Origin of the sequence: Aeromonas sp. FDAARGOS 1404 (assembly GCF_019047085.1) — a bacterium.
Taxonomy (GTDB): Bacteria; Pseudomonadota; Gammaproteobacteria; order Enterobacterales; family Aeromonadaceae; genus Aeromonas; species Aeromonas veronii.
In genome coordinates, this window is the sequence record NZ_CP077237.1 from 1,770,001 (window position 1) to 1,997,307 (window position 227,307).

At 59.1% G+C, this 227,307-nt stretch carries 221 protein-coding genes, 11 tRNA genes, 1 other RNA gene and 2 riboswitches (2 of these 235 cut by a window edge); of the genes, 89 read left to right on the plus strand and 144 right to left on the minus strand.

Annotated features, from left to right (window positions below):
• On the plus strand, positions 1-1,756 hold the 3' portion of the coding sequence (gene rapA / locus I6L34_RS08135; protein WP_216956504.1) for an RNA polymerase-associated protein RapA. Its footprint begins 1,112 nt before the window's first position; the window shows 1,756 of its 2,868 coding nt (coding positions 1,113-2,868); the start codon falls outside the window, past its left edge; it ends in the stop codon at positions 1,754-1,756.
• Between the two features lie 115 nt (positions 1,757-1,871).
• Positions 1,872-2,528 (plus strand): bifunctional tRNA pseudouridine(32) synthase/23S rRNA pseudouridine(746) synthase RluA, encoded by a 657-nt coding sequence (gene rluA, locus I6L34_RS08140; RefSeq protein ID WP_042081022.1) that lies wholly within the window; start codon positions 1,872-1,874, stop codon positions 2,526-2,528.
• 60 nt (positions 2,529-2,588) lie between these two features.
• On the opposite strand, the gene I6L34_RS08145 is transcribed toward rluA, so the two are convergent.
• The 5 genes from I6L34_RS08145 to treR all read right to left on the minus strand — a co-directional run bounded on the left by I6L34_RS08145 (position 2,589) and on the right by treR (position 7,800).
• Positions 2,589-2,777 (minus strand): hypothetical protein, encoded by a 189-nt coding sequence (locus I6L34_RS08145; protein ID WP_005336040.1) that lies wholly within the window; start codon positions 2,775-2,777, stop codon positions 2,589-2,591.
• Positions 2,778-2,897: 120 nt separating this feature from the next.
• Positions 2,898-3,497 (minus strand): sugar O-acetyltransferase, encoded by a 600-nt coding sequence (locus I6L34_RS08150; protein ID WP_216956507.1) that lies wholly within the window; start codon positions 3,495-3,497, stop codon positions 2,898-2,900.
• 3 nt (positions 3,498-3,500) lie between these two features.
• Positions 3,501-5,162, minus strand: a complete 1,662-nt coding sequence (gene treC, locus I6L34_RS08155) for an alpha,alpha-phosphotrehalase (protein ID WP_216956510.1) — start codon at positions 5,160-5,162, stop codon at positions 3,501-3,503.
• A gap of 67 nt (positions 5,163-5,229) precedes the next feature.
• A complete protein-coding gene (gene treB, locus I6L34_RS08160) occupies positions 5,230-6,660 on the minus strand; it encodes a PTS trehalose transporter subunit IIBC (protein WP_104016537.1) in 1,431 nt (476 codons plus the stop codon).
• Positions 6,661-6,852: 192 nt separating this feature from the next.
• Positions 6,853-7,800, minus strand: a complete 948-nt coding sequence (gene treR / locus I6L34_RS08165; protein WP_216956514.1) for a trehalose operon repressor TreR — start codon at positions 7,798-7,800, stop codon at positions 6,853-6,855.
• A 137-nt stretch (positions 7,801-7,937) separates the two neighbouring features.
• Between treR and I6L34_RS08170 the strand changes: the two genes are divergently transcribed.
• The 7 genes from I6L34_RS08170 to pbpG (I6L34_RS08200) all read left to right on the plus strand — a co-directional run bounded on the left by I6L34_RS08170 (position 7,938) and on the right by pbpG (I6L34_RS08200) (position 13,557).
• Positions 7,938-8,888 carry an AEC family transporter gene (locus tag I6L34_RS08170; RefSeq protein ID WP_005336047.1) on the plus strand — a complete coding sequence of 317 codons (951 nt, stop codon included), beginning with the start codon at positions 7,938-7,940 and terminating at the stop codon, positions 8,886-8,888.
• Between the two features lie 62 nt (positions 8,889-8,950).
• Entirely contained in the window at positions 8,951-9,145 is a 195-nt protein-coding gene (locus I6L34_RS08175) for a heavy-metal-associated domain-containing protein (protein WP_005357810.1), read from the plus strand.
• A gap of 130 nt (positions 9,146-9,275) precedes the next feature.
• Positions 9,276-10,334: an L-asparaginase 2 gene (ansB, locus tag I6L34_RS08180; RefSeq protein WP_216956518.1), complete on the plus strand. Its 1,059-nt coding sequence runs from the start codon at positions 9,276-9,278 to the stop codon at positions 10,332-10,334.
• A gap of 90 nt (positions 10,335-10,424) precedes the next feature.
• Positions 10,425-10,631: a hypothetical protein gene (locus I6L34_RS08185; RefSeq protein WP_139123930.1), complete on the plus strand. Its 207-nt coding sequence runs from the start codon at positions 10,425-10,427 to the stop codon at positions 10,629-10,631.
• A complete protein-coding gene (locus I6L34_RS08190; RefSeq protein WP_005336050.1) occupies positions 10,594-11,886 on the plus strand; it encodes a hemolysin family protein in 1,293 nt (430 codons plus the stop codon). The genes I6L34_RS08185 and I6L34_RS08190 overlap by 38 nt, the downstream gene beginning before the upstream one ends.
• Positions 11,887-11,904: 18 nt before the next feature.
• Positions 11,905-12,570, plus strand: coding sequence for a DedA family protein (locus I6L34_RS08195; RefSeq protein WP_005336051.1), 666 nt, complete (start codon positions 11,905-11,907; stop codon positions 12,568-12,570).
• 159 nt (positions 12,571-12,729) lie between these two features.
• A complete protein-coding gene (gene pbpG / locus I6L34_RS08200; RefSeq protein ID WP_005348750.1) occupies positions 12,730-13,557 on the plus strand; it encodes a D-alanyl-D-alanine endopeptidase in 828 nt (275 codons plus the stop codon).
• 344 nt (positions 13,558-13,901) lie between these two features.
• Here the strand turns inward: pbpG (I6L34_RS08200) and I6L34_RS08205 are convergent.
• The 12 genes from I6L34_RS08205 to pncC all read right to left on the minus strand — a co-directional run bounded on the left by I6L34_RS08205 (position 13,902) and on the right by pncC (position 21,435).
• Positions 13,902-13,978, minus strand: a tRNA-Arg gene (locus tag I6L34_RS08205).
• A gap of 28 nt (positions 13,979-14,006) precedes the next feature.
• Positions 14,007-14,083: transfer RNA gene (locus tag I6L34_RS08210), tRNA-Arg, on the minus strand.
• A gap of 29 nt (positions 14,084-14,112) precedes the next feature.
• Positions 14,113-14,189 (minus strand) — tRNA-Arg (locus I6L34_RS08215).
• Between the two features lie 25 nt (positions 14,190-14,214).
• Positions 14,215-14,291: transfer RNA gene (locus tag I6L34_RS08220), tRNA-Arg, on the minus strand.
• A 100-nt stretch (positions 14,292-14,391) separates the two neighbouring features.
• Positions 14,392-14,468, minus strand: a tRNA-Arg gene (locus I6L34_RS08225).
• Positions 14,469-14,471: 3 nt separating this feature from the next.
• Positions 14,472-14,564: transfer RNA gene (locus I6L34_RS08230), tRNA-Ser, on the minus strand.
• Between the two features lie 213 nt (positions 14,565-14,777).
• A complete protein-coding gene (gene csrA / locus I6L34_RS08235) occupies positions 14,778-14,966 on the minus strand; it encodes a carbon storage regulator CsrA (protein WP_005336053.1) in 189 nt (62 codons plus the stop codon).
• Between the two features lie 103 nt (positions 14,967-15,069).
• A complete protein-coding gene (locus tag I6L34_RS08240; RefSeq protein WP_005336054.1) occupies positions 15,070-16,308 on the minus strand; it encodes an aspartate kinase in 1,239 nt (412 codons plus the stop codon).
• A 16-nt stretch (positions 16,309-16,324) separates the two neighbouring features.
• On the minus strand, positions 16,325-18,949 hold the full coding sequence (gene alaS / locus I6L34_RS08245) for an alanine--tRNA ligase (RefSeq protein WP_139433435.1): 2,625 nt from the start codon (positions 18,947-18,949) through the stop codon (positions 16,325-16,327).
• A 295-nt stretch (positions 18,950-19,244) separates the two neighbouring features.
• The gene (locus tag I6L34_RS08250) at positions 19,245-19,754 is read right to left on the minus strand and encodes a regulatory protein RecX (protein WP_043822097.1); all 510 of its coding nucleotides are present in this window, start codon (positions 19,752-19,754) and stop codon (positions 19,245-19,247) included.
• A gap of 44 nt (positions 19,755-19,798) precedes the next feature.
• Positions 19,799-20,863: a recombinase RecA gene (gene recA, locus I6L34_RS08255; RefSeq protein WP_005348744.1), complete on the minus strand. Its 1,065-nt coding sequence runs from the start codon at positions 20,861-20,863 to the stop codon at positions 19,799-19,801.
• 80 nt (positions 20,864-20,943) lie between these two features.
• On the minus strand, positions 20,944-21,435 hold the full coding sequence (pncC, locus tag I6L34_RS08260) for a nicotinamide-nucleotide amidase (protein ID WP_216956522.1): 492 nt from the start codon (positions 21,433-21,435) through the stop codon (positions 20,944-20,946).
• A 322-nt stretch (positions 21,436-21,757) separates the two neighbouring features.
• On the opposite strand from pncC, the gene mutS reads away from it, so the two are divergent.
• Positions 21,758-24,277, plus strand: coding sequence for a DNA mismatch repair protein MutS (gene mutS / locus I6L34_RS08265; RefSeq protein ID WP_216956903.1), 2,520 nt, complete (start codon positions 21,758-21,760; stop codon positions 24,275-24,277).
• Between the two features lie 76 nt (positions 24,278-24,353).
• Here mutS and I6L34_RS08270 read toward each other — a convergent pair whose 3' ends face one another.
• The 4 genes from I6L34_RS08270 to I6L34_RS08285 all read right to left on the minus strand — a co-directional run bounded on the left by I6L34_RS08270 (position 24,354) and on the right by I6L34_RS08285 (position 27,552).
• Positions 24,354-25,217 carry a patatin family protein gene (locus I6L34_RS08270; RefSeq protein WP_216956525.1) on the minus strand — a complete coding sequence of 288 codons (864 nt, stop codon included), beginning with the start codon at positions 25,215-25,217 and terminating at the stop codon, positions 24,354-24,356.
• A 277-nt stretch (positions 25,218-25,494) separates the two neighbouring features.
• Positions 25,495-26,394 (minus strand): hypothetical protein, encoded by a 900-nt coding sequence (locus I6L34_RS08275; RefSeq protein WP_139400430.1) that lies wholly within the window; start codon positions 26,392-26,394, stop codon positions 25,495-25,497.
• A gap of 74 nt (positions 26,395-26,468) precedes the next feature.
• Positions 26,469-27,158 (minus strand): LrgB family protein, encoded by a 690-nt coding sequence (locus tag I6L34_RS08280; RefSeq protein ID WP_167557112.1) that lies wholly within the window; start codon positions 27,156-27,158, stop codon positions 26,469-26,471.
• The gene (locus tag I6L34_RS08285) at positions 27,151-27,552 is read right to left on the minus strand and encodes a CidA/LrgA family protein (protein ID WP_041202734.1); all 402 of its coding nucleotides are present in this window, start codon (positions 27,550-27,552) and stop codon (positions 27,151-27,153) included. Before I6L34_RS08285 ends, I6L34_RS08280 begins: the two co-directional genes overlap by 8 nt.
• Before the next feature lie 134 nt (positions 27,553-27,686).
• On the opposite strand from I6L34_RS08285, the gene I6L34_RS08290 reads away from it, so the two are divergent.
• Positions 27,687-28,571: a LysR family transcriptional regulator gene (locus I6L34_RS08290; protein WP_216956528.1), complete on the plus strand. Its 885-nt coding sequence runs from the start codon at positions 27,687-27,689 to the stop codon at positions 28,569-28,571.
• Here the strand turns inward: I6L34_RS08290 and I6L34_RS08295 are convergent.
• From I6L34_RS08295 to argE, 5 genes are all read right to left on the minus strand, one after another.
• Complete coding sequence (locus tag I6L34_RS08295; protein WP_216956531.1) at positions 28,565-29,449, minus strand: transporter substrate-binding domain-containing protein; 885 nt, start codon at positions 29,447-29,449, stop codon at positions 28,565-28,567. The genes I6L34_RS08290 and I6L34_RS08295 overlap by 7 nt on opposite strands.
• 112 nt (positions 29,450-29,561) lie before the next feature.
• The gene (locus I6L34_RS08300) at positions 29,562-30,353 is read right to left on the minus strand and encodes an ABC transporter substrate-binding protein (protein WP_058057573.1); all 792 of its coding nucleotides are present in this window, start codon (positions 30,351-30,353) and stop codon (positions 29,562-29,564) included.
• Between the two features lie 116 nt (positions 30,354-30,469).
• Entirely contained in the window at positions 30,470-30,934 is a 465-nt protein-coding gene (gene ybaK, locus I6L34_RS08305) for a Cys-tRNA(Pro) deacylase (RefSeq protein WP_005336092.1), read from the minus strand.
• 351 nt (positions 30,935-31,285) lie between these two features.
• Positions 31,286-33,919, minus strand: a complete 2,634-nt coding sequence (gene ppc / locus I6L34_RS08310) for a phosphoenolpyruvate carboxylase (protein ID WP_058058658.1) — start codon at positions 33,917-33,919, stop codon at positions 31,286-31,288.
• A gap of 231 nt (positions 33,920-34,150) precedes the next feature.
• Positions 34,151-35,296 (minus strand): acetylornithine deacetylase, encoded by a 1,146-nt coding sequence (gene argE / locus I6L34_RS08315; protein WP_075115852.1) that lies wholly within the window; start codon positions 35,294-35,296, stop codon positions 34,151-34,153.
• 271 nt (positions 35,297-35,567) lie between these two features.
• Here argE and argC point away from each other — a divergent pair, with 271 nt between their 5' ends.
• The 5 genes from argC (at position 35,568) to argH (ending at position 41,208) form a co-directional block, all read left to right on the plus strand.
• On the plus strand, positions 35,568-36,575 hold the full coding sequence (argC, locus tag I6L34_RS08320) for an N-acetyl-gamma-glutamyl-phosphate reductase (protein WP_216956534.1): 1,008 nt from the start codon (positions 35,568-35,570) through the stop codon (positions 36,573-36,575).
• Positions 36,576-36,597: 22 nt separating this feature from the next.
• Positions 36,598-37,377 carry an acetylglutamate kinase gene (gene argB / locus I6L34_RS08325; RefSeq protein WP_005336097.1) on the plus strand — a complete coding sequence of 260 codons (780 nt, stop codon included), beginning with the start codon at positions 36,598-36,600 and terminating at the stop codon, positions 37,375-37,377.
• Positions 37,378-37,402: 25 nt separating this feature from the next.
• A complete protein-coding gene (locus I6L34_RS08330; protein WP_216956538.1) occupies positions 37,403-38,314 on the plus strand; it encodes an ornithine carbamoyltransferase in 912 nt (303 codons plus the stop codon).
• 68 nt (positions 38,315-38,382) lie between these two features.
• Positions 38,383-39,618: an argininosuccinate synthase gene (locus tag I6L34_RS08335; RefSeq protein ID WP_033115910.1), complete on the plus strand. Its 1,236-nt coding sequence runs from the start codon at positions 38,383-38,385 to the stop codon at positions 39,616-39,618.
• A gap of 210 nt (positions 39,619-39,828) precedes the next feature.
• The gene (gene argH, locus I6L34_RS08340) at positions 39,829-41,208 is read left to right on the plus strand and encodes an argininosuccinate lyase (protein ID WP_216956541.1); all 1,380 of its coding nucleotides are present in this window, start codon (positions 39,829-39,831) and stop codon (positions 41,206-41,208) included.
• A gap of 33 nt (positions 41,209-41,241) precedes the next feature.
• Here the strand turns inward: argH and I6L34_RS08345 are convergent, their stop codons facing one another.
• From I6L34_RS08345 to I6L34_RS08360, 4 genes are all read right to left on the minus strand, one after another.
• The gene (locus I6L34_RS08345; protein ID WP_216956544.1) at positions 41,242-41,523 is read right to left on the minus strand and encodes a hypothetical protein; all 282 of its coding nucleotides are present in this window, start codon (positions 41,521-41,523) and stop codon (positions 41,242-41,244) included.
• Positions 41,524-41,529: 6 nt separating this feature from the next.
• Positions 41,530-42,309: a hypothetical protein gene (locus I6L34_RS08350; protein ID WP_216956547.1), complete on the minus strand. Its 780-nt coding sequence runs from the start codon at positions 42,307-42,309 to the stop codon at positions 41,530-41,532.
• 397 nt (positions 42,310-42,706) lie between these two features.
• Positions 42,707-43,162: a hypothetical protein gene (locus I6L34_RS08355; RefSeq protein WP_216956550.1), complete on the minus strand. Its 456-nt coding sequence runs from the start codon at positions 43,160-43,162 to the stop codon at positions 42,707-42,709.
• A gap of 255 nt (positions 43,163-43,417) precedes the next feature.
• Entirely contained in the window at positions 43,418-43,933 is a 516-nt protein-coding gene (locus I6L34_RS08360) for a ClbS/DfsB family four-helix bundle protein (protein WP_216956553.1), read from the minus strand.
• A gap of 133 nt (positions 43,934-44,066) precedes the next feature.
• Between I6L34_RS08360 and I6L34_RS08365 the strand changes: the two genes are divergently transcribed.
• Entirely contained in the window at positions 44,067-44,399 is a 333-nt protein-coding gene (locus I6L34_RS08365) for a hypothetical protein (RefSeq protein ID WP_216956556.1), read from the plus strand.
• Between the two features lie 86 nt (positions 44,400-44,485).
• Here I6L34_RS08365 and I6L34_RS08370 read toward each other — a convergent pair whose 3' ends face one another.
• The 6 genes from I6L34_RS08370 to plsY form a co-directional block, all read right to left on the minus strand.
• Positions 44,486-45,658, minus strand: coding sequence for a nucleoside recognition domain-containing protein (locus tag I6L34_RS08370; protein ID WP_216956559.1), 1,173 nt, complete (start codon positions 45,656-45,658; stop codon positions 44,486-44,488).
• A gap of 105 nt (positions 45,659-45,763) precedes the next feature.
• Positions 45,764-45,839, minus strand: a tRNA-Asn gene (locus tag I6L34_RS08375).
• An 8-nt stretch (positions 45,840-45,847) separates the two neighbouring features.
• Positions 45,848-45,923 (minus strand) — tRNA-Phe (locus I6L34_RS08380).
• Positions 45,924-45,926: 3 nt separating this feature from the next.
• Positions 45,927-46,002 (minus strand) — tRNA-Thr (locus tag I6L34_RS08385).
• A gap of 52 nt (positions 46,003-46,054) precedes the next feature.
• A tRNA-Phe gene (locus I6L34_RS08390) sits at positions 46,055-46,130 on the minus strand.
• A gap of 47 nt (positions 46,131-46,177) precedes the next feature.
• Positions 46,178-46,840 (minus strand): glycerol-3-phosphate 1-O-acyltransferase PlsY, encoded by a 663-nt coding sequence (gene plsY / locus I6L34_RS08395; protein ID WP_040069041.1) that lies wholly within the window; start codon positions 46,838-46,840, stop codon positions 46,178-46,180.
• A gap of 157 nt (positions 46,841-46,997) precedes the next feature.
• Here plsY and folB point away from each other — a divergent pair, with 157 nt between their 5' ends.
• The 3 genes from folB (at position 46,998) to I6L34_RS08410 (ending at position 48,493) form a co-directional block, all read left to right on the plus strand.
• On the plus strand, positions 46,998-47,369 hold the full coding sequence (gene folB, locus I6L34_RS08400) for a dihydroneopterin aldolase (RefSeq protein WP_075115845.1): 372 nt from the start codon (positions 46,998-47,000) through the stop codon (positions 47,367-47,369).
• Entirely contained in the window at positions 47,369-47,878 is a 510-nt protein-coding gene (gene folK / locus I6L34_RS08405; RefSeq protein WP_005336107.1) for a 2-amino-4-hydroxy-6-hydroxymethyldihydropteridine diphosphokinase, read from the plus strand. Before folB ends, folK begins: the two co-directional genes overlap by 1 nt.
• A 126-nt stretch (positions 47,879-48,004) precedes the next feature.
• The gene (locus I6L34_RS08410) at positions 48,005-48,493 is read left to right on the plus strand and encodes a YbaK/EbsC family protein (protein ID WP_005336108.1); all 489 of its coding nucleotides are present in this window, start codon (positions 48,005-48,007) and stop codon (positions 48,491-48,493) included.
• On the opposite strand, the gene mdtD is transcribed toward I6L34_RS08410, so the two are convergent.
• Positions 48,465-49,868 (minus strand): multidrug transporter subunit MdtD, encoded by a 1,404-nt coding sequence (mdtD, locus tag I6L34_RS08415; RefSeq protein WP_216956563.1) that lies wholly within the window; start codon positions 49,866-49,868, stop codon positions 48,465-48,467. The two genes, I6L34_RS08410 and mdtD, sit on opposite strands and share 29 nt — an antisense overlap.
• A gap of 11 nt (positions 49,869-49,879) precedes the next feature.
• Entirely contained in the window at positions 49,880-50,488 is a 609-nt protein-coding gene (locus I6L34_RS08420) for a TetR/AcrR family transcriptional regulator (RefSeq protein WP_005355070.1), read from the minus strand.
• Positions 50,489-50,578: 90 nt separating this feature from the next.
• On the opposite strand from I6L34_RS08420, the gene I6L34_RS08425 reads away from it, so the two are divergent.
• Both I6L34_RS08425 and I6L34_RS08430 read left to right on the plus strand, forming a co-directional pair.
• A complete protein-coding gene (locus tag I6L34_RS08425; RefSeq protein WP_216956566.1) occupies positions 50,579-51,679 on the plus strand; it encodes an efflux RND transporter periplasmic adaptor subunit in 1,101 nt (366 codons plus the stop codon).
• Positions 51,676-54,783 carry an efflux RND transporter permease subunit gene (locus tag I6L34_RS08430; protein WP_216956569.1) on the plus strand — a complete coding sequence of 1,036 codons (3,108 nt, stop codon included), beginning with the start codon at positions 51,676-51,678 and terminating at the stop codon, positions 54,781-54,783. Before I6L34_RS08425 ends, I6L34_RS08430 begins: the two co-directional genes overlap by 4 nt.
• Here I6L34_RS08430 and I6L34_RS08435 read toward each other — a convergent pair.
• The 5 genes from I6L34_RS08435 to I6L34_RS08455 form a co-directional block, all read right to left on the minus strand.
• Positions 54,768-55,895 carry a GTP-binding protein gene (locus tag I6L34_RS08435; protein WP_042053550.1) on the minus strand — a complete coding sequence of 376 codons (1,128 nt, stop codon included), beginning with the start codon at positions 55,893-55,895 and terminating at the stop codon, positions 54,768-54,770. The two genes, I6L34_RS08430 and I6L34_RS08435, sit on opposite strands and share 16 nt — an antisense overlap.
• A gap of 9 nt (positions 55,896-55,904) precedes the next feature.
• On the minus strand, positions 55,905-57,299 hold the full coding sequence (locus I6L34_RS08440; RefSeq protein ID WP_216956572.1) for a D-arabinono-1,4-lactone oxidase: 1,395 nt from the start codon (positions 57,297-57,299) through the stop codon (positions 55,905-55,907).
• A gap of 162 nt (positions 57,300-57,461) precedes the next feature.
• The gene (locus I6L34_RS08445) at positions 57,462-59,048 is read right to left on the minus strand and encodes an EAL domain-containing protein (protein ID WP_216956575.1); all 1,587 of its coding nucleotides are present in this window, start codon (positions 59,046-59,048) and stop codon (positions 57,462-57,464) included.
• A 280-nt stretch (positions 59,049-59,328) separates the two neighbouring features.
• Positions 59,329-61,926, minus strand: coding sequence for a bifunctional aconitate hydratase 2/2-methylisocitrate dehydratase (gene acnB, locus I6L34_RS08450; protein ID WP_216956578.1), 2,598 nt, complete (start codon positions 61,924-61,926; stop codon positions 59,329-59,331).
• Positions 61,927-62,155: 229 nt separating this feature from the next.
• Positions 62,156-64,417 carry a patatin-like phospholipase family protein gene (locus I6L34_RS08455; protein WP_058058643.1) on the minus strand — a complete coding sequence of 754 codons (2,262 nt, stop codon included), beginning with the start codon at positions 64,415-64,417 and terminating at the stop codon, positions 62,156-62,158.
• 234 nt (positions 64,418-64,651) lie between these two features.
• Here I6L34_RS08455 and I6L34_RS08460 point away from each other — a divergent pair, with 234 nt between their 5' ends.
• Complete coding sequence (locus I6L34_RS08460; protein WP_058057591.1) at positions 64,652-66,562, plus strand: methyl-accepting chemotaxis protein; 1,911 nt, start codon at positions 64,652-64,654, stop codon at positions 66,560-66,562.
• Here I6L34_RS08460 and I6L34_RS08465 read toward each other — a convergent pair.
• From I6L34_RS08465 to ampD, 6 genes are all read right to left on the minus strand, one after another.
• A complete protein-coding gene (locus I6L34_RS08465) occupies positions 66,526-67,515 on the minus strand; it encodes a diguanylate cyclase (RefSeq protein WP_254202945.1) in 990 nt (329 codons plus the stop codon). The genes I6L34_RS08460 and I6L34_RS08465 overlap by 37 nt on opposite strands.
• A 124-nt stretch (positions 67,516-67,639) precedes the next feature.
• Entirely contained in the window at positions 67,640-69,067 is a 1,428-nt protein-coding gene (gene lpdA / locus I6L34_RS08470) for a dihydrolipoyl dehydrogenase (protein ID WP_005336123.1), read from the minus strand.
• A 148-nt stretch (positions 69,068-69,215) separates the two neighbouring features.
• A complete protein-coding gene (aceF, locus tag I6L34_RS08475) occupies positions 69,216-71,105 on the minus strand; it encodes a pyruvate dehydrogenase complex dihydrolipoyllysine-residue acetyltransferase (RefSeq protein ID WP_005336125.1) in 1,890 nt (629 codons plus the stop codon).
• A gap of 119 nt (positions 71,106-71,224) precedes the next feature.
• Positions 71,225-73,885, minus strand: a complete 2,661-nt coding sequence (gene aceE, locus I6L34_RS08480; protein WP_216956581.1) for a pyruvate dehydrogenase (acetyl-transferring), homodimeric type — start codon at positions 73,883-73,885, stop codon at positions 71,225-71,227.
• Between the two features lie 79 nt (positions 73,886-73,964).
• On the minus strand, positions 73,965-74,729 hold the full coding sequence (pdhR, locus tag I6L34_RS08485) for a pyruvate dehydrogenase complex transcriptional repressor PdhR (protein WP_005336127.1): 765 nt from the start codon (positions 74,727-74,729) through the stop codon (positions 73,965-73,967).
• 278 nt (positions 74,730-75,007) lie between these two features.
• The gene (gene ampD / locus I6L34_RS08490; RefSeq protein WP_216956584.1) at positions 75,008-75,583 is read right to left on the minus strand and encodes a 1,6-anhydro-N-acetylmuramyl-L-alanine amidase AmpD; all 576 of its coding nucleotides are present in this window, start codon (positions 75,581-75,583) and stop codon (positions 75,008-75,010) included.
• Positions 75,584-75,713: 130 nt separating this feature from the next.
• On the opposite strand from ampD, the gene I6L34_RS08495 reads away from it, so the two are divergent.
• The 9 genes from I6L34_RS08495 (at position 75,714) to yacG (ending at position 83,525) form a co-directional block, all read left to right on the plus strand.
• Positions 75,714-76,184, plus strand: coding sequence for a TIGR02281 family clan AA aspartic protease (locus I6L34_RS08495; protein ID WP_040068932.1), 471 nt, complete (start codon positions 75,714-75,716; stop codon positions 76,182-76,184).
• 3 nt (positions 76,185-76,187) lie between these two features.
• Positions 76,188-77,051 carry a carboxylating nicotinate-nucleotide diphosphorylase gene (gene nadC, locus I6L34_RS08500; RefSeq protein WP_216956587.1) on the plus strand — a complete coding sequence of 288 codons (864 nt, stop codon included), beginning with the start codon at positions 76,188-76,190 and terminating at the stop codon, positions 77,049-77,051.
• 315 nt (positions 77,052-77,366) lie between these two features.
• On the plus strand, positions 77,367-77,807 hold the full coding sequence (gene tapA / locus I6L34_RS08505; protein WP_302054763.1) for a type IVa pilus major pilin TapA: 441 nt from the start codon (positions 77,367-77,369) through the stop codon (positions 77,805-77,807).
• 3 nt (positions 77,808-77,810) lie between these two features.
• Entirely contained in the window at positions 77,811-79,517 is a 1,707-nt protein-coding gene (gene tapB, locus I6L34_RS08510; protein WP_005336134.1) for a PilB family type IVa pilus assembly ATPase TapB, read from the plus strand.
• A 240-nt stretch (positions 79,518-79,757) separates the two neighbouring features.
• Positions 79,758-80,999 carry a type II secretion system F family protein gene (locus I6L34_RS08515; protein ID WP_005336136.1) on the plus strand — a complete coding sequence of 414 codons (1,242 nt, stop codon included), beginning with the start codon at positions 79,758-79,760 and terminating at the stop codon, positions 80,997-80,999.
• 61 nt (positions 81,000-81,060) lie between these two features.
• Positions 81,061-81,933 carry an A24 family peptidase gene (locus tag I6L34_RS08520; RefSeq protein WP_058058639.1) on the plus strand — a complete coding sequence of 291 codons (873 nt, stop codon included), beginning with the start codon at positions 81,061-81,063 and terminating at the stop codon, positions 81,931-81,933.
• A 13-nt stretch (positions 81,934-81,946) separates the two neighbouring features.
• Entirely contained in the window at positions 81,947-82,561 is a 615-nt protein-coding gene (gene coaE, locus I6L34_RS08525) for a dephospho-CoA kinase (RefSeq protein ID WP_058058638.1), read from the plus strand.
• Between the two features lie 37 nt (positions 82,562-82,598).
• Positions 82,599-83,321: a cell division protein ZapD gene (gene zapD, locus I6L34_RS08530; RefSeq protein WP_005336141.1), complete on the plus strand. Its 723-nt coding sequence runs from the start codon at positions 82,599-82,601 to the stop codon at positions 83,319-83,321.
• A gap of 9 nt (positions 83,322-83,330) precedes the next feature.
• Positions 83,331-83,525: a DNA gyrase inhibitor YacG gene (yacG, locus tag I6L34_RS08535; RefSeq protein WP_005336142.1), complete on the plus strand. Its 195-nt coding sequence runs from the start codon at positions 83,331-83,333 to the stop codon at positions 83,523-83,525.
• A gap of 77 nt (positions 83,526-83,602) precedes the next feature.
• Here the strand turns inward: yacG and mutT are convergent, their stop codons facing one another.
• The 18 genes from mutT to mraZ form a co-directional block, all read right to left on the minus strand.
• Positions 83,603-84,007 carry an 8-oxo-dGTP diphosphatase MutT gene (gene mutT, locus I6L34_RS08540; protein ID WP_042053534.1) on the minus strand — a complete coding sequence of 135 codons (405 nt, stop codon included), beginning with the start codon at positions 84,005-84,007 and terminating at the stop codon, positions 83,603-83,605.
• 74 nt (positions 84,008-84,081) lie between these two features.
• Positions 84,082-86,802, minus strand: a complete 2,721-nt coding sequence (gene secA, locus I6L34_RS08545) for a preprotein translocase subunit SecA (protein WP_216956591.1) — start codon at positions 86,800-86,802, stop codon at positions 84,082-84,084.
• 59 nt (positions 86,803-86,861) lie between these two features.
• Entirely contained in the window at positions 86,862-87,767 is a 906-nt protein-coding gene (locus I6L34_RS08550) for a M23 family metallopeptidase (protein WP_005355107.1), read from the minus strand.
• Positions 87,768-87,907: 140 nt separating this feature from the next.
• The gene (lpxC, locus tag I6L34_RS08555; RefSeq protein WP_005336146.1) at positions 87,908-88,831 is read right to left on the minus strand and encodes a UDP-3-O-acyl-N-acetylglucosamine deacetylase; all 924 of its coding nucleotides are present in this window, start codon (positions 88,829-88,831) and stop codon (positions 87,908-87,910) included.
• Positions 88,832-88,930: 99 nt separating this feature from the next.
• Positions 88,931-90,082, minus strand: a complete 1,152-nt coding sequence (gene ftsZ / locus I6L34_RS08560; protein ID WP_005336147.1) for a cell division protein FtsZ — start codon at positions 90,080-90,082, stop codon at positions 88,931-88,933.
• 39 nt (positions 90,083-90,121) lie between these two features.
• Positions 90,122-91,381, minus strand: coding sequence for a cell division protein FtsA (gene ftsA, locus I6L34_RS08565; protein ID WP_005336148.1), 1,260 nt, complete (start codon positions 91,379-91,381; stop codon positions 90,122-90,124).
• Positions 91,362-92,114 (minus strand): cell division protein FtsQ/DivIB, encoded by a 753-nt coding sequence (locus I6L34_RS08570; RefSeq protein WP_005336149.1) that lies wholly within the window; start codon positions 92,112-92,114, stop codon positions 91,362-91,364. The genes ftsA and I6L34_RS08570 overlap by 20 nt, the downstream gene beginning before the upstream one ends.
• 97 nt (positions 92,115-92,211) lie before the next feature.
• A complete protein-coding gene (gene murC, locus I6L34_RS08575; RefSeq protein ID WP_115522400.1) occupies positions 92,212-93,666 on the minus strand; it encodes a UDP-N-acetylmuramate--L-alanine ligase in 1,455 nt (484 codons plus the stop codon).
• 100 nt (positions 93,667-93,766) lie between these two features.
• Positions 93,767-94,849: an undecaprenyldiphospho-muramoylpentapeptide beta-N-acetylglucosaminyltransferase gene (murG, locus tag I6L34_RS08580; RefSeq protein ID WP_216956594.1), complete on the minus strand. Its 1,083-nt coding sequence runs from the start codon at positions 94,847-94,849 to the stop codon at positions 93,767-93,769.
• Positions 94,849-96,030, minus strand: coding sequence for a cell division protein FtsW (ftsW, locus tag I6L34_RS08585; RefSeq protein WP_005336154.1), 1,182 nt, complete (start codon positions 96,028-96,030; stop codon positions 94,849-94,851). The genes murG and ftsW overlap by 1 nt, the downstream gene beginning before the upstream one ends.
• Complete coding sequence (gene murD, locus I6L34_RS08590; protein ID WP_216956597.1) at positions 96,027-97,310, minus strand: UDP-N-acetylmuramoyl-L-alanine--D-glutamate ligase; 1,284 nt, start codon at positions 97,308-97,310, stop codon at positions 96,027-96,029. The genes ftsW and murD overlap by 4 nt, the downstream gene beginning before the upstream one ends.
• Before the next feature lie 4 nt (positions 97,311-97,314).
• Entirely contained in the window at positions 97,315-98,397 is a 1,083-nt protein-coding gene (mraY, locus tag I6L34_RS08595) for a phospho-N-acetylmuramoyl-pentapeptide-transferase (protein ID WP_005355120.1), read from the minus strand.
• Entirely contained in the window at positions 98,391-99,746 is a 1,356-nt protein-coding gene (gene murF, locus I6L34_RS08600) for a UDP-N-acetylmuramoyl-tripeptide--D-alanyl-D-alanine ligase (protein WP_075115833.1), read from the minus strand. The genes mraY and murF overlap by 7 nt, the downstream gene beginning before the upstream one ends.
• Positions 99,743-101,275: a UDP-N-acetylmuramoyl-L-alanyl-D-glutamate--2,6-diaminopimelate ligase gene (gene murE, locus I6L34_RS08605; protein ID WP_075115832.1), complete on the minus strand. Its 1,533-nt coding sequence runs from the start codon at positions 101,273-101,275 to the stop codon at positions 99,743-99,745. The genes murF and murE overlap by 4 nt, the downstream gene beginning before the upstream one ends.
• The gene (locus I6L34_RS08610; RefSeq protein ID WP_058057542.1) at positions 101,208-102,950 is read right to left on the minus strand and encodes a penicillin-binding transpeptidase domain-containing protein; all 1,743 of its coding nucleotides are present in this window, start codon (positions 102,948-102,950) and stop codon (positions 101,208-101,210) included. Before I6L34_RS08610 ends, murE begins: the two co-directional genes overlap by 68 nt.
• Positions 102,947-103,261, minus strand: coding sequence for a cell division protein FtsL (gene ftsL, locus I6L34_RS08615; protein ID WP_005336166.1), 315 nt, complete (start codon positions 103,259-103,261; stop codon positions 102,947-102,949). The genes I6L34_RS08610 and ftsL overlap by 4 nt, the downstream gene beginning before the upstream one ends.
• Positions 103,262-103,264: 3 nt before the next feature.
• On the minus strand, positions 103,265-104,203 hold the full coding sequence (gene rsmH / locus I6L34_RS08620) for a 16S rRNA (cytosine(1402)-N(4))-methyltransferase RsmH (RefSeq protein WP_005336168.1): 939 nt from the start codon (positions 104,201-104,203) through the stop codon (positions 103,265-103,267).
• The gene (mraZ, locus tag I6L34_RS08625) at positions 104,204-104,662 is read right to left on the minus strand and encodes a division/cell wall cluster transcriptional repressor MraZ (protein ID WP_058057541.1); all 459 of its coding nucleotides are present in this window, start codon (positions 104,660-104,662) and stop codon (positions 104,204-104,206) included. It abuts the gene before it with no gap.
• Between the two features lie 644 nt (positions 104,663-105,306).
• On the opposite strand from mraZ, the gene I6L34_RS08630 reads away from it, so the two are divergent.
• Positions 105,307-106,314: a lytic transglycosylase domain-containing protein gene (locus tag I6L34_RS08630; RefSeq protein WP_234781243.1), complete on the plus strand. Its 1,008-nt coding sequence runs from the start codon at positions 105,307-105,309 to the stop codon at positions 106,312-106,314.
• Here the strand turns inward: I6L34_RS08630 and I6L34_RS08635 are convergent.
• The 11 genes from I6L34_RS08635 to lafA (I6L34_RS08685) all read right to left on the minus strand — a co-directional run bounded on the left by I6L34_RS08635 (position 106,247) and on the right by lafA (I6L34_RS08685) (position 115,062).
• A complete protein-coding gene (locus I6L34_RS08635; RefSeq protein WP_075115831.1) occupies positions 106,247-106,708 on the minus strand; it encodes a hypothetical protein in 462 nt (153 codons plus the stop codon). The genes I6L34_RS08630 and I6L34_RS08635 overlap by 68 nt on opposite strands.
• A complete protein-coding gene (gene lafU / locus I6L34_RS08640; RefSeq protein ID WP_021231289.1) occupies positions 106,695-107,642 on the minus strand; it encodes a lateral flagellar motor protein LafU in 948 nt (315 codons plus the stop codon). Before lafU ends, I6L34_RS08635 begins: the two co-directional genes overlap by 14 nt.
• Complete coding sequence (gene lafT / locus I6L34_RS08645; protein ID WP_019444796.1) at positions 107,642-108,499, minus strand: lateral flagellar motor stator protein LafT; 858 nt, start codon at positions 108,497-108,499, stop codon at positions 107,642-107,644. The genes lafU and lafT overlap by 1 nt, the downstream gene beginning before the upstream one ends.
• 50 nt (positions 108,500-108,549) lie before the next feature.
• Positions 108,550-109,266, minus strand: coding sequence for a lateral flagellar system RNA polymerase sigma factor LafS (gene lafS / locus I6L34_RS08650; RefSeq protein ID WP_026034857.1), 717 nt, complete (start codon positions 109,264-109,266; stop codon positions 108,550-108,552).
• Between the two features lie 7 nt (positions 109,267-109,273).
• Entirely contained in the window at positions 109,274-109,696 is a 423-nt protein-coding gene (lafF, locus tag I6L34_RS08655) for a lateral flagellar basal body-associated protein LafF (protein WP_269428984.1), read from the minus strand.
• Between the two features lie 71 nt (positions 109,697-109,767).
• Entirely contained in the window at positions 109,768-110,793 is a 1,026-nt protein-coding gene (locus I6L34_RS08660) for a flagellar hook-length control protein FliK (protein WP_254202947.1), read from the minus strand.
• A gap of 47 nt (positions 110,794-110,840) precedes the next feature.
• Positions 110,841-111,242 carry a hypothetical protein gene (locus tag I6L34_RS08665; protein WP_019444800.1) on the minus strand — a complete coding sequence of 134 codons (402 nt, stop codon included), beginning with the start codon at positions 111,240-111,242 and terminating at the stop codon, positions 110,841-110,843.
• Between the two features lie 59 nt (positions 111,243-111,301).
• On the minus strand, positions 111,302-111,694 hold the full coding sequence (lafC, locus tag I6L34_RS08670; protein ID WP_019444801.1) for a lateral flagellar export chaperone LafC: 393 nt from the start codon (positions 111,692-111,694) through the stop codon (positions 111,302-111,304).
• Positions 111,695-111,740: 46 nt separating this feature from the next.
• On the minus strand, positions 111,741-113,024 hold the full coding sequence (lafB, locus tag I6L34_RS08675) for a lateral flagellar capping protein LafB (protein WP_058057540.1): 1,284 nt from the start codon (positions 113,022-113,024) through the stop codon (positions 111,741-111,743).
• 114 nt (positions 113,025-113,138) lie between these two features.
• A complete protein-coding gene (gene lafA, locus I6L34_RS08680; RefSeq protein ID WP_019444803.1) occupies positions 113,139-114,002 on the minus strand; it encodes a lateral flagellin LafA in 864 nt (287 codons plus the stop codon).
• Positions 114,003-114,198: 196 nt separating this feature from the next.
• Entirely contained in the window at positions 114,199-115,062 is an 864-nt protein-coding gene (gene lafA, locus I6L34_RS08685) for a lateral flagellin LafA (protein WP_019444804.1), read from the minus strand.
• 207 nt (positions 115,063-115,269) lie between these two features.
• Here lafA (I6L34_RS08685) and fliB point away from each other — a divergent pair, with 207 nt between their 5' ends.
• The gene (fliB, locus tag I6L34_RS08690; protein WP_058058633.1) at positions 115,270-116,433 is read left to right on the plus strand and encodes a flagellin lysine-N-methylase; all 1,164 of its coding nucleotides are present in this window, start codon (positions 115,270-115,272) and stop codon (positions 116,431-116,433) included.
• Between the two features lie 68 nt (positions 116,434-116,501).
• Here fliB and I6L34_RS08695 read toward each other — a convergent pair whose 3' ends face one another.
• The 12 genes from I6L34_RS08695 to lfgB form a co-directional block, all read right to left on the minus strand.
• Positions 116,502-117,302: a hypothetical protein gene (locus I6L34_RS08695; RefSeq protein WP_230848188.1), complete on the minus strand. Its 801-nt coding sequence runs from the start codon at positions 117,300-117,302 to the stop codon at positions 116,502-116,504.
• Between the two features lie 222 nt (positions 117,303-117,524).
• On the minus strand, positions 117,525-118,442 hold the full coding sequence (gene lfgL / locus I6L34_RS08700) for a lateral flagellar hook-associated protein LfgL (protein WP_021231865.1): 918 nt from the start codon (positions 118,440-118,442) through the stop codon (positions 117,525-117,527).
• 10 nt (positions 118,443-118,452) lie between these two features.
• A complete protein-coding gene (gene lfgK, locus I6L34_RS08705; RefSeq protein ID WP_021231864.1) occupies positions 118,453-119,772 on the minus strand; it encodes a lateral flagellar hook-associated protein LfgK in 1,320 nt (439 codons plus the stop codon).
• Positions 119,772-120,170, minus strand: coding sequence for a rod-binding protein (locus tag I6L34_RS08710; protein ID WP_019444809.1), 399 nt, complete (start codon positions 120,168-120,170; stop codon positions 119,772-119,774). Before I6L34_RS08710 ends, lfgK begins: the two co-directional genes overlap by 1 nt.
• An 8-nt stretch (positions 120,171-120,178) precedes the next feature.
• On the minus strand, positions 120,179-121,285 hold the full coding sequence (gene fgIL / locus I6L34_RS08715; protein WP_019444810.1) for a lateral flagellar basal body P-ring FlgIL: 1,107 nt from the start codon (positions 121,283-121,285) through the stop codon (positions 120,179-120,181).
• A gap of 8 nt (positions 121,286-121,293) precedes the next feature.
• On the minus strand, positions 121,294-121,965 hold the full coding sequence (gene flgH / locus I6L34_RS08720) for a flagellar basal body L-ring protein FlgH (protein WP_026034860.1): 672 nt from the start codon (positions 121,963-121,965) through the stop codon (positions 121,294-121,296).
• The gene (gene lfgG, locus I6L34_RS08725; RefSeq protein WP_005336212.1) at positions 121,965-122,750 is read right to left on the minus strand and encodes a lateral flagellar basal-body rod protein LfgG; all 786 of its coding nucleotides are present in this window, start codon (positions 122,748-122,750) and stop codon (positions 121,965-121,967) included. The genes flgH and lfgG overlap by 1 nt, the downstream gene beginning before the upstream one ends.
• Before the next feature lie 78 nt (positions 122,751-122,828).
• Positions 122,829-123,563 carry a lateral flagellar basal-body rod protein LfgF gene (gene lfgF / locus I6L34_RS08730; RefSeq protein ID WP_019444812.1) on the minus strand — a complete coding sequence of 245 codons (735 nt, stop codon included), beginning with the start codon at positions 123,561-123,563 and terminating at the stop codon, positions 122,829-122,831.
• A gap of 9 nt (positions 123,564-123,572) precedes the next feature.
• A complete protein-coding gene (flgEL, locus tag I6L34_RS08735; RefSeq protein ID WP_107684340.1) occupies positions 123,573-124,781 on the minus strand; it encodes a lateral flagellar hook protein FlgEL in 1,209 nt (402 codons plus the stop codon).
• An 18-nt stretch (positions 124,782-124,799) separates the two neighbouring features.
• Complete coding sequence (locus tag I6L34_RS08740) at positions 124,800-125,507, minus strand: flagellar hook assembly protein FlgD (protein WP_107684341.1); 708 nt, start codon at positions 125,505-125,507, stop codon at positions 124,800-124,802.
• A 3-nt stretch (positions 125,508-125,510) separates the two neighbouring features.
• Positions 125,511-125,936 carry a lateral flagellar basal body rod protein FlgCL gene (gene flgCL, locus I6L34_RS08745; protein WP_019444815.1) on the minus strand — a complete coding sequence of 142 codons (426 nt, stop codon included), beginning with the start codon at positions 125,934-125,936 and terminating at the stop codon, positions 125,511-125,513.
• 2 nt (positions 125,937-125,938) lie between these two features.
• Positions 125,939-126,328, minus strand: a complete 390-nt coding sequence (gene lfgB / locus I6L34_RS08750) for a lateral flagellar basal body rod protein LfgB (RefSeq protein WP_019444816.1) — start codon at positions 126,326-126,328, stop codon at positions 125,939-125,941.
• A gap of 50 nt (positions 126,329-126,378) precedes the next feature.
• On the opposite strand from lfgB, the gene flgA reads away from it, so the two are divergent.
• The 3 genes from flgA (at position 126,379) to I6L34_RS08765 (ending at position 127,971) form a co-directional block, all read left to right on the plus strand.
• Complete coding sequence (flgA, locus tag I6L34_RS08755) at positions 126,379-127,179, plus strand: flagellar basal body P-ring formation chaperone FlgA (protein WP_302054764.1); 801 nt, start codon at positions 126,379-126,381, stop codon at positions 127,177-127,179.
• Between the two features lie 76 nt (positions 127,180-127,255).
• On the plus strand, positions 127,256-127,531 hold the full coding sequence (flgM, locus tag I6L34_RS08760; protein ID WP_019444818.1) for a flagellar biosynthesis anti-sigma factor FlgM: 276 nt from the start codon (positions 127,256-127,258) through the stop codon (positions 127,529-127,531).
• Positions 127,528-127,971, plus strand: coding sequence for a flagellar protein FlgN (locus I6L34_RS08765; protein ID WP_019444819.1), 444 nt, complete (start codon positions 127,528-127,530; stop codon positions 127,969-127,971). The genes flgM and I6L34_RS08765 overlap by 4 nt, the downstream gene beginning before the upstream one ends.
• A gap of 9 nt (positions 127,972-127,980) precedes the next feature.
• On the opposite strand, the gene lfiJ is transcribed toward I6L34_RS08765, so the two are convergent.
• The 16 genes from lfiJ to rsmI all read right to left on the minus strand — a co-directional run bounded on the left by lfiJ (position 127,981) and on the right by rsmI (position 143,201).
• Positions 127,981-128,394, minus strand: a complete 414-nt coding sequence (gene lfiJ / locus I6L34_RS08770) for a lateral flagellar protein LfiJ (protein WP_179903012.1) — start codon at positions 128,392-128,394, stop codon at positions 127,981-127,983.
• Between the two features lie 9 nt (positions 128,395-128,403).
• Complete coding sequence (gene lfiI / locus I6L34_RS08775; RefSeq protein WP_216956605.1) at positions 128,404-129,735, minus strand: flagellar protein export ATPase FliI; 1,332 nt, start codon at positions 129,733-129,735, stop codon at positions 128,404-128,406.
• Positions 129,728-130,420, minus strand: a complete 693-nt coding sequence (lfiH, locus tag I6L34_RS08780; protein WP_216956609.1) for a FliH/SctL family protein — start codon at positions 130,418-130,420, stop codon at positions 129,728-129,730. Before lfiH ends, lfiI begins: the two co-directional genes overlap by 8 nt.
• 12 nt (positions 130,421-130,432) lie before the next feature.
• Positions 130,433-131,461, minus strand: a complete 1,029-nt coding sequence (gene fliGL, locus I6L34_RS08785) for a lateral flagellar motor switch protein FliGL (protein ID WP_005336238.1) — start codon at positions 131,459-131,461, stop codon at positions 130,433-130,435.
• Positions 131,448-133,196 (minus strand): lateral flagellar M-ring protein FliFL, encoded by a 1,749-nt coding sequence (gene fliFL, locus I6L34_RS08790; protein WP_216956907.1) that lies wholly within the window; start codon positions 133,194-133,196, stop codon positions 131,448-131,450. The genes fliGL and fliFL overlap by 14 nt, the downstream gene beginning before the upstream one ends.
• A gap of 17 nt (positions 133,197-133,213) precedes the next feature.
• Positions 133,214-133,540 (minus strand): lateral flagellar hook-basal body complex protein LfiE, encoded by a 327-nt coding sequence (gene lfiE, locus I6L34_RS08795; RefSeq protein WP_005336241.1) that lies wholly within the window; start codon positions 133,538-133,540, stop codon positions 133,214-133,216.
• 3 nt (positions 133,541-133,543) lie between these two features.
• Positions 133,544-134,926: a lateral flagellar response regulator transcription factor LafK gene (lafK, locus tag I6L34_RS08800; protein ID WP_050498460.1), complete on the minus strand. Its 1,383-nt coding sequence runs from the start codon at positions 134,924-134,926 to the stop codon at positions 133,544-133,546.
• Positions 134,927-135,062: 136 nt separating this feature from the next.
• Positions 135,063-135,150, minus strand: a riboswitch (cyclic di-GMP riboswitch).
• A 191-nt stretch (positions 135,151-135,341) separates the two neighbouring features.
• The gene (gene lfhA / locus I6L34_RS08805) at positions 135,342-137,417 is read right to left on the minus strand and encodes a lateral flagellar biosynthesis protein LfhA (protein ID WP_058058627.1); all 2,076 of its coding nucleotides are present in this window, start codon (positions 137,415-137,417) and stop codon (positions 135,342-135,344) included.
• A 3-nt stretch (positions 137,418-137,420) separates the two neighbouring features.
• Complete coding sequence (gene flhB, locus I6L34_RS08810) at positions 137,421-138,557, minus strand: flagellar biosynthesis protein FlhB (protein WP_019444827.1); 1,137 nt, start codon at positions 138,555-138,557, stop codon at positions 137,421-137,423.
• Positions 138,554-139,336, minus strand: coding sequence for a lateral flagellar biosynthetic protein LfiR (gene lfiR, locus I6L34_RS08815; protein WP_058057532.1), 783 nt, complete (start codon positions 139,334-139,336; stop codon positions 138,554-138,556). Before lfiR ends, flhB begins: the two co-directional genes overlap by 4 nt.
• The gene (fliQ, locus tag I6L34_RS08820) at positions 139,333-139,602 is read right to left on the minus strand and encodes a flagellar biosynthesis protein FliQ (protein WP_005336246.1); all 270 of its coding nucleotides are present in this window, start codon (positions 139,600-139,602) and stop codon (positions 139,333-139,335) included. Before fliQ ends, lfiR begins: the two co-directional genes overlap by 4 nt.
• A 1-nt stretch (position 139,603) precedes the next feature.
• Positions 139,604-140,338, minus strand: a complete 735-nt coding sequence (fliP, locus tag I6L34_RS08825) for a flagellar type III secretion system pore protein FliP (protein ID WP_005336248.1) — start codon at positions 140,336-140,338, stop codon at positions 139,604-139,606.
• A complete protein-coding gene (lfiN, locus tag I6L34_RS08830) occupies positions 140,338-140,715 on the minus strand; it encodes a lateral flagellar motor switch protein LfiN (protein WP_019444828.1) in 378 nt (125 codons plus the stop codon). Before lfiN ends, fliP begins: the two co-directional genes overlap by 1 nt.
• 8 nt (positions 140,716-140,723) lie before the next feature.
• On the minus strand, positions 140,724-141,596 hold the full coding sequence (gene lfiM / locus I6L34_RS08835; protein ID WP_181497028.1) for a lateral flagellar motor switch protein LfiM: 873 nt from the start codon (positions 141,594-141,596) through the stop codon (positions 140,724-140,726).
• Between the two features lie 227 nt (positions 141,597-141,823).
• Positions 141,824-142,210, minus strand: an RNA gene (gene rnpB, locus I6L34_RS08840) — RNase P RNA component class A.
• Positions 142,211-142,367: 157 nt separating this feature from the next.
• On the minus strand, positions 142,368-143,201 hold the full coding sequence (gene rsmI, locus I6L34_RS08845; protein WP_019444830.1) for a 16S rRNA (cytidine(1402)-2'-O)-methyltransferase: 834 nt from the start codon (positions 143,199-143,201) through the stop codon (positions 142,368-142,370).
• 199 nt (positions 143,202-143,400) lie between these two features.
• Between rsmI and I6L34_RS08850 the strand changes: the two genes are divergently transcribed.
• From I6L34_RS08850 to dolP, 4 genes are read left to right on the plus strand one after another with little or no spacing between them, the layout of a single operon-like run.
• Positions 143,401-145,188: a penicillin-binding protein activator gene (locus I6L34_RS08850; RefSeq protein WP_254202949.1), complete on the plus strand. Its 1,788-nt coding sequence runs from the start codon at positions 143,401-143,403 to the stop codon at positions 145,186-145,188.
• On the plus strand, positions 145,130-145,501 hold the full coding sequence (locus I6L34_RS08855; protein ID WP_005341723.1) for a YraN family protein: 372 nt from the start codon (positions 145,130-145,132) through the stop codon (positions 145,499-145,501). Before I6L34_RS08850 ends, I6L34_RS08855 begins: the two co-directional genes overlap by 59 nt.
• A gap of 9 nt (positions 145,502-145,510) precedes the next feature.
• A complete protein-coding gene (locus I6L34_RS08860; protein ID WP_005336275.1) occupies positions 145,511-146,101 on the plus strand; it encodes an SIS domain-containing protein in 591 nt (196 codons plus the stop codon).
• Positions 146,102-146,105: 4 nt separating this feature from the next.
• Complete coding sequence (gene dolP, locus I6L34_RS08865) at positions 146,106-146,684, plus strand: division/outer membrane stress-associated lipid-binding lipoprotein (RefSeq protein ID WP_005336277.1); 579 nt, start codon at positions 146,106-146,108, stop codon at positions 146,682-146,684.
• Between the two features lie 43 nt (positions 146,685-146,727).
• Here the strand turns inward: dolP and I6L34_RS08870 are convergent, their stop codons facing one another.
• The 8 genes from I6L34_RS08870 to zapE all read right to left on the minus strand — a co-directional run bounded on the left by I6L34_RS08870 (position 146,728) and on the right by zapE (position 152,901).
• Positions 146,728-147,153: a ClpXP protease specificity-enhancing factor gene (locus I6L34_RS08870; protein ID WP_005336278.1), complete on the minus strand. Its 426-nt coding sequence runs from the start codon at positions 147,151-147,153 to the stop codon at positions 146,728-146,730.
• Positions 147,150-147,779, minus strand: a complete 630-nt coding sequence (gene sspA, locus I6L34_RS08875) for a stringent starvation protein SspA (RefSeq protein ID WP_005336279.1) — start codon at positions 147,777-147,779, stop codon at positions 147,150-147,152. Before sspA ends, I6L34_RS08870 begins: the two co-directional genes overlap by 4 nt.
• 87 nt (positions 147,780-147,866) lie before the next feature.
• Positions 147,867-148,601 carry a cytochrome c1 gene (locus I6L34_RS08880; RefSeq protein WP_216956617.1) on the minus strand — a complete coding sequence of 245 codons (735 nt, stop codon included), beginning with the start codon at positions 148,599-148,601 and terminating at the stop codon, positions 147,867-147,869.
• Complete coding sequence (locus I6L34_RS08885) at positions 148,598-149,815, minus strand: cytochrome bc complex cytochrome b subunit (protein WP_040068842.1); 1,218 nt, start codon at positions 149,813-149,815, stop codon at positions 148,598-148,600. Before I6L34_RS08885 ends, I6L34_RS08880 begins: the two co-directional genes overlap by 4 nt.
• A 2-nt stretch (positions 149,816-149,817) precedes the next feature.
• A complete protein-coding gene (gene petA, locus I6L34_RS08890) occupies positions 149,818-150,408 on the minus strand; it encodes a ubiquinol-cytochrome c reductase iron-sulfur subunit (RefSeq protein WP_005336284.1) in 591 nt (196 codons plus the stop codon).
• A gap of 295 nt (positions 150,409-150,703) precedes the next feature.
• Positions 150,704-151,096, minus strand: coding sequence for a 30S ribosomal protein S9 (gene rpsI / locus I6L34_RS08895; protein ID WP_005336286.1), 393 nt, complete (start codon positions 151,094-151,096; stop codon positions 150,704-150,706).
• Positions 151,097-151,111: 15 nt separating this feature from the next.
• Positions 151,112-151,540, minus strand: coding sequence for a 50S ribosomal protein L13 (rplM, locus tag I6L34_RS08900; protein ID WP_005336289.1), 429 nt, complete (start codon positions 151,538-151,540; stop codon positions 151,112-151,114).
• A gap of 266 nt (positions 151,541-151,806) precedes the next feature.
• Positions 151,807-152,901 (minus strand): cell division protein ZapE, encoded by a 1,095-nt coding sequence (gene zapE / locus I6L34_RS08905; RefSeq protein ID WP_139400286.1) that lies wholly within the window; start codon positions 152,899-152,901, stop codon positions 151,807-151,809.
• 140 nt (positions 152,902-153,041) lie between these two features.
• On the opposite strand from zapE, the gene I6L34_RS08910 reads away from it, so the two are divergent.
• The 12 genes from I6L34_RS08910 (at position 153,042) to I6L34_RS08965 (ending at position 163,954) form a co-directional block, all read left to right on the plus strand.
• Positions 153,042-153,422 (plus strand): YhcB family protein, encoded by a 381-nt coding sequence (locus I6L34_RS08910; RefSeq protein WP_005355138.1) that lies wholly within the window; start codon positions 153,042-153,044, stop codon positions 153,420-153,422.
• Between the two features lie 81 nt (positions 153,423-153,503).
• Complete coding sequence (locus I6L34_RS08915) at positions 153,504-154,865, plus strand: Do family serine endopeptidase (RefSeq protein ID WP_005336295.1); 1,362 nt, start codon at positions 153,504-153,506, stop codon at positions 154,863-154,865.
• A gap of 109 nt (positions 154,866-154,974) precedes the next feature.
• A complete protein-coding gene (gene degS, locus I6L34_RS08920) occupies positions 154,975-156,099 on the plus strand; it encodes an outer membrane-stress sensor serine endopeptidase DegS (protein WP_075115826.1) in 1,125 nt (374 codons plus the stop codon).
• A 305-nt stretch (positions 156,100-156,404) separates the two neighbouring features.
• A complete protein-coding gene (locus tag I6L34_RS08925; RefSeq protein ID WP_075115825.1) occupies positions 156,405-156,764 on the plus strand; it encodes a transcriptional regulator in 360 nt (119 codons plus the stop codon).
• A 17-nt stretch (positions 156,765-156,781) separates the two neighbouring features.
• The gene (locus I6L34_RS08930; protein ID WP_005355141.1) at positions 156,782-157,147 is read left to right on the plus strand and encodes an SFCGS family glycine-rich protein; all 366 of its coding nucleotides are present in this window, start codon (positions 156,782-156,784) and stop codon (positions 157,145-157,147) included.
• On the plus strand, positions 157,147-157,443 hold the full coding sequence (locus I6L34_RS08935; protein ID WP_019444839.1) for a DUF4312 family protein: 297 nt from the start codon (positions 157,147-157,149) through the stop codon (positions 157,441-157,443). Before I6L34_RS08930 ends, I6L34_RS08935 begins: the two co-directional genes overlap by 1 nt.
• 39 nt (positions 157,444-157,482) lie before the next feature.
• Entirely contained in the window at positions 157,483-158,259 is a 777-nt protein-coding gene (locus tag I6L34_RS08940; RefSeq protein WP_005341754.1) for a DUF4311 domain-containing protein, read from the plus strand.
• An 11-nt stretch (positions 158,260-158,270) separates the two neighbouring features.
• Positions 158,271-158,921, plus strand: coding sequence for a DUF4310 family protein (locus I6L34_RS08945; protein ID WP_005355144.1), 651 nt, complete (start codon positions 158,271-158,273; stop codon positions 158,919-158,921).
• A 42-nt stretch (positions 158,922-158,963) separates the two neighbouring features.
• Entirely contained in the window at positions 158,964-160,103 is a 1,140-nt protein-coding gene (locus I6L34_RS08950) for an amidohydrolase/deacetylase family metallohydrolase (protein ID WP_058058619.1), read from the plus strand.
• Positions 160,087-161,202, plus strand: a complete 1,116-nt coding sequence (locus tag I6L34_RS08955; protein WP_111899813.1) for a DgaE family pyridoxal phosphate-dependent ammonia lyase — start codon at positions 160,087-160,089, stop codon at positions 161,200-161,202. Before I6L34_RS08950 ends, I6L34_RS08955 begins: the two co-directional genes overlap by 17 nt.
• Complete coding sequence (locus I6L34_RS08960; protein ID WP_058058617.1) at positions 161,202-161,942, plus strand: KDGP aldolase family protein; 741 nt, start codon at positions 161,202-161,204, stop codon at positions 161,940-161,942. The genes I6L34_RS08955 and I6L34_RS08960 overlap by 1 nt, the downstream gene beginning before the upstream one ends.
• Positions 161,943-162,049: 107 nt before the next feature.
• Positions 162,050-163,954, plus strand: a complete 1,905-nt coding sequence (locus I6L34_RS08965; RefSeq protein WP_058057522.1) for a transcription antiterminator — start codon at positions 162,050-162,052, stop codon at positions 163,952-163,954.
• 17 nt (positions 163,955-163,971) lie between these two features.
• On the opposite strand, the gene npr is transcribed toward I6L34_RS08965, so the two are convergent.
• The 10 genes from npr to I6L34_RS09015 all read right to left on the minus strand — a co-directional run bounded on the left by npr (position 163,972) and on the right by I6L34_RS09015 (position 170,788).
• Positions 163,972-164,244 (minus strand): PTS phosphocarrier protein NPr, encoded by a 273-nt coding sequence (gene npr / locus I6L34_RS08970; protein ID WP_005336318.1) that lies wholly within the window; start codon positions 164,242-164,244, stop codon positions 163,972-163,974.
• A 20-nt stretch (positions 164,245-164,264) separates the two neighbouring features.
• The gene (gene rapZ, locus I6L34_RS08975; protein WP_005356665.1) at positions 164,265-165,131 is read right to left on the minus strand and encodes an RNase adapter RapZ; all 867 of its coding nucleotides are present in this window, start codon (positions 165,129-165,131) and stop codon (positions 164,265-164,267) included.
• Between the two features lie 45 nt (positions 165,132-165,176).
• Positions 165,177-165,623, minus strand: a complete 447-nt coding sequence (gene ptsN, locus I6L34_RS08980; protein WP_005336322.1) for a PTS IIA-like nitrogen regulatory protein PtsN — start codon at positions 165,621-165,623, stop codon at positions 165,177-165,179.
• 2 nt (positions 165,624-165,625) lie between these two features.
• Complete coding sequence (gene hpf, locus I6L34_RS08985) at positions 165,626-165,913, minus strand: ribosome hibernation promoting factor (protein WP_005336323.1); 288 nt, start codon at positions 165,911-165,913, stop codon at positions 165,626-165,628.
• A 20-nt stretch (positions 165,914-165,933) separates the two neighbouring features.
• Positions 165,934-167,373 carry an RNA polymerase factor sigma-54 gene (locus I6L34_RS08990; RefSeq protein WP_005336331.1) on the minus strand — a complete coding sequence of 480 codons (1,440 nt, stop codon included), beginning with the start codon at positions 167,371-167,373 and terminating at the stop codon, positions 165,934-165,936.
• A gap of 65 nt (positions 167,374-167,438) precedes the next feature.
• Positions 167,439-168,164: an LPS export ABC transporter ATP-binding protein gene (lptB, locus tag I6L34_RS08995; RefSeq protein ID WP_058057521.1), complete on the minus strand. Its 726-nt coding sequence runs from the start codon at positions 168,162-168,164 to the stop codon at positions 167,439-167,441.
• A gap of 3 nt (positions 168,165-168,167) precedes the next feature.
• A complete protein-coding gene (lptA, locus tag I6L34_RS09000) occupies positions 168,168-168,695 on the minus strand; it encodes a lipopolysaccharide transport periplasmic protein LptA (protein ID WP_040068817.1) in 528 nt (175 codons plus the stop codon).
• Positions 168,682-169,242 (minus strand): LPS export ABC transporter periplasmic protein LptC, encoded by a 561-nt coding sequence (gene lptC / locus I6L34_RS09005; protein ID WP_005336338.1) that lies wholly within the window; start codon positions 169,240-169,242, stop codon positions 168,682-168,684. The genes lptA and lptC overlap by 14 nt, the downstream gene beginning before the upstream one ends.
• Complete coding sequence (kdsC, locus tag I6L34_RS09010) at positions 169,239-169,793, minus strand: 3-deoxy-manno-octulosonate-8-phosphatase KdsC (protein WP_075115821.1); 555 nt, start codon at positions 169,791-169,793, stop codon at positions 169,239-169,241. The genes lptC and kdsC overlap by 4 nt, the downstream gene beginning before the upstream one ends.
• Positions 169,793-170,788 carry a KpsF/GutQ family sugar-phosphate isomerase gene (locus I6L34_RS09015; RefSeq protein WP_058058615.1) on the minus strand — a complete coding sequence of 332 codons (996 nt, stop codon included), beginning with the start codon at positions 170,786-170,788 and terminating at the stop codon, positions 169,793-169,795. Before I6L34_RS09015 ends, kdsC begins: the two co-directional genes overlap by 1 nt.
• A 207-nt stretch (positions 170,789-170,995) precedes the next feature.
• Between I6L34_RS09015 and mlaF the strand changes: the two genes are divergently transcribed.
• Genes mlaF through murA form a run of 7 tightly spaced genes read left to right on the plus strand, consistent with a single transcriptional unit; the run spans position 170,996 to position 175,516 of the window.
• Positions 170,996-171,796 carry a phospholipid ABC transporter ATP-binding protein MlaF gene (gene mlaF / locus I6L34_RS09020; protein WP_005336343.1) on the plus strand — a complete coding sequence of 267 codons (801 nt, stop codon included), beginning with the start codon at positions 170,996-170,998 and terminating at the stop codon, positions 171,794-171,796.
• Positions 171,796-172,575 carry a lipid asymmetry maintenance ABC transporter permease subunit MlaE gene (mlaE, locus tag I6L34_RS09025; RefSeq protein ID WP_005336345.1) on the plus strand — a complete coding sequence of 260 codons (780 nt, stop codon included), beginning with the start codon at positions 171,796-171,798 and terminating at the stop codon, positions 172,573-172,575. The genes mlaF and mlaE overlap by 1 nt, the downstream gene beginning before the upstream one ends.
• A gap of 7 nt (positions 172,576-172,582) precedes the next feature.
• A complete protein-coding gene (gene mlaD, locus I6L34_RS09030) occupies positions 172,583-173,080 on the plus strand; it encodes an outer membrane lipid asymmetry maintenance protein MlaD (protein WP_019444849.1) in 498 nt (165 codons plus the stop codon).
• A 2-nt stretch (positions 173,081-173,082) separates the two neighbouring features.
• Positions 173,083-173,715 carry a phospholipid-binding protein MlaC gene (locus tag I6L34_RS09035; protein ID WP_005336350.1) on the plus strand — a complete coding sequence of 211 codons (633 nt, stop codon included), beginning with the start codon at positions 173,083-173,085 and terminating at the stop codon, positions 173,713-173,715.
• Positions 173,712-173,984, plus strand: coding sequence for a lipid asymmetry maintenance protein MlaB (locus I6L34_RS09040; protein WP_005336352.1), 273 nt, complete (start codon positions 173,712-173,714; stop codon positions 173,982-173,984). Before I6L34_RS09035 ends, I6L34_RS09040 begins: the two co-directional genes overlap by 4 nt.
• The gene (gene ibaG, locus I6L34_RS09045; RefSeq protein WP_005306001.1) at positions 173,984-174,241 is read left to right on the plus strand and encodes a BolA family iron metabolism protein IbaG; all 258 of its coding nucleotides are present in this window, start codon (positions 173,984-173,986) and stop codon (positions 174,239-174,241) included. The genes I6L34_RS09040 and ibaG overlap by 1 nt, the downstream gene beginning before the upstream one ends.
• A gap of 18 nt (positions 174,242-174,259) precedes the next feature.
• On the plus strand, positions 174,260-175,516 hold the full coding sequence (murA, locus tag I6L34_RS09050; RefSeq protein ID WP_058058614.1) for a UDP-N-acetylglucosamine 1-carboxyvinyltransferase: 1,257 nt from the start codon (positions 174,260-174,262) through the stop codon (positions 175,514-175,516).
• Positions 175,517-175,603: 87 nt separating this feature from the next.
• Here murA and pmbA read toward each other — a convergent pair whose 3' ends face one another.
• A complete protein-coding gene (gene pmbA / locus I6L34_RS09055) occupies positions 175,604-176,947 on the minus strand; it encodes a metalloprotease PmbA (RefSeq protein WP_216956621.1) in 1,344 nt (447 codons plus the stop codon).
• 114 nt (positions 176,948-177,061) lie between these two features.
• On the opposite strand from pmbA, the gene yjgA reads away from it, so the two are divergent.
• Positions 177,062-177,586, plus strand: coding sequence for a ribosome biogenesis factor YjgA (gene yjgA, locus I6L34_RS09060; protein WP_005336359.1), 525 nt, complete (start codon positions 177,062-177,064; stop codon positions 177,584-177,586).
• 397 nt (positions 177,587-177,983) lie between these two features.
• A complete protein-coding gene (locus I6L34_RS09065) occupies positions 177,984-178,766 on the plus strand; it encodes a gamma-glutamyl-gamma-aminobutyrate hydrolase family protein (RefSeq protein WP_058058612.1) in 783 nt (260 codons plus the stop codon).
• A gap of 12 nt (positions 178,767-178,778) precedes the next feature.
• Here I6L34_RS09065 and I6L34_RS09070 read toward each other — a convergent pair whose 3' ends face one another.
• On the minus strand, positions 178,779-179,162 hold the full coding sequence (locus tag I6L34_RS09070) for a hypothetical protein (RefSeq protein WP_040069030.1): 384 nt from the start codon (positions 179,160-179,162) through the stop codon (positions 178,779-178,781).
• 145 nt (positions 179,163-179,307) lie between these two features.
• Here I6L34_RS09070 and I6L34_RS09075 point away from each other — a divergent pair, with 145 nt between their 5' ends.
• Positions 179,308-180,834, plus strand: a complete 1,527-nt coding sequence (locus I6L34_RS09075; RefSeq protein ID WP_058058611.1) for a cyclic nucleotide-binding domain-containing protein — start codon at positions 179,308-179,310, stop codon at positions 180,832-180,834.
• 45 nt (positions 180,835-180,879) lie between these two features.
• Positions 180,880-181,275 carry an STY0301 family protein gene (locus I6L34_RS09080; RefSeq protein WP_058058610.1) on the plus strand — a complete coding sequence of 132 codons (396 nt, stop codon included), beginning with the start codon at positions 180,880-180,882 and terminating at the stop codon, positions 181,273-181,275.
• 76 nt (positions 181,276-181,351) lie between these two features.
• On the opposite strand, the gene I6L34_RS09085 is transcribed toward I6L34_RS09080, so the two are convergent.
• The 6 genes from I6L34_RS09085 to I6L34_RS09110 form a co-directional block, all read right to left on the minus strand.
• Positions 181,352-182,071, minus strand: a complete 720-nt coding sequence (locus tag I6L34_RS09085) for an HAD-IA family hydrolase (protein ID WP_216956624.1) — start codon at positions 182,069-182,071, stop codon at positions 181,352-181,354.
• A gap of 32 nt (positions 182,072-182,103) precedes the next feature.
• Positions 182,104-183,081, minus strand: a complete 978-nt coding sequence (gene xerC, locus I6L34_RS09090; protein ID WP_160880540.1) for a tyrosine recombinase XerC — start codon at positions 183,079-183,081, stop codon at positions 182,104-182,106.
• Positions 183,074-183,754: a DUF484 family protein gene (locus I6L34_RS09095; protein ID WP_216956627.1), complete on the minus strand. Its 681-nt coding sequence runs from the start codon at positions 183,752-183,754 to the stop codon at positions 183,074-183,076. The genes xerC and I6L34_RS09095 overlap by 8 nt, the downstream gene beginning before the upstream one ends.
• A 91-nt stretch (positions 183,755-183,845) precedes the next feature.
• The gene (dapF, locus tag I6L34_RS09100) at positions 183,846-184,676 is read right to left on the minus strand and encodes a diaminopimelate epimerase (RefSeq protein WP_005336371.1); all 831 of its coding nucleotides are present in this window, start codon (positions 184,674-184,676) and stop codon (positions 183,846-183,848) included.
• Between the two features lie 185 nt (positions 184,677-184,861).
• Positions 184,862-186,112, minus strand: a complete 1,251-nt coding sequence (gene lysA / locus I6L34_RS09105) for a diaminopimelate decarboxylase (RefSeq protein ID WP_216956630.1) — start codon at positions 186,110-186,112, stop codon at positions 184,862-184,864.
• A 32-nt stretch (positions 186,113-186,144) separates the two neighbouring features.
• Positions 186,145-186,321 (minus strand): lipoprotein, encoded by a 177-nt coding sequence (locus I6L34_RS09110; RefSeq protein ID WP_019444858.1) that lies wholly within the window; start codon positions 186,319-186,321, stop codon positions 186,145-186,147.
• Between the two features lie 73 nt (positions 186,322-186,394).
• On the opposite strand from I6L34_RS09110, the gene cyaY reads away from it, so the two are divergent.
• Both cyaY and I6L34_RS09120 read left to right on the plus strand, forming a co-directional pair.
• On the plus strand, positions 186,395-186,709 hold the full coding sequence (gene cyaY, locus I6L34_RS09115) for an iron donor protein CyaY (RefSeq protein WP_019444859.1): 315 nt from the start codon (positions 186,395-186,397) through the stop codon (positions 186,707-186,709).
• Positions 186,706-187,359 (plus strand): alpha/beta hydrolase, encoded by a 654-nt coding sequence (locus tag I6L34_RS09120; RefSeq protein WP_216956634.1) that lies wholly within the window; start codon positions 186,706-186,708, stop codon positions 187,357-187,359. Before cyaY ends, I6L34_RS09120 begins: the two co-directional genes overlap by 4 nt.
• 66 nt (positions 187,360-187,425) lie before the next feature.
• Here the strand turns inward: I6L34_RS09120 and I6L34_RS09125 are convergent, their stop codons facing one another.
• Complete coding sequence (locus I6L34_RS09125) at positions 187,426-189,945, minus strand: class I adenylate cyclase (RefSeq protein ID WP_021231823.1); 2,520 nt, start codon at positions 189,943-189,945, stop codon at positions 187,426-187,428.
• A gap of 323 nt (positions 189,946-190,268) precedes the next feature.
• Here I6L34_RS09125 and hemC point away from each other — a divergent pair, with 323 nt between their 5' ends.
• The 4 genes from hemC to I6L34_RS09145 are packed head-to-tail and all read left to right on the plus strand — an operon-like array spanning position 190,269 to position 194,149.
• Positions 190,269-191,198 carry a hydroxymethylbilane synthase gene (gene hemC, locus I6L34_RS09130; RefSeq protein ID WP_139740585.1) on the plus strand — a complete coding sequence of 310 codons (930 nt, stop codon included), beginning with the start codon at positions 190,269-190,271 and terminating at the stop codon, positions 191,196-191,198.
• The gene (locus I6L34_RS09135) at positions 191,195-191,929 is read left to right on the plus strand and encodes a uroporphyrinogen-III synthase (RefSeq protein WP_216956637.1); all 735 of its coding nucleotides are present in this window, start codon (positions 191,195-191,197) and stop codon (positions 191,927-191,929) included. The genes hemC and I6L34_RS09135 overlap by 4 nt, the downstream gene beginning before the upstream one ends.
• Entirely contained in the window at positions 191,926-192,975 is a 1,050-nt protein-coding gene (locus I6L34_RS09140; protein ID WP_005336380.1) for a uroporphyrinogen-III C-methyltransferase, read from the plus strand. Before I6L34_RS09135 ends, I6L34_RS09140 begins: the two co-directional genes overlap by 4 nt.
• Positions 192,976-192,985: 10 nt before the next feature.
• Positions 192,986-194,149, plus strand: coding sequence for a heme biosynthesis HemY N-terminal domain-containing protein (locus I6L34_RS09145; protein WP_216956640.1), 1,164 nt, complete (start codon positions 192,986-192,988; stop codon positions 194,147-194,149).
• A 70-nt stretch (positions 194,150-194,219) separates the two neighbouring features.
• On the opposite strand, the gene I6L34_RS09150 is transcribed toward I6L34_RS09145, so the two are convergent.
• Both I6L34_RS09150 and glpX read right to left on the minus strand, forming a co-directional pair.
• Complete coding sequence (locus tag I6L34_RS09150) at positions 194,220-194,471, minus strand: YkgJ family cysteine cluster protein (protein ID WP_005336384.1); 252 nt, start codon at positions 194,469-194,471, stop codon at positions 194,220-194,222.
• A gap of 134 nt (positions 194,472-194,605) precedes the next feature.
• Complete coding sequence (glpX, locus tag I6L34_RS09155; RefSeq protein WP_005336386.1) at positions 194,606-195,616, minus strand: class II fructose-bisphosphatase; 1,011 nt, start codon at positions 195,614-195,616, stop codon at positions 194,606-194,608.
• A gap of 221 nt (positions 195,617-195,837) precedes the next feature.
• On the opposite strand from glpX, the gene I6L34_RS09160 reads away from it, so the two are divergent.
• The 8 genes from I6L34_RS09160 to I6L34_RS09195 all read left to right on the plus strand — a co-directional run bounded on the left by I6L34_RS09160 (position 195,838) and on the right by I6L34_RS09195 (position 206,202).
• On the plus strand, positions 195,838-196,893 hold the full coding sequence (locus tag I6L34_RS09160) for a porin (RefSeq protein ID WP_216956643.1): 1,056 nt from the start codon (positions 195,838-195,840) through the stop codon (positions 196,891-196,893).
• 120 nt (positions 196,894-197,013) lie between these two features.
• Positions 197,014-197,934 carry an ABC transporter substrate-binding protein gene (locus I6L34_RS09165; RefSeq protein WP_081042896.1) on the plus strand — a complete coding sequence of 307 codons (921 nt, stop codon included), beginning with the start codon at positions 197,014-197,016 and terminating at the stop codon, positions 197,932-197,934.
• A 33-nt stretch (positions 197,935-197,967) separates the two neighbouring features.
• Positions 197,968-198,846: a DMT family transporter gene (locus tag I6L34_RS09170; protein WP_216956647.1), complete on the plus strand. Its 879-nt coding sequence runs from the start codon at positions 197,968-197,970 to the stop codon at positions 198,844-198,846.
• Positions 198,847-199,320: 474 nt separating this feature from the next.
• On the plus strand, positions 199,321-200,748 hold the full coding sequence (yjeM, locus tag I6L34_RS09175; RefSeq protein WP_236769071.1) for a glutamate/gamma-aminobutyrate family transporter YjeM: 1,428 nt from the start codon (positions 199,321-199,323) through the stop codon (positions 200,746-200,748).
• A gap of 259 nt (positions 200,749-201,007) precedes the next feature.
• The gene (gene pbpG / locus I6L34_RS09180; protein WP_019444871.1) at positions 201,008-201,919 is read left to right on the plus strand and encodes a D-alanyl-D-alanine endopeptidase; all 912 of its coding nucleotides are present in this window, start codon (positions 201,008-201,010) and stop codon (positions 201,917-201,919) included.
• A 223-nt stretch (positions 201,920-202,142) separates the two neighbouring features.
• On the plus strand, positions 202,143-203,180 hold the full coding sequence (locus tag I6L34_RS09185) for an acyltransferase (protein ID WP_216956648.1): 1,038 nt from the start codon (positions 202,143-202,145) through the stop codon (positions 203,178-203,180).
• Between the two features lie 292 nt (positions 203,181-203,472).
• Entirely contained in the window at positions 203,473-205,515 is a 2,043-nt protein-coding gene (locus tag I6L34_RS09190) for a TonB-dependent siderophore receptor (RefSeq protein WP_216956650.1), read from the plus strand.
• A 63-nt stretch (positions 205,516-205,578) separates the two neighbouring features.
• Entirely contained in the window at positions 205,579-206,202 is a 624-nt protein-coding gene (locus I6L34_RS09195) for a PepSY-associated TM helix domain-containing protein (RefSeq protein WP_201947160.1), read from the plus strand.
• 236 nt (positions 206,203-206,438) lie between these two features.
• On the opposite strand, the gene I6L34_RS09200 is transcribed toward I6L34_RS09195, so the two are convergent.
• Positions 206,439-206,524: transfer RNA gene (locus I6L34_RS09200), tRNA-Leu, on the minus strand.
• A gap of 143 nt (positions 206,525-206,667) precedes the next feature.
• Between I6L34_RS09200 and I6L34_RS09205 the strand changes: the two genes are divergently transcribed.
• Positions 206,668-207,201 carry an RDD family protein gene (locus I6L34_RS09205; RefSeq protein ID WP_162516237.1) on the plus strand — a complete coding sequence of 178 codons (534 nt, stop codon included), beginning with the start codon at positions 206,668-206,670 and terminating at the stop codon, positions 207,199-207,201.
• Positions 207,202-207,275: 74 nt separating this feature from the next.
• On the opposite strand, the gene lptG is transcribed toward I6L34_RS09205, so the two are convergent.
• Together lptG and lptF are read right to left on the minus strand one after the other, a co-directional pair.
• Positions 207,276-208,346, minus strand: coding sequence for an LPS export ABC transporter permease LptG (gene lptG / locus I6L34_RS09210; RefSeq protein ID WP_005355217.1), 1,071 nt, complete (start codon positions 208,344-208,346; stop codon positions 207,276-207,278).
• Positions 208,347-208,371: 25 nt separating this feature from the next.
• Complete coding sequence (gene lptF / locus I6L34_RS09215; protein ID WP_005355218.1) at positions 208,372-209,484, minus strand: LPS export ABC transporter permease LptF; 1,113 nt, start codon at positions 209,482-209,484, stop codon at positions 208,372-208,374.
• Positions 209,485-209,656: 172 nt separating this feature from the next.
• Here lptF and pepA point away from each other — a divergent pair, with 172 nt between their 5' ends.
• The 3 genes from pepA to I6L34_RS09230 all read left to right on the plus strand — a co-directional run bounded on the left by pepA (position 209,657) and on the right by I6L34_RS09230 (position 214,712).
• Positions 209,657-211,165 (plus strand): leucyl aminopeptidase, encoded by a 1,509-nt coding sequence (pepA, locus tag I6L34_RS09220; RefSeq protein ID WP_005336423.1) that lies wholly within the window; start codon positions 209,657-209,659, stop codon positions 211,163-211,165.
• Positions 211,166-211,339: 174 nt separating this feature from the next.
• Positions 211,340-211,795 carry a DNA polymerase III subunit chi gene (locus I6L34_RS09225; RefSeq protein ID WP_005336425.1) on the plus strand — a complete coding sequence of 152 codons (456 nt, stop codon included), beginning with the start codon at positions 211,340-211,342 and terminating at the stop codon, positions 211,793-211,795.
• Positions 211,796-211,859: 64 nt separating this feature from the next.
• A complete protein-coding gene (locus tag I6L34_RS09230) occupies positions 211,860-214,712 on the plus strand; it encodes a valine--tRNA ligase (RefSeq protein ID WP_058057502.1) in 2,853 nt (950 codons plus the stop codon).
• Positions 214,713-214,779: 67 nt separating this feature from the next.
• Here I6L34_RS09230 and I6L34_RS09235 read toward each other — a convergent pair whose 3' ends face one another.
• Positions 214,780-215,766, minus strand: a complete 987-nt coding sequence (locus I6L34_RS09235; protein ID WP_058057585.1) for a sodium:calcium antiporter — start codon at positions 215,764-215,766, stop codon at positions 214,780-214,782.
• Positions 215,767-215,854: 88 nt separating this feature from the next.
• A riboswitch (yybP-ykoY riboswitch) is annotated at positions 215,855-215,961 on the minus strand.
• A gap of 172 nt (positions 215,962-216,133) precedes the next feature.
• On the opposite strand from I6L34_RS09235, the gene I6L34_RS09240 reads away from it, so the two are divergent.
• The gene (locus I6L34_RS09240) at positions 216,134-216,721 is read left to right on the plus strand and encodes a superinfection exclusion B family protein (protein ID WP_005336432.1); all 588 of its coding nucleotides are present in this window, start codon (positions 216,134-216,136) and stop codon (positions 216,719-216,721) included.
• A gap of 97 nt (positions 216,722-216,818) precedes the next feature.
• On the opposite strand, the gene I6L34_RS09245 is transcribed toward I6L34_RS09240, so the two are convergent.
• Both I6L34_RS09245 and I6L34_RS09250 read right to left on the minus strand, forming a co-directional pair.
• Positions 216,819-217,679, minus strand: coding sequence for a GyrI-like domain-containing protein (locus tag I6L34_RS09245; protein ID WP_058057501.1), 861 nt, complete (start codon positions 217,677-217,679; stop codon positions 216,819-216,821).
• Positions 217,680-217,683: 4 nt separating this feature from the next.
• The gene (locus I6L34_RS09250) at positions 217,684-218,181 is read right to left on the minus strand and encodes a GNAT family N-acetyltransferase (protein ID WP_216956652.1); all 498 of its coding nucleotides are present in this window, start codon (positions 218,179-218,181) and stop codon (positions 217,684-217,686) included.
• A 161-nt stretch (positions 218,182-218,342) separates the two neighbouring features.
• On the opposite strand from I6L34_RS09250, the gene I6L34_RS09255 reads away from it, so the two are divergent.
• A complete protein-coding gene (locus I6L34_RS09255; protein WP_058057499.1) occupies positions 218,343-219,791 on the plus strand; it encodes a catalase in 1,449 nt (482 codons plus the stop codon).
• Positions 219,792-219,866: 75 nt separating this feature from the next.
• Here I6L34_RS09255 and I6L34_RS09260 read toward each other — a convergent pair whose 3' ends face one another.
• Both I6L34_RS09260 and I6L34_RS09265 read right to left on the minus strand, forming a co-directional pair.
• Positions 219,867-220,391 (minus strand): GrpB family protein, encoded by a 525-nt coding sequence (locus I6L34_RS09260; protein WP_216956654.1) that lies wholly within the window; start codon positions 220,389-220,391, stop codon positions 219,867-219,869.
• A 322-nt stretch (positions 220,392-220,713) separates the two neighbouring features.
• A complete protein-coding gene (locus I6L34_RS09265; protein ID WP_058058126.1) occupies positions 220,714-221,031 on the minus strand; it encodes a DUF1496 domain-containing protein in 318 nt (105 codons plus the stop codon).
• Between the two features lie 223 nt (positions 221,032-221,254).
• Between I6L34_RS09265 and I6L34_RS09270 the strand changes: the two genes are divergently transcribed.
• From I6L34_RS09270 to I6L34_RS09280, 3 genes are all read left to right on the plus strand, one after another.
• On the plus strand, positions 221,255-222,556 hold the full coding sequence (locus tag I6L34_RS09270) for a hypothetical protein (RefSeq protein WP_216956655.1): 1,302 nt from the start codon (positions 221,255-221,257) through the stop codon (positions 222,554-222,556).
• Positions 222,557-222,665: 109 nt separating this feature from the next.
• On the plus strand, positions 222,666-223,442 hold the full coding sequence (locus tag I6L34_RS09275) for an ABC transporter substrate-binding protein (protein ID WP_216956657.1): 777 nt from the start codon (positions 222,666-222,668) through the stop codon (positions 223,440-223,442).
• 89 nt (positions 223,443-223,531) lie between these two features.
• Positions 223,532-224,700, plus strand: a protein-coding gene (locus I6L34_RS09280) for an IS3 family transposase (protein WP_216956660.1) whose coding sequence is annotated in 2 segments (ribosomal slippage) — positions 223,532-223,787 and positions 223,787-224,700 — 1,170 coding nt in all. Because the reading frame shifts where the segments join, the coding sequence is not laid out codon by codon here.
• A gap of 30 nt (positions 224,701-224,730) precedes the next feature.
• On the opposite strand, the gene I6L34_RS09285 is transcribed toward I6L34_RS09280, so the two are convergent.
• On the minus strand, positions 224,731-225,570 hold the full coding sequence (locus I6L34_RS09285) for a helix-turn-helix transcriptional regulator (RefSeq protein WP_216956662.1): 840 nt from the start codon (positions 225,568-225,570) through the stop codon (positions 224,731-224,733).
• Between the two features lie 145 nt (positions 225,571-225,715).
• Between I6L34_RS09285 and tyrS the strand changes: the two genes are divergently transcribed.
• Complete coding sequence (gene tyrS / locus I6L34_RS09290; protein ID WP_075115799.1) at positions 225,716-226,981, plus strand: tyrosine--tRNA ligase; 1,266 nt, start codon at positions 225,716-225,718, stop codon at positions 226,979-226,981.
• A gap of 168 nt (positions 226,982-227,149) precedes the next feature.
• A protein-coding gene (locus tag I6L34_RS09295) for a triacylglycerol lipase (protein WP_075115798.1) crosses the window boundary here: on the plus strand, positions 227,150-227,307 show its beginning. 754 nt of this gene lie beyond the right edge of the window; the window shows 158 of its 912 coding nt (coding positions 1-158); its start codon is at positions 227,150-227,152; its stop codon lies beyond the right edge, outside the window.

The following is a 227,307-nucleotide window of genomic DNA, read 5'->3' on the forward strand; positions in this document are numbered from 1 at the left end:
CCTCGCCAGCCAGCTGGAAGGGTTGGACTTGAGCGATGCCGCCGCCCGCCAGCAGGCGGTCGCCAAGCTGCTGGACCAGCATGGCACCGGCCGGGTGCTGTTCCGCAACAGCCGCGCCAATATTCAAGGCTTCCCCGAGCGTCACCTCAACGTCTACCCCATGCCGCTGCCGGAGCAGTACAAGACTGCCATCAAGGTGATGGGCATGATGGGTGGCAACGGTGGCGATCTGCAGACCCGCGCCCTGCGCTACCTCTATCCCGAGAAGATCTTCCAGCAGTTCGAAGGCGACAACGCCACCTGGACCCAGTTCGACCCACGCGTTGAATGGTTGCTGGAGCTGCTGCTCTCTGCCCGTCAGCAGAAGGTGCTGGTGATCTGCTCCGAAGCAGCGACCGCCATCGCGCTGGAAGAGGCGCTGCGTACCCGTGAAGGGATCCGTGGTGCCGTGTTCCACGAAGGGATGTCGATCCTTGAGCGGGACAAGGCCTCCGCCTATTTCGCCCAGCAAGAGGGTGGCGCCCAGGTGCTGCTCTGCTCCGAGATCGGCTCAGAGGGTCGCAACTTCCAGTTTGCCAGCCATCTGGTGCTGTTCGATCTGCCTCTCAACCCGGATCTGCTGGAACAGCGTATCGGCCGACTGGATCGTATCGGTCAGCAGAATACCGTCGAGATCCATGTTCCCTATCTGGAGGGTACCTCCCAGCGCGCCCTGCAGCTCTGGTATCACGATGGCCTCGATGCGTTCGAGCAGACCTGCCCGACGGCCCGCCCGGTATTCGAAGCGGTACGTGAAGAGCTGTTCGAGCTGCTGGCCGCCAACACCGGCGATCAGGCAGCCCTCGACGCCCTGCTGGTCAAGACCCGCGAACTGCACGAGCCGCTCAAGGCTCGACTGGAGCAGGGCCGCGATCGCCTGTTGGAGATCCACTCCAGCGGTGGCGCCACTGCCCAGCAGCTGGTCGACAAGCTGGCCGCCGAAGATGACGACACTGGCATGATCTCCTTCGCTCTCAAGATGTTCGACGAGATCGGCGTCAATCAGGATGACCGTGGCGAGAACGCGCTGGTGCTGACCCCCGGGGATCACATGCTGGTCTCCAGCTTCCCGGGCCTGCCGCAAGACGGCATGACCATCACCTTCGATCGCAACACAGCCCTGTCGCGGGATGACATGGCGCTGCTCTCCTGGGATCACCCCATGATGCGCGGCGGTATCGACCTGATCCTGGGCTCCGAGATCGGTGCCACCTCGGTCGCACTGCTCAAGAACAAGGCGCTGCCCATCGGCTCCATCCTGCTTGAGCTGATCTTCGTTGCCGAGTCTGCGGCCCATCCCCAGCTCTACCGCTTCATGCCGCCGACGCCGATCCGTCTGCTGATGGACAAGAACGGCCAGAATCTGGGTGAGAAAGTGGCGTTCGATGCCTTCAACCGCCAGCTGACGCCGGTCAATCGCCACCTCGGCAGCAAGCTCGTGACTGCATCCCAGCCGGTGATCCACGGTCTGATTGGCAAGGGCCAGGCCATTGCCGAAGAGCTGAAAGCCGGGATTGTCGACAAGGCCCGTGCCCAGATGGCGCAGACCCTGCAGCAGGATCTGGATCGTCTGGAAGCGCTCAAGGCGGTCAACCCGAACGTGCGAGACAGCGAACTGGATTATCTGCGCAATCTGCAGGCAGAATTGCACCACCTGATCGATCAGACCCAACTCAAGCTGGATGCAATCCGCTTTATCGTGGTCACCCATAACTGACAAGGTACCGACCGACAGCGGCCAGAACCAGCTCAAACTGGATACCCAAGGCCGCTTTGTCGTGGTTACCCATAACTGATGGGGGCTTGCCCCCACCTTCTGATGCGAGACATTTATGTTTGAATACTCACCGCCTCTGGAACCCTGGCTCGATATCCTGTTCAAGGACAAGGACATCATGGTGGTCAACAAGCCCACTGGCCTGCTAAGCGTCCCCGGGCGCGGCCCCGAGAATGAAGACAGCGTCCTGCATCGGGTGAAACAGCAACACCCCAAGGCGGCGGCAGCTCATCGCCTCGACATGTCCACCACAGGCGTCATTGTCATTCCCCTCAATCCCAACTCTCATCGGGAGCTGAGTCGGCAATTTCGCGAGCGGGAGACCGAGAAGCACTACCTCGCCTGGGTGTGGGGTGAGCCGGAGGCAGAGTCGGGTCAGGTTGACCTGCCGCTCTGCGTCGACTGGCCCAACCGCCCGAAACAGAAAGTTGACCACGAAGAGGGGCGTCACGCTCTGACCCTGTGGGAAAAACTGAAAGTGGAGAACGGCAACAGCCTGATCAAGTTGACCCCCATCACAGGTCGCTCCCACCAGCTGCGCGTCCATATGCTGGAGCTGGGGCACCCGATCCTGGGTGACAACCTCTATGCTCATCCGGATGCGCTGGCGGCTGCGCCCCATCTCTACCTGCATGCGGCCATGTTGACCATCAGTCACCCCCGTAGCGGCGAGCGGATGACCTTCGAGGCGCCGGCTCCTTTCCCGGTCTGATCCCGCAAATCGCAGAGATAAAAAAGCCCCCATCGCAAGATGGGGGCTTTTTCATTAGGGTCAGACGCGAATATCGATCTTGCTTCCCAGAGAAGCACTGGCCGATGTCGGTGCAACCGGCGCTGATTGGGCTGCGTTTTGCAGCAGCTTCAGCGCAGCTTCGCCCTCTTGGGTCTGCTGTTTCTTGGCCAGACTGGCCGTCATCAGAGCAGAACCAAACGACGCATTTGCAGAACTTGATATATCCATAGGGTTCCTCCTGCACTCAACAGTATCGGCCAAGCGGCCCCGAACATAAGCACTGAATGCAAAACAATCTGAAAGTCGCTTTTCTATCAATCAGATAGCACTAGCATTCATTGCCCTTGTTCACTGCTGGATGGCACCTTCAAGCTCCTGTGCCGTCATCGCCCGAAGCACCTTGCAAGGGTTGCCAGCCGCCACCACATTGGCGGGCACATTTTTGGTCACCACCGAACCGGCGCCGATGACGCTATTGTCACCAATGGTGACGCCTGGGCAGATAACCGTACTGCCGCCAATCCAGACGTTGTGACCGATCCGCACCTGCTTGCCGAACTCGACACCCTTGATACGTGGCGCCACCACCACCGGATGAGCGGCGGTGTAGATCTGCACCCCGGGCGCCAGCAGCACGTTGTCGCCGATGTGCACCTCGCAGACGTCGAGGATGGTGCAATTGACGTTGGCGTAGAAGTTCTCGCCGACGAAGATATTGACGCCATAGTCGCAGAAGAACGGCGGGTTGATGGCGCACTCATGGCCGCGGCCACCGAGCAGCTCGTGCAGCAAAGCATCCCGTTCCGGTTTCTCCTGCCAGCTGGTGTTGAAGGTGTGATAGAGCCTGCGGCAGTGCTCGCGCGCCGCTTTCAGCTCGGGATCGCCCGCATCATAAGGCTCCCCCGCCACCATCTTCTGCCACTCGGTACCGCGCACCACCTTCTCCATTACCTACTCCATCAGCCAGATCAGGGATTCATAAGGACGCAGCATACCCGATTGCGGTTGAGCTGGACTATCGGGGTAGTTGCCGAGCAGCAGCCGACCTTGCCCGCTTTGCAGCTCGGCAGGCAAGGCAAACTCCACCGGCTCGCCGTAGAAGTTGCTCACCACCAGCAGGGTCTGACCGTTGGCACGGCGGGCATATGCCCAAACTTTCTCATGCCCCACCAGCAGCTCCTGATAATCCCCTTGGGTGAAGATGGGGTGCGCCTTGCGCAGGGCGATGAGATCCCGATAGTGCCAGAACACCGAGTTCTGGTCGGCCAGCGCCGCCTCGGCATTGATCTCGGAATAGTTGGTGGCAGGCGTGAGCCAGGGCGTCCCGTTGGTAAAACCGGCGTTGGGGGCGGCACTCCACTGCATCGGGGTGCGCGAGTTGTCGCGGGACTTGGCACCGAGAATGGCGAGGATCTCGCCCTCGCTCATCCCTTCCGCCTGCTTGATGGCGAAGATGTTGCGGCTCTCTACATCCTGATAGTCATCGATGCGCTGATAGCCGGGGTTGGTCATGCCGATCTCCTCCCCCTGATAGATGTAGGGGGTGCCTTGCAGGCCGTGCAGCGTGCTGGCCAGCATCTTGGCGGCCACGACCCGATGCTCGCCCTCATCGCCGAAACGGGAGACGATGCGCGGCTGATCGTGGTTGCACCAGAACAGCGCCGACCACCCCTTGCCGTGCATGCCACTCTGCCAGTGGTTGAAGATGCGCTTGAGTTCGAGGAAATCGAACGGCGCCTTGGTCCACTTGTCGCCGTTGGGGTAATCCACCTTCAGATGGTGGAAATTGAACACCATGGAGAGCTCGGAGCCATCGAGCGCGCCATAGCGCTGGCAGTGCTCCAGCGAAGTAGAGGACATCTCCCCCACCGTCATGGCTCCCACCGGGGCAAACACGTCGCGGCTCACGTCCTGCAGGAATTCGTGGATGCGCGGCCCGTCGGTATAGAAGCGGCGGCCATCGCCAATCTCGTCGTTCGGGAACGCCTGATCCTTGGAGATGAGGTTGATGACGTCGAGGCGGAAACCGTCCACCCCCTTTTTGGCCCAGAAGTGGATGATGTTTTTCACCTCGGCGCGCACCGCCGGATTTTCCCAGTTGAGATCCGCCTGCTCGCGGGCAAACAGGTGCAGGTAGTACTGACCGGTGGCAGAGTCCAGCTCCCAGGCGCTGCCGCCAAACTTGGATTGCCAGTTGTTGGGCACGCCGCCATCCACCGGATCGCGCCAGATGTAGTAGTCGCGGTAGGGGCTGTTTTTATCCCCCAGCGCCGACTTGAACCAGGCGTGCTCGGTGGAGGTGTGGTTGACCACGATATCCATCACGATGCGGATGTCGCGCGCGTGGGCGGCAGCCAGCAGCGCCTCAAAGTCGGCCATGGTGCCATAGGCGGGATCGATGGCGTAGTAGTCGGCGATGTCGTAGCCGTTGTCCACCTGCGGGGAGACGTAGACCGGGGTCAGCCAGAGGGCATCGACCCCCAGCGTCTTGAGGTAATCGAGGCGGGCCATGATCCCCTTGAGATCACCGGTGCCACGGGCGCCGGAATCCTGAAAGCTCTTGGGATAGATCTGGTAAATCACGGCGCTCTGCCACCAGGGTGTTTGGCTCATGGCTCTTTCTCTTGTCACAAATTGAAATGGGAGAGGGCGACCCGTTGGGTCGCCCTGACAATCAGATTCAGGCGCTGGCTTCGGCCAGCTTGCCGGCCGCTTGCTGGCGCTTGTAGACCAGCAGGGTCAGCACCACCGGCACCACGATGGCGACCAGCATGGCGAGGGAATAAACGGCCCAGTATTGCGGCTGGATGGAGAGGATGCCCGGCAGGCCGCCTACCCCGATGCCGTTGGCCATCACCCCGGCGAAACCGCAGATGAGGGCTGCAAGGCTGGAGCCCACCATGGCGCACAGCATGGGGAACTTGTACTTGAGGTTGATACCGTACATCGCCGGTTCGGTCACCCCGAGGTAAGCGGAGATGGCGGCAGGCACCGAAATCTCCCGCTCGTTCTCCTTGCGGCTAATCAGAATTATGCCGACGACCGCAGAAGCCTGGGCGATGTTGGAGAGGGCAATCAGCGGCCAGATCGGGGTGCCACCCATGCTCTGCATCAATTGCAGATCCACCGCGTTGGTGGTGTGGTGGATGCCGGTGATGACCAGCGGCGCGTAGAGGAAACCGAACAGGGCGGCACCGATAGGGGCGAAGGAGCCGGTCATGGCGGCCTTGGCAGCGAAGCCGACACCGTCACCCAGCCAGCGACCGAACGGGCCGATAAAGGCGTGGGCCACGATCACCGCCAGCAGCAGCGAAACGAACGGCACAATCACCAGATAGAGATAGGCCGGAATGATCCGCTTGAGGTTGGTCTCTACCCAGGCGAGGAACACGCCCGCCAGCAGCGCCGGAATGACCTGCGCCTGATAACCCACCTTCTGGATCACGAACAGACCGAAGTCCCACACCTCGGGAGTCTGCTGGCCGATGCCGTAGGCGTTCATCAACTGCGGCGACACCAGCGTGATGCCGAGCACGATACCGAGGATCTCGGAGCCGCCCATCTTCTTGACCGCAGACCAGCAGACGCCCACCGGCAGGAAGTGGAAGATCGCTTCGCCCAGCAGCCAAAGGAAGGCGTGCACCTGAGCCCAGAACTGGCTGATCTCGGTGAGGGTGTGGGTGCCATCGTCGAACATCTTGATGTCGCCGATGACGTTGCGAAAGCCCAGGATCAAACCTCCGGTGATGATGGCAGGCAGCAGCGGCACGAAGATCTCCGCCAGATGGGAGATGCCCCGCTCCAGCGGATTCATATTCTGGCGCGCCGCCTGCTTGGCGGCCTCCTTGCTGCCACCGCTGACGCCGAGCTGTTCGGTCAGCGCCTTGTACCACTGCTCTACCTCGTTGCCGATCACCACCTGGAACTGACCGCCCTGAGTGAAGCTTCCCTTCACCGCCGGGATGGTTTCGATGGCTTTGCTGTCGGCCTTGGCCGGATCGTTCAGGACGAAGCGCAACCGGGTCAGACAGTGGCTGACGGTGGCGATGTTCTCCTTGCCGCCGATCTTGTCGATCAGGGTGGCAAGCTGCTGTGCGTTGATCTTGGACATGGGTCTTCCCTCTGTGACGCCATTGAATAGTGGTCTGCATCGCCCTTGCGAGCCACTCTTTGGGCTCGAGCGTTTTTGGTATCGTTCCCATTTAGCATGCCGACAATCTCGCCAGATCAAAATGGGAACGTTCCCAAATCGTGGCCAGCGTCACAAAAAGCGCGTTTTTTGTTCAGTCCGGAGTGATGGGGGTCACAGGGTGCAACAGGGGGCTATGGTCGCCAGCGGCGGCTGCTCCTGCTCGATCTGGCCGAGCAGCTGACGTGCCGCCTGCTCCCCCGCCCCCTTGTAACCGAGATCCAGAGTGAGGGCGTTGGGAAAGAGGAAGGTGAGCATGGGGTTGTTGCCGAGGCCGGTCACCAGCACCTCGCTACGCCCTTGTTCTTGCAGGTATTTTGCCGCACCGATGGCGAGGGTATCGCTGGCGCAGACCAGCGCGCCGGTAGTCGGGGTGAGCAGCTCGGCAGCCAACCGGTAGCCGCTCTGCAGGCTGAGATCGCCGAGGGCGCTGCGCGCCGCCAGCCCCTGCTCGGCGCAGTAGCCAAGGTAGGCGTCGAGCCGGCGCTGGCCGGTAGTGAGGTCGGCGGTATCCACCCCCAGATAGGCGATATCGCGGATACCGCGGGCAGCGAGCTGGCCCAGCATGGTGCGCACCGCCCCGACATCGTCAAAGCAGACCGAGGAGAAACCGGGATATTCGCGGGCGACCAGCACCAGCTTATCCCTGAGCGGCGCCATGGCGGCATAGTCGAGATCGTTGAAGGCGAACAGGATGATGCCATCCACTCCGCGCCGCTCCAACACCGCCAGATGCTCCTGCACCTTGGCCGGAGAGAACTTGCTCTCCATCAGCACGGCGTCGTAGCCGCGCTGGTAGAGGGTCTCCAGCATGCCGCGCACCGCCTGATTCTCCGAGCTGGAGTCGAGCCGCGAGACGATGATCCCCACCACCTGCTGGCTCTGGCTGCGCATGGCCCGCGCCGACTTGCTCGGCACGAAGCCGTGTTCGGCGATGATCTGCTCCACCCGCTCGCGGGTCTCCTGCTTCACCTTGGGATCCTGGTTGAGCACCCGGGAGACGGTCGACTTGCCGACGCCACTCAGTCTGGCGATATCGAGGATGGTCAGTTTCTTGTCCATGAATTGGCTCACAGGAGGCTAGGCGGTGGAATTGCCCACATTGTTGTGATTAACCCCTGTGAATACAAGCCCATGGCGTTAGAATGCCCTTTTTGCCCCGCCGTCAGGGTGTGTGGGCACAGCACAGGATGCCCATCATGGATCTGCTGGCCAGTCTGCTCTTCTCCCTCTCCATCACAGGCCCCATCTGCGTGGTGCTGCTGCTCGGCATCTTGCTCAAGCGGTTGGGGCTGCTGCCGGATCCCTTTACCGAATCCGCCTCGCGACTGGTGTTTCAGGTCACCCTGCCCGCTCTGCTCTTTCTCAGTATTCTGGGTACCAACTTCGCCACCATGCCGAGCCTCTGGTTTATCGGCTACGGCCTGCTCGCCACCGTTATCAGCTATCTGGTGCTGGAGCTGCTGGCCGGACGTTTTATCGGGGAGCAGCGACTGCGCGGCATCTTCGTGCAGGGGAGCTTTCGCGGCAACAGTGCCATTATCGGGCTCGCCTATGTGCAGAACGCCTACGGCCACGAGGGGTTGGGGGCGGCAGCCTTCTATGTCGGCGCGGTGACCGTGCTCTACAACATTCTCGCGGTGATCACCCTCACCCGCAGTCTCGGCGGCGCCACCGGTATCCGCCCCATTCTGCTCGGCATCATCAAGAATCCCCTGATCATCGCCATTGTGGCGGCGCTGCCCTTTACCCTGCTCGGTATCAAGATGCCGCAACTGCTGCTCACCACCGGCAGCTACTTCGCCAACATGACGTTGCCGCTGGCGCTGCTCTGCACCGGTGCCTCCCTCAGCCTCGACGCCCTGCGCGGTGGTGCAGCCATTGCGGGCTGGGCCAGTATCATGCGGCTCTGTCTCATTCCGGCTGCGTTCACTCTTGGGGCCGCCCTGCTCGGCTTCAGCCATCTGGAGCTGGGTATTCTGTTTCTCATCAGCGCCACCCCGACTGCCGCCGCCAGCTATGTGATGACCCGCGCCATGGGGGGCGACAGCGTGCTGGCCGCAAACATCATCGCCACCACCACCCTCGGTTCGCTGGTTACTACCAGCCTCGGGGCGACTCTGATGAACTACCTAGGGTTGATGTACTAACGGCTTGACCTTGCCGGAGGCGGCAGCTTTAGGCTGGCGCTCATCAACAGAGGAGATATCCCATGACCATCGAACTCACCGTGTCCGGCATGTCCTGTGGTGGCTGCGCCGCCAGTCTGCAAAAAGCGCTGCTGGCCCAGCCTGCGGTCACCACCGCAACCGTCGATTTCGCCAGCAGCAAGGCCGTCATCGAGAGCGAGTTGAGCAAGGCCGAGCTGATCGCCCTGATCGAAGCCAAGGGTTTCTCTGCGAGTTAAATTATCTCCATAGAGGTATAAAACAGGTTAAAAATCTGTACTCACCTGTCTTTTGGTGAGTTTTATCACAGACCGGGGTTATTAAACGGGCAAACTTGCTGCGATTATTCCAACCATAAGGATTTGCAGCATGACCCTACCGATCCGCAAGACCCTGCTCGCCGCCGTCGTCGGCCTGACCCTCTCCCCCATGGCCATGGCGCTGCCCAGCGTCCATATTCTGGCCACCGGCGGCACCATCGCTGGGGCGGGCCAGTCCGCCACACAGTCCAACTACGAGGCCGGCAAGGTGGCCATCGAGACGCTGATCGCCGCCGTGCCCGAGATGAAAAACGTGGCCGACGTGCAGGGTGAGCAGGTGGTCAAGATCGGCTCCCAGGACATGAACGACGAGGTGTGGCTCAAGCTGGCCAAACGGGTCAACGAGCTGCTGGCCAAGGATGACGTGGATGGCATCGTCATCACCCACGGCACCGACACCATGGAAGAGACCGCCTACTTCCTCAATCTGACCGTCAAGAGCGACAAGCCGGTGGTACTGGTCGGCGCCATGCGCCCCTCCACCGCCATGAGTGCCGATGGCCCGCTCAACCTCTACAACGCCGTGGTGACCGCCTCCGACCCCGCCTCCAAGGGCCGTGGCGTCATGGTGGCGATGAACGACACAGTGCTGGATGCCCGCGACGTCACCAAGACCAACACCACCGGGGTGCAGACCTTCGCTTCCCCCAACTTTGGCCCGCTGGGTTACATCCACAACGGCAAGATCGACTATCAGCGCAGCCCGGCCCGTCTGCACACCAGCAAGACGCCGTTTGACGTGAGCAAGCTCGACAAGCTGCCGCAAGTGGGCATCGTCTACAGCTACGCCAACGCCACCGACTTGCCGGCCAAAGCGATGGTGGATGCCAAGTTCGACGGCATCGTCAGCGCCGGGGGGGGTAACGGCAACCTCTACCACACCCTGTTCGATACCCTGGCCAAGGCGAGCAAAGACGGCATCCGGGTAGTGCGCTCCGCCCGCGTGCCGACCGGCGCCACCACCCTGGATGCCGAGATCGATGATGCCAAGTACGGCTTCGTGGCCTCCGGCACTCTCAACCCGCAGAAGGCGCGGGTGTTGCTGATGCTCTCCCTGACCCAGAGCAAGGACCCGGCCCAGATCCAGCGCTGGTTCCAGCAGTTCTGATAAGGCGTTTCTGAACTGAGATGAGCAAGGGCGGGACTTCCCGCCCTTTTCCATCCTGCCATGCCACTTCGCCAAGCTCCCGCTTCGTCCATGACACCATTTGGCGGGGTCATCCTTCCCTTTTCCGGCCATCTTTTTCAGCCATCACAAAGCGCTGTCATCAAATTAGCGAGCCGGATCACCCGCTTTCACAAGCGCATCGCCGCCAAATTCATTACACTGCCAGCGATCTTATCCACTCAAGGAGTGCTGTTGCTGTATGGAAATATTGATCCTGCTGGGATTGATTTTGCTTAATGGCGTCTTCGCCATGTCAGAAATCGCCATCGTCACCGCACGCAAGGCTCGCCTCGGCAAGCTTGCCTCTGAAGGCAACCGCTCCGCCGCCATTGCCCTCAAACTGGGCGAAGACCCGACCCATTTTCTCTCTGCCGTCCAAATCGGCATTACCAGCATAGGTCTGCTCAACGGTATCTACGGGGAATCCCTGCTGGCCCAGCCCTTCTCCCTCTGGTTGCAGGAGTGGGGGCTCCCGGCCAAGAGCAGTGGCCTGATCGCCACCATCATAGTGGTGGTGGTGGTTACTTACCTCTCCATCGTGGTAGGGGAGCTGGTGCCCAAGCGCCTTGGCCAGCTCAATGCCGAGCGCATCGCCTGTCTGGTGGCCCGCCCCATGCACTGGCTCGCCACCCTGACCCGCCCCTTCGTCTGGCTGCTGTCGGCCTCTACTAATGCCAGCCTGCGGCTGCTGCGGGTCAACCAGAACGGCAGCGCCAACGTCACCGAGGAGGAGATCCACGCCATGCTGGTGGAGGGCTCTGAAGCCGGGGTGATCGAGGATCATGAACACACTATGCTGCGCAACGTCTTCCGTCTCGACGAGCGCAGCCTCTCCTCCCTGATGGTGCCGCGCAGCGATATCCGCTATCTGGATCTGGCGCTGCCGCTGGAGACCAACCTGCAGCGGCTGGTGGAGTATCGACACAGCTATTTTCCGGTCTGCGACGGTAACCTGTCAGAATTGGTGGGTATCATCAATGTCAGCAAGGTGCTGCACGCCTATATCAAGGGGGAGCCCATCGATCTGGCTGCCCTGACCCAGGAGGGCAGCCTGCTGCCCGAGACCCTCAACGGCGTCGAGCTGCTCAACCACTTCCGCACCCACAGCGAACAGATGGCGCTGGTGGTTGACGAATATGGCGAGCTGCAGGGACTGGTCACCCAGCAGGATCTGCTGGAGGCGCTGGCGGGGGATTTCCAGCAGGAGGATGGCGAGGACAACTGGGCATTCCGGCGCGCCGACGGCAGCTGGCTGCTCGATGGCCTGATCCCGCTGCCGGAGTTGAAGGACTGTCTGGAGCTGGTTCGTCTGCCAGAAGAAGAAAAACATCACTATCACACCCTCGGAGGGCTTATCATGCTGCTCCTTGGTCGTGTTCCACAAACCGGAGACCTGGTGACACTGGAACAGTGGCAACTGGAAATTGTTGACATGGATGGCCTGCGCATCGACAAGGTGCTCGCCATGCCCTTGACCGATCAACCCAGCTAACCTGCGGAGTTTGCAAGTATGGAGCAGTTTTACCAACTGGCTCACGCCTTTATGAATCACGATCTGAACACACTTTCCGATCCCAAGATGGCCTTCATGATCTGTGGTGTGATTCTGACGTTTCTGGTACTGGAAAACGGATTCATCCCTACCGCCTTTCTGCCTGGTGACAGCCTGCTGATCCTCACCGGCGTACTCATCTATCAGGATGTATTGTCTCTCGGGGTGATCCCGCTGTTGATCATGGCCACCTTTGTCGGTACCTGGCTCGGTTACATGCAGGGGCGCTTTCTTGGCCACACCCAGCTCTACCATCGGCTGATGTCCCACGTGGAAGAGCGACACCAGCAGAAGGTCTACCACCTGCTGGACAAGTACGGGATCATCACCCTGATCACCGCTCGCTATATCGCCTTCGTGCGCACCGCCTACCCCTACATCGTCGGTGCCACCGAGCTGCCCCAGGGGCGCTTTCTCATCGTCAATCTGATCAGCTCCATCATGTGGATCTGCCCGCTGGTCGGGTTTGGCTACTACCTGAGCCACACCAAGCTGGCCGCCGAATACCAGACCCAGTTCTTCAACATCATCATCTATCTGCCGGTAGCCCTGCTGCTGGGTGGCATGGTGGCGCTGGTCTGGCGCTGGATCAGCAAACGCAGGGCTGCGCAGCCGCGGGATTGACCCCCCGCCCAACGCCCGACCCGAAAGCCCTCGCCAGAGGGCTTTTTTGATCGCCAATTTCGCGCAAATAGCAGAAATAGTCCCGCTCGGCCCTTGTAAAGCCGGGGTAAAAATGAGTGAATCTAGCGCCTTTTTTTGGATGGGAACGGAGTCGGTTGTATGTGGTGTCGGATTCGCGCAGCAGCGCTGGTTGTCGGGTTGATGGGAATGTTGGGATTGCCTGCGGTCAGCGCGGCACCCAACCCTGCCAAACTGGAAGTACGCTCGAGCAGCGCCCTGGTCGTGGATGTAAAAACGGGCAAGACGCTCTACCAGAAGAATGCCACCAAGGTGCGTCCCATCGCCTCCCTTACCAAGCTGATGACAGCGCTGGTGGTGCTGGATGCCAAGCAGAACCTCAACCAGACCATCACGGTCGACAAGAACGATCTGGATAGGGTCAAACACACCCACTCCCGCATCCGCATGGGCACCAAGGTGACCCGCCGCGACGCCCTGCATCTGGCGCTGATGTCCTCCGAAAACCGGATGGCCTCGGCACTGGCGCGTCACTATCCGGGCGGTCGCAGCGCCTTCGTGCGGGCCATGAACAACAAGGCCAGACAGCTGGGTATGCGAAATACCCACTTCTACGACTCCACCGGCCTCTCCACCCGCAACGTCTCCACCGCCCAGGATCTCGGCAAGCTGGCCGCCGCCGCCTATCGTCAGCCGCTGATCCGTCAGTTCACTCAGGATGAGAACCGGGAGATGCGCTTCAGCGCACCCGCCTACAGCCTGATGTTCAACAACACCAACCCGCTGGTGAAAAACCCGGATTGGGACGTGCGCCTCTCCAAGACCGGCTTCACTGACGAAGCGGGTCGCTGTCTGGTGATGCGCGCCAAACCGGACAGCCGCGAGCTCGCCATCGTGCTGCTCAACTCGGTGGGCAAACGCACCCCTATCGGCGATGCCAACCGCATTCGCAAATGGTTGAAAAGCTGAGTAAATATCTCGACACAAAAGGATGCTGCGGCATCCTTTTTTATTGCCCGCAAAACGCCTCTGCAGGCCTTGCAGGATGTTGATAGCCAAACCCTGAGTGATGAGCTGCGCGGCATCTGCCGTTGCAACAGCAGGCATACAAGGCGCCTATAGATGAGGCAAAGGGTGGTGAGGCGGGGCAACGATCAGAAGAACTGTGCGCAATCACAGAAAGGGGAAGAAATAAGGACAAGAACAGCCAGGTAAACGGGCGATCTACCCACAACAGCGCACGGGGATCCGCACCAAAAAGCTAAATATCGCCCATAAAAAAACAGCCCCGACCGAAGTCGAGGCTGTCCGTATGGTGCGCCCGAGAGGATTCGAACCTCTGACCACCTGGTTCGTAGCCAGGTACTCTATCCAGCTGAGCTACGGGCGCTCATAAACTTTTGGTACTGCTTGAAATATGGTGCGCCCGAGAGGATTCGAACCTCTGACCACCTGGTTCGTAGCCAGGTACTCTATCCAGCTGAGCTACGGGCGCTCACAAACTTTTGTGTACTGCTTGAAAAATGGTGCGCCCGAGAGGATTCGAACCTCTGACCACCTGGTTCGTAGCCAGGTACTCTATCCAGCTGAGCTACGGGCGCTCATAAATCGTTGTGTCGTTTTAAATGGTGCGCCCGAGAGGATTCGAACCTCTGACCACCTGGTTCGTAGCCAGGTACTCTATCCAGCTGAGCTACGGGCGCCCTGTTTTAAAACGATAAAAAAAGCTTACTTATCAGTAAGCCTTTTCCAAAGTGTCGACTTGCTGATGGTCAACACATGACTCTTGCTTGAGTCGTAATATGGTGCGCCCGAGAGGATTCGAACCTCTGACCACCTGGTTCGTAGCCAGGTACTCTATCCAGCTGAGCTACGGGCGCAAATGGCGGAGAAGGGGGGATTCGAACCCCCGATGCGGGTATAAGCCGCATACTCCCTTAGCAGGGGAGCGCCTTCAGCCTCTCGGCCACCTCTCCGTTTGCGGGGCTGATAATACTTCACAGGGATTTTTAGTCAAACACTTTTTTGGAGAAAAAAGTGCGTTCGCTCAGCATTTGGTCAAAGCGTGGAATATTCAAACAATATCGGCACTTATCCCCCAGTTTCGCGCCCTGCAGGGCAATTTCAGGGGGCCGGAAAAACAAAAGGCGACACATGAGGTGTCGCCTTGTCACAGCCATGAAAGTGGCTTAGAAGCCCGGTTGGCCCGGAACTTTCTCGGCCTGGATGCGCTGGTAGATCTCTTCGCGGTGTACGGAGACCTCTTTCGGCGCGTTAACACCGATACGGACCTGGTTGCCTTTAACGCCCAGTACGGTGACAGTCACTTCATCACCAATCATCAGGGTTTCCCCAACACGACGAGTCAAAATAAGCATTCGCTTGCTCCTGTATCCTGTTTTGTTTTTATATCGATATGCGACATTATCTAACAAAGATACCGATATGGTAAATGGTTGAAACTAAATCAATCAGAGATTGTTAGCCCAAGGGCTGCTCTTGCGGTGCCTGATCCAACCCGAAAGCCGCGTGCAGGGCTCGCACCGCCAGCTCCAGATACTTCTCGTCAATCACCACAGAGATTTTGATTTCAGAGGTCGAGATCAACTGCATGTTGATCCCCTCCTCGCCCAATACCTTGAACATGGTGCGCGCAACACCGGGATGGTTCCACATGCCGACACCGACAATGGAAACCTTGGCAATTTCGCCATTTCCCTGCACGCAGGAGGCGCCAAGTTCGGTGGCGGTCTCCTCCAGCAGTGCCCGGGCGCGGCGATAGTCATCACGATTCACCGTGAAGGTGAAGTCGGCGGTGCCATCTCCCAGGGTGTTCTGCACAATCATGTCGACATCAATGTTGGCGTCGCTGATCGGATTCAGGATCTGCGCGGCAACGGTTGGTCTGTCCGGCACGCCCAGAATGGTCAGGCTGGCCTCGTTGCGGTTAAAAGCGATCCCGGATACCAGGGGAGCTTCCATCCTATCACCTCCATATGTGATTAAGGTTCCCTCTCCATCGATAAAGCTCGACAGCACCCGCAGCGGGACGCGGTACTTGCCCGCAAACTCCACCGAGCGGATCTGCAGCACCTTGGCGCCGAGACTTGCCATCTCCAGCATCTCCTCGAAGGTGATGGTGTCGAGACGACGCGCCTTGGGCTCAATGCGCGGATCCGTGGTGTATACCCCATCCACATCGGTAAAGATCTGGCACTCATCGGCCTTGATGGCCGCCGCCACGGCAACCGCCGTGGTATCCGAACCGCCGCGACCCAGGGTCGTGATGGCGTTATGCTCGTCACGGCCCTGGAAACCGGCGATCACCACCACCTTGCCCGCAGCCAGTTCGGCATGAACCAGCTCGGTGTCGATGTGGGTGATGCGCGCCTTGCCATAGGCGGAATCGGTGTGAATCCGTACCTGATCACCGGTCATTGAGACCGCAGGACAACCGCGTTTGTTCAACGCGATGGCCAGCAGCGCTATGGTGACCTGCTCACCGGTGGAGACCAGTACATCCATCTCGCGCCGGTTGGCATCAGGATCCAGCTGCTGGGCCATGCCCAGCAGCCGGTTGGTTTCGCCCGACATGGCGGAGACAACCACCACCACATCGTGTCCCTGGGCGCGGGTCTGCTCGACCCGCTCAGCTACCGCCTCGATCCGCTCCAGTGTGCCGACCGAGGTGCCGCCGTACTTCTGTACATAGAGTGCCACAGATCACCTCGCCCGATTACAGGCGCTCTTCCAGCCAGGAGTGAACGGATTGCAGCGCTGCCGGCACCGCCTCAGGCTGGGTACCACCCGCCTGTGCCATGTCCGGACGGCCACCGCCCTTGCCACCCACCTGCTGGGCAACCAGATTGACCAGCTCACCGGCCTTGACCTTGCCGGTCAGGTCGTTGGTGACGCCCGCGATCAGGTTGACCTTGCCATCGGCACAGGTGGCCAGCAGCACAACACCGGACTTCATCTGGTTCTTCAGTTCGTCCAGCATGCCGCGCAGGGATTTCGGATCGGCCCCTTCCAGCGCTGCAACCAGCACCTTCTGACCGTTGATCTCGATCACCTGACCCAGCAGGTCGTTACCGGCCTGAGCGGCCAGCTTGGCCTTGAGCTGCTCCAGCTCGCGCTCCATCATCTTGGCCTTGTCCAGCATCTGGCGAACCTTGTCGGCGATGCAGAACTGGTCGCCTTTCACCAGGGCAGCAGCCTCTTCGATCTGCTCGCCAACCTGATGCATGAAGTCGATGGCCGCTTTGCCGGTCACCGCTTCGATACGACGCACGCCAGCAGCGATACCGCTCTCGGCGATGATCTTGAAGAAGCCGATATCACCGGTACGCTTGGCGTGAGTACCGCCACACAGCTCGGTGGAGTAGTCACCCATGCGCACCACACGCACGTCGTCTTCATATTTCTCACCAAACAGCGCCATGGCCCCGGCGGACTTGGCCGCTTCCAGATCCATCAGCTGGGTGGTGATTTCGTGGTTGGCGCGGATCTGGTTGTTGACCAGCTCCTCGACCCGGCGAATGGTCGCCATGGTCAGCCCCTCGAAGTGGGAGAAGTCAAAGCGCATGCGCTCGGCCCCAACCAGAGAACCTTTCTGGGTGACATGCTCGCCCAGAGCCTGACGCAGGGCAGCGTGCAGCAGGTGAGTCACGGAGTGGTTCAGGGCGATGGCCTGACGACGATCGCCATCAACCACGGCTTCCACTTCGGCGCCCTTCTCCAGAGTGCCCAGCTCCATGTAGCCCTTGTGGATGATCGCCTTGCCCGCTTTCAGGGTGTCGGTCACGGCAAAGATGCCGTCGTCCACTTTCAGGGTACCGCTGTCGCCAATCTGGCCGCCGGATTCAGCGTAGAAGGGGGTCTCTTCCAGCACGATGACGGCTTCGTCACCGGCGATAAGACCGCTTACCTCTTCCACACCCTTGTAGATACCGACCACGCGGGTACGCTCGGTCAGGGTCTTGTAACCGGTGAAGGGGGTCTCGAAGTCGAGCTTGAGCATCTCGTTGTAGTTCACACCGAAGCTGGAGGCCTCTTTGGCGCGAGCACGCTGCTTCTCCATCTCGGCCTTGAAGCCCTCTTCGTCGATGCCGATCTCGCGCTCGCGCACCACGTCGGCAGTCAGGTCGGCCGGGAAGCCGTAAGTGTCATAGAGCTTGAACACCACTTCGCCCGGAATAACCTTGGCATCACCCAGGTTGGCCAGAGCGTCTTCCAGCAGCAGCAGACCGCGATCCAGGGTGCGGACAAACTGCTCCTCTTCGATGCGCAGCACGCGCTCGACCAGCGGCAGCTGGGCGATCAGCTCGGCAGCTACATCCTTCATCTGCACTGCCAGCTCGGCAGCCAGTTTGTAGAAGAAGACATCGGTAGCGCCCAGCTTGCGACCGTGACGCACGGCGCGGCGGATGATGCGACGCAACACATAGCCACGACCTTCGTTGGACGGCATCACGCCATCTGCCACCAGGAAGGCGCAGGAGCGGATGTGGTCCGCGATGACGCGCAGGGACTGGTTGCTCAGATCGGTGGTGCCGACAATCTCGGCCGCTTTCTTGATCAGCGCCTGGAAGATGTCGATTTCGTAGTTGGAGTGGACACCCTGCATGATGGCGGAGATACGCTCCAGACCCATGCCGGTATCCACGGACGGACGCGGCAGCGGCTCCATGGTGCCGTCAGCCTGACGGTTGAACTGCATGAAGACCACGTTCCAGATCTCGATGAAACGGTCGCCATCCTCTTCCGGTGAGCCGGGACGGCCACCCCAGATGTGATCGCCGTGGTCATAGAAGATCTCGGTGCAAGGACCGCACGGGCCGGTATCGCCCATCGCCCAGAAGTTGTCGGAAGCGTACGGAGCGCCCTTGTTGTCACCGATGCGCACGATGCGATCAGCCGGCACACCGACCTCTTTTTCCCAGATGTCGAAAGCTTCATCGTCAGTCGCGTAGACGGTCACCAGCAGGCGCTCTTTCGGCAGTTGCAGCACCTCGGTCAGGAAGCCCCATGCAAACTTGATGGCATCCTGCTTGAAGTAGTCACCGAAGCTGAAGTTGCCCAGCATTTCGAAGAAGGTGTGGTGACGAGCGGTATAGCCGACGTTTTCCAGATCGTTGTGCTTACCACCGGCACGCACGCAACGCTGGGAAGTCGTCGCGCGATTGTAGGCACGCTTGTCTGCGCCAAGGAACACGTCCTTGAACTGGTTCATACCCGCGTTGGTAAACAACAGGGTCGGGTCGTTATGCGGTACCAGCGAGCTGGAGGAGACAACCTGGTGCCCCTGGGAACGGAAATACTCGAGAAACGCAGCGCGAATCTCTGACGTGGACATATACATGGAAAATCCTGCTTGATTCGAATACGGACTTTTAACCGCATTAATGTAAGTTTTCTGCGGGGTAAAGTAAAACGGACAGGGCCGCCACGGGCGAAAAAGCGCACATAAACGGGCCAGATAAGAGCGCCGCTGCCCACAGTGGCTTTTTTCACTGTCGAGAGGCAAAAAAGCAGCGCATAAAGAGGGATGAGATGAACAAAAGGCCGCTTTTTCGGGATTGTGCGCGCAAGCTACTGAACGGGCAGGAAAAACCTGCCATAAGGAGAGGTGAAACGACGTTTGCCACGCAGTGGCGTTACTCCTCCCGCTCCTGCAGGGCAGAGATAGCGTAACGTGCCTGATCCTGGGTAAAGCCGCGCCCCAGCAGATACTTGAGCCACTTCATCCGCAGCTTGAAATCCGCCAGATCGGCCACCCGGGCGCGCCGTTCGAGCAGGGCAAACGCCAGTTCGAACCAGTCCAGCTCCGGCTGATCGAACGCGGCATCAATCTGCATATCGTCGAGCCCCTTGCGGCGCAGATCGAAGCGGATCTTGATGGGGCCATGGCCCTTGGCGGCACCGGCACGTACAGCCATACCGCCGTAACGTTCGTCATTGACCCAGTTGTAACCGCGGCAGTAGTCGACCACCGCCTCGATCACCTCTTCATTGAAGCCCTGCTGGCGCAGCCGGTTGGCCAGCTCTGACTCGGCACTCTCGCGACGGGCCAGACTGCGCATGGCATAAGCACGGGCAGCGGCCAGCTGCTCGGCAAAGGTCGGTTCGGCAGGCTCGACCGGTTCGGTAACGGATTCATCAACCATCATAAATAACAAGGCCGGGTATCAACCCGGCCTTCCTTTGTTCCTTATTCGAACTCTTGTTCGCTTTCGGCATCGAACTCGTCTGCCTCAACCGGAGCAGCCTTGTCATCGACAGGCACTGCGCCGGAGAGCAGCAGCTCGCGTAGACGAGCCTCCACTTCACCAGCCATCACCTTGTTCTCGGCGAACAGCTTCATCACGTTGGCCTTGCCCTGACCGATCTTCTCGCCGTTGTAGCTGTACCAGGCACCGGCCTTGTCGATCAGCTTGTGCTTGACGCCGAGATCCACCAGCTCACCCTCTTTGGAGATACCGGCACCGTAGAAGATCTGGAATTCAGCCTGCTTGAAGGGCGGGGCAACCTTGTTCTTGACCACTTTAACGCGGGTCTCGTTACCGACCACTTCGTCGCCTTCCTTGATGGCGCCGATACGACGGATATCCAGACGCACGGAGGCGTAGAACTTGAGCGCGTTACCACCAGTGGTAGTCTCCGGGCTACCGAACATGACGCCGATCTTCATCCGGATCTGGTTGATGAAGATGCACAGGCAGTTGGCGTTCTTGATGTTGGCAGTCAGCTTGCGCAGTGCCTGGGACATCAGACGGGCCTGCAGGCCAACGTGGGAGTCACCCATCTCGCCTTCAATTTCCGCTTTCGGGGTCAGGGCTGCCACGGAGTCGACGATAATGACGTCAACCGCGTTGGAGCGAACCAGCATGTCGCAGATCTCCAGCGCCTGTTCACCGGTATCCGGTTGGGAAATGAGCAGGTCGTCGACGTTGACGCCCAGCTTGGCAGCATAGATGGGGTCGAGGGCGTGTTCCGCATCGACGAAGGCACAGGTTTTGCCCTTCTTCTGGGCTTCCGCGATCACCTGCAGGGTGAGGGTGGTTTTACCGGAAGATTCCGGGCCGTAGATTTCGACGATACGGCCACACGGCAGACCGCCAATGCCCAGCGCCACGTCCAGCGAGAGGGAACCGGTAGAGATGGCTTCTATATCCATGGTCTTGCTGTCGCCCAGACGCATGATGGAACCTTTGCCGAACTGCTTTTCAATCTGACCCAGCGCAGCCGCCAGTGCCTTCTGTTTGTTCTGATCCATGCCAATCTCCGCTGGAAATCGTGAGTAAGAAGTGAAGTTGGGCTAAGTATACTGTCTATTCATACAGTATCAAGCCCAATTTATCTAAGCAGGGCCAACAGACCCGACAAGGCCTGTCTCACCGCCTGCTGGCGCACCTGTCGGCGATCCCCGTCGAAGCGGGCGAGCAGGGAGTGGTGACGGCCGTTGCGGTCGGTCCAGGCGAACCAGACGGTGCCTACCGGCTTGCCCTCGGTGGCGCCGCCGGGGCCGGCGATGCCACTGATAGCAACGCTGATGGAGGCAGACGAGTGCGCCAGCGCGCCGCGGGCCATCTCCAGCACCACGGCTTCACTCACCGCACCGTGCTGTTCAAGGCTATCGCTGCTCACCCCTAACATCTGCTGCTTGGCCTCGTTGGTGTAGGTGACAAATCCGCGATCGAACCAGCCGGAGCTGCCCGCGATGTCGGTGATGGCGCTGGCCACCCCGCCGCCGGTACAGGATTCGGCGGTCGTCGCCAGCCAGCCCCGCTGACCGAGGGCCCGTCCCAGCTCGATGGCAAGGTGCTCTATCTCTGCATCCAGTTTCATCACGACTCCTTCTGATCCGCTCAAGAGGCACATTATGCGATCCCGCTAGCGCCGCCCGCAACCACGGCTGACCGCCCTTGCCTGCCGCAATGTGCGGTGCCGCACCTGTGTCATGCCTTCAATAGTGCAGAACAACCGCGCCCGGAACACCCGCTCCCCCGTCGCAGCGCTTATGTGTAGAATGGCGCCATCAAGCTCAAGGCTCATCACCGCAGACATTGGCCCGCAGAGGCCCCTTCTGGAACAGAACATGACCGCACAACACCAAGCCAGCGGCGCCACAAGCTCCGCTCCCGGCGCCAATCTGAGCGCCCACACGCCCATGATGCAGCAGTACCTCGGCCTCAAGGCCGAGAACCCGGAGATCCTGCTGTTCTACCGGATGGGCGACTTCTACGAGCTGTTCTATGACGATGCCCGCAAGGCCTCCCAGCTGCTCGATATCTCCCTGACCAAGCGCGGCCAGTCGGCCGGCAGCCCCATCCCGATGGCGGGTGTTCCCTATCACGCCATCGAGGGCTATCTGGCCAAGCTGGTGCAGCTTGGCGAATCCGCCGCCATCTGCGAGCAGGTGGGGGATCCCGCCACCAGCAAGGGGCCGGTGGAGCGCAAGGTTATTCGCATCATCACCCCGGGCACCGTCTCCGACGAGGCGCTGCTCAGCGAGCGACAGGACAACCTGATCGCCGCCGTCTACCACGATGGCCGCCGCTTCGGCTATGGCACCATGGACATCGGCTCCGGCCGCTTCTTCATCAACCAGTTCGAGAAAGAAGAGACCCTGCTGGCAGAGCTGCAGCGCACCAATCCGGCCGAACTGCTCTACCCGGAATCCTTCGAGTTTCTGCACCATATCGAGGGCCGCCGCGGCCTGCGTCGCCGCCCGGAGTGGGAGTTCGAGCTGGGCACCGCTCGCAAGCTGCTCTGCCAGCAGTTCGGCACCCAGGATCTGGTGGGCTTTGGCGTCGACAAGAGCGAAACCGCCCTGTGCGCCGCTGGCTGCCTGATGCAGTACGTCAAGGACACCCAACGTACCGCCCTGCCCCACATCCGCAACGTGCGCCTCGAGCAGCCGGATCACGCGGTCATCATGGATGCCGCCACCCGCCGCAATCTGGAGCTGACCCAGAATCTGGCTGGTGGCTATGAAAATACCCTGGCCGAGGTGCTGGATCGCACCGCCACCCCCATGGGCAGCCGGCTGCTCAAGCGCTGGATCCACCAGCCGATCCGCGATCGGGTGATCCTGAAAGGTCGCCAGAGCACCATCAAGGAGCTCATTGAGCAGAACCTCTACGACGAGTTGGGCAACCTGCTGCGTCAGGTGGGTGATGTGGAGCGGGTGCTGGCCCGTCTCGCCCTGCGCTCGGCCCGTCCTCGCGACCTCACCCGCCTGCGTCAGGCCTTCGCCCAGTTGCCCGAGCTACAGCGCCTGCTGGCGGACAACGAGCACGAAGCGGTCCAACAGCTGGCCGAGCGGGCCAGCACCTTCCCCGAGCTGCTCGACCTGCTGGAGCGCGCGGTGATGGAGGTGCCGCCGGTGCTGATCCGCGATGGTGGCGTCATCCGTGACGGCTTCAATCAGGAGCTGGACGAGCTACGGGATCTCGCCAACGGCGCCACCGCCAGCCTCGCCCGCATCGAAGAGCGGGAGAAGCTGCTGACCGGCATCAACACCCTCAAGGTGGGTTACAACAAGGTGCACGGCTTCTATATCGAGGTGAGCCGCGCCAACAGCCATCTGGTGCCGGCCCACTACATCCGCCGTCAAACCCTCAAGAACAACGAACGCTACATCATCGATGAGCTGAAGAAGTACGAGGACAAGGTACTCACCGCCCAGTCCCAGGCGCTTGCGCTGGAGAAACGGCTCTACGAAGAGCTGCTCGATGCCCTGCTGCCCCACCTCGGCGATCTGCAGGATTCTGCCGCCGCACTGGCGGAGCTGGACGTGCTGGCCAACCTGGCCGAGCGGGCCGAGACCCTCGACTACCGCTGCCCCACCCTCATTGACGAAGATCAGATCCTGATCGAGGCGGGCCGCCATCCGGTGGTTGAGCAGGTGATGACAGACCCCTTTATCGCCAACCCCATCAGGCTGGAGCGGGAGCGGCGGATGCTGATCATCACCGGCCCCAACATGGGCGGTAAATCGACCTACATGCGCCAGACCGCGCTGATCGTGCTGCTGGCCCATATCGGTGCCTTCGTCCCCGCCGACAGCGCCCGCATCGGCCCCATCGACCGCATCTTCACCCGCATCGGGGCATCGGATGATCTCGCCTCCGGCCGATCCACCTTTATGGTGGAGATGACCGAGACCGCCAACATCCTCAACAACGCCACCGCCCGCAGTCTGGTGCTGATGGACGAAATTGGCCGCGGCACCAGCACCTACGACGGCCTCTCGCTGGCGTGGGCCTGCGCCGAGCAGCTGGCGAGCAAGATTGGCGCCTACACCCTGTTTGCCACCCACTACTTCGAGCTGACCCGCTTGCCGGAGCTGATGAGCGGGCTGGCCAACGTCCACCTGGATGCGGTGGAGCACGGCGACACCATCGCCTTTATGCATGCGGTGCAGGAGGGGGCGGCCAGCCGCTCCTACGGTCTGCAAGTGGCGGCGCTGGCGGGGGTACCCAAATCGGTGATCCAGCAGGCCCGTCACAAACTGCACGAGCTGGAGAGTGCCACCCCGGTCGCCGCAGGTGAAAGCCGCCCGGCTCCGGTGACTCTCGCCCCGCAGCCTCATCCGGTGGTGGAAGAGCTGGAAGCGGTGCGCCCGGACGAGCTCACCCCCCGTCAGGCACTGGACCTGCTCTATCGCCTCAAGCAGATGCTGTAATCAGCGACTGCCGCACAAGCATGCAAAAGGGGAACCGCGAGGTTCCCCTTTTTATATTCAGCACCCGGCAAACCAGTCAGGCCACCGCCCGCACCTCTCCACGGGCCCGCAACAGACTCTGGCGCCCCTGCCAGTAACCCTGCAGATAACCGGACTCCAGCTTGACCGGATCCTGGGTAAAACGGGAAACCATGAAATCGGCCGGTGGCGCGATCACCTCGATCTCGCAATCGGCAGGGGGATTGGCGATGAAATCGAGCGCTTGGTTGTAGGCGCGATCCCGCTCAAGCATGGCTTGTGCCAGTGCAGGCTGGGTTTTCAGCAAGGCTTTGACCATCCAGCAAAAACGGGCCGGCTTCTTGCGATAGCCCCAGGGCTCCGACAGCACCACCGTCATCCGACGCGCCCCGCGCCGATAGGCCTCGATCACCGGAATGGAGTCGCTGATGCCGCCATCGGCCATGGGGCGACCTTCGACGCAGGGGGTATCGTGTTGCACCACTGGCAGGGCGCAGGTGGCGGTCAGCACCTCATCCATGTTGTCGGGCCGCACCGGCAGATAGATGGCCTTGCCGCTCGCCACATCGGTCGCCACCGCGTAAAAGGGAATATCGCGGGCGCAGAAGGTGTCGAGATCCAGCGGGAAGTGATGGCGACTGGCCTGCCACAACCAGCCGATGTCCACCAGATCGCCCCCTTTGACGAAACGCAGGGGATCGAGAAACCGGGAGCTGCAAGCCAGCTCGGTGATGATGTGGTGACTGCGGCGCGGCTGCTCGCTCAGATAAGAGACCAGATTGGTGGCACCGGCCGAGACGCCCATGACGAAATCGAACGGGTAGTAGTGACTTTCGACAAACGCATCGAGCACGCCGCTGGCAAAGATGCCGCGCATCGCGCCCCCTTCGACAATCAGGGCGCAAGGGTGGGGATTAAACATAACAAGGCTCCGTCAGCTGTAATACCTGCCGGGATCGATCCCGGCCCAGTGATGGACGCCTTCATGCAGAACATCAAGACGCCGCAGCAGGACGATTCAGGCTCACTCGCACAAGCCAGAAGCGGGCAGGAGCAAACCTGAACCGTGAAGCGACCCCCAGTATATGCAGCGCACCAACCTTCAAAAAATGAATTTAAATAATAAAAAACATGCCTTTTTGGCATGATTTAGCACATCGGCAGATACGGCCCTTTATCCGGTAACAGCACCATCAGGATCAAGGCAGCCCGGGCCCGAACGTCCCGTCGACGGGGTTGTAGTGGTAGGCCCGATAATCAAAGTCCACCTTATCAAGGCGCGGATTGGCCAACTCGAACAACAGGCGTCTGGGGAGCTGCGCCTGATCGAGGGAAGGTTTGAAGTGGCGCAGCCAGAGCTGTTGCAGCGAGCCATCCCGCCACGCCAGTTTGAGGCCGACCGAGAGGCGGCGGATGGCGGCCTGATTATCCTTGTGGGTGTAGAAGAGGTGGAGGAAGGGATAGTGCAGCGCCACTCGCCGATCCACGGTGAGACCGGGCAGATCACTGTGCTGCTCCTGCTCGATAAAGAGCTCGTTGGCCCCGCGGCAGAAGAGATCGATGCGACCGCGCGCCACCAGCTTGAACAGCCGCTCGTAACCGTCGATCTCCTGCACCTTGAATCCCCCATGACGCAGGATCTCCGCATCCTGCCAGCCACGGCCCTGCCCGTGCAGAAATTGCTGCAGCTCGGTCAGGGTATTGACCCTTGCCACCGCATCGGCCTGCTGCGGACTGACAAAGCAGATGCGATAACCGAGGATGCCCAGCTCCACCGGAAAACGGACGTAATCCAGCGCTCCGCTCTCTGCGGCCGGACGCAGACTGTCGGCCACAAACAGATTGGGGTATTGCTGAGTCTGCACAATCTGTCGCATCCGGATACGGTTCATCGGCGGCGCGGTTCGCAGCTCGTAGTCACCGAAGCTGTCGCGGGTCTTCTCCAGCGCCAGCTGCAACAGATCGCGAAAATAGAGGGTACGCAAGTCCCGGTCGCTCTCGGGGCTGATATGAGTGATGACGTCGCTCGCCCGTAGGGGAGTGGCAAGGAGGGAAAGACTGCACAGCAGCAAGCAGGAAGCGAGGCGATGAAAGGTCATACTGCTCATCCCGGAAATACAGGCTCACTAGAGTGTAGCGCCGGGACGAGCCGCCTTCTAAAGGGAAGTCCGGCCTACCAGAACATCCGGCCCAGCAGGGGCGCCAGCAGCACGGTCACCATGCCGGCGATCATCATCACCATGCTGGAGACCACTCCCTCTTCATTTCCCATCTGATAAGCCCTGGCAGTACCGGCGCCGTGGGCCGAGGCGCCAAAGCCAGCCCCCTTGCCGAGACGACTGCGAATGGCCAGCACGGTCAGCACGCTCTCCCCTACCGCCATGCCGATGACGCCGGTCAGCACCACAAACAGCGCGGTGAGATCGCTCTGACCGCCGATGGCGCGGGTCGCCTCCACCGCAAACGGCGTGGTGATGGAGCGCATCGCCAGACTGCGCTGCAACATGTCGGAGAGATCCAGCCAGCGGGCCAGCAGCACGGTACTCCCCACCGCCATGATGACCGAGGCGACCACCCCCACCGACAGCGACAGCCAGTGGCGACGAATGAGCTGGCGGTTCTCGTAGACCGGCACCGCGAAGGCGACGGTCGCCGGGCCCAGCAGCCAGAGCAGCCAGTGGGATTCCGCCATGTAGTCCTGATAGGGGATGTGGAACAGCAGCACCACGGCCACCAGCAGGGTCGGCGCCAGCAGCAGCGGCATCAGCGGCAGGATGCGTTTTTTGCCGTAGAGCCATTTGCTGGCGTAGTAAAAGATCAAGGTCAGGGCGAAGCAGAGCAGCCCGAGCAGGGTATCAGACATGACGACGACTCCGGCGGGCCAGTTTCAGTTCGAGGCGGTAGACCCTGTCCACCACCAGCGCCGTGGTACCGAGTACCAGGGTGGTGCTCACCAGCAACACCACCATGATGCGCCACCCCTCTTGCAGCAGCAGTTCCTGATAGTTAACCACCGCCACCACGGCGGGCACGAAGAAGAGCAGCATCTCCGCCAGCAGCCAGCGCGCACCGGCACTGAACCATTCGGCCTTGACCACTCCGAGCAGGATGCAGGCCAGCAGCAACAGCATGCCGGTGAGGTTGGCGGGCAGCGGCAGATGGAGGGTTCGAACCGCGGTATCGGCCAGCAGCCAGATGGCTGCCAGCAACACAATCTGGAAGGGAGTCTGTAACCAGCGCAAGCAGAGGGCTTTCATGATCATCGTCTTTCTGTGAACCGGCTCACAGTATAGAGTTGAGCAAAACCTGCCAGAAATGAATTAAAATTATCGAATTCATGCCACATAGGCATACTTCATCCCGTACCCGCCAACACGAGTCGAGAGAGTCCATGGATATTCGCGCCCTGCGCTATTTTGTCGAACTGGTGCGGGAAAAAAGCTTCACCCGCGCCTCTGAAAAGCTGTTCGTCACCCAGCCCACCATCAGCAAGATGATCCGCAATATCGAGGAGGAGCTGGGCCAACCCCTGCTCAACCGGGAAGGGCGCCGCTTCACTCTGACCGACAGCGGCCAGGTGCTGTTCAACCGGGCCCAGACCATCTTGGCTGAGATGCAGCAGCTGGAGGCCGAACTGGCGGATCTGCAGAGCCTGCAACACGGTCGCCTCACCCTCGGCATTCCCCCCATGGTAGGTCACGTCTATGCGGATCTGATCCGCGCCTACCGCACCCGCTATCCCAAGGTGGAGCTGACCCTGGTGGAGTACGGCGGTCGCCGCATTGAACAGGCGGTGCTGGAGGGAGAGCTGGATCTCGCCATCACCATGCTGCCGACCAAAGAGGGGGGCGCCCTCAGCGCGCTGGAGCTGGATCAATACCCGATCCGGGTAGTGCTGCCGGATCAACCCCGCTGGCATGGCGATGCGCCGCTGCGGCTGGAATCACTGCAAGATGAGCCCTTCCTGCTCTATACCCAGGCGTTTACCCTGAGCGAGCGACTGGAGCAGGCGTGTCAGGAGGCGGGCTTTGTGCCGCAGGTGGCGGCGCGCAGCAGCCAGTGGGATTTTCTCACCGCCATGGTACGCAGCGGCATGGGGGTCGCCTTCTTGCCGGAGCCGGTCTGCAACCGGCTGACCCCGGATGGTCTGGTGCTGCGACCGCTGGAACCAGAACTTAGCTGGCGACTCGGGGTGATCTGGCCGAGCGAGCGCTATCTCTCCCGCACCGCCGAGGCCTGGCTGGCCCTCTGCCGCCAGCGGCAGGCACCTCAGTAATCGCCGAAACGATCGGTCTGCGGATTGTAGAAGTAGGGGCGGTAATCGAAGCTGATCCCGTCGAGGAAGGGGTTATCCAGTCGCAGCAGTCGGCGTTGGGAGAGCTTGGCAAAGGCGATGGCCGGGCCAAAGCTCTTGCGCCACAGCGCCTGTAGCGAGCCATCCTGCCACGCCAGCTGCAACCCCCGCTCGACCCGCTTGAGCGCCTCGCGATTGTTGGGATTGGTGTAGAAAACCCGGGGCAGCGGGTAGTAGATCAACAGTGCGTCATCCACCAGCAGATCCGTCATCTCCTTGTGGGTCAGCTGCTCGCTGCGCAGCTCGCTCACCCCGCGGCAGAAGAGATCGAAGCGACCCCGCGCCACCATCTTGAACAGCTTTTCGTACCCCTCCACTTCCACCACCTCCATCCCGGCGTAACGCAGGATATCCACATCCAGCCACCCCTTGCCCTGACCGAAGGTAAACTGCCGCAGCCCCTTGAGGTCAGTCACTCTGCTCACCGCCGCCTTTTGCTGCGGGCTGACAAAACAGATGCGGTAGCTGACGATGCCCAGATGGATGGGAAAACGGACATAGGCGAGCCCCAGATCCTCGCGGGTGCTGCTGTAGCTGTCCATCACAAAGAGGTTGGGATAGCTATCGAGCTGCATGCTGAGCCGCTCGCGCGCCTTGGTCATGGGCGGCGCAGGCTCCAGAAGATAATCGCCAAACTGTTCGCGGGTCTTGTCGAGGGCGAGCCGCAGCAGCTCCCGATCATAGGTGGTACGCGGATCCCGCTCGCTCTCCGGGCTGATATGGGTAAACCGGGTGGCCGCCTGTCCGGTCAGCGACAACATGCAGAGCAGAGCGACGGCCAGCAGATGCAGGGGTGACATAAACCGCGCCTTGGCTGAAGGGGTTCTTTCAGTGTAGCCCCTGAGCGTGGGCGCTCGGCCCTGCCACCACCCCACGCTCTCCTCCCCTTTTCGGCCTACTGCATCCATCAGCCTACTCCCCCACCGGAGGTGTGCTTCTGAGCGCTGTGGCATAACGCTGATAGGCAGCAGAGTCGCGCACATGCTCGATAGCATCCCACACCTGCCGGCTTTGTCGGGGATGGGCCTGATAGAAGCGGTGAGAGAAGACCAGATAGTAGGGCTTCTCCACCAGCACCGGCGAGAGCCGCTCGATGCGAGTCTGCAACGCGGGATTGGCCGCCAGAATACTGTCAGCCACCTCGGTCTGGATGGCGGTCGCCTGCGCCCGATCCATCACCAGCTTTTTCAAAATGATCAACGGGTCACGGCTGGAGTCATCCACCTCGGCTCCCGCAGCCTGCAACAAGTCGACGATGGAAAATCCTGACTGGGCCGCAACCACGCCATTGACCCTGAGGGTGGCGCCATCCCACTGGCTCTTACCCCCCTTGAGCTGGTAGAGACTGTAACTCTCGGTCAGCAGCCGCTTGGTAGGGTCGGGTTTGCCCTCACGCATGGGATAGACCCCCACCTTGGTCGCCCGCTCGACGCTGTAGCTCATCTTGATGGCCGCATCCATCTGGCCACTGCTCACCCGAGAGAGGCAGCGCTTCCACGGTAGCGGCGTCAGCACGATCTCGGCATCAAGAGCGGTAGCAACCGCCTTGAGGTGATACTGCACAACCCCCTCCCCCGATTGCAGCAGCCAAGGGTAGGAGTCACTGTTTTCAAAGCAGGTACGCAGCGTAAAGGCAGGAGCCGCACCGCCGGTGGCAGGCAGCAGCAACGCGATAAAGAGCAGGGAGCGGGCAGATGCGCGCATGGGCCATATCCTTGGCGGCAATTATTCCATCTCCACTATATCAGCCAGGAGTGAGCCAACAAGGATACATCCGGGCCACCACAGGCCCGGAGGGCAGGTTCACACTGTGCCCGGCACTACTCTTCGCCGATGGGAGCGGCGATCCACTTCATCAGCGTCAGCATATCCTGCGGCGCCACGCCGACCGAGAGGCCGCGCTTGCCGCCGCTCACCAGGATCTCGTCAAACTGCAGCGCCGACTCGTCGAGCACAGTGGGCAGCAGTTTCTTCTGGGCCAGCGGGCTGATGCCGCCCACCTTGTAACCGGTCAGCTTCTCCGCCTCAGCCGGCTTCATCATCTCCACCTTCTTGAGGCCGGTCGCCTTGGCCAGCTGCTTCAAACTGCACATGCCGGATGAGGGAACGATGGCCACCACCGCCTGCTTGTCGTGATGGGCGACCAGGGTCTTGAACACCTGCGCCTCCGGCAGCCCGAGCTGGGTCGCGGCATGCTTGCCGAAATCGTCGTGGGCTTCGCACTCGTAGGGGTAGAGCTTGTGGGGAATCTTGAGCTTCTTCAGCAGGTTGATGGCAGGAGTCATGATGGTTGCCTTGAATCGAATCGCATAAAAACAAGGCCAAACAGTCTGCGCCTGCATGGCGAGGGATGCAAGCCGGAGGGGAAATCTGTACCCATCACCGGTAATGAGTAGAGAGCAATGAACAAGGTGAATTGTGCTGCTTGCCGAATTAAACACAGGACGAGTCAGGGCTAAAATCATTTCCGAGCCGTGCAATGCGCTGCGCTTGCTGCACCCTATAAAATACAGTCCAAAACATGGGTGGGGTTCCCATCGAGCCGAATTCTGCTGGGCAACAAAAAACAAAGGGCGCCGTGTCGGCGCCCTTTGGCTTGATGGATATTGCTGAAGCCTGCTGGCTTGGGCTGGCTATCAACCGGTGTTGCGCATCCCTGCGGCAATACCGGCGATGGTGACCATCAGCGCCTTGTCCAGCTCGGGGTGCAGGGTCTCCGGGTGGTTGCGGGAGCGGTTGAGCAGCTCGGCCTGCAGCACGTTGAGCGGGTCTGTGTAGGGGTTGCGCAGCTTGATGGACTCCTTGATCCAGGGCTGATCCTCCAGCAGATCCCCGCGCGGGCTCAGTTTCAGCACCACCTCGATGGATTCGGCGAGCTCCTGACGCAGCTGTTTGCCAAGGCCCCACAGCTCCTGCGGCACCAGACGGGTGTCGTAGTACTCAGCGAGCCAGACGTCCGCCTTGAGGAACACCATCTCCAGCATTTCGAGGCGAGTGCGGAAGAAGGGCCACTGGGCGCTCATCTCTTCCAGCACCGCCAGCTTGCCGCCGTCGATGGCCTGTTGCAGCGCCTTGTGGGCACCGAGCCAGGCAGGCAGCATCAGGCGGTTCTGGGTCCAGGCGAAGATCCACGGAATGGCGCGCAGGCTCTCGACGCCGCCGTTGGGCTTGCGCTTGGAGGGACGGGAGCCGAGCGGCAGCTTGCCGAGTTCCATCTCCGGGGTAGCGGCACGGAAGTAAGGGACGAAGTCCGGATGACCGCGCACAATGCTGCGGTAGTGCTCGCAGGAGTCGGCGGCCAGCTGTTCCATCACCTCGCGCCAGCACTCTTTCGGCTTGGGCGGTGGCAGCAGGTTCCCTTCCAGCACGGCGCTGGTGTAGAGCTCGAGACTCTTGATCGCCACTTTCGGCAGACCGAACTTGAAGCGGATCATTTCCCCCTGTTCGGTGGTACGCAGACCGCCGCGCAGGGATCCCGGCGGCTGGGAGAGGATGGCCTGATGGGCAGGCGCACCACCACGACCGACGGTACCGCCACGGCCATGGAACAGGGTGAGTCGGATGTTGTTGGCTTCGGCCAGCCCCACCAGGGATTCCATGGCGGCGTACTGGGCCCAGCCAGCGGCCATCATGCCCGCATCCTTGGCAGAGTCGGAGTAACCGATCATCACGTACTGACGGCCCTGAATGTAGCCGCGATACCAGTCCACCGAGAGCAGACGCTCCATCACGGCGGTGCCTGCCATCAGGTCATCCTGGGTTTCAAACAGCGGGGCGACCGGCATGCGGAACTTGCAGCCTGCCTCTTTGAGCAGCAGTTGCACCGACAGCACATCGGACGGCGCACCGGCCATGGAGATGATGTAGATACCGAACGCATCGGGGTCGTGCTGGGCGATAACCTGACAGGTATCCAGCGTCTCGCGCACCTCGGCGCTCGGTTCCCAGTCGTGGGGAATGAGCGGGCGACGGGAGCTGAGCTCATTGAGCAGGAAGGCCTGCTTGTCATCTTCGCTCCACTCGGCGTAGTCACCCAGACCCAGATAACGGGTCAGCTCGGAGAAGACCAGCCCGTGACGCTCGCCATCCTGACGGATATCCAGCTTGACCAGATGAATGCCGAAACAGGCGACCTTGCGCAGCACGTCCAGCAGCATGCCATCGGCGATGTTGCCCATGCCGCAGGCGTGCAATGAGTGGTAGCAGAGCTCCAGCGGCTCGCGCAGCTGGGCGGTGGTCTTGACCAGATCCTGGCTCTCGCTCGCCTGACCCTGTACCTTGGCTGTGAGGTGCTCCTTGGTTTCGCGCAGCGCTTCACGCAGCTCGCGCACCAGCGCACGGTAGGGCTCGGGGTGATCGCCAACGCGAGCGCGCACGGCGTCGGTACAGTCGGACATGGAGAGCTCGGAAGTGAGCTCCTTGATGTCTTTGTAGAACAGGCTCACCGCCATCCAGCGGCCCAGCTCCAGCACTTCGGCAGTCACCTTGGCGGTGACGAAGGGGTTGCCATCGCGGTCACCGCCCATCCAGGAGGTGAACTTGACCGGCGCGGCATCCAGCGGCAGCCGCACACCCAGATGGTGTTGCAGACGCTCGTCCAGATTGCGCATGAATTCGGGAATGGCGGGCCACAGGCTGTTCTCCACCACGGCGAAGCCCCACTTGGCCTCGTCGACCGGAGTCGGGCGCTGTTCGCGGATCTCGTTGGTGTGCCACGCCTGATTGATGAGCTGCTCGATGCGATTGAGGATCTTGTCCCGCTCGCGGGGCAGCAGGTCGGAAAGCTCCAGCGCCTCGAGGCAGTCGTTGAGCTGTACGTGCTTGTGGATCAGGGTGCGGCGGGTCACCTCGGTGGGGTGAGCGGTCAGCACCAGATCGATATCCAGCTCGCGCACGGCCTGAATGATGGCCTCTTGCGACAGGTTGGAGGCTTTCAGCTTGTCGAACATCTGCTCCAGCGGGTCCGGGGTGCAGACCTGCTCTTCACAGCGACGGGAGATGGTGTGGAACTGTTCCGCCACGTTGGCCAGATTGAGGAACTGGCTGAAGGCGCGGGCCACCGGCAGCAGTTCGTCATCGCTCAGGGTTCGCAGGGTATCGAGCAGACGTTCCCGGTCTGATTCATTGCCCTTGCGGGAGGACTTGGCCAATTGGCGAATGGTTTCGATCTTGTCGAGAAAGGCCTGACCCTGATGATCCTTGATGGATTTACCCAGCAGCTGACCCAGCATACCTACGTTGGCGCGTAGTGCGGCGTACTTTTCGTTCATTCCACATCCTTATCTTGTTGGTGCCTGACACCCATCCGGGGTGCTAGACGACCTCACTTATTGTTGTGCGATTACAACATATGCTCCGTCATCTTAGGGTGACAATCTACCCAGATTGTCTGCGCAAGGTCAAATAACAGGCCGATTCAGAACATGTATTTCCATCACCACTCCACAACCGGCTTGTTATGTAACTTACTTACAGTTTTTACGCCCCTTTCACCGCCGCCGCTACAGGCAAAAACGTCTGATCAGGTGCTGCAACACCGAGGTTGTCGGCTTGACGAAGGAGAGGTCGAGATACTCATCTGGCTGGTGCGCCTGGGTGATATGACCTGGGCCCATCACTATGGTCTCGCAGCCAAGCTGCTGGATAAACGGCGCCTCGGTGCAGTAGTTGACCGACTCGGCGGCACGACCGCTCGCCTTCTCAGCTTCGCGCACCAGCACAGAGTCGTCGGCGCAGGCATAGGCGGGAATAGGCTCGTGCAGATGTTGCAGATGCAGGCAGCCCGGCTGGTGGATCTCGATGGGTGACAGCGCCTCTTTGAGCATCCCCATCAACTCATCCGGCCCCACCTGCGGAGTGGGTCGCAGGTCGATATGCAGCTCGCAGCAGCCGCAGATGCGGTTCGGGCTGTCGCCGCCCTGAATGTAACCGAGGTTCAGAGTCGGCTGCGGCACGGCAAAGCGGTGGTCGGCGTAACGATCTTTCAGATCCTGCTGCAAGCGCAGCACCTGCCCCATCGCCTTGTGCATGATCTCCATGGCGTTGACGCCGTTGGCGGGATCCGAGCTGTGACCGCTCTTGCCGGTAATGCGGATCGCCTCCGACATATGCCCCTTATGGGCAACCACCGGCACCAGTCCGGTCGGTTCGCCAATCACGGCGTAGTCGGGTTTGAGCTCCGCCGCCGCGGCGATGGCGCGAGCCCCCGCCATGGTGGTCTCTTCGTCGGCGGTAGCGAGGATACGCAGCGGCTTGGTCAGCTTGGTGAGGTCAATATCTTTCAGCGCCTCGACGATAAAGGCGAAGAAGCCCTTCATATCGATGGTACCGAGACCATAGAGACGGTTGCCCTCTTCGGTCACCTTGAAGGGATCCTTGCTCCACCCCCCCTCATCGAACGGCACCGTATCGGTGTGACCCGCCAGCAGCAGACCGCCTTCCCCCTGACCGATCGTCGCCACCAGATTGAACTTGCCCGGCAGGTCGGGGAGCGCCGTTACCTCGCACTGAAAACCGAGCTGACCGAACCAGTCGGCCAGCAACCGGATCACCGCCTCGTTGCTCTGATCCCACTTGGGATCCGTGCTGCTGATAGAGGGAATCGCAATAATATTCTTATAAAGTGAAAAAAAATCCAGATTGGCCATCAGCTCCTCCTTGCGTCCCCGGAATGTTTCTGTTAGAAAATACAAATGCAAAGTGAGTGCATGAATATTCTGTAGTTTTACCTGAATATCTGGCTCATCAACAAAGGCTTCTAGTTGTAAGGGAAAGTTAATGTTCTGTCACCTGATCTATAACCGACGACACACACCCGCCTGAATTGCCCCTCCGCACTTGTGCAAAGGGGCGATCGAACACCCTTGTGCACTGCAGCGTCATGCTGTGAATCTCGAACTCTGACTTGGAATATTCAACATGCTTAACACCGTTATCGTCGGTGCCAGTGGCTACGCGGGAGCCGAGCTGGCCGCACTGGTACAGAACCACCCACAACTCAAGCTATTCGGCCTCTATGTCTCGGCCGGCAGTCAGGATGCCCACAAGCGCTTCTCTTCCCTCCATCCCCAGTGGGTCGGAGCCCTCGATCAGCCGCTGCTGCCGCTGGACGACGACGGCATGACCCGGATCCTGACCCAGGCCGACCTGATGCTGCTGGCCACCGCCCACGAGGTGAGCGCCGAGCTGGCACCCAAGTTTCTCGCCAAGGGGCTGCCGGTGTTCGATCTCTCCGGCGCCTTCCGGGTCAAGGATCAGGGCTTTTACGACAGCTTCTACGGCTTCACCCACCAGAGCGAACAGTGGCTGGATCAGGCCGCCTATGGTCTGGCCGAGTGGAATGCCGATGCCATCGCCAGCGCCCAACTGATCGCCGTGCCCGGTTGCTACCCGACCGCTTCCCTCTGCGCCCTCAAGCCGCTGCAGCAGGATGGCCTGATTGCCAAGGGGTGGCAGCCCATCATCAACGCCGTCTCCGGGGTCTCCGGCGCAGGACGCAAAGCGGCCATCAACACCAGCTTCTGCGAAGTGAGCTTCAATCCCTACGGCACCTTCAATCACAGACACCAGCCGGAGATCAGCCATCACCTCGGCAAGGAGGTGCTGTTCCAGCCCCACCTTGGCAACTATGTGCGCGGCATCCTGGCCACCATCTATGTGCAGTTGGCGGACGGCGTGACCCCCACGCAAGTGGATCAGGCCTTCCTCAAGGCTTACGAAGGCAAGCCGCTGGTGCGCCTCACCGGCCAGATGCCCTCCATTCGCGGCGTCGCGGGCACCCCTTACTGCGACATCGCCTGGCAACAGCAGGGCAACATGCTGGTGGTGGTCTCGGCCATCGACAACCTGCTCAAGGGCGCCGCCTCGCAAGCCATGCAGTGCATAAATATCAAATTTGGATTTGAACCGGCCACCGGCCTGATTTAAGGACTTAGGAAGGATCTCGAACATGGACAAACAGACGTTGGTAATCAAGCTGGGCGGTGCCCTTATCGAGAACGACGAGGCGCTGACCGCCCTGTTCGCCACCCTCAAAACCTTTCTCGACGATCAGCACCGTCCGCTGGTGCTGGTGCACGGCGGTGGCTGTCTGGTGGATGACCTGCTCAAGGGACTGGGTCTCACCTCCACCAAGAAGAATGGCCTGCGGGTGACCCCGTTCGAGCAGATCCCCTTTATTGCCGGGGCGCTGGCGGGGACGGCCAACAAGCAGATGATGGCCAAGGCGATCGCCACCGGTATTCCGGCGGTGGGGCTCTGCCTCGCCGACGGCGGCCTCTGTCAGGTGACCCAGCTTGACCCGGATCTCGGCGCGGTCGGCGAGTGCAAGCCGGGCAACCCGGCGCTGGTAGCGGGCATCCTCGGTCAGGGCTTCCTGCCGGTAGTGAGCTCCATCGGTATCACTGCCGAGGGGCAGCTGATGAACGTCAACGCGGATCAGGCGGCCACCGCCATTGCCGAGGCCCTCGGTGCCGATCTGGTGATGCTCTCCGACGTGAGCGGCATCCTCGATGGCAAGGGCAAGCTGGTGCCCCAGCTCGACAAGCTGACCGCGCTGGATCTGATGGAGAAAGGGGTGATCCGCGATGGCATGGCGGTCAAGGTAGAAGCGGCCCTGCACGCCGCCGAGACCCTCGGCAAGCCGGTCTGTGTCGCCAGCTGGCGCTACCCGGATCAGCTGCTCAAGCTGCTGGCTGGCGGCGCGGTCGGCACCCAGGTAGCTATTTGATCTCCACCGGAACAAGGAACATCCGATGCAACATCTTCTGAAAGACAGTGATCTGAACAAAGCCCAGATCGAGGCGCTGATTGCGCTGGGCAAAGCAGTGAAGGCCGACCCGAAGAAGTACAGCCAGGCGCTGGCCGGCAAGAGCGTGGTCACCCTGTTCGAGAAGCCCTCCCTGCGTACCCGGGTCACCTTCGACATCGGCATCGCCAAGCTGGGCGGCCACAGCGTCTATCTGGATCAGCAGAACGGCGCGCTGGGCAAGCGGGAGTCGGTGAAGGATTTTGCCGCCAACCTGTCCCGCTGGTGTGATGCCATCGTCGCCCGGGTGTTCGATCACCAGACCCTGGTCGAGCTGGCAGCGCACGGCACAGTGCCGGTGGTGAACAGCCTGTGCAACCTCTACCACCCCTGTCAGGGGCTGGCCGACTTTATGACCATTGCCGAGCACTACGACGACCTGTCGAAGGTGAAGCTTGCCTACCTCGGTGATGGCAACAACGTTAGCCACTCTCTGCTGCTGCTGGGGGCCACCCTCGGCACCGACGTCACCCTGATCTGCCCGAAAGGCCACGGCCCGGATACCCAGATTTTCCTGCAGGCGCAGGCACTGGCGGCCAAGTCGGGGGCGACCATCCACATCAGTGATGACGTGGCAGATATCGAAGGGTTCGACGTGGCCTACACCGATACCTGGGTCTCCATGGGTGACAACACCCCGATGGAGCAGGTCAAAGACCTCTTTATGCCTTACCAGATCAACCAGGCCCTGCTCGACCGCACCGGCATCCAGCACGTGCTGCATTGCCAGCCGGCTCATCGGGAGCTGGAGATCTCCTCGCAGGTGATGGATGGCCCTGCCTCCCTCATCATGGACGAGGCCGAAAACCGGATGCATATCCAGAACGCCGTGTTGCTGACCCTTCTCGGCAACAAGTAACGCGGCAATCAACCTGAATCACGACACCTTTATTGAATCATCATCGAATCATCACGGAGAGAAGTAACATGAGCGGAATCAACAAGATCGTACTGGCTTACTCGGGTGGACTGGATACCTCGGCCATCATTCCCTGGCTGAAAGAGCACTATGACGCCGAAATCATCGCCTTCGTGGCCGACGTCGGTCAGGAGCGCGACGATCTGGAAGGGATCGAGCAGAAGGCCATCGCCTCCGGCGCCACCAAGTGCATCATCAAGGATCTGCGGGAAGAGTTCGTCAAAGAGTACGTCTACCCGACCCTGAAGACCGGCGCCGTCTATGAAGGCACCTATCTGCTGGGCACCTCAATGGCCCGTCCGGTGATCGCCAAGGCGATGGTCGAAGCGGCGCTGGCGGAAGGGGCCGATGCCATCTCCCACGGCTGCACCGGCAAGGGTAACGATCAGGTGCGTTTCGAAGGCGCGGTCGCCGCGCTGGCGCCCCAACTGAAAGTCATCGCCCCGTGGCGGATCTGGGACATGCGCTCCCGGGAAGATCTGCTCTCCTATCTGGAGACCCGCAACATCCCCTGCAAGGCGACCCTGAAGAAGATCTACAGCCGCGACGCCAACGCCTGGCACATCTCCACCGAGGGTGGCGAGCTGGAGAGCACCTGGAACGAGCCGTCCGAAGCGGTCTGGCAGTGGACCGTACCGGCCGAGCAGGCTCCGGATCAGCCGGAGTACGTCAAGCTGACCGTGGCGCAGGGTGAAGTGGTGGCCGTTGACGACCAGCCGCTCAGCCCGCACCAGATCCTGATGACCCTGAACGAGCGTGCTGGCAAGCACGGCGTGGGCCGCATCGACATCACCGAAAACCGGATGGTGGGGATGAAGTCCCGTGGCTGCTACGAGACCCCGGGCGGTACCGTGATGGTCGCCGCGCTGCGCGCCGTGGAAGAGCTGGTACTGGATCGCCCGACCCGCGCCTGGCGGGAAAAGCTGGGTGCCGAGTTCTCCCATCTGGTCTATGACGGTCGCTGGTTCACTCCGCTGTGCAAGGCGATCCTCGCCTCGGCCAACGCCATCGCCGAAGATCTCGACGGTGAAGTGGTGCTGAAGATGTACAAGGGTCAGGTCACTGCGGTGCAGAAGAAGTCGCCGAACAGCCTCTACTCCGAAGACTTCGCCACCTTCGGCGCCGACGAAGTGTACGACCAGAGCCATGCCGAAGGCTTTATCCGTCTCTACACCCTGGCCAGCCGGATCCGCGCCATGAAGGAGCAGCATCAAGCCATCGGTGGCGACCATACCCACGGCTAAGCAAGCGCGATAACCCGTTGATTCCGTTGAGGGGGCATGGCCCCCTCTTCTACAGGCAGAGGGCATGGCCCCTGACCCATCATCGGCGGGTGTGACAAGAGCGGCAGCGCCCCGGCCGCTTCTGTGAGATAACAGGCTCGCAGAAAAACAGGGCACGATTTCAAGCTCGGTGGCCAGGGCGCCGCCGACAACGCATTCAAGGAGAGCAGTATGGCACTTTGGGGTGGACGCTTCAGTCAGGGAGCCGATAGCCGGTTCAAGCAGTTCAACGATTCGCTGCGGTTCGATTACCGGCTGGCGGAGCAGGATATCCAGGGCTCCATGGCCTGGGCCCGCGCGCTGGTGAAAGTGGGAGTCTTGACCGCCGATGAGCAGGGCAAACTGCAACAGGCGATGGAGGTGCTGCTCGCCTCGGTGCAGCAGGATCCCCAGCAGATCCTCAGCTCGGACGCCGAAGATATCCACTCCTGGGTCGAGAGCCAGCTCATCGCCGCCGTCGGCGATTTGGGCAAGAAGTTGCACACCGGCCGCTCGCGCAACGATCAGGTCGCCACCGACCTGAAACTCTGGTGCAAGGCGCAGGGCGAGCTGCTGCTCGGCTCCATCACCGCCCTGCAGCAGGGGCTGGTCGCCTCGGCGCGCGCCAATCAGGCTGCAGTACTGCCCGGTTACACCCACCTGCAGCGGGCCCAGCCGGTCACCTACGCCCACTGGGCGCTGGCCTATGTGGAGATGCTGGAACGGGACTACTCCCGGCTGCAGGATGCCCTCAAGCGCCTCGACACCAGCCCGCTCGGCTGCGGCGCGCTGGCGGGCACTGCCTACGCCATCGACCGCGCAGCGCTGGCGCTCGACATGGGCTTTGCCGGCGCCACCCGCAACAGTCTGGATTCGGTCTCCGATCGGGATCACGTAGTGGAACTGATGCACGTGGCGTCCCTCTCCATGACCCACCTGTCGCGCTTTGCCGAAGATCTCATCTTCTACAACACCGGCGAGGCGGGCTTTGTCGAGCTCTCCGATGCGGTCACTTCCGGCTCCTCCCTGATGCCGCAGAAGAAGAACCCGGATGCGCTGGAGCTGATCCGTGGCAAGACCGGCCGGGTGGTGGGCGCCCAGATGGGCATGCTGATGAGCCTCAAGGCGCTGCCGCTGGCCTACAACAAGGACATGCAGGAAGACAAAGAGGGGCTGTTTGATGCCCTCGATACCTGGCACGACTGCCTCGATATGGCGGCGCTGGTGCTGATCGATCTGAAGGTGAATGGTGAGCGCACCATGGCGGCGGCGCAAGGCGGCTACGCCAACGCCACCGAGCTGGCGGACTATCTGGTGGCCAAGGGGATTCCGTTCCGTGAGGCACACCATATCGTCGGCGAAACCGTGGTCTTTGCCATCAGCGTGGGCAAACCGCTGGAGGAGCTCTCCATCGGCGAGTTCCAGCGCTTCAGCCCGGTGATCGAGTTCGACGTCTACCCCAATCTGGCACTGGAAGCGACCCTGGCCAAGCGGGTCGCCAAAGGCGGCGTCGCCCGCGAGCAGGTAGAAGCATCCTTGCAAAAAATTGAATACATCTTAAAGTCCCGTTAAAGATAAATATTAGGGGGGTAACGCCCCCTTTTATTATTTTATAGTTGTATTGTTTTTCAACCAATCCCACGCATCAGTAGGTAACCATCCATCAGCTTGTCCACTATGAATTTCAATAACCAAAAGTCTATCATCCCTATCTAATAGATTTTGAAGTCTCATTCTGACATTATATAGGTCTTCTCTACTAGTTATTACCCAAACAGATTCTAAATAGTGCCACCAAGTGTCTGATTTCTTGATTTCATCATAAAGAAAGTTATATTCTTTTGACTTATTATTCAAATCATATGAAATAAGATACGTTTTCATCATCCCACCTTAACTCTTAAACGTTGCGTTCAGTTGAATATCAGCAAGTCTATCCTTCCACGCCCCATCCCATTGAATTATCATTACCTTCTTTAAGCTTGCAGTTGAGTCACAGTGGATGGAGAAATGTACCTCAAGACTTCCATTATGACAATCTTGTTCTATTTGAGTACCAGCAATAAGAAGTGTCGGAGCCGGAGCTGGAGCCGGTGTCACCGGGCCAGTACTAGATACATTATCAGAGTTATCTCTATTAATATTTATTTCAGCCATTGTAATTTCGAATGACGTCGATGGTGATAGAATCTGATGTTCAGAATTTGTCAATATCTTATTGGCATGATACTTCATCTCTCTAGCATTGTTAGAAGCACCATTTTTATATATTACCTTAGATATAATAACCCTACAATTTAATGCATTAATTGTACCATTATTGGTTATTTTTAATTTTAATTGATAGCTATCAGCCGATGTACTTCCACTTCTCCTACTTATATTTTCAACAAACCCTTTCCCATTATCCAAATCAGCACTAAAAATCACCTTTTTCCAAAGCCCCACTATTTCCTCTTTTAATAAAGCGACTGCAATGGTCAGGAACGTGAACACAGCTAAAACTAGGTTTATCACAAGAGAGAAATATTCAAACTTGCTAACTTCTAACTTTTTTTGGTCAATAACTAATGGGAGTTCATTGGTAAATGGTACTTTTACTCCCAAAAGATATCCACAACACAAAAAAACAACACATAATAAAATCAATAAAGCAATCTTATTAAGACTCACACCACTCCCTCCATGTATTGTAAATACTCTTCCCACATAACTCGTTTACTCATAATTTCTACAGTCAGTTTAAAAATTAACCATAAATTAAATATCAAACATATTCAAAAGAAAAACTTCTTGAAATAAATATACCTCCTGCTGTATTGACCATCATGAAAGGTTTGTTATAACAGTGTAAAGCTTAACTTATAGCCAACAAGAAAAATATGTTCTATCACCGTTAAAAATAATGTATTAAAGCCAATTTAGTAAGACTCAGTAAATAGCCTAAACTCTCCCCCATAATAATGTTCTGTGTTCAGAACAAATCATACCTAGGAGACTGAAACAATTTCCATGAATCATACAGTGAGTGAGATTCGAAGCTCAACAGCAATAGCGTTTTTCTCTCAACTTACGCGCTGGCATTAAGCAGTTTGCCAACCCCATCGCCCTTGCCATTGGGCAGGGTCTGTTTAAAGGCACCGAGCAACTGATCGAGGTTGAGATGGCTGGCACCGAGGGAATCCTTGAGAGTATCAAGCTCACTTTGCAGGGCATCGAGGCGGGTGCTCTGGGTGCCGCTCGCCAGCTGGTTGCGGGCGCTATCGATGGCAGCCGGGAGGGATTTGCCACCATTCTCCTGCCCCAGGGTCTGCATCAGCTCCCCCATAAAGTGATTGATGGCCGAGCGGTTCTGTTCGCTGTCGGCATCTTTGATGCCGAGCCGCTGGAACAAGCTCTGGACGGTCGGAGCAAGGCGATCCTCCTGCACGGCAGGCTGCACGGGCTGGGGTTTGCTACTGCTGCCAAGCAGCTGGCTGCCAAGATTGAGGGCGATTGAGGCAAGGGGAAGCAGGTTGCTGATCATGATAACTCTCCGCGACAACGACCCTTGATGATGTTGCCAAGAGGTCTGCATAAGCGGGGCCAGCACGGCAATAAAACGCACCGCACCGGCTAATCCCTTGAATGGCTGATCTATTTATTCAACCAGCACACCAGCACGCAGGAGATGGCCGAGCGCAAAGGGGAGTCAGGCGGCCAGTAGCTGCCGCCACGGGCGGTAGTGGCAATATGGTGGCAAAGCGTTTTGCCGCCCCCCCGGGCAGCTATCGCCCTCTTTTCACACCCGGATCGCCAACTCTTTGAGCCACTTGCGCAGCCGCCCGTTGGCGTTGAGATAGGGGGAACCGCTATTGAACTGGATCATCCGCCCGAGCGTCCACTTCTCATACCAGAGGCAGCCATACAGCTGCTGGTCGCTGCGCGCCTCCACCAGTTCAATGATGTGCCCTCTGGCGGCAGCCAACCGCTGTAACAACGCCGGATAGCTGAGCCCCTCGTAATCCCGATAGAACTTTTGGGCCAGCCTGTCCAGCTCGTTCCACTTAAAACCGGTTTCGGGAAAATCCACTGGCAGACCTACCGCATCCCGCTCGATCCACTTGATCAGCAGTTCGTTCCAGCCGATAAGGTAGGCCAGCAGATTGACGACGCTCATGGTGGTTCCCTTGCTGTGCCCTGCCAAGGTCGGCTCCCGCACCCGGCTCTCGGGGACGGCCTGCAACGCCTTGAACAACTTGCTGAAATTGGTATCGATCGCGAGTAGCAGCTCGGCCTTGTTTTGCGGGATCCCCATTGCTCTCCCCCGTTCAGGTTTACTTGCGGTGCAGCCGAGGCGATTGCCGCAAACCCGGCAGCACGTTACGCTAGCCCTCTTCCATCCTGTGCAGCTCATCCAGTGCAGGCCAACCATCACGGCAAGATCGGCAATGAATCAACTAATCAGCTATATCAGGGCCATTCATCGACAGGCGAGCCCCGTCACCCTCACCCGCCAAGAGAGTGAACACTATAGCGAGCATGATGAGAGCGGCACTGTGATCCAGCACCAGATAACCACCAGCTGGTTTGCCAATGGGGTCGTCATCCGCCAGCAAACCGAACAGGACGAAGCGCCATCGCAGCAGCTTTGTGCCGAGTGCTGGATCAGCTATCGGGTCATCGCCAGTCCCATTCCCATCACTCCAGCCCGCAAGCTGTTTCACAACCACTGCCAGGAGCGATTCTGGTTGAAGGTGCAGGGCATCACGCAGCAAGGGTGATTGGTGCGCCCGTGAGCAGGGCGCGGCAGGGGGAAACAAAAAGAGGCTCCGAAGAGCCTCTTTTTGTTTCCGTGTCTGAACCCGACTCAGCCCAGCAGTAGATAGAGCTGGTGAGCGGCCACACCGGCGCACAGGCCGCCGATGGTGTGGGCAACGATGGCGCGGGAGGTGAGGTGGCGATAGCCGAGGGCATCGAGCATGGCGGTGTGGGTGCTCAAAAAGCCGCTCCAGCACATCCCCATGGCGGTAAACACCGCCACCTCGTTGCCGGTGATCCACCCCTTGGCAATAAAAGGCGGCACCAGCGACATGGCGGCACCGACCGCACCGAGCGAGGTAGCCGGGAAAGCGACCAGCTCCGGCTGCAGGAAGCCGAACAGCAGGTCAAACAGCCAGCTTACCTTGGCAGCCAGCACCGGCAGCAGGGCAACCCCCTGAAACGCTTCGCCGGTATAGCCCTTGTCGCCCGGGCCGAAGGTGAGCAGCATCACGAAAGTACTGATGATCAGCACCCCGGGGATCACCGCCATCCCCAGCTCCACGCCAGATTTGCCACCATCGAGCAGAGAGTTGAGGATCCTCAGCCAGCCGGGAGCCGCCTCTTTGGTCACCCCTACCTTGCGGCCGTCGGACAATACAGCGTCATCGTTCAGCACTTCCCCCACCAAGGGGCGGATCATCCGCTGCATCAGTCGGGTGGAGACCACCGAGCCCACCAGAGCACCGAGCAGCCCGATCAGCGCCGCGCTGGCGGTGGATTCACCGCTCGGCAGTTGCAGAGTGGCCATAAAGGTCACCACGATCAGCCCCATGCCGAAGGCGGTGCCGAAGTTGGTGAGCGACACCAGCTGCCAGGGGGTGAAGCCTTTGCGAAAGCGGCTGTCCTTGGCGAGGCTGATCACCGCCGGGTTGTCGGAGAAGAAAGTCATCAGGGCCGCCAGGGCGGTGCGGCCAGGCAGGCGAAACACCGGCTTCATCAGCGGGGCCAGCAGCACCTCCAGCAGGCGGATCACCCCGAACTCGCTCAACAGCTGGCTCAGGGCACCGGAGAGCACCGTGATCCCCATGATAAAGAGCACGGTATTGAGCAGCAGCTGGTGGGCGGTATTGAACAGGGTGTTGACCATGGCAGAGAGGCCCATCTGGCTGCCGAGGTAACCGAACAGGCTGCCTAGAATAAGCAGTACCAGCACGGGTTCCATCCAGTTCCTAATGGCGGCAAGTCGCCCCTTTGACTCTATAACTACATGATTTTCCATATCTATCCTGCGGTTCATCTGTGCGTGTGTGGTTGTTTTTATGGTTAAAAAATGGCTGCGCCAAATAGAAAAAAGCCCTTGTCTTGCGACAAGGGCTTTTTGAATTGGCTCCTCCTACTGGACTTGAACCAGTGACATACGGATTAACAGTCCGCCGTTCTACCGACTGAACTAAGGAGGAATTGTAATTGGTGCCCAGAGACGGAATCGAACCGCCGACACGGGGATTTTCAATCCCCTGCTCTACCGACTGAGCTATCTGGGCAAATGGTGCCGGCTACCGGAATCGAACTGGTGACCTACTGATTACAAGTCAGTTGCTCTACCTACTGAGCTAAGCCGGCACACTTTAAACCATTGTGCATGAACAAATTTTTTCTTTCATGGCACCAAAATTGGTGCCCAGAGACGGAATCGAACCGCCGACACGGGGATTTTCAATCCCCTGCTCTACCGACTGAGCTATCTGGGCGTGGGCGCTATTAAACGGATTTTAAGGCAGATGGTCAACGGGAAATTTCACTTTTTGTCTCGTTCGTCTCTTTTTTGCGCAACATCGTCCATTTCTGCCACTTCTTCGGCACAGGCCGCGCCTTTTCGCTCCCAGACTCTGGGTTCCTCCCCCTTGAGCAGGCGGGAGATGTTCTCGTGATGGCGGATCAGGATAAGGCAGGAGAGCAGCGAGACAGGGAGGGTGTATTCGGGTTTGAGCAGGTAGGTAAAGAGCGGCGTCAGCAGCACGGTAATGATGGAGGCCAGCGAGGAGTAGCCACTCACCAGCAGCACCAGCAGCCAGGTGCCAATCACGGCGCCCCCCATGGTAAAGCCGATGGGCATCATGGTCCCCAGTGCCGTGGCGACTCCTTTGCCACCACGAAAATGAAAGAAGATGGGGTACATATGGCCGAGGCAGGCGGCGACCCCGATAAAGCCGAGGTAGACGGGTTTGATCTGCAGATACCAGGCGAGATAGACGGGCACAGTCCCCTTGAGCACATCAAGCAGCAGCACCACCAGCGCCGCCATCCGGCCACCGAGGCGCAGCACATTGGTTGCCCCCGGATTGTGGGAGCCATGATCCCGCGGGTCGGGCAGACCGGTGCAACGGGAGACCAGCACAGCACTGGATAGTGAACCACCCAGGTAGGCCAGAATAATCATCAAAATCGTCAGGGCCGTCATCTTGGTCGTTTTTACCACGATATGAATGGGGTATGATGCGGGCCACATACGCTGGCATGGGCCCATGCCCACCCAGAGCGCCTCGGCAAGCCTGTTGCCCAGCCAGCATCCCTGCGCTGTCATCACAGCCCATCAAGAGTAAAGAAGAAGTACAGTCATGGACAAGGTGTTTATTCGCGGACTCGAAGTTTTGACCACCATCGGTGTATATGAGTGGGAGAAGGGCATTCGCCAAAAGCTCCGTTTTGACCTCGAGATGGGGTTCGACAACCGCCCCGCGGCAGCAACCGACGACATCAATCTGGCACTGGATTATGCCGACCTCTCCAACAAGATTTGCGAGCATGTCAGCAGCAAGGTGGTCGAGCTGGTCGAGACCATGGCCGAGCAGGTTGCCATGCTGGTGCTCGCCGACGAGCGGGTACAGTGGGTCAAGGTGACCCTCACCAAGCCGGGCGCCGTGCCCAATGCCGCCGGGGTCGGCGTCGAGATCCTGCGCCATCGCACCCCGGCCGCGAGCAGCAACTGATGACCACCATCTATATCAGCCTGGGCTCCAACATCGAGCGGGATCGTCATATTCGCGCCGGGCTCGATGCCCTGCACGCCGAATTTGGCGAGTTGCGGGTCTCCCGGGTATTCGAGAGCGAGGCGGTCGGCTTCAACGGCCGCCCCTTCTACAACCTGGTAGCAGCTGCCGAGACCGATCTGCCGCTGACCACCGTCTGCCAGCGACTGCGGGCCATGGAGTTCGCCCACGGCCGCGAGCCGGATGCCAAGAAGTTCGCCCCGCGCACCCTGGATCTCGACCTGCTGCTCTATGGCGATCTGGTCTGCGACACCCCGCTGGTGCTGCCGCGCGGTGAAGTGCTCACCAACGCCTTCGTGCTCTGGCCGCTGGCCGAGCTGGCCCCCAAACTGCGCCACCCCGTCGATGGCCGCACCATGGGCGAGCTGTGGCAAGCCTATGACAAGGCCTCCCAGCAGCTGTGCCCCATTCCCTTTCACTGGGAAGCGTGCGAATTGCAGCATCACTGATCCGCAAGGGCGCCTCACGGCGCCCTTGTTGTTTGCACGGACAGGGTTGCTTATCACGGATAAGAAAGTGTCATTGGGCCTGACCCTGCGAGGCTGGCAGGATAGCGCCCACTACAGGAGAACCCCATGCCACTCGATACCATTCACCACTTCAACTGCCAGCTGCTGGCCGAACTGCCCCACCAGCGCTATGAGCATGAACCCATCCTCGACTACGCCACCGATGAAAAGGTCAAGGCCCGCCTCGGCTGGCAGGCGGAGTTCAGCAAGACCCTGTTTCTCAAGTTCAAGGATGGCCGCTTCGCCCTGCTGCTGACCCACAGGGACGGACGGCTCGACAACAAGGCGGTCAAGGCCGCACTCGGTGCCAAGCCCTCCATCTGCACCGCCGAAGAGATGCAGGCGGAGATCGGCTGCCTGCCGGGAGCGGTCTGCCCCTTCCTGCCCCGTGCCGATATTCCGCTACTGGTAGACCCACAACTGCTCAACCACACCGCCTTCACCTGGACTCCGGGCCACCCGGAGCAGACCTTTCTGCTGGCGACCGAGCATCTGGCCGAGGTACTGGCGCAGCTCCCCTGCGAGGTCAGCTATCTGCCCGCGCCGACGGCGTAGCCCCATCGCGCGCCAGCTGGGCGAAGATCAGCGCCGCCAGCATGGAGAGCAACCCGACACAGAGGTAGGTTAGGTGGAACCCGGCCAGCCACTGACCCTCGGCCACTAAGGTGCCCGCCGAGAAGAGCCCGAGCAGGCTGGCGGCAATCGCCACCCCCAAACTCATGGAGAGTTGCATCACTACCGAGAGCAGACCGTTGCCACTGCTGGCCAGGGTCGGGCTGAGATCTTGCAGCGTGAGAGTGTTCATGGCGGAGAACTGCAGCGAGTTGATGGCGCCGAAGATCGCCAGCCAGCCCAGCAAGACCCCGTAGGGGAGCTGGTTGTCGATAAAGTAGAAGCTGGCGATCATCGCCCCCAGTAGCAGGGTGTTGCCGATCAGGATGCGGCGATAGCCCACCTTCGGAATCAGCTTGTTCACCAGCGTCTTGGTCAGCATGGCGCCAATCACGGTGGGGATCATGGTCATCCCCGCCTTGCTCGGGGAGAAACCGAGCCCCAGTTGCAGAAACAGCGGAGTGAGGAAGGGCATGGCGCCGCTGCCGAGGCGGGCAAACAGGTTGCCCCAGATGCCGATGGCAAAGGTGGCGGTCTTGAACAGGTTCAGGCTAAAGAGCGGCTGCGGTGCATTGGCGGCATAGAGCCAGTAGCTCGCCATCGCCGCCAAGCCGAAGATCAGTGCAAACAGCGCCCAACCGGTGGAGATGCTGTGCTCCCCCAGTCCCTGCAAGCCGACCGACACCAGCACCATGCCGACGCTGAACATCACAAAGCCCTGCCAGTCGAACCGGGCGGTCTGCTGCCGCAGCTCCGGCATAAAGTGCCAGCTGGCGATAAAGCCGAGCAACCCCACCGGCAGGTTGATGAGAAATACCCAGTGCCAGCTCGCCACTTCCACCAGCCAGCCTCCGAGCGCCGGCCCCATCAGCGGGCCGAGCAGCCCCGGGATGGTGACAAACGACATCACCCGCAGCAGCTCGTGCTTGTCATAAACCCGCAGCACCGCCAACCGTCCCACCGGCATCAGCAGCGCACCGCCAATCCCCTGAAGCACACGGGCAGCCACCAGCATGGAGAGCGAATTGGAGGCGGCACAGGCGAGCGAGCCGAGCGTGAAGAGCGAGATGGCAGCCAGATAGATGCGGCGGGTGCCGAATCTGTCAGCCAGCCAGCCGGAAGCCGGGATCAGCAACGCCACCGTCAACATGTAGGCGATGATCACCGACTGCATCTGGAGCGGGCTCTCTCCCAAGGTCTCGGCCATGCTGGGCAGGGCGGTGTTGAGAATGGTGCCATCCAGCGCCTGCATAAAGAAACCGACCGCCGCCAGCAGGGGCAGCCACTTGCGCTGGGCATCTGTCACTGTGTGGCTCATTGCCACCTCCATTATTTTTGCGGGGGAGCGGCGGCGGTCAGGAAGAGATCGACACAACTTAGGGTCCAGGCATCCTGCTCGGCAGCGCTCTGGGTCAACGGCAGACCCAGCTCACGGAGCATTCGCTCCTTGCCCTGCCACATCAGCAACAGCTGCAAGGCGGCCTGTTCGCTGTCTTGATGGCACAGCAGGCCTTGCTGCTTCTGCTGCTCCAGCCAGTTGGACAGCATCTCGGTCACATAGAGCGGGCCCGCCTCGAAAAAAAGGGTGGCCAGCTGGGCATCGTTGCAGCTGATGCAGGTGCGAAAGATATTGATGGCATCATCGCTCAGGATCAACTTGCGAAAGCTGCGACCAAAGGCAATCAGGCTCTCCCGCACATTGTTGCCACGCAGCAACACCTCCGGCATCAGCTCGCTGCTGACGCACTTGCTGCCCACCGCTTCGGCAAACAGCGACTCCTTGTTGGCAAAATGGCTGTAGACCGTCTGCTTGGAGACGCCCGCTTCACTGGCCACCATGTCCATGCTGACCAGATGCAGACCGTGCTGACAGAAGAGCCGCCCGGCAGCATCGAGGATCGCAGCCCGCTTCTGCTGACTACGGGGTGAAATGTTCATTTTTCCTCCACAATCAAACTGGACAGTCTAGTTTCGAAAAACTAGACTCACCGGTGTGATTTGATGTTATGTCAACCAGAGGATGATGTCATGACACTTTGCTTAATCCTGCTGGCGCTGTTACTGAGTGGCTGCAGCCCGGTCACAGAGTCAGAAGAAACACCCGCTCTGACCCGGGTGATCGCCCAGCCACTGCAGGCCAGCGATCACTACCCGGTGCTGCACCGCTTCAATGGCCGGGTGATCGCCCCCGAGCACAGCCAGATAGGCTTCGAGCAGGCAGGGCGGATCGCTACCCTGCACAAGGGACGCGGAGAGCCGGTCGCGGCTGGCGAACTGCTCGCCACACTGGATACCCGGCTGCTGGCAGTGGAAGCCAAAGAGCTGGCCGCCCGGGCAGCCCAGAACGAGGCCGAGCTGACTCTTGCCCGGCAGACGCTCGATCGACTCACCGCCCTGCGCCAGCAGCAGTTCAGCTCCCGTCAGGCGCTGGATGAACAGCAAGGCAAAGTCCGCATGCTGGAGGCAAGCGCCAACCAGCTGGCCGCCGCCCTCGAAGCCAACCGGGTCAAACAGGAGAAATCACAGCTGCGCGCCCCTTTCAACGGGATCGTAGTCAGCCGCGAGCAGGCGTTGGGGGCCGTGGTGGCCGCAGGCCAGCCTCTCTTCTCCCTGACCCGCAGCGGCCAGTGGGAGGCCGATATCGGCGTGCCGGTGAAACAGGCCGAGTCCCTGATCGTCGGCCAACACTACCCCCTGCAAAGCGGTGCGCAATCACTGGAGGGGCGCCTGCTTAATCTGGGGGTACAAGTGGACGGGCAGACCCACACCCGCACCGCCCGCTTCCAGCTGATCCGGGGCGGCGAACAACTGGCAGAGGGGCAACTGATCACCCTGCTGCATCAGACCCGCGAGCCCACCCGCGCTTACGAAGTGCCGCTCACCGCACTGACCCAGGGATTGCGCGGCAGCTGGACCCTCTACCTGCTCAACGACGAAACGCCACCCCGAGTGGTCAGTCGGGACGTCACCCTGCTGCAGCAAGATGGCGAGCGGGCCTGGATCAGTGGTGCCCTGAACGGACAAGAACAGCTGGTGACCGATGGCCTGCATAAACTGGTGCCGGGCCAGCAGGTCACCCTGACAACCAGCGTGGATCATCAGGCGGCGCATCCGGAGCCACAGTCATGATCCGCCCGTTTATCGAGAATGGCCGCCTGCTGCTGTTGACGGTCGCACTGCTGCTGACGGCCGCCCTTGCGGCATTGCAGACCCTGCCCAGAACCGAAGATCCCCAGCTCACCAGCCGTTTTGCCAGCGTGGTTACCCACTTCCCCGGGGCCAGCGCCGAACGGGTGGAAGCGCTGGTGAGCGAGCCCATCGAGAACCGGCTGCGGGCCCAGAGCGAGATCAAGCTGATCGAGTCGAGCTCTCGCCCCGGTCTCTCCATCATCAATCTGGAGCTCAAGGATGAGGTCAGCGATGTCGAGCCTGTCTGGTCCAGAGTCCGTGACCGGCTGGCAGATCTTGCCGCCGGACTGCCAGCCGGCGCCAGTGCCCCCAAGCTGGATGACGAGAAGGGCTACCCCTTCACCCGGCTGGTCAATGTGGTCTGGCGCGGGCCGGGCCAGCCGCAGCTGGATCGCCTCGCCCGCTACAGCGCCGAGCTGGAACGCCGGGCTCGCCAGCTGCCGGGCACCGAATACGTCGAGCGGGTCGGAGCACCGCAGGAGGAGATCGAGGTGCGGTTCGATCCCCTCGCCCTCAGTGCCAGCGGCATGAGTGGCGAACAGCTTGCCCAGGCGCTAAGCGGTGCCGATGCCAAAGTGGCCGCCGGGGAGTTGCAGGGCAGCCACAATCGCTTTCAGGTAGAGATCCGCGGCGCCCTCGATACCCTGGAGCGGATCCGCCAGATCCCGCTGCGTACCGGCGAGCAGGGCCAGACCCTGCGCCTTGGCGATCTGGCCGAGGTACGGCGTACCCTGCACCAACCGGAGAGCCAGCTGGCCTTTGCCAATGGTGAGCGGGCCGTGGTGGTCGGCCTGCGCATGGCACAGGATCACCGCATCGACCTCTGGTCGGCACGGGTCGATACCATGCTGGCCCAGCTGCAACAGGACTTGCCGGATAATATAGGCCTCGTCACCAGCTTCGATCAGCAGCGTTATACCGATCAGCGGCTCGACACCCTGCTCATCAACATTGTGCAGGGCTTCCTCATCATAGTGGCCGTGCTGCTGGTGACCTTGGGGGTCAAGGCCGCCATTATCGTGGCCCTGTCGCTGCCGCTTACCGTGGCGTTCTCATTCGCCTGCATGAACCTGATCAATCTGCCCATTCACCAGATGTCGGTCACCGGTCTGGTGGTAGCGCTCGGGATCATGGTGGACAACGCCATCGTCATGGCGGATCGGGTGCAGTATCAGCGCCGCCACGGCATGGCCATGAGTGCCGCCGCACTGGAAGCCATCGGCCACCTCTGGCTGCCACTGCTGGGCTCCACCCTCACCACCATGCTCGCCTTTATGCCGATCATTCTGATGCCGGGCCCGGCGGGCGAGTTTGTCGGCGGTATCGCCTGGGCGGTGATCTGTTCGCTGTTGGGATCCTACCTCATCGCCCACACCCTGGTGGCTGGCCTTGCAGCTCGCTGGATTGGCAGTGACCAGGGGGGACGCTGGTATCAGGATGGCTTGCACCTGCCCCAGGTGAGCGCCCGTTTCCAGCAGAGCATCGCCATGGCGCTGGCTCACCCCTGGCGTACCCTGCTGCTGGTCAGTCTGCTGCCCCTGATCGGTTTCTGGGTGGCGGGCCGCCTCACCGAACAGTTCTTTCCCCCTGCCGACCGGGACATGATCCACATCGAGGCCAGCCTCTCCCCACAGGCGAGCCTGGCGCGCACCCGCGAGCTGGCACTGGGGATCTCCGCCGAGTTGGCCAGCCTCCCCGAGCTGGTTCGCCAGGATTGGGTGGTGGGCGACAACGCACCCAGCTTCTACTACAACCTGGTCCCCAGAAAACAGGGGCGGGCCGATTACGCCCAGGGGATGATCACCCTGCAGGATGCCGATGCCGCCGAGCGGCTCATTCCACAACTGCAGCAGCGGCTCGATGCAAAATTTCCTGAAGCGCAGATCCTGGTGCGCAAGCTGGAACAGGGGCCGCCTTTCAATGCCCCGGTCGAGCTGCGGCTGTTTGGCCCCGACCTTGAACAACTACACCGTCTGGGAGAGGAGCTGCGCAGTCTGCTCGCCAATACCCCGGCAGTGGTGCAGACCCGCGCCACCTTGCAGGCCGGGGCCCCCAAACTCTGGTTGCAGGTCGATGAGGAGGCCGCCCGACTGGCAGGCATGAGCCTGACCGATGTTGCCTCCCGGCTGGCTGGCGCACTGGATGGCAGGTTGGGCGGCACTGTGCTGGAAGGCACCGAGTCAATCCCGGTTCGGGTGCGGCTGGCCGAGCCCTTGCGTCAGGATCCGGATGCGCTGCTCAATGTGCCGCTGTCGCTCACCGGCACCGGCCAGCAAGGGGCTGCCAATCTCACCTTGCGGGCACTGGCCACTCCCGAACTGCTGCCAAGCTGGGGGGAGATCAGCCGTCGGGATGGTGAGCGGGTCAATGTGCTGGAGGCCTATCTGGCGGTCGGCGTACTGCCGCAAACCGTGCTGGAGCAGGTCAAAGAGAGGCTGGCCACCAAGGCGCTGGCGTTACCGCCGGGCTATCGACTGGAGTTTGGCGGGGAAGCCGCCAAGCGGGATGAATCGGTGGGCAATCTGATGGCTCACGTCAGCCTGGTCGCCGTGCTGCTGGTGGCCGTGCTGGTGCTCAGCTTCAACTCGTTCCGGCTGGCAGGCATCGTCACCCTGGTGGCGATCCAGTCGGCGGGGCTCGGGCTGCTGTGGGTCTGGTTGCTGGGCTACCCCTTCGGGTTTACGGTGATCATCGCCCTGCTGGGACTGATGGGGCTGGCCATCAACGCCGCCATCGTCATTCTGGCCGAGCTGAAGGCAGACCCGCAGGCACAACAGGGCAATCTGCCGCAGATCCGTGACCTGGTGGCCGGTTGCAGCCGCCACATCGTCTCGACCACCATCACCACGGTGGGCGGCTTCATCCCGCTATTGCTGGGGGGCGGCGGCTTTTGGCCCCCCTTTGCCATCGCCATCGCCGGTGGCACAGCGCTGGCGACCCTGCTCTCGTTCTACTTTGTGCCGGTGGCGTTTGTGTTGTTCAACCGTCACCGTCCTGACCCGGTACAGGAGAGCTGCAACGCGCAAGATCAGTTGTCGGGCTGACCCAGCATGGCTTTGAGCCGCTCTTCCAGAGTGGGCTCGGGGGCCTTGAGGGTCGCCATAAAGAGCTGCTCGATACCGGCCTTGTCCTGACTCTTGACGATAAACACCAGTCGGGACTGGGCCTTGCCCTCCGGCCAGTCGCCCAGCGCCTGCAGCGGATAGAGCTGGCCGTGGACGCCGTGGATCACCACCGGCTGGCTCTCCCCCTCCAGCTGCAAGATCCCCTTGAGGCGCAGCAGGGCATCGCCATACTGCGCCTGCACCGCATCGATGGCGGCCAGCAGACGAGAGGGCTTGAGCGGCTCACCGATACGCAGGGAGAAACTCTCGATGTTGCCGTGCTCGAAGTGGGTGGGCGCAGCTGTGCCCACCTTGGCGGCGAACGGTTGCATCTTCGGCTGCATCGGTGACGCCAGCCCCTGCTTGGGGGATTCGGTGCGCAGCCAGGCCAGCAGCTGGCGCACATCGCGCCCCGCCGCTTCGTTGTAGGCGCCGAGCTTCTCCAGCACTGCTGGCGACAGTTCGCCATTGGTCACCTGCTGGATCGGGGCCGCCGGGTTGAGTGCAGCCAGCTGGGCTTCGACCCGCGCCAGCTGTTCGTCCTCCACCAGATCCCCCTTGCTCACCACCAGCAGATCCGCCAGCGCCACCTGCTTCACCGCCTCATACTGGGCCGCCAACTGCTGCTCGATATGACCGGCATCCACCACAGTGACGGTGCCATCGAAGCGGTAGCGCTGGGCGATAAAGCCCTCTTCCCTCAACGTGAAGAGCACGGGGGCCGGATCGGCGAGGCCAGTGGTCTCGATAATCAGCCGCTTGAACGGTTTGATCTTGCGCTGGATGGCCTTCATAAAGAGCCCCTGCAGCGCCTCCACCAGGGAGCCCTGCACCGAGCAGCAGATGCAGCCGGAGTCGAGCAGCATCACCTGCTCATCAACCTGCTGCACCAGATGGTGATCCAGCCCCACCGAGCCGAACTCGTTGATCAGCACGGCGCACTCGCCGAGCTCCGGCTGTTTGACCCAGTGGTTGAGCAAGGTGGTCTTGCCGCTACCGAGAAAGCCGGTCAGCAGGGTCACTGGGATACGGGTATCTTGCATATCGGTCATGTCAGCTCCTTACCGGTTGGCAAACAGGTCGCTGAGCCAGCGGTTTTCAAAGCGGCCGTGGGGGTCGAGCTCGGCTTTCAACGCCACGAAGTCGTTCCAGCGCGGCAGCAGGGCCGGGAAGTCGTAGAGATCCATCGCCAGATGCTTGCCGAAGTGGGGGATGCCGCCAAGCGGCGCCAGCAGTTGCTGCAGCTCGCGCATCTGCTCCATGGAGCCGTTGACGAAGGTGCCGTCCGCCGCCAGATAGACCAGAAAACCGATCCAGCAGACCGACTGGCCATAAGCGGCGCTGAGCCAGGCCTCGGAGGGGCCGGTACATCGCAGGATAAAGGGGTAGTGCAGCACGCCCGGGTTGGCCTGCTGCCAGGCCTGCAGGGTCTCCAGTGCCTCGTTCATGCGATGAAGCGGCACCGCCACCTCACAGTTGATCTGGGGGGCCGGGATCCCCTTGCAGAGGATCTGGTAGACGTTGCCCACCAGATCGGAGGCATCCTTGAAGCGGCGCACCGTCTCGAAGTGCTCACCCGCCAGCGCCTCATCCTTGGTGTCCTTCGCCATCTTCTGCAAAGTGGCATCTATGGTGGCGTTCATGCGGGCGTCGATATCGCCATCCAGCAGCAGCGGCTCGCTGCCGCCTGCGCGGTAGCGGGCCACCTCGTCATCGGAAGCGGGATCCACCAGCCAGATGTGGCTCTCGCCGGTCCAGGCAAACCACCAGCTTTTCACGAAGCTGTGCTCGCGGTTGAGCCGCTCGTTGTGCTCCAACAGGAAGGGGTAATCGGTGGTGAACTTGGTGCAGCGCATAATGCGGTTCGGTACGGTGCGCAGGGTGACGTCGAGCAGGATGCCGAGCATCCCCATCCCCATCACGAAGGCGCCGAAGCGCGGATCGGTGCGATCCACCCGGATGATGTCGCCACTGGCCAGCATCACCGTCATCGCCTCCACCGCATCGCAGAGGGCTGACTGGTGCAGCCCCTGGCCGTGGGTGCCGGTGCTGAGGGCGCCGCCCAGGGTCTGGATGCCGATAACGCCCGGGGATGCGGGCAGCATCCGCTCCATGGCGATCAGCTCGGCATAAACGATATCGAGTGGCGTCCCCGCCTGATAGGTCACGGTATCGGCAGTTTTCGCCAGCTGGCCGCGCAGGTGGTGCAAGTCCACCAGCAGCGCCTGACTGCCTTCGGCATAGACGCTGTGGATGGGTTCGAAAGAGAGGCCGGAGCCGATAAGACGCAGCTTGCGCTCGGGGTGTTCCCGCAGCAGCATTTGCAACTCGTCGCGGCTTTTCGGGCGCCACACCTGATCCAGCGCCCCGAGGGGATTGGTTCTCGACCAGTTGAACAGCACCTCCCGATTACCGATCGCCTTGATGCTGTGAAATGCCTGGAACTGAACCGTCATACCGCGCCTCATCTTTTACTGACGTCAAAATGAGCGCTGATTCTACCGAAAAGCGAGCCGCAAGGCATGAAAAACAAGCCCCTGCAGTCGAGGGGGGATAGGGAGAGAACACTTCCCTACCCAGCCATACAGGAGCGTGGCCGCCCGTCTGTCACCGATAGATCAGGTGGCGTTCGGGATGCCTCGTACCCCATCTGGCTGGCGGGTTTGTGCCTCTTCCGGCAGCAGCTCCTCGCAAAACTGGCGCAGCGGCATGGGGCGGGCAAACAGATACCCCTGCAGATAATCGACCCCTTTGGCCCTGAGGTAGTCAGCCTGACGCTCGCTCTCCACCCCTTCTGCCACCAGCGCCAGACCGAGCCGGGTCGCCAGATCGATCACGTTGTCCACGATATGTTCCGAGAGCGACTCGGTACCGATGCGGGCAATAAAGGATTTGTCGATCTTGAGGTAATCCACATGGAACTGCTGCAGGTAAGCCAGGCTGGAGTGGCCGGTACCAAAGTCGTCGATGGCGAGTTTGACCCCCATCTCGTCCAGCTGGCGGAACAGGGAGAGGGTCTGGGGATCTGACATCAGCAGCTCCCGCTCGGTCAGTTCCAGCACCAGTACCACCTTGCCGGGAACAAAGTGACCGAGGAAGGCGCGACACTCGGCCAGCAGGGCAAAATCGTGGCAATGGGCGGCGCTGATGTTGAAGCTGATATGAAACCCATCGGGCAACTGCTCCTGAGAGCGGTTCAACCGTGTCGCCACCTGCTTCATGATATGGGTGGTCATGGGGACGATCAGTCCCGACTCCTCCGCTTGCGGAATAAAGAGATCGGGCCGGATCACCCCTTCATTGACATGCTCCCAGCGCATCAACACCTCGGCGCCCATCATCTTGCCATCGTGGCTGGCAATCAGCGGTTGCAGATAGGGAACAAACTCCCTGGCCCGCAGGGCGCGTCGCAACTCATCTGTTGGCGAGCCGGGGCGCCCCAGCACCCACCACACCAGCCAGGCCAGCAAAAGCGAGGAAACCGCCAGCCACGACAGCGCCACATGCCGCGCGGCCCACAGCGACTTCCAGTAGACCGGCATGGCATAACCGGCAAGGATGGTGAAAGGATAATGGGATGAGGTAAGGACCTGGCTGATCCCGCGATGGAGGGTGGGCGCCTCGCTCAGATAACGGCCAGACTCATTGAGCCAGGCCGACCCCACCTGCAGATAGAGCGCACTGGATTTTCCGCTCATGGAGAGCATGAAGCTGAGCTGGGTACTGTCGATGGCGCTCAAGGCGGCATCCTTGCCCTGCTCGGTGCGCACTACCAGCAGCGGGTGATTTTGCCGCACCCGGTTGCCACTCATCAGCAGCAGCTTGCGGCCGGTGTAGATGGAGCCGTCATCGGCATCATTGGCCTCACCAAACAGCGAGGTGCAATTGATGATGCCGTTTCGTACCAGATTGACCGAACGCAGGAAGGGCTCGATGGCGACCTTCTTGCGCAGCACCAGCAGATTGTCGCGACAGGGAGCATTCACCAGAGGCAGCACGGAGCGATTAGCCTGCTCCGCATGATCCAGCATCGACTCCATCAGGGTTCTGGCCTTGTGGGCCGAGGCGCTGGATTCCGCTTTCAGCTCCTGCACATAATTGCTGTGGATGAGCCAAGCTCCCACCAGCAGCGGCAGGGTAAAGACCAGCAAGGCACCGCCGAAGCGTAACCCGGTTCGGGAGAGATCGATCCTGAACAGAAACATAAAGAACCACGCCGCAATTCGTCAGGCCTGCCAACGCAAGCACCCAGTGAACAGATATCCACTTTCCCTCGATAACGATGCCTCATCATTACCGCACATAACCGAACAACATAACCCAAAGCGTTTATAAAACGAACCACCAAACAGGTGGTTGGATCTCTCTAGCAAGGATCGTGCAAACAATCTTCAAAAAAGACGGTGAATAACACACAAATAAATAATGCCGCGTAAATACGCGGCATTATTGGCTTCTTATCGCGCAAATTGCGCAAGAACTCCGTTAAACGGCTTGCTGCAGGATCACCGCATCAGCCTTCTTGGTGTAGGAGGCGATCTCGTTGAAGTTGAGGTAGCGGTAAGTATCTGCCGCAGTGGCATCGAGCGCCTTGGCGTACTGCAGATACTCCGCCACGGTCGGGATCTTGCCGAGGATAGCGGCAACGGCTGCCAGCTCCGCAGAGGCCAGATAGACGTTGGCACCTTTACCCAGACGGTTCGGGAAGTTACGGGTGGAAGTGGAGACCACCGAGGCTCCTTCCGCTACCCGCGCCTGGTTACCCATGCACAGGGAGCAGCCCGGGATCTCGATGCGGGCACCGACGCGACCAAAGATGCCGTAGTAGCCCTCTTCGGTCAGCTGATCCTTGTCCATCTTGGTGGGCGGCGCGATCCACATGCGGGTCGGCAGCTCGCCCTGATACTTCTCGAGCAGTTTGCCGGCGGCACGGAAGTGACCGATGTTGGTCATGCAGGAACCGATGAACACCTCGTCGATCTTGTCGCCAGCCACGTCGCTCAGCAGACGGGCATCGTCCGGATCGTTCGGCGCACACAGGATTGGCTCCTTGATGGTGGCCAGATCGATCTCGATGATTTCGGCGTACTCGGCATCCTTGTCCGCTTCCATCAGCACCGGGTTGGCCAGCCACTCTTCCATCCCCTTGATGCGGCGGGTAATGGTGCGCACGTCGCCGTAGCCTTCGGAGAGCATCCATTTCAGCATCACGATGTTGGACTTCAGATACTCGATGATCGGCTCTTTATCCAGCTTGATGGTGCAACCGGCAGCGGAGCGCTCGGCACTGGCGTCAGCCAGTTCGAACGCCTGCTCTACCTTCAGGGTCGGCAGACCTTCGATCTCGAGGATGCGGCCGGAGAATATGTTCTTCTTGCCCGCTTTCTCGACGGTCAGCAGCCCTTTCTGGATGGCGGCATAGGGAATGGCATGGACCAGATCACGCAGGGTGATGCCCGGTTGCAGCTCGCCCTTGAAGCGCACCAGCACGGATTCCGGCATGTCCAGCGGCATCACGCCGGTGGCGGCGGCGAAAGCCACCAGACCGGAGCCCGCCGGGAAGGAGATGCCGATGGGGAAACGGGTGTGGGAGTCACCACCGGTACCCACGGTATCCGGCAGCAGCATGCGGTTCAGCCAGGAGTGGATGACGCCGTCACCCGGACGCAAGCTCACACCGCCGCGGTTCATGATGAAGTCCGGCAGGGTGTGGTGGGTCTGTACGTCGATGGGCTTCGGATAGGCGGCAGTGTGGCAGAAGGACTGCATGGTCAGATCGGCGGAGAAGCCGAGACAGGCCAGATCTTTGAGCTCGTCGCGGGTCATCGGGCCCGTGGTGTCCTGGGAGCCGACCGTGGTCATCTTGGGCTCGCAGTAAGTGCCCGGGCGAATGCCCTTCACGCCGCACGCCTTGCCCACCATCTTCTGGGCAAGGGTGAAGCCTTTACCGGTATCGGCCACCGGCTGCGGGCGACGGAATACGGTGGAGAACGGCAGACCCAGCGCCTCGCGGGCCTTGTCAGTCAAGCCACGGCCGATGATCAGCGGGATACGGCCACCGGCGCGCACTTCGTCGATCAGTACATCGGTTTTCAATTCAAACTGTGCCAGCACCTGTTCGGTGCCGTGTTTGCAGATCTTGCCGGCATAGGGGTAGATGTCGATCACATCGCCCATCTCCAGCTTGGAGACGTCCACTTCGATAGGCAGTGCGCCGGCATCTTCCATGGTGTTGAAGAAGATCGGGGCAATCTTGCCACCCAGACAGACACCGCCAGCGCGCTTGTTCGGCACGAACGGAATGTCGTCGCCCATGAACCAGAGCACCGAGTTGGTGGCGGATTTACGGGAAGAGCCGGTACCGACCACGTCACCCACGTAGGCCAGCGGGAAGCCCTTCTCTTTCAGGGCATCGATGGTCTTGATGGGGCCGACGGCGCCATCCTTGTCCGGAGTAATGCCGGGACGGGCGTTTTTCAGCATCGCCAGGGCGTGCAGCGGAATGTCCGGGCGGGACCAGGCGTCCGGTGCCGGCGAGAGGTCGTCGGTGTTGGTTTCTCCGGTCACCTTGAACACGGTGACGGTGATCTTCTCGGCCAGCTCCGGGCGGGAGAGGAACCACTCGGCATCAGCCCAGGACTGCATCACCTGTTTGGCGTGGACATTGCCCGCCTTGGCCTTCTCTTCCACGTCGTGGAAGGAGTCAAACATCAGCAGGGTATGGGAGAGCCCCTTGGCGGCAAGCGGCGCCAGAGTGGAGTGATCCAGCAGGTCGATCAGCGGTTGAATGTTGTAACCACCCTGCATGGTGCCCAGCAGCTCAACGGCTTCGGCGGCAGTCAGGATGGGAGAGTGGGCTTCGCCCTTGGCGACGGCGGTGAGGAAACCGGCTTTGACATAGGCCGCTTCATCAACACCGGGGGGAATACGGGAGGACAACAGCTCTTTCAGAAAGTCTTCTTCGCCAGCGGGCGGGTTCTTGAGAAGCGTTACCAGGGCGGCGACCTGCTCTGCATCCAGAGGTTTGGCAACCACGCCCTCGGCGGCACGTTCTGCGACGTGTTTACGGTATGTTTCAAGCACGACTAATTCCTCTTTGGTCTTTTTTTGGGGTTCGCCCACGCTCGCGGCGATCGTCCTTGCGGGACACCCCGTAGGGTGCTCCCCACTATATAAGTTTTAACGACTAATTAAAATCCAAACCCTGTTTACTTATTCACCACAAAATCGTAACCAATTAAACAGACTGGTATTTTTTGAAAATTAATTGAACGCCCTCAACCAGAGTTAACAAATTGGCATCATTTCAGCATTATTCGAACGTACTGCCCAATTGCAGATAGAAGACGTCATTGCCCCCCTCTGCCATGCCGTAGCCGAGGAACACAGGGCCAAGGAAGCTCTCCACCCCGACATAAACCGACCCGGCGGTGAAGGAGCTCTCCAGACTGATATCCTCACCCTTGTTCCAGACCCCGCCCTGCTCCAGAGATCCACCCAGATAGAGCGGCATCTTGAGGGCACCAAAGTCGTTGTCCGCCACCCGATAGATGTAGCGCAGGCCACCAAACAGGCTGTAGCGACCGCTCAGCTGGTAGCGCTGGAAACCTGAGAGGCGGAACAGCCCGCCCAGATCCTGAATATGCAGCGGCACCACCTCTTCACTGCCCGAGCCGCCCCCTTCGAGGATCAGGTTGAGGCTGTGCCTGTCCCATGACCAGGGCTTGATCATCGAGAGCTGATAATTCCAGCCTTCACTGAGGCCATCTGCTGACTCAAGTCCATCCACACTGACATGGGAGTGGCCCAGTTTCATGTCCCATTTCACCCCCTGATAGGGGAAATAGAGGCTATCCAGATTGTCGTGTTCAAAGCGGACATAGGGGCCCCACGCCGTGGCATCCATCTCCAGCCCCTTGAAGTTCTTCACATCAATCGTGCCCAGTTGTCCCTCCAGCCCCATCGACAACCTGCTCCAGGGCTGGCGGTTCCAGCCCACCGCCAGATCACCGCTGAAGAAGGAGTATTCGGAGTCGAGATAGCTTATCGAAACCATCTCGGGATCCGGATTGGGGAAAAACAGGCGGCGCAGGGTCTGGTCATAGGCCAGACTCGCCTCACCATAGAAGGTCTGGGAGGGTTCGAGCGGGGTATAGAAGTCGGTCTTGATATGTTTGGCCGTGCCCAGCGACGCCTCGGTCAGCCACTCGGCACCCCACTCGTTGACGTTGGTGAGGGTATAGGACATGCCGACGTTGTAGTTGGAGGTGTTCTCGAAGTCATCGGTGAAACCGAACTGGAAGTTGAGGTAGCCCGGCCCCCAGTTCTTCTCGCTGGCGTCCACCAGCAGCACGTTCTCCCCATCACGCTCCTCCACCTCATAGGTGATGCGGTCAAAGGACTCAAGGGCATAGAGGCGGCGAATGCCCGCCTCCAGACTCTCGTTGGTCTGCACCTTGTCAGGCCGCACTTTCAGCATGGCGCGCACCGTCTCGTCGGAGAGGCGCGACTTGTTGATGATCTCCACCTTGTCGATGAAGTAGGCGGGCTGACCGCTACGCTCGGCACGGCGGCTCAGCTTCTGGTTGCGATAGGCGTTGTACTGCGCCTTGGTGAGCGACAGTTTATCGAGTTGCAGCGACACCTTGTCAGCCGCCGTCTCACCGATCTTGATCCCCTCCGGCATCCGGGCAAAGTCGGCGATCCCCATATCGCCAAACTCGGGGGCGATCAGTATATCCCTGGGCCCCATCAGCGCCTTCTGCTTGTCGGTGCCCACCTGGGTCATGTAGGTGGTGAGCTGGTCGATCATCGCCAACCCTGACTTGAGGGACTCCCGGGTACGCAGCTTGGCACCGATATCCACCGCAATCACCACATCGGCCCCCATCGCCTTGGCGACATCCACCGGCATGTTGTTGACGCTGCCGCCGTCCGCCAGGATGTGCCCCTCCCACTCCACCGGCTTGAGGGCGCCGGGAATGGACATGGAGGCCTGCATCGCCTTGGCCAGGCTGCCGTGATCCAGTACAAAGGGGGTGACCGTCTCCATATCGGTCGCCATGGCGCGGTAGGGTATGGGGAGATCATCGAAACTCGCCTGCACCGGCAGGTTGGAGGTGGCCCCCCGCAGCAGGCTGGCCATGGATTGGCCCTGGAAGAAACCGTCCGGCAGCTGGGTGGTGTCGCCATTCACCCCTATGTCGGTGCGCAGTTGGTACTGCTCGTTCTGCTGCTTCTTGCGCAGCGACAGCTCGTCGCGGCCAACCTTGTCCTGATACCCCTTGTTCCAGTCGATGGCCAAGGTGGTGCGCTCCACCTCCTCGGCACTGAGCCCCATGGCGTACATCCCCGCCACATAAGAGCCCATGCTGGTGCCGACTATGATGTCGACCGGAATCCGTTTCTGCTCCAGTACCTTGAGGATGCCGATATGGGCCGATCCCTTGGCGCCGCCGCCGCTGAGCACCACCGCAATTTTCGGGCGTTCCCCCTGTGCCGCCACAGCCAGCAGCGGCATCGCCGCCAGCATCACCAAAAGCAGACGGGTCCATCCCGCACCTAAGCTGCGCATCATATTTTCCATATTATTCAGAGGGTCAGTCACCAAGGATGGCCTCTACTATAAGGGGCCCGGCAGTTAGCGCAACCGTCAATCCGCATCCCGCCTGTGCAGCATGCCGACGGGGCAAGCCGCCGCCCCTGTGAGCGCAAACGTAATCCGCAAATAAAGGGCTGCAAGCCTCATGGGTAGCGCCGCGCTGCCGCTAATATGAGCGTCGTCAATCTCAACCTTTTGAGCACCTTTATGCTGGCAACCCTCACTCTTAAACAGAAAATACTGGCCACGGTCACCCTGGCCGTGGTCGTCTCCTGCCTGCTGGTAGGCTACTTCAGTCAACGCTCGGCCCAGCAACTGATCGAAAACCGGATGTTCGAGCAGGAGCTGCCCAACCTGACCCAGCGGATCAGCAAGGAGATTGAACAGGATCTCCACGGCATCGCCCAGGCAGCCCGCCAACTGGCCACCGACCGCTTTATCCTCGACTGGGTGGATCGGGGCATGCCCAAAGAGCAGGAGCCAATCCTCATCAACCAGCTCAAGGATGTGGCCAACCAGTATGGTCTGGTGACTGCCTCCTTCGCCGATCGCCAGAGTGCAGCCTACTACAACCAGGATGGCTTTCTGCGCAACCTGACCCCGACACAGGACGCCTGGTTCTATGACTACACCAAGAGCCAGAAGGAGATGACCCTCAGCATCTTCCGCGAGAGCAACGGCGAGGTGAAGCTGTTCGTCAACTTCCAGCAGCTCAACGGGCGCGGGCTGGCCGGCTTTGCCAAATCCCTCGACACCATGGTGACCATGGTCTCCAACTTCCGGCTGGAAGAGAGCGGCATCGTCTTTATGGTCGATGGCAGCGGCAAGGTGAAGCTGCACCCCGAGGCCAACCGCATCGAGCGTGACACGCTTGGCAACATTGCCAGCGGTGATACCGGCAGCCTGCTGGCCAAACGCCCCTTTGCCGTCATCAACGCCGAGGTGAACGGCGAACCCATGGTACTGGCCAGCAGCTATATCCCGCTGCTCGACTGGTATCTGGTGGCCCAGGTGCCAGAAGCCGAGATCTATGCCGAGCTGGATCAGACCCGCAACGAGATCCTGATGATCTCGCTGGTGATTGCGCTGGCCATGGGGCTGATGGGGATTTTGCTGGCAGGCTCGGTCAGCCGCCCGCTCAACGAGCTGGCCCGCCTGTTCAAAGAGCTGGGCAGCGGCGATGGGGATCTTACCCAGCGCCTGAAAGTGGAAGGACGTGACGAACTGAGTCAGGTCGCCACCGGCTTCAATAACTTCGTCGCCAAGATCCACGGCTCCATCGAGCAGGTGGCGGAGAACTCCCGCCAGCTCGCGGCCACCGCCAACGAGGTGGCCAACAAGGCGCAGCTGACCCAGCACAACTGTACTGCTCAGCGTGACCGCACCGTGCAGGTGGCCACCGCTATCCACGAAATGGGGGCCACGGTGAGCGAGATCGCCGGTAACGCTTCGCTGGCAGCCGAAGTAGCCAGACAGGCCAACGATCAGGCCGATGCAGGGGCAGTAGTGGTAGCGCAGGCGCGCCACGGCATCGTCGACCTCTCCGGCGAGATTGAGCAGGTGGCCGGGGTTATCGAGTCGCTGGCGAGCCAGACCGACTCCATCGGCAGCATCCTCGAAACCATCCGCAGCATCTCGGAGCAGACCAACCTGCTGGCACTGAACGCCGCCATTGAGGCCGCTCGCGCCGGTGAACAGGGTCGCGGTTTCGCCGTGGTGGCAGATGAAGTGCGCAATCTGGCCAACCGCTCCGCCGCCTCGACTGCCGAGATCCAGGGGATGATCAACCGCTTGCAGGAGCAGAGTGCCCGCGCCGTCAGCGCCATGGCGCAGGGGCGTAACCAAAGTCTGGAGGTGGTGAGCCAGGCCGATGAGGCCAACGCCGCCCTCGGCCAGATCACCGCCCATATCACCCAGATCAACGACATGAATATCCAGGTCGCCACCGCCACCGAGGAGCAGTCGAGCGTGGTCGGCGAGATCAACCGCAACGTGGAAGATATCAACCAGCTCACCATGGAGACCGCCGATATCGCCCACCAGCTGACCGAGTCCAGCCGCAGCCTGCAGCAGCTCTCCGGTCAGCTGGACAAGCTGGTCGGCAACTTCCGGCTCTGACCCCGACCTTGACCTGAGTCATCAACAACAGAGAGCGCCGTGGCGCTCTCTGTTGTTTTGGTGGCGGCTAATCCGGCATAGCAGACAATCCCGGTGCTGCAGGTCAGCGCATAGCCGCAACCACTGTGCTGATTGTGCTCGGCCAACATGGCATTGAAACGCTCATAGGCCAGTTGTGCCTGCGCCTCTAGCACATTGGGCAACAGGACGGCGAACTCATCGCCGCCCATGCGGGCAAACACGTCTGCGCCCCGAAAAGCCTGCTTGAGCAGAGTGGCAAAGGCGATCAGAGCCCGATCCCCTTCTGCATGCCCCCACCGATCGTTGATCCCCTTGAAGCCATTGAGATCCAGATAGAGCAGCGCCAGCGGCATCTGCAAGCGACTGGCCAGCGAGAGGCTCTTCTCCGCCAGCATCACGAACCCGCGCCGATTGGAGATCAGGGTCAACTCATCAATGGTGGCCAGCTGCACCGCTTCGAGCTCCCGCACCACCATCGCCGCCAGATCCTTGAGCAGCACCACATCCTCCTCACTCAATTCCCGCGGCACCGTATCGATGATGCAGAGTGTCCCCAGTTTGCAGCCGTTGGCGATCCGCAGTGGCTGTCCGGCATAGAAGCGGATGCCGGGCCCGCCTACCACCAGCGGATTGTCGGCAAAGCGGGGATCCTGCGAAGCATCCGGCACGATAAAGGTCTCATTGCCCATGATGGCGTGGCCACAAAACGAGATGTCCCGCGCGGTCTCGCGGACCTCCAGTCCGATACAGGATTTGAACCACTGGCGATCTTCATCCACCAGACTCACCAGCGCGATGGGGACATTGAACACCCGTCGGGCCATGCGGGTCAGCCGATCAAACCGCTCCTCGGCCTCGGAATCCAGCAAAGAGAGCCGCCGCAAGGTCTCCAACCGCAATGCCTCATCGGGTGGAATGGGTGCTTCTAGCATCGTGCCTCTCTCGTCAGTGCCAAAACCTATCTTTAGCATATTGGGCTTTGTCGAAGTCGGGGCTGCACGGAGAAAACAAAAAGCCGCTCATTCGAGCGGCTTTTTAGACAAGCGGGGAAGAAAATTACTTTTTCTTCTTGGCCTTGGCGTTCGGCAGGTCGGTGATGGAGCCTTCGAACACTTCGGCAGCCAGACCCACGGACTCGTGCAGAGTCGGGTGAGCGTGGATGGTCAGCGCGATGTCTTCGGCGTCGGCACCCATCTCTATGGCCAGACCGATTTCACCCAGCAGTTCACCACCGTTGGTACCGACAATGGCACCACCGATGACGCGGCCGCTCTCCTTGTCGAAGATCAGCTTGGTCATACCGTCGGAGCAGTCGGACGCAATGGCGCGACCGGAAGCAGCCCACGGGAAGGTGGCGACTTCGAAGTTCAGGCCCTGTTGCTTGGCTTCCTTCTCGGTCAGACCAACCCATGCCATCTCTGGCTCGGTGTAGGCGATGGACGGGATCACTTTCGGGTCGAAGTAGTGCTTCTTGCCGGCGATCACTTCGGCGGCAACGTGACCTTCGTGCACACCTTTGTGTGCCAGCATCGGCTGGCCAACGATGTCACCGATGGCGTGGATGTGCGCCACGTTGGTACGCAGCTGCTTGTCCACCTCGATGAAACCGCGCTCGGTCACGGCAACGCCAGCTTTCTCGGCATCCAGCATCTTGCCGTTCGGCACACGACCTACGGCAACCAGCACGTTGTCGTAACGAACCGGCTCGGCCGGAGCGTGCTTGCCTTCATAGGAGACGTACAGGCCGTCTTCGCGCGCTTCAACTGCGGTGACCTTGGTCTCCAGCATGATGTTGAATTTCTTGGCGACGCGCTTGGTATAGATCTTGACGATGTCTTTGTCGGCAGCCGGAACCAGCTGGTCGGCAAATTCCACCACGTCGATCTCGGAACCCAGAGAGGAGTAAACGGTACCCATCTCCAGACCGATGATGCCGCCACCGATAACCAGCAGTTTGCCGGGAACGGTTTTCAGCTCCAGCGCATCGGTAGAGTCCCATACGCGCGGGTCATCGTGGGGGATGAACGGCAGTTTCACCGGACGGGAACCGGCCGCGATGATGGCGTTGTCGAAGGTCACGGTAGTCTTGCCGTCGGCACCTTCCACTTCCAGGGTGTTCGGGCCGGTAAATTTACCCAAGCCGTTAACAACCTGAACTTTACGCATCTTGGCCATGCCAGCCAGACCGCCGGTCAGCTGGTTGATAACCTTCTCTTTCCACAGACGGATCTTGTCGATGTCGGTCTGCGGTGCACCGAAGACGATGCCGTGCTCGGCCAGCGCCTTGGCTTCTTCAATCACTTTGGCAACGTGCAGCAGCGCCTTGGAGGGGATGCAGCCCACGTTCAGGCAGACGCCACCCAGGGTGGAGTAACGCTCGACGATAATAGTATCCAGACCCAGATCGGCTGCACGGAAAGCAGCGGAATAACCGGCAGGGCCAGCACCCAGTACTACGACCTGGGTTTTGATTTCTTTACTCATCATGACCTCTTTGTCGTTCTTATATCCCCGGACAGCGCAGTCTTATACCGAAACGGGTGGCTGCAGCCGTGAAAAAAACGGGGCAAGTTTACGATCATGTTAATGAAATGAGAAGTAAAAAGGGCAGGCTCTGGGCCCGCCCTCTCACTTACAGGACCAGTCGACGAATGTCGGACAGCACGCCGTTCATGGTGGTGATGAAGCGAGCCCCATCGGCACCATCGATCACGCGGTGGTCGTAGCTCAGAGCCAGCGGCAGCATCAGGCGCGGCGCAAACTCTTTGCCGTTCCACTTCGGCTTCATCTCGGACTTGGATACGCCCAGGATGGCCACTTCCGGCGCGTTGACGATCGGGGTAAAGCTGGTACCGCCGATGCCACCCAGGCTGGAGATGGTGAAGCAACCGCCCTGCATGTCGGCAGCGGTCAGCTTGCCGGCACGGGCCTTCTTGGAGATCTCGGCCAGATCGCGAGACAGCTCCATGATGCCCTTCTTGTTAACATCACGCACCACGGGCACAACCAGACCGTTGGGGGTATCTACCGCCACACCGATGTGGATGTACTTCTTCATGATCAGCTTGCTGCCATCTTCGGACAGTGAGCTGCAGAAGCGCGGGTGAGCTTCCAGCGCCTTGGCGGCGGCTTTCAGGATGAACACCAGCGGGGTGATCTTCACGTCTGCCTTCTGCTTCTCGAGCATCGCATTCTGCTCTTTGCGGAACGCCTCCAGCTCGGTGGTATCGGCTTCGTCGAACTGGGTGACATGAGGGATCATGACCCAGTTGCGGTGCAGGTTCGGACCGGAGATCTTCTGGATGCGGGTCAGCTCGACCTCTTCCACATCACCGAACTTGCTGAAGTCTACCTTCGGCCACGGCAGTACGCCCAGACCGTTGCCACCGGCTACGCCGGCAGAGGCAGGAGCGGACTCGGCACGCTTGATGGCATCCTTCACGTAGGCTTGTACGTCTTCTTTGACGATGCGGCCCTTGCGACCGGAGGCTTTCACCTTGGCCAAGTTGACGCCAAACTCGCGCGCCAGACGGCGTACTGCCGGGGAGGCGTGTACATAGGCATCGTTGGCAACGAAATCGGTCGCAGCGGCAGCAGCCTGGGCAACCGGAGCCGGAGCAGCGGCAACAGGGGCTGCAGCGACCGGAGCGGCAGCTTGAGCAACCGGCGCGGCAGCAGGAGCAGCGCCAGCTACTTCGAAGACCATGATCAGGGAACCGGTGGAGACCTTGTCACCCGCCTTCACCTTGATCTCTTTGACCACACCGGCGAACGGCGCAGGCACTTCCATGGAGGCCTTGTCACCTTCCACGGCGATCAGGGACTGGTCAGCTTCAACCTTGTCACCCACGGCAACCATGATCTCGGTGACTTCCACTTCGTCGCCACCGATATCCGGTACGTTGACCTCTTTGGCCGCAGCGGCAACCGGGGCAGCAGCCACGGGCGCGGCAGCTTGAGCCGGAGCAGCAACGGCAGCAGGCGCAGCGCCAGCTACTTCAAATACCATCACCAGAGAGCCGGTAGAGACCTTGGCACCAGCGGCAACCTTGATCTCGACTACGCGGCCTGCGAACGGTGCCGGTACTTCCATGGAGGCCTTGTCACCTTCCACGGCAATGATGGACTGGTCAGCTTCTACCATGTCGCCGACGGCAACCATGATTTCAGTCACGTCCACTTCGTCGTCACCGATGTCCGGTACGTGCACATCTTTGCGCACGGCAGCGGCAGGTGCGGCGGCCGGAGCAGCAGCAACCGGTGCAGCCACTTCAGCAGGGGCGGCAGCGCCTTCGGCTTCGAAGATCATGATCTGGGAACCGGTGGCAACCTTGTCGCCCACCTTGATCAGGATCTCTTTAACGATACCGGCAGACGGGGCCGGTACTTCCATGGAGGCCTTGTCGCCTTCTACCGCGATGATGGACTGGTCCAGCTCGACCTTGTCACCCACGGCCACCATGATCTCGGTGACTTCAACCTCATCGGCGCCGATATCCGGCACCATAATCTGTTTGGACATTGTGCTTTATCCTCTTGCGTCGATCCGCGTGGCTGGCTGATGCCGCCACGCACATCTCGCGTTAACCGTTTTAAATCCTGGCAGGGTCGCGCCGTATGACGGCGCGACCCTTGATCCACTTACGCGTACAGCGGGTTGACCTTGTCGGCATCGATGCCGTACTTGGCGATGGCGTCGGCCACAACCTGCTTGTCTACCTCGCCGCGCTTGGCCAGTTCGGTCAGAGCAGCAACCACCACGTAGAACTCGTTCACTTCGAAGTGACGACGCAGGTTGGCACGGCTGTCGGAACGGCCGTAACCGTCGGTACCCAGCACACGGTAGTTCTCGGTCGGAACGAAGGCGCGAACCTGATCGGCGAAGGACTTCATGTAGTCGGTCGCAGCGATGGTGGCTTCGGAACCCAGTACCTGAGCGATGTACGGTACGCGAGCTTCGGCAGTCGGGTGCAGCATGTTCCAGCGATCCGCGTCCTGACCGTCACGAGCCAGCTCGTTGAAGGAGGTGACGCTGAACACATCGGAACCGATGCCGTACTCGCTGGCCAGGATCTGGGCAGCCTTGCGCACGTGACCCAGGATGGAACCACAACCCAGCAGCTGAACTTTCGCCTTGGCACCGGCTACGGATTCCAGCTTGTAGATACCCTTGCGGATGCCTTCCTCGGCGCCTTCCGGCATGGCCGGCATGGCGTAGTTCTCGTTCAGGGTGGTGATGTAGTAGAACACGTTCTCCGGGTTCTCACCGTACATGCGGCGCAGGCCGTCCTGTACGATCACCGCCACTTCATAGGCGTAGGACGGGTCGTAGGAGATGCAGTTCGGGATGGTGTTCGCCAGGATGTGGCTGTGACCATCTTCGTGCTGCAGACCTTCGCCGTTCAGGGTAGTACGACCGGAGGTTGCACCCAGCAGGAAGCCACGGGCTTGCTGGTCACCGGCTGCCCACGCCATGTCGCCGATCCGCTGGAAACCGAACATGGAGTAGTAGATGTAGAACGGGATCATCGGGCAATCGTTGGTGCTGTAAGAGGTCGCAGCAGCCAGCCAGGAGGACATGGCGCCCAGCTCGTTGATACCGTCTTGCAGAACCTGACCCTGCTTGTCTTCCTTGTAGTAGGAGACGATGTCGCGGTCTTGCGGGGTGTACTGCTGACCGTGCGGGCTGTAGATACCGATCTGGCGGAACAGACCTTCCATACCGAAGGTACGGGCTTCGTCAGCCAGGATCGGGACGATGCGCTTGCCGATGGACTTGTCTTTCAGCATCACGTTCAGGGAACGCACGAACGCCATGGTGGTGGAGATTTCGCGCGCCTGCTCGCCCAGCAGCGGGCCGAAGGCATCCAGCGCCGGGATTTCCAGCTTGGTGGTGCTTTCGCGCAGACGGGTCGGCACATAGCCTTTCAGGGCAGTGCGACGGTCGTGCAGGTATTTGTGCTCGGCAGAACCGGCTTCGATCTTCAGGTAAGGCAGATCGGCCAGCTGCTCGTCGGCCACCGGCAGGTTGAAGCGGTCACGCAGGTGACGCACGGAGTCCAGCTCCATCTTCTTGACCTGGTGAGCGATGTTCTTGCCTTCGGCCGCTTCACCCATGCCGTAACCCTTGATGGTCTTGGCCAGAATAACGGTCGGCTTGCCCTTGGTCTGGGTCGCCTTGTTGAATGCAGCGAACAGTTTGCGAGGATCGTGACCACCGCGGTTCAGGGCGAAGATCTCCTCGTCGGTCATGTCTTTGACCAGCGCGGCAGTTTCCGGATAACGGTTGAAGAAGTGCTCGCGGATGTAGCCACCGTCGCGGGACTTCATGGTCTGGTAGTCACCGTCCACGGTCTCGTTCATCAGCTGGATCAGCTTGCCGGAAGTGTCTTTCTTCAGCAGCTCATCCCACTTGCGACCCCAGATAACCTTGGTGACATCCCAACCGGCGCCAGCGAACAGGCCTTCCAGCTCGTTGATGACCTTGCCGTTACCGACAACCGGACCATCCAGACGCTGCAGGTTGCAGTTAACCACGAACACCAGGTTGTCGAGCTTTTCACGCACGGCAACGGTCAGGGCACCCTTGGCTTCCGGCTCGTCCATCTCGCCATCACCCAGGAAGGCGTAAACGGTCTGCTCGGAGCAATCCTTGATACCACGGTCGGTCAGGTACTTCAGGAAGCGAGCCTGATAGATGGCGGCGATGGGGCCCAGACCCATGGAGACGGTCGGGAACTGCCAGAAGTCCGGCATCAGTTTCGGGTGCGGATAGGAAGGGATACCCTTGCCGTCCACTTCCTGACGGAAGTTGTCCAGCTGCTCTTCGGTCAGACGACCTTCAGCAAACGCACGGGCGTAGATGCCCGGGGAGATGTGACCCTGGAAGTAAACCAGATCGCCACCATCTTTCTCGTTGCGAGCACGGAAGAAGTGGTTGAAGCAGACATCATAGATGGTCGCAGAAGAAGCGAAGGAAGACATGTGACCACCCAGGTCCAGGTCTTTCTTGGACGCGCGCAGCACGATCATCATGGCGTTCCAGCGGATGATGGCGCGAATGCGGCGTTCCATCTCCAGGTCACCCGGGTAGTCCGGCTCATCGCTGCACGGGATGGTGTTGATGTAATCGCGATTTGCCTTGGCAGCCACGTCCACACCGCTTACGCGGGCTTTCTCGGCCAACTGTTCAAGGATGAACTGAGCGCGTTGCGGACCCTCTTCACGCAGCAGGGATTCCAGAGAGGCAAGCCACTCCAGCGTTTCTATCGGGTCCACATCGTTCTTCAGGATATCAGACATGGCTGGTTCCTATGTTGTTGTGATTGCACGGCATTGCACGGCGAAGGGCGCAAGCATTCGACAATAGAGCCTTGTGGGATTAGTTTTCCTGCTGACGGATCCGACGCATGGATCGCTGGATCCGGCTGTCTTCCCTCTGCATATCCAACAAGGTGTCCTCGATAAAGGCCAGATGCTCATGACAAGCTGTTCTGGCCCGCTCCGGAGCCCCCGAAAGAATAGCCTCGATCAGATTCGCGCGATGGCGACGTATCTTGGCTACCACTCCCGGGCGGCGATTCAAAATCTCGTTATTCTGCAGAATGTTCTGTTCGAGCATGGGGCTCATGGCCCGCAGCAGGTGCAGCAGCACCACGTTGTGGGACGCCTCGGCCACCGCCAGATAGAACTGGGTCACGGCTGCCGACTCGGCCACCAGCGAACCGAGTTGGCCCGCCTCTTCGATGGTGGTTTGCACCTGACGAATACGCTCGAAATCAGACCCGGTTCCCCGCAAGGCCGCGTAGTAGGCACAAATGCCTTCCAGCGCGTGGCGAAACTCCAGCAGGTCATACTGGGCTTCCGGGTGGGTACTGAGCAGTTCGAACAGAGGATCGGCGATCCCCTTGCTCAGGGCATTCTGCACATAAGTGCCGCCGCCCTGACGGCGATAAAGCAATCCGCGCGCTTCCAGTCGCTGGATGGCTTCGCGCAAGGAGGGGCGCGATACCTGAAACTGGATGGCGAGTTCCCGCTCGGGAGGCAATTTCTGCCCCGGTTGCAGGCTGCCTTCCAGAATCATCTGTTCCAGCTCGGCGACAATGGAGTCGGCCAACTTGGGTTGCGTAATCTTGCGATAGGGCATGAGGCTACTTTGTTAAATTGGTATTACCAATTTTATGGATGGGGCGAAAATTAGCAGAGGCCTTTTGAAAAGTCCACTCAAAAGATGATCTGAGTCAAGAATCAACCCCACCACTTAAGGGGTAAAGCAGGGGAAACATGATTTAGCTCATAGAAAATGGTCTGACCAATATTCTTGACCATGCTCACAAATAACATTTGCGCAACCAGAGACAAAAATGGCCTGCCAGATAGGCAAGCCATTGATTTTAAAATCCAAACTAAATTTTAATATTTACTTTAGCTGTTTAGTAGTTGCCGGTAGTAATCCCACTGGAAATTGGCTCCGGGATCCGTCTTGCGCCCTGGCGCGATATCGCAATGGCCGACAATTTTTTCGTGGGTAATCGCCGGATAGCGCTCCGATATGGCTCGTGTGAGCCCCGCCAGCGCCCGGTATTGAGCCTCGGTGTAGGGGATTTCGTCAGTCCCCTCCAGCTCGATACCAATGGAGAAGTCATTGCACGCCTCCCTCCCCTGCCAGCTCGATACCCCCGCATGCCAGGCGCGCTTGCCGAACGGCACATACTGCACCAGCTCGCCATCACGGCGGATCAGGCAATGGGCCGAGACCCGCAACTGATGGATACCGGCAAAATAGGGGTGAGCCTCCGGGTCGAGTCGCCCCATAAAGAGATCGTCGATAAAGGGGCCACCAAACTCCCCCGGCGGCAGGCTGATGCCATGCACCACCAGCAGGGAGATATCGTCCGGCGCTGCCCGTTCGTTGTGATGGGGAGAAGGCACCCGGCGCGCCTGCTGGCACCAGCCAGCGGCATCGATAGAGAAACAAGGTTGCGAAGGGAGTTGAGTCATCGGCTACTCGAGTTGGCTGATAAATGGCGAGAAAACGAAGATACCTGATAGGCAACCCGACACCAACTCACTGAATCAAAGGGAAATGGTATGTTAGGCTGAGTCATCTTCCGCTCGATATGGATGGGGTATGCAGCACACGGCACGCTGGATGTGGTTACTGGCCTGGCTCTCTTTGATGGGCCTGCTAACCCTCTATTTTCACTCCCGCAACCAACCAAGCGTCACCGCCAGCGGCGAGCTGTTGCTGCGGGCCGACCAGAGCGGCCACTATCGTCTGGAGGGTGCCATCAACGGCCAGCCGGTGCAACTGCTGCTCGATACCGGCGCCACCCGTATCACCATCCCGCAGCAGGTTGCAGAGCGGCTCGGCCTGACCGCTCATGGCAGCAGCCAGGTCAATACCGCCGCGGGGCAGATCCGGGTCGGCAACGGCACCATCGAAACGCTGGCGATGGGGCCATTGACCTTGTACGATCTGGCCATCTTTATCAATCCGGCGGCAGACGGTGACGAAGTGCTGGTTGGCATGAACGCCCTCGGTCGGCTGGAGCTGGTTCAAAAGGAGCGGCAACTGCTGCTCAGACCCTTGCAGGAATAAGGCATGTTTCAACAGGATGTCAGCCGCGCCGTGCGCGCCGCACTACTCGAAGATCTGGGCGATGCCCTCACCACACTGGACCAACCGGACACCAGCGCCGATATCACCGCCCAGCTGATCCCGGCCGATCGGATGGCCACTGCTCGGGTGATCACCCGTGAAGCAGGAGTATTCTGCGGCCAGCCCTGGGTCGACGAGGTGTTCGTACAACTCGGCAGCGAGGTGAAGGTGGAGTGGAAGGTGCAGGATGGGGAAGTGCTCTCCCCCAATCAGGAGCTTTTCCGCCTCCACGGCCCTGCCCGCCTGCTGCTGACCGGCGAGCGCAATGCGCTGAACTTTGTCCAGACCCTATCCGGCGTCGCCACCCTCACCGCCCGCTATGTGGCAGAGCTGGAGGGCACCGACTGCCGTCTGCTCGACACCCGCAAGACCATCCCCGGGCTGCGCACCGCCCAGAAGTACGCGGTCACCTGCGGCGGTGGCAAGAACCACCGCATCGGCCTCTACGACGCTTACCTCATCAAAGAGAACCATATCCTCGCCTGTGGCGGCATTGCCGAGGCAATTAGCGAGGCTCGTCATCTCAATCCGGGCAAACCGGTAGAGGTAGAAGTCGAAACGCTGGCTGAGCTGGAACAGGCGCTGGCGGCAAAGGCCGATATCGTGATGCTGGACAACTTCGACGTGACCATGATGCGGGAAGCGGTCGCCATCAATCAGGGCCGCGCCAAGCTCGAAGTCTCGGGCAATGTCACCCTCGACACTCTGGCCGAGTTTGCGGCCACCGGCGTCGATTTTATCTCGGTCGGGGCGCTCACCAAGCATGTGCGGGCGCTCGATCTCTCCATGCGCTTTATCCAGCAGTGAGATTCACCCCTCAGGCCTGAGCAAATACTCGACCTAACCGGATAAACAACTTGCAAAAGGCGCCATGGGCGCCTTTTCTTTATGCAGGATCCCTCAGCAAAGGAGTGTAATGACGGACCCGCTTCGCCTCATAAAAAAGAGTCGTTAGAAGCCTCTTATTTTATGATTTATATCATGTTTTTGGTAAATCATAGAAAAGTGGTTAACAAAGGCGGCAATCTCTGTTGCCACCCCTCACAGCTCGGATAAGATACTGACGTGCGGATGATTTTCCACCGACACTTCCCAGGAACCAAGGATAAAAGGATATTTTCCATGAACAGCGAAATGAAGAAACAATCGGGTTTTACCCTTATCGAACTGATGATCGTGGTCGCGATCGTGGCCATTCTGGCGGCGGTAGCATTGCCGGCTTATCAGACCTACACCAAAAAAGCTAAGTTTACTGAAGTCGTATCTGCAGTGGGCCCATTTAAAACAGCAATTGAGATCTGTGCACAAACAACTGCCGCTCCTGACGGTACACTCTCAACATGTGACGCCGGAACTAATGGAGTCCCTCCCGCAGTAAGCGCAGCTAATGGAAATGTTGCGACCGTAGATGTAAGCACCACAACTAACGCGATAACCGCAACCGCTACAACCACTAACGGATTAAATGGCGAGCAGTACATTCTTATTCCTACAGTGCAAAGTGGGAAAGTGAATTGGGCTGCAAGTTCATCAGCATCCTGCGTAGCAGCAGGTATCTGCTAACGCATGACCTCTAGCCCTAATAGCGGCCTGGCGTTAAGCTTGGCCGCCTCTTCACTGATCAGTGAAGAGGACTCCCAGCGCTATCTGAGCCAGGCCAAGGCCCAGCGCAAACCCTTTGTGACATTTCTGATAGAAAACGAGATCCTCGACAGCAAGGCGCTCGCCGACTTTTGCGAGCTGGAGTATGGGGTACCTCTGCTGGATCTTGCCGCCTTCGACTTGGCCGAGATCCCGCAGAAGTACCTCAATCAGAAGCTGATTGAGAAACACCATGTGCTGCCCATCTACACCCAAGGCCACACCCTCTATATCGCCATGTCGGATCCGACCAATGTCTCGGCGTTGGAGGACTTCGGCTTCAGCTTTGGCCTTCATACCGAGGCGCTGCTGGTGGAGGAGAACAAGCTCACCGCCGCCATCGGCAAGCTGCTGGAGAGCGAAAATGACGCCCTCGGCATGGAGGATATCGACGAGTCCGAGATTTCTGATCTCGAGGTCTCTGACGAGAACAGCCGCCTCGACGAAAGCGTTAATACCGCCGATGACGATGCTCCCATCGTCAAGTACATCAACAAGATCCTGATGGACGCCATCAAGCGTGGTGCCTCCGACCTGCACTTCGAGCCATATGAGTTCAAGTATCGGGTGCGCTTTCGCATCGACGGTATTCTGCATGAAATTGCTACCCCGCCGGTCAACCTCTCCAACCGCTTCTCCGCTCGCCTCAAGGTGATGGCGCGGCTCGATATCGCCGAGCGGCGGCTGCCGCAGGATGGCCGCATCAAGTTGAAGCTGTCGCGCAACAAGTCGATGGATATGCGGGTCAACACCCTGCCCACCATGTGGGGGGAGAAGATCGTTATCCGTCTGCTCGACTCCTCGGCGGCACGCCTCAATATCGAGCAACTCGGCTTTGATGACCGGCAGAAGGCGCAGTACCTGCGCGCCCTCTCCAAGCCACAGGGGATGATCCTGGTGACCGGCCCCACCGGCTCGGGCAAAACGGTCTCGCTCTATACCGGCCTCAATATTCTCAACACCACCGAGGTAAACATCTCCACCGCCGAAGATCCGGTAGAGATCAACCTGCCCGGCGTCAACCAGGTGCAGGTCAACCCCAAGGCAGGGCTCACCTTCGCCAGTGCCCTGCGCTCCTTTTTGCGGCAAGATCCGGATGTGGTGATGGTGGGTGAAATTCGCGATCTCGAAACCGCCGAAATCGCCATCAAGGCGGCACAGACCGGCCACCTGGTGCTCTCCACCCTGCATACCAACTCCGCCGCAGAGACCCTGACCCGAATGATGAACATGGGGGTGCCCGCGTTCAACATCGCCTCCTCGGTGACCCTGATCATGGCCCAGCGGCTGGCCCGTAAACTGTGCGACCACTGCAAGGCACCGGAAGTTGTGCCGGAAGCAGAACTGCTGGAGCTGGGCTTTACGCCGCAGCAACTGGCGGCCGGGCTGCGACTGTTCAAACCGGTCGGCTGCAAGGAGTGTTCCGGCGGCTACAAGGGGCGGGTCGGCATCTACGAAATCATGTTGATGTCGGAGAACATCGCCAAATTGATCATGCAAGGGGCCAACTCCCTGCAAATCGCAGCTATCGCCCAGAAGGAAGGGATGCGCACCCTGCGCACCTCGGGACTGGAGAAGGCCCGGCTCGGGGTCACCAGTCTGGCCGAGGTCAACCGGGTCACCACCAACTGATCCGTGTGACGTAACGACCCGCCGGTTTGGTTGACAGAACGAATTCGTCGTTCACGAACACGGAACGGATGATAGTCCGAACGACAGAGTAATCAGATATTCAAGTGACCGGGCTGGCGCCAAGAAGGTACCACCCACCCTATCAGTACCCCGCAGGCATCAAGCCAGTCGGGCACCTTGACCAGGTTGGTGACACGCAGAGCCCGGCTCTGACAACCAACCCCATTGCAGGATGCAAAGATGGCAACCCTAACGAAAAAGAACAATGCCCCCAAGAAAGTCTTCGCCTTCCGCTGGCACGGGGTAAACCGCAAGGGGCAGAAGGTCTCCGGCGAGCTGCAGGCCGACAGCATCAACACCGTCAAGACCGAACTGCGCAAGCAGGGGGTCAACGTCACCAAGGTGGCCAAAAAATCCCAAGGGCTCTTCTCCAAGGGCGGCGCCAAGATCAAACCGATGGATATCGCCATCGTCTCCCGTCAGATCACCACCATGCTCTCCGCCGGTGTACCGCTGGTACAGAGCCTGCAGATCATCGCCCGCAGTCACGAAAAAGCCTCGATGCGCGAGCTGATGGGGCAGATTGCCGCCGATGTTGAGACCGGAACCCCCATGTCGGAGGCACTGCGCCGCCATCCTCTCTATTTCGATGATCTCTACTGCGATCTGGTGGAAGCCGGTGAGCAATCCGGTGCACTGGAGACCATCTATGACCGTATTGCCACTTACCGGGAAAAGTCGGAAGCGCTCAAGTCGAAGATCAAGAAGGCGATGTTCTACCCCACCATGGTCATTCTGGTCGCCATCGTGGTGACCTCCATCCTGCTGCTGTTCGTCATTCCGCAGTTCGAGGATATCTTCAAGAGCTTTGGTGCCGAGCTGCCTGTGTTCACCCAGTTTGTTATCGGCATCTCCCGCTTTATGCAGAACTGGTGGTATGTCTTCTTTGGTGGCACGGCCCTTGGCATCTTCCTTTACGTGCGGGCCTGGCGGGCCTCCCAGAAGGTGAAAGACAATACCGACAAGTTCGTCCTCACCATTCCGGTGGTCGGAATGATCCTGCACAAGGCGGCGATGGCTCGCTTTGCACGCACCCTGTCGACCACCTTCTCCGCCGGTATCCCGCTGGTGGATGCGCTGATTTCGGCGGCAGGGGCCTCCGGCAACTATGTCTATCGCACCGCGGTGATGGCGATCCGCAACGAGGTGGTGGCCGGTATGCAGATCAACGTTGCAATGCGCACCGTCGATCTCTTCCCCGACATGGTGATTCAGATGGTGATGATCGGTGAGGAGTCCGGTGCCATCGATGATATGCTCTCCAAGGTCGCCACCATCTTCGAACAGGAGGTGGATGATCTGGTCGATGGCCTCACCAGCCTGCTGGAACCCCTCATCATGGTGGTGCTCGGGGTGCTGGTCGGCGGCATGGTTATCGCCATGTACCTGCCCATCTTCAAGCTGGGCGACGTGGTAGGCTGATTTATCAGGGCATGGCACCACAACCATGCCCTCCCCCTCATTCAATAACTGACGGTTGGTTATGACACTTCTTCTCGAGCTGGCTCACGGCTTGCCATGGCTCTACTTCTCGCTGGTTTTTCTCTTCTCCCTGATGATCGGCAGCTTCCTTAACGTAGTGATCCACCGCTTGCCCATCATGCTGGAGCGGGAGTGGCAGGCCGAATATCGCAGCTACTTTTCCCCCGATGAGGAGGCCACTGCGCCAGAGCGCTACAACCTGATGGTCCCCCGCTCCGCATGCCCTCACTGTGGCCACGCCATCACTGCGCTGGAGAACATCCCGCTGTTGAGCTGGCTCTGGCTCAAAGGGCATTGCCGTGACTGTCAGGCCCCCATCTCGGCCCGCTATCCGCTGGTAGAGCTGCTGACCGCCCTGCTCTCGGTGGCCGTTGCCATGGTCATAACGCCGGGCTGGGGCACACTGGCCGCCCTATTGCTGACCTGGGTGCTGGTCGCCCTCACCTTCATCGATCTCGACAAGATGTTGCTGCCCGACCAGCTCACCCTGCCACTGCTGTGGGGCGGGCTGCTGTTCAATCTGGCTGGTGGTTTCGTGCCGCTGGCAGATGCCGTGATCGGCGCCATGGCGGGCTATCTGGTGCTCTGGAGCCTCTACTGGGCTTTCAAGCTGCTCACTGGCAAGGAGGGGATGGGCTATGGCGACTTCAAGCTGCTGGCGGCGCTGGGCGCCTGGCTCGGTTGGCAGGCGCTGCCCATAATTCTGCTGCTCTCATCTCTGGTCGGTGCCGTGATCGGCATCAGCCTGATCGCCTTGCACAAACATCATCAGGGCAAGCCCATCCCCTTCGGCCCCTACCTCGCCATTGCGGGCTGGATCGCCCTGCTGTGGGGCGATACCATCACCCGCTGGTATCTCTCTACCCTGCTTTGAGCAAGAGGCCCCCATGTATGTAGTTGCTATCACAGGTGGTATCGGCAGCGGCAAGACAACTATCGCCAATCAGTTTGCCGCGCTGGGTATCGAGGTGGTGGATGCCGATGTGATCGCCCGCGAAGTGGTCGAGCCGGGCACCCCGGCCCTTGCCGCCATCGCCGACCATTTTGGCCCGGATGTGATTGATCCGAGCGGTCAACTCGACCGTCGCGCCCTGCGCGAGCGGGTCTTCAGCGACCCACAGGCCAAGGAGTGGCTCAATGCCCTGCTTCACCCGCTGATTCACAGCGAAATGCTGCGCCAGTGTGCCGCGGCCAGTTCACCTTACTGCCTGCTGGTGGTGCCGCTGCTGGTAGAGAACAAACTCACCGGCCTCGCCGACCGGGTGCTGGTGATCGATGTAGACGAAGCCACCCAGATTGAGCGCACCTGTCGCCGGGATGGGGTATCGGCCGAGCAAGCCAAGGCCATCATCGCCGCCCAAGCGAGTCGGGTGGAACGCCTCGCGGCGGCGGATGATGTCATCGAAAACCACAATGGCAGCGAAATGGCGATTAAAACGCGGATTTTGGCGCTGCACGAGACATATCTGGCAATTGCCTCTCAACAAGGCCGCCAAGTGTGAGTACACTAGGCCGGTTTATGGCTGGCCAGGATTAGGCATGATTTACGATTTCCCCCTCAATGAAAAAAGCCGGACCTATCTTCGTCTGGAGTCCCTGTTTTCCCAGATCCGCGACAATCTGGAGAGTGAACAATCCTGGGCACATATCGCCTTCTTCAAAGGGCTGTTCGATCTGCAGGAGTTGCTGGAGCGTGGTGACCTGCGCGCCGACCTCATCAAGGATCTGGAGCGTCTCGGCCAGCGTCTGAGCCACTGGGCCAGCCTGCCCGATGTCGATCTGGAGCAGATCAAACTGATGCAGCAAGAGAGCAGCCAGCTATCCCGCAACCTGCTCAACTCGCCACGCCCGGGTGCCCGCCTGAAAGAGGATCGTCTGCTCGGCTCCATTCGCCAGCGTTTCTCCATCCCCGGTGGCCTGTGTGCCTTCGATGTGCCGCAGCTGCACCACTGGCTCGGTACCCCGGCCATCACCCGTCACCAGCAGATGCAAGGCTGGCTGAGCGACATTAACCTGCTGATGAATGCCATCACCCTGCTGCTGCGCCTATGGCGTGAATCAGGCAGCTTCAGTGAGCAGGTTGCCAGCAACGGTTTCTTCCAGGACACCGCCGAGAGCGCCGAGCTGATCCGCATCAAGCTGCCGGGCAATCTGTTCTGCTACCCGACCCTGAGCGGCCACAAGAACCGCTTCGCCCTGCGTTTTCTGCCCACCGCAGAACAGCCGATTGGCGATGTGCCGTTCCAGCTCGCCTGCTGCTAAGGAGCGCTTATGGTCACCAAGGTAAAGTGCCCGACCTGTCAGAGCGAAGTGGAGTGGGGCCCGCAGAGTCCGTTCCGCCCCTTTTGCAGCAAGCGCTGTCAGCTGATCGATCTTGGCGAGTGGGCCGATGAAGAGAAGCGGATCCCGGGGGAGATCAACCCGGATCTGCTGCCGGAGCCGGAAGAGGGCGATCAGTGGCTATAAGCCTCAGATCACTCGCCTCTGCAACATCAAAAAAGGGCCGATTGGCCCTTTTTTCATGCTTGTTGATTGCTACCGGCTCAAGCCAGCAGACCCTGTAGCCGCGCTACAATCGGGCCATTGGCATCGGGGAAGTGGTAGTTGTTCAGCTCGGCCACCGGCACCCACAGGCACTCCTGCCCCTCTTTGCCGAACGGCTCACCGCTGAAACGGGTCACCTTCCAGATATCCAGCAATACCTGCTTCTCGGGGTAGTCGTGCTGCAGTTCCATAAAGGGGGCACAATCCAATACCCGGATGCCGATCTCTTCCCAAAGCTCCCGATCCAGTGCGGTAAGCAGATCCTCACCGGACTCCACCTTGCCACCGGGAAACTCCCAGCGATCCCCCTGATGGCGATCGGAGGAGCGTCGGGCGATGAAGATATCGCCCCGTTCATTCTCGATGACGCCAACCGCCACCCAGATCCGTTTTTTCTGTTCCATCAATTACCTCTGTTCGCTTGTTGCCACCAATAACAAGGCGGGCACTTGGCCCGCCTGTTATGGCATAGCGTCGATCAGGTCAACTGACCGTGGCAGTGCTTGTACTTCTTGCCAGAACCACACGGGCAGGGATCGTTGCGACCGACCTTCTGCTCGTCACGTACGAAGGTGGTGTGCCCCTCTTCGCCTGCGGCCTGTTCATCGGCCAGCTGGCTCTCAGCTGCGGCGTGGGTATAGGTGCGGGGAGCGGCTTCCACCTGCTGGCGCTGCTGCTCTTCCATCGCTTCCACATCGCGCTCCTGCACCTGAACACGGCTCAGGATGCTGACCACGTCGCGCTTGAGGGTTTCCAGCATCTGGGTGAACAGATCGAAGGATTCGCGCTTGTACTCCTGCTTGGGGTTCTTCTGGGCGTAACCGCGCAGATGGATGCCCTGACGCAGGTGATCCATGGCCGCCAGATGCTCTTTCCACAGTCCATCCAGGGTTTGCAGCATCACCGCTTTCTCGAAGTTGCGCAGCACCTCTTTGCCGACCAGCTCCTCCTTGTGGGCATAGAGCTTGGTGGCTTCGTCCAGAATGCGCTCGCGCAGCTTCTCTTCGTACAGCTTGTCATCTTCCGCCAACCACTGTTGCAGCGGCAGATCCAGCGCGAAGTCCGCCTTCAGGCGCGCTTCCAGACCCGGCACATCCCACATCTCTTCCAGAGACTGGGGCGGGATGTACTCGTCGATCACCGCGCCGTAGACGTCGTCACGGATAACGTGGATGGTCTCGGAAATGTCGTTGGTATCCAGCAGCTCGTTACGCTGCTCGTAGACCACCTTGCGCTGGTCGTTGGCAACGTCATCAAACTCCAGCAAGCTCTTGCGGATGTCGAAGTTGCGACCTTCCACCTTGCGTTGGGCATTTTCGATCGCCTTGGTGACCCACGGGTGCTCGATGGCTTCGCCCTCTTCCATGCCCAGCTTCTTCATCATGCCGGTCACGCGATCGGAGGCGAAGATCCGCATCAGGGTATCTTCCATGGAGAGGTAGAAACGGGATGAGCCCGGGTCACCCTGACGACCGGAACGGCCGCGCAGCTGGTTGTCAATACGACGGGATTCGTGACGCTCGGTACCGATAATGTGCAGGCCACCGGCGGCCAGCACCGCATCGTGACGCACCTGCCAGGCGGCTTTCAGCTCGGCAATCTGCTCGCTGGTCGGGTTCTCCAGCTTGGCAATCTCTGCCTGCCAGTTGCCGCCCAACACGATGTCGGTACCCCGACCGGCCATGTTGGTCGCGATGGTGACCGCACCAGTCTGACCGGCCTGGGCAACGATCTCCGCTTCCATGGCGTGGAACTTGGCGTTCAGCACCTTGTGCGGGATCTTCTCCTTGGTCAGGATGCCGGAGAGCAGCTCGGAGTTCTCGATAGAGACAGTACCAACCAGTACAGGCTGGCCCTTGGCCACACACTGACGGATATCTTCGATGATGGCGGCATACTTCTCATTGGCGGTCAGGTAGACCAGATCGCCCATGTCTTTACGCACCATTGGCTTGTTGGTCGGGATAACAACGGTATCCAGGCCATAAATCTGCTGAAATTCAAAGGCTTCGGTATCTGCAGTACCGGTCATGCCCGCCAGCTTGTTGTAGAGACGGAAGTAGTTCTGGAAGGTGATGGATGCCAGCGTCTGGTTCTCGTTCTGGATCTTCACCCCTTCCTTCGCTTCAACGGCCTGATGCAGACCATCAGACCAGCGACGACCCGGCATGGTACGGCCGGTGTGCTCGTCGACGATGACGATCTCGTCTTTCTGGACGATGTAGTCCACGTTGCGCTCGAACAGGGTGTGAGCACGCAGACCGGCATTGACGTGGTGCAGCAGGCTGATGTTGGAGGCGGAGAACAGGGAGTCGTTCTCGTCCAGCAGCCCCTCTTTCTTGAGCAGCTCTTCCACGAAGATCTGACCGTTTTCGGTCAGCAGGGCCTGACGGTTCTTCTCGTCCACCGTGTAGTGACCGTCACCGGTGTACTCTTCGGTGTCTTCCTTGTCCTGTTTGACCAGCAGCGGGATCAACTTGTTGACGCGGATATAGAGCTCGGAGCTGTCTTCGGCTGGGCCGGAGATGATAAGCGGAGTACGGGCTTCATCGATAAGCACCGAGTCCACCTCATCCACCAGCGCGTAGTTGAGCGGACGCTGTACCCGCTGCTCCGGCGAGAACGCCATGTTGTCGCGCAGGTAGTCAAAACCGAATTCGTTGTTGGTACCGTAGGTGATGTCGGCAGCGTAGGCATCACGCTTCTGGGACGCATCCATACCGGGCACGTTGCAGTCGACGGTCATGCCGAGGAAGGCGAACAGCGGGCGGTTCGCCTCCGCATCACGCTTGGCCAAATAGTCGTTCACCGTTACCACGTGCACACCACGGCCGCTCAGGGCGTTCAGGTAAGCTGGCAGAGTCGCAGTAAGAGTCTTACCTTCACCAGTCTTCATTTCCGCGATGCGGTTGGAGTTCAGCACCATGCCGCCGATCAGCTGCACGTCGAAGTGGCGCATGCCAAACACCCGCTTGGAGGCTTCACGCACGGTCGCGAACGCTTCCGGCAGCAACTGCTCCAGGGTCTCACCCTGCTCGATACGCTGACGATATTCAGCCGTTTTGGCCTGCAACTCGGCATCGGAGAGAGCCTCGAACTGCGGCTCCATGGCATTGATCTGTTTTACAATTTTGCGCAAAGCCTTGAGCGTTCTGTCGTTCCGGCTGCCGATAATCTTGGTAAGCAGTGTGCTAATCATGGGTACCAACTATTTCTGGTTATAAAAGCGTTCCGTCACTGGAACCTGAAGAAAAAAACCTAACCCCGTCTGGCACTGAGAAAGCGTGCGGGGTTGACCTGACGACCATCTTTCAACACTTCGTAATGCAGATGGACCCCAGTCGCGCGACCGGTGCGTCCCATCAAGGCAATCTTCTGACCCTGATCAACCAGGGTGCCCACCTCGACCAGCAACTTGGAGTTGTGGGCATAGCGGGTGACCAGGCCATTGCCGTGATTAATCTCCACCATATTGCCAAATTCCGGATGACGGCCCGCCCAGCTGACAATGCCGGGCCCGGTAGCCAGAATCGGGGTTCCGGGTTTGCCACGGAAATCGACCCCTTTGTGCATCTTGGCACGCCCGTTGAACGGGTCGACCCGTCCACCAAACCCGGACGAGACCCAAACTCGCTCCTGTTTGACTGGCGTGCCGGAAATAAAACCGGCATCGGTGATATGGTGATTCATGATGAAAGATTCAAGTACCGACAGCTGCTCTTCACGGCTGCTGAGCTGCTGGCTGAGGTGTTTCATCGAGGCTTGCAGCTCGTTGAGGCTCACTTCCAGCTCTTCATCATAAGAAGGGCCGCCCATGGGGGGCAGCTCTTTGAAATTGAACTCGTCGGGATCGAGATCGGCCTGCTCGGTCAATCGTTCGCCGAGGGCATTGAGACGGCCAAGCTGGCCCTGCATGGTGCCCACCTGAGCTGCCAGCATTGCCAACTGTTCACGGGCTTCATCGCCACTCTGGTCGACGGACTGTTGCTCGGCAACGGCAAGCGCCACTTCCAGCGCCTCCATTTTCTGGTGCCAGCTCTGCCAGAGCCAACCACCACCAAGGGCCAACAGGGAGAAGAGAATACCGCCGACCCAGGCCAGACGTTGTTTGGGCAGGTGCAACTTGCGTCGCTGCTTGCCGTGGAGGATCAGGGTAATGCTCATAGAAATCAGTCTGCTCGGTCAGGTGCGGCCAGGAGCCTGCACGGGAAATAAAACCGGGAGATAATCGGTATTAAAGGATGGAGTAAACAAATGACGGAACGTCGGTGCGGAGAGAGGACCGACGTTCCGTTGCACAGCTATCAGGCCAGAACCAGACCGTTATCGTAGTAAGCGATAGGCGCTTTGTCGCCCTCACCCTCGAAGGTCACCAGTTCCCAAGCCTCCTGCTCGGCCAGCAAGGCACGCAGCAGCTTGTTGTTCAGGGCATGTCCGGTCTTGTAGGCACGGAACTCACCGATGATGCTGCGGTTACACATATAGAGGTCACCGATCGCGTCCAGCATCTTGTGCTTGACGAACTCGTCCTCATAACGCAAACCGTCTTCGTTCAGCACCCGATAGTCGTCCAGTACCACGGCGTTTTCCAGGCTTCCGCCCAGCGCCAGGTTCTGGGAACGCAGGTACTCGATATCGCGCATGAACCCGAAGGTACGGGCACGGCTGATCTCTTTCACGAAGGAGGCACCGGAGAAATCCAGTACGCAACGCTGATTGCGCCCTTCAAAGACCGGATGCTGGAAATCGATCTCGAGATCCATCTTGAAGCCGTTGCGATAGGGGTGGAATTCCGCCCACTTGTCGCCGTCTTCAACCCGGATGCTCTTCTTGATCCGCACAAACTGCTTGGCAGCATTCTGCTCACGGATCCCGACTTCCTGCAGCAGGTAGATAAAGGGATGCGCACTACCGTCCATTACCGGGATCTCGGGTGCGTCAACCTCAACGTAGAGGTTGTCGATCCCCATCCCGGCCAGCGCGGCAGAGAGGTGCTCAATGGTAGAGACACGGACACCGGCTTCGTTGACCAGAGCGGTACAAAGCACAGTATCGCGCACCTGATCGGCATTGGCTGGCAGCTCCACCACAGGATTCAGGTCGGTACGCAAGTAAACGATCCCTGTGTTCACAGGCGCCGGACGGAACGTCATGGTGACTTTCCGGCCCGAATGCAGGCCGACACCAGTCGCCTGTACACTCGTTTTCAAGGTTCTTTGTCTAATCATGGGTGTACCCTAAACAGCTTAAAATCCGGACCAGATGGTCGTTGACAGGCCATCTTAGCACATTCCTTGAACAACAAACAAACGAGAGCCATAAGAGGCTTAGTCAGCTTGCTTGCGCAGGAACGCCGGAATATCCAGGTAATCCGGTTCACGACGAGCTTGCGGCTCGGCGTTGACCACCTTGGCCGGGGCTTCGTCCATCACGCGGCCTTGCATCATGTCGCTAACCAGCGGCTGACGCACCGGGCGCTCTTGCACCTGGCTGCTCTTAACCAGCGTGATATCCGGCTTGCGCTCGGCACCGATACCGGTAGCAACCACGGTCACACGCAGTTCGTCGTGCATTTCCGGATCGATTACGGTACCCACTACTACAGTGGCGTTCTCGGAAGCGAAGGCCTTGACCGCGTTACCCACGGTTTCGAACTCTTCGATGGTCATGTCCATGCCGGCGGTGATGTTGACCAGGATGCCACGGGCACCAGCCAGATCCACATCTTCCAGCAGCGGGCTGGAGATGGCTTTCTCGGCCGCTTCTTCGGCACGGTCATCGCCGGAGGCGGAACCGGTACCCATCATGGCAGTACCCATTTCGCGCATTACGGTACGTACGTCCGCGAAGTCGACGTTGATCAAGCCCGGACGGGTGATCAGCTCGGCAATGCCCTGTACCGCGCCAAGCAGTACATCGTTGGCCGCCTTGAAGGCGTCCAGCAGGGAGATACCGCGACCCAGCACCTTCAGCAACTTGTCGTTGGGGATGGTGATCAGGGAGTCGACGTTCTTGGAGAGCTCTTCGATACCGTGCGCGGCGAAGCCCATCCGCTTCTTCCCTTCGAAGGAGAACGGCTTGGTCACTACAGCAACGGTCAGGATGCCCATCTCGCGTGCCACCTCGGCCACGATCGGCGCAGCACCGGTACCGGTACCACCACCCATACCGGCGGCGATGAACACCATGTCGGAACCGGTCAGCAGCTCACGCAGCGCTTCGCGATCTTCCATGGCCGCATCACGACCCACTTCCGGATTGGCGCCGGCACCCAGCCCCTTGGTGATGCCACCGCCGATCTGCAGGGTAGTGTTGGCGCTGGAGTTACGCAGTGCCTGGGCGTCGGTGTTGACGGTAATGAACTCAACACCCTCAATATTTTGACGAACCATGTGCTCGACAGCGTTACCGCCGCCGCCACCTACACCGATCACTTTAATGACGGCTTCGTCAGTGTGGCTATCCATAAATTCAAACATGTTGTCTCTCCGCTTTATTTGCCTGACTCAGCAAAATTCTTAGAACTCGCCACGCAGCCAGTTGCTAACCCGTTTGACCAGGCCACCGACGCTTGCCTTGGCGGCATATTCTTTGTTGCTACCTGTGGCTTGATGGGTGCGGCCATATTGCAGCAACCCGACCGCAGTCGAGTACACCGGTGCCTGCACGTAATCACTCAAACCACGTATGTTCATGGGCTCTCCCACCCGGACCTGGCTCTGGAAGATCTGCTCTGCACACTCCACAATGCCTTCAATCTGGGCAGCGCCGCCGGTCAAGACCACACCGGCTGCCAGCTGATGCTTGACCCCCTGCGCTTTCAACTCGCTTTGTACCCGCACCAGCTCATCATTCACCATGGAGAGCAACTCGGTGTAACGGGGCTCAATCACTTCAGCCAGTGTCTGCCGTTGCAGGCTGCGCGCCGGGCGACCGCCGACACTGGGTACTTCAATATTGTCTTCCTTGCTGACCAGACGGCCGAGGGCGCAACCGTAGCGCACCTTGATCGCTTCCGCGTCGAGCGGCGGCGTGCCGAAGGCGTACGCGATGTCGCTGGTCACAGTGCTGCCAGCGTACGGGATCACCTTGGTGTGGCGCAGGGCACCGCCGGTAAACAGCGACATATCCATGGTGCCGCCACCGATGTCCACCACGCAGACACCCAGCTCTTTCTCGTCTTCGGTCAACACCGCATAGCTGGAGGCCAGCGCGGAGAAGATCAGTTGATCCACGCGCAAGCCGACCTTCTCCACACATTTCTCAATGTTGCGAGCCATGTCGTTGTGGCAGGTGATCAGGTGAACCTTGGCTGCCATCCGCACACCGGAGAGGCCGACCGGATTCTTGATCCCTTCCTGATAATCGATGGCAAACTCCTGAGGCAGCACATGCAGCACACGCAGCTCATCGGAGAGGCGAACCGACTTGGCAGTGTGGATCACGTTGTCCACATCCTCCTGGGTCACCTCTTCATCGGAAATGGGCACCATGCCGGTCTCGTTGCGGCAATCAATATGCTTGCCGGACAACCCCAGATAGACCGAGCTGATCTGGCAATCTGCCATCATCTCGGCCTCTTCCACCGCGCGGCGCAGTGACTTGACCACGGAGTCGAGGTCATTGACCCCGCCCTTCTCCATTCCGCGAGAAGCGTGACTGCCCATACCGATGACGTTCAGTTCACCGTCCGGCAATACTTCCCCGACCAGAACCGCCACCTTGGTTGTGCCGATATCCAGTCCGACAATCAAATTCCTATCTGCGGTGTTGGTCATGCACTTTCTCTTCGCTCTTCTTCCAGCCAACTGCCATTCCGGTGTCGTATCGAAGATCCACGTAGGCGACTTGCGCACGGGGTTCGATAACCGGGAAGGCATCGATAAACCGCTGCAACCGGAGCGCAATGTCATTGCGTCCCAGGAACAGCTTGATATTGCCATCCAGGGTCAGTTCCCAGGCATGGCGGGGGGTCAGATTCACCCCCAGCAACTTGTATCCCTTGGCAGCCAGTTGCGACTCGTACTGCCGACTCTCTTTCAACACCCGGGCGGCCTGGTCATCCGGCCCTGACAGCTGCAACAGCGGCGTCTTGACCCGATCCGGGGCACTGAATACCTTGCCCTTGGTGTTGACGAAGCGGTTGCCATTCCAGCGCGCCGCCACATCTTGTTCCGTGAGGTAGATCTTGATCTTGTTCGGCCACTTCTTTCGTACCGAGACCGAGGCCACCCATGGCAGGGCGTTGAGCCTTGCCTGCAATTCGTTGACGTCCAATTCGAAGAAGTTGCGCAGCTCGGCGCCATCCAGCACGGCCATCCGCAGCTCTTCGGTTTGCAAATACTGGTGTTGCCCCTGCAGCAACAGCTCGCTCATGGGCAACCGGTTGGCATCTGTCAGCCAACCTTTAACATCCAGCGCCGTCCGGTAGCAGCCCCATATCACCAGCAGGAAAAATGCTACCCCTGCGATGAAGCCACCCTTGGTGCGCCCCTGTGCCCTTGCCTCCACCCGATCGATCCCCGTGTAACGCGCTAAACCGGCCTTTGACAGACCGGTTCGCCATTATATAGGCCCCGGCTTGGCGGTCAAAATACTCATTGGGCCCTCAGGCGCCAGATTTCATGCTATCTATGCTCAATTTCATCTCTCCGAGACGACGAGCCAGCGCCCCGACGTTCCCGGCGCCTTGAGTCAGCACCAAATCCCCCTCGACGATCAGGTCGGCCAGTACGGCTGGCACGTCATCTGGCGTGGCGACGAAGATGGGTTCCAGGTTGCCACGCGAGCGAATGGAGCGGCACAGTGCCCGTCCATCAGCGCCCGGGATCGGCTCCTCACCGGCAGCATAAACCTCCAGCATCACCAGCACGTCTACCTTGGAAAGCACATCGGCGAAGTCCTCGTAGAGGTCGCGGGTGCGGGTATAACGGTGCGGCTGGAACACCATCACCAGACGCTTCTCGGGCCAACCGGCACGGGCGGCGTTGATGGTGACCTTCACTTCGCTCGGGTGGTGGCCATAATCGTCCACCAGCATCGCCTTGCCGCGACCGGTTTCAAACTCGCCATACTGCTGGAAGCGACGACCAACCCCTTCAAATTTGGCCAGTGCAGAGATGATGGCCTCATCGCTAACACCGTCCTCTGTCGCGACAGCTATCGCCGCTGCGGCGTTCAATGCGTTGTGAATACCCGGCAAATTGAGGGTCACCTGCAGCTCACCCGCCTCTTTGCGGCGAACACGGAAGCAGCTGTGGTTGGTGGTCTGGACAAAATCCAGCACCTGCACATCGGCATCGTCAGAGAGACCGTAGGTCAGGGTCGGACGGGCAATCTCGGGCAACATGCCACGGATCACCGGATCATCGATGCAGACCACCGCCAGTCCGTAGAAGGGCAGGTTGTGCAGAAACTCGATGAAGGTGGCCTTCAGCTTGGAGAAATCACCGCCGTAGGTATCCATGTGATCCGCTTCGATGTTGGTCACGATAGAGACCATCGGCTGCAGATGCAGGAAAGAGGCGTCGCTCTCGTCCGCTTCGGCAATCAGGTAGCGGCTGCTACCCAGACGGGCATTGGTACCGGCACTGTTGAGCAGGCCACCGATGACGAAGGTCGGGTCGCGGTCGGCTTCGGCATAGATGCTCGCCACCAGACTGGTGGTGGTGGTTTTGCCGTGGGTACCGGCGATGGCGATACCGTGACGGAAACGCATCAGCTCGGCCAGCATCTCGGCGCGGCGCACGACCGGGATCCGCAGTTCACGGGCAGCCAGCAGCTCCGGGTTGTCCTGCTTGATGGCGGTAGAGACCACCACCACGCTGGCACCCTCAACGTGTTCGGCACTGTGGCCGACAAAGATGTGGGCGCCCAGTCCGGCCAACCGCTCGGTCACGGCGTTGCGAGCCAGATCAGAACCTGTTACCTGATACCCTTCGTTGGCAAGCACTTCGGCGATCCCGCCCATACCGGCACCACCGATGCCGATAAAGTGGATGCGACGCACGCGGCGCATTTCGGGGATCACAGTACGCAGTTTTGCCAGTTCAACCTTGGTCATAATCGTCTCTTTAGTCTGCCGCAGGCTGTGTGCTGTCACACGGCGGCATCAATATAGTCAAGTACAAGGCTGCACGGTGTCACCGCTGCAACCTTGCTCATCAATCTTTACCACGCTGCCCGGTTGCGAGCTGTTTGCACTCATCTGCAACCCGCTCGGCCGCATCCGTGATGGCGACGCGTCGAGCCGCTTTCGCCATGTTAAACAGGGTCTCCCGGCGACCAGCCAGCCAGGTCAGGCGCGCCGCCAGTGAGGCGGTGTTCAGCTCGGACTGGGGCAGAAACTCGGCTGCACCACCGTCGACCAAGGTCAAGGCGTTTCGGGTCTGGTGATCATCCACCGCATGGGGCAGCGGCACGAAAATGGCGGCCACACCGGCGGCAGCCACTTCGGAAACGGTCAGGGCACCGGCACGGCAGACCACCAGGTCGGCCCAGGCGTAGGCGCTGGCCATATCCTTGATAAATTCGCTCACTTCGGCATTGATGCCGTGCTGGGCATAGGCAGCAGAGACAGTCTCGGCATTGCCCTTGCCACACTGGTGACGCACTTCAATGGGCACGCCGGATGCCGCCACCGCAGCAGGTACCTGCTCGTTGAGCACCCGCGCCCCCAGACTGCCACCGACGATCAGCAGATGCAGCGGCTCGCTGCTGCTTCGCAGTTGCGGATCCGGCAGGGCGACCACTTCGGGACGCACCGGATTACCGACCACGGCGGTACGACGGCTCGGCGCGAAAGCGCCCGGAAATGCCATCAAGACCCGCCTGGCGATACGGGCCAGCAGCTTGTTGGTCATGCCTGCAGCAGCATTTTGCTCATGGAGCAGCAACGGGATGCCGGAGAACCAGGCCGCCACGCCACCCGGGCCGGAAGCAAAACCACCCATGCCGAGCACCACATCAGGGCGAACGGTCTTGAGCACCTGACGCGCCTGCAGGATCGATTTGACGATGCGATAGGGCGCAACCAGCAGTCGTTTGATGCCGTTGCCACGCACCCCCTGAATATCGATGAAGGAGATGGGATAACCGTGGGCGGGCACCAGCTCCGCCTCCATCCGGTCGGCAGTGCCGAGCCAGTGGACAGTCCAGCCCTGGGCCTTCAGGCGATCGGCCACGGCCAGACCGGGGAACACATGCCCACCGGTACCACCTGCCATCACCAACAGAGTCTTGCTCACTAAACCTCCCGCACGCGCGCCTGGGCTGTCGCCTGACGCAACTCAAAATCGATTCGAATCAACATGCTCACTGCCACCGACATGATGATGAGACTGGAACCACCGTAACTCACCAGCGGCAGGGTCAAGCCCTTGGTTGGCATCATGCCGCTGGCCGCGCCGACGTTGACGAAGGTCTGGAAGCTGAACCAGATGCCGATGCCGATCGCCAGATAACCGTCATAGAGCCGCTCTGCCACCAGCGCGCGATGCCCCAGCTTGAGCGCCTTGACCGCCAGCGCAAAAATCAGGAACAGGGCGCCCAGCACCCCGACGTAACCCAGCTCTTCACCGAGGATCGCAAACACGAAGTCAGTGTGCGCTTCCGGCAGGTACTCCATCTTCTGGATGGAGTTGCCAAGCCCTTCGCCAAACCAGCTGCCACGACCAAACGCCATCAGCGACTGGGTCAACTGGTAGCCGCTGCCGAACGGATCGGCCCAGGGATCCATAAAGGAGGTCACCCGCCGCATCCGGTAGGGCTCGACGATGATCAGCATCACCACCGAGCCGAGACCCGCGCCGATCAGGGTCAAAAACTGTCCCAGTCGGGCTCCGGCCAGAAACAGCATGCCAAACGAGGTAACGAACATCACCACGGTGGAACCCAGGTCCGGCTGCAACAGCAGCAAGACCGCCAGCACCCCGAACACCGCCAGCGGTTTCAGGAAGCCGATCCAGGCTTCACGCACTTCGCTCTGGCGCCGCACCAGATAACCGGCCAGATAGACAAACAGCGCCAGCTTGCCAAACTCGGCAGGCTGCAGGTTGAAGGGGCCGAGCGGCAACCAGCGCACCGCACCGTTAACGTTTCGGCCCACCAGCAGCACCAGCACCAGCATCAAGATCGCCAGCAGCAGCATGGGGCCGTTGTGCTGTTGCCAGCGCGCCATCGGCACCTGCAACACAAACCAGGAGATACCGAGCGCCATCACCAGAAACAGGGCGTGACGCTTCACAAACATGAAGGGGTCATCCCCCAGCGCAATCCCTTCGGGGATCGACGCCGAGGCCACGATGACCACCCCGACCGCCATCAGGGAGAGCGCCAGCAGTACCAGCTGCCGATCGTAGAGACCGGCAGGACGCGCCGGTAACAGCCAGCGTTGGAACAGACCTGCTGCTGCGCGAAGGGCGTTCATAGCGCCAGCACCATCTCGGTGAAGCGATCGCCGCGCACCTCGAACGACTTGAACTGATCGAGGCTGGCACAGGCCGGCGCCAGCAGCACCCAGTCACCGGGCTTCGCATCGGCCGCTGCTTTGGCAACCGCAGCGGCCAGGTCGGCCACCCGTTCGGTCTGCTCGCCCAGTGCCAGCAGCACCTCGGCATCCTGACCGAAGCAGTACATGTGATCGATCTGGTTGCCTAGCAGCGCCTGGATCGGGCCAAAATCCTGCCCCTTGCCCTGACCACCGGCCAGCAGCAGCAGGCGCCCCTTGACCGACTCGCGCACACCGGCAACGGCAGCCAGCGTGGCTCCCACGTTGGTGGCTTTGGAGTCGTTGATCCAGCGCACCCCGTTTACCTCGCGCACGAAGCGGGCGCGATGGGGCAAGCCTTCAAAGCGACGCAGCACGGTAAGCTGAGCCGCACGAGGAATGCCGACCGCATCGCACAGCGCCATGGCGGCCAGCGCGTTGGCCTGATTGTGGGCACCGACGATCTTCATCTCGTCTACCGCCAGCAGCGGTTCACCGTGCAACGTCAACCAGTAGCGGTCATCCAGCAGGCAACGGCCATAGCCATTGCAGTCGAGACCAAAGCTCTGCCACACCTGACCCACATCGGGCAGGGTCTGGGCATCGTCACGATTGACCAGAATGTGTTTGGAGTGCTGATGGATCTCCATCTTGGCGGCGCGATAGTCGGCCATGCCCTGATAGCGATCCATGTGATCTTCTGAGAGGTTCAGCACCACGGAGGCGGCAGCACGCAAACTGTGAGTAGTTTCCAGCTGGAAGCTGGAGAGCTCCAGCACGCAGAGATCCATCGGCTGCTTGAGCAGCTCCAGCGCCGGTGTACCGATATTGCCGCCCACGCCGACATTGAGGCCGGCTTCGGCAATCATCTCGCCCACCAGGGTAGTGACGGTGCTCTTGCCGTTCGAGCCGGTGATGGCGATGACCGGGGTCTGGGTCTCGCGCACAAACAGCTCGATGTCGCCGACGATCTGCACGCCACACTCGGCAGCGGCTTTCAGTTCGGGGGTCGCCAGCGCGATACCCGGGCTCGCGACAATCATGTGCGCCTGCTTGAGCAGTGCCTCGTCGAGACCGTGAATGAGCTCTACCTCAGGCGGCAGTTGATCCTTGCCGGGCGGGTTGGCACGGGTATCCATCACCAGTGGCGTCACGCCACGGCCGAGGAAGTAGTCGACGCAGGAAAGTCCGGTTTTGCCCAATCCGATGATGATGACCATGGCCTTACCTCACCTTCAGGGTGGCAAGACCCAGCAGCACCAGCACGAGGGTGATGATCCAGAAGCGCACGATAACGCGCGGCTCCGGCCAGCCCTTCTTCTCGTAGTGGTGATGGATCGGCGCCATGCGGAAGATCCGCACGCCGCGCAGCTTGTATGAACCCACCTGCAGGATCACCGAAACGGTCTCCATCACGAAGACGCCGCCCATGATCACCAGCAGGAACTCCTGACGGACCAACACGGCGATGGTACCGAGCGCGCCGCCCAGTGCCAGGGAACCAACGTCCCCCATAAAGACCTGGGCCGGATAGGTGTTGAACCAGAGGAAACCCAGACCCGCCCCGACGATGGCGGTACAGACGATCACCAGCTCGGAGGTATAGGGCACGTAGGGAATGTGCAGGTAGTTGGCAAAGTTGACGTTACCGGTAGCCCAGGCGATCAGGGCAAAGCCCCCCGCCACCATCACGGTCGGCATGATGGCCAGGCCATCGAGACCGTCGGTCAGGTTGACCGCATTGGAGGTACCGACGATGACAAAGTAGGTGAGCACGATAAACATCAGGCCAAGCTGCGGCATAACATCCTTGAGGAAAGGCACCACCAGCTGGGTCTGTCCCTCATGGGTTGCAGTCGCATAGAGGAACACAGCCACCGCCAGCGCTACCGCGGATTGCCAGAAATACTTCCAGCGTGCGATCAGGCCGTCGGTATTCTTGCGCACCACCTTGAGGTAGTCGTCGGCAAAGCCGATGGCACCGTAGGCACCCAGCACAAACAGCACCAGCCAGACATAAGGGTTGTCGAGGCGGCACCAGAGCAGCACAGACGTGAAAATCGCAGCAATGATCATCAGGCCCCCCATGGTCGGGGTGCCCCGCTTGCTGAGGTGGGACTCGGGACCGTCGTTGCGGATCACCTGACCGAATTTCAGGATCTGCAGGCGACGGATCAGGCGTGGCCCCATCCAGAGGGCAACCCCCAGTCCGGTGATGATCGACAGGATGGCGCGAAACGTCAGGTAGGAGAAGACGTTGAAGAAGGTGAAGTGCGGGGTGAGCAGTTCGGCCAGCCAGACTAGCATGTGGCTGACTCCTGATGGCCTTTGACCATCTCGACGATATCTTCCATGCGGGAGCCACGGGCCCCCTTGACCAGAATCGAAATTTCCTGATGTGTATTTATCATTTGCGCAAGCACTTCAAACAACGACGCCTTGTTATCGAAATGTCGGCCAGCCGCGGCATCTGCGGTGTGGCGACTCTCTTCCCCCACTGTCAGCACGGCATCCAGACCGCGCTCGCGGGCATGACGGCCAACCCGGGCGTGTTGCTCGGCAGACTCCTCACCCAGTTCCCGCATATCACCGAACACCAGCACCTTGAAGCCGCCCATGGCGGTCAGGGCATCGATGCCCGCCAGCACGGATTCCACGCTGGCATTGTAGGTATCATCCACCAGGGTCAGACCACCCCAGCGTTGGACGCAGAAGCGCCCCTTGACCGGTGCCATCTGTTCCAGCCCCGCCTTGACGGAGTCGAGGGATGCGCCGAGGGTCAGACAGCCCGCGACAGCAGCCAACGCATTGGCCACGTTGTGGCGACCCGGGATAGCCAGAGTCAGGCTCAGCTCACCCTGCGGGGTCACCATCACGAACTCGGCGCAGCCTTGTTCGTTGAGCACAAGGTTGCGCGCGTGGAACGGCTGGCTCTGATCTTCGATGGAGAAGGCGCACTGAATGCCTCGTTCCCGCCACTTCGGCCAGAATTCGTTGTCGGCATTGACGATGGCGGTGCCGCCCTCGCTCAGCCCCTCAAAAATTTCGCTCTTGGCGTGGAACACCCCTTCCAGCGAGCCGAACCCCTCCAGATGGGCCGCCGCCACGTTGTTGATAATGGCGGCATCGGGTTTGGCCAGTGAAGTAGTCCAGGCGATTTCGCCCGGATGGTTGGCACCCAGCTCCATCACTGCAAACTTGTGTTGCGGCTCGAGGCGCAGCAGGGTGAGCGGCACGCCCACCTCGTTGTTGAAGTTGCCAGCGGTGGCCAGCACTTCCCCTTCGTTGCGCAGGATGGCGGTTGCCATCTCCTTCACCGTGGTCTTGCCGCAGCTGCCGGTAATGGCCAGCACTTTCGGGTTGATGCGCTCACGCACCAGTTTGCCGAGACGGCCCAGCCCCTTCAGACTGTCGGTCACCACCAGTTGGGGGATGGCCAGCGGCAATTCACGCTCAACTAGCAGGGCAGAGGCCCCTGCCTGAACGGCCTGCTCGCAAAAATCGTGGGCATCGAAGCGCTCGCCGCGCAGGGCAACGAACAGGGCACCCGCGCCCAAAGTGCGGGTGTCTGTACTGACGACGCTGATCTCGCCGTCGTCACCAATCAGACGGGCATCGAGTACCTGTGCCAGCTCGGCAAGCCTGAGGGTCATCATTTGAATGACTCCAATAATGTGTGCAAGGCGGCCGCGACGGTTTCCCGGTCGCTGTAGTGCCGCTTGTCGGTTCCAATGATCTGATAATCCTCGTGACCCTTACCGGCCACCAGGATGATGTCCTGTTTGCTCGCCTGACCGATGGCCAGCGCAATCGCCTTGACCCGGTCGTGCTCCACCTGCACCGCAGCAGGATCGCGAAGACCCGCCACCATGTCGGCCATGATCCGGGCCGGCTCCTCGGTACGGGGATTGTCGTCGGTCAGGATCACGCGATCCGCATACTGCTCGGCCATGGCGGCCATCATTGGGCGCTTGCCGCGATCGCGGTCGCCACCACAACCGACCAGGCACCAGAGCTGGCCTGTGCAATGCACCCGCAGGGCCTGCAATGCCTTCTCCAGCGCGTCCGGGGTGTGGGCGTAATCGACCACCGCCAGCGGCGTATCGCCACCGCCAAAACACTCCATACGACCCGTCACCGGCTGCAATTTCGGGGCCGTTGCCAGTAGCTCATGGAAGTCATAGCCGAGCACCAGCATCACGCCCATCGCGGCCAGCACATTGCTGACGTTGAAGCGCCCGAGCAAGGGGGCGGATAATACACCATTCCCCCAGCTGGAGTTAATCTGCGCGCGAAAACCTTGCTGGTGAAAATCGAGCTGCTGCGCCGTTAATTGACGACCAGAATGGTGTTCAATCGGGCCATCCACACTGAAGGCCACCGCTGCCGGGTATTTTTCGAGCCACTTGGCACCCAGCTCGTCATCGCGGTTGATCACAGCATTCGACTCATCGACCAGCTGCAGCAACTGCTCTTTGGCCGCGCCATAGGCTTCCATGGTGCCGTGATAATCGAGGTGATCCCGGCTCAGGTTGGTGAAAACGGCAGCGGCAAACGGCAGTGCGGCAACACGATGCTGCACCAGACCATGGCTTGAAACTTCCATCGCCACCAGATCCGCCCCCTGCGCTTGCAGCGCAGCCAGATTGGCTTGCACCTGAACGGCACTGCCGGTGGTATTTTCCGCTTCGATCAAATTGCCAAACAGGCCGTTGCCGATGGTGCCCATCACACCCGCCTTGCCACCCAGCAGGGTGCGCCAGTTGGCGACCAGCAGTGCCGTAGTGCTCTTGCCGTTGGTGCCGGTGATCCCGACCAGATCCAATTTTTGGGCTGGCTGATCGTAGAAATAGCCCGCAAGAGCAGAGAGGTGAGCGGGCAGATCCCGCATCCCGATACAGGGAACCGGAGTCGATGGTGGGATAAATTCACCATCCTCCTCAAACACAACAGAGGTCGCTCCCTGAGCCACCGCCTGTTCGATAAACCGTCTGCCATCCACCTGATGACCACGAATGGCCACGAAGAGCGAGCCGGGGCCAACCCGCCGACTATCCAGCTGGATATCGGTCAGGATGAGCGCCGGCGCCTGGATACCGAAGGGGCGCAGTAATGCATCAAGTGCGCGGGACAAGAGAAGCCTCCGTACGGGCAAGTTTGGTGGGCACCGCTGGCGGCACCGCATCGGGACGAATATTGAAGAGCTGCAGCACCCCGCCCATGGCCTCTGCAAACGGTGGGGTAGCCACGGCGCCGCCATAATAGGCGCTGCCTTTTGGCTCGTTGATCACCACCACCATGACGAAACGGGGATCACTGGCGGGTGCGAAACCGGCAAACCAGGCCATGTAATCCTTGCCATAGCCACCGGCGACGGCGACCTTGGCAGTACCACTCTTGCCGCCAACCCGATAGCCCGGGATCTTGGCTTTTGGAATGGCGTTGTCGACCACATACTCCAGCGCCTGCAACATGGCAGCGGCGTTGTTGTGATCGATAACCTGCTCACCCTTGGGCGGCGTAGTCACCTTGACGATGGAGAGCGGCACCCGTTTGCCCTTGTTAGCCAAGGTGGCGTAGGCGGAAGCCAGCTGCAGCGGGGTGACTCGCAGACCATAACCAAACGAGAGGGTCGCACGCTCGATATCGGACCAGCGACGACGCTGGGGCAGCATGCCGCTGCTCTCGCCCATCAGCCCGCTGCCGGTATCCATGCCGAAACCGAACATGCTGAGGGTGTTGATCATCTCCTGCGCCGGCATCCGCAGCGCAATGCGCGACATACCGATGTTGGAGGAGTAACGCAGGATATCGTAGAGGTTGGTCGCCTTGTGGATACTCACGTCCTTGATCTGCTTGGCACCGATAAAGAGCGGACCACCGGGAATGAAATCCTTCCAGCTGGTGACACCTGCCTGCAAGGCACTGAGCAAAATCAATGGCTTGACGGTCGAACCCGGCTCGTAGGTATCAGTCACCACCCGGTTGCGTACCCGGAAGCTCTGATACTGGCCTCGGTTGTTCGGGTTATAGGAGGGAGTGTTGACCATGGCGAGCACTTCACCGGTCTTGATATCCAGCATCACCATGGAGCCGGAGGTCGCCTTGTTCTCGTCGGTTGCCCGCTTGAGGGCACGGTAGGCCAGAGCCTGCACCCGCTGATCGATACTGAGCTGCAGATCGTTGGCGTTCTTGCCCTCTTTGACGATGCCAAGCCGCTCGATGACGCGCCCCTGACGATCCTTGCGCACCCGCATTTCGCCGGGTGTCGCCGTCAGCCACTCGTTGTAGCTGCGCTCAATCCCTTCAATACCGCTGCCATCGATGTTGGTCACCCCCACCAGATGGGCGCTGATCTCGCCGGTCGGATAGAAGCGGCGCGCTTCTGGGCGCAGGTAGACGCCACCCAGCTTGAGCCCCTTGATATATTCTGCCACCGCAGGAGTAACCTGACGCTGCAGATAGACGAAGCGCTTGCTGGGGTTGGCGATGCGGTGTTTGAGGGTATTGATGTCGAGCTTGAGCACGGCGGAGAGCGCCAGCCAGGCGCGCTCATTATTGATGGCCCCGGATTCATGCACCGTCTTGGGATCGGCCCAGACCGCTTCGACCGGTACCGATACTGCCAGTTGCTCACCGTTGCGATCGGTGATCATGCCGCGCACTGCCTGGGTAGAGGTGGTACGCAGGGAGCGCATGTCCCCTTCCTGACGCAGGCGATCCGGATTGATCACCTGGATCCAGGCCAGACGCAGGATCAGACCCACAAACGCGATGCCGATAAACACCGCAAGCGTGCGAAAGCGCCACGGATAGATCGATGGCGCTTTGGCAGCTTTGGCTGTAGCCTTGCGTTTCATGGTTGGGTAATTACCTTCTCGGTGGTCACCAGCGGACGACCCATCTGCAACTTGTCCATCGCCAGACTCGCCACCCGGGAGTGTTCAGCCAGGGTGCCCTGCTCCAGCAGCAGGTGGCGCCATTCGATATTGAGGCGATCCTCTTCCGCCATCAGATCGTTCTGCTTGGCCGTCAGACCGCGGGTCATGTTGGTCACCAGGATCACGGCAAACGCGGTCACCAGCACGGCGACCGACAGAAAAATCTGCAGCTTGTGCCGCCAGAGATCGGCAACGATCTCCTTGGCCAGATGAACACGCACTTCGCTCATCGCTTACTCCGCCAACCGTTCGGCAACCCGCAGCACCGAGCTGCGTGACCGGCTGTTTTCAGATACTTCATGATCAGAAGGCTTGAGCGCCTTGCCGACCGACTTCAATTTGCGACCGCCTGCCAACTGGGCCTCGGTCAACGGAATGCCGTAAGGCACTTCCGGCCCCTTCTCGTGCTTGCGGATGAAATGCTTTACCAATCGGTCTTCCAGCGAATGGAAGCTGATCACCGACAAACGGCCATGTGGTGCCAGCACTTCCAGTGCACCGTTGAGCGCGGTTTCGATCTCGTCCAGCTCGCTGTTGATATAGATGCGAATGGCCTGGAAGCTGCGGGTTGCCGCATGCTTGCCCTTCTCCTTGCTCGGATTGACCCGGGCAATCATCTCCGCCAGTTGACGGGTACGCACATAAGGTTCGGTCACGCGGTCGTGCACGATGGCACGGGCGATCTTCTTGGCAAAACGCTCCTCACCGAAGGTCTTCAGCACCCAGGCGATGTCATCCACATCGGCCTTGGCCAGCCACTCGGCAGCGCTCTGACCGGAAGTGGGATCCATCCGCATATCGAGCGGACCATCTTTCATAAAGCTGAAGCCGCGCTCGGCATCATCCAGCTGGGGTGAAGAGACCCCCAGATCCAGCAGGAAGCCATCCACCTTGCCCAGCAAACCGCGCTCATCCAGATAGGAGGCGATGCCGGAGAAGGGGCCGTGCACGATTTCGAAACGGGGATCCTGGATCTTGGCTGCTTCGGCGATCGCCTGGGGATCGCGGTCGATGGCGATCAGGCGGCCATTGGGGCCAAGGTGCTGCAGGATCAGACGAGAATGACCACCACGGCCAAAAGTACCGTCGACGTAGACACCATCCGGCTTGATGGCCAGACCTTCAACGGCTTCGTGCAGCAGCACTGTGATGTGTTCAGCGGCTTGGGTCATTTATAAAGAGAAATCCTGTAGTCGTGGTGAGCTTGCCCAATCGTCCCCGGGCAGACCCAAGATGTCGTCATTGACCTGTTGTTGCCAGCGGGCTTCATCCCACAACTCAAACTTGTTGAGCTGGCCCACCAGCATGATTTTCTTGTCCAGCCCCGCATGGTTGCGCAGTGGCTGACTGAGCAGCAGACGGCCATTGCCATCCAGCTCGCATTCAGTTGCATGTCCCAGCAGCAGTCGCTGCAAACGGCGCTCTTGCGGATTCATGCTGGAGAGAGCCTTGAGCTTGCGCTCGACCTCTTCCCATTCATTCAGGGGATAAAGCAGCAGACAGGGATGGGCAATATCGATGGTGCAGACCAGCTGGCCGTCGCTTTCATCGCGCAGCCAATCACGGAATTTGGTCGGAATTGCCAGCCGCCCTTTACTGTCCAGGCTGATGGCATGAGCGCCACGCAACAAATTGCAGTCCCTGAAGGTGAGTGAGCAGGCAGATTGCCCCTCTAAAAACCACTTTGATCCACTTTTCCCCACCTTGAAGTTTAAGGACGTGCAGGGGGCTTTTCAAGCAAGGAGATGGGACAGAGGGAACATATTGACGCAGCAATTGCATGCTGCGGATTGAGTAGGTTGATTTTCCAAGAGTTATTGCTGAAAAAACAGAAAGTGATTAATAAGCAGCAAGTCGGTGAGCGGTCACTATCTGGGCGATATGATGAAACGGAACAATACCACTGCACAGAGCAAAATACTGACACATATCACTGGATAGATGATGTAACCATCTTTCGAACGGCGAGCACGCAGAGACACCAACTGACAAAGCAACAGATTGTAAATAATCAGCAGGGATGTCAGCAGAATATTGGTGGCAAATGTCAGCTCTTGAGCGTAACCAATGTACAAGCCCATCAGAATGAAATTGGCGAGTATCAGATACAGCAAAAACTTCTGAATCGCTTTACCCGAATTTGGGCTCTTTTTTACTCGTGTTATCATGCTTGCTACGTCCTAGATTACACATGATCAGACGACCTTAAATTCAAAAAACTGTTGAGATATATCATGTTTTTATTATTGCGCGATCCTTGCTCAACAATTGCCCCATGACCCGGCTCGTTTTTTTGCTAATGAGCTGGATGTTAATGATATCAACATCTTGCCATGCTTATCACAATTATCAGTGGCAAGCTGGTTTCCCTGTCCCGATTCAGGGAAAAGGGGTCGACTTGGTCAGCCAGCAGCAGCAATTCTTGCTGAAGCAGCGCCCTTATCTTCAACAACGTCTTGCGGAGACACAGCCCGTTATTCGCTGGGTCGCGGAACAGGTTCACGAACGCAAACTGCCGCCCTTGCTTGCCTTTGTCCCTTTACTGGAAAGCAGTTACCGATTGGATGTGGTCTCTGCTGCAGGCGCCGCAGGCCCTTGGCAGCTGATGCCAGATACCGCCACCCGATTTGCTATTCCCATCACCAACGAATTTGATGGGCGCTATTCACTACCACTGGCGACAGAGGCAGCCCTTTCCTATCTGGCATGGCTGTATCGCTTCTTTGGCAATGACTGGCTGCTTGCTTTGGCCGCCTACAACGCAGGAGAAGGGCGGGTACTCAATGCGGTTTTAAAAGCGGGGACACGTAATATATGGGAACTGGAGCTTCCGACTGAAACACGCTTTTATGTCGCGCGCTTTGTTGCGCTGGCAAGACTGCTTGATATGGCTGACAGCTATCAGTTTCAACTTCCGCCATGGCTCAGCGGCAATGACTTGCAAATATTCCGTCATCCGGATGGCTGCTCACTACCCGCGTGGGCTCAGGCAAAGGGCGTATCAATGAATGAAGCCAGCCGCTGGAATCCGGCCTGGCAACTCCCTGTCGCACAAGGGATAACCAATTGCCCGATCGTCTATAGCAAGGGCAAGGCCCCCACCGCCAACCAGAAGAAAGGAGCGACCGCCATTGTCAAAGCGGTCTCACTGGACAGTCTGCATGATCCCCTGTTGCTGAAAGCTGCCAGGGGGCTTGATATGAGTCGAGGCGAGATCAGGCTGGAACGCTTGCCTGATCCTCTTGGGATTCAGCAGAAGCGGCCACTGATTGCGGCACCATGAAACAGTGGCGCCAATGGCTCAGTACCGGAGCCAAATCAACCTCTTCCGGATATGACCAGCGAGCCCCGTAAAAGCAGAGCTGCCGGCCAATGGCGCGACGATGAGTGATGTTGCAATCCAGCGCAATTCGCGGCAACAGGGAGAGCGTCACCGTTTCGGGTAATTCAAATCGAGCCGGAGCAAGGAAACCGACCCCGCCCGGGCCAATATCTTTGATCACTGCGCGGCCGATACTCTTGTCAAACAGCAATCCCGAAATCAGCAATCTGGCCGCAATCCCGCAACTCTGTGACTCGAAAGGCGTTGTTCCATCGTGCAAATACCAGCGAGGCACCTTTCTGCGTGGATCATTGTGCGAGGAATGCAGCGGAAACTCGATCTCAGGGTCGTCCATGGGAAATCATCTCCTTGGCATGGGTGGCTGCAGCTTGCGTTTGGGAGCTGAAAAGTTGCTCCAGATTGGTTTCTGCCTGAGTTGTCATGACCAACAATTCAATGCGCCGATTACGGCTGCTTTGTGGATTCCGGGTATCTTCCAGCATGGTATCGGCCATCGCGACAACCTGCCCGACCCGTTCAGGTGGCATGCCGCCTGCCAGCAACACCCGTCTTGCCATCATGGCGCGGTCTGACGAGAGTTCCCAGTTGCTGTAGTTGTCACTGGCAAACGGTGTGCTGTCGGTATGGCCAGAAATCATGACCCGATTCTCGATACGCTGGAATATGGGGGCCAATGCCATCAACATATGGCGAAAGAAAGGGCTGATGCGGGCACTGCCGCGGCTATACATTTCCCGATCCGCGTCATCACGGATCAGGATCCGCAATCCTTGGGGAACAATTTGAATCTCGAGGTTATTCTTCGCCTGCATCTGCTCAGCAAGATGGTCGATAAAGCTGGCCAGCTGCTTCATCTGGGCTTCCCCCTCAAGTTTACCTATCAACAGCTTTTCATACCCACCGCCCGGACCGTCAGAAAAAATGCTCTGATTACGGTCCATATGCTTGGGCATCAGCTGACCCTGCTGATCGAACTTGGGGTTAAGCTCATCCATCACTGAGGGATTGCCACCGAGATCGACAGGATAGGGGCTATTGCGAATATCAAACGGGTTTGCCTCACTGTCCATGATGCTGTAGTCCCGCAGGCGGCTGGCAACGACTTCCCGCTCCTCCTGATTGGACACAGCCAGGATCCACAGCACCATGAAGAACGCCATCATGGCCAACGTGAAGTCGGCAAATGCCACCTTCCAGGCGCCGCCCCCTTTGGGACCGCTGTTACGACGCTGCTGGCGCTTGACGATAATCTGTTCGTGATTGCGCATTACATCGCCCTGTTGGTCACCCAATCTTCCAGCTCAAGGAAGCTTGGTTTGACTTCAGGCTCCAGGATCTTGCGACCCGAATCGACGGCAAGCAGCGGTGTCTTGCCACGCAACTGGGCAATCAGGATCGACTTGATGCACATCAACAGGCCGATACGGCGCTTGACCATCTCTTCCATGGCATTGCTGATTGGCTCCAGCAAGCAGTAGCAGAGGAAAATACCGATAAAGGTGCCCACCAGAGCAGCCGCCACATGGACACCGATATTGCTCAGAGGGCCATCCAGTTGCTGCATGGTGATGATGATCCCCATCACCGCAGCAAGAATGCCGAAGCCCGGGCAGGCCTCGCCGGTTTTGTGCAAGGCATGAGCAGGCTTGAGCATGTCCTCTTCAATGGCCATGATCTCCTGCTCCAGCACGGTATCCAGTTCATGGGGGGTGATCTTGCCCATTCCGAGCAGACGCAGGTTATCGATAATGAAACCAAGCAGTTGGGGATCTTCCGAAATCTGGGGATACATCAAGAAAACCGAGCTCTGCTGGGGATTTTCAATATGCTCGTCGAGCGCCTTCATCCCCTTATTGCGTGTCTCTTCAAGCAGTTGATGCATCAGAGTCAGCAGCTCACGATAGACCTCTTTCTCTTCTTTATTCGCTTTGAAGCACATCTTTATCTGCCGCCACATTTCATGCATCACCTCTTTCGAGTTGCCCAGAAACATGGAGCCTACCGCTGCGCCGATGATGATGATGAGCTCGGCTGGCTGCCACAAGGCTGCGAGGTTTCCCCCGGCCATCATGAAGCCACCCAGCACGCACACTAATATGACGCCGATGCCAATCTGTTTTTGCATGAATGTTCCCGCACGATACAAGAAGGGTCACCAGTAAAGGTGAAGCACTACTATATGGAGTCGACCAATCGCTGCTTTAGCTGAAGTACACATTGTTTGTGCAGCTGACAAACCCGGGATTCGGTTAATCCCAGCACCAACGCGATCTCTTTCATGTTGAGCTCTTGCTGGTAATAGAGGGAAAGCAATAACTGCTCGCGTTTATCCAGAGTGGCCAACACCTTGCTGATGGTCATCGCCATATCGACATCATCAGATTCGGTAGTCGGGGCTTTACCGCCATTCTCCAGCCACTCTTCCAGACTCTGCAGCGCTTCAGCCTGGCTGGCGTAGGACAACTGACGCACCTCATCCACCGAACAGTCGAGCGCAGTAGCAAGTTCTTGCTCTGAGGGGGGGCGCCCCAAACGATTGTGCAGTTCACGCTGCGCCTGATTATGGCCGTGTACCTGCTGTCGCAGTTGGCGGGGTCGCCAGTCCAGACGGCGCAACTCATCGAGCATGGCGCCACGAATCCGTTTGAAGGCATAACTTTCAAACTGGGCATCGGGCTCGCTGCCATAACGGCGCCACGCCTCCAGCAATCCCATCATTCCCACCTGCTCCATGTCCTCCTGATCAAAACAGGCACTGACCTGGCTGCGCAGATGGCTGGCGGCTCGCTTCACCAAGGGTAGATAGCGAGCAAGAATAGCGGGCTCTCCCGTGCGAGGAAGTTGCGGAGTATCGGCAAACTCTTGTTGAGCATCCCAAACGGAATCTGTCATATCGTGGCTACTGTACCAGTACCTTGGTGATCAGCACTTCATCAAGATAGGGCTTATAGCCATATCCCTGTACCGTAGTGACCAGCTTGTCGCGCAGAGAGACTTGCAACTTGGAAATATTCTGCAGCTCGACTTTTACGTCATCATGGGAGCGGTGGCTGAAATACTGCACCATGGCATTGCGGATCAGTGGCGTCAGTTCATCCAGCTTGGCAACCTGCGCCGGGTTGTAGGTCACCAGTGCCAGCTCCAGCACCAGATAATGAGACTGCTCACCCCCTTCCAGACTGATAACAAAGCGCTCCATCGGCTTGAACAGCGGAGTGCTGCTCAGCTCGGGCTTTGGCTCTGCCAATCCGAGCCAGACTTCGACCACATCGCGCTTAAGCCATGCGCCATAGGCCAGTATGGCCAACAGACACAGAGCCATGACGAATATCATCAACCACTTCATGACACGCCGCATAATGTAAAACCACTCTCGTTATTACGGGTTAAAAATCAGACCAGTGTATTGAGCCAGTCGTGCACCGTATCCCATTGGGAATCCGGATCATCCTGCCACTGGCGGCGGCCAGCCAGGATCTTCTCCTGTTGCCACCGCTCCTGCTGTCCCTGTTCGCCACCCTGCCCCACATTGACCTCGACCCCACCGGCATGATGGGGAGCCAAGCTCATGCGCAAGCGCTCCATCGACTGGATCATCGCATCGCGCACAGCCGGATTGGTCACGTTCAACTGGACATTGAGCCGGTCACCATCGAGCTTGACGGTCAACTCCAGTCGCCCCAGCTCTGGCGGGTCCAGCCGGATATGAGCCTGTTTCACCTGTTGATTGACCTGCAGTTCAACCTTGTCCTGAAGCAGGCTAACCAGCTGCTGTCCCCACTGGCTCTGGTTGTCTGGCAACCGGACAGGAGCCCATTGATAGTCGACCGGACGCAGCGGTGCAGCGGCGAGTTGTCCGACTGCCAGCTGGCGAGCATCTGGCAACCTGTTTTCTACCGCAGCGGTGTCAGGCACACTTCCCATATCCAAACCGGCAGCCATCACCGGCAAGGTGAAGCGGCCGGGCAATACACCGGTTTGCCCATTCGATTTGACAAGCAACGTAGAGAGCGCCTGTTCTGCAGCGGCAGAGACCGTTTCACGACGCGGCATCACCTCTTGCTCGGGCAGCGCGGTCGCACTCCCCATCAAGGTACGAAGAGAGGGTGGCAATTTGTTATCCACCACCACCTGCTGGCCACCGGTGCTACCTTCAGCTCGGGAAAAAGTACGGCTCACACGAAAACCATCAAGATCGGCATCACTTACTCTGACAAAGAGAGGAGGCATATTGGTAAACGCCGGCAGCTGTTCAGCTGGGTCGCCTTCCGCCCCCGGCTGTTCTCTCTCTTTTTCCTCTACCGCAACATCGCTGGCAGCCAGCTCGGGCCAGGGCAATGCAAGCAGAGGGTCAACCGCCTCATCCAGCGGTTGATACAGCTCACCTTCACTGCCGGCTTGGCCGGACAAACGGTTCAAGGCCGTGACATCAGGCGAATACGCAGCGTCAAAACCGCTAAATTGAATCAATCCCATTGCTCTGTCTCACCGTAGGCGGTCAAGCCTTCACGAATCGAAGAAAGCTGCTGCCACTCCTGTTTACGAACCAGGGTTTCCTGCTCGCAGAGTTGCAATGCCTGTCGATACAAAATTCGGGCTTTATCTCTTGCTGGTTGCAACGCAGCCCAGAGTTGGGGATTCCGGCTAACTTGAGAGACAAATTGTGCGAAACGTCCATCGGTTAGCCTGACTGCATCCCACTGGCCAGCTTGCGCTTGTTGCAGCAAGAGCGTACCCAACCCCAATAACTGACGCTGGCGAGTCTGCAATTCGGTCTCACGCAACACGGGAGCAATACCTGACATGACGAGCCCCAAAAAGAAGATAAACCAGCCCACAAGCAAGGAGTGGGCCAGACCGAGAACCAAGAAATTTCAATATGTTGGGCGTGAGGAAGAACGGAGAGGAAGGAAGTACTACTTCCGTATTAACGAGGATGACGCGCCATTGCTTCCCAACCCTCTTTCAGCTCTTGCAGGATTTTGCGCACTTCGGCAAATCCCTCAACATTGTTGGAGACGCTGATCTCGAACAATTTCTGACCGCAGTAGTCATAAAGACGATGCAGATTGGCTGCCAGCTCGCCACCTTTATCCATATCAAGTGCGCTGTCCAACCCGCCAAGAATCTGCAAACACTTGCTGATTGCCTGACCCTTTCGTTCAAACTGGCGGGCAAGAATATGTCCTTCGGCTCTGGCCATCTCGTCGAGCAGCCCCTCCATCAGCATCAGTACCAACTGATGCGGATCAGCGCTAGCAGCCTTGGCCTGAGTAGCGGCAAACTGATAAGCATCGTAACCATCTTGATGTTCAAACATGTAAAACTCGCTTGCTCCGGATGAGGCAGCCAAATAGCAAGACCCCTTACAGGGCGCCCATGGTCTGCATCATCTGATTCATGGTGGTAAATTGGTTGAGGTAGCGCTTATACGCGGAATTCATACGGCGATCCAGCGCTTCCATTCGCTCATTCACCCGCTTTTCACTGGCTTCCAAGCCACTCTTGCGCCCTTTGAGTGCGCCATCGCGCTTGGTGTAGGGATCGAGTGAAGTGCTCATCCGCTTGAGCAGACCATCATCCCCCATCAGTGCCTTGCCCAGCAGCTCGGGATCTTTCTCCAGTGCCTTGTTGAAGTCAGTCTCGTTGAAGGATAGCTTGCCGGTCTTGTCTGTTTTGATGCCAAGGCTGCTCAGGCTGAGCCCATTGGGCAGATCTCGCACACTGTTGGAAAGCACGCTCTTGAGGCTGCGTACTCCGCTATCGGAAGAGAGCGCCCCGGGAGCCTTGGGGTCACTGGACATCATCTTGGCCAGTTCGTCGATCAGCTCGTTATAACTATCGGTGAACTTCTTGAGAGAGCCGGTGACCGCCTCTTTATCCTGTTCGACAGTCACCTGCAGAGGCGCATCGCCGCTCTTCTGTGCTTTGGTGAGCTGGAGGGTCAGGCCATCGACCACATTTTCAATCTTGTTGCTGGCCGAGGTGATGGTTAGCGGATTGTTCCCGCCCATCTGCAACCTGGCATTCTGGGCTTTGGTGATCTCGCTCTTGTTGGCAATGGCAGTTCCCAAGGAAGAGCTTGCATCACCGCTGTAATTCACCGTAATGGCATTCTCTTCACCACTATCCTTGCTGGTCAACACCATGTTGACCTTGCCATCAGTCCGAACCAGTGTGGCTTTCACACCCGGGTTATCCTTGGCATTGTTAATATGGGAAACTAGATCCTTCACTGTCGATCCAGCAGGCAGGGTAGCCAGATCGATATCGAGCGTCTTGCCTTTGACTGTGAGAGAAAAGATACCATCCGCAGGCAGGGGGGCCGTCTCGCTATCAAGGCTAAGACCAACCTGGTGAGACTGGGCTAACTGCTCCACAAAGAAGTTGTATTGCCCCGAGCTGGCCTTTCCATTGCTCGTCACCGTCATGAGCCCTTCTTGGGACATGGTGGCCTTCTGGGCTTGCAGGTTGGATGCCTTATTCAGATCCTTGAGCATGGTCTGGAAGGTCGACAGCTTGGTCGTGAGTGTGCTGATTGCACTCTGCTGCCCCTTGATACTGTCCATCTGCTTTTTCAGCAGCTTATCCATATTCTGGCGCTCGATAGCTACCAGTTGCATTGCCATGCTGGCCGGATCTACTTGCATCACTACACCCTTATTCTGTGGCATGCCTGTTGGAAAATGTCCTTTAATCCCTTTCCAACCGACACGTAATGGCTAAACAAAAGGCCGCCCCCATAGGAGCGGCTATATCACCTGTTAACGCAGCAGGGAAGTGACCATGCCTGTCATCTGGTTGGAGTTGGACAGCACGGACATGCCAGCCTGCATCAGCATCTGGTTCTTGGTCATGTTGGTGCTCTCCTGGGCGAAGTCGGCATCCATGATACGGCCGTTCGCCATATCGGTGTTCTCTTTCATGTTGGAGAGGTTGTTGACGGTGTGCTCCAGACGGTTGATGTTGGCACCGAAAGCAGAACGAGCCTCACCGATCCCCTTAGAGAAAGTATCCAAATCTGTCATCGCTGCCGTTGCTTTGGCCTGGTCAGCAATGCCAGCCTTCACATTAGTACCATCGGTACCTTTACCAGTACCAATCACACTTTTCAGGGCTGTAGCCAGTGTACCTGTATCTTTTAATTCCAGTTTTTCAGCGGTGGTGCCCCCGATCTGGAAAGTTACGTTCCCTTGGAAACCACTACTTGCAGCAAGCAGTTTCTGACCACCAAAAGTGGTGTTGTTGGTGATGTTATCAAGCTCGGAGCGCAGCTCAGTAAATTCTGAGTTCATAGCTGTGCGATCTGCAGAAGTGCTTGTTCCGTTTGCAGACTGGGTGGCCAGATCCTTCATGCGTTGCACGATATTGCTCATCTCGTCCATAGCACCTTCAGCAGTCTGCATCATGGAGATGGCATCCTGAGAGTTACGCATACCAACTTTCTGACCGCTGGACTGCGCTTGCAGACGAGTAGCCATCTGCAGACCTGCGGCATCATCGGCAGCGGAGTTGATACGCAGACCAGTGCCCAGACGCTGCATGGCGGTGCCCAGCATCTTGTTGGTGGAGTTCAGCTGGTTCTGAGTAGTCAGAGAAGCGAAATTGGTGTGAATAGACAAACCCATAACATGATCCTCATTTAAAGCTGCGTTCGCAGCAAATAACTGTACAAAAGTAAGAAGCGACAGCTGTGAGCAAAGACTTGAATCAGGAAATAGAAATTAGAGGAATAGAGGCAAAACAGAAGAAAATAAGAGCGGGCTGAAGAGAGAAAATAAAAAAGGCACCCACACCAAAAATCAGGATGAGTGCCGCACAGAATTAACGCAGCAGGGAAGTTACCATGCCGGTCATCTGGTTGGAGTTGGAAAGCACGGACATGCCAGCCTGCATCAGCATCTGGTTCTTGGTCATGTTGGTGCTCTCCTGAGCGAAATCAGCATCCATAATGCGGCCATTCGCCATGTCAGTGTTCTCCTTCATGTTGGAGAGGTTGTTGACGGTGTGCTCCAGACGGTTGATGTTGGCACCAAATGCAGAACGAGACTCACCGATTTTCTGGGAGAAAGTATCCAGCTTAGCCATAGCATCGGTAGCTTTCTTTTGATCCCCGATCCCTGCAGCAATATCAGTGTCCAAGGTACCCTTACCAGTGCCAACGACCTCCGCCAGAGCCTTGGCTAGGGTTCCTGTTTTTTTCAACTCAAGCTTCTCAGCGGAAGTACCGCCTATCTGGAATGTCACATCTTCCTGGAAGCCCTTGCCAGTCTTGAGCAGTTCTTGCCCGCCGAAAGTGGTGTTGTTGGTGATGTTGTCAAGCTCAGAGCGCAATTCGGTAAACTCGGCATCCATGGCTTTACGGTCTTCTGCGGTACTGGTGCCGTTAGCAGACTGGGTAGCCAGATCCTTCATGCGCTGAACGATATTGCTCATCTCATCCATAGCACCTTCAGCAGTCTGCATCATGGAGATGGCATCCTGAGAGTTACGCATACCAACCTTCTGACCGCTGGACTGGGACTGCAGGCGGGTAGCCATTTGCAGACCGGCAGCGTCGTCAGCTGCAGAGTTGATGCGCAGACCGGTGCCCAGACGCTGCATGGCGGTACCCAGCATCTTGTTGGTGGTATTGAGCTGACTTTGAGTAGTCAGAGAAGCAAAGTTGGTATGAATAGACAAGCCCATGATGTAATCCTCGATATGACGCTGCGGCGCAGCATGTTAGGTTGACATCAGATATAGACGACAACTTTTTGCCGGAAATTTAGAGCTCTGTTCTTATATTTTTTTCAGGTTGATCAATGGACAGGAATGGCCGTGCTAAACTCGCCGGATTAATTTATAGGCATGTTTATTGCCTTAAATTGCAATCCTTCACTATCGGAAAGCGACATGGCAGCATTTCTATATACCCCTCGGTTTGTCACGCAATTTCAATGCATTGGAGATGGCTGCAAAGACAACTGCTGTCATAGCTGGACCATCAGTATCGATAAAGCGACGTTCCGCAGTTACGAAAAACACCCAGATCCCGTAATACAATCGCTGAGCAAACAACACATCCGCAAAGTAAAGAAAAGCAATGAACAGTGGGGAGTCATAACCCTTGACGAGCAGGGAGCCTGCCCTTTTCTTGACGAGAAACGATTGTGTCAGATCCACGGCAAGGCAGGGCCAGATGCACTCAGCCAGACTTGCAAGACCTACCCCAGAACCCAAACCCGGCTCGCCAACCAGCTCAAGAAATCTCTGGTTCTCTCCTGTCCCGAGGTCTGCCGGCACCTGTTGCTAGACCCAATGGCAATGCAGACTGAGGAGGCCCAGCTCAGGCAGCCTCTCCCCTTTACCACGCTGCCATCCACAGCCATGGCAACCCTGCATAGTCTGAGCATCCACGTGCTGACAACCACCGATCTCCCGGTCGAACTGCGCCTATGGCTTATCGGACTGCTGCTTCATAGGAATGCAACCTCCTTGTCGCACGAAGCATTTCTCGAGCAGGTCGCGGTAATGGCCGACCAAGGGGAACTTCACGTCATGTTCGAACAGTTGCCCTCCATGCCCACATTGCAGTGGTGGGGACTGAGAACGATCACCCATCAGCTGGTTGCATATTCGCAGGGAAGGCGTGGCCGGCAGACCATGCAGTTCTGCCTCGACAAAATAAATCAGGTACTAGAGGGCGTTTATGACGAAAGCAAGCTTGCATTGCTGCAACAAGCCTGGCTCAACAAGGTAACTCCCTTTCTGGCCACAAGGCCTCACATTCTCAACAACTACCTGCTCTATTACGTCTACAACAACAACTTTCCACTACAGCAGACTACGCCCTTCCAGGGCTATCAGCTCCTGGTGATCGATTACTTCCTGCTGCGCAACTACCTGTGTCTGCTGGCCATGGACAAGGAGCTGGAAGAACAGGATGTCATCGTTCTTTTCTACAGTTATCACACCATACGCCAGCACAACCGGAACTTTCTCAAGACCATAGAAGAGGGACTAAGTACCTCAGGTTTTTCATCCGACCTCACTCTATACGCCTTGCTGAAACCCTGAAAAAAGACCGCCAGCATGTTGCTGGCGGTCTCTTTTTCCATCTTGGCGGTGATGTAGCACGTCATCCTTTATGTGAGCAGTGCCACCACATTCTGGCGCGATACGTTGGCCTGAGCCAGCAGACCTGACATGGTTCCCATAAAACCACCCTCCCTGAGCTGCTCACCCAGCTTGCCCTGAAGCTGCTCAAGCTCCTGCTGTTTCATATTCTGGCTACGCGCCTTGACCCGATCGAGCTGCTTGACCATTCGCTGGCGGAACTGCTTCAGCTCCCGCACCGACTGCTCAATCTCCCCAAGCAATCTTCTCAGGCGCTGTTGCTCCTGTCGCAGCTCACCTTTGTCGATACCTTCGCCCAGCAGGGTCAATTGCCCCGGCTTTGCCTTAAATTGCACCGGAACAGGGTTTCCGGCCGGAATACGAATGCCTTCCCCACTAAGCAGAACCGGCTCGTCCAGTTTACGTCGATGCAACTCCGGCACGCTTAACTCCAGCTTGCCCAACTCGTTGAGACGCGCCTGAATGTGCTCTTTGCGTAGTGCACGATCCAGCCGGGTGACCACTTCCGATTCATTGGCTCCAGCAGGCAGCATCACTTCAACTGCACTGCTGCTCTGTGGGAAAGAGAACACCAGGCGCTCGGCGCCCGACTTGGGGGTGAGCAGGTCAAGCCGCTCTGACCCGTAACTCACCCGACTGTCCCCTGCAGATGCCAGCAAACGTGGCTTTAATTCGGTATTAAGGGGAGCTTGGGGTTGGGTCAACTTCTCTTCCAACACTTTCAGGCGTGACACCAGATCGCCGCTCGCCGCCCGATTCTGGCCAAGTTGCTGTTCGAGGCGCTTCAATTCACCCCAAATCTGGCTCAAAGCCTGCTCTCCCCCTTGAGCCTGAGCGATCCGCTGCTGCGCAGTCCCGATCAAAGCCCACCGATCCAGCCGGACGATATTGGGGTGACGCTCAGTTTCGCCGGTTGGCCGGGACGCACTCTGAGCAGTTAGGCGCCCGTGCAATCTGGGCTGGGCAGGTGTTTCGACCACTCCACCCAAACGGGTTTGCTGAATCTGCATCATGGCTCCCTGAACCTGAATTTATGGCATGTAGTTGAAGAGGCTGAGTCCGTTAACCTTGGCAAATGCCTGCTGCTGAACTTGCAAAGCCATCAACACATGGGCCTGCTGGGTAACAGCACTGGCATAGTCGAGGGACTCTATCTGATTGCTCACTTCCTTGCTATAGACCCCTTTCTCGGCATGCCCCTCATCGACCTGATCAAGCAGGTTCATACGTGCACCGATGGTGCTCACCATCTGGCTGATATCGTCCTGCAACACCTTGCTGCGATCCAGCATGCCGCGAGCCTGATCAGCAGCATCGGGGGCTCCGCTCTCCATCGCGGCGACCATGGAATCCAGCTGTTTGAAGAAGTCGCCATTGTCGATAAACAGCTTGTCCGCAGTCTGGTTGAGACCCACCGTCACACCATTGGCAATGCTGACTTCGCGAACCAGACTATCGCCCTGGTACTTGTAACTGCCGAAGTCAGGATCTGCCGGATCTGTGACCTTGACCAAGGCAGGCTGATCGACCTTGCTACCGGTAAACAGGCTGGAACCACTCTCATTGCGCGCATTGGCAAGATCGAACAAGCCATCTTTGATAATCGCCGCCTCGGTCGCCACGGCACGGCGATCATCTTCAGAAAGCGAGCCGTTTGCAGCAGTCTGGGTCAACTCACGCAAGCGCATCAGCATGTTGGTCATCGACTCCAGCTGGATTTCGCCCTGAGAAAGCTGGCTTTTGGCATTGGCAATATTCTTCTGATACTGCTCCATCGCCACCTGCTCCTTCTTGAGGCCGAGCAGCCGCACACTTCCCACAGGATCATCGGAAGGCTGAAGGATCCGTTTGTTTGAGGAGATCTGGCGATCGAGGCGGGCATACTCGCCGAAACCGTGCTGCAGATTATCAAGCATGCTGAGCTGGATCTGGTTGGTACTGATGCGCATGGTCACTCCGTCAGAACATGTTCAGGATGGAATTGAAGAGCTGATCCGAGGTGCTGATCACCTTGGCATTGGCCTGATAAACCTTGGTGTATGCCATGATTTTGACCCCCTCTTCATCGGTGTTGACCCCACTCACGCCGCTCAGCTTGGTGGCCATCTGCTTCTCCATATTGGCATCAGCCTGCATGGTCGCCTTGGCCTGTCCACTCTGTACCGCAATCCGGCCAAGCAGAGCACTGTACGCGTCGTACTGGCCTTCCTTGATGGTGATGATCTCCTGCAAATTGCGATTGTCACCTTTACCACCGCCGGCCTTTGCAAAGGCAAGATGATCGCCGGTAAAACCATCGGCAACCTTCAAGGTTCCGGAAGGGTTGAGCGGATCGTAGCTAAACAGGGGTTTACCTGGATCACCATTCAAATCGACACCACCGGCCTGTTTGGCATTGAAGTCATCAGCCAGCTTCTTCGCCATCTGATTGAGCTCGTCGCGAAGCGGACGCAGTACATTGGCGCGATAATCCATCACCCCGGCCAGAGACCCTCCATGCAGCGTTGGAACCTCAAAGGTTTGCGGACCGAAACTCAGGCTAAGTTTGTCACCGGCCAGCGAAAGGGTACTGCTGCTGCCGGATAGAACCAACGGCTGCCCCTGAGGCAAACTGATCGAGAACGAACCATCGCTCTGCCGGTTAACCCTCACCTCCATATAGGTTGAAAGCTCGCGCACGACCTGTTCACGGCTGTCTTCCAGTGTGGATGTATTGACCCCTTTGGAAGCCTGTTCGCTGATCTGGGTATTCAGTTCGGCAACCTGCTTCAGATAACTGTTGACCTGAGAAACCGTGCTGTTCAGCTGATCGTCGATCTGCTTCTCCTGGGTCAACATACTCTCGTTGAGCTGACCAAAACGGTTCGCTAGCGCACCGGCCGAGCTGACGATCTGGCTGCGTTGTGCCGGGGTTTCCGGGCTGTCGAGCGCAGCGCTGAGGGAGGCAAAGAAGCTGTCGAGCCCCTTGGTGATATTCATCGATTCACTACCCAGCAGCTGCTCTGTAGTGTTGATGTACTGGTAAAACGAGTAGGAGGAGCCTGTCGCCGAGCGGCTACGCCAATGCTGGGAAACCAGATAATCATCCGTGATCCTGCGAACACCGGTTACCTCTACCCCCTGGCCATTATCCAGCCGACCAAAACCGGACAGGCTGCCCATCATGGCCTCCTGGCGACTGTAGCCGATGGTGTTGACGTTGGCGATATTCTGGGCGGTGACATTCAACGCGATTTGGGCCGCGTTAAGTCCGCTAAAACCGATATTGAGCAGCGACATCAATCAACCTTCTTCATTTTTACCGAGTTGAGAGGCTGGCTGAACGCAGCCAGGGTCTGCTGCTCTGAAGCGACCACCCCGTCCGGATTCTTTAATGACGGAGCCAGCTGGTTGACCATCTGCTCCCGCAGACCTATGCCACCTCGCTTGACCATGCTCATCGCCAACTGGCTGTCATACATATCGCGATAGAGGGATTGCCCCTTGATAATCTTGTCGTCCTCATCCTGCAGGGCATCCGTCGCCGAGCGCATATGTTTGAGCACGGTTTGCAAAAAACTGACTTCAAACTGACCGGCTGCAGCATCCAGCGCGGCACGCTGATCCGGGTTGCTTTTGATTTGCTGCAATTCATTGAGATCCTGATAAAAACCGGGATCCGAGCTAATTCTGGTCATGATAATCCTTAGATAACCACCAACTCACCTTCGAGGGCGCCAGCCTCATCAAGCGCTTGCAAGATGGCCATAACATCATCAGGGGTTGCACCGAGTGAGTTGACAGCCTTGACGATCACTTCCAAGGAAGTGCCATCCGGCCAGACAAACATGTTGTTACGTTCCCGATCGACCTGGATCTTGGAATTGGGGGTCGTCGTGGTCTGCCCGTTGGAGAAGGCGTTGGGCTGACTGACCGTCTGACTCTCGCCAATCGTCACCGTCAGACTGCCATGACTGACGGCAGCCTTGTGAACCTTGACCCCCTGCCCCATCACCACAGTACCGGTTCGGCTGTTGAAGACCACTTTCGGCCGTTCCTGACCCGGATCCACCTTGATATCTTCCAACAAAGCCATAAACGCGATGCGCTGGCTCTCGTCCCTGGGGGCTGCAACCTGAACCCGCCCGGCACTCACCGCTCGGGCAACCGGCCCCAGCTGATGGTTGATGGCGCGCTCCACATTGCGGGCTGTCTTGAAGTTGGGTTGGTGCAAATTGAGGGTCACTTCCGGCTTCTCGGCAAAATTGCTTACCACCTCTCGCTCGATGGTGGCACCGTTAGGGATAATCCCGGCCGTCGGCACGTTAATCGTGACCGATGAACCCGATTGCCCTTCCGCTTTCACACCGGCGACAACCAGATTGCCCTGCGCCACGGCATAGACTTCACCGTCGATACCACGCAGGGGGGTCAGCAGCAGAGAACCACCGCGCAGACTCTTGGCATCACCAATGGAAGTCACGGTCACATCGAGCAACTGCCCCTTGCCAGCCAAGGCGGGTAGCGTGGCCTGAACCGAAACGGCTGCCACGTTCTTGAGCTTGGGATCGATATCGTCCGGTAACTGCACGCCAAACTGCTTGAGCATGTTGGCCATGGATTGGCCGGTAAATTTGACCTGGCTTTTGTCACCGGTCCCGGAGAGACCAACCACCAGACCATAACCCACCAGCTGGTTGGTTCTCAGCCCCTGTACATCGGCAATATCCAGCAAGGCTCGTTTGGCCGGTGCGGCAGCCTGACTAAACAAGGGCAAGCAGAGACACAGCAGGGCGATAAACCATCTGTTCATGTGATTCCTCAAAATGGCGCAAACGCCGAGCTAAAGAAGCGGCCCAGCCACCCCATCTGGTTACTGTCGGCGAGGGCACCACGACCGGCATAGGTGATGCGGGCATCAGCAATGCGCTGGGACGAGATACGGTTGCTCTGGTCAATATCTTCAACCCGAACCATGCCGCCCAAGCGGATATATTCATCCCCCTGATTGAGGCGGATCCACTTTTCACCGCGGATCCCCAGCACACCGTTGGGCATCACTTCCGCGACCGTCACGGTTATGGAACCTGCCAGGGTATTTTGCTGGCTGGAGGTCGCACCGCCATCAAAATCCCGATCAGCACTGAGGGTTGCCCCCCAGTCGGGGCGCAGTTTACCGCCAATAGAGGGGGCCGGCACATTCATGCTGCTGTTTTTGCTCATGCTGGTATTGGCTTTCTTGCTCGACTGGGTACGCTCTTCCAGCACCACGGTGAGAATGTCACCAACACGGTAAGCTCGCCGATCCTGAAACAGGGTCATCATGTAGTTGCCACGATAGAGGCCACCATCTTCGCTCTGCGCAGCCGCGGTCACCTTGGGACGGGATGGCGCCCATTTCTCGTCACCTGGCTCGGGCGCCTGCAGCTCATAGGTGGCACAGCCGCCCAACAGCAATACCAACCAGATATAACGCAGCATCGACTTCATCATTACAGAGCCTGAGTGACAAACTTGAGCATCTGGTCGGCGGAAGAGACCACCTTGGCATTCATCTCGTAAGCCCGCTGGGTTGTGATCATGTCAACCATCTCCTCGACCACGTTCACGTTGGAGCTCTCCAGCGTGAATTGCTTGACGGCCCCCATCGCCTCTTCACCCGGTACACCTTCAATGGGCTCACCGGACGCGCCGGTTGCACGGTAGAGGTTGCCACCGAGGGCTTCCAGACCGGCCGGGTTGGCGAAATTGGTCAGGGTGATACGGCCCAGCTCGACGTTCTCTTGCTGACCGGGCAAAGATGCACTGACGGTACCATCCGTACCAATGGAGATCTTGGTGGCGTTATCGGGGATCTGGATCTGCGGCACCATGGGCAAACCATCCGCGTTAACCAGCTGCCCCTCGGCATTGCGATGCCATTGACCATTACGGGTATAGGCCGTCTCGCCATCCGGGCGCTCGACGCCGAAGAAACCGGCACCAACCACCGCCATATCCAGCTCCTGATTGGTATTCTGGAATTGGCCGGAGGTGAAGACCTTTTGGGTACCCACCACCCGCACACCATTACCCATCTGAATACCGATAGGCGCCAGATTCTGCTGATCCTGCTGGGCACCAGGCTGGCGCTGCACCTGATAAAAGAGATCTTCAAACGCTACCCGATCACGCTTGAAGCCGACCGTGTTCACGTTAGCCAGGTTGTTGGAGATACTGGACATCTTGGCATCTTGTGCCGACAGACCTGTTTTACTGACCCATAATGCTGCGTGCATTGTTATTCCACCTTGTTCATCAAGCCCAATCCATAAAGGAGTGGCCGGATACCGGACATCACCCCGATATCGTCAATATCAACCCTGACCGGAAATCAATTTGGCCCCTTGACGAGCCTGATCATCCGCCGCTTTCATCAACTTGACCTGCAGTTCGAAATTGCGGGTCAATGACATGCTGCTCACCAATTCATCCACGGCATTGACGTTGGCCCCTTCCAAAAAGCCGGATGCCATTACCACCTGCTCGCTACTTTCGGCATCCCCCCCCTGGCGCATCCGGAACAGGCCATCGTGGCCTTTTACCAGCTCAGCCGGATCAGGATTGACCAGCTTCAGGCGGCCAACATCGAGCCGGGAGCCACCACCCGGAGGAGTGATGCTCAGGGTGCCATCCTTGCCGAAACTGATGTCACGATAAGCGGGCAGCACCAGCTCGCCCCCCTCCCCCAGCACCGGCCGACCATTGAGGGTCAACAGCCCGTCGGCATCGGCCTCCAGATTACCAGCGCGGGTATAAGCCTCTTTGCCATCAGGCGTCTGCACCGCCAGAAAACCCTCGCCACGAATCGCTACATCCAGCTTGCGACCGGTCTGCATCAGAGGGCCAGCTTTGAAGTTGGTCCCGGCCATCTCTTCTCTGGCCATCACTCGGCTCTGGTAACCATCGCCCGTCAGGGCATAAGCCGAAACCCGCTCAAAGTCAGCCCGAAAACCGGCGGTGTTGACGTTAGCCAGGTTATTGGCCCGGATTTGCTGGGCCATCAGGGTATGTTGTGCCCCGGACATGGCGGTGTAGATAAGCTTTTCCACGGGTTACCCTTAGAAGGAGTTGAACAGAACCTGGGTCATCTTGTCAGCGGAACTGATGGTCTTGGCGTTGGCCTGATAGTTACGCTGGGAAGTCATCAGGCTAACCAGTTCACCGGTCAGATCCACGTTGGAGCTCTCGTAGGCCCCGGCAGTCAACTGACCCATGGTGCCGGTTCCCGGCGCCCCCAGTACAGGCTGACCAGAACTGAAAGATTGCTGCCAGGTGGTGTTGTTGGTCTGCAGCAGACCATTGGGGTTGGCGAAGTTTGCCATGACCACCTGACCCTGCTTCAGGCTCTGACCGTTGGTAAAGGTGGCATAGACACCACCATCGGCATCAACCCGTATACCGGTCAAATCGCCAGCGGTGTAACCGTTGGACTGGTTGCGAGTGGCATTGAAATCGGAGGCGTACTGACTGACTCGGCTCATATCCAGTTGCAGGGCAATTGGAGAGGCGCCCGCGGGTGCCAGCGCCAAATTGGCTGGAATGGTCGAAGCCCCCGTATCCAGCTTGCCATCAGCGGTGAATTTCATCTTGGCCCCGCCAGCAGGGGTGATATCAGTGCCATTGAATGTGTAATGCACGGCCCACTCATTGGGTGCCGTTTTGACAAAATACTGGGTGACGGTGTGCTCAACCCCGAGCGAGTCATAGACCTTACTAGACTGTGAATAACTAAAAGTTTCCGATTTCTTAGGATCAAAATTGTAAGGAGGTTTGGTATCAATCACACTGGCATCCGCCTTCAGGTTGGCAACGAACTCCAGCTTGTCGGATGCCTTGGCAGGCAGGCTGCCAGCTTTTACCTGAATGTCACCGATCACGCCGGATTGCAGCTCACCAGCGTCATTGGTGGTATAACCCTGCAGTCGGTTGCCATTGGCTGTTGTCAGATAATTATTCGGATCCCGCTGGAACATACCGGCTCTGGTATAAGAGGTCTGTCCGCTGCCATCTTTCAGCACAAAAAAGCCACTGCCAGAAATCGCCAGATCGAGCCCACGCCCGGTCCGCATCACATCGCCGTTGCGATCAAAGTTCTGAGAGACGTTGTTCATCTCGACACCGCCGGCCTGACCACCGCCATAAATGGCGGCAAACTCGGCACGGCTGGATTTGAAGCCAGCGGTACTGGCATTGGCCACGTTGTTACTGATTACACTTAATTCCTGGTTCACGGCGCGCAGGCCGCTCAATCCGATACTGAAAGACACAGTGTCGCTCCTCTCTGATTACGCCGATTTACCGAACTGGATTGCACTGAACAGCGGGACATCGCCCACACCGGCAACCTGCAGCATGATTTCACCCGTACCGGGCAAAGTGACGCGTTCCACCTTGCTGGCAACATAATTTTTGGATGTGGTGGCAACCCCGTTGAGTGACGCCTTGACCTCGAAGCTGTACTCCCCGGCAGGCAGCTCCGGCAGTTCATAATCCAGACCACCAGCCTTGCTTTCACCCCAGCTCTTGGTCGCCACCAAAGTGCCGTGTTCGTCATACACCTTAAGCTCGACCTGATCGGCGGCCCCCGCCAGCTCGACCTGCCCGCGAATAGCTTTTTCATCACTCTTGGTGAGGGTCTTACTGGGTACCATCACCTCTTTGTCGATCAGATCCGTGCTCTGCAGTACCTGCTGTGTATCCATCATGTTGATGGACTTCTGCTGCAGAAGCTTCAGGCTCTCGACCCCTTCCACCATGCTGAACTGGGCCAGCTGGGTGACATATTGGGCCCCATCAAGCGGGTTGGTGGGATCTTGGTTCTGGATCTGTGCCACCATCATCTGCAGGAATTCGTTACGCAGTTGCATCCCGCTATTCTGGTTGGCTTGCGTTTCCTGAGCAGCACCGGCGCCATTGCTGGCGATCTTGGGGTCAGCAACAGCCTGACCCGTACCACGCGCCGTATCCAGACTGCTTATCTGTGGCAGACTCATGGCTTAGGCTCCCTGACCAAGACGCAACAAACCTTGCTGCATACTGTTGATCCGGTTGATCACCTCCACCGAGGTTTCAAAACCGCGAGAGGCGCTCATCATGTCGGCCATCTCTTCCACCACGTTGACGTTGGAGTAGTAAACAAAGCCATCCTGATCGGCCATCGGGTTAGTCGGCTCCAGCCGTTTCTCGACCTGACGGTCGGACTGTACGATACCCGCCACTTGCACCGACGCAGCTCCGAGGCCATCGGCATCCTGAATCTTCTGATAGAGAGTGGAAAAAACCGGCTTGATGGCACGAAACGCGGCGTCTTCACTGGCGGCCGCGCTATCCACGTTGGCCAGGTTGGAGGCAACGGTATCCAGCCGCACGGTCTGGGCGCGCATGGCACTGCCGGCGATGTCATAAATCTTGTTGAACGACATGGTTAACGGCCCTCGATCGCCTTGGCGATCCCGGTAATCTTCATATTGAGGAAAGTGAGACTGGTCTGAAAATCGGTGGCGTTGTTGGCAAATTTGCCCTGCTCAACCCCCAATTCGGCGGTATTGCCATCCATGGAGACCTGATAAGGAATGCGATAGAGGGGGTGACGCATATCGTCACGCATGGCGCCCTGGCTGATGGCCTGACTCTCCTCGCCCGCAGCAACTTGCTGCGCGACACGGCCCAGAATCGTCTTATAATCGACATCCCGAGCCAGATAGCCCGGTGTATCCACGTTGGCCAGATTTCCCGCCAGAATACGCGCCCGCTCCGCCCTGACATCGAGGGCATAAGGGTGTACGCCGAGGGCGCTGTCAAATGAGATACTCATGCTTCATCCTTTATCGTTCACTCAGACCGGGGTTACCCTTATCAAGACTCATGCCAACCATGAAGATACCTAGTTTCAAGCGGTTACCATGCACCATCCGCCGCAAGCAGATGAGAAATGAGGAAGTGCGACTTCCCGTGTGGAAATGGAGCGGCATCCTCTGGCTACTGCTGAGCGCATTCGCGCACGGTGCCCCACAGGCGCAAAGCGCCATGCTTGAACAGTTGCTTGAACAAGATGCCCGCCAGAGTCTTGATGACTACATCACCCAGCAGGGATGGCCTGCAACTTCAGGAGAGTTTCGAGTCTGGCTTGCCCCTTCCGCCGAGCACCTTCCTCCCTGCCCCTCACACTCACTCTCGTTACAAGCAGGTGGCCAGTATCGGCAACCCTGGGGACGACGCCCCTATCTCATCGAATGCACAGATCCCGCCTGGCAAGTGCGCGGGCGGGTAGAGGTCTCGCTACTGTTGCCGGTCTGGGTTGCTGCACGGGATATCGCAAAAGGTCAGGCCATCAGCGCCAGCGATCTGGTGGAGAAAGAGTTGGATGTCAGCCGCATACAGCGCGGGTTCACCCCGAGCAATCACTCCCTGCTGGGCCATAAAAGCAACCGGCGTCTGAGAAGCGGGCAGCTCATCGGTGAGCTGGACTTACAAAAGCGTTGGGTGGTCAAACAGGGGGAAGGGGTACTGATCCGCGCAGGGAAAGGTGAGTTCTCCGCCACAACCAGAGGGGAAGCCCTCGAAAATGGCGCAATAGGCGACGGGCTCAGAGTGAAAAATCTTAGCTCTGGCAAGCAGATACAGGCATGGGTGACTGATATAGGGGAAGTTGAAACCCGTTTTTGAACCAAGATCGCAATTTGATTCAAGTTCGACAAGCCTTGGGTCGCTTGTCATAAACAGACCATCAGGAATTTATGTTATGAAAATTACCCGTACTGACTCGCTCTATATTCAAAACCAGCCTGGCCGCAAACCGGATGTCACGACCAAGCCGGAAACCAGACCTGCACAGTCATCCGAAGCACGGATCAGCAGCACAGCACAGTCAGTAGCCAGCGCCCGCAGCCAGCTGGCCACCACATCCGACGTCGACATGGACAAGGTCAACGAGATCCGCAAAGCCATCAGTGAAGGCAAGCTGGAGATCGATCTGGATGCGCTGGGTCAGGCCATTCTGGATATGCATCGCCGATGAGCGTGGATACCAAGGCCACCGTCAAGGCATTGATCCTCGGGATCCAGCAGGATTACGGCCACTATACCGAACTCACCGCCCTGTTGCTGCGCCAGCATGCACTGCTGGCAAGCCATGATGTCGATGGCCTGCAAGTCCATAACGAGCAGCAGACAGCGCTGATGGCCAAGGTGACACAACAGGCAAAGTTACGCTGCCAGCAGCTGCAGACATTGGGCCTCAAACCCGATGAGAAGGGAATGGCCACCCTGATAGCCAAGCTGCCACTTCCCCTGCGCACCACGGTAGCCAATCAATGGCAACAGCTTGAACAGCTGCTGCACCAGTGTCTGCGCCAGAATGATCTCAATGGCCGCCTGCTGGCAGGCCAGATGGAGACGATTCATTCACTGTTGGGACAAGAGTCAGGTTATCGCGACCCGGACAGCATTACGGATTAACCTTCCGTCTTACTCTTTGCGGGTCAGGTGACGCAAACTCGCCAGCTCATCCAACTGCAGTTGATCCCGCCTCTCCTGCTGCTGGCGAGCAACATCATCACGCCGTGCCAGCAATAGCTCCAGCCCCTTGACCCGCCCGAACTGCCGGACAAGTTCCCCTTCGTGGCGCTCCAGATCCAGTCTGGCCAGCGCCGATTGCTGCACCTGATGGGAGAGCAAACGGCGCAACTGGCCATCCATTTGTTGCTTGTTTTGCCATAGCAAAGGGTGAAACTTGTCGGAACCGGGTCGCAGCGAGGAGATCACTTCCTGCAATTTGTGTGCTCGCTGCTCTTCCCGCAACGCCTGCTCCCGCAAACGCTGACGCTCGGCGCCAAGATTTTCCAGCTCTTCCTGTTGCAACCCCAGATAAGACTTCAGCATAACGAATCCTTATCCCTGCCCCAGCACCTGCTTGAGACCAACCACCACCTGTTCAAAGGACATTTCTTCATGCAAGCCTTGCTGCAAGAATGCGGCAATCCCCGGATAACGCTGAACAGCCTCATCCATCTGCGGATCGGCCCCGGGTTGATAACCACCCAGTGGCAGCAGCTCACGCACCTGCTGATAGCGTCCCCACAGCTGGCGCAAGGTAACCGCCAGCTTTTGCCATTCGGCAGGCACGACTTGTGGCATAACCCGACTGACCGAGGCACCGATATCGATGGCAGGATAGTGGCCCTCTTCTGCAAGACGGCGGGTTAGCACGATATGACCATCGAGAATGGCGCGCGCCGCATCGACCACCGGATCCTGCTGGTCATCCCCTTCCGCCAGCACTGTGTAGAACGCACTCAAACTGCCATCCGGATGCGTGCCGTTACCGGCTCGCTCCACCAGCTGGGTCAGCATGCTGAATACCGAGGGTGGATACCCCCTGGTGGCAGGAGGTTCACCGATGGCCAGCGCGATTTCCCGCTGCGCCTGGGCATAGCGGGTCAGTGAATCCATCAGCAGCAGCACATCCTGCCCCTGCTCACGGAAATACTCGGCAATCCGGTGGCATAGCTGGGCCGCTCGCAACCGCATCAGGGGAGATTGATCTGCTGGCGCCGCGATGACCACGGCGCGAGCCAGACCATCGGCCCCCAGACTGTGTTCGATGAATTCGCGCACTTCACGGCCCCGCTCACCAATCAGTCCCACCACCACAATCTGGGCTGCGGTATTGCGGGTCATCATGCCCAGCAACATACTCTTGCCGACCCCCGAGCCGGCGAACAGCCCCAAGCGCTGGCCTTTGCCAACAGTCAGCAGGCCATTGATGGCGCGGATACCGACATCCAGCGGTTCACGTACCGGGGTTCGCAATAGTGGATTGGGGGGAAGAGCAAACAGGGGGACACTGTCACCAACATCGGGTAACGGCTGCCCGTCGAGGGGCTGCAGCAGTCCATCGAGTACCCGCCCCAGCAGATGACTACCAAGCCGAACAGTTTCTTCTCCATCGATCGGTTCGACCTGAGCCCCCGCGAAGAGGCCACTCATCGGCTGCAGCGGCATCAGGTAAGAGATATCCCGGTTAAAACCGACCACCTCGGCCAATAGCGGTGCACCACTTGCCGTGCTGACACGACAACGCTGCCCCATCACCAGTTGGCAGCCGACTACCTCGAGAGTCAAACCGGTCACTCGCACCAACCGGCCAAAACGACGAAACGCGGGCAGTTCATCCAGATTGTCCAGCGCACTGGTCAGAGCCTGCTGCAAGGCTTCATGCATCTTGCGGCACTTCCAGCGAGCTGTTGAGCTGTTCGATACAGGTTGCCAGGCGAGAGCTGGTGCTTACCTCGACGACGGCAGCGCGGGTCTCGATACGGGCATCGCCTACCCCGAGCGCTGCATCGACTTGCAATGGCCACCCTTCGCAGCGAGTCACCCCCTGCTCGGCGAGTCGCTGTCGGTCTCCCTCGTTGAGGTAGATCACAAGCTCTTCCGACTCACTCGGCAAGGTAGCCAACGCCTGCTCGACCTGATTCATCACCTGCTGCGGATTGAGGGTAAACTCCGCCATGATGACCCGCTTGGCCACCTGCGCCACCAGCTGGGCAATCAGCTCTTTCTGCTCGGCCATCCGGGCCCGGCTCAGTGACTCCCACTGCTCTTGCAGCTTGGCAAACGGCACCATTGCCTGTTCGAAGGCGGCTCGCCCCTCCGAAAGGCCCTGAGCAAACCCCCGGGTTTGCCCTTGTTGCAAACCGGTGCTCTCGCCTTCCTGCAGGCCGCTGGTCAGCCCTTGCTGATAGCCGGCTTGATAACCTTCGTCATGACCTTGCTCCAGCCCCTGCTGATAGCCGAATTCAAACTGTTCTTGCTGGCTCCGGGCCTCTTCCCCACTCTGACCGAGCGCAGGGAAACGATACAGACGGGTCGCCCCAGGCATCAATTTGCGCACATTGTGACTCATGAATGCCTCCTTTTAACTGACGGTGGGCTCTTCGAACAGCTGGAACTCGATCTCGCCCTGCTCCACCAACTCGCGGACCAGTTGCATGACCTCTTCCCTTGCCTGCTCGACCTTGCGCAAAGAGACACTGCCCTGGTTCTGGATCTGATCGTCCAGCGCCTGAGCCATCCGCTTCGGCATGGCACCCAACACCACCTTGCGGAAGCTGGTTTCGGTGTTCTTGAGAGCCAATGCCAGCAATTCGCTGGGCAGCTCCTGTACCAAACGTTGCAAGGTGTCGTCGCTCTGACGGCGCAACGCCATGAAATCGAACATGTTCTTCTCGATCTCCAGCGCCATGTCACCGTCGTGTTCGCGCAACAGGGAGAGCATCTGCTCCTTGTCACCCTGATAACGGTTGAGAATATCGGCTACCTGCCGCACCCCGTTTACCTTGGCACCGGATTGATCCGCCACGTAGGTGAGACAGCGATCCAGTGTCAGCCTGAGTTCGCCCAGCACATGTTCACTGACACTGCTGAGACTGGCGACGCGCACCAGCAAATCGTCATGCACCGAGCCGGGCAAGGCATCAAGCACGGCGGACGCAGTCTGGGGCGGCAGGAAGGCCAGCAGCACAGCCTGCATCTGGGGATGCTCGTTGCGGAAGAAACGGGCAAGCACATCGGCAGGTACCCACTGCAGACGCTGGATATCCTGGCTCATCACATCGCCGTACAGACTGTCGAGCAGACTACGGGAGAGTCGTTGCCCCAGAGCAAGATCGAGCGTCTGTTCCAGATACTCCCGTGAAGCGCTGCCAATTCCGCTCTGCTCACGGTAGTGATTGAAGAACTGCTGCAACGTCCACTTTGCCTCCATCGAACTGACGCCAGAGAGAGAGGCCATCTTGGAAATCAAACGCTGCACCTCGTCGCGGGAGAGCTTTTGCATCACCTTGGCCGCAGATTCGGTCCCCATGCTCAGCAACAAGATGGCGGCCTTCTCAAGGTTGTCGATATCGATATCAACGGCACTCTGATTCAAGTTAACGCTGTTCATTGCCACTCACCCATGATCTGACAACCTCCGCCACCCGGGCGGTATCTTTTTCAACCAGCAACTGCAAATGCTTGAGCTGAACCTCCAGCTCGGATCCCGGTTCCGGCAACGACTCCATATCGAGTGATGAGAACTGGGGCTCCATCTTGTTGTCAGTACGGATCAGACTATTTGAAAGAGCAGACGTCAGCTGGGGATCATCGTCATCCCTGCGCATGGACAATCCGACTGTGGGCTCCAGCTCCTCCTCAGTCTCACCCATTTCCATATCAGGCTGTTGCTGGGTACGAACCAGATGTTTCACCAACGGACGAATACCGAAGAAGACCAGCGTCAGGCCAAGCAAACCACCGACCAGATAACGCAAGGAGTCTTGCCAGTAAGGGGTCTCCCACCAGCTGGATTCGGGAGCGGCTACTTGTACTGCACCATTGAAATCGAAGGCCTGCAGACTAATCTGATCGCCACGTGACTCATCGAAACCGACAGCACGCTCTACCATTTGACGGATCTGTTCCAGTTGCTCGGTACTCCAGCCACCTTTCGGAGCAATCTGCTGGTTAAGCAGAATGGATACGTTAATTCGTTCCAGACGTCCCTGCTGGTAACGTGTGTGCACTATGGTGCGACTGTTTTCGTACTGCTTGCTGACTTCCTGACGCTCGGTACGAGTGTCATTCTGTTGTGTAGCTGTATTGGCATTTGCATTGTCTTTGTCAGCACCAGCCTTTTCATCCTTTGCCGCGGTTTCAGGCGGGCGGTTTGATAACGCCCCCGGGATCCCCATCGCCAGCGCATCGATGGTCTTGTCTGACTTGTTCGACTCGCGAGTCACCACCCCTTGCGGATCGAGCTGCTGCTGGGTCTCTTCGACAGCGTTAAAGTTAACGTCTGCCGCAATCTGTACCTTGAAATTGGTGCTGCCCAACATTGGATAGAGCATGTCGTTGGCACGCTGACGGATGTATTGTTCCAGCTTGCGGACATACTCCATCTGTTGAACGCTCTGCTTGCCAAAACCGACCTTGTCCCCCAGCTCTGCGCTGAGCAGCTGGCCAGATTGGTCCACCACGGTCACGGCACCAGGTTTCATTCCGGAAATACTGCCCGCCACCAGATTGGCAATCGCCTCGACCTGACCCGCTTCGATGGATTGGCCCGGTTGCATATCGAGCATTACCGACGCGCTGGGTTTCTCCTCATCGCGCCCCACGAACAACGTGCGCTTCGGAATAGCAAGATGAACACGGGCACTGCGTACGGCATCGAGGGCTATGATGGTGCGGGCCAGCTCCCCTTCCAGGGCATGACGATAACGCGCCCCTTCCATGAATTCGCTGGTACCCAATCCGGTTACGTTGTCCAGCCCTTCCAAGCCAGACGGCATGGCTGCACGCACCCCTCGTGCAGCAAGCGCCATCCGGACATGAGCAAGCTGGTTTTCAGGAACCAGTACCTGACCAGTACTCTTTTCCAGACGGAAAGGCACCTGCTCTTTCTCCAGCATCTCCATGATGTTGGCGGTATCGTATAGCTCCTGTTTGCCATACAGGGGCACATAGTTTTTGCTGGAGGTCCACAGGATAACGACTATGGTACCGGCCACAATGGCAGCCAGCAGAGCAATGGTCAGGATCGATTTGTTGTCACGGGAGAGGGTACGCCAGTTGCGTAATCCCTCTTGTAGCCTGATTTTGAGCGAATCAGGGGCTGCCCCCTGAGGAGACGTTACCAGTTCAGTCATCTGTTACCTCAGAGCGGCATGCGCATAATGTCATCAAAACCGGTCATCAGCTTGTTGCGAACCTGCATCAAGGCTGAAAAACTCAAGCCGGCTTTTTGACTCGCCACCATGGCGCCCACCAGATCATCGCTCTGCCCGGCATCGACCGATGCCATTAATTTTGACGCGACATTCTGCTGTTCATTGACGCGCCCGACCACATCCCGCATGGCATCGGTAAATGATGCTCCCGACAGATCATTGGATTCGATAGAAGGGGTCTGGCTTGCGACACGCTGCATCTCCTGCATCTGCTGCAGTAGTGTCACTTGTGATGACATCATCTGAATCTTCACTCTTTATCCCTCTGCTTGAATCTGCTGTTCAATATCAATGCCTTGCTCACGCATCGCCGCAAGCTTGTAGCGCAATGCCCGGGTTGTCATGCCCAGTGCATCGGCTGTGCGGGTACGATGGCCACGAAAGCGGCGCAAGGTCTCTAATACAAATTGGAACTCGGCATGCCGCCGGGTTTCACTCAAACCCTCCGGAACATGCCACCCCCCTGATTCAACCATTTCTGGCTCTGCCGCACAGTGTGGCAGCATCAGATCGACCGCTTGAATATGCAAACCACGCGCCATAATTAATGACCGTTGAATGACATTATCCAGCTCTCGTACATTTCCTGGCCATTCATATGACAGCAATAGCTGACAGGCACGTTCACTCAGGCGATAGCCCCGCTGGGATGCATAACGTTCAATAAAGTAGTTGGCCAGCGGAATAATATCGTCAGGGCGCTCCCGCAATGCGGGCCAATTCATCGGCAATACATCCAGACGATAGAAAAGGTCTTCACGAAACAGTCCATCGGCAACCAGTTTGCGCAGATCTTTATTGCTGGCGGCAATGATTCGAACATCAAGAGCAATCGTTTGATTGCTGCCAAGTCGCTCAACTTCTTTTTCTTGCAGCACCCGTAATAATTTTGCCTGCAAGTTCAAAGGGAGCTCTGATATTTCATCCAGCAACAAGGTTCCGCCCTGTGCCAACTCAAATTTGCCGGGCTGGGCAGAAACAGCACCGGTAAATGCACCTTTATTGTGGCCAAAAAGAATTGACTCAAGCATTGCCTCAGGAATGGCTGCACAATTAATCGCCAAAAATGGTTTTTCCGCTCTGGCAGACATTTCGTGAATATAACGGGCTAACCGCTCTTTACCGGTTCCTGACTCACCACCAATCAGAATGGTGGCAGAGGTTTTGGCTGCTCGTCGGGCCAGTTGCAACACCTGCAGGCTCATGGGAGAAACGGCGATAAGATTGGGGATTGCCTGACGAAGGCGTAAAGCACCACGGACAGCATCGAGCAATTGCTGGGGGCAGAAGGGTTTGACTATATAGTCGATAGCTCCGGCACACATGGCCTCAGCAGCAATGGCTGCCTGATGTTCATTGACAATGATGACACAATCGAGACCATTAAATTCACGCAGAATACGCGGCCCGAGCTCGGTCATGGCATCCATATCGAGCAGGATCAAATTGACATTATCATCAGCGATAATGCCCTTTGATTGTTTAACAGAATTTACACTTGATACCCTGAATCCCTCTGTGGACAAGGCCTGTTTGACATCATTTTCAGCCGTTAATACTGGCTGTATCAATAATATATGTGGTGTGGAACTGCGACTACACACCCCGACTGTTGTATTTATGGATAATCCCGAAAACATAGAAGTCTGACACCTGTTACAGTGGATAGAACAATCAATAAAAATGGAGAGTCAGACACAAAGACGCTGTACAAAATCACACCAAAAACGGCGTGATTTTGTTTAGAGATGGTATCAAGGATATGTCCAGATACACCTTGGTAACCCCGCTGTCATTAGCTTTCCTGCTGTTAGACCGGAGGCTTTGCGTCCTGACTTTTCAGTTCAGTTTGCCCTTATCATGTGATAGTCCGGAACCGGACGACACGGCCAGAATGTTCAATTGACCGTGAAGTAACACATTGTATTGTCTTTTTTGTTATTTATATTGCACACATTGCTGCGTCAAATTTCGCCACATAATATAGTATTCATACGGCAATTCAAGCCAAATGCGGAAAAATCACTTCCCTTTAGGGTATTAATTAAGCACATATCAACCCAGCGTACCAATTACTTCCACACGTAACTCTTCCGGTATTTCGTTATAAGAAAGCACTTTGAGTCCCTTTGAAAATGATCGGGCATAACGGGCTATTAATGGTCTCAGTTGCGGCATAACAACCAACACAGGGGCATGTCCCAAATGCTGCAACTGCTCCTTCACCAACGGCATATTTTGCTGCAATTGGGCCAGCAGTTGTGGATCAACCGGGAAGCTGTCCAGCTGGATTTTGCCCTGCTGTTGTGACTGATTCATTGCAGCCAGCAATGTCTGCTCAAGGCGATCATCCAGCGTAAACGTAGCCAGCACATCGCGATTACCAATGGCCTGCCGTACAATCTGGCGCTTCAAGGCACAGCGCACATCGGATGCCAGCAAGACAGGGTCTTTGGTCAGCTCGCTCGCATCCAGCAGCGTCGTGGCAACGGTTCGTATATCGGTAAGACTGACCTGCTCCTTTAGCAATTGACGAAACACTCTCAATTGCTGCATCTGGGTCAGCGCCAGATTGAGCTCTTCAGCCAACCGGGGGGACTGACTGGCGAGGTATTGGCCCAGCTTGCCCACTTCATCGTGACCAAACAACGCATCAAGTTGTTCACGCAACAGCTTGCTGGCGTGAGTGGCAATCACGGTGGCCGAATCCACCACCGAGTAACCAAGATTAAGGGCCTTGGCCTTTTGCTCAGGGGAGATCCAGACCGCACTCATGCCGTAGGCTGGGTCCTGGGTCAGCTCGCCATCGAGCGCACCATAAGTCTCACCACTGCTGATGGCCATCAAGCGCTGGCAATCCACATTCCCCATCGCCAACGCGACACCGGACAACTTGATCCGGTACTGATCCGGCTGCAACTGCAGATTGTCGCGCACCCGGATCTCGGGGAGCAGAAAACCGTACTGCTCGGAGAGGGTTTTGCGGATCCCGCGCACCCGGGCAAGTAGTTCAGCCCCTTTATCCGTTTCAGCCAAAGGCACAAGACGATAACCAAGCTCGATGGAGACCGTATCGACCGGCGGCAAATCCTGCCACTCCAGTGCCTGCTGTTCAGGCTGAATCATTTGACGAGTCAGCTCTTGCGCTGCATCCAGATCCGGCACATTGACGGCTCGTTTGCTGACACTCCAGCCAGTCCAGGCCAGTACAGCTGCGAAACTGAGGAATGCGAGCATCGGCATCCCGGGCACCAGACCCAGGATCAGCATGATGGTTGCAGAGGTATAGATAACGCGAGGCGATGCCAGGATCTGCTGACCAACCTGATCAGCCATCTCCCCCTCATCACTGACCCGGGTCACGATAATGGCCGCAGCAGTCGACATCAGCAGGGACGGGATCTGGGCAACCAGACCATCACCAATGGTCAGCAGCGCATAGCGCTGGAAGGCTTCGGCAACTGGCAAGGCATGCTGGAAGATACCGATGGCCAACCCACCCACCAGGTTGATGATCAGCACCAGCATGCCAGCTATCGCGTCACCACGAACGAACTTGGAAGCACCATCCATTGCACCATAGAAGTCCGCCTCGCGCGCGATCTCCTCACGGCGAGCCCTGGCCTGATGCTGATCCATGGTGCCGGCATTCAAGTCGGCATCGATGGCCATCTGCTTGCCGGGCATGGCATCCAGCGTGAAGCGGGCGGATACTTCCGAAATCCGCTCGCCACCCTTGGTGATCACCACAAAGTTGATGATCATCAGGATCACGAAGACCACCAGACCGACGACATAGTTGCCACCGATCACGACTTCACCGAATGCCTGGATGACCTTACCGGCCGCTTCATGCCCTTCATGACCGTGCAGCAACACCACCCGGGTAGAGGCCACGTTCAGCGACAACCGCATCAAGGTGGCCACCAGCAACACGGTTGGGAATACCGAGAAATCTAGTGGTCTGCGGGCCGAGACGGATACCAGCAACACCAGAACCGCCAACACGATGTTGAAGGTAAAGAGCGCATCCAGCAGCCAACCGGGCAGAGGCAGGATCATCATGGCCAGAATGGCCAATAACATCAGCGGAATTGCGGTATAGGATTGGGTGAATACACGCCAGTTCACAACTTACCTCTCAGGTTGACGTAACTCGGGCGGTACATATAACGGGGCAAGAGGGGTCGGTTTCCTCCCCTTGCCTGCCTCATACGCCCTTAACTGCAATACATGGTTCAATACATAGGCAACTGCCGTGTACAGCCCTGCGGGGACTTCCTGATCCACCCTAGTCGAGTGATAGATGGCTCGCGTCAACTCAGGCAAGCTCATCACCATCTTGTCATGCTGCTTGGCAACCTGACGGATACGCTCGGCCATACTGTCGACCCCTTTGGCAATCACGAAAGGGGCATTGGCACGAGTCGCATCATATTTTATTGCCACCGCATAATGGGTCGGGTTAACGATAATCACATCTGCCTGCGGTACCCGCTGTTCGATACGCGCGCGGGCAAGCATTCCCTGTACCTGGCGGATTTTGGCCTTGATCTCGGGACGCCCTTCGCTGTTCTTGTGCTCATCCTTGACCTCTTGTTTGGTCATCCTGAGCTGCTTGTTGAGCGACCAGCGCTGATAGGGCACATCCAGCACGGCAATCAGCATCTGTACACTCCCCAGCAGAATAAATGCCTGGGAGAGGATCCGTAGCGCCTGCTCGAGGGCCGCCTGAGGGGGCATCCGGTTCATCATCAACAAGGAAGGCCATTGATGATTTAACATCAACGCCAGCGTGCCGCCGATCAGCGTCACCTTGAGCAGTGACTTCAGCAACTCCATCAGGCTGTTCTTGGAGAACATGCGCCCCAGCCCCTTCAAAGGGTTCATCTTCTCGCCACTGGGTAGCAGCTTTTTCCAGGTCAACGCCATACCGCCCGGCACTATGCTGAGCAACACCAGCATCAGAGCCAGAAAACCAAACAGGGGCAGCAGCACCCACAGCATGTTTATGAGCGCTTCACCCAACCAATGGATCATCATCTGCGGGTCTCGGGCACCTTGCCAGTCAAAACGCTGCGGGCGCTTCATCAACTCGGCAAAGAACTGGCCAAACCCCGGCACCATCCACTGCATCACCAATCCGCCAAGCAGCAGCAAACCGGCAGAACTGAGCTCTTTTGAGCGGGCGATCTGCCCCTCATCTCTCGCTTTCTGGCGTTTCTGGCTGGAGGCCTCTTCGGTTTTGTCCTGTGCGCTGTTCTGACTCATGCCGGGGTCAAGCCTCGCAGCTGTTCAAGCACATGGGTAACCAAATCCAGATAACGGGAGGGCACACCACTGATGGAGAGCGCCATGGTGAGCAACCCGAGCAACAGGGTCATGGGAAAACCGAGAGAGAAGATATTGAGCGAAGGGGCGGTCCGGTTCATCACCCCGAAGGTCAGGTTAACCATCAACATGGCGACAACGGCAGGCAACGTCAGCAACAGGGCGGCACCGATAGACCAGCCAAACAACCCGATCACACCTTTCATATCGATCAGATCCAGAGATGAACCCGGCGGCCAGCTACGCAGGCTCTGCGCCAGAATATCCAGTACCACCAAGTGGCCATTCAGCCCCAGAAAGAGCAAGGCGCAAAACACCATCATGACCTGACTGATGATGGGGGCAGAATCCCCGTTGACCGGATCATTCATCACCGCCATCGCGAGCCCCATCTGCATGGAGAGGATCTGCCCCGCAGTGGTCATCACCATATAGAGCAGCTGGACACACAGACCAAACAGCAAACCAAACAGCAGCTGCTCCACCGCCAGGACCAGCGCACCGGCACTGAAAGGATCGACAACCGGCATATCCTTCATCATGGGGGCGAGCAGCAGGCTGATAATAAACGCCAGCATCAGGCGAACTTGCGCAGGCACCCGGGTATCCCCAAAGACCGGCATCACCCAGAATGCCATACCGATCCGGATAAACGGCCACCACCACTGTCCCAACCATGCGGTCAGGTCAGCAGCACTGAGGGACAGCAGCGAATTCATCCGATAAACCCGGGAATTTTAAGAAAAAGATCCTGGAACAAGGTGGTTATCTGCGACAACAGCCAGTTACCCGTAAAGATAAGGGTCATCAGAGTCACGATAAAACGGGGAAGAAAACTGAGCGTCTGCTCCTGGATCTGGGTGGCCGCCTGAAAAATACTGACCACCAAACCTACGATCAGGCCCGGTACAATCAGCACCGAGACCATGGTCACCACCAGATTGACCGCGCCACCAACCAGGGCAACGCTCTGCTCAGGGGTCATATCAGCCTCCCCCACCAAAGCTGGCGGCCAGCGTGCCGACGGTCATCGACCAGCCATCGACCAGCACAAACACCATCAGTTTGAAGGGTAACGAGATGATCAGCGGTGAGAGCATCATCATCCCCATCGCCATCAAGACGCTGGCGACCACCAAATCGATCACCAGAAAGGGGATAAACAGCATAAAGCCAATCTGAAATGCGGTATTCAACTCACTCAATACAAACGCGGGCAACAGCACCCCGAAAGGCACATCCTCTTTGGCGACCGTTGTTGGTTCGCCAGAGATGCGCAGCATCTGCTCCAGATCCGGCTCACGGGTCTGGGCCAGCATGAATTTACGCAAGGGTTTTTCTGCCTTGGCGATCCCCTCTGACAGGGTTATTTCATTCTGGTCATAAGGGACAAAGGCATTCTGATACATGTCCGTCCAGACCGGACGCATAATCACCACAGTCAGGATCAGACTGATGCCGATCAGCACCCGGTTGGGAGGGCTCTGCTGCAGACCAAGTGCCTGTCTCAATATGGCCAGCACGATGATGATCCGGGTAAAACTGGTCATCATCAGTAACAAGGTCGGAAGCAGACCCAGCAGGGTCATGAAGAAGAGGATCTGCAACTTGATGTTGTAGTCCTCGCCCCCTGAAGCGCCTGGCGATACCGAGAACAGGGTCATGTCCGCCCCCCAGCCGGGCAGCGAAAATAACAGCAGCGTCAGCAGCAGATAGCGCATCAGTCGTCCATGCCACCCAGCAGGTTGGTATCGATGACATCAACCAGGCGCAAACCATATTTGCCATTCACAACGACGACTTCGCCCTTGGCAAGCAGACGGCCATTCACCCGCACATCCAGCGGTTCGCCCGCCAGCTTGTCCAGCTCAATGACAGCCCCCTCCTCGACGCGCATCAAATCGCCGAGCGGCACTTCGGTACTGGCCACTTCCAGCGTCACCTTGACCGGGATCTGGCGAAAGAAGGAGAGATCCCGTTGTTTGCTGCTACTGGTGGGGGCCAAGTAGTCTGCAGCGCTAGGCATACTGATGTCGTCACCAAACAGTTGATCCAGTCCATCCAGATCCAGCGGATCATTCATATTGTGCTCGCTCATGATTCAATTTACTCCTCTACAACCGTCGCAACCTGATAGACCAGGCTGCCTTTGTGTTCTGCGATTCGTCCACTGAAGCAGGGACGGCTGCCAATCAGCGCTGGCACCACCTCAGGCAAATCCAGTGACAGCACATCACCCACCTTGAGACACTCAAGATCTGCCAGCGTCATGGACAATTGGCCCATCACCACCCGCAGACGAACCGGGACATGAGTCAGAGCCTGTTCCAGCTGACCTTCCGGCAGGGAATGACTGACCTGAGAAATGGACTCCTCGGGGGGAAGCAACCACATCTGCCAGTGATGAGTGCAATTACCTGCCTGCAGGGTTGCCTGCGTGGTCCAGAGCTGACGGTGGGCGATGGAATCACGTGGCACGACATGCAACTGCCACTTCAGATCCCCCAACCCCAGACAAGCACACCAGATATCAACCTGATACTGGCAAAGCCGCAATAACAGCCGCTGTTCGGTATCAGTCAGCCCTTTGCCAGACTGAACATGCTCCTCTTTTTGCTGCAAGGTGCCGCCGAAAAAGAGGACCGCAAGACGATAGATGACCAGAGGTGCGATCGAGAAATAGACGGCGCGCTGTGGTTCAAGCGGACTTCTCGCTTCGACCCAGATATGAGCGTCATCTATCTCTGCCGGACCGGAAAAGGCGAACTCGCCATAATTCAGTTCGCACTCCGCACTATTGAACAGCTGGGCCATACAACTCGCAGCTTGCAGGGAAAATGTGCTCAACTGGCCATTGACCTGCTTCAAACGGGCGTGGTTTAACCGCTCGACACCCAACAGATCATAATGAGGCAGGGTTCTGCCCCGTTCTGCGCTAAGCAGTCGGGAAGGTGTGAGCATTGCGCTGCTTGATGACATTAATAATCCACCTTAACCATTTCATCTCGCCTTACTGCCACAGGGTCGCTCATCAGGCCAGCAGTGTGATAGATACAGACAGTCCAGCCGACGTATATCGACCAAAAAGGGTGAGAACTTTATTACAAATTCCAGAAAGCCGCCATGCAGTGCATCTCGGCGTGAATAATAAAAATCCCGGTGCCGTTAGGCACCGGGATTTTAGCGTGACGGTTCACGCGGAATGAGGTCGGAGTCGGCCTGTAAGCCGGGTTCTGTACCGGGTTGCCCCGGGTAGCAATCATTCCTCTAGGCCAGCAATCGCTCGCTGGCTCAAGCAACCTACCCGCCCCCAACGCGGGCCGCGCCAATAGGGGCCTATTTGGTCTTGCTTCGGGTGGAGTTTACCGTGCCACGAACTGTTACCAGTCGCGCGGTGCGCTCTTACCGCACCCTTTCACCCTTACCTGATCCCTTGCGGGCCATCGGCGGTCTGCTCTCTGTTGCACTGGTCGTAGGCTCACGCCCCCCAGGCGTTACCTGGCACCCTGCCCTGTGAAGCCCGGACTTTCCTCCCCTCCGCCCGTCTGTCCCGAGGGACACAACGACGAAGCAGCGATTGCCCAGCCAACTCCGAGGCGCGGATTATAGCCTTGCGATACGCACGGGGTAAACCGGCAATTCCCGTTTACAGCCATTTATCGCGCTTTGGCCCCCGTTTACATGCTGAATGCTCGCCGGTTCGGGGGATTGCACAGGTCAAAAAGCAGTCTGCCAGCCTATTTCATCGGCTCAATAGTGCTCGAGACCGTATTTATAGAGGGCATTCTTTTTCACGCCGTGGATCTCGGCGGTCAGGGCAGCCGCTTTTTTCAGTGGCAGCTCGGTCACCAGCAGACCCAGAGTACGGATCGCCTCGGCTGGCAGATCTTCTTCATCTTTGGAGGCACCAGCCACGACCAGCACAATCTCGCCGCGGCAGCGGTTGTCATCCTCACCAAGCCAAGTCAGCATTTCAGAGGCTGGCAGACCATGGATCGACTCGAAGGTCTTGGTCAGCTCACGGCACACCACCACCTGACGCTCGCCGAGAATGCGAGCAATCGCTTCCACTGTATCCTGCACACGGCGCGGGGATTCGTAGAACACCAGCGAGCGGGTGTCTTCAATAACGGCTTGCAGGCGATCGTCACGTCCCTTGCTCTTGGCGGGCAGGAAACCCTCAAAGGCAAATCGATCGGTGGGCAGACCGGCCGCGCTCAGAGCGGTGATGGCAGCACAGGGACCGGGCAGCGGCACCACCTTGACCCCGGCTTCACGACAGCGGGTGACCAAGTGATAACCGGGGTCGCTGATGAGCGGGGTGCCGGCATCGGAGACCAGCGCAACACTCTTGCCCTCTTTGATCCGGCCGATCAGCACATCGGCTTTCTGCTGCTCGTTGTGATCGTGCAGGGCGAAGGTCGGCACCGAGATTTGGTAGTGGCTGAGCAGAATACCGGTATGACGGGTATCTTCGGCTGCCACCAGATCGACACTGCGTAAAATGTCCAATGCACGCTGGGTGATGTCCGCCAGATTGCCGATCGGAGTGGGGACTATATACAGGGTTGGGATGTCACTCATGGGATCTCCGAGTGCCCCGACAATTGTGTCGCCATATTGGCCCGTTTACACTATGGGGAACTTCAACACTGGTCGGGGAATGAACTTGAACCGGGTTACAAAGCAGCTAAGTGTATCACGACTCTTCGGCATCATACTCGCGGCAGTACTGCTCGCCGCCTGTGCGTCGGAGCCCAATCAACCGTCAGGGCAGTCAGGCATGCCCTCTGCGTTCTCCAATCTGACCAAGAATGCCCAGTGGTATCTTGAGCAGGTGGATCCGGCCAAGCCGGCCGAGGCTTTTACCTGGCAGATGCTGGCGGCACGCAGCTATCTGGCGCTGGGCCAGGCCAAACCGGCCTCGGCACTGTTCCAGCAATTGCAGAAGCAGGCCAAGGATCCCGTTCAGAAGGCACAGCTGCAACTGCTGCAAGCCCATCTGTTGCTGGCGCAAGGCCACGCCAATCAGGCGCTGATCCTGCTGGAAGGCAAACCCGAGGTAGTGCTGGATGCCGATACCCAGAAGGATTGGTATCGCCAGCGCGTCGTGCTGCAGCTCGACATCAACAACAAGTTTGGCGCAGCCAAGTCGTTGATTGCACTGGAGCCCTACCTCAATCAGAGCGAGCAGGCCACCAACCATCAGCAAATCTGGTCGTTGCTCAAAAGCATGACCCCCTCCACCCTGCAGGCACTGGAAGAAGCACCAGCCCCTGATGTGACCACCGGCTGGTTGCGACTGGCGGCACTGGTCAACGAGTTTGGCGCCCAGCCGAACCTGCTGGCCCGCCAACTGGCAGGCTGGAAGCGCGACTTCCCCAACCATCCAGCCCAGAAAGATATGCCGGCAGGATTGGGCGATCTGGCTGCAACTGCCAGCACCTCGGTGCAACAGATCGCTGTGCTGCTGCCCCTCTCCGGCAATCTGGAGCCGCAGGGCGCCGCCATCCGTAACGGTATGTTGATGTCTTATAAGGAAAATCAAGGGCAATTCACCCTGAACTTCTACGACACCCAGAGCAAGTCGACCAGCGACCTTTATAAGCAGGCGATTCAGGAAGGGGCTGACATGATCATAGGCCCGCTGCTGAAAGACCGGGTCGAGGAGCTGCTCAAGGCCAATCCGACCGTGCCGGTACTGGCACTCAACGAGCTGGACAAGCCGGTCGTCAACGACACCACCTACTACTTCTCCCTCTCTGCCGCCGCAGATGCCGCGCAGGCAGCTCAGTACCTTTACACCCAGGGCTACCGCAAACCGCTGCTGATCGCCGCCCAGGGTCGGATCGGTTACAGCAGTATCAAAGCGTTCGAGCAGAGCTGGGCCACCCTGAGCCAGGATAAGCCGGTGGTTGCCACCTTCGGTGCCCGCAACGAAGTACAGGGGATGGTCAAGAATGCCCTGAGCGGCCGCTCTACCGCCCGTGCTGGCGAGGTAGTGCAACTCTCTGATGCCGCACCACGCAGCATCGATGCCGTTTATGTGGTGGCCAACAGCCTGGAAACCCGGATGATCAAGCCCTACGTGGATGTCTCGGTCAATCCGATGGGCAGCCTGCCCATCTACACCAGCTCCCGTGGCTACGACAGCGCCGCCACCGAGGTCGCCTCCGAGCTCAACGGCATGCATATCGCCGATATGCCGCTGCTGCTGGGCGGCTACGAGAAACAGCGCGAGCAGATCGCCCTGCTCTGGCCGCAGACCCAGGGTGACCTGTTGCGCCTGTTTGCCATGGGCTACGATGCCGTCAGTCTGGCAGAGAACCTGCAGCAGATGCGCAAGGTGGGTGGCATGCAGCAGGCCGGCATGAGCGGTCAGCTGAGCGTGGATGCCCAGGGTAATATCGTGCGGATGCTGAGCTGGGGTACTTACCAGAACGGCAAACTGGTCGACGAGAACGCCGTTCAGCAGCTGGAGGAGCCCTCCAATGAAGGAACTATGGAAACGGATGCGCCAGCAGTTGCCGAGCCTGTTCCCCTCACCAACGAGCAAGGGACAGCACTTTGAACAAGTCGCTGAACGCTGGTTGCAGGCTCAGGGCCTGCAACCGGTAGCTCGCAACTACCGCTGTCGTGGCGGTGAAATAGATCTCATCATGCACCAGGGCCAGACCCTGGTGTTTGTTGAGGTGCGCTACCGGGCCACCGGCAGCCATGGCGGGGCCGCCAGCTCGGTCACCCGCAGCAAACAGCACAAGATCATGCTGGCAGCGCGCCACTATTTGAAGCAACATGCCATCAACGAGGCCAATCAGGCCTGCCGATTCGATGTGATTGCGTTCGAGGGCGACCAGCCAGCCTGGATCCAGAACGCATTTTAAGAGGACCCTATGACTGACCGCATCAAAGAGAACTACACCGAAAGCATCCAGACCAAGATAGCCGCCGCCGAGGCGCTGCCGGATGCCATCCATACTGCAGCCCAGATGATCACCATCTGCCTGCTCAATGGCCACAAGGTGCTGGCATGCGGCAACGGTCCTTCTGCCGCACTGGCGCAACTGTTCATCTCCGAACTGGTCAACTGCTACGAGACCCAGCGCCCCTCCCTGCCCGGCATGGCCCTGACCCCGGACATGGCGACCATCAGCGCCATCGCCACCGATCACGGTTTTGAAGAGGTCTACGCCAAGCAGATCCGCGCGCTGGGCCAGCCTGGCGACATTCTGGTGGTCATCACCACCTCCGGCCACAGCCGCAGCCTGATCAAGGCCGCCGAGGCTGCCCTCTCCCGTGACATGACCATAGTGGTGCTGAGCGGGGGGGACGGTGGCGAAATGGCTGGTCTGCTCGGCCCGAACGATGTGGAGATCCGTGTTCCCTCCGCCCGTCGCCCTCGCATTCTGGAAGTGAACCTGTTGACCCTGCACTGCCTGTGTGATCTCATCGACCAGACACTTTTCCCGCAACAGGAAGATTGAAACCATGAAAAAGCACACTATCCTGCTCGGTCTGCTGGTTAGCACCCTGCTGCTGCAAGGCTGCGCAGCCCTGGTTGTTGGCGGCGCCGCAGGGACTGCCAAGGCCTCTGGCGATCGCCGAACCCTGGGCGCGCAGTGGGATGACCAGACCATAGAGCTGAAAGCGGCCAATCTGCTGGCCGACAACAAACCCCTCAGCGCAGCCAGCAAGATCAGCGTCTACAGCAACAATGGCCGCGTCCTGCTGGTCGGCCAGACACCTTCTGACGTTTACAAGATTGAGGCGGGCAAAATTGTCAGTCGCATCGAAGGGGTTCGCCACGTCTACAACGAATTGCGCATCGGCCAACCTGCCAGTTTCACCACCCGCAGCAATGACTCCTGGATCACCTCCAAGGTGAAAGCCGATATGTTCGGCACCAAGAACTTCGACAGCACCAAGGTCAAGGTGGTCACCGAGAACGGCGAGGTGTTCCTGATTGGTCTGGTGACTCGCCAAGAGGGAGAGCAGGCAGTCAACATCGCCCGCCATGTCACCGGCGTGAAGCGCGTGATCAAGGCCTTCGAGTTCGCCCAGAACTAAGCTCGACCGCACATAAAAAAACGCAGCCAATCGGCTGCGTTTTTTATTTGATCACCTTCAGGGTCGGACGACCGCTTGGACGCGGCGGTTCCGGCTCAGGCTCCACCGGCGCTTCAGCCTGCTCCAGCCAGATATCGTAACCCGGCTCGGGCGGGAACATGGTGCCCACGCCGTTCTCCCGGGCATGGATAGCCAGCACTGCCGCCATCGGGATGTAAACCTGCTGGGAGACGCCGCCAAAGCGGGCACTGAAGCTGATAGCCTCGTTATCCATGTGAAATTGCATCACGGCTCGGGGTGCGATATTCAGTACAATTTGCCCGTCCTGAGCAAACTGCATCGGCACCATCACATGGGGAATGTTGACGTTGACCACCAGATGAGGGGTCAGATCGTTGTCCAGCAACCAGTCAAAGAACGCCCGTAACAAGTACGGGCGGCTCGGTGTCATTGTCGGTTCCATGCTCATACGCCAGCACGGATCTCGCGTTCGGCTTCGGTCAGGGAAGCCTGGAAGGACTCACGCTCGAACAGACGAACCATGTAGGCCTTCAGCTCTTTGGCACCACGACCGGTCAGGTCGATGCCAAGGCTCGGCAGACGCCACAGCAGCGGTGCCATGTAGCAATCCACCAGACCGAACTCTTCGCTCATGAAATAGGGCATTTCACCGAAGATCGGCGCGATGGCCAGCAGGTTGTCACGCAGTTCGTTGCGTGCCGCTTCAGCATCGGTACCGGCCATGATCTTGTCGGCCAGGGAGTACCAGTCCAGCTCGATGCGGTGCATCATCAGACGGCTGTTACCGCGGGCAACCGGGTAAACAGGCATCAGGGGCGGATGCGGGAAGCGCTCATCCAGATACTCCATGATGATGCGCGAGGTGTAGAGCGCCAGCTCACGATCAACCAGGGTCGGTACAGAGTTGTACGGGTTCAGCTCGGCCAGCTCATCCGGCAGATTGGCTGGATCAACCTGGCAGATATCCACGCTAACACCCTTCTCCGCCAGGACAATACGCACCTGATGGCTGAACATATCGTTGGCACCGGAAAACAGCGTCATTACCGAACGCTTATTGGCAGCTACAGCCATTGAACCCTCCCGTCATTAAAAAGCAGAAACGGCAATGAAGCATCTTGGTCTTCATTGCCGTGCATTATATTACCCGTATCTGGTCGCTTAGTGAACGTCGCGCCAGAATTCCTTCTTCAACAGCACAGTGAAGATGAAGAAGATCACGATGAAACCAAGCACCCAGAAGCCCATGCGTTCACGCTCCTGTTGTACCGGTTCAGCCGAGTAGACCAAGAAGTTTACCAGATCCAGTACCGTCTGATCATACTCTTCGTCATCCATTTCACCATTACCGTCAGATTTGATGCTGACAACCTGCTGGGTCTCGACTCCATCGACCGTGTGAGTGACGAACTCGGCACGGGGGGTTCCCTGCAACGGTTCCAACACATGAGGCATGCCCACAGACGGGAACACCACATTATTCACCCCAAACGGACGAGTCGGATCCACGTAAAAAGAACGCAGATAGGTGTAAATCCAGTCCGCACCACGTACCCGGGCAACCAGAGTCAGATCCGGAGGGGGAGCACCAAACCACTTGGCGGCATCCTTCTCGGACATGGCGCTCTTCATCAGATCACCCACTTTGGCGCCAGTGAAGATGAGGCTCTCCTTCATCAGCTCCTCGGGGATCTCCAGATCGGCAGCAACCCGGTTGTAGCGTTGATACTGGGTAGAGTGGCAGCCTGCACAATAGTTCATGAAGGTGGCAGCTCCACGTTGCAGGGATGCCTTGTCGCTCAGATCATAATTGGCTTTGTCCAGATGCACGGCCCCAGCATTGGCAAACACCAGTGATGGCAGCAGGGTCAGCACTGCAAATATTATTTTTTTCATTTAAATGTAACCCTCTCCGGCAGCGGCTTGGTGCGTTCGTTTTTGCTGTAGAAGAACAACAGCACGAAGAAACCGAAATAACCCAAGGTACAAATCTGGGCAACCAGCGTCAGGGTCGGCGTCGACGGCAGTACACCCAGCACCCCCAGGATGATAAAGCAGACCACGAACTGGGCGATGTTAAGCTTGTGTAGCTTGCTGCGATAGCGAACAGAACGCACCTTGCAGCGATCCAGCCAAGGCAGCAGGAACAACACCACAATAGAGAGGCCCATCATGATGACGCCAAGCAGCTTGTCAGGTACCGCACGCAGAATCGCGTAGAAGGGGGTGAAGTACCACACAGGCGCGATGTGAGCAGGAGTCTTCAGGCCGTTGGCCACTTCAAAGTTCGGCTTCTCGAGGAAGTAACCCCACATATCCGGCTTGAAGAAAATAATGGCGCAGAAGAAGAACAGGAAGCCCGCCACACCGATCATGTCCTTGACGGTGAAATAAGGGTGAAACGCCACCGCATCCAGCGGCCAGCCGTTCTCGTCCTTGTGCTTCTTGATGTCGATACCATCCGGGTTGTTGGAACCCACTTCGTGCAGCGCCAGAATATGCATGGCAACCAGCATCACCAGCACCAGCGGCAACGCGATGACGTGCAGCGCGAAGAAGCGGTTCAGGGTCGCACCGGAGATCACGTAGTCACCGCGGATCCACAAGGTCAGATCGTCACCGATGACCGGAATGGCGCCAAACAGCGAGATGATGACCTGGGCACCCCAGAATGACATCTGGCCCCAGGGCAACAAGTAGCCCATAAAGGCTTCCGCCATCAGCACCAGGAAGATCAGCATGCCGAAGATCCACAGCAGTTCACGAGGCTTCTGATAAGAGCCATAGATCATGCCGCGGAACATGTGCATGTAGACCACGATGAAGAATGCAGACGCGCCGGTTGAGTGCATGTAACGCAGCAGCCAGCCGTACTCCACATCGCGCATGATGTACTCCACGGAGGCAAACGCACCTTCCGCGGAGGGGTTGTAGTTCATGGTCAGCCAGATACCGGTGATGATCTGGTTAACCAGCACCAGCATGGCCAGCGAGCCGAAGAAGTACCAGAAGTTCAGATTCTTCGGTGCCGGATACTTGGCCATGTGGTCGTTGTACATGGCCGTGAGCGGAAATCGATAATCGATCCAGCCCATCAGTTTACTCAACATGGTCAGGCCTCCTTGCCATCGGCACCGACCTGGATGGTGGTGTCATTAATGAATTGATAGGGCGGAATGACCAGGTTCAGCGGTGCAGGCACCCCCTGGAACACACGGCCGGCCATGTCGAACTTGGAGCCATGGCACGGGCAGAAGAAGCCGGACGTAACGCCCTGCACCTGCTCGCCAAAGCTGTCAGGCAGATAGGAAGGTGAACACCCCAAGTGGGTGCAAATACCGACCGCGACAAAAATTTCGGGCTTGATCGATCTGTACCCGTTATGGGCATAGTCAGGCTGCTGCGGCTCTTCAGATGAGGGATCCCGCAGCTTGTCATCATGTGCAGCCAAGGCATCCAGCGTCTGTTTGGTGCGTTTCACCACCCAGACAGGCTTGCCTCGCCACTCGACACGGATGAGCTGACCCGGTTCCAACTTGCTGATATCGACTTCAACCGGCGCACCGGCTGCTTTGGCCTTGGCGCTCGGATTCCATGACTTTATAAACGGCACTGCGGTAAACGCAGCTCCTACCCCACCAACGGCAACCGTTGACCAGGTAAGAAATCTGCGGCGACCGGTATCAACTGGCGCATTGCTCATCCAAAAACTCTCCCATGTGGACTCCGCACATTCTTATAGTGTCCCTGTTCCCCATTTTTCCCGTGACAACAGCGGCGGAAGCTGGATTTACAATTGCCACAGAAAACAGGGGAAATTTTAAAGAAAAGATAACAACTTGACAAGAAAGAGCGGTGAGCAATGAAAACAATAAAGAAACAATTTTTTGTCTTTTGTGACGCGTGGTTAGCATTGATGTCGGTAATATTACCAATAAAAAAAGCCTGGCGGTTGCCAGGCTTTTTTGACACTCGAAAGAGTGAGTACCAAAAGCGAATTAACGCTTGGAGTACTGCGGACGCTTACGAGCTTTGTGCAGACCGACTTTCTTACGCTCAACCTTACGGGCATCACGAGTAACAAAGCCAGCTTTACGCAGTTCGGAACGCAGGGTTTCGTCGTACTGCATCAGAGCACGAGTGATACCGTGGCGGATCGCACCAGCTTGACCGGAGATGCCACCACCGTTAACGGTGATGTACAGGTCCAGTTTCTCGGTCATCTCAACCAGTTCCAGCGGCTGACGAACTACCATGCGGGCAGTCGGACGGCCGAAGTACTGCTCCAGGGAGCGCTGGTTGATTACGATCTTGCCGCTACCCGCTTTGATAAATACGCGAGCAGTGGAGCTTTTGCGACGGCCGGTACCGTAGTATTGATTTTCTGCCATGTTGCCAGTTCCCGATTAGATATCCAGTACTTGAGGTTGCTGAGCAGCATGAGCATGCTCGGCGCCTGCGTAAACTTTCAGTTTACGGAACATGGCACGGCCCAGAGGACCTTTCGGCAGCATGCCTTTGACGGCTGCTTCGATTACCATTTCCGGTTTACGCTGAATCAGCTTGTCGAAGCTGATTGACTTGATACCACCCGGGAAACCGGAGTGAGCGTGGTACATTTTGTCGGTAAATTTCTTACCGGTTACGTGTACCTTCTCAGCGTTTACAACGATGATGTAATCACCGGTGTCAACGTGCGGAGTGTACTCAGCTTTGTGCTTACCACGCAGACGAGCAGCGATCTCGGTTGCGATACGACCCAGAGTTTTACCTTCTGCGTCCACAATGTACCAGTCACGTTTTACGGTTTCTGGCTTGGCAACGAAAGTTTTCATTAAGTTAAACCCAATTACCTGTTACAGACCCAATTGCTTATGGGGGCTCTCCCACAAACAACAAACGATGGCCTACCTGTACCCCTTCGAATACAAGTAAAGCTTAAAGTGTTGCTGTCTTATCGACAGCTGTAACGTGGGCCGGGCGATTATAAGTGAAGTTGCCTTAAATATCACCTGCTAATTTCACTGCCATGAAACCAGCAAATGTCGCCCGGCCCTACCTGCCGCAGATGCCCATCCGACTGGCAGGCGCGGTATTGTGACTAAGGAAGGTGCACTCTGGCAAGGTATTCGTGCGATTGCATTTCCTGAAGCCGCGAAAGACAGCGTTTGAATTCAAAATTCAGCAGCCCTTCGCCGTAGAGTTCTGTCATGGGAACCGCCGCCGACATGATGAGTTTGACGTGCCGTTCGTAGAACTCATCGACCATGGCAATGAAGCGGCGAGCCGCGTCATCCGTGCCTGTGCCCATTGGCTGAACATTCGCCAGCAGAACGGTATGGAACAGCCTGGCCAGCTCGATATAGTCGTTCTGGGAGCGGGGAGTACAGCAAAGTTGCTCAAATTCCATGTAGAGCACCCCTTCCCCCATCCCGAGCGACGCCAGCTGACGATGATTGACCTCGAACGCCCCCTCGCAAGCCGTGTGCCCACCGGTTAATTGCTGAAAATAGTGGTCAAGATTGGCTTTTGCCTGCAAGTCCAGCGGGCAGTGATAAATCTCGGCTTGTTCCAGCGTACGCAGGCGATAGTCGATACCGCCATCCACGTTAAGTACCTCGCAATGGCGCTCGATAAGCTCGATAGCTGGCAGAAAACGGGCTCGCTGCAGCCCGTTGCGATAAAGATCCTGCGGCGGAATATTTGAAGTAGCAACCAGCACGACACCGTGACCAAACAGCTCCTGGAACAGCGTACCCAGCAGCATGGCGTCGGTGATGTCGGAGACAAAAAATTCGTCGAAACAGATGATGTCTGTTTCACTGGCAAGCTTGCTGGCCACCAGCTTGAGGGGATCGGATTGCCCGCTAAGCCCCTGCAGCTCATCGTGAATGCGGTGCATGAAGCGGTGGAAATGGCTGCGCATCTTGCGCGTCCCCGGCAGGCTGTCGAAAAAAGTATCCATCAGCCAGGTCTTGCCTCGGCCCACTCCGCCCCACATATAGATACCGAGGACAGGCTCCGGCGGCTTGGGCTTTTGCAGCCAACCCAGCAGCCCTCGAGATCTGGTCGGAGTCGGGCGCCGTAGCAAATCCTGATACAGTCGCTCCAGCCTGCTAATGGCCATCCCCTGCGCGGGGTCGGCCACAAAGCCGGGGCGCAGCAGATCCTGCTGGTATTTTTGCTGCGGTGTCATCCTTGAGCGCCTCTCCAAGTCCCTGAATCGAGGACAAAATGGTATCACGGCCTCAGGACGCACGGTATAGTGCCATCAAGGCATGGCGGTTATGACGACCGCATAAACCCACTCTGTTTTAGCTGTAACAAGGAGCATCTATGAGTCTGTTAACTGGGATCCTGCTGGCTGTCGCGGCCTTGATTATCGGTGTCGTTCTCGGCCGTTTTTCGGTACGTAGCCGCGATGCTGGCCGTCTGGAACAGGAACTGAAGAAGGCCCACAAGGAGCTCGAGAGTTATCAGGGCCAGATCAACACCCACTTCGCCGACAGTGCCGCCCTGATGGAGCAACTGGCCGAGCAGTATCAGACCCTCTATCGCCACATGGCCGAGCAGAGCAAATTCCTGGCCAAGGCGCAGGAACCGCTGTTCCGCGAATCATTGGTAGAAGAAGCCCCTGCCAATGTGGCAGAAGAGCCGGGCGTTCCGCCTCGCGACTATGCTGGCGCCTCTTCCGGACTGCTCAAGCAACCAAACTAGTTCCTCGCGGAACTAATTGGCCAGTCCCGTGGTCTGACCTTGACGATTGCAATGCAACTTTTTCTGGGAGCTGTTTTTCATATGCGTAAACCTCTTTCCATGCTCAGTGTGCTAGCCCTCAGTGTCGGTATCGCCATGTCTGCGGCCCCTGCTCAGGCTGCACTGCCTTCCCTGTTAGGTTCAAATCAGGAGATGCCAAGCCTGGCGCCTGTTCTCGAACAGGTCACACCGGCGGTGGTCAATATCTCGGTTTCTGGCAAAAAAATTACCCGTCAGCGTCTGCCGGAACAGTTCAAGTTCTTCTTCGGCCCCAACATGCCCGATGAACAGGTGAGCGAGCAGCCGTTCCAGGCGCTCGGCTCCGGTGTCATCGTCGATGCCAAGAAGGGTTATGTGATCACCAACGCCCACGTTGTGCACGAGGCGGACGAGATCAAGGTCAACCTGAAGGATGGTCGTGAGTATGCGGCCAAGAAGATCGGTGAAGACAAGCAGTCCGACATCGCCCTGCTGCAAATCAAGGCCGAGGATCTGGTACAGATCAAGTTCGCCGACTCCGACGAGCTGCGGGTGGGTGACTATGCGCTGGCCATCGGCAACCCGTTTGGTCTGGGTCAGACCGTCACCTCCGGTATCGTCAGTGCGCTGGGTCGTAGCGGCCTCAACATCGAGAATCTGGAGAACTTCATCCAGACCGATGCGGCCATCAACTCCGGTAACTCCGGCGGAGCCCTGCTCAACTTGCGTGGCGAGCTGATCGGTATCAACACCGCGATTCTGGGCCCGAACGGCGGCAACATCGGCATCGGCTTTGCCATCCCCTCCAACATGGTACGGGATCTGACCGAGCAGATCGTCAAGTACGGTGAAGTGCGTCGCGGCCAGCTGGGTATTACCGGCACCGAGCTCACCTCCGACATCGCCAAAACCTTCGGTTACAACAAGAAGGATGGTGCCTTCGTCAATCAGGTCATGCCTGATTCGGCGGCCGACAAGGCGGGCATCAAGGCCGGCGATATCATCGTCAGCATCGATGGCAAACCGGTTCGCTCCTTCGGCGAACTGCGCGCCAAGATTGCCACCATGGGCGCTGGCAAACAGGTCGAACTGGGGCTGATCCGCGATGGCAAGTCACAAACTGCCAAAGTGACCCTGAAGCAGGCCGATGACAGTGAAGTACGCGCCAGCGCGCTGCATCCGGCACTGGAAGGGGCCAAGCTGAGCACCACCACCGACCCGGTCTCCGGTGTCGCGGTGGCCGATATTGATCCTCGCTCTCCGGCAGCCGCTTCCGGCCTGCAGAAGGGTGACATCATCATCGGGGTCAACCGCCTGCGCATCAACACCCTGGGCGAGCTGACCAAGGCGCTCAAGAACAAGCCTGACGTGCTGGCGCTCAACATCCAGCGTGGCGACTCCTCGCTCTATCTGGTGATCCGCTAACACCCAGATTTTTCGCCACTCCCTCTATCACCCGCGGCTTTCACCGCGGGTGATTTTTATCCATCGATAGTGTTATTCTCTGCGCGCAGCCTGTACGGATGAGAATGACATGAAAATCCCCCCTTTAGTCAGTTACTTGGGCAAGTCTGTCGGTTTTGGATTGACCGTCGCGGCGCTGCTGTTGCTGCTGTTTCCCCATTTTCGCGGTGGTGCCCAACTGCCCGGCATCATCACCAATGCCCGTGAACTGAGTTTCTCCTATGCCGCCCATCGGGCAGGCCCCGCCGTCGTCAACATCTACACCCGCAGCTTTGCCCCCAATCAGGGCAATCAGGGGGAACTGCGCCCGCAAGGGCTGGGTTCCGGCGTCATCATGAACCAGCGCGGCTATGTCCTGACCAACTACCACGTCATCGCCGATGCTGACCAGATCATCGTCGCGTTGCAGGATGGTCGGGTCTTCAGTGCCGAGCTGGTCGGAACCGATCAGCTCACCGACCTCGCCGTGCTCTATATCGAGTCAGACAACCTGCCGGTGATCCCGCAGGATCCCGAGCGGCTACCAGAAGTGGGGGATGTGGTGCTCGCCATCGGCAACCCCTACAACGTCGGCCAGACCATCACCCAGGGCATCATCAGTGCGACCGGCCGTACCGGCCTCTCCAGCATGGGGCCCGACAGCAATGGCCGTCAGGATCTGCTGCAGACCGATGCCGCCATCAACGAGGGCAACTCGGGTGGCGCGCTGGTCAACGGCCGTGGCGATCTGGTGGGGATCAACACCGCCACCTATCACCTCAACGGCAATCAGGAGAGCTACGGCATCAGCTTCGCCATCCCCTACCGGCTGGCAAAACGGATCATGGATGAGCTGATCGCCAACGGCCGGGTGATCCGCGGCTACCTCGGGATCTCCAGTGTCGAGATCAACCCCATAGTCGCGCGGATGATGAACCTCGGCGACCTGCGTGGTCTGGTGGTGGAAAGTCTGGATCCCAACGGCCCGGCGGCCAAAGGCGGCCTGCAGCGAGGGGATGTGCTGCTCAAGATCAACGGAGATGCCATCAGTGGCGTACGCAGCGCCATGGACAAGATTGTCGAGAGCCGCCCCGGCACCAAGCTAACCATCTCGGTATTCCGCTCCGGCAAGCCGCTGGAAGTGGTGGTCACCATAGAGGAAGACCTGCGCTATCAGCAGAGAACAGCCAGCTCGAGCGCCGCATCGGCCAGCTAGTTGTTATGAGAAGGGCGGGAAACCGCCCTTTTCCACATCAGTCCCCTCGGCAACGTCTCTTACCGTGAGATGACTCACAGTTTCCCGCAACGCTTGCCCTGCCCCCGCCCCCCGATTTGTGCGCTACCGATCACACAAAACCGGTCCCAATAAGCACTCGTTTTGTCTTTTCAGTATCCAAACGCTCACTTTGGGGCCATTTCCTCAGGAATTTCCGCTTCGAATCGGAAAAACACTGCCTCCTCCACATCGACGCGCAGGCTTAGGGTAACGCCATACCTTCTGCCAGCCTTGGAGAGCAGACATTGCAAACAGAGACTCACGACCAGACCCTGACCCCGAACAGCCCTGAGTTGCTGCGCCAGACCGATCATATCCTCGCGCGCATTTATCCCCTGCTGGCCGAACAGGGCATCATCCCCAACGAGGTGCAACGGCAGATGCTGGCCTCCCATGTCAAAGCCATGGTGTGGCGCTCCCACAGCGGCGAGCCCCTGCCAGAGGTTGACCTCAGCCTGTTTGAAGAAATCTCCCCCCTCTCACTGCGTCTCGCCGAACAGGTCGTCAGCTGGCTGGACCAGCTTGCTTATGAGGAGGCACACCTCTTGTCCGTCCATTTTGAAGTCGCCAAAGAAAACGAACTCAGCTCGGTGCAGAACCAGTAACTCAAGGAGAAATCGATATGACAGCCATCAAACTCGTAATCGGAGATCGTCTCGGCAAGGGTCAGAAAGTGGGTGCAGGCGCGGAAGCTGCCGGGGCCAACGTGACCATCATCCCAGGCATGGCCGCTGACATGAAGCTCGGCGACGTGATGAACAAGGAGCAGGCGGATCTCGGCATCTCCTTCTGCGGCAGCGGCGGCGCCGGGGCGATCACCGCCCAGACCAAATACGGCTACAAGTGCCGCTACGGCATGCGCTCTGTTGAAGAGGGCGTCACCGCCATTAACGAAGGGTGCGTGGTGCTGGGCTTCGGTTTCATGGACAAGGAAGAGCTGGGCCAGAAGCTGGTCGAAGCCTTCGCCAAGAAGCACGGACGCGCCTGATGAAAGAGAACTTCACCACCCAGGTCATCGTCAACGGCAAGGGGACTACACGCCAACAGGCGTTTGCCTCCGCCCTCAGCCAGGTGCAACCCACACTGCTCAAGGACAACCAGCAGGTACTGCTGCGCATTGAGCCGGTCGATGTACAGGTGCTCAAAGCCGAGGAGTCGGTCCGGGTGGAGAAGTTCCTGTTCTTCTTCCTGCCGCGCCAGCGCCGCGAATACCGCGTCCAGCTGGAGATCAAGGTTCAGGTCACCAGTCTGGATGTCGCCAAGGTGACATTCACCCAGGTGTGATGCCTGCGCAGGCACAACCCCACAAGAAGGATACGTTGGATGTTTCTAATCATTTTTATCAAGTCACTCATCATTGGCGGCCTGGTTGGCGTCGGGGTGGGGGCCGGCGCGGCGCGGATGTTCCACGCCCCGACCGTACAGGGCATGGGTGCCTTCCGCACCCTGGGCGAACTTAACTCCTGTGAAGGGGATCCCGCTTCCCACTTCTCGTTTGGTCTGGGCTTCTTCTTCAACGCCTGGGCCTCGACCGTGGCGGCAGGCGCCTTCACCCAGGATGTGGATCACCGCATCATCCCGCACTGGGCCACGGCGGCACTGCTGTTCAAAAATCGGGATCTCGCCACCACTCTGCACGACCCGAAAAAGATGGCCATCGCTGGCGGCATCATAGGTGCCATCGTGGTCGCCTTCCTCAACAGTACGGCGGCTGCCGTCCCGGCCGCCCTGCAGGTCACTGCGGTCAAGGTGCTGGTACCGGCCGCCAACCTGCTGGTCAACACCGTCATGCCGGTGATCTTCTGGCTAGCTGCCATCGAGGCGGGCAAGAAATCCGGTTTCTGGGCCACCATCTTCGGCGGTCTGGCACAGCTCATCATGGGCAACGCGGTACCGGGCCTGGTGCTCGGCATCCTGATCGGCAAGGGCGTGGAAGAGAGCGGCTGGAACCATGTCACCAAGGTGATGATGGCGGCCATCGTCCTGCTGTTCGTGCTGAGCGGCTTCTTCCGCGGCTTCGACATGAAACTGATTGAGTCCTTCCATATGGGTGTCCCCCTGTGGCTGGAAAACGTCCATAACCTGCTGAGCGGCAAATAAGGGGTCACACCATGGATGAGAAACTGAAAAACAACTTCTGGTATGCCGACTGGTCATTCCCCATCTTCGTCGGCCTGCTCTCGGCCGGGGTCTTTGCCGGTACCCACATGTTCTATCTGTACGGGGTCGGTGCCTTCAACGAGGTAGCCTTCGTCGCCATGCTGAAAGCCGGAATGGACACGGGAGCCTACGGCGCGGTAGCCGCGTTCGGTGCCAGCTTCCTGTTCGCCCGCATCATCGAGGGATCCCTGGTGGGGATCCTGGATATCGGCGGTGCCATCCAGACCGGGGTCGGTCTCGGAGTGCCAGCCCTGCTGCTGGGAGCCGGCATCGTCTATCCGGTGGAAAACTTCGGCGCCTCGCTGGCAACCGGCATGGGGATTGGTCTGGCCATCGGCTACGTCATCATTCTGGCGCGCAAGTTCACCATCAACCAGAGCAACTCCACTTACGGTGCTGACGTGATGATGGGTGCTGGCAACAGCTCTGGCCGCTTCCTCGGCCCTCTCATCATCCTCTCTGCCATGGGCGCTTCCATCCCCATCGGTATCGGTTCCCTGCTGGGTGCCCTGCTGTTCTACGTGTGGGGCAAACCCATCACCGGCGGTGCCATCCTGGGAGCCATGCTGCTGGGTACCTTCTTCCCGGTCGCCCTTGTGTAAGTACCAGCCGCCCTGCGGGGCGGCTCGCCAGAGGTTCTCAGCATGTACGACATCATCATCAAAGCGGGGCGCCAGGGAGATGGCCAGCTCGTCGATATCGCCATCAGGGAGGGCAAAATCGCCGCCATCGGCTCCCTGCCGGAGACGGCAGCGGCGCGGCAGACCCTGGATCTCGGCGGCCGGGTGCATGTGAGCGCTGGCTGGATCGATGGCCACACCCACTGCTACCCCGCCTCCCCGATCTATCACGATGAACCGGACAAGGTGGGCGTAGAGTCCGGCGTCACCACCGTCATCGACGCCGGCAGCACCGGAGCCGACGATGTGGATGACTTCCAGCAGATCGCTGCGGGCTGCAAGACCCGGGTGCATGCCCTGCTCAACATCTCCCGCATCGGTCTGCTACGCCAGAACGAGCTGGCGGATAGCCGGGATCTCGATATGGATCTCGCCTCTGCAGCCATTCGCCGCCACCGCGACTTTATCGTCGGCATCAAGGCGCGGATGAGCGGTAGCGTGGTAGGTGAGAACGGCCTGCAACCGCTGCGCATGGCCAAGGCGCTGCAACAGGCCCACGGCCAGCTGCCGCTGATGGTGCACGTGGGTAACACGCCGCCGGATCTGGACGAGATAGTCGCTCTGCTGGGGGATGGCGATCTGCTGACCCACTGCTTCAACGGCAAACCGAACCGCATCCTGACTCCGGCTGGCGAGCTGCGTCAGGCTGTGCGCGAGGCGATGCAGCGGGGCCTGTTGCTCGACATCGGCCACGGCGGTGCCAGCTTCAGCTTCGAGGTAGCGGAGCTGGCTATCCGACAGGGGATCCTGCCCCGCACCATCAGCTCCGACATCTACTGCAAGAACCGCATCAAGGGGCCGGTCTACAGTCTGGCTCACGTGATGTCGAAGTTTCTCGCCATCGGCATGACGCTGGAACAGGTGCTCGCCTGCGTCACCCATCAGGCCGCTGATGCCCTGCACCTTTCCGGCAAGGGGCGGCTTGAGGTAGGCGCCGATGCCGATCTGACCCTGTTCGAGGTCGCCAGCGGCCCGACCCTGTTTATGGATACCGAAGCCCAGTCCCGCAGCGGTGACCAACAACTGCAGCCCCTCGCCGCCCTGGTCGGTGGCGAACTGGTTCTGACTCACTATGGGAAATCACACCATGCCTTCTGTTTATGAGAAATATCAGCTCAAACCTGTGATCAACGCCTCCGGGCGCATGACCATACTCGGCGTCTCCACCCCCGAGCAGGAGGTGGTCGATGCGGTCAATTTTGGCCTGGGCCACTACTTCGAGGTCAAGGATCTGGTCAACAAGACCGGCGCCTATCTGGCTGGTTTACTGGATGTGGAAGATGCGGTGGTGGTCTCCTGCGCCAGCGCCGGCATCGCCCAGTCAGTCGCCGCCATGATAGTGCGCGGCGATCCCTATCGCCTCGAGTACCTGCATACTCATCACCATGAGGTGCCGAGTGAAATCGTGCTGCCCAAGGGGCATAACGTCAACTTCGGCGCCCCGGTCGGTACCATGGTCAATCTGGGTGGCGGCAAAGTAGTGGAAGCCGGTTACGCCAACGAGTGCACCCCTTCCCAGCTGGCCGCTGCCATCAATGCCAACACAGCAGCCATCCTCTACATCAAATCCCACCACTGCGTACAGAAGAGCATTCTGTCGGTGGCAGAGGCCGCCGAGGTCGCCAAGACCCACGGGCTCCCGCTCATCGTCGATGCGGCTGCTGAAGAGGATCTGCGCCTCTACTACAACCAGGGAGCGGATCTGGTCATCTACAGCGGCGCCAAGGCCATTGAAGGGCCCACCAGCGGGCTGGTGCTCGGCAAGCGTCAGTACGTGGAGTGGGTCAAACAGCAGGCCAATGGCATCGGTCGCGCCATGAAAGTGGGCAAGGAGGGGATCCTCGGCCTGACCCACGCCATCGAGCGCTATCTGGCCAAAGAGAAAGAGAGCGGCGCCGCCATGGTCGCCAAGATGAGCCCCTTCATCGAACGCCTAAACCAGCTGCCCGGCGTCACCGCCAAGGTGGTGTGGGACAGCGCAGGACGCGACATTGCCCGCACCGATATCGCCTTTGACCACCAGCAGCTCGGCATGACCACAGTGCAGGTCGTCACCCGTCTGCAACAGGGCACGCCTGCCATCTACTGCCGCGGCTACAAGGCCAACGAGGGGCATATCGAGATCGATGTGCGCAGCGTCACCGTGCCCCAGCTAGACCAAATCCACTCCGCCATTGCCAACCTCGTTCAGGAGAATCGCTGATGTCCCTTACTCCCAACTACTACCGTGATCGGGTCTGTCTCAACGTGCTGGCAGGTTCCAAAGATAATGCCGTCGAGGTGTACGACGCAGCCGAAGGCCACGTGCTGGTCGGTGTGCTCTCCAAAAACTACCCGGATATCTCCTCCGCGGTGGCCGACATGCGGGCTTACGCCAAGCTCATCGATAACGCCCTCTCCATCGGTCTGGGTGCCGGTGATCCGCGCCAATCCGCCATGGTGGCCGAGCTGGCCTGCCAGCTGCAGCCCCAGCATGTCAACCAGGTGTTCACTGGCGTTGGCGCCAGCAGGGCGCTGCTCGGCCAGTCGGAAACGCTGGTTAACGGCCTGATCTCCCCCACCGGCATGCCGGGCATGGTGAAGATCTCCACCGGCCCGCTCAGCGCCGGACAGCCGGACGGGATTGTCCCCATCGATACCGCCATCGCCCTGCTCAAGGACATGGGTGGCAGCTCGGTCAAGTTCTTCCCCATGGGCGGGCTGGCCTGCCGAGACGAGTATCAGGCGGTGGCCGAGGCTTGTGCCCGCCACGGCTTCTGGCTGGAGCCGACTGGCGGCATCGATCTGGAGAACTTCGAGGAGATAGTGCGGATTGCGCTGGATGCCGGGGTCGAGAAGGTGATCCCCCACGTCTACAGCTCCATCATCGACAGCGCGAGCGGTCAGACCCGTCCTGATGATGTACGGACTCTTCTGGCCATAGTGAAACGACTGTTGGCGTGATGGTAGTCACGGGCACCGGTTCAATCACTGACCGGTGCCTGGCTTGTTGATGACCCACTTGTTAACATCGACCCTTTATCTCGCAACAGGAGTCTTGCATACCCCCTATGATCAAGCTGCCACACCCCAGGCTCCATCAACTGCTGATCCAGCTCCACGCCGAACCGCTGCCACAGGAGGAGCTGGCTCGCCGCCTCAATGTCTCCACCCGCACGGTGCGCACCGATGTGGCGACCCTCAACGAACTGATTGCCACGCACGGCGCTCACCTGATCCACCAGCGTGGCAGCGGCTACCAGCTGAAAATCTACAATCAGGGACTGTTCGAGGCTCTGCTGGCCGCCCAGGGTCAGGATAGCGGCCTGCCACGCACCAGCCGAGAGCGGGTGCTGCACCTGCAGATCCTGCTATTGACGGCAGAGCAGGGGATCAAGCTCGATGAGCTGGCTGATACCTGGTATCTGAGCCGGGCGGCACTGCAGGGGGATATGGCGGAAGTCCGTGAGCAACTCAGCCACTTCAGGCTCAGCGTCGAGAGCAAACCCCGCCTGGGGATGCGCATTCAGGGGGAGGAGACGGCGATCCGGGCCTGTTTGACCCAACTGCTCTATCAGGAGTTGCTGCACAACAACCAGTTGCAAACCCTGTTGCCCAACCTTTGCCCCAGCAAGACGATGGAGGTAGTGGGCAATCATATCCATGCCCAGCTTGCCCGACATCAGCTGCGTCTCGCTGACGAGAGCCTGCAGCAGCTCGCCATCTACTGCGCAGTTGCCCTGCTGCGTCAGGCATCCGGTCACGAGTTGCGCCACTTCGCCAGCGAGGATCTGACTCTGCCGCTGCTGGCAGTATCTCGCGATATATATGCGGTATTGCCCACCCTGACGCCCCCCGTAGAGGACGAGATCGCCGGTCTCGCCATCCAGATCCAGGCGCGCCTGATTGCCGATACTCCCCAGCTCAGCCCGGCGATGGCCGCCGAGAGCGAACAGCTGGTGGAGCATCTGCTGACCTACATTCATCAACACTACCCTTACGACCTGCGAGGCGACCAACAGCTGCGGGCCGACCTGCAAACCCATATCAGCGCCATGCTGCTACGGGTCAAATACCAGATAGGCAACCACAACCCGCTGGCCGATCACATCAAGCAGTACTATCCCCTCGCCTACGACATCACGCTGGCGGCCATTTCGGAGTGGATCAAGCAGACCCCCTACCGATTGACCCACCACGAGATCGGCTATCTGGTGATCCATATCGGGGTCGGGCTGGAGCGCCATTACGATATCGGCTATACCCGCCGCCCGCAGGCGCTATTGCTTTGCGATGCGGGCAACGCCACCTTCCGGGTGCTGGAAGCACGCATCAAGCGGGAGTATCCCCAGTTGCAGCTGACCACGCTGGAGTCAGTGCGGGATTACGAAGGTCTGGCGCAGATCGCACAGGACTTTGTCATCAGTACCGTCAAGGTGAACGAAAAAAACGCTCCCGTGGTACTCGTTGCCCCCTTCCCGACCCAATACCAGCTGGAGCAGCTTGGCAAGCTGGTGCTGATCGACCGCACCCGCCCCTACATGCTCGACAAATATTTCGATGCCGACCACTTCATGGTGGTCACAGAACCCCTTACCCAGGCCGAACTGTTTGCCCGCATCTGTGATCAGCTGGAGGCGGAAGATCTGGTGGAGAGCGGCTTCAGAGCCTCACTGCAGGAGCGGGAGCGGATCGTATCCACCATGTTGGGAGAAGGGATCGCCCTGCCCCACTCCCTCGGTCTGCTGGCGCGCCGCACTCTGGTTTACACCGTGCTGGCCCCGCAGGGGATTGACTGGGGGAATGGTGAAATCGCGACGCTCATCTTCGTGCTGGCCATCAGCAAGGCCGACTACGAGGAGGCGATGGGTCTCTACGACCTGTTTCTGGCACTGATGAACGAAAAAGCCAGCAGGAATCTGCTGGCTTGTCGCGATTTTGCCAGCTTCAAAGCGCTGGCGCGTACCGGTTCATAACATAAAACGAGGAGTGACTACTCCTCGTTGAAGCCGGAGGTGAACAGCTCCACCACGGCGGCCAGGGCCTCGACCTCTTCGGGCCCCTCAACCTGTACTTCCACCTGCCGCCCTTGCGCCGAATCCAGCATCAGCAGGCCGATGATGCTGTCAGCATCGGCCTCCACACCATCTTCATTGCGCAGCAGCACGTGAGCATCGAAACCCTGCACCAGCTCGAACAGCATCATGGCTGGTCTGGCATGAATACCCAGTTTGTTTTTCACTTCAACCGAGGCGGAAACAGTCATCGGGTCGTCCTATTGGTCCGTCAGGATTGGGAGGCACTCTTGTCGAGTGTGCGGTGGCGGATCTGCACGTTCTTGCCAAGCAAACGGAATGCACTGGCCAGCCGCTCTGCAATAAAGACCGAGCGGTGCTGACCGCCGGTGCAACCGATGCCGACCGTGAGGTAGCTGCGATTGTTGCGCTCCAGATGGGGCAACCAGGTCGCCAGCATATTTTCGATCTGCTGGGTAAACAGCATCACGTCAGCCTGCGCCGAGAGGTAGTTGGCGACCGGCTCATCCTTGCCGGTGAACGGCTTGAGCTCGGGGATCCAGTGCGGATTGGGCAGGAAGCGAGCATCGAACACGAAGTCGGCATCCTTGGGAATGCCGTACTTGAAGCCGAACGACTCGAACACCAGCACCAGCTCGTTCTCTTTCTTCCCAAGCACCCGGGTCTTGATGAGCTCGCTCAGGTCGTGAATGCTGAGGTTGGTGGTGTCGATACGCAGGTCAGCGGTCGAGGAGATGGGCGCCAGCAGGTGGGTCTCCTCCCGAATCGCCTCATCCAGCGACAGCTTGTTGCGTGAGAGGGGGTGCAAGCGGCGGCTCTCACCATAGCGCTTGAGCAGGGTGCCGTTGTCGGCGTCGAAGAAGAAGCTGGAGAACTCAACCCGCCCCTCATTGCGCACCTGAGCCAGCAGATTTTCCAGTTTCTCCGGATCGCTCGGCAGGTTGCGCACATCGATACTGACCGCCAGTTTGTCATACTGGCTCTCCACCGAGACAATCAGCTGGGGCAGCAGATTGACCGGCAGGTTGTCCACACAGTAGTAACCCAGATCTTCCAGCACTCGCAGGGCTACCGTTTTACCGGAGCCCGAGCGTCCACTTACCACGATTAACTGCATCTTGTTCCCTCACGCCAAAACGGGTGTCTCATCCTTGGCCTGCTGTCAGGCCGAGGTCATGATCTGATAGAGCTCTTCGTCGCTGGTTGCCTGACGCAACTGGCGGCAAACCGCCTTGTCACCCAGCTTGGAAGCCATCAGAGAAAGGGTCTTGAGATGCTGCTTGCACTCGCTTTCCGGCACCAGCAAGGCAAACAGCAGGTCAACCGGTTGATTGTCGATGGAGTCGAAAGGAATAGGGTCGGCAAAGGTCATCAGGATCGCGGTTGGCGGGAATTCATCGTCAATGCGACCGTGGGGGATCGCAATACCGGCACCGATCCCGGTACTACCCATTTTTTCGCGGGCCAGCAAGCATTCAAACAGCGCCTGACGGGAGGTGCCAAGGCGTTCGGCGGCCAGCTCGCTGATGATTTCGAGGGCGCGTTTCTTGCTGGTACAAGGGACTGCACTCTTGGTGCAGTCCCGACTCAGTATGTGTTCAAGTTGCATGGTTATTTTTTGTTTAACTTATCTTTGTGCTTGATGATCTGCCTGTCCAGCTTGTCGAGCAAGGTGTCTATCGCAGCATACATATCGGCATGTTCAGAGTTGGCAAACACTTCGCCACCGCTGACGTGCAATTTGGCTTCCGCTATCTGGTTCAGTTTTTCCACGCTAAGCACCACATGAACATTGTTGATGTGGTCGAAGTGACGCTCGAGTTTGGCAAATTTGTTATTCACATAATCACGCAGAGCTTCGGTGATCTCGACATGGTGTCCGGTCAGGTTAATTTGCATAACATCATCCTTTTGTTTGCCTAAACCAGGCGTTTGCGCTGATTGGAAGGTGGGATAAACAAGGATTCGCGATACTTAGCGATCGTGCGTCTCGCCACCATAATACCCTGTTCGGCCAGCAAATCCGCGATCTTGCTATCACTTAACGGCTTGGCAGGATTCTCTGCCGTGACCAGCTTCTTGATGAGCGCGCGAATTGCGGTCGATGAGCACTCTCCTCCTCCTTCGGTGTTCACATGGCTGGAGAAAAAAAACTTCAATTCGAAGATACCACGGGGGGTATGCATGTACTTCTGGGTCGTCACCCGGGAGATGGTCGACTCATGCATCTCTACCGCTTCGGCGATGTCATTGAGCACCATGGGCTTCATCGCCTCTTCACCATACTCGAAAAAGCCCTGTTGCTGCTCGACAATGCAACTGGCCACTTTCAGCAGGGTGTCATTGCGACTTTCCAAACTCTTGATGAACCACTTGGCTTCCTGCAAATGGGAGCGAATAAACTGGGTGTCGGTGCTGCTGCGGGCGTTGCGGGCCATGGCGGCATAGGTCTCGTTGACCCGGATGCGGGGGGCAGAGTCGGGATTGAGCTCGACCACCCACTTGCTGCCCTTCTTGACCACGGAGACGTCGGGGATCACGTACTGAGAGTCACTCTGGATGATGCCGTTGCCGGGACGCGGCTCCAGCAGCTGGATCAGATCCAGCACCTCCTTGAGGTCGCTCTCTTTGAGTTTTGTCTTGCGGGCGAGGGTGCGGTAATCCCGGTTGCCGAGCAGCTCCATGTGCTCGAGGATCACCTCCTTGGCCTCGTTGAGCCAGGGGGTCTGCGGGTCATACTGATCCAGCTGGATGAGCAAACACTCCTGCACAGAACGGGCAGCAATGCCGACCGGATCGAAGTGCTGAACCCGCTTGAGTACCGCCTCGACCTCATCGAGCTCCACCTCTACGTCATCGCTGGTAACGGCAGCCTGGATATCCTCCAGCGCAACGGTCAGATAACCGGATTCGTCGATGGCATCGATGATGGCGAGCGCGATGGCGGCATCCACATCGCTGAACGGTGTGAGCCGCATCTGCCACAGCAGATAATCCTGCAGGTTTTCGGTGGTCTCTCCCTGATAGACGCTATCTTCCCCATCGTGGATGGGGCCCGCACTTTGGGCTGTGCCGGCAGAGTAAACCTCGTCCCAGGTGGTATCCACCGGTAACTCGTCCGGCATCTGCTCCTGAGCCATGGCATCGCTGGAATCCAGCTGGCTGGCATCGACCGGCGCTTCCGGACTGGTCTCTTGCGCCTCGCTCTCTTCCTGCTCCAGCAGAGGGTTGTTTTCGAGCGCTTGCTGAATTTCCTGCTGAAGTTCCAGAGTGGAGAGCTGGAGCAGACGAATCGCTTGTTGTAATTGCGGCGTCATGGTCAGGGACTGACCGAGACGCAACTGTAATGTCGGCTTCATCTACGTCGGGATATCCTTATGTTCAGCGAGGCACTCGTCAAAGGAAATGAAGGCATGCCCCCTTACTATAGACTGAATTGATCGCCCAAATAGACGCGCTTGACCTGCTCATCGGCAAGGATGTCAGCCGGTGCACCTTCGGCAATCATCTTGCCGTGGCTGACGATATAGGCCTTCTCACATACGTCCAGAGTCTCTCTGACGTTGTGGTCGGTAATCAAGACGCCAAGACCTCTATCTTTCAGATGCTGAATGATCTTCTTGATGTCTATCACAGAAATCGGGTCAACCCCTGCAAAGGGTTCATCCAGCAGAATAAAACGCGGCTCGGCCGCCAGCGCACGGGCGATCTCGACCCGACGGCGCTCACCGCCGGAGAGGCTCTGACCCAGGTTGTCGCGAATGTGGGTGATATTGAACTCTTCCAGCAGTTGCTGAACCTTGTCCTCACGCTCCTCACGGCTCAACCCCTTGCGGGTCTGCATCACTCCCATCAGGTTGTCGAACACCGACAGGCGACGGAAGATGGAGGCCTCCTGCGGCAGGTAACCGATGCCGTTGCGCGCCCGCACATGCATGGGCTGCAGGCTGATGTCCTGATCGTCGATGGTGATGAGACCGGCATCGCGCTGCACCAGCCCCACGATCATGTAGAAGGAGGTGGTCTTGCCCGCCCCGTTGGGACCGAGCAGGCCGACAATCTGGCCAGCGCCCACTTCAAGGCTGACGTCACTCACCACCATACGGCGCTTGTAGCTCTTCTGCAGACCCACTGCTTTTAACACTGCCATGGCTTATTTTCCCTGCTTCTTCTGGTCGGCGGGCTTGTCGAAATTCTCTACCTGATCCGGCAGGAATACGGTTTTGACCCGCTGGCTCGGGCTCTTGCTCTCGGCAATCATCTTCTGTTTGACGATGTCGTAGCGGATCAGATCGCCATTGACCTGGCTATCTTCCTGCTTGAGCTGACCGTTGCCGGTGATGGTCACCAGCCGGTTCTTCAGCTCGTAGCGGATGGTATTGCCGTGGGCATTGACCGGCTTGCCGTTATCCAGGATCTGGAAGAAGGTGGCGGGCTTGCCGTAGGCAGTCATCACCTCGGCTCCTTTCTCGCCGGAACGGGTCACTACCACCTTGTCAGCCTTGATTCGGATGGTGCCCTGATTGATGGTCACGTCCTCTTCGAAGGTGATGCGGTTGTCCTGCATCTCGGCCACCTGTTTGACAGCATCGACGTAGACCTTCTCGGCAAAGTCGGACTCTTTGGCGGTCACCGCACCACACAGCAACAGGGCTGCGAGGGCCAGATTAGCGTTTTTCATTGAAATAGATGGCATGGCCTTGATCCAGTAACTCAAAATATTTGCGGTCCAGATGGCCCTTGAGGCCAACCCCTTGGGTCTGGAAATCCCGACCCAGAATGTTCACTTCCCGGTTGCTGCGCACATCCTGCGTCACCAGATCCAGCTCCAGATAGGGGGTATCCAGTGTGGAAATGAAAGAGGTGGGCAGCAGACCATCCAGATGCACCTTGTCCCGCAGGATGACGTTGTCGCCGGTGTTGAGCACGCCGGTTTCGGCGGTCACCTTCCACTCGGCGGCACCCTGATCGTCATACATGTAGACCACCGGCTTGTCGAAGGTGGCCTGCTCGAGGATTTGATAATACTCGGCGTAGGTCGACTCCAACCGCTCGGTGCGCTTGCCGTTGATATCAAAACGGGTGGTCACCAGATCTTTGGCGACAAAATCCGGCTGATAGTTTTCGATTTTGACGGCGCTCTCAGGCACCAGCTCAACCTTACCCAACTGCCAGGCAACCAGCGCGACCAGAAACAGCAGGGCAAACAACAGGGTCTGTCTGCTCATACCGAGGCCTCGGGCTGATAATCGTCGTGGCCCTGCGCCTGCAAAATGAGGTCACACACCTCGCGCACCGCGCCCATGCCACCGCCAAGCCGGGTCACCATATCGGCACGACTCAGCACCAGCGGATGGGCATCGGCCACCGCGATACCCAGGCCGCAGGAGGCCATCACCGGCAGATCGATGGTGTCATCGCCCATATAGGCAGCCTGTTCCGGGGTCAGCCCCAGCTTGGCCAGCAGCGCTTCGAAGTGAGGCAGCTTTTTATCAGCCCCCTGCACCACATGAGCCACCCCCAGGCTTTTCATCCGATCGCTTACGATACGGGAGTTGCGCCCGGTGATAATGGCGATCTCGATCCCTGCATTGAGCAGTGCTCGCATGCCCGCACCATCGCGAGTGCAGAAGGTTTTCAGCTCTTCGCCGTTGTTTCCCATGTAGATGAGGCCGTTGGAGAGCACCCCGTCCACATCGCACACCAGCAGGCGGATTTGCGCCGCCTTCTCAAACTGGCTGCGCGTCACCGGACCATAGAGGGTCGGTACGTTTTGCATCAAATTACTCCGGCTTTCAGCAGGTCGTGCATATTGAAGGCGCCGAGCGGGCGTTGCTCTTCATCCACGACCAGTAATCCGTTGATTTTTCTCGTTTCCATCAGCTTGACGGCTTCCGCAGCCATCATCTCTGGACCTACGGTAACACAGTTGGCCGTCATCACACGGCTGATGGGGGTGTGATGGATATCGATCTGCTGGTCGAGAATGCGGCGCAGGTCGCCATCGGTAAAGAGCCCGGCCAGCAGGCCATTGCCATCGACCACCGCCGTCATACCGAGCCCCTTGCGGCTCACTTCCAGCAGCGCTTGGCTGATGGTGGCATCTATCCCCACCCGGGGCAACAGCTCGCCGCTGTGCATCAGATCGCCAACCCGCAGCAACAGACGCTTGCCGAGCGATCCGCCCGGGTGAGAGAGGGCGAAGTCATCGGCGGTAAAACCGCGTGCTTCCAGCAGGGCGACCGCCAGGGCATCGCCCATGACTAAGGTTGCCGTGGTGCTGGAAGTGGGTGCCAAACCCAGCGGGCAGGCCTCTTTCTCCACCTTGATGCACAGGTGCACGTTGGCCTCTTTGGCCATGGTGGAAGCCGGATTACCGGTCATACAGATGAGCGGAATGCCGCGGCGCTTTAGTACCGGCAGCAAGGCCAGGATTTCGTCGCTCTCGCCGGAGTTGGAGATGGCGATGATAAGGTCACCGCTGGAGATCATCCCCAGATCACCGTGACTCGCTTCTCCCGGGTGAAGGAAGAAGGCCGGTGTGCCGGTGCTGGCGAGGGTAGCGGCGATCTTGCTGCCGATATGGCCCGATTTGCCCATGCCGGTGACCACTATCTTGCCACCGCAGCGCAGCACCATCTCGCACGCCTTGTCGAAGGCGTCGTTCAGATACTGATAGAGTCCATCAATGGCTTGCTTTTCTGTGTCCAGCACCGCGCGGGCACTGCGACGAAAATCGAACAGTTCAGACACTTTCTCAGGCTTTACAGACATAAAGACACAGCTCCGGGCCGAAATTAGCTGCGGGATTATAAAAAAGTCTGCCCGGATAAGCGAATCGGATGGCAAGTCCCGCTCTCAATGACGCACTTTGTTACAGAAAACTGTCGTGCAAATGGGCTTGCAGCCTGTTCAATAGTTGTTCCTTGCTGTTGCTTAGACCTAGACTACCCCATAAAATTCGCACCTCATTTACACCGGATGGACAATTGTTTGAACAATGACCTGATCACCATCTCCGACCTGACCTTCAGTCACGGAGATCGGCTGTTGTATGACGGGATCAACCTGACCATTCCTCGTGGCAAGGTAACCGCCGTCATGGGCCCGAGCGGCATCGGTAAAACCACCCTGCTGCGGCTGATCGGTGGCCAGCTCAAGCCGGAGTCCGGTCACATTCTGTTTGACGGGGAAGATATCCCCACCCTCTCCCGTTCGCGCCTCTATGAAGTGCGCAAGCGGATGAGCATGCTGTTCCAGAGCGGCGCCCTGTTTACCGGCATGACGGTCTACGACAACGTGGCCTTCCCGCTGCGAGAGCACTCCGGCCTGCCGGAGGAGCTGATCCACACCATCGTCATGATGAAGCTGCAGGCGGTGGGCTTGCGCGGCGCGGCGAAACTGATGCCCTCCGAGCTCTCCGGCGGCATGGCGCGCCGGGCGGCGCTGGCTCGGGCAATTGCGCTCGATCCTGACCTCATCATGTATGACGAGCCGTTCGTCGGGCAGGATCCCATCACCATGGCGGTGCTGGTCAAGCTGATCAAGGAGCTGAACGATGCCCTCGGCATCACCTCCGTCATCGTCACCCACGACGTGAAAGAGGTGCTGAGCATCGCCGATTACGCCTACATCATTGCCAATCGCAAGGTGGTGGCGCACGGCACGCCGGATCAGCTGCGCGAGGAGCACAATCCCGAAGTCGAGCAGTTCCTCAAAGGATTGCCCGATGGTCCTGTTCCGTTTCATTTTCCGGCAGGCGATCTGCTACAGGATCTCTGATGTTGATAAGTCAAATAAGCAAGCTGGGGCGGGTCGGAGTGCGGTTTATCAGCTCCGTCGGTCGCGCCACCATCATGTTGTTCCATGCGCTGGCGGGCAAACCCGAGCCGCGCAAGCACTTCCCGCTGCTTGTCCAGCAGCTCTATGTGGTGGGTGTGCAGTCGGTGGCCATCATTCTGGTCTCCGGCCTGTTCATCGGCATGGTGCTCTCGCTGCAGGGTTACAACGTATTGAAGGATTTCGGCGCAGAGCAGAGCCTGGGACCGCTGGTCTCCCTCTCCCTGCTGCGGGAGCTGGGGCCTGTGGTCACGGCGCTGCTGTTTGCCGGCCGTGCCGGTTCGGCCCTGACCGCTGAAATCGGCCTGATGAAGGCCACCGAGCAACTTTCAAGCCTCGAGATGATGGCGGTCGACCCGCTACGCCGGGTGGTCGCCCCCCGCTTCTGGGCTGGCGTCATCAGCATGCCGCTGCTGGCCTTTATGTTCAGCCTGATCGGCATCTTCGGCGGCAAGCTGGTTGGTGTGGACTGGCTCGGCGTGGACGAAGGGGGCTTCTGGTCTGCCATGCAGGCCTCCGTCGACTGGCATGAGGACATCATGCAGGGCGCCATCAAGAGCCTGATTTTCGCCCTGGTGGTCACCTGGATTGCGCTCTTTAACGGCTATGATGCCAAGCCGACCTCGGCCGGAATCAGTCAGGCCACGACCCGTACCGTGGTCCACTCATCCCTCGCCGTGCTCGGCCTGGATTTTATACTCACTGCAGTCATGTTTGGATAAGGTAAAGATGAAGTTCAGCAAAGTAGAATTCCTGGTCGGCACCTTCATGCTGGCTGGCATCGGTGCCATTCTGGCACTGGCCCTGCAAGTGGCCGGTTTGAGCTTCAAACCGGAAGGAGAAACCTATACCCTGCGCGCGCATTTCGATAATATCGGCGGCCTGAAAGTCCGTTCGCCGGTCAAGGTCGGCGGCGTGGTGGTAGGCCGGGTCAGCGACATCGTACTGGACCCGAAAACCCAGGTGCCCGAAGTGACCCTGATGATGCAAAAGAGCGCTGGCCAGTTTGCCGATACCAGTTCCCTCTCCATCCTCACCTCCGGTCTGCTCGGCGAGCAGTACATCGGTCTGGCCCCCGGCTTCAGCGATGAGGAGATGGGCACCGAGATGCTCAAGGATGGCGACCTGATTGAAGACACCAAATCCGCCATCGTGCTGGAAGATCTGATTGGCAAGTTCCTCTACAGCCAATCCTCCGACAGCAAATCAGACAGCAAGAAGGAGTAATCATGTTCAAGAAAATCGCCCTGCTGCTGGGTCTGATGACCAGCATGCTCTTTTCCCTGTCTGCCCAGGCCGCAGTCGATGCCACCGACCCCAATGCGCTGGTGGATCAGGCTGCCAAGCAGACCTTTGCCCGCCTGAAAGCCGATCAGGCCCAGGTGAAGAGCAATCCGGATCACCTGCGGGTGATCATCCGCGAAGAGCTGCTGCCCTATGTGGACAACCGCTTCGCCGCCTACAAGGTGCTTGGCAACCAGATTAAAGAGACCACCGAAGCGCAGCGCAATGCCTTCGTCGAGGTGTTCACCGAGTACATGGTGAGCTCCTACGCAGATGCGCTGGCCCATTTTGACAAGCAGACCGTCAAGGTCGAGCCGGGCAAAGCTCCCAGCGGCAACATCACCGCCGTCAACGTCAGCGTGAAAGAGGCCGGCAAGCCCGACATCTTCCTCGAGTTCAAGCTGCGCAAGAACAACAAGACCGGCGAATGGAAAGCCTTCGACATGGTGGCAGAGGGGATCAGCCTGCTCTCCGCCAAGCAGAGCGAGCTGGGCGGCCTCATTCGCCAGAACGGCATTGATGCGGTGATCGCCCAGTTGCGCGAACACAACGCCAAGCCGCTGGTACTCAAACCATGACTCTCAGCGGTGAGCTGCAGGCGCCACAGGTCAATGACCTGTGGCAACGCCGCGCCGAATGGTGGCAGGACGACCAGCTCGAGCTCGGCGGCGTCACCACCCTCGACTCAGCCGGACTGGCCCTGCTGGTCAAATGGGCCAAAGCCGTATTAGCGCGAGGCGCCACACCGCAACTGGTGGGCGCCTCCAGTGATTTCTATACCCTGGCCAACCTCTACGGGGTGGCCGGGCTGTTTCAGTCAACCCCGCTCACAACTGAGGACGCATAATGCAAGTCTCTGAAATTGAAGCGATACTCCTTGAGGCTCTGCCATTGTCCGAAGTCCATGTCAAAGGGGACGGTAGTCACTACCAAGTGATCGCCGTCGGTGACATGTTTGACGGCATGAGCCGGGTCAAGAAGCAGCAGGCCATCTATGCCCCGCTGATGGACAAGATCGCCAGCAACGCCATTCACGCCCTCTCCATCAAGGCGTTCACCGACGCCGAGTGGAAACGCGAACGTAAATTCCTATTGCCCTCCTGATTTGGTAACGAAGTAAAAATGGACAAATTCAAAATCGATGGTCGTTGTACTCTCAACGGCGAAGTGACCATCTCCGGCGCCAAAAACGCCGCGCTGCCGATCCTGTTCGCAACCCTGCTCTGTGATGAAGAGGTTCACCTCTCCAACGTGCCGCGCCTGAAAGATGTGGGCACCACCATCAAGCTGCTGGAGATGCTGGGCGCGACCACCAAGGTCAACGGCAACGTCACCGTGCTGACCGGTGCGGTGAACAACCATGTCGCCCCCTACGAGCTGGTGAAGACCATGCGCGCCTCCATTCTGGCGCTGGGCCCGCTGGCCGCCCGTTTCGGCGCGGCTGACGTCTCCCTGCCTGGCGGTTGCGCTATCGGTGCCCGTCCGGTCAACCTGCACGTCCACGGCCTGGAGCTGATGGGTGCCAAGATCACCATCGAAGATGGTTACATCAAGGCCCGTGTCGATGGTCGCCTGAAAGGCGCCCACATCCTGATGGACATGGTCTCCGTGACCGGTACCGAAAACCTGATGATGGCCGCCACCTTGGCTGATGGCCGCACCGTGATCGAAAACGCCGCACGCGAGCCGGAAGTGGTCGATCTGGCCAACTTCCTCAATACCCTGGGTGCCAAGATCCAGGGGGCGGGCACCGACACCCTGACCATCGACGGTGTCGAGCGTCTGCACGGCGGCAACTACAGCGTGCAGCCTGATCGCATCGAAACCGGTACCTTCCTGGTGGGCGCAGCGGTCACCGGCGGCAAGATCACCTGCCGCAAGACCGACCCGACTCTGCTGGAAGCGGTACTGGTCAAGCTGGAAGAGGCTGGCGCCCTGATTGAGAAGGGTGAAGACTGGATCACCCTCGACATGACTGGCCGCCCCCTCAAGCCGGTCACCATCAAGACTGCCCCCTACCCGGCCTTCCCGACCGACATGCAGGCACAGTTCACCGTGCTGAACGCCGTCGCCAAAGGCACCGGCATGGTCACCGAGACCATCTTCGAGAACCGCTTCATGCACGTTCCCGAACTGGTGCGGATGGGTGCAGACATCGAACTGCAGGGCAATGTGGCCATCTGCCGTGACACCGAGCAACTCAAGGGTGCCCAGGTGATGGCGACCGATCTGCGCGCCTCCGCCAGTCTGGTACTGGCCGGCTTCGTGGCCGAAGGCTCCACCATCGTCGACCGTATCTATCACATCGACCGTGGCTACGAAGACATCGAGCAGAAGCTGCAGGGTCTGGGTGGCCGCATCGAGCGCATCAAGGGCTGATAGCCCCCTGATCGCAGGCCGATAAAAAGGCCCCCTCGCGTTGGCGAGGGGGCCTTTTTCATGGTTTCGGTTCTGTTGAAACCGGGATCAGTGACCCGCCAGCTTCATATTCTCTACCAGCACCGAGCCGGTCTTGAGACTGGAACGCTCATCCTCGTCACTACCCACCGCCACGATATGGCTGAACATCTCGGCCAGATTGCCGGCGATGGTGATCTCCTCGACCGGATAGGCTATTTCGCCATTCTCGACCCAGAAACCGGCAGCGCCGCGGGAGTAGTCGCCATTGACGATATTGACCCCCTGCCCCATCAACTCGGTCACCAGCAGACCGGTGCCCATCTCTTTCAGCATGCCCTGAAAATCCTGGCCGGTATTGGAAACCTGCCAGTTGTGGATGCCACCGGCGTGACCCGTAGTAGTCAGCCCCAGCTTGCGAGCGGAGTAGGAGGTAAGCAGCCAGCTCATCAGCTCGCCATTTCGGATGATATCCATGTCGCGGGTACGCACCCCTTCGCCATCGAACGGGGTACTGGCGAGCCCGCCAAGCAGGTGGGGGAACTCCTGAATGGTGAGCCACTCTGGCAGGATCTGCTTGCCCAATTTGTTGAGCAGGAAGCTCGACTTGCGATAGAGGTTGCCACCGCTGATGGCCATCACCAGATGGCCCCACAGGCCGGAGGCAGTGTCCGGGTGGAACAGCACAGGCGCATGGCGGGTAGTGATTTTGCGGGCGCCGAGGCGGGAGACGGTACGCTCCACCGCCTCATCGGCAATACGCTGCGGGCTCCAGAGCCCATCGAGGGTACGGCTGGAGGAGTAGCCATAATCCCGTTGCATATCACCATCCTGCTCGCCTATCAGCACGCAGCTCAGTGAGTTGCGCGACGCCGCGTAGCCTTTGACGAAGCCGTGGCTGTTGCCATAGACCTTGATGCCAAGATGGCTGGAGAAACCGGCGCCGTCGGAGTGCTTGATACGGGCATCGCGACCAAGCGCCAGCCGCTCGCACTCGATGGCCAGTTCGATCCCGCGCTGGGGATCCAGTTCGATTTGGTGACACAGTTGCAGATCGGGGGCATCCCAGGCCAGCAGCTCGGCGTCCGCCAGACCGGCGCAATCATCGGCCGAGGTGTGACGGGCAATCTCGATGGCCGCTTCAACGGCGGCACGAATGGCGGGTTTGCTCAGATCGGTGGTCGAGGAAGATCCCTTGCAACCATCGCGATAGACAGCGATGCCGAGGGCGCCATCCTTATTGAATTCAATGCTTTCCAGTTCACAACCCCGGGTGTTCACCGACAACCCGGTCTGCTTGCTGATGGAGACTTCGGCCAGCGAGGCGCCCAGTCCTTTGGCTATCTCCAGGGCTTCGGCAACCACGGCCTCGAGATGGGCTTGATCCTGGCGGATTTGGTCTTGCTGATCCATAACTCACATCTGTATGAAAGAAGGAAAGGGGGGTAAGCATATCAGACCCCTGCGCCCAGCGGGAGAAGCTGGTAACATATCAGCCAAACGTGAATGACAGGAATCAAGAGACCGATGAGTCAATATCAAGACGACAACGAGTTCGAAGACTGGGGCCCCAGCAAGAGCCAGCTCAAGCGCGATGCCGAAGCATTGCAGAAAATGGGGGAAGAGATCGTCTCCCTCAGCCACAGTGAGCTGGAAAAAATCCCGTTGGATGAAGAGCTTGCAGAAGCTGTCGAGCTGGGTCGCAAACTCAAGCCGAAGAAGGATGAGTCCTTCCGTCGCCATCTGCAGTTCATCGGCCGCCTGATGCGCAGCCGCGATATCGAGCCGATTGCCGAAGCACTCTCCATCATCAAGAACCGTCACTCCACCGTGAATGCACGCCTGCATCGGCTGGAGCAGTGGCGCGAGCGCCTGATCACCGAAGGTGACAGCGCCCTCAACGAGCTGATGTCCCAGTTCCACGAGCTGGATCGCCAAAAGCTGCGCCAGCTGATCCGCTCCGCCAACAAGGAGCGGGAGCTGAACAAGCCGCCGGTCGCCTACCGCGAGATGTACCAGTATCTGCGCGGCGAGATCGAAGACCTGCTGTGATCCCCGAAACACGCCTCCCCTTGCGGAGGCGTGCTTCTATTGATGCCTTTTCCTCTCCACATCCCCCCGCCATCCCTGCGCGTTTAATATATCCACCATTTTGCTACCCCAGCCATAACGGCCCATCTCAACAACCCCGTTAAATCGCCGCTTCAGAGCAGACCAAAACAGACATGTTAACAATTTGGTATCATTTTGTTTGACATATTGAACGGCCTTGTCAGACTGAAGAGAGGATCCAGGCTGTCGCTGCCCAGGCTGACCAACGATTCTGCCACCCGGACTGACGCGGGATCCCATGACCATGCCTTGAGGCATGCCCTTGCCCTGCCGGTTTGCAAGGGCCTGCCCAAGGCGCAGGATGAGACTTCAACGCCAAGGATAATCAAGGTGCCCTATGCCAAATCCCCAGCCTCCCGCTCCCCGTAAACCTGTCGTGCTGATGACCATGGGCGCCCAGCCCCGCAACGGCCATGCCTATCAGGTGATGACCCACAAATACATCATGCCGCTGGTGGAGATAAGCGGCTGCGTCCCGCTGCTGGTACCCACCTGCTGCGGCACCACCGATCTGGAGCTGTATCTGGATCTCGCCGATGGGGTCTATCTGAGCGGCGCCGGTTCCAACATCGATCCGGCCCTCTACGGTCAGGAAAACCTCACGCCGGAAAAACAGCAAGACAGGGATCGCGACCTGTTCGATCTGCCGCTGATCAAAGGAGCGCTGGCCCGTGGCTTGCCGATCCTCGGGATCTGCCGCGGCATGCAGGAGATCAACGTGGCGCTGGGGGGAGACATCCATCAGAAGGTCTATAACGAGCCGGGTTATGACGATCACCGGGAGGATGCCGACGATCCGGTCGACGAGCAGTATGGGCCGAGCCATCAGATCAAACTGCTGCCCGGCAGCTGGTTTGCCGAACTGATGGGGGAGGAACAGATTCCGGTCAACTCCCTGCATGGACAGGGCATCAACCGGTTGGGGAAGGGTCTGGAGCCGTTGGCCCACGCCGAAGATGGGCTGATCGAGGCACTTCATGCTCCCTCACTGTCACCCTTTTTGCTGGCAGTGCAGTGGCATCCGGAGTGGAAAGCCAATGAAAACCCCCACTCCATCAAGATCTTTCAAGCCTTTGGCGATGCCTGCCGCCAGCGTTGTGCATTGATGGCGGCTAGTTAATCCCTCATCGATTCAGTCGCCAAACCCGCGCGCCTTGAGCTTGGGCAGTCCGCCCCGCTCGGGGCGCAAGGTGCGGCAGATATCCATCCCCTTGAGCCCGCGCTGGATATGGTCAGGCGAATGGCCAAACACCATACCGTTGCTGCGGTAGAGGTTGTTGTCATCCAGCTCGAACTTCTCGCCGCCGATCAGCAACTGCTCACGACCATTGACCGTGTCACCCCGCTTGATGGGCACCTTCATATCACTCAGCACCTCGCCGGTGGCACACCCCTCGCGCCAGCGCGCCTCGCTGGAGAAGGGGGTAATGGCTATTTCACGCCAGGAGCCATCCCGGAATTCGACCCGATACTTCTCGGCCAGCAGATCGCAGCCAGCCAATGGCAACAGGGCCATCAAACAGATGATTTTCTTTGAAAATTTCACTCAATCGCACTCCTTTGCCCGGTTCTGCACAGGATAAATAAATTGCCGCCCCAACGCACCATTTCCCCGCGCCGCAGCAGCTATGCTGGAAATAAAACCACAATAAGGTGCTGCTATGGCTGGCGAAAACCTCACCGCGCTACCGACGTTGACCTGGATTGGAGAACACCCGTTCTGGACCTTGCTCACCCTCTCCCTGATGCTGATCCACTTCTGGCGCCGTCCGGGACAGCGACGGGAGCTGCTCTCCGAGCTCAGTTTCGTGATGATTAGCGCGGTGGTGATCCTGCTGATCCAGCTGGAAGGGGGCTGGTTCAAACTGCCGCTGCCCCATCAATTGCTGATCGAGATCTCCACCCTCTTGGCCGGCCTGATACTGGTCAAGATATGGGGGATCCTGCTGTTCGAGTTTCTGCTCCCCCTCTGCCATGTGCGGATCCCGCGGATCATCGCCGATATCGTCATCACCATCGGCTATATCGGCTGGGGTCTGTTTCGCCTCTACGCCTCAGGCATGGCGCTCGGAGAGATAGTCACCACCTCGGCGGTCATCACCGCGGTCATCGCCTTCGCCATGCAGGACACCCTGGGCAACCTGCTGGCCGGGGTCTCCATTCAGCTCGACAACTCCATCGCCATCGGTGACTGGCTGCAAGTCGATACCACCCAGGGCCGGGTGGTGGAGATCAACTGGCGTGCCACCACCATCGAGACCCGCAACTGGGAGACAGTCGTCATCCCCAACAGCCATCTGCTCAAACAGCGCTTCACCGTGCTCGGGCGCCGCCGTGGCGAACCCTTGCAGTGGCGGCGCTGGGTCTGGTTCGATCTGACCCTGGATACCCTGCCGACCCAGATCATCGCGCTGATCGAGAAATCCCTGCGGGAGACCAAGCTCCCCTGCGTCGCCAAGCATCCGCAACCGGACTGCCTGTTGATGAATGTAGAGGGTGGGATTGCCCGCTATGCAGTGCGCTACTGGTTGACCGATCTGGCTCGTGACGATCCGACCGACTCCATGGTGCGCAGCCTGATCGATGCCGCCCTGCGCCGCAACGATCGCCGCCTCACCCCGCCGATCTTCAACGTCTTTATGGCCAAGGAGAAGCAGCATCTGGATGCCCGCCACAAGCGCCACACCGCCGAACGGACCGATACCCTGCGCAAGCTACCGCTGTTTGCCATGTTGCAGGAGAACGAGCTGCTCCAGCTGGCCGATCAGGTGAAGTTCGCCCCCTTCGTCAGCGGCGACATCATGCTGGAACAGGGGGATGTCTCCAGCTGGCTGTTCGTGCTGGTCAAAGGGGAAGCCGAGATGGTGGTCAATGTCGAAGGGCGAGAGCTGAAGCTTGGTACGCTCAACGCGGGAGACTTTTTTGGCGAACTGAGCCTGCTCACCGGCGAGCCCAGCTCCTTCACGGTACGGGCGGTGGCCACCGTCGAAACCTATCGCATCAATCAGGCAATGTTTCAGGAGCTGGTGATGCAGCGCGAGGCGCTGGTCGAGCCCCTCTACCGGGTGCTGAGCGACCGCCAGCAGGAGCAGCGGGCCCTGCTGGAGCGGGAGGCGGAAGCCATGAAGCAACCACCACAACAGCTTGATCTGCTTGATAAGCTGATGAAGCTGTTCGGCGGAAGATGACGTAGCATGGCGCCGTATTGAGGACGTGAAGAGAGAACAACAGCCATGTTACTGACTACCCTGGCCCTTGCCGCCAGCCTGCAATTTGATTGTCCCGCCACCATCGAGACTCGCCAGCAGCTGACCCCGCAGCAGGGCTGGCAGGCGTTCACCCGCAATGACGATGGCAAACCGGACGAAACCCTCAGCCATCGGCTCGATAATCTGGCCCTGTTCGACGGAGATCCTGCCGAGCTGGCCCAGCTCAAACCGGATAATGGCGACAGCGACGAGATCCACTACTGGAGCCAGCTCGATAGCAGCCTGCGCCCCCTCTATCTGGTCTGCAGCTATCAGAACAGCGCCATCACCCTGCAGCAAGCGCTGCCCGTCGGCATCAGTTACTGCCGCGTCAACCAGCGCGATCGCTACACCCTGCTCGGGTTGGTTTGTCGCAAATAGCGGGCGTAACCCCTTGCCATATATCGCTATTCGATGACAGCCATTACCGCCTGAGCCGGGCCACCCGCCAACGCCATCAGAGCAGCAGCTCGGCCAGCTCCTCCAGTGCCGTCAGCTCCACGTCCGGCAACAGTTGCAACTGTTGCCACGGTTGCCACGGTTGCTGCCGCTCGTTGAGCCAGGCGGCGCGAAAGCCATGCAAGCGGGCACCCAGCACATCGGTCTCGGGATGATCCCCCACATGGAGGATCCGCTCTGCTGGCAGCTTGAGGGCACTACGGGTCTGCTCAAACATATCCGGCGCCGGTTTCATCCTGGCGCCCGCCCCCGCCTTGCAGACCAGCGTGAAGTAGCGATCCAGCCCTGCCTGAACCAGATCCAGATTGCCGTTGGTGATGACCACCAGCGGATAGCGTTCGGCCAGTCTGGCCAACAGCTGATGAGTGGACTCGCTCACCTCGATCTTCGAGCGTTCTGCCAGAAACGCGGTAAAGACCTGCTCCGCCTCACGACTGGCCTGCTGGTCGGCCATCCCCCCCTCGACCATGGCGGCGCGGATGGTCTGCTGGCGCGCCAGGCTGACATCGTGGCGCAGCTCGGGCCGTGCCATCAGCACAGCGCGTTTGAGATCCAGCCAGCGTGGCTTGTCGAGCATGGCGGTAGCCAGATATTCGCTGCGCAGATGGCTCAGCATCCACTGCTCGGCGCGCACGATGGCGGGGCCGTTGTCATAGAGGGTGTCATCGAGGTCAAACGATATGGCAGCAACCGGCTGCCAGCGGCGATAGAAGTGCATGGACTCTCCTCTGCAACGGGGCTCAGGGCCCGTTATTCATCGTCCTGCGCATCCGGGCCACGCTTGGCCCTGGGGTGGGCGCTGTCGTAAACCTTGGCCAGATGCTGGAAGTCGAGGTGGGTATAGATCTGGGTGGTAGAGAGGTCTGCATGTCCCAGCAGCTCCTGCACCGCCCGCAGATCGCCGGAGGACTCCAGCATATGGGTGGCGAAGCTGTGGCGCAGCTTGTGGGGGTGGACATGGGCGTTGAGCGCCTGCTTGTTGCCCCAGCCATCGAGACGGGCCTGCACCGAGCGGGCCGACAGCCGCTGCTTGCGGCTGGAGACAAACAGCGCCTCGCTCTCGTCCCCGGCCAGCAGCGGGCGCACCTTGAGCCACTTCTGCAGCCACTCGACCGCCATCCGGCCGATAGGCAGCACCCGCTCCCGCGAGCCCTTGCCGGTCACCTTGAGCTGACGGTCGTCAAGCTTCAGATCCACCAGATTGATCCCCACCAGCTCGGCCAGACGCAGCCCTGAGGAGTACATCAACTCCATGATGGCGCGATCCCGCACCGCAAGCGGATCCTGCTCGTCGGTGATGTTGAGCAGCTGGTGCATCTCGTCCACATCGAGGTTTTTCGGCAGCGGCCGCCCCTGTTTGGGGGTGACGATGCCGCGGGCCGGATTGGCGGTCAGCCGCCCCTGCCGCACCTGCCAGTCGCAAAAGCTGCGCAGGGCAGAGACCTTGGTGGACAGGGAACGTGGAGCAAGGCCCGCCTTGTGCATCCGGGTCACCAGAGTGCGCACCTGACTCGCCTCGAGCCGACCCCAGTCAGTGAGACCCAGCGTCACCAGCTCGGCGGTCATCGCCTCCAGATGGGCTTGATAGTTATTGCGGGTATGAGGGCTGAGCTGACGCTCGACCCTCAGGTATTCGATAAAGGCCGCCAGTTCGTCCGCCAGTACCGCAGGCAGTGGCGGTGCGACGACGGGAGCTTTGGCGGGCGCCCTGGCCGGTGTTCTAGCCATGAGTCAACTCGGGCAGACGCAGTTGCAGCAGGCGCCCCAGTTGGCCCAGCAGCAGGGTGTCGTTGTGGGGAGTAAAGTGGCCGGGATCCGAGCTGGCGAAGGCCAGCAAACCGAGATCGCCGAGCCGCATCAGGGCCACCGAGTTGACCAGCACATCGTGGCCAAACAGTGCCTGCTTCTCGCTCTGGCTCAGGCGGCCAAAGTAGTAATCCTGCCCCGGCAGACGCTGACCCAGCAGGGATTCGAGCTGCTTGCCCTGTGCCAGAAAACGCTGCTCGGGCCCGCTCAGGGTAAACTTCTTGGGGTTGAGCCAGAGCCGCAGCCCGGTCAGGCGCAGCCGCTGGACAAAGGCCTTGCCCATCACGGCACTCACCTCGAACAGGGTCTGGCAACCGTACAGCTCGCCGTAGAGATCGGCATAGACCCGAAAGATCCGCTCGTTCTCGCTGGCGATCCCCATCAATTCGGTGATCTCCTGCTCCAGCTGTTCGATCCGCTCGCGCTGACGCTCCAGCTGACGCTCGACCAGCGAGACCGACCCTTTGCGTTCATGGGGAATGCGGATCCGGTCCAGCACGGCGGCATGGCGTTGGAAAAACTCGGGATAACGGGCCAGGTACTCCAGCACAGTGGCTTCATCCACCGATTGCTCCTGCCGTTTGAGTTCGCTCATAAATTGGTTGATCCATCAGAGAAATGGGGCTCGCTGCCCCGACATCATGGGCAAAGGGGGCCAACGCCCCCCGTACCTGAACCTTTATCGGCTAAACCTCTATCTGGCCGTCAAAGACATGCTCGGCGGGACCTGTCATATAGACCGGCTGGCCCGGCCCCTTCCAGGCGATGGTCAGCTTGCCGCCCGGCAGACTGACGGTGACCCGCTCCTTGAGCTTGCCCTGACTGATGCCAATCACCGCCGCAGCACAGGCACCGGTGCCGCAGGCCAGAGTCTCGCCACAGCCCCGCTCGAACACCCGCAGCTTGATCTCGGTGGCATTGACCATCTCCATGAAACCGACGTTGACCCGCTCGGGAAAACGCTCGTGGCGCTCCATGATGGCACCGAGCGTCTCGACCGGTGCATCGGCGACCGAAGGCACCTCGATGACGCAGTGGGGATTGCCCATGGAGACCACGCCACACATCACGGTATGCTCCTGTGCCCGCAACAGATAGGTTTTTTCCGCCTTCTGGGCCCGGAACGGGATTTTGCCCGGCTCAAACTGGGGCACCCCCATGTTGACCGTGACCTGATTCTCCCCCTCCAGCTGCAATACGATGCGACCCCGGGCGGTACTGACCGCGATGCGATCCCGGTTGATCAGCCCCTTGAGACGCACGAAACGGGCAAAACAGCGGGCGCCGTTGCCGCACTGCTCCACCTCGCTGCCATCGGCATTGAAAATGCGATAGTGAAAGTCGAGTTCAGGGTCATAGGGCGGCTCCACCAGCAGCAGCTGGTCAAAGCCGATCCCGAAGTGGCGATCTGCCAGCTTCTTGATGACGTCATTGCTGAAAAATACCTTCTGGGTGACGCCATCCACCACCATGAAGTCGTTGCCCAAGCCATGCATCTTGGAAAAATCTATCAACATCGTGCATTCCTGTGCTGTTAGGGCTGTAAAAATTCACCGAACCAAGGGTCGCCAAGCGCCATGAAGTCGTTGTCCAAAGCCCCATGCATCCTGGAACAATCTATCCACATCGTGCATTCCTGTGCTGTTAGGGCTGTAAAAACTCACCGTCAACCGTTATGAAATCATTGTCCCAGCCTGCGCCATCAGGGCAGCAGGTGCTCACCGCGCCAGAGATCGGCCAACTGCTCCCGCTCGCGGATCAGGTGTGCCTCGGCACCATCCACCAGCACTTCGGCTGCGCGCGGACGGGTGTTGTAGTTGGATGACATGGTAAAGCCGTAGGCTCCGGCCGAACGCACTGCCAACAGGGAGCCCTCGGCAATGGCCAGGGTGCGCTCCTTGCCGAGGAAGTCGCCGGTCTCGCACACCGGGCCCACCACGTCATAGATCGCGGGAGCATGGCCGACACGGCTATCCACCTCGATGATGTTCATCCAGGCGCCGTAGAGCGAGGGGCGCAGCATGTCGTTCATGCCGGCATCGATCAGCGCGAAGTTGCGGGTCTCGCCCGGCTTCAGGTACTCGACCCGAGTCAGCAGCACGCCGGCATTGGCGACGATGGCGCGGCCCGGCTCGAACAGCAGGGTCAGATCCCGGCCCGCCAGCTTCTGCTTGAGCGCTTCGGCATACTCGGTCGGATGGGGTGGCTGCTCGGAACCATAGTTGACCCCAAGGCCACCGCCCACGTCCAGATGGTGGATATGAATCCCTTCCGCCGCCAGACCGTCGATCAGCCGCAGCAGCTTGTCAGCCGCTTCCATAAAGGGATTCAATTCAGTGAGTTGCGAGCCGATATGGCAATCCACCCCGACGATCTCGATGTTCGCCATCGCGGCCGCCTTGCGATAGATGGCTGGCGCCAGCTCGATGGGAATGCCGAACTTGTTCTGCTTGAGGCCAGTGGAGATATAGGGGTGAGTACCGGCATCGATATCCGGATTGACCCGCACCGAGACGCGAGCCTTCTTGCCCATGCTGCCCGCCACCCGATTGAGGCGCTCCAGCTCGGCTTCCGACTCCAGATTGAAGCAGAGGATCTCTTTATCCAGCGCCAGGCGCATCTCCGCTTCACTCTTGGCCACGCCTGAGAATACCACCTTGGCCGGATCACCACCCGCCGCCAGTACCCGCGACAGCTCGCCACCGGAGACGATGTCAAACCCCGAGCCCAGACGGGCCAGCAGGTTGAGCAGCGCCAGATTGGAGTTGGCCTTCACCGCATAGCAGATCAGATGGGGAATATCGCCAGCGGCCTTGTCGAAGGCGTGCCAGTGGCGCTCGAGGGTCGCACGGGAGTAGACGTAAAGCGGGGTACCGTACTGCTCGGCAAGCTGTTGCAGCGAGGTTTGCTCGGCCTGAAGCTGGCCGTCGGCGTCGTAGTTAAAGTGATCCAAGGGGGCGGTTCCTTCCTAAAATGGGTGCGGCATTAGTGCGGCGCGGCCTCGGTGGCAGCCTCAGTGGTCGCAGGCGGTGCTGCTTGCGGTGTACTCTGGCTCTGTGGCTGCTCGGGGGGCGGCATATAGAGCGGCCCCTTCAGACCGCACGCGGCCAACCCGAGGGACAGAAGAGTGGCAAGCAGACACTTGGTGAACTGGGTGATCATAATGGTTCGCTGCGAAAAAATTTTTGGCCCTCTATAATCGCACTCACATTGTTAAAAGCAACAGGATAAACCGATGAAGGATCACGAGTATCACGCCCTGACCGACGCCTTTTTCCAATATGTGGAAGACACGCTCGACGAGGGGTATCCGGATATCGACTGCGAACGCAGCGGCGGCGTATTGACCCTCTCTTTCGAGAACAAGACCAAGGTAATCATCAACAAGCAGGAGCCACTGCACCAGATTTGGGTCGCCACCCGCGAGAACGGCTTCCACTTCGAACTGCAGGGTGACACCTGGATCGACAACCGCTTCGGCCACGAGCTCAAGGCGCTGCTGAGCCAATCCTGCACCGCTCAGGCGGGCGAAGAGGTGGTGTTCCCATGATCGACCTGCACCCGCAGGGCGCCCGTCACGCGGTGATCTGGTTGCATGGGCTGGGTGATTCCGGCGCCGGTCTCGCCCCGCTGGTGGACGCGCTGGATCTGCCCGCCGAGCTACCGGTGCGTCACCTGCTGCCGGATGCCCCCGAGCGCCCCATCACTATCAACATGGGCTACAAGATGCGCGGCTGGTACGACATAAAGAGCTTCGAGGATCCCGCCGAGCGGGCCGTGGAGTCCCATGTCCGTGAATCAGCCGACCAGATTGTCGCATTGCTCGATCAGCTGGTGGCCGACGGGTTTGCCCCCGAGCATATCGTGCTGGCAGGTTTCTCTCAGGGCGGGGTGATTGCCTCCTTCACCGCGCTGCGCTACCAGACAACGCTAGCGGGCCTGCTCTGCATGTCCACCTATCTGGCAGCCCCCGACAAATTGCTCGGCGAGATGAGCGAGGCTGCTCGCACCCTGCCCATCTGCTACATGCACGGCATCTATGACGATGTGGTGAGCCTGTCGCTCGGTTGGGATGCCAAGAACTGGCTGGAAAGCGCCGGACTCGCCCCCGAGTGGCACGAGTACCCGATGCGTCACGAGATCTGCCGCCCGCAGCTGGGCGACATTCGCAGCTGGCTGCTGGCCCGCCTCGGCGCGTGAGCCCTTCCGGCAAAGCAAACGGCCTGCATCTGCAGGCCGTTTTTTATTGCGATTCCAACTGACGGGTCAGCCCACTTCCCGAGCGGGTGGCACCTGTTCGCGCAGAGTGCCCTGACTGCGATAGGGGATCACATCCAGCTCGCCATTCACTTGTACTATCTCGTAGTACTGCGGCAGGTTGAAGTTGATGAACTGCCCATCATCGCTGAACCGCTCGTGATTGGAGGTGTAGAAGCGGTTGACCCCCGCCACCAGCTCATCCTTGTTGCCGGCAAAGTGCTGGTAGATCTCCACCCGGTTCGCCTCATCGAGGATATAGATGTTGGTGCCCGCATCACGGGTATCGAAGAAGAATTGCACCAGCCCTTCGCTGGCGTAGGCATCGACGATGCTCGGCAGATGCTGGCTGTGGGTCTTGTCGAGCCGCAGCGGCAGGTGATCCAGCTTGTTGTGGGAGATGTGACGGTAAAAATCGATGGCGTTTTCCAGCTTCTTCACCGACACCCCGCGCCGCTCGAAGAAGATGCCGTACTTCTCGCGGCCAAGGGCCATGGTCTTGACCAGCTGCTGCTTGTCGCGGGCAAGGCGCAGGTCGATACACTCCGCCACCAAAGTCTGGAAGCGGGAGCGCACCAGAGAGCGGAAGTGCTGGCTGTAGCAGAATACCTCGATCATCTCGGGGGCGGCAGCATCCTGATGCATCTTGCCGAGGATGGTGGTGAGGGCATCGACCACGGCTTCATCCCCCTGGAAGTGCAGGGTTCGGATCTCGCTCCAGGAGTTGCGGTAGACCAGATCCACAGATCCCACCAGACACTCCTGATTGCGACCGAACGAAAAAACATCCACGGTATTGGCGTCGAATTCGATCACCTGCCCGACCCAGTGGCTGGTCGGGTCCATCTCCAAATTGAGGAAGATGGAGAGCTGGCGAATTTCGCACGGCCGACTGAGGGCCAGGTTGGTGGCCAGCGGGTACTTCTCGGGGAAGCAGCCGGAGAGATCGCGGCAGAACTGGTGCAGATTGTCGATGTGCAGATCCGAACCCTGATTGAACAGGTGCACCCGCGACTGAGGCGTCAACAGATCGTTGAAGTAGGCCCAGGAGACCAGCTTGCTGATGTAACCGTTGAACTCCAGCGGCGCGCGGCCAATGATGTCCACCGGCTCCAGCGAATGTTTGTAGAGATACCATCCGGCGCGGTTGAGGCGACCGTGGGGCACCTGCACGAAGCTGAGGTCCGGCTCGCTGAGATCCGGCGCGATCTTGAGGTTGATGCGCTGCACCTTGCCCGGCAGGCTCTCGAACGCGGCGTAGAGTTTGCGCGACAGAATGCCGATATCTTCCGGGTTGATCGACTCGCTGATGTTGTTGCGGCGAGCGAACTGGATCAGGTTGCGGTAGCTCTGCATCAGGGCTTCCAGCAGCTCGGCATGAGCGATCTTCACCTCTTCGATCTTCCACTCGTGGCGATGATCGAGCTGATAGAGCTTGTCCTGACTCCAGCCCCAGTAGGAGACCAGCTGGCTCATCTGCTCGCGACGCCACTCGGGGGAGTGATCATCCTTTGGATGGCTGAGACCGTCGCACACCTTGAGGTAGAAGCAGCGGCGCACCAGATCGAGCCGCGCCATGTCGCCGATGGACTTGAGGTAGTTGGTCACCTTGTCCAGCATCAGACAGTAGTTGTCGAGCCGGTAGTGCATCCCCTCGTTGTGCTGGAACCAGTCGCGACCAATCATCGACAGCAGGCGGGTATTGGGATACTCGTGAGAGTAGGCTTCCATCAGCACCGACTTGAGCACCGCCTTGTAGGGGGAGTCGATCCCCTTGTAGAGCTGCCACAGGGCGGAGCCGAAATACTCTTCGGCCGGAATACGGTCAAAACTGCCGAGATCGAGCCAGTCATCCTGCTTGAGCTTGCCGCTCTCGAACAGCTCGTTCACATACTCATCGTAGTGATCATCACACTCGGTGGGCACCAGATACCAGATCAAGCGTTTGCCCGCGATACGCATGGCACTGCGGTAGAACTCGTCGAGCAACAGCAGGTGCTGGGCACTGCCGCAGCTCTCCCCCTGCATCTGGGCATCGTTGGTCTGGCGGAACTTGTCTTCCGGGATCAGGAAGAAGTTGAGATCGACCCCGCGCTGTTCGGCCCACTTGGAGAGTTGCTGGCACTTCAGCTCCAGCAGATCAAGCCGCTCCTGCGACAAACCGGCCACGTGGCAGACCCAGATATCGAGATCGGAGTGACAGCATTGACCGATGGAGGAGGTGCTGCCCATGGAGTAGAGCCCCTGAATGGCCCGATCATGGGTTGCCAGACCACTCTGGCAGTTGGCGTTGCGGCAGAGGTCATCGATAAAGGCTTGCTGCTCGGCGGTGGCGCTGAAGCTCCAGATGCCATGAGGGACATCACCGGAGACATAACCGGGCAGCAGGGGATGATTGAAGTGCAGCATGACAGGCAGCAGTTGGAATACCTGCTGCCCATAGCGACTCATGAGGCCTAACGCCCGTTGCGTCTTGAGACGGGTAATGTCGTCATAACGCGCAACCAGCGTATCGATGTGTTCCTGCAATGCCCTGCCTATCACCTAAGTGAAAATGACGCACCAAAAGGGGGATACGTCAAAAAAGTGTGATCATGTTAACAATGCAAACAGCGGTGGTAAACAAGCCTTCAGCTAAACGCCAGATTATTTCTGGTATGACCACATCAAGTATCAGGGGAAATCATTAAATTCCAATATATTCAATGAATTAATCAACACCACTTGCTTAATGAAAATCATTTTCAGCATGCATTTTTGAGCTTGGCCCCGCTTTTGCCGGCTCCGCCATGAAAGCCCGGGCAAAGGGTGGTAATATCGATTTCCTTCTAAAAATGAAACAACTGATTGATATGGCAGCCCGAACCCTGAAAATTGCCACTCGCAAGAGCCCGCTGGCCCTGTGGCAGGCCAACTTTGTCAAAGACCGGCTCGAAGCCCTGCACCCGCAGTTGCAAGTCGAACTGGTGCCCATGAGCACTCAGGGTGACAAGATCCTCGATACCCCGCTGGCCAAAGTGGGCGGCAAGGGATTGTTCGTCAAGGAGCTGGAGACCGCCATGCTGGAAGGGCGGGCCGATATCGCCGTTCACTCCATGAAAGATGTGCCGGTGGAGTTCCCCGAGGGGCTCGGCCTGCACACCATCTGCGAGCGGGAAGATCCCCGCGATGCCTTCGTCTCCAATCGTTTCAAGGCCATTGCCGAACTGCCGCAAGGGGCCGTGGTCGGCACCTCCAGCCTGCGCCGCCAGTGCCAGCTGCGCGCCGCCCGCCCGGATCTGGTGATCCGCGACCTGCGTGGCAACGTCAACACTCGCCTTGCCAAGCTGGATGCGGGTGAGTACGACGCCATCATCCTCGCCGCCGCCGGTCTGAAACGACTGGAGATGGCGCACCGCATCACCGCCTTTATCGAGCCGGAACAGAGTCTGCCCGCCAACGGTCAGGGGGCTGTCGGCATCGAATGCCGCCTCGACGATGTTGAGCTGCACGCCCTGCTGGCACCGCTCGAGCACGCCGAGACCCGCGCCCGGGTGCTGACCGAACGCGCCATGAACCGCGCCCTGCAAGGGGGATGTCAGGTCCCCATCGGTGCCTACGCACTGGTCGAAGGCGAGCAGATCTGGCTGCGTGGTCTGGTGGGTAGCCCGGATGGCAGCCAGGTGATCCGCGACGAGATCCGCGGCCCGCTGGCCGATGGTGAGGCCCTCGGCGAGCAACTGGCCCAGCGCCTGCTGGCAGCCGGTGCCGACGAGATCCTGGCCGAGGTCTACCGCGCATGACCCCGCTGGTGGTGCGTCCGGCCATTCAGGCCGCCGAGCTGGTGCAGTTGCTGCGCCAGCACGGTCATGCACCACTCTGCTGCCCGCTGCTGGAAACCGTGGCGGGCAGCGAACTCCCTCTCCTGCCCGACCTGTTGCGCAGTGCCGACGTGGTTATCGCCGTCAGCATCCATGCCGTTCATTTTGCACACGATTTTCTGTTGCAAACTGGTCAGACCTGGCCACATATTGAGTACTTTGCGGTGGGTCAGGCCAGCGCAGATGCGTTTGCCGCCATCGGCATCACGGCAAGTTGCCCGGATGACCCGCGTAGCGAAGGACTGCTGGCCCTGCCCGCCCTGCAGCAGGTAGCAGACAAACGGGTACTAATCCTGCGCGGCAATGGCGGGCGGGATCTCATCGCCAGCACACTGGCCTCACGCGGTGCTCTGGTGCACTATTGTGCGGCCTATGAGCGCCACTACCCCAAGCTAGACGGGGACAGATTGACCCACCACTGGCAGGCAGCGGGGCTGGACAGCCTGCTCATTACCAGTAGTGAACTGCTGCAACGGCTGCTGGAGCTGGTTCCCGACCACCAGCGGCCCTGGCTTTTTGACCGCCTGCTGGTGGTCCCCAGCCCGCGCGTGGCCGAGATGGCCCACTCCGCGGGCTTTATCCATATCACGATTGCCCAAGGTGCATCCAACCAGGCCCTGACGGCCGCACTGGAACTGAGGAAGATGGAATGACAGAACAACAAGAATCCCAGGTCAAACCCCAGCCGACCGCTGCGGTCAATGGCAGCAAGAGCCGCTCCGGTGCCGTACTGGGAGGGGTTGCCATCCTGCTGGCCCTTGGCCTGACCGGCGGTCTCTATCTGCACGGTCACAAGAATGCCGTTGCCCAGCAGGCCGAACTGGCCCAGCTCAAGCAACAGCTGGCGAGCGCCCTGAGCAAGATCGACCAGACCAGCAGCAAGGATGCCGAGCAGCTGGCCGCGCTGGATCAAACCCAGCAGCGACTGCAAGGGGAGATGCAGGGTCTGCAGAATCGGGTACTGGATCTCAACGACAAGCGCCCCAACGACTGGATGCTGGCCGAATCCGAGTATCTGGTACGAATGGCGGGCCGCAAGCTGTGGCTGGAGCATGACCTCGTCTCCGCCATCACCCTGCTCGGCAACGCTGACGAGCGCATCGCCGCCCTCAACGACCCCAGCCTGATGCCGATCCGCAAGGCGCTGGCCGAAGATATCGCCAAGCTCAAGGGGATGCCGCGCATCGACCGCGAGGGGCTGACCCTCAAGCTGGCTGCACTGTCCGACCAGATCGAGCTGCTGCCCCTCTCCACCGTCAGCATGCCGGAAGCCAAGGCCGAGCCGGATCAAGCGGTCAGCACCAATCCCGACGAGTGGGAGAGCAACCTGAAGAAAAACTGGGTCAAGTTCACCGAGAACTTCGTCACCATCCGTCGCCGCGATGGCGCGGTCGAGGCGCTGCTCTCGCCGCAACAGGAGATCTTCCTGCGTGAAAACCTCAAGACCAAGCTGTTGCAGGCCCAGCTCTCCGTCTATCGCGAGCAGCAGGCGCTCTACGAAGACAGCCTGGACAAGGCCCAACGCTGGCTGACCCAGTATTTCGACACCGACAACAGCGCCACCCGCTACATGCAGGGCGAGATCGACAAGCTCAAGGGTGAGCAGATCCAGATCGACTATCCGGCCCAGTTCAAGACCCAGGCCATGCTGGAGCAGGTGCTGACCGAACGCCTGCAACGCATTCTGGCCAGCAGCTGAGGAGGGCACCATGATCCGTATAATCATTCTGGTTGCCGTGATGGTCGCAGGACTGATCTTTGGCCCGCAAGCCTCCGGTAACAAGGGCTACGTGCTGATTGCCCTTGGCAATTACACCATCGAATCTTCCGTCACCAGCGCGGTGATCCTGGCCGTGCTGTTCTACGGCGCCCTGCTGATCGTCGAGTGGCTGCTGGGTCGGGTATTCGGCCTGCGCCGCAAGACCCTCGGCTGGTACGGCTCGCGCCGCCGCCGCAAGGCCAATCAACAGACCGTCGCCGCCACCCTGGCAATGGCCGAAGGGCACTACAGTCAGGCTGAAAAGCTGATGATCAAGGGGGCCAGCAACAGCGACACCCCGCTGCTCAACTACCTGAGCGCCGCCAAGGCGGCACAGGCCCGTGGTGACGACGCCCGCCGGGATCAATACCTGCAAAAAGCGCAGGAGGAGAACCCCAAGGCAGAGCTGGCGCTCACCCTGACCCAGACCCAGCTGCAGATCGAGCAGGGCCAGTACGATACCGCGCTGGCGATGCTGGAGTCAGTCTACGCCCTCAACCCGCGCCACCCCATGGTGCTGGATCAGCTGCGTCAGGTGCATCTGGCCCGTCAGGACTGGAGCGCCCTGTGCGACCTGATCCCGGCACTGCACAAGGTGGGCAAGCTGACCCCGAAACAGGAAGAAGATCTGCTGCAACAGGCCTGGTCTGGTCGCCTGCAACAGGCTGCCGGCAGCCTCGAGACCCTCAAGGCGGTGTGGCAGGATCTGCCGCGCAAGCTGCGCCTTGAGCCAGAACTGCTGGCCTGCTACGGCGATCTGCTGCGCCAGCTGGGCGCCGATGGCGAGGCTGCCACCCTGTGGCTGGAAGCGCTGCGCAAACAGCCAATGCCGCAGTTGCTGGCTCGCCTGCCCAAGCTGAAACTCGACAGCTACCAGCCGCTGCTGGCGCTGCTGCAAAAGCAGCAGGGGCAACCGGAGGTGGACACCGCACTGGCCCAGCTCTATCTGCTGGCAGGTCAGCTGGACGATGCCCAAAAGCTGCTGGAACAGGAGGTGGAGCGGGCGCCGAGCGCCGCCGCCTATCACGCTCTCGGCCAGCTGATGGACAAACGCCGCCTCACCAACAAGGCCAACGAGTACTATCGTCAGGCACTGGAACTGGCGGGAGTCTGATCCCCGGCAAACAGAAACGCGAGAGGCCGCATGATGCGGCCTCTTTTTTTATATCTTCGCCCTGCCCTCGTCAGGTGGTGAGCCGCTCCAGCTCGCCGATCAGCCAGATGGCCTCGGCACGGTGGCTGCCACACACATCCATCATGGGGCGAAAACCGCCGCACACCGCCGGCCGCTCCGGTTGACCGAAGATCTTGCAGCCAAGGGCACTATCGAGCTGGATACAGGGGACGCCAGCCGGTTTGCCATCTGGCATACCGGGAATGGCACTGCTGATACTGGGGGCGATGCAACAGGCAGCGCAGCCGCTACGACACTCCATAGACTCCACTCCTTTGGGACGGTCTGAGCCACCATAGCCGAAGCGGCGGCACAAACGTAGCTGGCGCACAACAAAAAGCCCGACCGCACGGGCGATCGGGCTTCAAACAACACAGCCGGTTCAGCGAGCCATCATCACAGGATGATATCGCGTACCACGCTGTCTTTGCGCTCAAGATAATGGATCGACTTGATACGACGAATGGTACGGGATTTACCACGGATCAACAGAGTCTCGGTGGTCGCCATCACGCCATCGCTGGTGATGCCATCCAGCAGATCACCCTTGGTGATACCGGTGGCAGAGAAGATGACGTTGTCATTCTTCGCCATGTCTTCCAGCTTGAGCACCTTGTTTACGTCGATACCCAGCGCTTCGCAGCGGGCAATTTCCTGCTCGCCCAGCGCACGCACTTCCGGGCTGTCGCCCTTGACGCGGTGACGCGGCACCAGACGGGCCTGCATGTCACCATCCAGCGCGCGGATCACCGCAGCGGAGATCACCCCTTCCGGTGCGCCGCCGATGCCATACAGCATGTCGACTTCGCTGTCCGGCAGACAGGTGAGGATGGAGGCGGCAACGTCACCATCAGGAATGGCGAACACCCGCACACCCAGACCCTGCATCTCCTTGATTGCCTTGTCATGACGCGGCTTGGCCAGGGTAATGACGGTCAGACGGGAGAGCGGCTTGCCCAGCGCTTTGGCCACGGACTTCAGGTTCAGCTCGAGAGCCTGATCCAGGTCGATGGCGCCTTTGGCCTTGGGCCCGACGATCAGCTTTTCCATGTACATGTCAGGCGCTTTCAGGAAAGAACCCTTGTCGCCCACCGCCAGCACGGCAAGCGCGTTGGCCTGACCCATGGCGGTCATGCGGGTACCCTCGATGGGATCGACCGCGATATCCACCGCGTCGCCGTGTCCGGTACCAACCTTCTCGCCGATATAGAGCATCGGCGCTTCATCAATTTCACCTTCGCCGATCACAATCTCACCATCGATCTCGATCTGGTTGAGAATGTGGCGCATGGCCGCTACGGCCGCCCCATCAGCGATATTCTTGTCACCACGTCCGAGCCACTTGTAGCCAGCCAGTGCAGCCGCTTCCGTCACTCGGGAAAACTCGATTGCCAGTTCACGTCTCATCGCATATCCAACCTATGGAGCTCGAAAACGGGCGGCATTCTACCACAAGGGCAAACCTTTGCGCACAAAAGTAGCCGCTGCGAGCAAGAATGTAGCCAATTCATCCAATTGCAACCCAATTGCCATCGACTCTTCATCCAACTGTCACCCCGCTGTCATCCCCGCTGCCTAGCATGACCCCGTTTTCAAAACAAAAGCTTGCAACACCACAAGGGATTAAGATGAAAAAGCTGACTGTAGTGGCACTGGCTCTCACCGCAGCCTTCCAGGCTCAAGCCGTTGAAGTGTACAAAAATGACACCTCCATGCTGGATCTCTATGGCCGTATCTACGCTGGCCACTTCTTTGGTGACAAGAAGGAACTGGATGCCAGCGGCAAACCGAAAAGCGAATACAGCGACAAGCAGGGTGCCAACCAGTTTGTCCGTTTCGGCGCCAAGGCCGAGACCCAGATCCAGAGCGGCCTGAAGGCTCTGGCTCAGTACGAAGTACAGATGTATATCAATGACAGCGAGAAGACCATCAGCGAGAACTCCGACAACCTGCGCACCCGTCTGGCGTTCGCCGGTGTCGGCGCTGACTGGGGCACCGTAACCTTCGGTCGCCAGAAAGGGGCCCAGGGTTTCCTGGCCGACTGGACTGATGTTTCCCTCTCCGACGGCTACGGCAACGACGCGCTGGGCGCCAAGACCGACACCTTCGCCACCAACCGCGCCGGTTCCGTGCTGAAATACTCCGGTCTGTTCAATGGCTTCCAGCTCGACACCAGCTACAAGTTCGACGGTGGTGACACCGAAGAGACCACCAGCAAGGATAGCGACGCCGCCTACGGTGCTGCCGTGGCCTATACCTTCCCGTTCAACCTGTCACTGGGTACCGCCTACAACGTCGGTATCCGCGACAAGAGCGGTGAAGAAGATGCCAAGTTGTGGCTGATCTCCGCCAAGTTCGACAACAAGGCCGCCTACGCTGCCCTGAGCTATGCCGATGGCAGCGACTTCCTGGCGACCGGCACTGATCATACCGGTTGGGAAGCCGCGCTGGGCTACAACTTCGAGAACGGCTTCGGTCTGATGGCCCTGTGGAACAAACAGGAGCAGGACAAGGCTGGTATCAAGAAAGACAACGTGGATTACTACACCCTGGGTGCCCAGTACAAATTCAACAAGAACCTGCGGGTGATTGGCGAGTACCGCATCAACAATCTGGACAGCAAGGAGAGCGGCAAGCTCAACGTTAAGGATGACTTCCAGCTGGCTGCCCGCTACGACTTCTAATCACGGTTTTGCGGGTCCCCAAAGCGCGATGGCTTGCCATCGCGCTTTTTGCTGGGCGTCACTCACGACCGGAGAAAGTGGCCTAGGCTCAATAGTAGATGTATCGCCGGAGAGATGATCATGGTCAGGCTGCCTTTCGTCCTGCTGTTGCTGCTGGCACTTCCCGCTCACGCCCTCTCTATCGCCATGGTGCTGTGGCGCGGTGAAACCGCAGCCGAAGCGGGCTTTCGGGCAGAGCTGACCCGCCTTGGCTATCAGGCCACCATCACCACCTATAACGCCGATCAGGATCGTACGGCGCTGGCAACCATGCTGCGCCAGCAGATGCTGCCGAAACTGGCCGAATACGACTACATCTACACTTTTGGCACCACCGCCACCACCATGACCAAGAGTCTGGTGGCCAACCGCAAGCCACTGATCTTCAACGTGGTATCCGATCCGGTCGGGGCAGACATCCTCTCGGAAGACAAAGCCCAGAACAGCATGGTGGCCGGGGTGAGCAACATGGTGCCGATGGCACTGCAACTGGCCAACGCCAGCGAGCATCTGGCCACCGGAAAACGGCTGCTGCTACCCTTCAACCCCCGTGAGCAGAACACCCTGCTGGTGGCCGATATGCTGCTCAATGAAGCGAAACGCTACCAGTGGCAGATGGTCACCTGGCGAATGGCCCCTGACCCACGGCGGCTGGACAACGAACTGAAGCGGCTGCAACAGGATGCCAAAAACGACATCGTCTTTCTGGCCGCAGACAGCTATCTGCTCTCCATCGCCCCCCGTTTGCTGAATGCATTGAACGAGGCCGCCATCCCTACCATCTGCAGTGCAGAGCTGTTCGTCGAACACGGCTGCAGCGTTGGCACCATCAGCAGCTACGAGGCGCTGGGCAAGATGGCCGCCGGGATCATCCATCGCCACCAGCAGGGAACCGGGCTGCAAGATATTCAGTTGCAGACCGATCCCCATCCCAAACTGGTGTTGGGGCAACTGGGTAACGCCACCACGCAGGAGGCGAGCCCCGAAAAGCCGAAGCCTTGATAAAGATCTCGGCCAATCAGGCTCCGGGCGGGTATGCTGTTGACCCCCATCGCCCGAGAGCCCTTTCCCATGAGCACCACCGTCTTTTTTGCCGTTCTTCTGGCAGCCCTGCTTCACGCCAGCTGGAATGCGCTGGTCAAAATTGGCGAAGAGCGGCTGGTGGGCGTGTCACTGGTGGCGATCTTCTCAGGGCTTATCGCCGCCGTGGCGCTGCTGCCCATGGGGCTTCCCTCTGCTGCCGAGCTGCCCTGGCTCGGCCTCTCAGTCCTACTCCATATCGGTTACTGCCTGTTTCTCAGCCATGCCTACAATCAGGGCGATTTTGGCCAGATCTATCCGCTGGCCCGTGGCAGTGCCCCGCTGCTCGCCATGGCGTTAAGTGCCCTGCTGCTGGGGGACTACCCCGGTTACGGCGGCATCATCGGCGCCTGCGTGCTGATCATGGGGGTCTTGCTGATGGCCTGGCGAGGTGGGCAGCAGCGCCTTGACAGCAAAGCGGTTCGGGCAGCACTGATCACGGCCATGTTCACGGCGACCTATACCCTCTCGGATGGAGCCGGCGCCCGCGCAGGGGGTGAACCGGTACGCTACACCCTCTGGCTCTTTGCCTGTACCGGGCTGGCGATGCTGCTGGTGTTGCTCGTCCACCAAAAGCGCAACGCATGGCGCCAGATCCGCCGCCATGCGCTGTCAGGAATGGCGGGAGGCGCCATGTCACTGCTCGCCTACGGGATTGTTATCTGGGCAATGACCCAAGCCCCCATTGGCGTGGTCGCGGCTCTGCGCGAAAGCAGTGTGCTGTTTGCCATGCTGCTCTCGGTCTGGCTGCTGAAAGAGCCGCTCGGGCGCATGCGGCTGACGGCGGCGGCCATTATCACTGGCGGCGTGCTGCTGACCCGGCTGGGAGGATAAGCGCTGTCGCCATTGGTGCGTATTTATCAGGCAGGATGGCGTAATTCACTCCGCCAAATATGCCGAATACCAATAATGGAAATAAGTCTCGGCCCGGGCGTAAATGTTTACATCCGTAACGTATCAATTAACTGGCAGGTCTGTTTATTTCAACCACAGCTTCATTCGGGAAACTTACCTGCCCAGCAGCATTAATGATAAAATCGTTCACAGTTAATTTTCGGCAACGCTGACCAATACCGCGCATGGCACAGACCATGCCGCTCCGCTCATACATTCATTGACCGCCTGACGGGTAAGCCAGCCCGGTCAGAGATGACCCGATCGCGCCCGCCACAGCAGGATGGCATGGCGCTACCGCGTTATTAATGGGCCCAGTTTCGTCTGTTTAATTTTTGATTATTTTAAATCCAGCACCATCAGGGAGTTTTTAATATGTCGGCAAAAAAGCTGAAGTTGGGCGCTTTTATATTGATGATATTAACATCGGTATTTGGCGTCACTAATATCGGGATCGGTTTTTACCGAATGGGATATGCCGCCATTCCGATGTTCGTGATCGGCGGACTGTTCTTCTTCATCCCGTTCATTTTGATGATGATCGAATTCGGCACCGGTTTTCGCAAAGAGGCGGGCGGTATCTTTACCTGGATGCGCCACTCGGTCTCGACCCGATTCGCCTTTATCGGTCTGACCATGTGGTTCGCCTCCTACGTCATCTGGATGTTTGGCAAGGCGCTCTCCATGTGGGTGCCCCTCTCCTTCATGCTGTTTGGCCGCGACATCACCGTCATCCCGGTCACCCTGGGCACCGGTATCGACTTCGGCCCCTTTATTCTGGGAGTGGTCGCCATCGCACTGGTTGTCATCGTCACCAAGCTCATCACCCTGGGTAGCGCCCGCTTCGCCAAAGTGGCGGCCATCGGCGGTCTCTCCGTGGTGGCACTCAACGTGTTGCTGCTGGTCGGTGGCGTCTTCACCTTCGCGGTGAGCGGCATGACTCTGCAGGAGCCCTTCACCCAGGCATCGCTGACGGCGTCTCCCAATGCCGCTTTCAACGACATCATCCCCTTCCTCGGCTTTATGGTGTTCGCCATCTTCGCCTACGGCGGGGTCGAGGCGATGGCCGGGGTGGCTGACGAGCTGGAAGATCCCGAGCGCGACCTCAAGCGCGGCATCTTCCTCTCCGGCGCCTTCATCGTGCTCTGCTACATCATCGGCTTTCTGGCGGTCGGCTCCATCATGCGCTGGAGCGACTTCCCGGCCGAGGGGATCACCTCTCTCTCCGCCCTCTTCATCATCATGCTGGAGCTGGGGCGCCATCTCGGTGGCGAGTGGCTGGGACAGGTATTCATGCGCTTTGCAGGCCTTGGCATGTTCCTGAGCTATCTGGGTGCCTTTATCGCCCTCTCCTACGCGCCACTGCGCCAGTTCATCACCGGCACCCCGAGCTACTTCTGGCCGGAGCGTTTCCAGCGCGAGAACGAGAATGGCGTGCGCATTGAAGCCCTCAAGGTGCAAGCCTGGGTGGTCTGTCTGTTCATTGCCGCCAAGTCCATCTTTACCCTGATCAACCCGGAAGGGGCCGCCGCCCTCTACGAGCTGATCATCACCATGACCAACGTCGGCATGACCCTGCCCTACATGTTCCTCATCTACGCCTGGTATCGCTATCGCAACAACCCGGCGCTGGGCAAGGACCTGATCTTCTTCAAGAGCGCGGGCTCGGTACTGCTTGCCACCATCATCAGCCTGATCCTGGTCGCCTTCGGCAACGTCTTTACCGTGGTCGCCCCCTTTATCTCCGGCGATATCTCCACCGGTGTCTGGACAATCATTGGCCCGCTGCTGTTCGTGGTGATCGCCATGCGCTTCAAGATCAAGCAGGAAGATGCCCACTAACCGGCAGGCAATGCTCCATGCCAATCGGGACCGTTCTGGTCCCGATTTTTTTAGCGCTGGCTTCCGCTCACCATCACGGCCAGCCCATAGTTTCAATGCAAAAAAAGACTCCATGGAGACCTCTTTTACGCTCTCCTCGCCGTCAGAGCGCGCTCAACGCCGTAAATTATCAATATCAAGGTGAGAATGATTGTGAAGCGCCAGTTCACGACATATAACTTAGCGAGATATCCCTGTATTTCGTCCGGTAGAGCTGATCATGATGATGCGTTCCCTTCTTCCCCTGTTGCTTGGCGCAGTAATGCTGCCGGCCACTATGGACAGTGCCCATGCCAACCCCTTTGCCGCCAGCAGCAAGAGCAGCAGCGGCTTTCTCGAGCGACGGGATGTGCCCAACCTCAGCTCGGCTGCCTTCGTGGTGGCCAACCACAGAACCGGCGAGGTGATCTCCGAGCGCAACGGCAACCGGGTAATGCCCATCGCCTCACTCACCAAGCTGATGACGGCGCTGGTGGTGCTGGATGCCAACCTGCGCCTCAACGAAATGCTCACCGTGACCAATGCCGACATCGACCGCATCAAGGGAACCGGTTCACGACTGGCCATCGGCTCCAGGCTCAGCCGCGCCGAAATGCTCCATATCGCCCTGATGTCCTCTGAAAACCGCGCCGCCTCGGCGCTGGCCCGCCACTATCCCGGCGGCCAGCGTGCCTTTGTCGAGGCGATGAACGCCAAAGCCCGCATGCTGGGGATGTGGAATACCCGCTACGCCGACAGCACCGGGCTCAACCCGCGCAATGTCTCCACCGCGCAGGATCTCGCCAAACTCGCCGCCGCAGCGGCCTCCTATCCACTGATCCGCCAGTACTCCACCGACGAGCAGAGTTATGTGCGCACCAACAAGCGTCAGCTGCACTACCTCAACTCCAACCGGCTGATCCGCGAAGGGCAATGGGAGTTCACCCTCTCCAAGACCGGCTATATCCGCGAAGCGGGCCGCTGTCTGGTGCTGGGCACCAAGGTCAATCGTGAGCCGGTGATCATGGTGCTGCTCAATGCCGAGACCACCAACGATCGGGTCGCCGATGCCAAGCGGATCAAAACCTGGCTGGAGAGCTCGGGCAGAACCACCCTTGCAGCCAACCAGAGCAGCATGCTGACTCACCAGTAAGCTCGAGATCCCCAACCAAGCGAGGCACCTGCCTCGCTTTTTTTATCTGCATGAGCGCGCCCAAAAAATGGGATCCAGTTCCCGTTACAGGTAACACCTTCCGCCATCCCGTTACAAAACGTAACTACTCAACAGTGTGATTCACACTAATAGAATCAATTGGTTGTAACCTAGCAGCAAGAATTTTAGCGTGCCATCACAACCCCTGTAACGACGAGCCACCATGCGTATTTCCAGTATCGAGTGCGGGCGGGTACTGGCCATTCTGGCCGTGATGACCATTCACGTATCCCCCTTCGCCAATCCGTTCAATCCCGCCCTGTGGGGAAGTGGATCCTGGCTCTGGCTGAGCGGCACCATCAACCAGTTATGCCGCTTTGCCGTGCCGCTGTTTTTCCTCTGTGCCGGTTACTTTCTGCAGCCGAGACTGAGCCGCGAAGCGCCACTGACCGTTGCCTGGCGCTACTGCCACCCCTTGCTGCTGCTCTGGCTGGTATGGAGTCTGGTCTACCTGCTGGTGCCGTTCAATCCGCTGGATGCCGTGCAGCAAGGCTATCTGGCCTCCCTGCGCGGGCAGTGGCAATTCCAGCTCGGCGACCCCCTCAATGGCTGGCTGGTGGGCGGCATGATCCACCTCTGGTTCCTGCCAGCCCTGGTGATGGCGGTGGCCCTGCTGGCACTCTGCTATCGGCTTGGCAGACCATCGCTCGCCCTCTGGCTGGGTCTTGGCCTTTACCTGCTGGCGCTGCTGGGGGGCTCCTATGCCAAGCCGCTGCTGGGCACCGAGTGGCCACTACTCACCCGTAACGGCCCTTTCTTCTCCCTGCTGTTTGTGGCGCTCGGGGCCCTGCTGCGCCAGCGTCAGTGGCAGCCCGATGCCCGCACCGGCTGGCAACTGCTGCTGGCGGGCGTGGCGCTCTATGGCTGTGAAGCTTGGGCGCTGCAGCACTTCGCCGCAGTGCCGCTCACCCGCCACGACTTCCTGCTTGGCTCCCTTCCCTGGGCTATCGGTCTGTTTGGACTACTGCTGGCCAACCCCGAGTGGGGCAAGGGCAGCTGGCTTGAGCGCCAGGCCCCCAAAGTGCTCGGGATCTACTGCCTGCACATGATGCTGGTGGTCTGGCTCTTCGTATTCGGCACGCAGGGCGCATCCATCCTGTGGGAGATTGCCAAGGTGCCGCTGCTGCTGGGAGCGTCTCTGCTGGCCTATCGCCTGATGGCGGCCCTGCCACTCGCCCATCGACTGCTGCGTACTCGCTGAGTCCGATATCCGGCCCGTCCTATCGGGCCGGATATCGCTTCACATTTCGCACCTTTTTCTTCCGCTAAGCCCTTTTCCCTCGCTTCGTTCTCGCGGTTTGCTGCAATGGCTCTGCTTTTCAGCCGAGCTCCCCCGACCGCACAACCCGCCTCGAATGCCCCTCTCCATTTTCACCTTGCCAGACAAATGAAAATCAATATCATTGGCATCCCGCTTGAGCGGGTCAGGCTAATTATAATTAAATCAATATGTTCGAGCCGTCAGGTCGACATCCAAAGAGTCAATATTGAATATGCAGCACCCTCACTTTCGCAGAACGCTGGTCTCGCTGGCACTGCTGGGCACCGGCTTCACAGCCCAGGCCGCCGATGAAACCATGACTGTGGTTGGCAAACGATCCCAGCATCAGGAAGTTGCCACCGCAACCCGTACCAATACGCCAGCCAAGCTGGTTCCCCAGACCATCGACAGCGTCAAGGTCAGCGAGCTGACCGCCTTCGGCCAACCTACGCTGAGTGAAGCCCTGAGCGGTATTCCCGGGGTCAACGCCAGCGGTGATACCCGCTTCGACGGGGTCAATATCCGCGGCTTCAGCGCCAGCAACGACTTCTATCTCGACGGATTCCGCGACGACATGCAGTACACCCGGGATCTCGGCAACATCGAGCGGGTGGAAGTGCTCAAGGGCCCAGCTGCCGTGCTCTACGGCCGCGGCAGCACGGGGGGCATCGTCAACCGGGTCAGCAAAAAGCCGCAAAAAGGGCAGGAGTCCAGCGTCACCGCCCGGGTCGGCAGCTTTGACAGTCAGCGACTGGCCGCCGACCTCAATGGTGAGGCGAGTGAGCAGGTGCAACTGCGCCTCAACATGGCGCAAGAGGACAAAGATAGCTTCCGCAACGGCGTGAAGAGCAAGCGCACCCTGCTGGCCCCTTCCGCCAACTGGGAGATCAGCGACAACCTAAACTGGCTGGTACAGTACGAGCGCAACGAACATGACCGCACCCCGGATCGCGGCATTCCCGGGGTCAATGGCCGTCCGGCCGATGTTCCGCGAGAGTATGTCTACAGCGATAACAGCCGCGACTTCATTGATGACGTGGCGCAATCCACCCGCTCCCGCCTCTCCTGGGATATCAACGATCAGTGGCAGTTGCGCCAGCAGCTCGGTTACTCCACCCTCGACAGCCAGTTTGACAACACCTATGTCACCAGCGTCAAAGGGGATAAGGTGACCCGCTCCCGCTGGCAGCAGGATCTGAAAGCGAAGAACCTGATCAGCAACACCGAGGCCGAGGGTCTGTTCCAGACCGGCCCGGTGGAACATCGCCTGCTGGTTGGCTTCGAGCAGAACTGGCAGGAGCGCACACCCAAGCTCTACCAGAACGCCACCGCCATCCCGTCCGGCAACCTCTACGACCCAGGCTCACTGCCTACCTACAATGGTGCCATGAAGCTCTCCAGCGACGCCAAACACAAGGTGCGCGGCAATGGCATCTATCTGCAGGATCAGCTCAGCCTGGGTGACTGGCATCTGGTTGGCGGGCTGCGCCGTGACGACTTCACCGTCACCAGTCGCCGCTACGACCTCAACAAGGAGGAGAGCGTCTCGGTCAACAGCCTGAGCCCGCGCCTCGGTCTGGTGTGGAATCCCCTCGAGGATCACGCCTTCTACACCTCCTACAGCAAGACCTTCACTCCAGTGGGCGGCGAGCTGATCGGCATCACCCCGGGTGACAAGAACAACGGGCTGGAACCCCAGCACACCCGCCTCTACGAGGGGGGTGTGAAGAGTGACTGGCTGAACGGCAAGCTGGCGACCACTATCTCCCTCTATCGACTGGAGATGTACAACAAGCGCACCAAGGATCCGCTGGATCCCACCAAGGTGATCCTCACCGGCCTGCAGCGTACCGAGGGGGTCGAGCTGAGCGCCCGTGCCGAGCTGACCGACGAGATCTACCTGCGTGGCGGCTTCGCCATTCAGGATGCGGAGCAGGTCAAGGCGGATGCGGATCTGCAGGGCAAGCGCCCGATGAACGTCTCCCGCCAGAATGGCCAGTTCTATCTCGGCTACAAGAGTGGCGAGCAGGGCTGGTTCGGTGAAACCGGTGTAACGGCGGTGGGCGATCGCTTCGCCGACAACGCCAACACCACTACACTGCCCGGTTACGCCCGCTTCGATGCGCGCGCCGGTTATCGCTGGCAGCAGTGGGAAGCCGAGCTGAGCGCCGAAAACCTGACCGATCACGAGTACTTTGTCAGCGCCACCAGTGCCACCCAGATCATGCCGGGCACGCCCCGCCAGCTGAGTCTGACCGGTACCTACCGTTTCTGATCTCTGTGACAACCACCCCGACTGGCCAGCCCTTGCTGGCCAGTTTTTTATGAAGCAACCACGATGAAACGCAGAAGAGTTCCCCTTCACAACAACAAATGGGTACGCCGCCTCCATGCCTGGGCCGGTTTTTTTACCCTCGCCCTGATGCTGATGTACGGCATCACCGGCCTCTGGCTGCAACACCGTGCCGTGTTGCCCATCCCCGGCCCCCACACCGACAAATCGAGTGAAAAGATAGTGCTGGAGGCGCCGTTCGCCAGCCCGGAGCAGCTGAAAAGCCTGCTGCAACAGCGCTATCCCGATACCTTTGCCGACGGACGAACCATGATCACCCCGGCCCAGACCCTGCCCACCCCGAACGGCCCGCTCACCCTGCCCGCCAAGTGGGAGATGCGCGGCGTCACCCTCAGTCAGAGCGTGGCCGCCAGCTATGTTGAGGGTACCCTGCTGGTACATACCGACCTGCAGCAAGCCAACTTTGCCGCCAGCCTAAACCGGCTGCACCGCGGCATGGGCACCGGCCTCGGCTGGCAGCTGTTTGGCGATATCGCCGCCCTGGCTCTGCTGCTGCTGGCCCTCACCAGCCTGTTTATGTGGACCAAGCTGCACGGCACACCCAGAGCCATCATCGCGCTGACACTCGCTGGCAGCCTCGGCACCCTGCTGTTTGCCCTGCTGGGGTAACGCAGCAACCATGATCTGATGCAGCAAGGTTTGGAAAGAAAACCGCAATAGAAACAGGCCGCTGGCGGTGATGCCGGCGGCCACATCAAGAAAAGGAAATAACGGAGAGCGGGAAAAGAGAAGGGATACCAAGAGGTAACGGGAAGTACTGCCAGCTCAACAGTAACGCTCCAATGTGCAGGAACGCTAAAAAACAAAAGGCCATCATTGCTGATGGCCTTTTGTCATGAATTTGATGGTGCCCGGGGTCGGACTCGAACCGACACGGTTATTCACCGGCGGATTTTGAATCCGCTGCGTCTACCGATTTCGCCACCCGGGCAACTGCGAGGGATTATACGAATGGCGCGATGCCATGCAAGGTGTTTTTCGATTGAACACTCCCGTTTGTTCATTTATTCAACGCCTTGCCGATGCGGGGCCAGTTACATAGAATGCCGCCATCATCTTAATGGAATAAAAACGATGGCCAAGCCTAAAAAAGTCCAACAAAAATCCCCCTCTCCCGCCACTCAGCCATACCCGTCAGCGGGTCTGCTGCGTCGCCTTGGCGCCCTCATCTATGATGCGCTGGTGGTGACTTCGCTGCTGATCATCGCCGGCTTTATCGGCATGGGTGTCGCCAAGCTGTTGCTGGTCACCGGCATGGCCAGCGTACCGGCGGGTGAAGATACCGTCTGGTTGCTGACCCGCCACCACCTGAGCCTGATCTACACCCTGTGGCTCGCCTTCGTCATCTGTGGTTTCTACACCTGGTTCTGGACCCGTGCTGGCCAGACCGTCGGCATGCGCGCCTGGCGGCTGCGCATTCAGAACGAAGATGGCAGCCATATCCGCATCACCCAGGCACTGATCCGTCTCGCTACCGCCGCCTTTGGCCTGGGCAACCTGATGTGCCTGTTCAACCGCCAGCGTCCGCGGGCGTTTCAGGATATCTGGGCCGAGTGCGAAGTGATCGTGCTGAGCAAAGAGGCAAATCTGGAATTGCTGAACAAGTAATACCGGATCAATGCAACAACGAAAGAGGGCACCAACAGGTGCCCTCTTTGCATTTCCTCATAACCTTGTGCGGATTACTGCTTGCGGCTGAGGATATAGAAGGAGATACCGCCAAACAGCAGGCTGGGCGCGATAGCCGCCAGAATCGGCGGTACCGCATAGACCAGACTGATGGGGCCAAACACCCGATCACTTACGTAGACGGCAAAGCCGGTCATGATCCCCATCAGCATCCGCGCCCCCATGCTCACCGAGCGTAGCGGGCCAAAGATGAAGGAGGAGGCCAGCAGGATCATCGCCACCACCGAGAGCGGTGACAGCAGTTTGCGCCACATCTCCAGCTTGTAGCGACCGGCATCCTGCTTGTTGGCATCGAGATAGCCGATGTAGTCGAGCAGACCGGAGACCGAGAGGTTCTCGGGGTCGATACTCACCACCCCCAGCTGTTTGGGCGTCAGCTCCGAGCTCCACTCCATCTTGTCATGCTGTTCGCTGCGGATCTGCGCCGGGTCGTCGAAGCGGGTAACCTGGGTCTGCTTGAGCAGCCAGTGGTGACGCTCGAACACCCCCTCCTGCGCCTGCACCACGTCGATCAGCTTGCGCTCGGGGGTGAAGCGATAGAGGGTGATGCCGGTGAGGGCGCCATCATTACGCACCCCGTTGATATTGACGAAGTTGTTGCCATCGCGAGCCCACACCCCGTAGGCGGAAACCGTCAGACGACCTTCGGAGAGCGCGCCCGCCTTGATGTCATCTGCCATCCGCTTGGCGATGGGGGCCACATATTCCCCCATCAGCCCCACCATGATCATCAGCGGGATCGCCGTCTTGAGCGCCGCCATCACGATACTGATCTTGGAGCGACCCGCCGCCTGCATCACCACCAGCTCGGAGCTGGTCGCCAGCTGACCCAGACCAATCAGACCACCCAGCAGCGCGGCCAGCGGGAAGAAGAGCACCGCCTCCTTGGGCATGGAGAGCAGCACATAGTAGAGGGCGTTGATCATGTCGTAGTTGCCGTCACCGACCGACTTGAGCTGCTCCACATATTTGATGAGCCCCGCCAGACCAACCAGCGTGATTTCACACAGCAGGATCGACATAAAGATGACCCTACCGATATATCTATCGAGAATGCCAAACATCAGCAGAAGTTCCTATGTTGCAGCATCATGCTGATTTTCTGTTGAAATAGCGCCCTTTCACCCCGTTCCACCAGCTGGTGCCCTGCAGATTGAGGGGCAGGCCGATAAACAGCAGGTAACCGAGCGGCACCAGGAACATCCCCGGCCAGTAGGGCAGCCGACCGCTGTCGATAGCCGAACGGGCGGCGCTGAGCAGCAGGAAGTAGGAGAGATAGAGCATGATGGCCGGCAACAGCTTGGCGTAGCGCCCCTGACGGGGGTTGACCCTCGCCAGCGGTACCACCAGCAGGGTGAGCACCGGAATGGAGAGGGGCAGCGAGATACGCCACTGCAATTCCGCCATCATGGCGTTGTCCTGGGTACCGAACAGTTCCATGGTCGGCTTGGCCGCTGCCTTGCGGTTGGAACGCTCCATCTCTTGCTGACGGATCACCAGACCATATTCGCGAAAATCGGAGATCTGGAACTGCTTGCCGGAGAAGTTCCCTTCGTAACGGGAGCCATCCATCAAGGTCAGCCACTGCAGACCGTTCTCATCGACCGTCACCACCCCTTCGGTCGCCACCACCACCGAGGGAGGATTGTTCCCCTCCGCCCGCTGCAGCACGAAGATCTTTTGCAGTTTTGAGCCGTTGTCGTTCAAATCCTGGATATAGGCAACCAGACGCCCCTTATCGAGATCCATAAAGCGGCCCGCCTGCAGGAAGGAGATACCCGGGTCCGCCTTGAACTCGTCGATCACCTGATACTCGCGCTCCTTGGCTTGCGGGGCGATCCAGCCGGTGTTGAACGCCGCGACCACCGCCGTCAGCAAGGCCAGCAACATGGCGCTGCGCATCACGAAACGGTGGCTGAAGCCGACCGCATGCATCACCGTCATCTCGCTTTCGGCGTAGAGGCGACCATGGGCAAACAAAATGGCTAAAAAGAGGCTGATAGGCAGCATCAACAGCGCCATATTGGGCAAGTTGAGCAGCAGCAGGGTGGAGACCAGACGTGTCGGCACCTCGCCATCGGCGGCGTCACCGATGATCTTGATAAATTGTTGGCTGACAAAGATAAGCAGCAATACGAATAACACTGCCAGCTGGGTTTTCAGGGTTTCCCTGAACAAATATCGGAAAACGATCACAGTCATTCCCAAGTAAACTTGTGTTTTTAGTCGAATGCCTGAAAAATAGGGCCGTATATTGGATTTTTACCAGTTTGAACTGCGGAGCCTGTGGCTGTTCGCTCCGCCTCTGATACCCCAACAAGCACCGCATTATTCAATAAAAGGTGCCTTTTGTCTTTAGGATGTAGGAGATTCCATGGAGTTCAGTGTAAAGAGTGGCAGTCCAGAGAAGCAACGGAGCGCCTGCGTCGTAGTCGGCGTATTTGAGCCTCGTCGCCTCTCTCCGGTTGCCGAACAACTGGACAAGATCAGCGATGGCTATATCAGTTCGCTGCTGCGCCGTGGCGACCTGGAAGGGAAACCAGGCCAGATGCTGCTGCTGCATCAAGTACCGGGCGTGCTCAGCGAGCGCGTACTGCTGGTCGGATGCGGCAAGGAGCGGGAACTCGACGAACGCCAGTACAAGCAGATCATCAACAAGACCATCACCACCCTGAACGAAACCGGCTCCATGGAAGCGGTCTGCTTCCTCACCGAGCTGCACGTCAAGGGTCGGGATACCTATTGGAAGGTACGCCAGGCGGTAGAAACCACCAAGGCGGGCCTCTACAGCTTCGATCAGTTCAAGACCAACAAGGCCGAGCCACGTCGCCCGCTGCGCAAGCTGGTATTCAACGTGCCGACGCGTCGGGAACTGACCATTGGTGAAAAAGCCATCGCTCACGGTCTGGCCGTGGCCAAGGGTGTGCGGGTCTGCCGCGACGTGGCGAACATGCCGCCCAACGTCTGCAACCCGGCCTATCTGGCCTCCCAGGCCCGTCGTCTGGCCGATGCCTACGACAACATCACCACCAAGGTGGTGGGCGAGCAGGAGATGGCCGAGCTCGGCATGAACTCCTATCTGGCGGTGGCTCGCGGCTCCGACAACGAAGCCATGATGGCCATCATCGAATACAAGGGTCATCCGGATGCCAAGCCCATCGTGCTGGTCGGCAAGGGTCTGACCTTCGACTCCGGCGGCATCTCCATCAAGCCGGCCGACGGCATGGACGAGATGAAGTACGACATGGGTGGCGCCGCCTCCGTGCTCGGTACCATGCATGCGCTGGCCCAGCTGCAACTGCCGATCAACGTCATCGGCGTGCTGGCTGGCTGCGAGAACATGCCGGGTGGCAACGCCTATCGCCCGGGTGACATCCTCACCTCCATGTCAGGCCAGACCATCGAAGTGCTCAACACCGATGCGGAAGGTCGTCTGGTGCTGTGTGATGCGCTGACCTATGTGGACCGCTTCGATCCGGAAACCGTGATCGACGTGGCGACCCTGACCGGTGCCTGCGTCATCGCGCTGGGTCACCACACCTCGGGTCTGCTGGCCAACCACAACCCGCTGGCCCACGAGCTGCTCAACGCCTCCGAGCAGGCGGGTGATCGCGCCTGGCGTCTGCCGCTGTTTGACGAGTATCAGGAGCAGATCGACAGCCCGTTCGCCGACATGGCCAACATCGGCGGTCGTCCGGCCGGCACCATCACCGCGGCAGCCTTCCTGTCACGCTTCACCAAGAAGTACAACTGGGCCCACCTGGATATCGCAGGGACTGCCTGGAAGAGTGGCAAGGACAAAGGCTCCACCGGTCGTCCGGTGCCCCTGCTGACCCAGTTCCTGCTGAACCGGGCTGGCGTGGATATCGAAGAGAAAGAGTAACTCTCCGGCCCCTGCCGATGGCTACATCGGAAGGGTTGGCGTTACCCTGAACCACAAGGAAGAGGCCCGCCTCTTCCTTGTTTCATTCTTGAATCAGTGAGCTGCAGACGGGAAACGCCCCGTCAGCCTCATGAGGCGGTCAACAGTCCGTCACCGCAAAACGGGATCAACCTGATGAGCCAAGTGACCTTTTACCTGATGAGCGAACAGGATGACGCGCAGGCCTCTGCGGTCGAGCGACTGGCCTGCACTCTTGCAGCCGAGTCGTGGGGCGCGGGCCATATCTACCTGTTCTGCGACGATGAGGCTCAGGCTCTGCGCCTGGACGAGCTGTTGTGGCAACTGCCGCCGGAGCGCTTCGTGCCGCACCAGCTGCAAGGCGAAAGCGGCATGGCCCCGGTGGAGATCGGCTATCAGCCACCGAAACGGCGCTACGCCCGCCTCATCAATCTGGCCACTGCGACACCTTTGTTTGCAGGACACTTCGCTCAAGTGGTAGATTTTGTCCCCACTGACGAAACACAAAAGCAGCAAGCCCGCGAGCGCTACAAGCACTATCGCCAGGCAGGCCATACCCTCGAAATGAGGGATCAGCCCGTCCTTGCCGCACCGGATCCGGCGCAGCCCTGACTGCAACCAATTGATCCATAAAGAATCAACACCAGACTCCATCCATCCAGATTACGGCGAGACCATGGAAAAGACTTTTAATCACAACGCCATCGAACAGGCGCTCTATCAGCACTGGGAAGCCCAGGGTTACTTCAAGCCCCACGGCGACACCAGCAAAGACTCCTTCTGCATCATGATCCCGCCGCCGAACGTCACCGGCAGCCTGCACATGGGTCACGCCTTCCAGCAAACCCTGATGGATACCCTGATCCGCTACAACCGCATGCAGGGCAAAAACACCCTGTGGCAGGCAGGTACCGACCACGCCGGTATCGCCACCCAGATGGTGGTTGAGCGCAAGATCGCCGCAGAAGAGGGCAAGACTCGCCACGATTACGGCCGTGATGCCTTCATCGACAAAATTTGGCAGTGGAAGGAAGAGTCCGGTGGCACCATCACCCGCCAGATGCGCCGTCTGGGCGACTCCGTGGATTGGGAGCGCGAGCGCTTCACCATGGATGAGGGTCTCTCCGCCGCCGTGCAGGAAGTGTTTGTTCGTCTCTACGAAGATGGCCTGATGTACCGCGGCAAGCGTCTGGTGAACTGGGATCCGAAACTCAACACCGCCATCTCCGATCTGGAAGTGGAGAACCGCGAGATCAAGGGCCACATGTGGCACCTGCGCTATCCGCTGGCCAACGGCGCCAAGACCGCCGAAGGCAAGGATTACCTGATCGTCGCCACCACCCGTCCGGAGACCATGCTGGGCGATACCGCCGTGGCAGTGAACCCGGAAGACCCGCGCTACAAGGCACTGATCGGCCAGCACATTCTGCTGCCGCTGGTGAACCGTCTGATCCCCATCGTTGCCGACGAACACGCCGACATGGAGAAGGGCACCGGTTGCGTGAAGATCACCCCTGCCCACGACTTCAACGATAACGAAGTGGGCAAGCGCCACAGCCTGCCGATGATCAACATCTTCACTCTGGACGCCCACGTGCGTGCCGAGGCCGAAGTGGTCGATACCAACGGCAACCCGAGCACCGCCTATGACGCAACCCTGCCGGCCGAGTTCGCCGGTCTGGAGCGCTTCGCCGCCCGCAAGGCGATTCTGGCCAAGCTCGAAGAGCTGGGTCTGCTGGACGAGATCAAGGATCACATACTGCAACAGCCGTACGGCGATCGCGGTGGCGTGCCCATCGAGCCGATGCTGACCGACCAGTGGTACGTGCGCGTGGCACCGATGGCCAAGACCGCCATCGAGGCGGTGGAAGATGGCCGTATCCAGTTCGTGCCGAAACAGTACGAAAACATGTACTTCTCCTGGATGCGCGACATTCAGGACTGGTGCGTCTCCCGTCAACTGTGGTGGGGTCACCGCATCCCGGCATGGTATGACGACGCAGGCAATGTCTACGTTGGCCGCAGCGAAGATGAAGTGCGCGCCAAGCACAGCATCCCGGCCGTAACCGTACTGCGTCAGGACGAAGACGTGCTCGACACCTGGTTCAGCTCCGCCCTGTGGACTTTCTCCACTCTGGGCTGGCCGAACAACACCGAGGCACTCAAGACCTTCCACCCGACCGACGTGCTGATGAGCGGCTTCGACATCATCTTCTTCTGGATTGCCCGGATGATCATGATGACCATGCACTTCATCAAGGACGAAAACGGCCAGCCGCAAGTCCCGTTCAAGACCGTCTACATCACCGGCCTTATCCGTGACGAAGAGGGCCAGAAGATGTCCAAGTCCAAGGGCAACGTGCTGGACCCCCTCGACATGATCGATGGCATCTCGCTGGAAGATCTGCTGGAGAAGCGCACCGGCAACATGATGCAGCCGCAGATGGCCGAGAAGATCGCCAAGCGTACCGCCAAGCAGTTCCCGGAAGGGATCGATGCCCACGGTACCGACGCCCTGCGCTTCACTCTGGCCGCGCTGGCCTCTACCGGTCGTGACATCAACTGGGACATGAAGCGCCTGGACGGCTACAACAACTTCTGCAACAAGCTGTGGAACGCCTCCCGCTATGTGCTGATGAACACCGAAGATCAGGATTGCGGTTTTGCCGGTGGCGAAATGCAGTTCAGCCTGGCGGATCGCTGGATCCAGTCCCAGCTACAAGTGGCCATCCGTGACTTCCGTACCGCCCTCGATACCTACCGCTTCGACATCGCGGCCGGTGTGTTGTACGAATTTATCTGGAACCAGTTCTGTGACTGGTATCTGGAGCTGACCAAGCCGGTGCTGACCAAGGGTTCCGAGGCCGAGCAGCGCGCTGCCCGCCACACCCTCGTCAGCGTCCTCGAGACCCTGCTGCGTCTGGCACACCCGATCATCCCGTTCATCACCGAGACCATCTGGAAATCGGTCGCTCCGCTGGCTGGCGTACACGCCGACACCATCATGATTCAGGCCTTCCCGGAGTTCGACGCCGCCAAGGTAGACGAAGCCGCGATGGCGGATCAGGAGTGGGTGAAGGAGTTCATCGTCAGCATCCGCAACATCCGCGCCGAGATGAACGTGGCGCCGAGCGTGCCCCTGAACGTGCTGCTCCAGTGCGATGCCAAGGATGCCCAGCGCGCCGCTGACAACGAGGCCTTCCTCAAGTCGCTGGCCCGTCTGGAGTCCATCCGCGTACTGGCGGACGGTGAAACCGCACCGCTGTCAGTGAAGAAGCTGATCGGTGCCACCGAGCTGATGATCCCGATGGCCGGTCTCATCGACAAGGATGCCGAACTGGCCCGTCTGGCCAAAGAGGTTGCCCGTCTGGTGGGCGAGTGTGGCCGTATCGAAGGCAAACTCGGCAACGAAGCCTTCGTCGCCAAGGCGCCGGAAGCGGTCATCGCCAAAGAGCGCGAGAAGCTGGAAGATTACCGTCTCCAGCTGACCAAGCTGGAAGCCCAGCGGGCCGAGATCGCCGCGCTGTAAGCACCGCCCCAACCGATACAACAAAGCCCCCTGCCAAGGGGGCTTTTTCATATCCGCGCTTCCCGTTTCAGCTCACCAGCAGCCAGCCGCAGAAGCCGAGATAGAGCAGACCCACCAGCGCCAACCGCCCGGCGGTCATCACTCCCTTTCTGAACCCCCACCAGAGCACCCCCACCGCCAGCAACGTCACCAGCGAGGAGGCCATCATGGCGCCATCCAGCAACCAGGGGGTAAAGAGCAGACAGAAGGCCTTGGGGATAGTGCCCTGGATCATCATGGCTCCGGAGATATTGGCCAGCGCCAGCCGGTTCTTGCCCTGTCGCACCCAGATCAGCACGTTCATCAGCTCCGGCATCTCGGTCGCCACCGGACTCAACAGCAGGGCCGCCAGCACCGGCGAGAGGCCAAACAGTTCGCCCATGCTCTCCAGCTGATGGACAAACAGCTGTGCCGCCAGCGCCACCACCACCAGCGCAGCCAGCGTCTGCAACAGCACCTTGCCAAGGGGCGGGATCACCGCATCTGGGGCCAGCTTGAGGGGCTCCGGCAATTCGACTTCGTGGCTGTCACTCTGTTTCAACTCGCGCCTTACATAGACGAGGTAGACCAGCACAAAGAGCGGGGCCAGCCAGCTCTTGCCGGTAAAGGCGACCAGCCCCAGCGCGGTCGCCACCAGAAAGATGCCGATAAACCAGCGCTGATCCCGGCCAATCTCGCGCTGCACCTCGCCATCGATGGCCCGTTCGGTACGCCCCATGCAAAGCAGCAGGGTAAGACCGACCGCAGCATAGCCGATGGTGGCCAACACCAGCGGCCCGCCAAGGGCGGCACCGATGCCGATCTCTTGCTGGGCGGTCGTGTTGCCCATCAGCAGGGCGGTGAGGGTAACGATGCATTCGGGCAGGGCCGTACCCAATGCTGCCAGCAGGGAACCGGTGGCGCTTTGGGAGAGTTTGAAGTGGTGGCCGGTCCACTCGATGCCGTTGACGAAGTATTCGCAGGCAAGGTAGATGGTGACCGCAGAGACGAGAAATAACAGCAGGGTAATCAACATAATAGATACCGCCAGGCGAGCAGAATAACCGATGGACCCGATATGGCTCGCCCGGCTGGCGTGCATATCGAGGCCAAAGGTCTTGCAGAGCGATAGTGCCTATCGCCGCCCATGCCATGGATGCGAGGATCCAAGAGTGTTGACATGGGCCCGGCCCGGAATGCGGGCGGGTTGCTACTCCCCAATGACTGAGAGGACTTTTTAGCAACTCGACCGCCGCCTCACAAGGCAAATTAATGACAACTCATTCAATAAGTTGTAAGGGAATGTAACCTCGCCAGCCCCTCCTCCCCACCGCTATTGCGCTGTTGGCACACTGATTGCTCTAGGTAGTTCACTATCCACAACAGTTTGGGAAGGATGAACAATGAAACGGTGGATCCAACATTTCTATCAACTGAACCGCCTCAATTGGCTGATGGTCTGGTTGTTGCTCTGCTGCAGCATCATTCTGCTGTTTCCGGCCGGGCTGATGAAAGGGGCCGTCAGCCAGTGGGCTGCGGATCATGCGGCCTGGCTGGGGGTCGGCATGCTGATCGCCATCTCCTACTTCTGCAGTCAGGGCTTCCTGATCGCCTGGGAGTGGGCATGCGAAGAGTGGCAGGCGCGCCGTCAGCAGGACCAGCTGGCCCAGATGATCGGCTTCCTCGACTTCAACGAGAAGGCGGTGCTGCGCGAGTTCGTGCTGCAGCGTAAAAGCGTCATAAACTTGCCGATCACCGAGCCCGCCGTCAAAAACCTGATGGATGCCGGCGTCCTCACCTACGCCTACGGCAAGCCGACCCGGGAGAAGGATGACGAGAACCAGATCCGCGCCCTGATGATCGCCCTGCCCGCCCGACCGCTGCTCACCTACAAGGTGCTGGGACTATCGCGCGGCAAGATGAGCGACGAGCAGGTGGAGCAGATCATGAACGCCCGTCCCAAGTTCGCCCAGAAGGGGTTCCAGCGCTAACCGCCGCCCCATCCGCCAGATGCAAAAGAGCCGGACACTGTCCGGCTCTCTCGTTTCTGCGCGACGTTCTGTACCATCCCTTGCGTCTTGCTGTGCCCTACCCCTTGAGGCTGGAGCAAAAGCTGACATCGTCCTGCACCGGATCATCGCTCATGCTGTGATAGAGCTCGAAGCAGGGACCATTGCCAAACTCCAGCCCGGCAGCAACGATGTCGCCGATATGTTCCTGCCAACGCGGGCCATACTGGCTGCGGTCGGTAATAAGGTAACGGGACTGGGCGTAACGACCGGCGGGAATAAGCTGGATCTCGACCGCTCCCATCCCCACCGTCCCCGCAGGCACCGTCACCCCGATGTCAGTGCGACACTGGGCTGGCGGGGTCACCTCGGGGTTATCGTGATAGATGAAGATCCACTCCCCACCTTCCAGACCGCGGGCGCTGGCCCACTGATGCAGCTGGCGGCAGACGGGGTCATACCCCTCGCCATAGGGGCCGGTGACACGCATATAGGCCAGAGTACGGGCGTCCATCTCGGTGGTTTTCATGGTATTGCTCCTTGCTGATGAGTGACCCTCAGCATAAGGATTCGGCTGCACAAGTGCGTGTCCATCCTTGCTCATCAAGTGTCCATTCTTGCTCTTGTCGCGGCGAAACTCTCCCGGCGTGCAACCATAGTAACGGCGAAATACCTTGGCAAACGCCTGGGAGCTGGCGAGCCCCGCCCCCAACGCAATGGCCGTGACACTGGCATCGGTATAGCAGAGCTGCCAAGCAGCCCGCTGGATGCGCAGACGACGACACATCTCCCCGGGCGTCTCCCCCGCCACAGCCGTAAACACCCGGTGAAAATGGTAGAAAGACAAGCAGGCACTGCTTGCCAGCGTTTCGATGGAGAGATCGGGATTCTGCTCCAGCGCCCGGATCACCGGACGCAATCTGGCCTGATAATCGACCATGCCGTTAGCGACTGGCGCCCCCCGCGACTCTGCACATATAGAACACATCCACATAGCGCCCCTGGCGGAAGGCATAGTCGCGAGCCCGCCCCTCCTCCACAAAGCCAAACTTGCGATAGAGCGCCAGCGCCGCTTCGTTATCGACAAAAACCGTCAGTTCAATCCGGTGCAGGTTGAGCCAGTTATCGGCCAGATCCAGCGCCGCGGCCATCAGGGCAGAGCCAACCCCCTTGCCGGCCCAGTCATCCCGCACTCCCATGCCAATCCCGGCCACATGCTTGCGTCTGGGATTGGGCTCCACATGCAATGAGATCTGACCCACCAGCCTCCCATCGGCCTCCGCCACCAAGGCGACCACATCACCGTTCTCCAACCGCTTTTGCCACTGGCTAAGGGGAGGAGTGGGCAGGTGCAGAGTGCCCGCCTGGGCATTGGGCATGGCGTAGAGATCCCGCAAGGCGGGGGCATCGGCGGGTTCGGCATGACGGATAGTAATCTGCATATGAGGCTCCTTCTCGAAGCCACCATCATGCAATATCCGGCGCGGTTACACATCCCCTACCCACACCCATTTGTCTTGCCTATCAAAGGACGAGGAAAGGCCCATTGGCCGAGCACGGCGCAGATCCGTAGGCTGACCCCATATCAACAAGGAGAGAAGCCATGACTGACAAGACCCTGCACAGCGCCAACGGCGCCCCCGTCGTCGACAACAACAACAGCCTCACCGCCGGTCCGCGCGGCCCCATCCTGATGCAAGATATCTGGTTGATGGAGAAACTAGCCCACTTCGACCGCGAGCGCATTCCCGAGCGGGTGGTTCACGCTAAGGGCTCGGGCGCCTACGGCACCTTTACCGTGACCCACGACATCAGTCAGTTCAGCAAGGCCGATCTGTTCAGCGCCATCGGCAAGCAGACTCCTGTATTCCTGCGCTTCTCCACCGTGGCCGGTGAGAAGGGCGCCGCCGATGCCGAACGCGATGTGCGCGGTTTCGCCCTCAAGTTCTATACCGAGCAGGGCAACTGGGATCTGGTGGGCAACAACACCCCGGTCTTTTTCATCCGCGATCCACTGAAATTCCCTGACTTCATCCACACCCAGAAGCGGGATCCGCGCACCAACCTGCGCAGCGCGACCGCCGCCTGGGACTTCTGGTCACGCCATCCGGAATCCCTGCATCAGGTCACCATACTGTTCAGCGATCGCGGCATCCCCAAGAGCCTGCGGGAGATGAACGGCTACGGCAGCCACACCTTCAGCTTTATCAACGATGCCAACGAGCGCTTCTGGGTCAAGTTCCACTTCAAGACCGAGCAGGGCCACAGCTTCTACACCGATGAAGAGGCCGCCACCGCCGTCGGGCAGGATCGGGAGACCAGTCAGGCGGATCTCTACAACGCTATCGAGCGGGGCGACTTCCCGCGCTGGAAGGTCTATGTACAGGTGATGCCGGAGGCCGAAGCCCAGACTTACAACATCCACCCGTTCGACCTCACCAAGGTGTGGCCGCACAGCGACTACCCGCTGATCCCGGTGGGCGTGCTTGAGCTCAACCAGAACCCGGACAACTACTTCGCCCATGTGGAGCAGGCCGCCTTTACCCCGGCCAACGTGGTGCCCGGTATCGGCTTCTCGCCGGATCGCATGTTGCAAGGGCGGCTCTTCTCCTACGGTGACACCCAGCGCTATCGCCTCGGCGTCAACCATGGTCTGCTGCCGGTCAACGCCCCGCGCTGCCCGTTCCACCACGGTGCCCATCGTGATGGCGCCATGCGCAGCGACAGCAATGGCGGCGCCAGCCCCAACTATCAGCCGAACCGCTTTGGCACCCAGCAGCCGAGCGAGGAGCACGAACCGGCGCTGAGTCTGGAAGGGGCCGCCCTGCACTACGACTTCCGTGACTACGACAGCGACTACTACAGCCAGCCGGGCAACCTGTTCCGCATCATGGACGAGGGGCAGCGCTCGCGCCTCGCCGCCAACCTGGCCCGCTCCCTTATCAATGTGGAGGATGACGCCATCGTCGCGGCCCAGCTCAAACACTTCGAGCAAGCCGACCCCGAGTACGCCAAACGAGTCGAACTGGCACTGGCAGCCTTGCAGCGCTAAGTCGCAAGCAGGAAAAATCTGCAAAAGCAAAACGGGGGCCTGATGGCCCCCGTTTTCTATGGCGAGCAAGCTCGCTCAGAGAGAAGGCACCTGCCCGGCCAGCCACCGCAACGCGTTCGCCTCATGCTCTTTGACAAAGGCATTCTTGCCCGCACAGTAGCGCTCGATATCGTGCTGACAGCTCGCGGCTACCGCCTGCTTTAACTCGGCGTATTCCCGGCATACCGCAGGATGGGCCCTTAGATAGTCACGAAAGGCCAGATGGCGATGCACATGGTCATCCCCTTGCAAGAAGGCGTGGATCTGGTGGGTTCTCTCATCACCCCCCTTGCGAAAATAGCGGCGGCGCGCAATCCCGCACTCACCCATCGCCTCATAGCCCAGCGCCTCCAGCTGACCGTTCTGCTCATCGAGCCGCTCCAGCGATGATACCTCCAGCATGATGTCGATGATGGGCTTGGCGGCCAAACCGACGACAGAGGTACTGCCGATATGGTGGACAGCTAGCAAGCAGTTATCCAGCGCACTGCGTAATTGAACCTCTTCAGCTACAAAGCTGGCTGGCCATTGGGGGTTGTAGGAGACAACGTCGACTCTCACAGTTTCAGCTCTCTGGATAGTTGCCGATGGCATAGGGCAACAAGGTATGCGATGGGTGGACAAGATAACCAGACGGCAAATTACCAGCAACAAAAACGGAGCCTGAGGCTCCGTTTTTTCAATGCTGTATCAATCCCGGACGGAACGCGCTTCGCGCTCTTCCCGCTCCCTTGCCAACAAGCGTTTGTACCACCAGCTACTGCGACGACGTTGTGCATTGGAAGAGCGACGAGCCATTTCTTAGGTTCCAGCCAAGAGAAGAAAGGAGCTGCATTATGCGACAGGGATCACGTCCATGTCTTTAGCTGGATCAAGAAAAGCCTCACTGACCCACGGAAATCGTCTTCTGATCTTTCGCACCACGGGTGGCAGGCAACACCACCGCAGGAGAGCGCCAGGCCAGCGCGCCATTGCTCTCGAGGTCGTTCTGCGGGCCGCACTCCAGCCAGATATCTCCCTGCAGAATGCGGGCCCCTTCGGAATATTTCTGATCCGCAAACCAGCAGACCCGCTCGGGCAATGAGCCCAGCGGCAACACCAGCTCGGGACTGGCAGACTCGCCCACCACAGTGGTTTTGGACGCGGCCAGAGCGGGGGCAAGCCAGAGGGAAGCCAGCAGGCAGAGCAGTACATTTTTCATGAGAGGGATCCTGTTGCGATGGAAGGCATTCTCGAAGAGTCGACCAGCCCCGGGGTTTACTTGACTGACAATCATACTGCCTGCTGGCATTGTGGGACCAATATGGTAGCCTGCCAGCGCCTGTGGGCAGTCTCTCGCTGCCACGCGCAAACTTCCGGTGAATTTGTCACGTCCTGACAAAATACAACCTTATTTATCAAATCGTTATTTGGATATTATCCCAATGCGTATCATGCCGTTGCTTCAGGCGGCCTGCCTGAGCCTGATGTTGTCCGCCTGCGTTGCCCCATTGCTGATGATGAGCCCCACCAGTCAGCTGATGTGGGCCCTGCTCAAGCCGCTGGTCGGCTTTGACCCGAACGAGGTCAATCTGTTCGAACAACCCCTGATCAAGGACCGGATGACCGCCATCCTTGGCCCCAACTACGACAGCACCATGCAGTTGCTCAAGACTGCCGACAAGTTACAGCAGGAGGGGCCGCTTTTCTATGTGGTCTCCGAGTATGCGCCCGTGCCGGATATCGCCAAGCAGGCGGGGATGGTGTGGAACTCGCAAACCAACCAGATGTCTGTATTGCTGCAAAAAGGGGATGGCACCACCCTGACCTTCGGCGAAAATCTGGCGGGCACGGCACCGACCTGGCCAACCGCCATGCAGGGCTGGCAGACCCCCGCCAGCCAGCTCACCCCGGCGACCAATGCCCTGACTGGCGCAGCGACCAGTCAGAGTGGCGCCTCCCCCTTCTCCCTTGGCAGCGCGCTGGGCACAGTGACCCGCGGCGTCACCGGCTCGCTGACCAACAGCGCCAGCCAGGCCATCAGCGGCGTAGCCTCCCACGCCACCGGACAGGCCACCCAAGCGGTGAGCCAAAGCACGACCGATCTGACCCGTAGTGCAACCACCGCGGTCACTGCGCCAGCCAAGCAAGCGGTGAGCAGCACTGCTGCCACCGTGACGCAAGAAGCCACCAAGGCCGTTGTCACACCTGCCAAACAGGCTGTCAGCAGCGCAACTGCGACCGCGGCGCAAGAAGCTACCAAGGCCGTTGCCGCTCCTGCCAAGCAAGCCGTCAGCAGCGCTGCTGCGACCGCGACCCAAGAAGCTACCAAGGCCGTTGCCGCTCCTGCCAAACAAGCTGTCAGCAGTGCCGCTGCCACCGCGACCCAAGAAGCCACCAAGGCCGTTGCCGCTCCTGCCAAGCAAGCCGTCAGCAGCACTGCTGCCACCGTGACGCAAGAAGCCACCAAGGCCGTTGCCGTTCCTGCCAAACAGGCCGTCAGCAGCGCCGCGGCGACCGCGACCCAAGAAGCCACCAAGGCTGTTGCCGTTCCTGCCAAGCAAGCCGTCAGCAGTGCCGCCGCTAGCGTGACACAAGAAGCGACCAAAGCCGTTGCAGAACCAGCTCGGCAGGCCGTCAGTGCCGCATCCCATACGGCCGGAGAGAGCGTCGCCGATGCCGCCAGAGCGGCGGAGGCCAAGGCGCGCGCCAAGGCAGAGGCGGAGATGGAAGCCCTGCTCAAATAAACAGACAGGCCACCGAAAGGTGGCCTGTTTTTTATCCCGCTACCGGATCATGACGTTATGGAAAAGGCCACATAGACTGTTAGGTAACTACCCGCACAAGGAGTGCATCATGCGTCGTCTGCTCCCTGCTCTCGCTTCTCTCGCCCTGTTTATCGCGCTCCCAGCTCCGGCACTTATCTACTATTCGGAGCAGAACATGCCACTCAATGGCCTGGATAAAAATGGTCAGCCTGTGGGGTTGGCGGTCGAGTTGCTGCGCCTGATGTGGCGCGAAATGGGAGAGCCGGAGCAACCCATCCACTTTCTGCCCTGGGCCCGCGGCTGGTATCTGCTGACCCAGCAGCAAGAGGCCGTGCTCTTTACCACGGCGCACACCAAGGAGCGGGATCCCCACTTACTCTGGGTCTGCCCCATCAGCCACTCCAGGGTCGCTCTGGTCGGCCGCAAGCAGGATGCCCCCAAAGTGGCCAGCAAAGCGGATCTCGCCAAGCTGCAGATTGGTGTGATGCAGGCAGATGTCGGGGAGCAGTTGCTGCTCAACCGCGGGATCAGCCCGGGCAATATGATGTCGGTGGAGCGCATGGATCAGGTGGTGCGCCAGCTCATCATGGCACGCACCGATCTGGTGGCGGGCAACGAGGTGATGTTGCGCCATCAGGCCAAAGAGCTGGGTTTCCCCAGCGAGGATTTTGTCACCGTCGCGATCATTGAAGAGCAGGACAACTGCTTCGCCTTCAACCTGAGGGCAGACAAGCAACAGGTTGCCCGCCTGCAACAGGCGCTGGACAAGGTCAGACAGGGGGATGAATACAAGCAGCTGATGAAGCGCTACCAGTTGCTCAGTATCCTGCCCGAAACCACTCCCACCATCCCGCGCCTCGAGTAACCCCGGCCCACCCTATGGCGGGCTCTCTGAGGTATCCTGATTTTCACAGACAGTCCCGATTGTTACTATGAGACAATCGGGGGTATTTAATGAAATCGAGAGAACACTATTCACCAGAGTTTCGGGCAGAGGCGGTTCGACTGCTGTTGGAGCAAGGCCTTGGCCAAGCTGAAGCCGCCAGAAGGTTGGGTATAGCCAAAAGCACACTGAGCAACTGGGTGGTCGCAGCCAAAGGAGGAAAGGATACATCGGCCATTCCCGGAGCGCGTTCTGTCGCCGAGCTGGAGGCTGAAGTGGCCCGGCTACGCAAAGCTCTCGCACAAGCCAACATGGAGCGCGACATCATAAAAAAGGCCGCCGCGTACTTTGCTCAGGAGTCACTGCCAAGTACGCGTGGATAGCCAAGCAGCAGGACCTCTATCCCATTTCCGTTATCTGTCGTGTGCTGGAGGTCTCTCGTGCGGGCTTCTACCACTGGCGCCAGCGTCCACAGTCACTGCACCAACAAGAAGATGAACGACTCAAGGTCGCCATTCGGGCTGCTCACAGCAAGACGCGCCAGACCTATGGCGCAGCGCGTTTACAAGCTGAGTTGGCCGCCGAAGGATTTTACGCTGGGCGGGACCGAATTGGGCGATTGCGGCGTGAAATGGGGTTGTCTTGCAAACAAAAGCGCAAATTCAAGGCGACAACCCATTCTGCTCATTCCCTGCCTGTGGCGGAGAATCTCCTTGGTCAGGTCTTTGCGCCGACGAAGCCTAACGAAGTCTGGACCGGTGATATCACCTATATCGCCACCGACGAAGGCTGGCTTTATCTGGCTGGTCTCAAGGATGTGTTTACCTGTGAGATAGTGGGTTATGCGATGGGAGAGCGAATGACCACCGGGTTGGTCAGTCAGGCGCTGTTTCGGGCTGTGCAGCAGAAGAGGCCACCAGTTGGGCTTATTCATCACACAGACCGGGGCAGTCAGTACTGTGCCAAGGCTTACCGGGCTCTCCAGGTACAATTTGGCATGCAGACCTCCATGTCACGCAAGGGGAACTGCTTCGACAATGCCCCGATAGAAAGCTTCTGGGGGTCTCTTAAAAATGAACTGGTTCACCACCATAGATTCAAGACGAGAGCGGAGGCCAAGGCAGCGATTCAGGAATACATAGAGATTTTTTACAACCGCCAACGTCGGCATTCACGACTTGGCAATGTCAGCCCGGCGGAGTTTAACAAGAGGTATTGGAGAACAGCTCAGGCTGCTTGATCCGGGACTGTCCGATCTTGTCAGGACACCTCACTCTCTATCTCCCGCCGATGACGCCTGCGATGCCTCCACCGGCGCCGTAATGAGGTGGTTCAGAAAGAGATTGAACAGCTCGGCCCGCGAGCCGAGCCGCAGCTTGCCATAGAGATGCTTGCGGTGATTCTTCACCGTGCCGCTGCCAATCCCGAGCGCTGCGGCAATCGCCTCCGTATCCAGTCCCTGCAGCAGCAACTCCGCCACCTGCCGCTCGCGCCGGGTGAGCAGATCCCCCCCGACACTCGCCATCGCCAGCTCCACCGCGCTCTTGAGGCTGGCGCTATCTGGCAGCGCCGTGCTCTGGGCCAGCAGCGGCTGGCTCTGCCGCCACTGCTGACGACAGAGCGAATGCACCAGCGGGAACAGCTGCTCCAGCCTCGCCAGCTCGTCACGGCTGAGAGTACTGCGCTTGTCGAGTCGCCCCAGAAACAGCATCAGCGTCAGCCCGTCCCGCACCGGCAGGATCAGCCCCACCTCCTCCTGCCAGCCGGTAGCCTGATAGAAGTGGTGGCGATATTCGGGATCGAGCCGCCCTTGGGAGACCTGCGCCAGCGTCCAGACGCCGGCAGGCAAGCCCTGCTCCAGCGCCTGCATAAAGGGATCCTGACTGAAGTGGCTGGTGAGGTAGCGGTCAAACAACAGAGCCCGCTGATGATTGAGGTTGTCGTAGAGGTAGACGGGGCGCTGCCCCACCCCGAGCAGCAGGGCGCAATCAAACGCCACCTGTTGCTGGATCAGCCGCACCAGCGCCGCCGGAAAGGCGCTGCTGTGCAGGGCATCGACCACCCCGGTCATGCTGCGGGTCAAGGCATCTGTGGTGAATGGCTGGGTCATGGTGGCACGTTTCCGGTGACGGGGAGCGATTCCCCGCTATGGCTGAATGCTAGCACGAGAGTGGCAAAACTGTCCCTCAGGGGACATATCCGCCACCGGCCAGAACGGCGAGGATGACGGCTTTTCCCCTGTTGTTGGAGCACCCATGATCAACCCCCACCTGCTCGATGAGCTGACCGAGCGCGGCCTTGTGGCCCAGAATTCCGACCCGGCGGCCCTGGCCGATCATCTTGCCACCCCGCGCACCGTCTATTGCGGGTTCGATCCCACCGCCGGCAGCCTGCATATCGGTCATCTGGTGCCGCTCTTGATGCTGCGCCGCTTCCAGCTGGCGGGCCACACCCCGGTGGCACTGGTGGGCGGGGCAACCGGCCTTATTGGCGATCCCAGCTTCAAGGCGACCGAGCGCAGCCTCAACAGTGCCGATACCGTGCAGGGTTGGGTCGCCAGCCTGTCGGCCCAAATCAGGGCGCTGCTGCCCGCCGATGAGGGCCTGTCGGCCCCGCAACTGGTCAACAATGGCGACTGGATGGGGCAGATGTCCGCCCTCGATTTTCTGCGGGAAATCGGCAAGCACTTCTCGGTCAATGCCATGCTGGCGCGGGAATCGGTGCGCCAGCGGCTGGCCCGTCCGGATCAGGGCATCTCGTTCACCGAGTTCTCCTACGCTCTGCTGCAATCCTACGACTTTGCGGTGCTGCACCAGCGGCTCGGTTGCACCCTGCAGATTGGCGGCAACGACCAGTGGGGCAATATCACCAGCGGCATGGATCTCACCCGTCGCCTCCATCAGGCGCAGGTGCACGGCATGACCCTGCCCCTTATCACCAAGGCAGACGGCACCAAGTTCGGCAAGACCGAAGGGGGCGCGGTCTGGCTCGATCCGGCGCTCACCTCCCCTTACGCCTTCTACCAGTTCTGGCTCGGCACCGCGGATGAAGATGTCTACCGCTTCCTGCGCTACTACAGCTTTATGCCGCTGAGCGAGATTGATGCACTGGAGGCGGAAGACGCGAAGCGGCAGGGGCGCAAGCAGGCCCAGCAGGTGCTGGCCGATGAGCTGACCGAGCTGGTACACGGCAAGGCGGCGCTGGCGGCGGTGCAGCGCATCAGCGAGTTGCTGTTTAGCGGCGACGTGGCCCGCCTCGGCGAGAGCGATCTGGCCCAGCTGGCGCAGGATGGCATGCCGAGCAGCACCGTCAGCGGCGAGACCGATCTGGTCAGCCTGCTGGTCAGCTGCGGTCTGGCTAACTCCAGGCGCATCGCCCGCGAACTGCTGGCGGCGGGCGCCATCAGTCTCAATGGTGTGCTCAAGCAAGATGATCAGCTGAGTGCCAATGATCGGCTGTTTGGTCGCTACCTGCTGCTGCGCCGGGGCAAGAAGCAGTATCACCTAGTGGAGTGGCAATAAGCCGCAGGGCGGAGAGCACAGCCTCCCCGCCCGCACCCTGAACCCCTTTTGAATCCCGAGTTGCGATCCCCCTCACAGCCTCTCCCGTCAGCAGCCACCATACTGGCACCGGCGAACATGGAGTACGCCACACAATCTGTTCCTCACGATTCAACAAGGATGCTGATGATGAAGAGATGGCTTCTGGTGCTGTTCTGCACTCTGCCCATGCTGGCACACGCCAGCGGATACACCCAGACCCGCTACCCCATAGTGCTGGTGCACGGCCTGTTCGGTTTCGACAAGCTACTCGGGGTCGATTACTTCTACGGCATTCCCCAGGCCCT

Bases quoted from the DNA above. Each gene is read 5' to 3' on its own strand.
- rluA (WP_042081022.1), top strand. From the start codon at position 1,872: ATGTTTGAATACTCACCGCCTCTGGAACCCTGGCTCGATATCCTGTTC.
- I6L34_RS08145 (WP_005336040.1), bottom strand. From the start codon at position 2,777: ATGGATATATCAAGTTCTGCAAATGCGTCGTTTGGTTCTGCTCTGATG.
- I6L34_RS08150 (WP_216956507.1), bottom strand. From the start codon at position 3,497: ATGGAGAAGGTGGTGCGCGGTACCGAGTGGCAGAAGATGGTGGCGGGG.
- treC (WP_216956510.1), bottom strand. From the start codon at position 5,162: ATGAGCCAAACACCCTGGTGGCAGAGCGCCGTGATTTACCAGATCTAT.
- treB (WP_104016537.1), bottom strand. From the start codon at position 6,660: ATGTCCAAGATCAACGCACAGCAGCTTGCCACCCTGATCGACAAGATC.
- treR (WP_216956514.1), bottom strand. From the start codon at position 7,800: ATGGACAAGAAACTGACCATCCTCGATATCGCCAGACTGAGTGGCGTC.
- I6L34_RS08170 (WP_005336047.1), top strand. From the start codon at position 7,938: ATGGATCTGCTGGCCAGTCTGCTCTTCTCCCTCTCCATCACAGGCCCC.
- I6L34_RS08175 (WP_005357810.1), top strand. From the start codon at position 8,951: ATGACCATCGAACTCACCGTGTCCGGCATGTCCTGTGGTGGCTGCGCC.
- ansB (WP_216956518.1), top strand. From the start codon at position 9,276: ATGACCCTACCGATCCGCAAGACCCTGCTCGCCGCCGTCGTCGGCCTG.
- I6L34_RS08185 (WP_139123930.1), top strand. From the start codon at position 10,425: ATGACACCATTTGGCGGGGTCATCCTTCCCTTTTCCGGCCATCTTTTT.
- I6L34_RS08190 (WP_005336050.1), top strand. From the start codon at position 10,594: ATGGAAATATTGATCCTGCTGGGATTGATTTTGCTTAATGGCGTCTTC.
- I6L34_RS08195 (WP_005336051.1), top strand. From the start codon at position 11,905: ATGGAGCAGTTTTACCAACTGGCTCACGCCTTTATGAATCACGATCTG.
- pbpG (WP_005348750.1), top strand. From the start codon at position 12,730: ATGTGGTGTCGGATTCGCGCAGCAGCGCTGGTTGTCGGGTTGATGGGA.
- csrA (WP_005336053.1), bottom strand. From the start codon at position 14,966: ATGCTTATTTTGACTCGTCGTGTTGGGGAAACCCTGATGATTGGTGAT.
- alaS (WP_139433435.1), bottom strand. From the start codon at position 18,949: ATGTATATGTCCACGTCAGAGATTCGCGCTGCGTTTCTCGAGTATTTC.
- I6L34_RS08250 (WP_043822097.1), bottom strand. From the start codon at position 19,754: ATGGTTGATGAATCCGTTACCGAACCGGTCGAGCCTGCCGAACCGACC.
- recA (WP_005348744.1), bottom strand. From the start codon at position 20,863: ATGGATCAGAACAAACAGAAGGCACTGGCGGCTGCGCTGGGTCAGATT.
- pncC (WP_216956522.1), bottom strand. From the start codon at position 21,435: ATGAAACTGGATGCAGAGATAGAGCACCTTGCCATCGAGCTGGGACGG.
- mutS (WP_216956903.1), top strand. From the start codon at position 21,758: ATGATGCAGCAGTACCTCGGCCTCAAGGCCGAGAACCCGGAGATCCTG.
- I6L34_RS08270 (WP_216956525.1), bottom strand. From the start codon at position 25,217: ATGTTTAATCCCCACCCTTGCGCCCTGATTGTCGAAGGGGGCGCGATG.
- I6L34_RS08275 (WP_139400430.1), bottom strand. From the start codon at position 26,394: ATGACCTTTCATCGCCTCGCTTCCTGCTTGCTGCTGTGCAGTCTTTCC.
- I6L34_RS08280 (WP_167557112.1), bottom strand. From the start codon at position 27,158: ATGTCTGATACCCTGCTCGGGCTGCTCTGCTTCGCCCTGACCTTGATC.
- I6L34_RS08285 (WP_041202734.1), bottom strand. From the start codon at position 27,552: ATGAAAGCCCTCTGCTTGCGCTGGTTACAGACTCCCTTCCAGATTGTG.
- I6L34_RS08290 (WP_216956528.1), top strand. From the start codon at position 27,687: ATGGATATTCGCGCCCTGCGCTATTTTGTCGAACTGGTGCGGGAAAAA.
- I6L34_RS08295 (WP_216956531.1), bottom strand. From the start codon at position 29,449: ATGTCACCCCTGCATCTGCTGGCCGTCGCTCTGCTCTGCATGTTGTCG.
- I6L34_RS08300 (WP_058057573.1), bottom strand. From the start codon at position 30,353: ATGCGCGCATCTGCCCGCTCCCTGCTCTTTATCGCGTTGCTGCTGCCT.
- ybaK (WP_005336092.1), bottom strand. From the start codon at position 30,934: ATGACTCCTGCCATCAACCTGCTGAAGAAGCTCAAGATTCCCCACAAG.
- ppc (WP_058058658.1), bottom strand. From the start codon at position 33,919: ATGAACGAAAAGTACGCCGCACTACGCGCCAACGTAGGTATGCTGGGT.
- argE (WP_075115852.1), bottom strand. From the start codon at position 35,296: ATGGCCAATCTGGATTTTTTTTCACTTTATAAGAATATTATTGCGATT.
- argC (WP_216956534.1), top strand. From the start codon at position 35,568: ATGCTTAACACCGTTATCGTCGGTGCCAGTGGCTACGCGGGAGCCGAG.
- argB (WP_005336097.1), top strand. From the start codon at position 36,598: ATGGACAAACAGACGTTGGTAATCAAGCTGGGCGGTGCCCTTATCGAG.
- I6L34_RS08330 (WP_216956538.1), top strand. From the start codon at position 37,403: ATGCAACATCTTCTGAAAGACAGTGATCTGAACAAAGCCCAGATCGAG.
- I6L34_RS08335 (WP_033115910.1), top strand. From the start codon at position 38,383: ATGAGCGGAATCAACAAGATCGTACTGGCTTACTCGGGTGGACTGGAT.
- argH (WP_216956541.1), top strand. From the start codon at position 39,829: ATGGCACTTTGGGGTGGACGCTTCAGTCAGGGAGCCGATAGCCGGTTC.
- I6L34_RS08345 (WP_216956544.1), bottom strand. From the start codon at position 41,523: ATGATGAAAACGTATCTTATTTCATATGATTTGAATAATAAGTCAAAA.
- I6L34_RS08355 (WP_216956550.1), bottom strand. From the start codon at position 43,162: ATGATCAGCAACCTGCTTCCCCTTGCCTCAATCGCCCTCAATCTTGGC.
- I6L34_RS08360 (WP_216956553.1), bottom strand. From the start codon at position 43,933: ATGGGGATCCCGCAAAACAAGGCCGAGCTGCTACTCGCGATCGATACC.
- I6L34_RS08365 (WP_216956556.1), top strand. From the start codon at position 44,067: ATGAATCAACTAATCAGCTATATCAGGGCCATTCATCGACAGGCGAGC.
- I6L34_RS08370 (WP_216956559.1), bottom strand. From the start codon at position 45,658: ATGGAAAATCATGTAGTTATAGAGTCAAAGGGGCGACTTGCCGCCATT.
- plsY (WP_040069041.1), bottom strand. From the start codon at position 46,840: ATGACGGCCCTGACGATTTTGATGATTATTCTGGCCTACCTGGGTGGT.
- folB (WP_075115845.1), top strand. From the start codon at position 46,998: ATGGACAAGGTGTTTATTCGCGGACTCGAAGTTTTGACCACCATCGGT.
- folK (WP_005336107.1), top strand. From the start codon at position 47,369: ATGACCACCATCTATATCAGCCTGGGCTCCAACATCGAGCGGGATCGT.
- I6L34_RS08410 (WP_005336108.1), top strand. From the start codon at position 48,005: ATGCCACTCGATACCATTCACCACTTCAACTGCCAGCTGCTGGCCGAA.
- mdtD (WP_216956563.1), bottom strand. From the start codon at position 49,868: ATGAGCCACACAGTGACAGATGCCCAGCGCAAGTGGCTGCCCCTGCTG.
- I6L34_RS08420 (WP_005355070.1), bottom strand. From the start codon at position 50,488: ATGAACATTTCACCCCGTAGTCAGCAGAAGCGGGCTGCGATCCTCGAT.
- I6L34_RS08425 (WP_216956566.1), top strand. From the start codon at position 50,579: ATGACACTTTGCTTAATCCTGCTGGCGCTGTTACTGAGTGGCTGCAGC.
- I6L34_RS08430 (WP_216956569.1), top strand. From the start codon at position 51,676: ATGATCCGCCCGTTTATCGAGAATGGCCGCCTGCTGCTGTTGACGGTC.
- I6L34_RS08435 (WP_042053550.1), bottom strand. From the start codon at position 55,895: ATGACCGATATGCAAGATACCCGTATCCCAGTGACCCTGCTGACCGGC.
- I6L34_RS08440 (WP_216956572.1), bottom strand. From the start codon at position 57,299: ATGACGGTTCAGTTCCAGGCATTTCACAGCATCAAGGCGATCGGTAAT.
- I6L34_RS08445 (WP_216956575.1), bottom strand. From the start codon at position 59,048: ATGTTTCTGTTCAGGATCGATCTCTCCCGAACCGGGTTACGCTTCGGC.
- I6L34_RS08455 (WP_058058643.1), bottom strand. From the start codon at position 64,417: ATGCGCAGCTTAGGTGCGGGATGGACCCGTCTGCTTTTGGTGATGCTG.
- I6L34_RS08460 (WP_058057591.1), top strand. From the start codon at position 64,652: ATGCTGGCAACCCTCACTCTTAAACAGAAAATACTGGCCACGGTCACC.
- I6L34_RS08465 (WP_254202945.1), bottom strand. From the start codon at position 67,515: ATGCTAGAAGCACCCATTCCACCCGATGAGGCATTGCGGTTGGAGACC.
- lpdA (WP_005336123.1), bottom strand. From the start codon at position 69,067: ATGAGTAAAGAAATCAAAACCCAGGTCGTAGTACTGGGTGCTGGCCCT.
- aceF (WP_005336125.1), bottom strand. From the start codon at position 71,105: ATGTCCAAACAGATTATGGTGCCGGATATCGGCGCCGATGAGGTTGAA.
- aceE (WP_216956581.1), bottom strand. From the start codon at position 73,885: ATGTCTGATATCCTGAAGAACGATGTGGACCCGATAGAAACGCTGGAG.
- pdhR (WP_005336127.1), bottom strand. From the start codon at position 74,729: ATGCCCTATCGCAAGATTACGCAACCCAAGTTGGCCGACTCCATTGTC.
- ampD (WP_216956584.1), bottom strand. From the start codon at position 75,583: ATGACTCAACTCCCTTCGCAACCTTGTTTCTCTATCGATGCCGCTGGC.
- I6L34_RS08495 (WP_040068932.1), top strand. From the start codon at position 75,714: ATGCAGCACACGGCACGCTGGATGTGGTTACTGGCCTGGCTCTCTTTG.
- nadC (WP_216956587.1), top strand. From the start codon at position 76,188: ATGTTTCAACAGGATGTCAGCCGCGCCGTGCGCGCCGCACTACTCGAA.
- tapA (WP_302054763.1), top strand. From the start codon at position 77,367: ATGAACAGCGAAATGAAGAAACAATCGGGTTTTACCCTTATCGAACTG.
- tapB (WP_005336134.1), top strand. From the start codon at position 77,811: ATGACCTCTAGCCCTAATAGCGGCCTGGCGTTAAGCTTGGCCGCCTCT.
- I6L34_RS08515 (WP_005336136.1), top strand. From the start codon at position 79,758: ATGGCAACCCTAACGAAAAAGAACAATGCCCCCAAGAAAGTCTTCGCC.
- I6L34_RS08520 (WP_058058639.1), top strand. From the start codon at position 81,061: ATGACACTTCTTCTCGAGCTGGCTCACGGCTTGCCATGGCTCTACTTC.
- coaE (WP_058058638.1), top strand. From the start codon at position 81,947: ATGTATGTAGTTGCTATCACAGGTGGTATCGGCAGCGGCAAGACAACT.
- zapD (WP_005336141.1), top strand. From the start codon at position 82,599: ATGATTTACGATTTCCCCCTCAATGAAAAAAGCCGGACCTATCTTCGT.
- yacG (WP_005336142.1), top strand. From the start codon at position 83,331: ATGGTCACCAAGGTAAAGTGCCCGACCTGTCAGAGCGAAGTGGAGTGG.
- mutT (WP_042053534.1), bottom strand. From the start codon at position 84,007: ATGGAACAGAAAAAACGGATCTGGGTGGCGGTTGGCGTCATCGAGAAT.
- secA (WP_216956591.1), bottom strand. From the start codon at position 86,802: ATGATTAGCACACTGCTTACCAAGATTATCGGCAGCCGGAACGACAGA.
- I6L34_RS08550 (WP_005355107.1), bottom strand. From the start codon at position 87,767: ATGAGCATTACCCTGATCCTCCACGGCAAGCAGCGACGCAAGTTGCAC.
- lpxC (WP_005336146.1), bottom strand. From the start codon at position 88,831: ATGATTAGACAAAGAACCTTGAAAACGAGTGTACAGGCGACTGGTGTC.
- ftsZ (WP_005336147.1), bottom strand. From the start codon at position 90,082: ATGTTTGAATTTATGGATAGCCACACTGACGAAGCCGTCATTAAAGTG.
- ftsA (WP_005336148.1), bottom strand. From the start codon at position 91,381: ATGACCAACACCGCAGATAGGAATTTGATTGTCGGACTGGATATCGGC.
- murC (WP_115522400.1), bottom strand. From the start codon at position 93,666: ATGACCAAGGTTGAACTGGCAAAACTGCGTACTGTGATCCCCGAAATG.
- ftsW (WP_005336154.1), bottom strand. From the start codon at position 96,030: ATGAACGCCCTTCGCGCAGCAGCAGGTCTGTTCCAACGCTGGCTGTTA.
- murD (WP_216956597.1), bottom strand. From the start codon at position 97,310: ATGGTCATCATCATCGGATTGGGCAAAACCGGACTTTCCTGCGTCGAC.
- mraY (WP_005355120.1), bottom strand. From the start codon at position 98,397: ATGCTAGTCTGGCTGGCCGAACTGCTCACCCCGCACTTCACCTTCTTC.
- murF (WP_075115833.1), bottom strand. From the start codon at position 99,746: ATGATGACCCTCAGGCTTGCCGAGCTGGCACAGGTACTCGATGCCCGT.
- murE (WP_075115832.1), bottom strand. From the start codon at position 101,275: ATGCGGTGCCGCCAGCGGTGCCCACCAAACTTGCCCGTACGGAGGCTT.
- I6L34_RS08610 (WP_058057542.1), bottom strand. From the start codon at position 102,950: ATGAAACGCAAGGCTACAGCCAAAGCTGCCAAAGCGCCATCGATCTAT.
- ftsL (WP_005336166.1), bottom strand. From the start codon at position 103,261: ATGAGCGAAGTGCGTGTTCATCTGGCCAAGGAGATCGTTGCCGATCTC.
- rsmH (WP_005336168.1), bottom strand. From the start codon at position 104,203: ATGACCCAAGCCGCTGAACACATCACAGTGCTGCTGCACGAAGCCGTT.
- I6L34_RS08630 (WP_234781243.1), top strand. From the start codon at position 105,307: ATGACCCGGCTCGTTTTTTTGCTAATGAGCTGGATGTTAATGATATCA.
- I6L34_RS08635 (WP_075115831.1), bottom strand. From the start codon at position 106,708: ATGGACGACCCTGAGATCGAGTTTCCGCTGCATTCCTCGCACAATGAT.
- lafU (WP_021231289.1), bottom strand. From the start codon at position 107,642: ATGCGCAATCACGAACAGATTATCGTCAAGCGCCAGCAGCGTCGTAAC.
- lafT (WP_019444796.1), bottom strand. From the start codon at position 108,499: ATGCAAAAACAGATTGGCATCGGCGTCATATTAGTGTGCGTGCTGGGT.
- lafS (WP_026034857.1), bottom strand. From the start codon at position 109,266: ATGACAGATTCCGTTTGGGATGCTCAACAAGAGTTTGCCGATACTCCG.
- lafF (WP_269428984.1), bottom strand. From the start codon at position 109,696: ATGGCTCTGTGTCTGTTGGCCATACTGGCCTATGGCGCATGGCTTAAG.
- lafC (WP_019444801.1), bottom strand. From the start codon at position 111,694: ATGTTTGAACATCAAGATGGTTACGATGCTTATCAGTTTGCCGCTACT.
- lafB (WP_058057540.1), bottom strand. From the start codon at position 113,024: ATGCAAGTAGATCCGGCCAGCATGGCAATGCAACTGGTAGCTATCGAG.
- lafA (WP_019444803.1), bottom strand. From the start codon at position 114,002: ATGGGTTTGTCTATTCACACCAATTTCGCTTCTCTGACTACTCAGAAC.
- lafA (WP_019444804.1), bottom strand. From the start codon at position 115,062: ATGGGCTTGTCTATTCATACCAACTTTGCTTCTCTGACTACTCAAAGT.
- fliB (WP_058058633.1), top strand. From the start codon at position 115,270: ATGGCAGCATTTCTATATACCCCTCGGTTTGTCACGCAATTTCAATGC.
- lfgL (WP_021231865.1), bottom strand. From the start codon at position 118,442: ATGCGCATCAGTACCAACCAGATCCAGCTCAGCATGCTTGATAATCTG.
- lfgK (WP_021231864.1), bottom strand. From the start codon at position 119,772: ATGTCGCTGCTCAATATCGGTTTTAGCGGACTTAACGCGGCCCAAATC.
- I6L34_RS08710 (WP_019444809.1), bottom strand. From the start codon at position 120,170: ATGACCAGAATTAGCTCGGATCCCGGTTTTTATCAGGATCTCAATGAA.
- fgIL (WP_019444810.1), bottom strand. From the start codon at position 121,285: ATGAACAGATGGTTTATCGCCCTGCTGTGTCTCTGCTTGCCCTTGTTT.
- flgH (WP_026034860.1), bottom strand. From the start codon at position 121,965: ATGATGAAGTCGATGCTGCGTTATATCTGGTTGGTATTGCTGTTGGGC.
- lfgG (WP_005336212.1), bottom strand. From the start codon at position 122,750: ATGCACGCAGCATTATGGGTCAGTAAAACAGGTCTGTCGGCACAAGAT.
- I6L34_RS08740 (WP_107684341.1), bottom strand. From the start codon at position 125,507: ATGAGTCTGCCACAGATAAGCAGTCTGGATACGGCGCGTGGTACGGGT.
- flgCL (WP_019444815.1), bottom strand. From the start codon at position 125,936: ATGTCGTTCAACAAGATTTATGACATCGCCGGCAGTGCCATGCGCGCC.
- lfgB (WP_019444816.1), bottom strand. From the start codon at position 126,328: ATGAGTATCTCATTTGACAGCGCCCTCGGCGTACACCCTTATGCCCTC.
- flgA (WP_302054764.1), top strand. From the start codon at position 126,379: ATGCCAACCATGAAGATACCTAGTTTCAAGCGGTTACCATGCACCATC.
- flgM (WP_019444818.1), top strand. From the start codon at position 127,256: ATGAAAATTACCCGTACTGACTCGCTCTATATTCAAAACCAGCCTGGC.
- I6L34_RS08765 (WP_019444819.1), top strand. From the start codon at position 127,528: ATGAGCGTGGATACCAAGGCCACCGTCAAGGCATTGATCCTCGGGATC.
- lfiJ (WP_179903012.1), bottom strand. From the start codon at position 128,394: ATGCTGAAGTCTTATCTGGGGTTGCAACAGGAAGAGCTGGAAAATCTT.
- lfiI (WP_216956605.1), bottom strand. From the start codon at position 129,735: ATGCATGAAGCCTTGCAGCAGGCTCTGACCAGTGCGCTGGACAATCTG.
- lfiH (WP_216956609.1), bottom strand. From the start codon at position 130,420: ATGAGTCACAATGTGCGCAAATTGATGCCTGGGGCGACCCGTCTGTAT.
- fliGL (WP_005336238.1), bottom strand. From the start codon at position 131,461: ATGAACAGCGTTAACTTGAATCAGAGTGCCGTTGATATCGATATCGAC.
- lafK (WP_050498460.1), bottom strand. From the start codon at position 134,926: ATGTTTTCGGGATTATCCATAAATACAACAGTCGGGGTGTGTAGTCGC.
- flhB (WP_019444827.1), bottom strand. From the start codon at position 138,557: ATGAGTCAGAACAGCGCACAGGACAAAACCGAAGAGGCCTCCAGCCAG.
- lfiR (WP_058057532.1), bottom strand. From the start codon at position 139,336: ATGAATTCGCTGCTGTCCCTCAGTGCTGCTGACCTGACCGCATGGTTG.
- fliQ (WP_005336246.1), bottom strand. From the start codon at position 139,602: ATGACCCCTGAGCAGAGCGTTGCCCTGGTTGGTGGCGCGGTCAATCTG.
- fliP (WP_005336248.1), bottom strand. From the start codon at position 140,338: ATGCGCTATCTGCTGCTGACGCTGCTGTTATTTTCGCTGCCCGGCTGG.
- lfiN (WP_019444828.1), bottom strand. From the start codon at position 140,715: ATGAGCGAGCACAATATGAATGATCCGCTGGATCTGGATGGACTGGAT.
- lfiM (WP_181497028.1), bottom strand. From the start codon at position 141,596: ATGTCATCAAGCAGCGCAATGCTCACACCTTCCCGACTGCTTAGCGCA.
- rsmI (WP_019444830.1), bottom strand. From the start codon at position 143,201: ATGAGTGACATCCCAACCCTGTATATAGTCCCCACTCCGATCGGCAAT.
- I6L34_RS08850 (WP_254202949.1), top strand. From the start codon at position 143,401: ATGCCCTCTGCGTTCTCCAATCTGACCAAGAATGCCCAGTGGTATCTT.
- I6L34_RS08855 (WP_005341723.1), top strand. From the start codon at position 145,130: ATGCGCCAGCAGTTGCCGAGCCTGTTCCCCTCACCAACGAGCAAGGGA.
- I6L34_RS08860 (WP_005336275.1), top strand. From the start codon at position 145,511: ATGACTGACCGCATCAAAGAGAACTACACCGAAAGCATCCAGACCAAG.
- dolP (WP_005336277.1), top strand. From the start codon at position 146,106: ATGAAAAAGCACACTATCCTGCTCGGTCTGCTGGTTAGCACCCTGCTG.
- I6L34_RS08870 (WP_005336278.1), bottom strand. From the start codon at position 147,153: ATGAGCATGGAACCGACAATGACACCGAGCCGCCCGTACTTGTTACGG.
- sspA (WP_005336279.1), bottom strand. From the start codon at position 147,779: ATGGCTGTAGCTGCCAATAAGCGTTCGGTAATGACGCTGTTTTCCGGT.
- I6L34_RS08880 (WP_216956617.1), bottom strand. From the start codon at position 148,601: ATGAAAAAAATAATATTTGCAGTGCTGACCCTGCTGCCATCACTGGTG.
- I6L34_RS08885 (WP_040068842.1), bottom strand. From the start codon at position 149,815: ATGTTGAGTAAACTGATGGGCTGGATCGATTATCGATTTCCGCTCACG.
- petA (WP_005336284.1), bottom strand. From the start codon at position 150,408: ATGAGCAATGCGCCAGTTGATACCGGTCGCCGCAGATTTCTTACCTGG.
- rpsI (WP_005336286.1), bottom strand. From the start codon at position 151,096: ATGGCAGAAAATCAATACTACGGTACCGGCCGTCGCAAAAGCTCCACT.
- rplM (WP_005336289.1), bottom strand. From the start codon at position 151,540: ATGAAAACTTTCGTTGCCAAGCCAGAAACCGTAAAACGTGACTGGTAC.
- zapE (WP_139400286.1), bottom strand. From the start codon at position 152,901: ATGACACCGCAGCAAAAATACCAGCAGGATCTGCTGCGCCCCGGCTTT.
- I6L34_RS08910 (WP_005355138.1), top strand. From the start codon at position 153,042: ATGAGTCTGTTAACTGGGATCCTGCTGGCTGTCGCGGCCTTGATTATC.
- I6L34_RS08915 (WP_005336295.1), top strand. From the start codon at position 153,504: ATGCGTAAACCTCTTTCCATGCTCAGTGTGCTAGCCCTCAGTGTCGGT.
- degS (WP_075115826.1), top strand. From the start codon at position 154,975: ATGAAAATCCCCCCTTTAGTCAGTTACTTGGGCAAGTCTGTCGGTTTT.
- I6L34_RS08930 (WP_005355141.1), top strand. From the start codon at position 156,782: ATGACAGCCATCAAACTCGTAATCGGAGATCGTCTCGGCAAGGGTCAG.
- I6L34_RS08935 (WP_019444839.1), top strand. From the start codon at position 157,147: ATGAAAGAGAACTTCACCACCCAGGTCATCGTCAACGGCAAGGGGACT.
- I6L34_RS08940 (WP_005341754.1), top strand. From the start codon at position 157,483: ATGTTTCTAATCATTTTTATCAAGTCACTCATCATTGGCGGCCTGGTT.
- I6L34_RS08945 (WP_005355144.1), top strand. From the start codon at position 158,271: ATGGATGAGAAACTGAAAAACAACTTCTGGTATGCCGACTGGTCATTC.
- I6L34_RS08950 (WP_058058619.1), top strand. From the start codon at position 158,964: ATGTACGACATCATCATCAAAGCGGGGCGCCAGGGAGATGGCCAGCTC.
- I6L34_RS08955 (WP_111899813.1), top strand. From the start codon at position 160,087: ATGCCTTCTGTTTATGAGAAATATCAGCTCAAACCTGTGATCAACGCC.
- I6L34_RS08960 (WP_058058617.1), top strand. From the start codon at position 161,202: ATGTCCCTTACTCCCAACTACTACCGTGATCGGGTCTGTCTCAACGTG.
- I6L34_RS08965 (WP_058057522.1), top strand. From the start codon at position 162,050: ATGATCAAGCTGCCACACCCCAGGCTCCATCAACTGCTGATCCAGCTC.
- npr (WP_005336318.1), bottom strand. From the start codon at position 164,244: ATGACTGTTTCCGCCTCGGTTGAAGTGAAAAACAAACTGGGTATTCAT.
- rapZ (WP_005356665.1), bottom strand. From the start codon at position 165,131: ATGCAGTTAATCGTGGTAAGTGGACGCTCGGGCTCCGGTAAAACGGTA.
- ptsN (WP_005336322.1), bottom strand. From the start codon at position 165,623: ATGCAACTTGAACACATACTGAGTCGGGACTGCACCAAGAGTGCAGTC.
- hpf (WP_005336323.1), bottom strand. From the start codon at position 165,913: ATGCAAATTAACCTGACCGGACACCATGTCGAGATCACCGAAGCTCTG.
- I6L34_RS08990 (WP_005336331.1), bottom strand. From the start codon at position 167,373: ATGAAGCCGACATTACAGTTGCGTCTCGGTCAGTCCCTGACCATGACG.
- lptB (WP_058057521.1), bottom strand. From the start codon at position 168,164: ATGGCAGTGTTAAAAGCAGTGGGTCTGCAGAAGAGCTACAAGCGCCGT.
- lptA (WP_040068817.1), bottom strand. From the start codon at position 168,695: ATGAAAAACGCTAATCTGGCCCTCGCAGCCCTGTTGCTGTGTGGTGCG.
- lptC (WP_005336338.1), bottom strand. From the start codon at position 169,242: ATGAGCAGACAGACCCTGTTGTTTGCCCTGCTGTTTCTGGTCGCGCTG.
- kdsC (WP_075115821.1), bottom strand. From the start codon at position 169,793: ATGCAAAACGTACCGACCCTCTATGGTCCGGTGACGCGCAGCCAGTTT.
- I6L34_RS09015 (WP_058058615.1), bottom strand. From the start codon at position 170,788: ATGTCTGTAAAGCCTGAGAAAGTGTCTGAACTGTTCGATTTTCGTCGC.
- mlaF (WP_005336343.1), top strand. From the start codon at position 170,996: ATGGACAATTGTTTGAACAATGACCTGATCACCATCTCCGACCTGACC.
- mlaE (WP_005336345.1), top strand. From the start codon at position 171,796: ATGTTGATAAGTCAAATAAGCAAGCTGGGGCGGGTCGGAGTGCGGTTT.
- mlaD (WP_019444849.1), top strand. From the start codon at position 172,583: ATGAAGTTCAGCAAAGTAGAATTCCTGGTCGGCACCTTCATGCTGGCT.
- I6L34_RS09035 (WP_005336350.1), top strand. From the start codon at position 173,083: ATGTTCAAGAAAATCGCCCTGCTGCTGGGTCTGATGACCAGCATGCTC.
- I6L34_RS09040 (WP_005336352.1), top strand. From the start codon at position 173,712: ATGACTCTCAGCGGTGAGCTGCAGGCGCCACAGGTCAATGACCTGTGG.
- ibaG (WP_005306001.1), top strand. From the start codon at position 173,984: ATGCAAGTCTCTGAAATTGAAGCGATACTCCTTGAGGCTCTGCCATTG.
- murA (WP_058058614.1), top strand. From the start codon at position 174,260: ATGGACAAATTCAAAATCGATGGTCGTTGTACTCTCAACGGCGAAGTG.
- pmbA (WP_216956621.1), bottom strand. From the start codon at position 176,947: ATGGATCAGCAAGACCAAATCCGCCAGGATCAAGCCCATCTCGAGGCC.
- yjgA (WP_005336359.1), top strand. From the start codon at position 177,062: ATGAGTCAATATCAAGACGACAACGAGTTCGAAGACTGGGGCCCCAGC.
- I6L34_RS09065 (WP_058058612.1), top strand. From the start codon at position 177,984: ATGCCAAATCCCCAGCCTCCCGCTCCCCGTAAACCTGTCGTGCTGATG.
- I6L34_RS09070 (WP_040069030.1), bottom strand. From the start codon at position 179,162: ATGGCCCTGTTGCCATTGGCTGGCTGCGATCTGCTGGCCGAGAAGTAT.
- I6L34_RS09075 (WP_058058611.1), top strand. From the start codon at position 179,308: ATGGCTGGCGAAAACCTCACCGCGCTACCGACGTTGACCTGGATTGGA.
- I6L34_RS09080 (WP_058058610.1), top strand. From the start codon at position 180,880: ATGTTACTGACTACCCTGGCCCTTGCCGCCAGCCTGCAATTTGATTGT.
- I6L34_RS09085 (WP_216956624.1), bottom strand. From the start codon at position 182,071: ATGCACTTCTATCGCCGCTGGCAGCCGGTTGCTGCCATATCGTTTGAC.
- xerC (WP_160880540.1), bottom strand. From the start codon at position 183,081: ATGGCTAGAACACCGGCCAGGGCGCCCGCCAAAGCTCCCGTCGTCGCA.
- I6L34_RS09095 (WP_216956627.1), bottom strand. From the start codon at position 183,754: ATGAGCGAACTCAAACGGCAGGAGCAATCGGTGGATGAAGCCACTGTG.
- dapF (WP_005336371.1), bottom strand. From the start codon at position 184,676: ATGTTGATAGATTTTTCCAAGATGCATGGCTTGGGCAACGACTTCATG.
- I6L34_RS09110 (WP_019444858.1), bottom strand. From the start codon at position 186,321: ATGATCACCCAGTTCACCAAGTGTCTGCTTGCCACTCTTCTGTCCCTC.
- cyaY (WP_019444859.1), top strand. From the start codon at position 186,395: ATGAAGGATCACGAGTATCACGCCCTGACCGACGCCTTTTTCCAATAT.
- I6L34_RS09120 (WP_216956634.1), top strand. From the start codon at position 186,706: ATGATCGACCTGCACCCGCAGGGCGCCCGTCACGCGGTGATCTGGTTG.
- hemC (WP_139740585.1), top strand. From the start codon at position 190,269: ATGGCAGCCCGAACCCTGAAAATTGCCACTCGCAAGAGCCCGCTGGCC.
- I6L34_RS09135 (WP_216956637.1), top strand. From the start codon at position 191,195: ATGACCCCGCTGGTGGTGCGTCCGGCCATTCAGGCCGCCGAGCTGGTG.
- I6L34_RS09140 (WP_005336380.1), top strand. From the start codon at position 191,926: ATGACAGAACAACAAGAATCCCAGGTCAAACCCCAGCCGACCGCTGCG.
- I6L34_RS09145 (WP_216956640.1), top strand. From the start codon at position 192,986: ATGATCCGTATAATCATTCTGGTTGCCGTGATGGTCGCAGGACTGATC.
- I6L34_RS09150 (WP_005336384.1), bottom strand. From the start codon at position 194,471: ATGGAGTGTCGTAGCGGCTGCGCTGCCTGTTGCATCGCCCCCAGTATC.
- glpX (WP_005336386.1), bottom strand. From the start codon at position 195,616: ATGAGACGTGAACTGGCAATCGAGTTTTCCCGAGTGACGGAAGCGGCT.
- I6L34_RS09160 (WP_216956643.1), top strand. From the start codon at position 195,838: ATGAAAAAGCTGACTGTAGTGGCACTGGCTCTCACCGCAGCCTTCCAG.
- I6L34_RS09165 (WP_081042896.1), top strand. From the start codon at position 197,014: ATGGTCAGGCTGCCTTTCGTCCTGCTGTTGCTGCTGGCACTTCCCGCT.
- I6L34_RS09170 (WP_216956647.1), top strand. From the start codon at position 197,968: ATGCTGTTGACCCCCATCGCCCGAGAGCCCTTTCCCATGAGCACCACC.
- yjeM (WP_236769071.1), top strand. From the start codon at position 199,321: ATGATATTAACATCGGTATTTGGCGTCACTAATATCGGGATCGGTTTT.
- pbpG (WP_019444871.1), top strand. From the start codon at position 201,008: ATGATGATGCGTTCCCTTCTTCCCCTGTTGCTTGGCGCAGTAATGCTG.
- I6L34_RS09185 (WP_216956648.1), top strand. From the start codon at position 202,143: ATGCGTATTTCCAGTATCGAGTGCGGGCGGGTACTGGCCATTCTGGCC.
- I6L34_RS09190 (WP_216956650.1), top strand. From the start codon at position 203,473: ATGCAGCACCCTCACTTTCGCAGAACGCTGGTCTCGCTGGCACTGCTG.
- I6L34_RS09195 (WP_201947160.1), top strand. From the start codon at position 205,579: ATGAAACGCAGAAGAGTTCCCCTTCACAACAACAAATGGGTACGCCGC.
- I6L34_RS09205 (WP_162516237.1), top strand. From the start codon at position 206,668: ATGGCCAAGCCTAAAAAAGTCCAACAAAAATCCCCCTCTCCCGCCACT.
- lptG (WP_005355217.1), bottom strand. From the start codon at position 208,346: ATGTTTGGCATTCTCGATAGATATATCGGTAGGGTCATCTTTATGTCG.
- lptF (WP_005355218.1), bottom strand. From the start codon at position 209,484: ATGACTGTGATCGTTTTCCGATATTTGTTCAGGGAAACCCTGAAAACC.
- pepA (WP_005336423.1), top strand. From the start codon at position 209,657: ATGGAGTTCAGTGTAAAGAGTGGCAGTCCAGAGAAGCAACGGAGCGCC.
- I6L34_RS09225 (WP_005336425.1), top strand. From the start codon at position 211,340: ATGAGCCAAGTGACCTTTTACCTGATGAGCGAACAGGATGACGCGCAG.
- I6L34_RS09230 (WP_058057502.1), top strand. From the start codon at position 211,860: ATGGAAAAGACTTTTAATCACAACGCCATCGAACAGGCGCTCTATCAG.
- I6L34_RS09235 (WP_058057585.1), bottom strand. From the start codon at position 215,766: ATGTTGATTACCCTGCTGTTATTTCTCGTCTCTGCGGTCACCATCTAC.
- I6L34_RS09240 (WP_005336432.1), top strand. From the start codon at position 216,134: ATGAAACGGTGGATCCAACATTTCTATCAACTGAACCGCCTCAATTGG.
- I6L34_RS09245 (WP_058057501.1), bottom strand. From the start codon at position 217,679: ATGGTCGATTATCAGGCCAGATTGCGTCCGGTGATCCGGGCGCTGGAG.
- I6L34_RS09250 (WP_216956652.1), bottom strand. From the start codon at position 218,181: ATGCAGATTACTATCCGTCATGCCGAACCCGCCGATGCCCCCGCCTTG.
- I6L34_RS09255 (WP_058057499.1), top strand. From the start codon at position 218,343: ATGACTGACAAGACCCTGCACAGCGCCAACGGCGCCCCCGTCGTCGAC.
- I6L34_RS09265 (WP_058058126.1), bottom strand. From the start codon at position 221,031: ATGAAAAATGTACTGCTCTGCCTGCTGGCTTCCCTCTGGCTTGCCCCC.
- I6L34_RS09270 (WP_216956655.1), top strand. From the start codon at position 221,255: ATGCGTATCATGCCGTTGCTTCAGGCGGCCTGCCTGAGCCTGATGTTG.
- I6L34_RS09275 (WP_216956657.1), top strand. From the start codon at position 222,666: ATGCGTCGTCTGCTCCCTGCTCTCGCTTCTCTCGCCCTGTTTATCGCG.
- I6L34_RS09285 (WP_216956662.1), bottom strand. From the start codon at position 225,570: ATGACCCAGCCATTCACCACAGATGCCTTGACCCGCAGCATGACCGGG.
- tyrS (WP_075115799.1), top strand. From the start codon at position 225,716: ATGATCAACCCCCACCTGCTCGATGAGCTGACCGAGCGCGGCCTTGTG.